This window comes from Mesorhizobium sp. P2_D5 (genome assembly GCF_056404355.1).
This window is the reverse complement of sequence record NZ_JBFUEE010000007.1, coordinates 165,021-347,897: the sequence shown is the minus strand read 5'-3', so window position 1 is coordinate 347,897 and position 182,877 is coordinate 165,021. Positions and strand designations below refer to the sequence as shown.

The 182,877-nt window shown below is 61.8% G+C and carries 189 protein-coding genes, 1 tRNA gene and 1 pseudogene (1 of these 191 cut by a window edge); 97 read left to right on the top strand and 94 right to left on the bottom strand.

The annotated features are described in order from the left end of the window. The 3 genes from AC1DYW_RS27760 to AC1DYW_RS27750 form a co-directional block, all read right to left on the bottom strand. A partial coding sequence (locus AC1DYW_RS27760; RefSeq protein ID WP_477228326.1) for a DUF5801 repeats-in-toxin domain-containing protein occupies positions 1 to 1,788 on the bottom strand: 1,788 nt, incomplete at its 3' end. Positions 1,789 to 2,096: 308 nt separating this feature from the next. Beyond that, on the bottom strand, positions 2,097 to 2,735 hold the full coding sequence (locus tag AC1DYW_RS27755) for a response regulator transcription factor (protein WP_477228325.1): 639 nt from the start codon (positions 2,733 to 2,735) through the stop codon (positions 2,097 to 2,099). A 286-nt stretch (positions 2,736 to 3,021) separates the two neighbouring features. Beyond that, positions 3,022 to 4,578, bottom strand: a complete 1,557-nt coding sequence (locus AC1DYW_RS27750; protein ID WP_457153335.1) for a VOC family protein — start codon at positions 4,576 to 4,578, stop codon at positions 3,022 to 3,024. A gap of 265 nt (positions 4,579 to 4,843) precedes the next feature. On the opposite strand from AC1DYW_RS27750, the pseudogene AC1DYW_RS27745 reads away from it, so the two are divergent. From AC1DYW_RS27745 to AC1DYW_RS27715, 7 genes and pseudogenes are all read left to right on the top strand, one after another. Then, positions 4,844 to 5,260 (top strand): annotated as a pseudogene (locus AC1DYW_RS27745) (LysR substrate-binding domain-containing protein); the annotation flags it as partial. 154 nt (positions 5,261 to 5,414) lie between these two features. Continuing rightward, the gene (locus tag AC1DYW_RS27740) at positions 5,415 to 7,580 is read left to right on the top strand and encodes an adenylate/guanylate cyclase domain-containing protein (protein ID WP_477228324.1); all 2,166 of its coding nucleotides are present in this window, start codon (positions 5,415 to 5,417) and stop codon (positions 7,578 to 7,580) included. A gap of 596 nt (positions 7,581 to 8,176) precedes the next feature. Further along, the gene (locus AC1DYW_RS27735) at positions 8,177 to 8,983 is read left to right on the top strand and encodes a hypothetical protein (RefSeq protein ID WP_477228323.1); all 807 of its coding nucleotides are present in this window, start codon (positions 8,177 to 8,179) and stop codon (positions 8,981 to 8,983) included. A 440-nt stretch (positions 8,984 to 9,423) separates the two neighbouring features. Beyond that, entirely contained in the window at positions 9,424 to 10,062 is a 639-nt protein-coding gene (locus AC1DYW_RS27730) for a hypothetical protein (RefSeq protein ID WP_245331086.1), read from the top strand. Further along, positions 10,059 to 10,757, top strand: coding sequence for a hypothetical protein (locus tag AC1DYW_RS27725; RefSeq protein ID WP_477228322.1), 699 nt, complete (start codon positions 10,059 to 10,061; stop codon positions 10,755 to 10,757). Before AC1DYW_RS27730 ends, AC1DYW_RS27725 begins: the two co-directional genes overlap by 4 nt. A 122-nt stretch (positions 10,758 to 10,879) precedes the next feature. Continuing rightward, a complete protein-coding gene (locus AC1DYW_RS27720; RefSeq protein ID WP_477228321.1) occupies positions 10,880 to 11,995 on the top strand; it encodes a glycosyltransferase family 9 protein in 1,116 nt (371 codons plus the stop codon). 9 nt (positions 11,996 to 12,004) lie between these two features. Beyond that, positions 12,005 to 12,199 (top strand): hypothetical protein, encoded by a 195-nt coding sequence (locus AC1DYW_RS27715; RefSeq protein WP_477228320.1) that lies wholly within the window; start codon positions 12,005 to 12,007, stop codon positions 12,197 to 12,199. A 157-nt stretch (positions 12,200 to 12,356) separates the two neighbouring features. Here the strand turns inward: AC1DYW_RS27715 and AC1DYW_RS27710 are convergent, their stop codons facing one another. Continuing rightward, on the bottom strand, positions 12,357 to 14,279 hold the full coding sequence (locus AC1DYW_RS27710) for a sensor histidine kinase (protein ID WP_477228319.1): 1,923 nt from the start codon (positions 14,277 to 14,279) through the stop codon (positions 12,357 to 12,359). A gap of 376 nt (positions 14,280 to 14,655) precedes the next feature. Here AC1DYW_RS27710 and AC1DYW_RS27705 point away from each other — a divergent pair, with 376 nt between their 5' ends. Continuing rightward, positions 14,656 to 15,582 (top strand): cation diffusion facilitator family transporter, encoded by a 927-nt coding sequence (locus AC1DYW_RS27705; RefSeq protein WP_477228318.1) that lies wholly within the window; start codon positions 14,656 to 14,658, stop codon positions 15,580 to 15,582. A 48-nt stretch (positions 15,583 to 15,630) separates the two neighbouring features. On the opposite strand, the gene AC1DYW_RS27700 is transcribed toward AC1DYW_RS27705, so the two are convergent. Next, positions 15,631 to 16,506, bottom strand: coding sequence for a hypothetical protein (locus AC1DYW_RS27700; protein ID WP_477228317.1), 876 nt, complete (start codon positions 16,504 to 16,506; stop codon positions 15,631 to 15,633). A 410-nt stretch (positions 16,507 to 16,916) separates the two neighbouring features. Here AC1DYW_RS27700 and AC1DYW_RS27695 point away from each other — a divergent pair, with 410 nt between their 5' ends. The 12 genes from AC1DYW_RS27695 (at position 16,917) to AC1DYW_RS27640 (ending at position 32,930) form a co-directional block, all read left to right on the top strand. Next, positions 16,917 to 17,495: a VIT1/CCC1 transporter family protein gene (locus tag AC1DYW_RS27695; protein ID WP_477228316.1), complete on the top strand. Its 579-nt coding sequence runs from the start codon at positions 16,917 to 16,919 to the stop codon at positions 17,493 to 17,495. Between the two features lie 178 nt (positions 17,496 to 17,673). Continuing rightward, positions 17,674 to 19,926: an Orn/Lys/Arg family decarboxylase gene (locus AC1DYW_RS27690; protein ID WP_477228315.1), complete on the top strand. Its 2,253-nt coding sequence runs from the start codon at positions 17,674 to 17,676 to the stop codon at positions 19,924 to 19,926. A gap of 3 nt (positions 19,927 to 19,929) precedes the next feature. Further along, a complete protein-coding gene (speC, locus tag AC1DYW_RS27685; RefSeq protein WP_477228314.1) occupies positions 19,930 to 22,293 on the top strand; it encodes an ornithine decarboxylase in 2,364 nt (787 codons plus the stop codon). A 30-nt stretch (positions 22,294 to 22,323) separates the two neighbouring features. Then, positions 22,324 to 23,667: a putrescine-ornithine antiporter gene (gene potE, locus AC1DYW_RS27680; protein WP_477228313.1), complete on the top strand. Its 1,344-nt coding sequence runs from the start codon at positions 22,324 to 22,326 to the stop codon at positions 23,665 to 23,667. Between the two features lie 38 nt (positions 23,668 to 23,705). Next, positions 23,706 to 24,644 carry an amino acid ABC transporter substrate-binding protein gene (locus tag AC1DYW_RS27675; RefSeq protein ID WP_477228312.1) on the top strand — a complete coding sequence of 313 codons (939 nt, stop codon included), beginning with the start codon at positions 23,706 to 23,708 and terminating at the stop codon, positions 24,642 to 24,644. A 662-nt stretch (positions 24,645 to 25,306) separates the two neighbouring features. Continuing rightward, on the top strand, positions 25,307 to 26,536 hold the full coding sequence (locus tag AC1DYW_RS27670) for an arginine deiminase (protein ID WP_457152263.1): 1,230 nt from the start codon (positions 25,307 to 25,309) through the stop codon (positions 26,534 to 26,536). A gap of 31 nt (positions 26,537 to 26,567) precedes the next feature. Then, positions 26,568 to 27,572, top strand: coding sequence for an ornithine carbamoyltransferase (locus tag AC1DYW_RS27665; protein ID WP_095081987.1), 1,005 nt, complete (start codon positions 26,568 to 26,570; stop codon positions 27,570 to 27,572). Between the two features lie 4 nt (positions 27,573 to 27,576). Next, positions 27,577 to 28,512 carry a carbamate kinase gene (arcC, locus tag AC1DYW_RS27660; RefSeq protein WP_477228311.1) on the top strand — a complete coding sequence of 312 codons (936 nt, stop codon included), beginning with the start codon at positions 27,577 to 27,579 and terminating at the stop codon, positions 28,510 to 28,512. Positions 28,513 to 28,546: 34 nt separating this feature from the next. Continuing rightward, positions 28,547 to 29,932: an amino acid permease gene (locus AC1DYW_RS27655; RefSeq protein WP_457152265.1), complete on the top strand. Its 1,386-nt coding sequence runs from the start codon at positions 28,547 to 28,549 to the stop codon at positions 29,930 to 29,932. A gap of 14 nt (positions 29,933 to 29,946) precedes the next feature. Then, positions 29,947 to 31,080 carry an AI-2E family transporter YdiK gene (gene ydiK / locus AC1DYW_RS27650; RefSeq protein WP_477228310.1) on the top strand — a complete coding sequence of 378 codons (1,134 nt, stop codon included), beginning with the start codon at positions 29,947 to 29,949 and terminating at the stop codon, positions 31,078 to 31,080. A gap of 322 nt (positions 31,081 to 31,402) precedes the next feature. Continuing rightward, complete coding sequence (locus AC1DYW_RS27645; RefSeq protein WP_477228309.1) at positions 31,403 to 32,485, top strand: cysteine peptidase family C39 domain-containing protein; 1,083 nt, start codon at positions 31,403 to 31,405, stop codon at positions 32,483 to 32,485. A 163-nt stretch (positions 32,486 to 32,648) separates the two neighbouring features. After that, entirely contained in the window at positions 32,649 to 32,930 is a 282-nt protein-coding gene (locus AC1DYW_RS27640) for a hypothetical protein (RefSeq protein ID WP_477228308.1), read from the top strand. 83 nt (positions 32,931 to 33,013) lie between these two features. On the opposite strand, the gene AC1DYW_RS27635 is transcribed toward AC1DYW_RS27640, so the two are convergent. From AC1DYW_RS27635 to AC1DYW_RS27625, 3 genes are all read right to left on the bottom strand, one after another. Further along, a complete protein-coding gene (locus AC1DYW_RS27635; RefSeq protein ID WP_477228307.1) occupies positions 33,014 to 33,373 on the bottom strand; it encodes a response regulator transcription factor in 360 nt (119 codons plus the stop codon). A gap of 150 nt (positions 33,374 to 33,523) precedes the next feature. Further along, positions 33,524 to 34,180, bottom strand: coding sequence for a response regulator transcription factor (locus AC1DYW_RS27630; protein ID WP_477228306.1), 657 nt, complete (start codon positions 34,178 to 34,180; stop codon positions 33,524 to 33,526). A 5-nt stretch (positions 34,181 to 34,185) separates the two neighbouring features. Next, on the bottom strand, positions 34,186 to 34,347 hold the full coding sequence (locus AC1DYW_RS27625) for a hypothetical protein (RefSeq protein WP_477228305.1): 162 nt from the start codon (positions 34,345 to 34,347) through the stop codon (positions 34,186 to 34,188). 238 nt (positions 34,348 to 34,585) lie between these two features. Here AC1DYW_RS27625 and AC1DYW_RS27620 point away from each other — a divergent pair, with 238 nt between their 5' ends. Then, on the top strand, positions 34,586 to 36,283 hold the full coding sequence (locus AC1DYW_RS27620) for a tetratricopeptide repeat protein (protein WP_477228304.1): 1,698 nt from the start codon (positions 34,586 to 34,588) through the stop codon (positions 36,281 to 36,283). A gap of 609 nt (positions 36,284 to 36,892) precedes the next feature. Here the strand turns inward: AC1DYW_RS27620 and AC1DYW_RS27615 are convergent. The 3 genes from AC1DYW_RS27615 to cax all read right to left on the bottom strand — a co-directional run bounded on the left by AC1DYW_RS27615 (position 36,893) and on the right by cax (position 39,833). Continuing rightward, positions 36,893 to 38,152, bottom strand: a complete 1,260-nt coding sequence (locus AC1DYW_RS27615) for an MFS transporter (RefSeq protein ID WP_477228334.1) — start codon at positions 38,150 to 38,152, stop codon at positions 36,893 to 36,895. Positions 38,153 to 38,324: 172 nt separating this feature from the next. After that, positions 38,325 to 38,681 (bottom strand): potassium channel family protein, encoded by a 357-nt coding sequence (locus AC1DYW_RS27610; protein WP_095081969.1) that lies wholly within the window; start codon positions 38,679 to 38,681, stop codon positions 38,325 to 38,327. A gap of 57 nt (positions 38,682 to 38,738) precedes the next feature. Next, positions 38,739 to 39,833 carry a calcium/proton exchanger gene (cax, locus tag AC1DYW_RS27605; RefSeq protein ID WP_477228303.1) on the bottom strand — a complete coding sequence of 365 codons (1,095 nt, stop codon included), beginning with the start codon at positions 39,831 to 39,833 and terminating at the stop codon, positions 38,739 to 38,741. A 567-nt stretch (positions 39,834 to 40,400) separates the two neighbouring features. Between cax and AC1DYW_RS27600 the strand changes: the two genes are divergently transcribed. The 5 genes from AC1DYW_RS27600 to AC1DYW_RS27580 all read left to right on the top strand — a co-directional run bounded on the left by AC1DYW_RS27600 (position 40,401) and on the right by AC1DYW_RS27580 (position 48,876). Beyond that, complete coding sequence (locus AC1DYW_RS27600; protein WP_457155595.1) at positions 40,401 to 40,694, top strand: HdeA/HdeB family chaperone; 294 nt, start codon at positions 40,401 to 40,403, stop codon at positions 40,692 to 40,694. A gap of 571 nt (positions 40,695 to 41,265) precedes the next feature. Then, the gene (locus tag AC1DYW_RS27595) at positions 41,266 to 45,705 is read left to right on the top strand and encodes a GAF domain-containing protein (RefSeq protein WP_477228302.1); all 4,440 of its coding nucleotides are present in this window, start codon (positions 41,266 to 41,268) and stop codon (positions 45,703 to 45,705) included. Between the two features lie 220 nt (positions 45,706 to 45,925). Beyond that, complete coding sequence (locus AC1DYW_RS27590; RefSeq protein ID WP_477228301.1) at positions 45,926 to 46,282, top strand: Hpt domain-containing protein; 357 nt, start codon at positions 45,926 to 45,928, stop codon at positions 46,280 to 46,282. After that, positions 46,275 to 47,828, top strand: a complete 1,554-nt coding sequence (locus AC1DYW_RS27585) for a response regulator (RefSeq protein ID WP_477228300.1) — start codon at positions 46,275 to 46,277, stop codon at positions 47,826 to 47,828. Before AC1DYW_RS27590 ends, AC1DYW_RS27585 begins: the two co-directional genes overlap by 8 nt. An 835-nt stretch (positions 47,829 to 48,663) precedes the next feature. Further along, positions 48,664 to 48,876, top strand: a complete 213-nt coding sequence (locus tag AC1DYW_RS27580) for a hypothetical protein (protein ID WP_477228299.1) — start codon at positions 48,664 to 48,666, stop codon at positions 48,874 to 48,876. Positions 48,877 to 49,140: 264 nt separating this feature from the next. On the opposite strand, the gene AC1DYW_RS27575 is transcribed toward AC1DYW_RS27580, so the two are convergent. Together AC1DYW_RS27575 and AC1DYW_RS27570 are read right to left on the bottom strand one after the other, a co-directional pair. Then, on the bottom strand, positions 49,141 to 50,376 hold the full coding sequence (locus AC1DYW_RS27575; protein ID WP_477228298.1) for a tyrosine-type recombinase/integrase: 1,236 nt from the start codon (positions 50,374 to 50,376) through the stop codon (positions 49,141 to 49,143). Further along, positions 50,373 to 51,044 (bottom strand): hypothetical protein, encoded by a 672-nt coding sequence (locus AC1DYW_RS27570; RefSeq protein ID WP_477228297.1) that lies wholly within the window; start codon positions 51,042 to 51,044, stop codon positions 50,373 to 50,375. The genes AC1DYW_RS27575 and AC1DYW_RS27570 overlap by 4 nt, the downstream gene beginning before the upstream one ends. A 124-nt stretch (positions 51,045 to 51,168) precedes the next feature. On the opposite strand from AC1DYW_RS27570, the gene AC1DYW_RS27565 reads away from it, so the two are divergent. The 6 genes from AC1DYW_RS27565 (at position 51,169) to AC1DYW_RS27540 (ending at position 53,000) form a co-directional block, all read left to right on the top strand. Further along, the gene (locus AC1DYW_RS27565) at positions 51,169 to 51,360 is read left to right on the top strand and encodes a DNA-binding protein (RefSeq protein ID WP_477228296.1); all 192 of its coding nucleotides are present in this window, start codon (positions 51,169 to 51,171) and stop codon (positions 51,358 to 51,360) included. Further along, complete coding sequence (locus tag AC1DYW_RS27560) at positions 51,357 to 51,677, top strand: hypothetical protein (protein WP_477228295.1); 321 nt, start codon at positions 51,357 to 51,359, stop codon at positions 51,675 to 51,677. Before AC1DYW_RS27565 ends, AC1DYW_RS27560 begins: the two co-directional genes overlap by 4 nt. Continuing rightward, complete coding sequence (locus AC1DYW_RS27555; RefSeq protein ID WP_477228294.1) at positions 51,674 to 51,895, top strand: hypothetical protein; 222 nt, start codon at positions 51,674 to 51,676, stop codon at positions 51,893 to 51,895. Before AC1DYW_RS27560 ends, AC1DYW_RS27555 begins: the two co-directional genes overlap by 4 nt. Continuing rightward, positions 51,892 to 52,083, top strand: a complete 192-nt coding sequence (locus AC1DYW_RS27550; protein WP_477228293.1) for a hypothetical protein — start codon at positions 51,892 to 51,894, stop codon at positions 52,081 to 52,083. Before AC1DYW_RS27555 ends, AC1DYW_RS27550 begins: the two co-directional genes overlap by 4 nt. After that, on the top strand, positions 52,080 to 52,610 hold the full coding sequence (locus tag AC1DYW_RS27545; protein ID WP_477228292.1) for a hypothetical protein: 531 nt from the start codon (positions 52,080 to 52,082) through the stop codon (positions 52,608 to 52,610). The genes AC1DYW_RS27550 and AC1DYW_RS27545 overlap by 4 nt, the downstream gene beginning before the upstream one ends. A gap of 99 nt (positions 52,611 to 52,709) precedes the next feature. Beyond that, a complete protein-coding gene (locus AC1DYW_RS27540; RefSeq protein ID WP_477228291.1) occupies positions 52,710 to 53,000 on the top strand; it encodes a DUF6074 family protein in 291 nt (96 codons plus the stop codon). A 331-nt stretch (positions 53,001 to 53,331) separates the two neighbouring features. On the opposite strand, the gene AC1DYW_RS27535 is transcribed toward AC1DYW_RS27540, so the two are convergent. From AC1DYW_RS27535 to AC1DYW_RS27525, 3 genes are all read right to left on the bottom strand, one after another. Continuing rightward, positions 53,332 to 53,529 (bottom strand): hypothetical protein, encoded by a 198-nt coding sequence (locus AC1DYW_RS27535; protein WP_477228290.1) that lies wholly within the window; start codon positions 53,527 to 53,529, stop codon positions 53,332 to 53,334. A 66-nt stretch (positions 53,530 to 53,595) separates the two neighbouring features. Continuing rightward, positions 53,596 to 53,862: a hypothetical protein gene (locus tag AC1DYW_RS27530; protein ID WP_477228289.1), complete on the bottom strand. Its 267-nt coding sequence runs from the start codon at positions 53,860 to 53,862 to the stop codon at positions 53,596 to 53,598. Positions 53,863 to 53,928: 66 nt separating this feature from the next. Further along, a complete protein-coding gene (locus AC1DYW_RS27525; protein ID WP_477228288.1) occupies positions 53,929 to 54,267 on the bottom strand; it encodes a hypothetical protein in 339 nt (112 codons plus the stop codon). A gap of 83 nt (positions 54,268 to 54,350) precedes the next feature. On the opposite strand from AC1DYW_RS27525, the gene AC1DYW_RS27520 reads away from it, so the two are divergent. The 10 genes from AC1DYW_RS27520 to AC1DYW_RS27475 all read left to right on the top strand — a co-directional run bounded on the left by AC1DYW_RS27520 (position 54,351) and on the right by AC1DYW_RS27475 (position 60,446). Further along, positions 54,351 to 54,626, top strand: a complete 276-nt coding sequence (locus tag AC1DYW_RS27520; protein ID WP_477228287.1) for a hypothetical protein — start codon at positions 54,351 to 54,353, stop codon at positions 54,624 to 54,626. 82 nt (positions 54,627 to 54,708) lie between these two features. Continuing rightward, positions 54,709 to 55,260 (top strand): hypothetical protein, encoded by a 552-nt coding sequence (locus AC1DYW_RS27515; protein WP_477228286.1) that lies wholly within the window; start codon positions 54,709 to 54,711, stop codon positions 55,258 to 55,260. Further along, a complete protein-coding gene (locus AC1DYW_RS27510; protein WP_477228285.1) occupies positions 55,257 to 55,460 on the top strand; it encodes a hypothetical protein in 204 nt (67 codons plus the stop codon). The genes AC1DYW_RS27515 and AC1DYW_RS27510 overlap by 4 nt, the downstream gene beginning before the upstream one ends. A gap of 4 nt (positions 55,461 to 55,464) precedes the next feature. Then, entirely contained in the window at positions 55,465 to 56,220 is a 756-nt protein-coding gene (locus tag AC1DYW_RS27505; RefSeq protein ID WP_477228284.1) for a hypothetical protein, read from the top strand. Continuing rightward, on the top strand, positions 56,217 to 56,480 hold the full coding sequence (locus tag AC1DYW_RS27500) for a hypothetical protein (RefSeq protein WP_477228283.1): 264 nt from the start codon (positions 56,217 to 56,219) through the stop codon (positions 56,478 to 56,480). Before AC1DYW_RS27505 ends, AC1DYW_RS27500 begins: the two co-directional genes overlap by 4 nt. Before the next feature lie 191 nt (positions 56,481 to 56,671). After that, positions 56,672 to 56,869 (top strand): hypothetical protein, encoded by a 198-nt coding sequence (locus AC1DYW_RS27495; RefSeq protein ID WP_477228282.1) that lies wholly within the window; start codon positions 56,672 to 56,674, stop codon positions 56,867 to 56,869. Then, positions 56,866 to 57,282: a hypothetical protein gene (locus tag AC1DYW_RS27490; RefSeq protein ID WP_477228281.1), complete on the top strand. Its 417-nt coding sequence runs from the start codon at positions 56,866 to 56,868 to the stop codon at positions 57,280 to 57,282. The genes AC1DYW_RS27495 and AC1DYW_RS27490 overlap by 4 nt, the downstream gene beginning before the upstream one ends. Further along, positions 57,270 to 58,982 carry a YncE family protein gene (locus tag AC1DYW_RS27485; protein WP_477228280.1) on the top strand — a complete coding sequence of 571 codons (1,713 nt, stop codon included), beginning with the start codon at positions 57,270 to 57,272 and terminating at the stop codon, positions 58,980 to 58,982. The genes AC1DYW_RS27490 and AC1DYW_RS27485 overlap by 13 nt, the downstream gene beginning before the upstream one ends. 24 nt (positions 58,983 to 59,006) lie before the next feature. Then, a complete protein-coding gene (locus AC1DYW_RS27480; RefSeq protein WP_477228279.1) occupies positions 59,007 to 59,699 on the top strand; it encodes a hypothetical protein in 693 nt (230 codons plus the stop codon). 186 nt (positions 59,700 to 59,885) lie between these two features. Then, complete coding sequence (locus tag AC1DYW_RS27475) at positions 59,886 to 60,446, top strand: hypothetical protein (RefSeq protein WP_477228278.1); 561 nt, start codon at positions 59,886 to 59,888, stop codon at positions 60,444 to 60,446. 65 nt (positions 60,447 to 60,511) lie between these two features. On the opposite strand, the gene AC1DYW_RS27470 is transcribed toward AC1DYW_RS27475, so the two are convergent. Continuing rightward, positions 60,512 to 60,802 carry a hypothetical protein gene (locus AC1DYW_RS27470; protein WP_477228277.1) on the bottom strand — a complete coding sequence of 97 codons (291 nt, stop codon included), beginning with the start codon at positions 60,800 to 60,802 and terminating at the stop codon, positions 60,512 to 60,514. Positions 60,803 to 60,908: 106 nt separating this feature from the next. Next, on the bottom strand, positions 60,909 to 61,067 hold the full coding sequence (locus AC1DYW_RS27465; protein ID WP_477228276.1) for a hypothetical protein: 159 nt from the start codon (positions 61,065 to 61,067) through the stop codon (positions 60,909 to 60,911). Positions 61,068 to 61,157: 90 nt separating this feature from the next. Between AC1DYW_RS27465 and AC1DYW_RS27460 the strand changes: the two genes are divergently transcribed. Continuing rightward, entirely contained in the window at positions 61,158 to 61,481 is a 324-nt protein-coding gene (locus AC1DYW_RS27460) for a hypothetical protein (protein ID WP_477228275.1), read from the top strand. 12 nt (positions 61,482 to 61,493) lie between these two features. Here AC1DYW_RS27460 and AC1DYW_RS27455 read toward each other — a convergent pair whose 3' ends face one another. Further along, the gene (locus tag AC1DYW_RS27455; protein ID WP_477228274.1) at positions 61,494 to 62,960 is read right to left on the bottom strand and encodes a TadE/TadG family type IV pilus assembly protein; all 1,467 of its coding nucleotides are present in this window, start codon (positions 62,958 to 62,960) and stop codon (positions 61,494 to 61,496) included. 437 nt (positions 62,961 to 63,397) lie between these two features. Here AC1DYW_RS27455 and AC1DYW_RS27450 point away from each other — a divergent pair, with 437 nt between their 5' ends. The 4 genes from AC1DYW_RS27450 (at position 63,398) to AC1DYW_RS27435 (ending at position 64,827) form a co-directional block, all read left to right on the top strand. Beyond that, positions 63,398 to 63,619, top strand: coding sequence for a DUF768 domain-containing protein (locus AC1DYW_RS27450; protein WP_477228273.1), 222 nt, complete (start codon positions 63,398 to 63,400; stop codon positions 63,617 to 63,619). Between the two features lie 70 nt (positions 63,620 to 63,689). Next, positions 63,690 to 63,971: a hypothetical protein gene (locus tag AC1DYW_RS27445; RefSeq protein ID WP_477228272.1), complete on the top strand. Its 282-nt coding sequence runs from the start codon at positions 63,690 to 63,692 to the stop codon at positions 63,969 to 63,971. A gap of 279 nt (positions 63,972 to 64,250) precedes the next feature. Then, entirely contained in the window at positions 64,251 to 64,457 is a 207-nt protein-coding gene (locus AC1DYW_RS27440; RefSeq protein WP_477228271.1) for a hypothetical protein, read from the top strand. After that, positions 64,441 to 64,827, top strand: coding sequence for a hypothetical protein (locus AC1DYW_RS27435; RefSeq protein WP_477228270.1), 387 nt, complete (start codon positions 64,441 to 64,443; stop codon positions 64,825 to 64,827). The genes AC1DYW_RS27440 and AC1DYW_RS27435 overlap by 17 nt, the downstream gene beginning before the upstream one ends. 461 nt (positions 64,828 to 65,288) lie before the next feature. On the opposite strand, the gene AC1DYW_RS27430 is transcribed toward AC1DYW_RS27435, so the two are convergent. Next, positions 65,289 to 65,519, bottom strand: a complete 231-nt coding sequence (locus AC1DYW_RS27430; RefSeq protein WP_477228269.1) for a helix-turn-helix transcriptional regulator — start codon at positions 65,517 to 65,519, stop codon at positions 65,289 to 65,291. 245 nt (positions 65,520 to 65,764) lie between these two features. Here AC1DYW_RS27430 and AC1DYW_RS27425 point away from each other — a divergent pair, with 245 nt between their 5' ends. Together AC1DYW_RS27425 and AC1DYW_RS27420 are read left to right on the top strand one after the other, a co-directional pair. Next, positions 65,765 to 65,923, top strand: a complete 159-nt coding sequence (locus AC1DYW_RS27425) for a hypothetical protein (protein WP_477228268.1) — start codon at positions 65,765 to 65,767, stop codon at positions 65,921 to 65,923. Then, complete coding sequence (locus tag AC1DYW_RS27420) at positions 65,916 to 66,689, top strand: hypothetical protein (RefSeq protein ID WP_477228267.1); 774 nt, start codon at positions 65,916 to 65,918, stop codon at positions 66,687 to 66,689. Before AC1DYW_RS27425 ends, AC1DYW_RS27420 begins: the two co-directional genes overlap by 8 nt. A 33-nt stretch (positions 66,690 to 66,722) precedes the next feature. On the opposite strand, the gene AC1DYW_RS27415 is transcribed toward AC1DYW_RS27420, so the two are convergent. Then, the gene (locus AC1DYW_RS27415) at positions 66,723 to 67,154 is read right to left on the bottom strand and encodes a DUF4145 domain-containing protein (RefSeq protein WP_477228266.1); all 432 of its coding nucleotides are present in this window, start codon (positions 67,152 to 67,154) and stop codon (positions 66,723 to 66,725) included. 392 nt (positions 67,155 to 67,546) lie between these two features. Further along, positions 67,547 to 67,623, bottom strand: a tRNA-Met gene (locus AC1DYW_RS27410). 239 nt (positions 67,624 to 67,862) lie between these two features. On the opposite strand from AC1DYW_RS27410, the gene AC1DYW_RS27405 reads away from it, so the two are divergent. Further along, positions 67,863 to 68,828, top strand: a complete 966-nt coding sequence (locus AC1DYW_RS27405) for a Gfo/Idh/MocA family protein (protein WP_095081773.1) — start codon at positions 67,863 to 67,865, stop codon at positions 68,826 to 68,828. 65 nt (positions 68,829 to 68,893) lie between these two features. On the opposite strand, the gene mnmA is transcribed toward AC1DYW_RS27405, so the two are convergent. Beyond that, a complete protein-coding gene (mnmA, locus tag AC1DYW_RS27400; protein ID WP_477228265.1) occupies positions 68,894 to 70,084 on the bottom strand; it encodes a tRNA 2-thiouridine(34) synthase MnmA in 1,191 nt (396 codons plus the stop codon). Between the two features lie 290 nt (positions 70,085 to 70,374). On the opposite strand from mnmA, the gene sciP reads away from it, so the two are divergent. After that, the gene (gene sciP, locus AC1DYW_RS27395; protein ID WP_006203587.1) at positions 70,375 to 70,650 is read left to right on the top strand and encodes a CtrA inhibitor SciP; all 276 of its coding nucleotides are present in this window, start codon (positions 70,375 to 70,377) and stop codon (positions 70,648 to 70,650) included. Positions 70,651 to 70,784: 134 nt separating this feature from the next. Here the strand turns inward: sciP and AC1DYW_RS27390 are convergent, their stop codons facing one another. Beyond that, positions 70,785 to 71,711, bottom strand: a complete 927-nt coding sequence (locus tag AC1DYW_RS27390; RefSeq protein ID WP_477228264.1) for an NADP-dependent oxidoreductase — start codon at positions 71,709 to 71,711, stop codon at positions 70,785 to 70,787. A gap of 89 nt (positions 71,712 to 71,800) precedes the next feature. Here AC1DYW_RS27390 and AC1DYW_RS27385 point away from each other — a divergent pair, with 89 nt between their 5' ends. Beyond that, positions 71,801 to 72,199: a winged helix-turn-helix transcriptional regulator gene (locus AC1DYW_RS27385; RefSeq protein WP_477228263.1), complete on the top strand. Its 399-nt coding sequence runs from the start codon at positions 71,801 to 71,803 to the stop codon at positions 72,197 to 72,199. Between the two features lie 93 nt (positions 72,200 to 72,292). Here AC1DYW_RS27385 and AC1DYW_RS27380 read toward each other — a convergent pair whose 3' ends face one another. Then, positions 72,293 to 72,670 carry a flagellar export protein FliJ gene (locus tag AC1DYW_RS27380; protein ID WP_095090783.1) on the bottom strand — a complete coding sequence of 126 codons (378 nt, stop codon included), beginning with the start codon at positions 72,668 to 72,670 and terminating at the stop codon, positions 72,293 to 72,295. Between the two features lie 452 nt (positions 72,671 to 73,122). Between AC1DYW_RS27380 and ctrA the strand changes: the two genes are divergently transcribed. After that, entirely contained in the window at positions 73,123 to 73,818 is a 696-nt protein-coding gene (gene ctrA, locus AC1DYW_RS27375) for a response regulator transcription factor CtrA (RefSeq protein ID WP_006203583.1), read from the top strand. A 151-nt stretch (positions 73,819 to 73,969) separates the two neighbouring features. On the opposite strand, the gene AC1DYW_RS27370 is transcribed toward ctrA, so the two are convergent. Both AC1DYW_RS27370 and chpT read right to left on the bottom strand, forming a co-directional pair. Next, the gene (locus AC1DYW_RS27370; RefSeq protein ID WP_095090784.1) at positions 73,970 to 74,338 is read right to left on the bottom strand and encodes a response regulator; all 369 of its coding nucleotides are present in this window, start codon (positions 74,336 to 74,338) and stop codon (positions 73,970 to 73,972) included. Between the two features lie 243 nt (positions 74,339 to 74,581). Then, entirely contained in the window at positions 74,582 to 75,211 is a 630-nt protein-coding gene (gene chpT, locus AC1DYW_RS27365) for a histidine phosphotransferase ChpT (RefSeq protein ID WP_477228333.1), read from the bottom strand. Between the two features lie 440 nt (positions 75,212 to 75,651). Here chpT and AC1DYW_RS27360 point away from each other — a divergent pair, with 440 nt between their 5' ends. Then, positions 75,652 to 76,188, top strand: coding sequence for a DUF1134 domain-containing protein (locus tag AC1DYW_RS27360; protein ID WP_246461785.1), 537 nt, complete (start codon positions 75,652 to 75,654; stop codon positions 76,186 to 76,188). A gap of 107 nt (positions 76,189 to 76,295) precedes the next feature. Beyond that, positions 76,296 to 77,432 carry a coiled-coil domain-containing protein gene (locus tag AC1DYW_RS27355; protein ID WP_477228262.1) on the top strand — a complete coding sequence of 379 codons (1,137 nt, stop codon included), beginning with the start codon at positions 76,296 to 76,298 and terminating at the stop codon, positions 77,430 to 77,432. Positions 77,433 to 77,434: 2 nt separating this feature from the next. On the opposite strand, the gene AC1DYW_RS27350 is transcribed toward AC1DYW_RS27355, so the two are convergent. The 6 genes from AC1DYW_RS27350 to AC1DYW_RS27325 all read right to left on the bottom strand — a co-directional run bounded on the left by AC1DYW_RS27350 (position 77,435) and on the right by AC1DYW_RS27325 (position 82,262). Continuing rightward, positions 77,435 to 78,238, bottom strand: a complete 804-nt coding sequence (locus AC1DYW_RS27350; protein ID WP_477228261.1) for a TrmH family RNA methyltransferase — start codon at positions 78,236 to 78,238, stop codon at positions 77,435 to 77,437. Positions 78,239 to 78,405: 167 nt separating this feature from the next. Further along, positions 78,406 to 78,750 carry an ArsR/SmtB family transcription factor gene (locus tag AC1DYW_RS27345; protein ID WP_477228332.1) on the bottom strand — a complete coding sequence of 115 codons (345 nt, stop codon included), beginning with the start codon at positions 78,748 to 78,750 and terminating at the stop codon, positions 78,406 to 78,408. A gap of 141 nt (positions 78,751 to 78,891) precedes the next feature. Then, a complete protein-coding gene (locus AC1DYW_RS27340; RefSeq protein ID WP_477228331.1) occupies positions 78,892 to 79,689 on the bottom strand; it encodes a HugZ family pyridoxamine 5'-phosphate oxidase in 798 nt (265 codons plus the stop codon). A gap of 30 nt (positions 79,690 to 79,719) precedes the next feature. Next, the gene (locus AC1DYW_RS27335) at positions 79,720 to 80,895 is read right to left on the bottom strand and encodes a CaiB/BaiF CoA transferase family protein (RefSeq protein WP_457153894.1); all 1,176 of its coding nucleotides are present in this window, start codon (positions 80,893 to 80,895) and stop codon (positions 79,720 to 79,722) included. 6 nt (positions 80,896 to 80,901) lie between these two features. Beyond that, the gene (locus AC1DYW_RS27330) at positions 80,902 to 81,663 is read right to left on the bottom strand and encodes a 3-hydroxyacyl-CoA dehydrogenase (RefSeq protein WP_457153895.1); all 762 of its coding nucleotides are present in this window, start codon (positions 81,661 to 81,663) and stop codon (positions 80,902 to 80,904) included. 62 nt (positions 81,664 to 81,725) lie between these two features. After that, a complete protein-coding gene (locus tag AC1DYW_RS27325) occupies positions 81,726 to 82,262 on the bottom strand; it encodes a GNAT family N-acetyltransferase (protein WP_095091689.1) in 537 nt (178 codons plus the stop codon). 270 nt (positions 82,263 to 82,532) lie between these two features. Here AC1DYW_RS27325 and AC1DYW_RS27320 point away from each other — a divergent pair, with 270 nt between their 5' ends. After that, the gene (locus AC1DYW_RS27320; protein WP_457154256.1) at positions 82,533 to 83,522 is read left to right on the top strand and encodes a glutathione S-transferase family protein; all 990 of its coding nucleotides are present in this window, start codon (positions 82,533 to 82,535) and stop codon (positions 83,520 to 83,522) included. Here the strand turns inward: AC1DYW_RS27320 and AC1DYW_RS27315 are convergent, their stop codons facing one another. Continuing rightward, entirely contained in the window at positions 83,523 to 84,020 is a 498-nt protein-coding gene (locus AC1DYW_RS27315) for an NUDIX domain-containing protein (RefSeq protein ID WP_457154255.1), read from the bottom strand. Positions 84,021 to 84,072: 52 nt separating this feature from the next. Here AC1DYW_RS27315 and AC1DYW_RS27310 point away from each other — a divergent pair, with 52 nt between their 5' ends. After that, positions 84,073 to 85,002, top strand: a complete 930-nt coding sequence (locus tag AC1DYW_RS27310) for a metallophosphoesterase family protein (RefSeq protein WP_457154254.1) — start codon at positions 84,073 to 84,075, stop codon at positions 85,000 to 85,002. Here AC1DYW_RS27310 and AC1DYW_RS27305 read toward each other — a convergent pair. From AC1DYW_RS27305 to leuA, 4 genes are all read right to left on the bottom strand, one after another. Continuing rightward, a complete protein-coding gene (locus AC1DYW_RS27305; protein WP_457154253.1) occupies positions 84,986 to 85,603 on the bottom strand; it encodes a hypothetical protein in 618 nt (205 codons plus the stop codon). The genes AC1DYW_RS27310 and AC1DYW_RS27305 overlap by 17 nt on opposite strands. A 115-nt stretch (positions 85,604 to 85,718) precedes the next feature. Then, on the bottom strand, positions 85,719 to 86,522 hold the full coding sequence (locus tag AC1DYW_RS27300) for an alpha/beta fold hydrolase (protein ID WP_457154252.1): 804 nt from the start codon (positions 86,520 to 86,522) through the stop codon (positions 85,719 to 85,721). A 146-nt stretch (positions 86,523 to 86,668) separates the two neighbouring features. Further along, entirely contained in the window at positions 86,669 to 88,435 is a 1,767-nt protein-coding gene (locus AC1DYW_RS27295) for a tetratricopeptide repeat protein (RefSeq protein WP_477228260.1), read from the bottom strand. Between the two features lie 184 nt (positions 88,436 to 88,619). Next, positions 88,620 to 90,380 (bottom strand): 2-isopropylmalate synthase, encoded by a 1,761-nt coding sequence (leuA, locus tag AC1DYW_RS27290; RefSeq protein WP_477228259.1) that lies wholly within the window; start codon positions 90,378 to 90,380, stop codon positions 88,620 to 88,622. Positions 90,381 to 90,810: 430 nt separating this feature from the next. On the opposite strand from leuA, the gene AC1DYW_RS27285 reads away from it, so the two are divergent. Continuing rightward, positions 90,811 to 91,977 (top strand): ATP-grasp domain-containing protein, encoded by a 1,167-nt coding sequence (locus tag AC1DYW_RS27285; protein ID WP_477228258.1) that lies wholly within the window; start codon positions 90,811 to 90,813, stop codon positions 91,975 to 91,977. A gap of 4 nt (positions 91,978 to 91,981) precedes the next feature. Next, a complete protein-coding gene (locus AC1DYW_RS27280; RefSeq protein WP_477228257.1) occupies positions 91,982 to 92,758 on the top strand; it encodes an esterase family protein in 777 nt (258 codons plus the stop codon). 119 nt (positions 92,759 to 92,877) lie between these two features. Here the strand turns inward: AC1DYW_RS27280 and AC1DYW_RS27275 are convergent, their stop codons facing one another. From AC1DYW_RS27275 to AC1DYW_RS27260, 4 genes are all read right to left on the bottom strand, one after another. After that, positions 92,878 to 93,963 (bottom strand): AbrB family transcriptional regulator, encoded by a 1,086-nt coding sequence (locus tag AC1DYW_RS27275; protein WP_477228256.1) that lies wholly within the window; start codon positions 93,961 to 93,963, stop codon positions 92,878 to 92,880. Between the two features lie 70 nt (positions 93,964 to 94,033). Beyond that, positions 94,034 to 94,348, bottom strand: coding sequence for a putative quinol monooxygenase (locus AC1DYW_RS27270; RefSeq protein ID WP_184874721.1), 315 nt, complete (start codon positions 94,346 to 94,348; stop codon positions 94,034 to 94,036). A 62-nt stretch (positions 94,349 to 94,410) separates the two neighbouring features. After that, positions 94,411 to 95,193: an SDR family NAD(P)-dependent oxidoreductase gene (locus AC1DYW_RS27265; RefSeq protein ID WP_477228255.1), complete on the bottom strand. Its 783-nt coding sequence runs from the start codon at positions 95,191 to 95,193 to the stop codon at positions 94,411 to 94,413. Between the two features lie 61 nt (positions 95,194 to 95,254). Further along, the gene (locus tag AC1DYW_RS27260; RefSeq protein WP_477228254.1) at positions 95,255 to 95,692 is read right to left on the bottom strand and encodes a DsrE family protein; all 438 of its coding nucleotides are present in this window, start codon (positions 95,690 to 95,692) and stop codon (positions 95,255 to 95,257) included. Between the two features lie 102 nt (positions 95,693 to 95,794). Here AC1DYW_RS27260 and AC1DYW_RS27255 point away from each other — a divergent pair, with 102 nt between their 5' ends. Then, positions 95,795 to 96,886, top strand: coding sequence for a hypothetical protein (locus tag AC1DYW_RS27255; RefSeq protein ID WP_477228253.1), 1,092 nt, complete (start codon positions 95,795 to 95,797; stop codon positions 96,884 to 96,886). A 7-nt stretch (positions 96,887 to 96,893) separates the two neighbouring features. Here AC1DYW_RS27255 and AC1DYW_RS27250 read toward each other — a convergent pair whose 3' ends face one another. Beyond that, positions 96,894 to 97,841 (bottom strand): cation diffusion facilitator family transporter, encoded by a 948-nt coding sequence (locus AC1DYW_RS27250; protein WP_095090802.1) that lies wholly within the window; start codon positions 97,839 to 97,841, stop codon positions 96,894 to 96,896. A 5-nt stretch (positions 97,842 to 97,846) separates the two neighbouring features. Then, positions 97,847 to 100,036, bottom strand: coding sequence for an anthranilate synthase (locus AC1DYW_RS27245; RefSeq protein ID WP_477228252.1), 2,190 nt, complete (start codon positions 100,034 to 100,036; stop codon positions 97,847 to 97,849). A gap of 319 nt (positions 100,037 to 100,355) precedes the next feature. Here AC1DYW_RS27245 and AC1DYW_RS27240 point away from each other — a divergent pair, with 319 nt between their 5' ends. After that, entirely contained in the window at positions 100,356 to 101,126 is a 771-nt protein-coding gene (locus AC1DYW_RS27240) for an isocitrate lyase/PEP mutase family protein (RefSeq protein WP_477228251.1), read from the top strand. A 1-nt stretch (position 101,127) separates the two neighbouring features. Here AC1DYW_RS27240 and AC1DYW_RS27235 read toward each other — a convergent pair whose 3' ends face one another. The 4 genes from AC1DYW_RS27235 to AC1DYW_RS27220 form a co-directional block, all read right to left on the bottom strand. Next, the gene (locus tag AC1DYW_RS27235) at positions 101,128 to 102,183 is read right to left on the bottom strand and encodes a peptidase M14 (protein ID WP_477228250.1); all 1,056 of its coding nucleotides are present in this window, start codon (positions 102,181 to 102,183) and stop codon (positions 101,128 to 101,130) included. An 89-nt stretch (positions 102,184 to 102,272) separates the two neighbouring features. Then, the gene (locus AC1DYW_RS27230) at positions 102,273 to 103,451 is read right to left on the bottom strand and encodes an MFS transporter (protein ID WP_477228249.1); all 1,179 of its coding nucleotides are present in this window, start codon (positions 103,449 to 103,451) and stop codon (positions 102,273 to 102,275) included. A gap of 120 nt (positions 103,452 to 103,571) precedes the next feature. Further along, the gene (locus tag AC1DYW_RS27225; protein WP_477228248.1) at positions 103,572 to 104,948 is read right to left on the bottom strand and encodes an FAD-containing oxidoreductase; all 1,377 of its coding nucleotides are present in this window, start codon (positions 104,946 to 104,948) and stop codon (positions 103,572 to 103,574) included. Further along, a complete protein-coding gene (locus AC1DYW_RS27220; protein ID WP_477228247.1) occupies positions 104,945 to 105,406 on the bottom strand; it encodes a DUF4126 domain-containing protein in 462 nt (153 codons plus the stop codon). Before AC1DYW_RS27220 ends, AC1DYW_RS27225 begins: the two co-directional genes overlap by 4 nt. A gap of 184 nt (positions 105,407 to 105,590) precedes the next feature. Between AC1DYW_RS27220 and AC1DYW_RS27215 the strand changes: the two genes are divergently transcribed. Further along, positions 105,591 to 106,148 carry a sugar O-acetyltransferase gene (locus AC1DYW_RS27215; RefSeq protein WP_477228246.1) on the top strand — a complete coding sequence of 186 codons (558 nt, stop codon included), beginning with the start codon at positions 105,591 to 105,593 and terminating at the stop codon, positions 106,146 to 106,148. Between the two features lie 142 nt (positions 106,149 to 106,290). Here AC1DYW_RS27215 and AC1DYW_RS27210 read toward each other — a convergent pair whose 3' ends face one another. Next, positions 106,291 to 107,643, bottom strand: a complete 1,353-nt coding sequence (locus AC1DYW_RS27210; protein ID WP_477228245.1) for an ATP-binding protein — start codon at positions 107,641 to 107,643, stop codon at positions 106,291 to 106,293. Beyond that, complete coding sequence (locus AC1DYW_RS27205) at positions 107,640 to 108,299, bottom strand: response regulator (protein WP_477228244.1); 660 nt, start codon at positions 108,297 to 108,299, stop codon at positions 107,640 to 107,642. The genes AC1DYW_RS27210 and AC1DYW_RS27205 overlap by 4 nt, the downstream gene beginning before the upstream one ends. A gap of 166 nt (positions 108,300 to 108,465) precedes the next feature. Between AC1DYW_RS27205 and AC1DYW_RS27200 the strand changes: the two genes are divergently transcribed. Both AC1DYW_RS27200 and AC1DYW_RS27195 read left to right on the top strand, forming a co-directional pair. Continuing rightward, positions 108,466 to 108,732 (top strand): PepSY domain-containing protein, encoded by a 267-nt coding sequence (locus AC1DYW_RS27200; protein WP_457151368.1) that lies wholly within the window; start codon positions 108,466 to 108,468, stop codon positions 108,730 to 108,732. A 5-nt stretch (positions 108,733 to 108,737) separates the two neighbouring features. Continuing rightward, complete coding sequence (locus AC1DYW_RS27195) at positions 108,738 to 109,322, top strand: cytochrome b/b6 domain-containing protein (RefSeq protein WP_477228243.1); 585 nt, start codon at positions 108,738 to 108,740, stop codon at positions 109,320 to 109,322. A gap of 61 nt (positions 109,323 to 109,383) precedes the next feature. Here the strand turns inward: AC1DYW_RS27195 and AC1DYW_RS27190 are convergent, their stop codons facing one another. Next, positions 109,384 to 110,379: a GlxA family transcriptional regulator gene (locus tag AC1DYW_RS27190; RefSeq protein ID WP_477228242.1), complete on the bottom strand. Its 996-nt coding sequence runs from the start codon at positions 110,377 to 110,379 to the stop codon at positions 109,384 to 109,386. A gap of 127 nt (positions 110,380 to 110,506) precedes the next feature. Here AC1DYW_RS27190 and AC1DYW_RS27185 point away from each other — a divergent pair, with 127 nt between their 5' ends. Beyond that, entirely contained in the window at positions 110,507 to 111,151 is a 645-nt protein-coding gene (locus AC1DYW_RS27185; RefSeq protein WP_477228241.1) for a cysteine hydrolase family protein, read from the top strand. Between the two features lie 74 nt (positions 111,152 to 111,225). Here AC1DYW_RS27185 and AC1DYW_RS27180 read toward each other — a convergent pair whose 3' ends face one another. From AC1DYW_RS27180 to AC1DYW_RS27145, 8 genes are all read right to left on the bottom strand, one after another. Next, a complete protein-coding gene (locus AC1DYW_RS27180) occupies positions 111,226 to 112,905 on the bottom strand; it encodes a formate--tetrahydrofolate ligase (protein WP_095090813.1) in 1,680 nt (559 codons plus the stop codon). Between the two features lie 315 nt (positions 112,906 to 113,220). Next, positions 113,221 to 114,345, bottom strand: coding sequence for a DUF2333 family protein (locus tag AC1DYW_RS27175; RefSeq protein WP_477228240.1), 1,125 nt, complete (start codon positions 114,343 to 114,345; stop codon positions 113,221 to 113,223). 105 nt (positions 114,346 to 114,450) lie between these two features. Beyond that, positions 114,451 to 115,752 (bottom strand): DUF6638 family protein, encoded by a 1,302-nt coding sequence (locus AC1DYW_RS27170; RefSeq protein WP_477228239.1) that lies wholly within the window; start codon positions 115,750 to 115,752, stop codon positions 114,451 to 114,453. Positions 115,753 to 115,761: 9 nt separating this feature from the next. After that, positions 115,762 to 117,672 carry an AAA family ATPase gene (locus AC1DYW_RS27165; RefSeq protein WP_477228238.1) on the bottom strand — a complete coding sequence of 637 codons (1,911 nt, stop codon included), beginning with the start codon at positions 117,670 to 117,672 and terminating at the stop codon, positions 115,762 to 115,764. Between the two features lie 24 nt (positions 117,673 to 117,696). Beyond that, positions 117,697 to 118,842: a hypothetical protein gene (locus tag AC1DYW_RS27160; protein ID WP_477228237.1), complete on the bottom strand. Its 1,146-nt coding sequence runs from the start codon at positions 118,840 to 118,842 to the stop codon at positions 117,697 to 117,699. Positions 118,843 to 118,873: 31 nt separating this feature from the next. Beyond that, positions 118,874 to 119,962 carry a hypothetical protein gene (locus AC1DYW_RS27155; protein ID WP_095091695.1) on the bottom strand — a complete coding sequence of 363 codons (1,089 nt, stop codon included), beginning with the start codon at positions 119,960 to 119,962 and terminating at the stop codon, positions 118,874 to 118,876. 307 nt (positions 119,963 to 120,269) lie between these two features. Beyond that, positions 120,270 to 120,659 (bottom strand): c-type cytochrome, encoded by a 390-nt coding sequence (locus AC1DYW_RS27150; RefSeq protein ID WP_477228236.1) that lies wholly within the window; start codon positions 120,657 to 120,659, stop codon positions 120,270 to 120,272. Between the two features lie 185 nt (positions 120,660 to 120,844). Continuing rightward, complete coding sequence (locus AC1DYW_RS27145) at positions 120,845 to 121,456, bottom strand: thymidine kinase (RefSeq protein WP_477228235.1); 612 nt, start codon at positions 121,454 to 121,456, stop codon at positions 120,845 to 120,847. A gap of 239 nt (positions 121,457 to 121,695) precedes the next feature. Between AC1DYW_RS27145 and AC1DYW_RS27140 the strand changes: the two genes are divergently transcribed. From AC1DYW_RS27140 to choV, 3 genes are all read left to right on the top strand, one after another. Then, complete coding sequence (locus tag AC1DYW_RS27140) at positions 121,696 to 122,631, top strand: choline ABC transporter substrate-binding protein (RefSeq protein ID WP_095090821.1); 936 nt, start codon at positions 121,696 to 121,698, stop codon at positions 122,629 to 122,631. Between the two features lie 138 nt (positions 122,632 to 122,769). After that, positions 122,770 to 123,624: a choline ABC transporter permease subunit gene (choW, locus tag AC1DYW_RS27135; protein WP_095090822.1), complete on the top strand. Its 855-nt coding sequence runs from the start codon at positions 122,770 to 122,772 to the stop codon at positions 123,622 to 123,624. After that, positions 123,621 to 124,802 (top strand): choline ABC transporter ATP-binding protein, encoded by a 1,182-nt coding sequence (gene choV, locus AC1DYW_RS27130; RefSeq protein WP_095090823.1) that lies wholly within the window; start codon positions 123,621 to 123,623, stop codon positions 124,800 to 124,802. The genes choW and choV overlap by 4 nt, the downstream gene beginning before the upstream one ends. A gap of 60 nt (positions 124,803 to 124,862) precedes the next feature. On the opposite strand, the gene AC1DYW_RS27125 is transcribed toward choV, so the two are convergent. Together AC1DYW_RS27125 and AC1DYW_RS27120 are read right to left on the bottom strand one after the other, a co-directional pair. Next, entirely contained in the window at positions 124,863 to 126,269 is a 1,407-nt protein-coding gene (locus AC1DYW_RS27125) for an ATP-binding protein (protein WP_477228234.1), read from the bottom strand. Further along, positions 126,266 to 126,982, bottom strand: coding sequence for a response regulator (locus AC1DYW_RS27120; protein WP_095090825.1), 717 nt, complete (start codon positions 126,980 to 126,982; stop codon positions 126,266 to 126,268). The genes AC1DYW_RS27125 and AC1DYW_RS27120 overlap by 4 nt, the downstream gene beginning before the upstream one ends. 234 nt (positions 126,983 to 127,216) lie before the next feature. Between AC1DYW_RS27120 and AC1DYW_RS27115 the strand changes: the two genes are divergently transcribed. The 4 genes from AC1DYW_RS27115 (at position 127,217) to clpS (ending at position 128,816) form a co-directional block, all read left to right on the top strand. Further along, the gene (locus AC1DYW_RS27115; RefSeq protein WP_457151218.1) at positions 127,217 to 127,519 is read left to right on the top strand and encodes a hypothetical protein; all 303 of its coding nucleotides are present in this window, start codon (positions 127,217 to 127,219) and stop codon (positions 127,517 to 127,519) included. Positions 127,520 to 127,558: 39 nt separating this feature from the next. Continuing rightward, positions 127,559 to 127,792 carry a hypothetical protein gene (locus AC1DYW_RS27110; protein ID WP_477228233.1) on the top strand — a complete coding sequence of 78 codons (234 nt, stop codon included), beginning with the start codon at positions 127,559 to 127,561 and terminating at the stop codon, positions 127,790 to 127,792. Positions 127,793 to 128,006: 214 nt separating this feature from the next. After that, entirely contained in the window at positions 128,007 to 128,372 is a 366-nt protein-coding gene (locus AC1DYW_RS27105) for a hypothetical protein (RefSeq protein ID WP_477228232.1), read from the top strand. A 138-nt stretch (positions 128,373 to 128,510) separates the two neighbouring features. Beyond that, positions 128,511 to 128,816: an ATP-dependent Clp protease adapter ClpS gene (gene clpS / locus AC1DYW_RS27100; protein ID WP_095090829.1), complete on the top strand. Its 306-nt coding sequence runs from the start codon at positions 128,511 to 128,513 to the stop codon at positions 128,814 to 128,816. A gap of 2 nt (positions 128,817 to 128,818) precedes the next feature. Here clpS and AC1DYW_RS27095 read toward each other — a convergent pair whose 3' ends face one another. The 4 genes from AC1DYW_RS27095 to AC1DYW_RS27080 form a co-directional block, all read right to left on the bottom strand. Beyond that, positions 128,819 to 130,897 (bottom strand): hypothetical protein, encoded by a 2,079-nt coding sequence (locus AC1DYW_RS27095; protein ID WP_477228231.1) that lies wholly within the window; start codon positions 130,895 to 130,897, stop codon positions 128,819 to 128,821. 63 nt (positions 130,898 to 130,960) lie between these two features. After that, the gene (locus AC1DYW_RS27090) at positions 130,961 to 133,780 is read right to left on the bottom strand and encodes a DUF4159 domain-containing protein (RefSeq protein WP_477228230.1); all 2,820 of its coding nucleotides are present in this window, start codon (positions 133,778 to 133,780) and stop codon (positions 130,961 to 130,963) included. After that, the gene (locus AC1DYW_RS27085; protein ID WP_477228229.1) at positions 133,777 to 134,715 is read right to left on the bottom strand and encodes a DUF58 domain-containing protein; all 939 of its coding nucleotides are present in this window, start codon (positions 134,713 to 134,715) and stop codon (positions 133,777 to 133,779) included. Before AC1DYW_RS27085 ends, AC1DYW_RS27090 begins: the two co-directional genes overlap by 4 nt. Further along, complete coding sequence (locus AC1DYW_RS27080) at positions 134,715 to 135,719, bottom strand: AAA family ATPase (RefSeq protein WP_477228228.1); 1,005 nt, start codon at positions 135,717 to 135,719, stop codon at positions 134,715 to 134,717. The genes AC1DYW_RS27085 and AC1DYW_RS27080 overlap by 1 nt, the downstream gene beginning before the upstream one ends. A 157-nt stretch (positions 135,720 to 135,876) precedes the next feature. Here AC1DYW_RS27080 and AC1DYW_RS27075 point away from each other — a divergent pair, with 157 nt between their 5' ends. The 3 genes from AC1DYW_RS27075 to AC1DYW_RS27065 are packed head-to-tail and all read left to right on the top strand — an operon-like array spanning position 135,877 to position 138,400. Beyond that, positions 135,877 to 136,506, top strand: a complete 630-nt coding sequence (locus AC1DYW_RS27075; protein WP_477228330.1) for a DUF1285 domain-containing protein — start codon at positions 135,877 to 135,879, stop codon at positions 136,504 to 136,506. Then, positions 136,506 to 137,138, top strand: a complete 633-nt coding sequence (locus tag AC1DYW_RS27070) for a CoA pyrophosphatase (protein ID WP_477228227.1) — start codon at positions 136,506 to 136,508, stop codon at positions 137,136 to 137,138. The genes AC1DYW_RS27075 and AC1DYW_RS27070 overlap by 1 nt, the downstream gene beginning before the upstream one ends. Beyond that, the gene (locus tag AC1DYW_RS27065; protein WP_477228226.1) at positions 137,135 to 138,400 is read left to right on the top strand and encodes a CCA tRNA nucleotidyltransferase; all 1,266 of its coding nucleotides are present in this window, start codon (positions 137,135 to 137,137) and stop codon (positions 138,398 to 138,400) included. Before AC1DYW_RS27070 ends, AC1DYW_RS27065 begins: the two co-directional genes overlap by 4 nt. Before the next feature lie 2 nt (positions 138,401 to 138,402). On the opposite strand, the gene AC1DYW_RS27060 is transcribed toward AC1DYW_RS27065, so the two are convergent. From AC1DYW_RS27060 to hemF, 3 genes are all read right to left on the bottom strand, one after another. Then, entirely contained in the window at positions 138,403 to 138,588 is a 186-nt protein-coding gene (locus tag AC1DYW_RS27060) for a DUF1059 domain-containing protein (RefSeq protein ID WP_095090837.1), read from the bottom strand. Between the two features lie 226 nt (positions 138,589 to 138,814). After that, complete coding sequence (locus tag AC1DYW_RS27055; protein ID WP_477228225.1) at positions 138,815 to 139,075, bottom strand: DUF1344 domain-containing protein; 261 nt, start codon at positions 139,073 to 139,075, stop codon at positions 138,815 to 138,817. Positions 139,076 to 139,344: 269 nt separating this feature from the next. Further along, positions 139,345 to 140,259 carry an oxygen-dependent coproporphyrinogen oxidase gene (gene hemF / locus AC1DYW_RS27050; protein ID WP_095090838.1) on the bottom strand — a complete coding sequence of 305 codons (915 nt, stop codon included), beginning with the start codon at positions 140,257 to 140,259 and terminating at the stop codon, positions 139,345 to 139,347. Between the two features lie 125 nt (positions 140,260 to 140,384). Between hemF and AC1DYW_RS27045 the strand changes: the two genes are divergently transcribed. Continuing rightward, the gene (locus tag AC1DYW_RS27045; protein WP_477228224.1) at positions 140,385 to 140,642 is read left to right on the top strand and encodes a hypothetical protein; all 258 of its coding nucleotides are present in this window, start codon (positions 140,385 to 140,387) and stop codon (positions 140,640 to 140,642) included. Positions 140,643 to 140,646: 4 nt separating this feature from the next. Here AC1DYW_RS27045 and soxR read toward each other — a convergent pair whose 3' ends face one another. Together soxR and AC1DYW_RS27035 are read right to left on the bottom strand one after the other, a co-directional pair. Beyond that, positions 140,647 to 141,117, bottom strand: coding sequence for a redox-sensitive transcriptional activator SoxR (gene soxR / locus AC1DYW_RS27040; RefSeq protein ID WP_477228223.1), 471 nt, complete (start codon positions 141,115 to 141,117; stop codon positions 140,647 to 140,649). A gap of 134 nt (positions 141,118 to 141,251) precedes the next feature. Beyond that, positions 141,252 to 141,710 (bottom strand): tRNA (cytidine(34)-2'-O)-methyltransferase, encoded by a 459-nt coding sequence (locus tag AC1DYW_RS27035; protein WP_477228222.1) that lies wholly within the window; start codon positions 141,708 to 141,710, stop codon positions 141,252 to 141,254. Positions 141,711 to 141,994: 284 nt separating this feature from the next. On the opposite strand from AC1DYW_RS27035, the gene AC1DYW_RS27030 reads away from it, so the two are divergent. Genes AC1DYW_RS27030 through AC1DYW_RS27010 form a run of 5 tightly spaced genes read left to right on the top strand, consistent with a single transcriptional unit; the run spans position 141,995 to position 147,197 of the window. Next, on the top strand, positions 141,995 to 142,597 hold the full coding sequence (locus tag AC1DYW_RS27030; RefSeq protein ID WP_477228221.1) for a hypothetical protein: 603 nt from the start codon (positions 141,995 to 141,997) through the stop codon (positions 142,595 to 142,597). 28 nt (positions 142,598 to 142,625) lie between these two features. Further along, positions 142,626 to 144,509, top strand: a complete 1,884-nt coding sequence (locus tag AC1DYW_RS27025; RefSeq protein ID WP_477228220.1) for an ABC transporter ATP-binding protein — start codon at positions 142,626 to 142,628, stop codon at positions 144,507 to 144,509. Between the two features lie 10 nt (positions 144,510 to 144,519). Then, on the top strand, positions 144,520 to 146,403 hold the full coding sequence (locus AC1DYW_RS27020; protein WP_477228329.1) for an ABC transporter ATP-binding protein: 1,884 nt from the start codon (positions 144,520 to 144,522) through the stop codon (positions 146,401 to 146,403). Between the two features lie 19 nt (positions 146,404 to 146,422). Beyond that, positions 146,423 to 146,890: a GNAT family N-acetyltransferase gene (locus AC1DYW_RS27015; protein ID WP_457154202.1), complete on the top strand. Its 468-nt coding sequence runs from the start codon at positions 146,423 to 146,425 to the stop codon at positions 146,888 to 146,890. A 1-nt stretch (position 146,891) separates the two neighbouring features. Beyond that, positions 146,892 to 147,197: a DUF6665 family protein gene (locus AC1DYW_RS27010; protein ID WP_457154201.1), complete on the top strand. Its 306-nt coding sequence runs from the start codon at positions 146,892 to 146,894 to the stop codon at positions 147,195 to 147,197. A gap of 57 nt (positions 147,198 to 147,254) precedes the next feature. Here the strand turns inward: AC1DYW_RS27010 and AC1DYW_RS27005 are convergent, their stop codons facing one another. Further along, the gene (locus tag AC1DYW_RS27005; protein ID WP_477228219.1) at positions 147,255 to 147,599 is read right to left on the bottom strand and encodes a cupin domain-containing protein; all 345 of its coding nucleotides are present in this window, start codon (positions 147,597 to 147,599) and stop codon (positions 147,255 to 147,257) included. A 314-nt stretch (positions 147,600 to 147,913) separates the two neighbouring features. Here AC1DYW_RS27005 and petA point away from each other — a divergent pair, with 314 nt between their 5' ends. The 6 genes from petA (at position 147,914) to AC1DYW_RS26975 (ending at position 153,386) form a co-directional block, all read left to right on the top strand. After that, entirely contained in the window at positions 147,914 to 148,474 is a 561-nt protein-coding gene (petA, locus tag AC1DYW_RS27000) for a ubiquinol-cytochrome c reductase iron-sulfur subunit (protein WP_457154199.1), read from the top strand. 16 nt (positions 148,475 to 148,490) lie between these two features. After that, the gene (locus tag AC1DYW_RS26995; RefSeq protein ID WP_477228218.1) at positions 148,491 to 149,792 is read left to right on the top strand and encodes a cytochrome b; all 1,302 of its coding nucleotides are present in this window, start codon (positions 148,491 to 148,493) and stop codon (positions 149,790 to 149,792) included. 28 nt (positions 149,793 to 149,820) lie between these two features. Further along, positions 149,821 to 150,678, top strand: coding sequence for a cytochrome c1 (locus tag AC1DYW_RS26990; protein WP_477228217.1), 858 nt, complete (start codon positions 149,821 to 149,823; stop codon positions 150,676 to 150,678). A gap of 130 nt (positions 150,679 to 150,808) precedes the next feature. Then, positions 150,809 to 151,504: an acid phosphatase gene (locus AC1DYW_RS26985; RefSeq protein ID WP_477228216.1), complete on the top strand. Its 696-nt coding sequence runs from the start codon at positions 150,809 to 150,811 to the stop codon at positions 151,502 to 151,504. A gap of 181 nt (positions 151,505 to 151,685) precedes the next feature. After that, complete coding sequence (locus AC1DYW_RS26980; RefSeq protein WP_477228215.1) at positions 151,686 to 152,831, top strand: alpha-hydroxy acid oxidase; 1,146 nt, start codon at positions 151,686 to 151,688, stop codon at positions 152,829 to 152,831. A 9-nt stretch (positions 152,832 to 152,840) separates the two neighbouring features. Beyond that, entirely contained in the window at positions 152,841 to 153,386 is a 546-nt protein-coding gene (locus AC1DYW_RS26975; protein ID WP_095090850.1) for an adenine phosphoribosyltransferase, read from the top strand. 121 nt (positions 153,387 to 153,507) lie between these two features. Here AC1DYW_RS26975 and AC1DYW_RS26970 read toward each other — a convergent pair whose 3' ends face one another. The 7 genes from AC1DYW_RS26970 to AC1DYW_RS26940 form a co-directional block, all read right to left on the bottom strand. Continuing rightward, complete coding sequence (locus AC1DYW_RS26970) at positions 153,508 to 153,978, bottom strand: MaoC family dehydratase (RefSeq protein WP_477228214.1); 471 nt, start codon at positions 153,976 to 153,978, stop codon at positions 153,508 to 153,510. Then, on the bottom strand, positions 153,975 to 154,445 hold the full coding sequence (locus AC1DYW_RS26965; protein WP_477228213.1) for a MaoC family dehydratase: 471 nt from the start codon (positions 154,443 to 154,445) through the stop codon (positions 153,975 to 153,977). The genes AC1DYW_RS26970 and AC1DYW_RS26965 overlap by 4 nt, the downstream gene beginning before the upstream one ends. A gap of 124 nt (positions 154,446 to 154,569) precedes the next feature. Next, positions 154,570 to 155,544, bottom strand: coding sequence for a magnesium/cobalt transporter CorA (corA, locus tag AC1DYW_RS26960; RefSeq protein WP_457153933.1), 975 nt, complete (start codon positions 155,542 to 155,544; stop codon positions 154,570 to 154,572). A gap of 213 nt (positions 155,545 to 155,757) precedes the next feature. Continuing rightward, complete coding sequence (ychF, locus tag AC1DYW_RS26955; protein WP_095090854.1) at positions 155,758 to 156,861, bottom strand: redox-regulated ATPase YchF; 1,104 nt, start codon at positions 156,859 to 156,861, stop codon at positions 155,758 to 155,760. A 98-nt stretch (positions 156,862 to 156,959) separates the two neighbouring features. Further along, entirely contained in the window at positions 156,960 to 157,682 is a 723-nt protein-coding gene (gene pth / locus AC1DYW_RS26950) for an aminoacyl-tRNA hydrolase (protein WP_477228212.1), read from the bottom strand. A 23-nt stretch (positions 157,683 to 157,705) separates the two neighbouring features. Beyond that, positions 157,706 to 158,347: a 50S ribosomal protein L25/general stress protein Ctc gene (locus AC1DYW_RS26945; RefSeq protein ID WP_184874668.1), complete on the bottom strand. Its 642-nt coding sequence runs from the start codon at positions 158,345 to 158,347 to the stop codon at positions 157,706 to 157,708. A gap of 165 nt (positions 158,348 to 158,512) precedes the next feature. Next, on the bottom strand, positions 158,513 to 159,547 hold the full coding sequence (locus AC1DYW_RS26940; protein ID WP_457153930.1) for a class I SAM-dependent methyltransferase: 1,035 nt from the start codon (positions 159,545 to 159,547) through the stop codon (positions 158,513 to 158,515). Positions 159,548 to 159,839: 292 nt separating this feature from the next. On the opposite strand from AC1DYW_RS26940, the gene AC1DYW_RS26935 reads away from it, so the two are divergent. Beyond that, positions 159,840 to 161,846, top strand: a complete 2,007-nt coding sequence (locus AC1DYW_RS26935) for a putative bifunctional diguanylate cyclase/phosphodiesterase (RefSeq protein WP_095090858.1) — start codon at positions 159,840 to 159,842, stop codon at positions 161,844 to 161,846. A gap of 56 nt (positions 161,847 to 161,902) precedes the next feature. On the opposite strand, the gene AC1DYW_RS26930 is transcribed toward AC1DYW_RS26935, so the two are convergent. Further along, complete coding sequence (locus AC1DYW_RS26930) at positions 161,903 to 162,331, bottom strand: MarR family winged helix-turn-helix transcriptional regulator (RefSeq protein ID WP_477228211.1); 429 nt, start codon at positions 162,329 to 162,331, stop codon at positions 161,903 to 161,905. A gap of 152 nt (positions 162,332 to 162,483) precedes the next feature. On the opposite strand from AC1DYW_RS26930, the gene AC1DYW_RS26925 reads away from it, so the two are divergent. Continuing rightward, on the top strand, positions 162,484 to 163,347 hold the full coding sequence (locus AC1DYW_RS26925) for an alpha/beta fold hydrolase (protein WP_477228210.1): 864 nt from the start codon (positions 162,484 to 162,486) through the stop codon (positions 163,345 to 163,347). A gap of 62 nt (positions 163,348 to 163,409) precedes the next feature. Here AC1DYW_RS26925 and AC1DYW_RS26920 read toward each other — a convergent pair whose 3' ends face one another. Together AC1DYW_RS26920 and AC1DYW_RS26915 are read right to left on the bottom strand one after the other, a co-directional pair. Beyond that, on the bottom strand, positions 163,410 to 164,159 hold the full coding sequence (locus tag AC1DYW_RS26920; protein WP_477228209.1) for an SDR family oxidoreductase: 750 nt from the start codon (positions 164,157 to 164,159) through the stop codon (positions 163,410 to 163,412). Between the two features lie 227 nt (positions 164,160 to 164,386). Next, a complete protein-coding gene (locus AC1DYW_RS26915) occupies positions 164,387 to 165,631 on the bottom strand; it encodes an MFS transporter (protein ID WP_477228208.1) in 1,245 nt (414 codons plus the stop codon). A gap of 152 nt (positions 165,632 to 165,783) precedes the next feature. Between AC1DYW_RS26915 and AC1DYW_RS26910 the strand changes: the two genes are divergently transcribed. After that, positions 165,784 to 166,662 (top strand): AraC family transcriptional regulator, encoded by an 879-nt coding sequence (locus AC1DYW_RS26910; protein ID WP_477228207.1) that lies wholly within the window; start codon positions 165,784 to 165,786, stop codon positions 166,660 to 166,662. Between the two features lie 22 nt (positions 166,663 to 166,684). On the opposite strand, the gene AC1DYW_RS26905 is transcribed toward AC1DYW_RS26910, so the two are convergent. After that, positions 166,685 to 167,659 carry an AraC family transcriptional regulator gene (locus tag AC1DYW_RS26905; RefSeq protein ID WP_477228206.1) on the bottom strand — a complete coding sequence of 325 codons (975 nt, stop codon included), beginning with the start codon at positions 167,657 to 167,659 and terminating at the stop codon, positions 166,685 to 166,687. 125 nt (positions 167,660 to 167,784) lie between these two features. Between AC1DYW_RS26905 and AC1DYW_RS26900 the strand changes: the two genes are divergently transcribed. After that, on the top strand, positions 167,785 to 168,681 hold the full coding sequence (locus AC1DYW_RS26900; RefSeq protein ID WP_477228205.1) for an SDR family oxidoreductase: 897 nt from the start codon (positions 167,785 to 167,787) through the stop codon (positions 168,679 to 168,681). Positions 168,682 to 168,699: 18 nt separating this feature from the next. Here the strand turns inward: AC1DYW_RS26900 and AC1DYW_RS26895 are convergent, their stop codons facing one another. From AC1DYW_RS26895 to AC1DYW_RS26860, 8 genes are all read right to left on the bottom strand, one after another. Further along, a complete protein-coding gene (locus AC1DYW_RS26895) occupies positions 168,700 to 169,635 on the bottom strand; it encodes a ribose-phosphate pyrophosphokinase (RefSeq protein ID WP_019860650.1) in 936 nt (311 codons plus the stop codon). 155 nt (positions 169,636 to 169,790) lie between these two features. Continuing rightward, positions 169,791 to 170,417: a hypothetical protein gene (locus tag AC1DYW_RS26890; RefSeq protein WP_477228204.1), complete on the bottom strand. Its 627-nt coding sequence runs from the start codon at positions 170,415 to 170,417 to the stop codon at positions 169,791 to 169,793. 43 nt (positions 170,418 to 170,460) lie between these two features. Next, positions 170,461 to 171,612, bottom strand: a complete 1,152-nt coding sequence (locus AC1DYW_RS26885) for a M24 family metallopeptidase (protein ID WP_477228203.1) — start codon at positions 171,610 to 171,612, stop codon at positions 170,461 to 170,463. After that, on the bottom strand, positions 171,612 to 172,406 hold the full coding sequence (gene pgeF, locus AC1DYW_RS26880; protein ID WP_477228202.1) for a peptidoglycan editing factor PgeF: 795 nt from the start codon (positions 172,404 to 172,406) through the stop codon (positions 171,612 to 171,614). Before pgeF ends, AC1DYW_RS26885 begins: the two co-directional genes overlap by 1 nt. A 132-nt stretch (positions 172,407 to 172,538) precedes the next feature. Next, entirely contained in the window at positions 172,539 to 173,627 is a 1,089-nt protein-coding gene (locus tag AC1DYW_RS26875) for a class I SAM-dependent methyltransferase (RefSeq protein WP_477228201.1), read from the bottom strand. After that, positions 173,624 to 174,478: a prolipoprotein diacylglyceryl transferase gene (gene lgt, locus AC1DYW_RS26870; RefSeq protein ID WP_477228200.1), complete on the bottom strand. Its 855-nt coding sequence runs from the start codon at positions 174,476 to 174,478 to the stop codon at positions 173,624 to 173,626. Before lgt ends, AC1DYW_RS26875 begins: the two co-directional genes overlap by 4 nt. An 81-nt stretch (positions 174,479 to 174,559) precedes the next feature. Continuing rightward, complete coding sequence (locus AC1DYW_RS26865) at positions 174,560 to 174,862, bottom strand: type II toxin-antitoxin system RelE/ParE family toxin (protein ID WP_457151541.1); 303 nt, start codon at positions 174,860 to 174,862, stop codon at positions 174,560 to 174,562. Continuing rightward, on the bottom strand, positions 174,859 to 175,119 hold the full coding sequence (locus tag AC1DYW_RS26860; RefSeq protein WP_457151540.1) for a type II toxin-antitoxin system ParD family antitoxin: 261 nt from the start codon (positions 175,117 to 175,119) through the stop codon (positions 174,859 to 174,861). The genes AC1DYW_RS26865 and AC1DYW_RS26860 overlap by 4 nt, the downstream gene beginning before the upstream one ends. Positions 175,120 to 175,280: 161 nt before the next feature. Between AC1DYW_RS26860 and AC1DYW_RS26855 the strand changes: the two genes are divergently transcribed. The 3 genes from AC1DYW_RS26855 to AC1DYW_RS26845 all read left to right on the top strand — a co-directional run bounded on the left by AC1DYW_RS26855 (position 175,281) and on the right by AC1DYW_RS26845 (position 176,918). After that, positions 175,281 to 175,583, top strand: a complete 303-nt coding sequence (locus AC1DYW_RS26855; RefSeq protein WP_184874869.1) for an accessory factor UbiK family protein — start codon at positions 175,281 to 175,283, stop codon at positions 175,581 to 175,583. A gap of 324 nt (positions 175,584 to 175,907) precedes the next feature. After that, positions 175,908 to 176,408: a type III secretion system chaperone family protein gene (locus tag AC1DYW_RS26850; protein ID WP_006202532.1), complete on the top strand. Its 501-nt coding sequence runs from the start codon at positions 175,908 to 175,910 to the stop codon at positions 176,406 to 176,408. Between the two features lie 150 nt (positions 176,409 to 176,558). Next, entirely contained in the window at positions 176,559 to 176,918 is a 360-nt protein-coding gene (locus AC1DYW_RS26845; protein ID WP_457151538.1) for a tRNA-binding protein, read from the top strand. A 90-nt stretch (positions 176,919 to 177,008) separates the two neighbouring features. Here the strand turns inward: AC1DYW_RS26845 and AC1DYW_RS26840 are convergent, their stop codons facing one another. The 4 genes from AC1DYW_RS26840 to AC1DYW_RS26825 form a co-directional block, all read right to left on the bottom strand. Then, positions 177,009 to 178,031, bottom strand: coding sequence for a glycosyltransferase family 4 protein (locus tag AC1DYW_RS26840; protein WP_477228199.1), 1,023 nt, complete (start codon positions 178,029 to 178,031; stop codon positions 177,009 to 177,011). A gap of 278 nt (positions 178,032 to 178,309) precedes the next feature. Next, the gene (locus AC1DYW_RS26835; protein WP_095090872.1) at positions 178,310 to 179,725 is read right to left on the bottom strand and encodes an ATP-binding protein; all 1,416 of its coding nucleotides are present in this window, start codon (positions 179,723 to 179,725) and stop codon (positions 178,310 to 178,312) included. 49 nt (positions 179,726 to 179,774) lie between these two features. Further along, positions 179,775 to 180,494 carry a response regulator gene (locus AC1DYW_RS26830; RefSeq protein ID WP_095090873.1) on the bottom strand — a complete coding sequence of 240 codons (720 nt, stop codon included), beginning with the start codon at positions 180,492 to 180,494 and terminating at the stop codon, positions 179,775 to 179,777. Beyond that, positions 180,481 to 181,014, bottom strand: a complete 534-nt coding sequence (locus tag AC1DYW_RS26825) for a MarR family winged helix-turn-helix transcriptional regulator (protein WP_167392346.1) — start codon at positions 181,012 to 181,014, stop codon at positions 180,481 to 180,483. The genes AC1DYW_RS26830 and AC1DYW_RS26825 overlap by 14 nt, the downstream gene beginning before the upstream one ends. 248 nt (positions 181,015 to 181,262) lie before the next feature. Here AC1DYW_RS26825 and AC1DYW_RS26820 point away from each other — a divergent pair, with 248 nt between their 5' ends. The 3 genes from AC1DYW_RS26820 to AC1DYW_RS26810 all read left to right on the top strand — a co-directional run. Beyond that, entirely contained in the window at positions 181,263 to 182,156 is an 894-nt protein-coding gene (locus tag AC1DYW_RS26820; RefSeq protein WP_095090875.1) for a branched-chain amino acid aminotransferase, read from the top strand. 145 nt (positions 182,157 to 182,301) lie between these two features. Beyond that, entirely contained in the window at positions 182,302 to 182,619 is a 318-nt protein-coding gene (locus tag AC1DYW_RS26815) for a hypothetical protein (protein WP_095091700.1), read from the top strand. Positions 182,620 to 182,758: 139 nt separating this feature from the next. Next, a protein-coding gene (locus tag AC1DYW_RS26810) for an MBL fold metallo-hydrolase (protein WP_457154591.1) crosses the window boundary here: on the top strand, positions 182,759 to 182,877 show its 5' end (the start). Its footprint extends 520 nt past the window's final position; the window shows 119 of its 639 coding nt (coding positions 1-119); it begins with the start codon at positions 182,759 to 182,761; its stop codon lies off the right edge, out of view.

The following is a 182,877-nucleotide window of genomic DNA, read 5'->3' as shown; positions in this document are numbered from 1 at the left end:
GGTGATGTTCACCGACTCGTCGTGGCTGGCTCCCGGGGTCGGATGATGGATCGAGGCATACTGCGCCACGCTGACGACGCCGGTCGTGCTGTTGATGGCGACAGCGAACGCCGCCGCCCCACCGGCCCCGCCGATGCGGCCGACCACCAGATCGCCTTCCTTGAACAGGAAGATGCTGGTGCCGGCGGTCGTGTCGAGGCCGGAATCCACGCCGGCGGCGGACACCGCCAGCGAGAATGCCGTCGTGCCACCTGCCTGATCGGTGCCGAACGAGCTTCCGGTGGAGGACACCACCGCGCCTGGGTCCTGCGCGTAGCCGGTCGGGCTCAGATCGGAGCTGACATTGCTGACGCCCGCAAACAGGGCAACAACCGCGGGTGCCGTGGTGTCGTCGGCATCTGCCTGGATGCCCGCGGTCTCGTCATGCGCCACCGTGGGAGCGCCCTGGACGATGCCCGCCGTCGGGCCGTCATCTTCGATCACGATCTGCTGGCCGACGAACTCCGAGGCGGAGTTGGATGTCACGATGCCGAAGCCGCCTATGTCGAAAGTGTTGTTGTCGTTGCTGGGATCGCTATCCGCGTTGCTGACGTTCTCGATCAGCACCCGATTATGGGTTCCGCTTGTCGTCCACTGCACCGTGTCGCCGCTGCTTAGGCCCGTGATGATCAAGTCGCCGTTGGCGTCGATCGAGGCGGCCGGAGTATATTGCGTATTGCCTGTCTTGACGACGACGTTTGTCAGCGAGAACGACGTGATGGCGACGTGCGTGTCGTTGGTGAGCCCGTCGACGAAGTTCACTCCCGACTCCGCGACGGTGGTGAAGGCAGAGATCTTGACGGTCACGGGTCCGATGCCCGGATTGGTCTGGTTGACGGTGAAGGATGCTCCCGTCGCACTGACGACATTCTGGAAGTCGATGTTGGCTTCGACATCGGCCTCGTTCTGGTCCAGATTCGGCACGAGGAAGTTCGTGTTCGTGCCCGAGACGTAGGTGATGTACGCCCCCTCGGTAGGGTTGATCGCGTTGCCGTTGACGCCGAACGAGGTGGTGCTGCCGGCCTGGCTGATATTGAGCACATCCTTGGTCGAGATGTTTCCGCCCTCGGACTGGTTCAATGGATCTTTCCCTATCACCACGATCTGGGTGGAGTTTGGATCGCCGAAGGTCATGAACAGGTTGCTGCCGGAGGGCGCTCCGGCAAAGCCGAAGTTGAGCGTCTCGCTCGCCGCGAGCTTGAGGGTGTTCCCGAGATCGACCGCGTCGTCCGGGTTGGGGTTGCCGCCATGGAAGATCGGAACATAGGTGACAATGTTGAAGGTCACCTGGTCGCTGGTCGCGCCGGCGTTGATCACGTCCTGCTTGAAGACGACGAAGGCGATCGCGTCCAGATTGTTGACAATACCGTTGCCATCGCTGTCATAGCGACCGATCACGGTGTTGTTCCCATCGGCGAAGAGCAGGATATCCTTGCCGCCGAGGGTGTTGAGCCCGCTATCATCGCCATTGAGGGTGCCGCCATTGCCGTCGGTGAACGTAGTGCCGACGAGCTGGGAGCCGGCGGTGGCGTTGACGGTGACCGAGTTCGTCTTGGTCGCGACGCCGATGCTGGCCGGGAACGCGGAATTCAGCCCGAGAGTTGATTCGAGATAGGTCCGGAACGAGGCCGGCAAAGCGGAGTACGCGACATCGGTGTCCGTAAAGGCATCGTCGACGTTGTCGCCGGTTTGCAGCCCGGTGGTCTGGTCGTTGACGGCCTCGTCGTTGAGAATAAAGCTGATGGTCATTGCTGTGCTCCCCTATCACGTGACGGGGGCCCAGCCCCCAGATGCCGATGCACCCACCCCAGCGCATCCCCTGGCCCACTGAATCTGCGGCCTTCAATCCGTCAATTTGCCGCCAATGAAGTGGGCGCGTCCATTCTCGGTTCGATAGTATTGGGGTGAATGCCCATACCTGATCGAACGATATATATCGTTCGATAGATCAGGCCGGCGCGGGCGCCGCCGGCGATCGCGACGGCATCGAGGTCGATGCCGTCAGGCGGCTTTTCGTTTTGTAGCTGCACCCTGTCGATGCCAGCGGAAAGCGATGATCAGAGCGGGCCGGTTCCTGGACGCTCGGCGCCCTTGCCATGCGACACCCAGGCCAGTTCGGCCCGGCCATCGAGATGCAGCTTCTCGTAGACATGATGCAGGTGCATCTTCACCGTGCCTTCGGATACATGCAGCCGCTGCGCGATGGTCTTGTTGCGCAACCCGCGCGAGACGAGATCGGCGATCTCGGTCTCCCGCCCGGTCAGCCTAGACGTCGGCTGGTGCTGCGGTTCTGGCATCAGCAGTTGCTGGACGATCTTGTTGTCGATCCATTTCTTGCCTGCCGCCACCGCATTCACGCATTCGAGAAGATAGCGATGGCTGATGCCGTCCAGAAGCAGGCCGTCGCCGTCGAGCGCCTGTATTTCCTTGATGTCGAGCCTGCCGTTCGGCTGCACGATGAAGATGATGCCGAGAGCGCTGTCGCAGGCCTTCAGCCGGGAGGAAATACCGGCCATGCGCGGGTCCGCGATATCCAGGCCGACGATCACGATATCGGGCCGATGGCGCTCCACATTGGGGACAATGTCGACAGGACGGCGGCACTGAGCGACGACATCGTGCCCAGCCTTCCGCAGAACCCATTCCAGACCGGCGAGATACACCCCCCGCGGGTCCGCGACAACCAAGGTCGACATGCGAACACCGTCCGGAAACGCAACAAACTTTGTTTCAATACCCGGCAAGTCAGGAAACCAGAGGTTAGGCATTTTGTCAAGCAATCACTAATATAGTTAATGCTATAATATCGACCCGAGGCTGTCGAGCATACCCGAGCGGACACGGCCGCAGGGCTGTAGACCAGGCTGACGCCGCCGGATTGTGCGGCAGTGCATTCCGACGACGATGGGGGGCCGAGGTCGTGGACGCTATGCTCGCAACCGCTGCCACAACTCCCCATGAGTTCGCAGCGCAGTTCATGCATCAGGCAAGCCAGTTTTCTATCAACGATCCCAGGACGTGCAGATCGGCATCGCTCAGTTCGTGGCCAGCAGGCACTGTCAGGGCGGACACTGTGGCATGATGCGCGCTCAGCAACGCCGCAAGACCCGGGAGAAGCGATGCATAGGGGTCATCGCGCCCCTCGATCATCACTATCCGGCAGCCGGACAGATCCGCGTCCGGTCGGGCCTCGAGGACCAAGGAGGGGCGAAGCAGGATCGCGCGCTGGGCCAGGGGCGGATGGAGCAGCATGGCCGCCGCCAGAAAGTTGGCGCCGTTGGAATATCCGAGGAACGCCAGCTTCTCCGGGACAAGCCGATAGCCGCTGATTGCGCCATCCATGAAGGCGGCAAAGGCAGCTGCCTCGGCCCTTATGTCGGCTTGATCGAACGAGGTAGCCGAAAATCGGCGGAACCAGCGCAAGGTGCCCTCCTCGACGCTGCGCCCGCGCACCCCCAGAAAGGTAGCGCGCGGCGCCAGGCTTGCCGCGAACGGCATCAGGTCGGCTTCATTACCGCCGGTCCCATGCAACAGGACGAGCGTTGTGCCGTCAGGGTCGGATGGCACATGGAACCGGTGCACGAAGGGCAGGTCGAGATACCGGATGCGATCCTCGCCAGGCATCGAAAATTGCGGCAGCCGCGTGCGGATGGCGTCGGCCCGCTCGGCGTCGGAAGGCGGAACGAAGAGCACCGAGCCGAGGGTTTCGATGGGTTCATCGACCGTCATCCCGGGTCCGTCTGTTGCGAGTTCGAACAGGGTCTCTCCCGGCTCACGGACATAGAGAGATACGAAATACTTGCGGTCGTGAACATTGGTGACGCTGGAGTTGCGGCTTGCAAGTCGGCGCTCCACCGTCTCCAGGGCAGCAATGTCCGGCGTGCGGAAGGCGATATGGTCGACCACGCCGGTTCCGGGCGCGCCTGGCCAGAAACCGACGGCATCACGGACATCGACAACATCCCCGCTGTCCGAGACAAGGCGCTGCACGGCCCCGGCGTGCTTGAGCGGGCGATAGCCGAAATAGTCCTGCAGGAATGCCGACGTCTGCTCGGCAACCGCCGAGAAAATCGTCGCGCCACGGACGCGGCGGATTGCATCGGCCGGCTCGATTCCTCGGCTGTCGGCCGGTGACGCACGTGCGGGCAGTGCGCTTCCCACGATCTTGACTGCTACACCGTCCGGATCGGTCAGGCGCAGCACTGGCTCGCCGAATTCCTGCGTTGGCCCGCTCGCATTCAGTCCGAACTGCAGTGACCTCGTCAGCCAGAAGCCGATGCTGCGGGGCTCGACGGAAAGCGCAATTTCGGCGACCTGGCCGAGGCCAACCCGGCCGGGTGATCCGTCCTCCCATACGAGGAAGGTGATCAGAGATCCTGGCGAACCGATGCTGTCGCCGTAGCACAGATGGAGTTGCTCGGCGTCTTCGAAACCACCGGTCCGCTTGACCAGACGCAGTCCGAGAAAGCCAACATAGAAATCGACGTTGGCCTGGACCTTGCGTGTAACCAGCGTGATGTGGTGGATGCCCGATGTCATTCGGTCGATGCCTTCCTCAACCGTTCCTTGCCATCATCGGCGAGTGCTGGTCATCCGAGTTGAACAAATTGCTTTGCGGCAACGCCGCCGCCGAATTGCTGGGCACGGCCGCCTTCGGTGATACCACCTAGATCGACTGCGGCGAAGCCGAGGCGCTCGATCAGGTCGATAATGGTGGCCCGTGCCGATGGCTCGTCCCCTGAGGCAAACAGGACACGGCGGCCGCCGGGCACCGCCGGATCGGCCCCAAGGACGGCCGCGGGAACACCTGATCGCGCGTCGCATCGAACCGATCCGCGGTAAGCTCGTCGCCAGCCCGGACTATATCAAGGCGCATGGGGCACCCGAGACGCCGGACGAACTCCTGACCCACCAGACCGTCATGCAAGGGACGGAAACCTGGCAATTCATGGACGGCGACAAAACGATCACCGTTCACCCACAGGGGCGGTTCAAGGCGGATAGCGGCACCGCCCTTGCCGCCGCCGCAGTCGCGGGGCTCGGCATCGCCTCGCTGCCGGATTTCGTAACCGAGAGCCATGTTGCTTCCGGCGCCCTGGTCCCGGTGATGACACGCTATCCGCTCCCCGAGGCCGGCATATTCGTCGTCCGCCCACCTGGACAGCACCCTGCGCGGAAGATCCGCGTCCCCACCGAATTGCTGATCGAACATTTTGGATAGAGCATCGCCTCTCTCGGCCCCGCGACGGTACGGAGCAGGGCCATCGACGGCTTTTGCTGGATGATCCCGAGACACCGGCAACGGACGCCGGAGAGGTCGGTCGTTTCATTTCAGTATGACCAGGTCTATACTTCACGGGGGACAGGCCAGATCGATGGACCGTAAGCTTTCCGCCATTCTCGCTGCCGATGTCGTGGGCTATTCCGCCCAGATGGAACGCGACGAGGCCGGCACGTTCGAGCGCCTCCGTGCTCAACGCAAGGACCTGTTCGAGCCTGAGATTGCCCGCCATCACGGCCATATCTTCAAGCTGATGGGCGATGGACTGCTGGCCGAATTCGGCAGCGTCGTGGACGCGGTCGAATGTGCCGTGTCGTTGCAGCAAGCCCTGGCCGAACGCAACGCCGCCGTTTCCGAGGATCATCGGATTCGCGTCAGGATCGGGATCAATCTCGGCGAGGTGATTGTCGAGGGCGAGGACCGATATGGCGAGGGCGTCAACGTCGCTGCCAGGCTCCAACAACTAGCGGAACCTGGCGGCATCTGTGTCTCGGAAAAGGTCGCAAAAGAGGTTGAGAAGAAATTGGCTTTCGGCTTTGAGCCGATGGGCCAACAGAAGCTGAAGAACATCGCCGAACCGGTGCAGGCGTACCGGGTGCTGCTCGATCCCGCGGTGGCGGGAAAGCCCATGGCCGTCAATCGACACCCACGCTTCAGGCGCAATCTGGCCACCGCTGTTGGGGCCCTTGTCGTCGCAGTTGGCCTTGCAGCAGCGTGGTGGCGACCGTGGGAGCCACCGCTTCGGCCCACCGCTCTGACGGCCAATGCGAAAGCCGACACCCGGCCATCCCTCGTCGTGCTTCCATTTGACAATCTCAGCGACGACAAGGCGCAAGGTTATCTGGTTGACGGTTTCACCGAGGACCTGACCACAGAACTTGCACGCGTGCCCGGCCTGTTCGTCGTATCGAGGAACGCGGCTTCCACCTACAAGGGCACGGAGACAAAACCCGCCGAGGTCGCCGCAGCGCTTGGTGTCCGGTACATACTGGAGGGCTCGATACGTCGGGTCGGCGACGACATGCGTATCAACGCGCAATTGATCGACGGCTCGACCACCGGTCATCTCTGGGCAGAACGTTTCGACGGCCAGTGGACGGATGTGTTTGCACTGCAGGACAAGGTCGTCGTCAGCATCGCAGGCGCGCTCAAGCTGCGTCTCGTCAGCGCCCAAGGCAAGGCAGATGTCGCGGGGGGCACGCGCAATCCTGCAGCCTACGAAGCTTACCTCCAGGGCATGGAAATCTACAATCGTCGCAATACTCCAGACGAGTTTGCGCAGGCGGTGAGGTTTTTCCAGCAGGCGCTGGAACTCGATCCGAATTTCGGCGCGGCGGCAGCCTCGCTCGCATGGGCCTATTGGGACACGGACGGGCCGCGGGTCCAAGCTTTGGCCGCTTCGGACATCAGTGCGCTGTACAACGTCTACAAGTACCTGGGGGAGGCGGCCAAGCATCCTTCGCCGTCCTACTATCAGCTCGTCGCCAGTTTGCTGGTTCGCGAGCACCGGTCCGACGAGGCAGTCGCGGTTATGTTCAAGGCAGTGGCGCTCGACCCGAGCGATCCCCTGAACTATGTCGGGCTGGCGGAAGCCCTGAATTTCAATGGCAGGCCGGACGAGGCGCGCGACTATCTCGTCGCGGCCAACCGTGTCGATCCAGGCGGCAATGACCATCGGCACTACCAGGCCGGGCTGGCTGAATTTGGCCAGGGTCGTTTCGAGGAAGCCGTCGACTACCTTGAAAGGATCGATCTCCAATCGCCCGATCCATGGCCGAAATTCTACGGCCTGCAGGTGTTGGTTTCGGCCTACGCGCATCTGGGGCGCAGTGACCAGGTCGCGGCCTATAGTGACAGGCTAAGGAACGTCATGCTGGAACGAAAGGATGGTGGGGCAAATCAACTGGTCACGCAGAGGTATTTCGTGTTCAAGAATCCGGCTGACATCGGGCGTCTGCTGGACGGCCTGGACAAGGCCGGTCTGCCGGAGTTGCCGGAAGCGGTCGATCTGGATGCGAAGGACCGGCTTACCGGTTCGGAGATCAAGTCGCTCATCCTCGGTCGTGACCTGCGCGGGGGAGGCGCATGGATAGACAAAGGAACCAGTTGGGTGCAGCAGAACTTCCTGTGCGATGCCATTCCGAAAACTCAGACAACCTGCGGCGCGATCTTCCGCAATCCTGCCGGGACGCCGGAGCGACGCAACGAGTATACGGCAGTCTTCCGTTTCGATCGTTTTGAGTTCTCGGCCGTCAAATAAGGCCGCCCGGGACCTGCCGGCGAATATCAGAGCTGTTCGCGATTTGCTCCTACAGGCCAAAGGTCGCGTTCAAGTCACCCCTGTGCCTGCAATGGCATCGTTCGTCCGGCGCGTTGAAAACGATGTTAGTGTGCGAGCGAGGCATAGTGAAAACGAGGAAGGTCTCATGAATTTCGATGATATCGACCTCAATTTGCTCAGAGTGTTCGATGTGATGATGCGTGAAAGGAGTGTAACGCGCGCAGCCAGCGAATTAGGACCTGTGAGCAGATTGCCCGCATACTCGACAGCCAAGCGCCGCCGGTGAGTTAATCGCTTGCTCGTCTGCGGTTAAGCAAGGCCGTTTAGCCCACCTCCCAACAAGGTCGCCGTTATCATAGCGGCGGCCTCACCGTATTCTATGCGAGCTACGACCGAGTAGATAAGGACTCCCATGACTTCAACCGCAGCTATTGCGGCAAGGCGATCCTGAGTTGACCACGGCCGATGCCGGGTCGGAGACCGATGCGCCGGATTTCGCAGCAAGCGGCAGCATTTCCAAATGTGCTTGTGGGCGGATTTGGGCTGTTTTATGTATGGCTTCAATAGGAGACGATATGAGTGTTCCAAATGCTGATCAAACTATAACCGCAGGAAAGCTGGCGGAATTTGTAGCGAAGTCCGTAGAGGCCGCGCGCGCGGTGGAAGGGCCATTTTACCATCTCGAGTTCGACCGGGTCTTTCCGGAGGATGTTTATAAATCCATGCTGGCGGCGCTGCCGGTGTATGCGGATTACCGACCGATGCACGGCCGGTCCAAACAGCGGGATGCGATGGGTGCGTCCACGCGGGTGAAGATCGATCTCTTTCCGGAAAACATCCGACATCTGCCGTCGGCGAAGCGGACGGTGTGGAACGTGGTTGGCAAAGCGCTTTGTTCCGAGCCGGTGAAGAACGCTTTCCGTCGCCGACTGGCACCGGCGATGGGGCGACGGTTCGGGCCCGGCTTGGCCGAGGTGGGCATGTTTCCAATCCCCATCCTAACGCGTGACATTCCGGGCTACGAAATTCCGCCGCACACGGATACACATTGGAAGGGCATCACGGTGCAGCTTTACCTGCCACCAGACGAGGCGCACACCAACATCGGGACGATCTTTCACGAGGAGCTGCCGGGCGGCGGGCTGGCGAAAAAGATGCAGATGCGTTTCGCGCCGAACACGGGCTATGCTTTCGCGGTAGACAAGGACACGTGGCACTCGGCGGACATAGTGGGGCCGGAAGTGACAACACGGGACAGCATCCTCCTGACGTATTTTGTGGATAGCGGGTTGCTGCGCATCCTGCGTAACCGGGGGAAACGGGTGGGCAACTTTATCGGCAACGAGATCCGGAATTTGGGCTGGTTCATACCGGGCACATGAGTTGGTAGCCGCGTTTTATGTCGAAGACCGAGGATCGCCGACTGATGCCTGAACCGACAACGGGAAGCCGCGAGTGGCTGGACCGGCTTGACCAGCAGGACATCTCCGACTTCGCCGCCATCCGCGGCGACGAAATCATCACCAAGCCCGGTTGTTCATCGGGCCGGGCTCGTCCAGCCGGCGCGCCGCGAAGGCGCGCCCGAGGGGCGCCGCCGGCGGTTCATCGGCAGGCGTGGGGTGGGAGTGACTTGTGGCACTGTACTTCGGTCTTCCGCTTGCAGTGCTGCCATGCTTAATTCGAGTAAATTCACATCAAATTATAGAGTTGCCACGTGATACCAATCTACATTGGGTATGACCCACGCGAATCCCGAGTTCTGGACGTAGCGCGATGGAGCGCCTACCGGCGGACAAGCACGCCGTTGCAGATACAGCCACTCGTGCTCAAAGACCTTGAAGCGCAAGGAATCATGAAGCGACCGATGGTGGTACGTGATGGCAAGCTCTGGTGCCCGATTTCCGAGGCACCGATGTCGACCGAGTTTGCCATATCGCGCTTTGCCGTTCCGTTCATGAGGCAAGGCGGCTGGGCCATGTTCTGCGATTGCGACGTCCTGTTTCTGAAGGATCCAGTCAAGCTGCTCGACCTGGTCGATCCTTCCTACGCGATTATGGCGGTCAAGCACCAGCAACGCGAATCCGAAGCGGTCAAGATGGACGGGCAAACGCAGACGTTCTATCGCCGCAAAAACTGGTCGTCGGTCGTTTTGTGGAATCTGGATCATCCGGCCAACAAACGGCTGACCAACGAGATGCTCAATACGTGGCCCGGACGTGACCTCCACGCCTTCAAATGGCTTGAGGACCATGAGATTGGGGAATTGCCTCTGGCATGGAACTACCTCGTAGGGGCTTCGGCTACCGAACTCGACCCCGCCGATGTCTCGCTGGCGCACTACACGCTCGGCGGTCCTTGGTTTGCGGGCTGGTCCGGCGCCACGCAATGGGACGAATTATGGAGCCGAGAAGAGAGCATTCTGCGCGCGTTTGAGGAACATGCGGTTCAGATTCCCGCATGAAAACTCCGCTTTCGGACCTCTTGCCAACCTTCTCAAAGCCAATTCTTCGCTTGCCCAGTGTCACCGGTCCCGCCTTGGTGATGGGGGCAGCGCCGAATTTTCGCCTCCCGCAGGGGCATGATGCCGATTGGGGACTGGTGACGGTCAATGCTTCCCAGCTTTTGGCGGAAACCTTCGGTCTCCCAGTTCCCGACATCGCCGTGCTCCGCCGCGGCATTTTGGTCGGCCAGGACGAGCAGGATTTTTACAAGCGCGATTTATTGAAAGGACGGCAGGCAAAGCATCTTATCATCCCGATTTGGCCGGACGTTGAAGACAAGCTGATAGCCGGTTGTCGCACCTTTGATTATCGCCATGACACCTTGCAGGCGCTTACAAGATGGCAGCTTGCCAACATCGTCTGGCGGCTTAGCGGCAAATATCACATGTCGCGCGGCTGGCACCGGAAAATCTCAACCGGAGCCTTCGCGATCATGCTGGCGCGTTTCGCCGGTTTCGCTCCTGTTGTCGTCAGCGGGTTTTCCCTGTCCCAAGCCGGGCATGGATACGACACCCGAAATGCCTTTCGATATCATGCCGACGAAGATGCGGATTTGCTTCGACGGGTGGTGAAAAGAGGCGAGCCAATCTACGCAGAGGATAGAGACTTCGCTGCAGAAAGTGGATTGCCCTTGTGGCAGGGACAGATGCCATGACGACGACAGACGACCTTGCTTCGCTGTTGAAAAGAGGGATATCCATTAGCCGGAACCGTGAGCTCGATTGGACGTTGGGCGCCCACCAATGACCAATTTGACCCGCCCTTCGTGAGGTCGATGTGCTGAATATCTCGATGGCTGATCGGCTGGCTATCAAGTCCATTCTCGTTATTCAGACGAAGTTCATCGGGGATGTCATTCTGACCTCGGCGCTCGTGCGAAATCTGCGCCTCGCTTACCCAAACGCTGCGATAGCCATGCTTTGCGCTTCTGGCCTGCGAGACTTTGTAGTCAGCCAGAATATCGCAGACGTGGCCATCGGATTCGACCGTCGAGGTGCTGGTAGAAGTCTGCCTCAGCGAGTGAAGGAATATTCAGGCTTGGTCGCTGACCTGCGCCGCCGAAAATTCGATCTCACCATTGACGTAACCGACTCGAAGACATCACGGATAGTACACAGGTCAATCGGCGCCCCCCTGCGCGTTGGATACAATCCCCCGGAAAAGCCCATGAAATTTTGGGAAGTTCAGCCTGCTAATATATTTGCTGAAACGTTCGGCCATGGAGGCGCGCACTACTTGTACCGATATCTGTCCCCGCTTGAAGCGCTTGGGATAGAATTGCGAGAAGTGACACCGAGGCTTGAACCCACACCAGTCGGGCGAAGCGCATCTACCCAGATTCTGGCGCAAAGCAATCTGGCCGTAAAGGCTTTCGTCGCAGTACACGCTGGAGCAAGGTTCGAAGGGCGGTGTTGGCAACCTGAACGGTTCGCTGCAGTAATCGACGAGGTTTATGCAACCAAAGGCCTGCGGTCATTGCTGATTGGTGGACCTGATGAGAGTGCAACCGCGCAAGCTATCTTGAATGCGGCAGTGTCGCCATTGGTGAGCGTTGTTGGCAAAGCCTCGCTTGAGACACTCACAGCATTGCTTTCGGATGCATTTATCTTTCTGGGAAACGAGAGCGGCCCAATGCACCTGGCTGCGTCAGTCGGAACTCCGGTTGTGGGCCTGTATGGCCTGACGCCCCCCGACATCTGGGGGCCTTTTGGGGTGCTTCACCGCACCGTTGAGCCGCCGTTGCCTTGCCAGTGTGTTGCGCCCGGATTGTGCAAACCCGACAACCCGGGCGGCGTCTACTGCGTTCATCGACTACCAGTTGCCAAGGTTGCTCAAGCGACACGAGACTTGATAGACGCAGTGAGACAACTGGCCAATAAGACGGCCAATTGACCTCCAGCCATGACCGGCCCGCTTGAAACCGTGAAGAAGGCCCTGCAGGCCAATGTCGACAAGGATCGTGCGCTCATCGATTCGGTGATCGGCAGGCCGTACAGCTTCACCAGTCCGCTCGACAACGCGCTCGGTCGCGAAATCGATTTTGAACGCTGCTGGCTGTCAATAACATCCCATCGTCTCCCAACTGTGCACATCTAACCTGCCTGAGCCGCGGCGCTCGGGCGGAACGGCCGCTTTTGGATCGTTTCATCGTGATAGCGGACGGCCGGCTTCCGGCCCAAAACGCGACGTCAGAGTCGTGGCTTGGCTATGTAGTTGCACCCAGCTAAACGCTTGGCAGAAATTAGATTGCCAACTATCGAACAAGAGGAAGTCTAATCCGGAACGACGCACCACCGTGATCCTGATTTTTCGCACGCATCAGCCCACCGTGCGCCTCGACAATGTTGCGCGCGATGGATAGCCCCATGCCCATGCCTTCCGCCTTAGTGGTGAAAAACGGTTCGAAGACCTGTTCTAATTTGTCGTCGGGAATGCCCGGTCCGCTATCAGACACGGACAGCTCGGCAAACTCTTGGTCGCGCGAAGTCCGGATGCTGATGATGCGATTTTCGCTCGGCGTCTCCTTCATCGCGTCGATCCCGTTCACCACAAGGTTCAGAATGACTTGTTGAAGTTGAATGCGGTCGCCGAGTATCGGAAGCGCATCCGGCGTGATCACGCCAAGAAGTTCGACTTTTCGCCCGCGAGCCAACGTCGAAAGAAATTCGACGGTTTCCCGCGCAAGGTCGTTGAGATCGAGACTTTTCAGTTCAAAAGGTACCTTCTTCAGGAGGCTCCGCATCCTCTGGATGACTTCGCTGGCACGCTGGTCATTCTCCAAAATATCGCTCACGATTTCCCCGAGTGCAGCGATATCGGGGCTCGATGATTGCAGGATAAGTTCTGCGGATTCGGCGTGGCTCATTATAGCGCCGAGAGGCTGGTTTATTTCGTGGGCAATTAACATGGTCAGCTCGCCAGCGGTCGAGAAGCGATTGACATGAGCAAGCTCTGCCATGCGCTGCCGCGACTGCACTTCGGCTGCTTGACGCCGACGATGTTCATTCAACAGGATCAGGATAAGCCCGGCCTGTAGCAGAATAGCCGCAGTAATAAGGGAAATTTGCCAGGAATACCGTTCCCACGCCGTTGGCTCCCGAAACAAGACTTCGCCCCCGGGTGGCAGGCGGCTCTCGCTAATGTTCCAGCGCTGCAGCTGTCGCCAATCGTATTTCGGTGCTGAGAACTCGATTGGAGGAACCTTGATGTCACCTGCCTTCTCACCTCCCAATATCCGGACCGCGGCATCCGCCGTCGCTCGGGCACCCTCGGTCGGTGATGACATCGGGCCGCCAACAGCTTGACCGTTGAAAAGAGACTCGTCGAACGTGAAAATGGGAGCGTTGGCGACCTCATAGATGCGCTTCAATGGATCCTTGTCTCCATAGACGGCACCTGCGCCGTCCACCATCATCTGCTGGTAAAAGATTGCACTGTGGGGCGGCAAACTCGCAACCTTCTTCAGGATCTCCTCGAACGGCCGCTCGTTGTAAAAGATCAATTCAACCTTGTTGTCTAGCAGTGGCTTCAGTTCCCGTTGCACGTCGCCGATCCAAAATCGCTCAGGGGGCGAGTTCCCGATTATCATCGCGATGGCCTTCGTCTCCGGCAACAGCCGTAGAATGTTTTCGACAAGGGCGACGTGATCGACGCGCGTGCCAACCACGGCGTCCCGCTCGGACAACATGGATTGTCCAACCCGGCGCACTTCGACAGCCGCAAGCAGCATCGGCGTTGTCGGAAATAGGTCTATTCTCCGTTTCTGGACGAAGCGAGCCGCGGGTGCACCTATTGCGACGATCAAATCGAGCCGTCGTGTTGCGTAGAGCGCCTTGAGATATTCACCAAATTTGGCCTCAGCAGCGTCGTCGCCATCCCGAGCCGTGACGAGGGAATCTTCTTGGATGTCCAGCGGCCAAGGCGACTGTTGGTTCAGTTCATTGCGGATTTCCCTGGCCCATGTGGCCCACGGCTGGAAACCCCGGCCATACGAATATAGGAACAGGATTTGCTTCGGCTGAACGGAAGGCTCGCCAGACCTAGGCTGAGCGGCAGGCTCGCCAATCGAGACCAAAAGAATGACGGCGGTGGCGATCCACCTATTGACCAGCCAATTCATCATCAATGAGCCCGATGCGACTACACGGCCTCCATCGGTGGCGATCAGTCCATCCATGGTTTGCGGGCGCCCGATTGGAGCATCCAAGGTGCCTGACATCCACCCGATGACGAGCCAGTAGAGCCTAGACTGCCGTTATTGGTGGGGATTAGCAAGATGAGCCTGGCCATGTGGGCTGGCCGCACCAACCGAGACCGCAGTAGGTCAAGAAATCCCTTGCCAGCGAGGAGCCGTCCACACATGCCCGAAGTGATCTGGTGGATGAGGCCGCAACAGCGATGCTTGCACTGGGCGAGGCGCTGTCCCGGGGGGTTGATCTGCTTGGCAGCTTGGGAAACGACCGCCAGTTTGCGGTCAGGCCACGGCCACTGCAGGTACTATTGCGATAGCGCCGGTTGCATGTACGATGTTGCTGAGGCTTTCAGAGGGCAAGATGTTGACCGAGCAGGGCTTCCTCCGAGCCTCGATTGTCGCGACGGTAGGCGTCGCGGCGTTCGGAATCGTCTTCGGCCTGCTGTCCGGGTCGTTCTCCATCGCTTTTGATGGCGCCTATTCTCTTGTCGATGCCGGAATGACGATTTTGGCGCTTTGGGTATCGAGCCTGATCGTACGATCGGCAAAGGCCGACGCGCTGTCGGGCAGGCTGCGCAATCGATTCACGATGGGGTTCTGGCACCTGGAGCCTATTGTGTTGGGCCTTAACGGCACCTTGCTGATGACGGTCGCTACCTACGCCCTCATCAACGCCGTGATCACCATTGTGTACGGCGGCAACGAGCTGCGCTTCGGTGTCGCCATCGTCTACGCCGCAATCACGTTGGTGGTCTGTATAGCCATGGCTATGGCCGGTGCGCGGGCAAACAGGAGACTGCGGTCAGACTTCGTTGCCCTGGACGTTAAAGCCTGGACGATGTCGGCGGGAATAACCTCGGCACTTCTGATCGCATTCCTGATCGGACAGGCGGCGGGCGGAACGCCGCTTGGCTGGATCTCTCCATACGTGGACCCTGTCGTACTGGCGCTGGTCTGCCTCGTGATCATTCCTATTCCCGTCGGGGCGGTGCGCAAGGCCCTGTCCGAGATCCTGCTCATCACCCCCGTGGATCTCAAGGCCCACGTCGATCGGGTGGCCGCCGAAATAATGCAGCGCGAGGGGTTCCTGTCCTATCGGGCATACGTCGCCAAGGTCGGGCGGGCCACGCAGATAGAGCTTTACTTCATCGTGCCGAAGGACTTGCCCCCGAGGACCATCGAGGAGTGGGACCGCACCCGCGACCAGATCGGCGCGGCCATCGGGGACGAAGGCCGCAATCGGTGGCTGACCATCGCCTTTACCGCTGACGTCAACTGGGCGGAGTGAAAGCCGGATGGCGCGCCAGACCGATGTCGGGCATCGCGTTGTGCCAGGTCAGCCCCGCACCTTCCGGCCCAGGTAGCAAACCTCCTCGTGAAGCTTCGTGTCGCTCGGCTTCATCGGTATCAGCAGGTAGCTATCCTCGGACACCGTCATTGCCTGTCCATTCTGATGGGCGAACGCCTGTCCTTTTGGCAACAGCTTAAAATTGCTTGCCTCACCCGCATACCGGAAGTCGTCGAATTCCTTCGTGACGACGGAATACATCTCGACGATCTCCGCATCGACGGCCGCCGGACGAGGATCGTGCCCGATCATGCCCAGGAGGGACAGCAGAGAAATGGCAGCCCGATAGGCGACATCGTTTGAAGATTTGTCGAAGTGGCTACCGGATTCCAGAGTCGCTGACATTGCGCCTCGCGCATTGGCGTAATTCTCGGTATCGCCGCCGATGGTCCCGCTCGAGAACTTGCTCCAGCCGGTCATCATCTTTGGTATTCCGAGATGCCGATAAAACTCGACGGCGTCTTGCTCGGCGACCAGAAACGGTTCGTTTGCGATCGGCGCGGAATGGAAATCCAGAAAATAGTCGCAGCTCTCCAGCAACGGCTTAAGCTCCTGCGTCCGTTGGAATTCGTAGGAGCCGCGGTCGATCTCTGGTCCATAGTCCTCGCGAAACATGCGGTTCATGTTGTGTTTGACATAGCGGCACTCCGCAGCGATCGCGCGCTCGTTCGCGCGGGCAAGTGTCAGGGAGCCGCGCAGCAAAAGTCTCGTGCCCCCTAAAAGGTCATAGAGGACTTTCTCGATGGCATGAATGCCACTGACCTCGTCTCCATGAATGCCGCAGAACATGACGACCCGCGGGCCAGCCGCGTCGCAGTCTATCCGCACTACGCTCTGAACGTGCGGATCCCTGGAAATCAACATGGACCGCCTCCTGTCGAACTTGCGACGCCATGACGTGTCGAGCTTCGATTCGACTGGGCACTACTGCCGATCGGCCAGTGCAGCAAGGGTCTGGGCTGAAATGCTACTGTAACTTACGTCGATATGGTCCGCGTGCAGGGAAGACCAATCTTGCGGAAATTTGCTGCAAGGTTGACGTTCAGGTCATGACAATCCCAAACTCTGAGACGCTCGGACTGCCACGTCACCCGGTATCGACTGGCGCGAAACTGAAATGCGGGCGCGCAGCGATGGCCGCGATACCCGCAGGCTCCAGCCAGCCGCAGCCAAATCTTCGAGCGAGGTAACCGATGTCCTCTGGACATGCAGTGTCCTCCAGGCGGGTGCTCGAACCCATCGAGCGCATATCCGAAGTGCTTTTCGGATTAATCATGGCATTGGCCTTTACCGGGACTTTGAGTGTTGTAAGTGACGAATCTGAGGTGCGCACCACGCTGGTCGGCGCGCTCGGCTGCAATCTCGCCTGGGGCCTCGTAGATGCCATCATGTATCTGATGGGATGCCTCGCCGACCGGGCCACACAGCGGCGCATAGTTGCCAAAGTGCAGCAAGCCGCCACCGCCGAAGAGGCGAGGACCGCTATCCTGCAGAACCTGCCTTCCGCGGTAGCGTCGGCGTTGACGGACGCCGATCTCGACAGAATGCATGCAGCACTGTTGAAGGAGCGGATGCCAGGCGAGCCGATGGGACTCAAGCGCGAAGACTTGCTGGGTGCGGTCGCCGTCTTCCTTCTCGTTTTCGCCTCGACGATCCCGATCGTAGTGCCTTTCCTGTTCCTGCAGGACGCTTGGACCGCGCTTCGAATCTCCAACGCCATCGCTGTGGCGATGATGTTGTTTGCCGGCTACGCGTTTGGACAACTGACTGGGTACAGACCATGGCTGACTGCCGCTGCCATGGTTCTGCTCGGCTGCTTGCTGGTCGCCCTGACTATCGCGCTGGGCGGATGAGGGCCGGGCGCCGCGATCTTGCCGTGAACAGTGCGTCGGGACCGAGCGCAGATGTAGTACAGTAACATACACCCCGTTCCTTGTTTAGGTCGTCTGACCTGCGCAACAACCTTTGCCGGCGCCGCCATCGAACGGCGTCCAGCAAGATGCTGCGAACGCCAGGCATTGGGAGTGGACGGTGCACGAGGTTGAAGGGTTCCCAATTGCGATCATCGATGAAGATTACGAAGGCAAGAACGCTGCTGGACGGGGCATGCAGCAGCTCGCTGCCGCAATCGAGAAAGAAGGCTTCCGCGTCGTCGGCGGCCTTAACTACGAGGATGCCCGGCGACTTGTCAAAATCTTCAACAACGAATCCTGCTGGCTGATCTCCGTCGACGGATCGGAAGACGTCGCGACGCGATGGCAGGTGCTTGAGGAAGTGCTGGCGGCCAAGCGCAGCCGCAACGAACGCTTGCCGATCTTCCTCTTCGGCGACGAACTCACCGCGGAGATGGTCCCGATCAGCGTGCTGAAGCACGCCAACGCCTTTATGCGGCTCTTCGAGGACTCGCCCGAGTTCATGGCACGAGCGATCGTGCGCGCGGCGCAGCTCTATCTCGAGGGACTTCCCCCGCCGATGTTCAAGGCGCTGATGGAGTATACATTGCAGGCCAGCTACTCCTGGCACACGCCCGGTCACGGCGGCGGCGTCGCGTTCCGCAAGAGCCCGGTCGGGCAACTCTTCTATCAATTCTTCGGCGAGAACACCTTGCGGTCCGATATCTCCGTATCGGTCGGTAAGCTAGGCTCGCTTCTCGACCACACCGGTCCGATCGCCGAAGGCGAGCGCAACGCCGCCCGCATTTTCGGGGCGGACGAGACACTGTTCGTCGTTGGCGGCACGTCGACGGCCAACAAGATCGTCTGGCACGGGACCGTGAGCCGCGGTGACCTGGTCCTGTGCGACCGCAATTGCCACAAGTCGATCCTGCACTCGCTGATCATGACGGGCGCCGTACCGATCTATCTCATCCCGTCGCGCAATGGTCTTGGCATCATCGGCCCGATATCGAGGGACCAGTTCACGCAGCAATCCATCAAGAAAAAGATCGCGGCAAATCCGTTCGCCAAGGGGAGCAATGGCAAGGTCCGCCTAATGGTGATCACGAACTCGACCTATGACGGCCTCTGCTACAATGTTGATGCGATAAAGAAAACGATCGGTAGTTCGGTCGAAGTGCTCCACTTCGATGAGGCCTGGTACGCCTACGCCAATTTCCATGAATTCTACGACGGCTATCACGGCATCTCGTCCGCTGATCCGACCCGATCGCCCAACGCGATCACTTTCGCCACGCATTCGACGCACAAGCTTCTCGCTGCCTGGTCACAGGCGTCGATGATCCACGTCCAGCATGGCGAGAACAAGCGGCTGGACATGGCCCGCTTCAATGATGCCTTCATGATGCACACGTCGACATCTCCGCAATACGGCATCATCGCGTCCTGCGACGTCGCCGCGGCAATGATGGAGCAACCGGCGGGCCGTGCTCTCGTTCAGGAGACGATAGAAGAGGCGCTGAGCTTTCGTCGCGCCATGACGGCGGTCAGAAATCAAGTCAAGGACTCCTGGTGGTTCGACGTGTGGCAGCCGGACGCCATCGCCAAACGGCCAGCCGAGAGCAAGGCGGAGTGGGTCTTGAAGCCCGGCGGTCGATGGCATGGCTTCGAGGGTCTGGCCGAGAACCATGTGCTGGTGGATCCGATCAAGGTCACGATCCTTAGCCCGGGGTTATCGGCAAACGGTGACATGCAGGAACATGGCATCCCGGCAGCGGTGGTCGTCAAATTCCTGTCGGCGCGCCGCATCGAGATTGAAAAGACCGGGCTCTATTCCTTCCTTGTCCTGTTCTCAATGGGCATAACCAAGGGCAAGTGGAGCACGCTGGTAACCGAGCTCCTCAATTTCAAGGAGCTGTACGATCAGAACGCGCCGCTGAAGAATGTGCTGCCTGCGCTGGTCGACGCGCATCCCGCAGACTACGGCGAAATGGGCCTCAAGGACCTATGTGAGCAGGTGCACAAGGTCTATCGCCAGGACAATCTGCCGAGGGCGCAGCGGGAGATGTACACGACATTGCCGGAGATGGCGATGAAGCCGTGCGATGCCTATGAGAACCTCGTGCGTGGCCGTGTGGAAAGCGTTGAGATCGACGGGCTGATGGGGCGCACGCTCGGGGTGATGGTGGTGCCATATCCGCCGGGCATTCCGCTGATCATGCCTGGCGAACGCCTCACCAAAGCTACCAAGTCGATTCACGACTACCTGCTCTACGCGCGCGATTTCGACACGAAATTCCCCGGTTTCGAAACGGATATTCACGGACTGCGCTTCGAGCCGACGCCGACCGGACGCCGCTACCTGATCGACTGCATAGTGGAGGGGTGACAGATGATCCCGCGTGACGTCAAATCACCGACCACTGCGGTTCCCTTCCACAAACTGCTCAAGATCGTCGCGATTGTCGACGACACCAATCCCCAGACAAAAGTTCTGCTCGACCAGATTGCGGCCGAAGGCTTCGAGATCGAGATTGCCGACAGTCCCGATCGTGACGTCTCGGAGGATGCCTCGGTGGGCGCCTACATCGCATCGATCGACGGGGATCGCCTCGAAGGCGCACGCAGCCTGGGCAGGGCGGTGCGGGGCATCGGGTTCCGTACGCCGCTTTGGGCGCTGGCCGACACAAGGCAACTCGCCGACATGGCGGTGCTCGCCCAGACCGGCGAGGTCGACGGCTATATCTACCTTGGCCAGCAGACCCCTGCCTTCTATGCGAAGCAGGTCGTTGCCAGCCTACTGATGTACGGAAAGACCCTTTTGCCTCCATTTTTCGGGGGGCTGATGGCTTATGACGGGGAGGCCAACATCGCTTTCGACTGCCCCGGCCACCAGGGCGGCCAGTTCTACCGAAAGTCGCCAACCGGTCAGCTGTTCTTCAAACACTTCGGCGAGAACATCTTCCGCAACGATCTTTGCAACGCCGATGTCGATCTCGGAGACCTCCTCATCCACGAAGGTCCGGCGGTCGAGGCACAGCGCTACGCCGCTCGCGTGTTCGGCGCCGACAAGACATACTTCGTCCTGAACGGCACCAGCTCCTCCAACAAGATCGTTGCCAACGCCGTGCTGAAGCGCGGCGACCTGGTACTGTTCGACCGCAACAACCACAAATCGTTGCATCAGGGCGCCCTGGTGCAAGCCGGCGCGATACCGACCTTCCTGCCGACCGCGCGCAACTCGTTCGGCATGATCGGCGCCGTCGACTGGAGTGCCTGGGACGAGGACTATCTGCGCGAGCAAATCCGCAACAATCCGCTGGTCGATGACCCGGAGAGGTACAAGGCCAAGCGGCCGTTCCGCCTCGCCTGCATCCAACTCGCTACCTATGACGGCACCGTCTACAACGTTCGCAAGGTGATGGAGAAAATCGGACACCTCTGCGACTACGTACTGTGGGATGAAGCCTGGATCGGCTACAACGCTTTCCACCCGCTGTTCGAAGACCACAGTCCCATGCGTGTCGAGGATCTGGGGCCAGAGATGCCGGGGCTGTTCTCGACCCAGTCCGTCCACAAGCAGGGCGCCGGTTTTTCGCAGGCCTCGCAGATCCACAAGCGCGACGAGCATATCAGCGGCCAGCGTCGGTTCGTCGAGCACAAGCGCTTCAACGAATCGTTCCTGATGAATGCCTCTACCTCGCCCTTCTATCCCTTGTTCGCCTCGCTGGAGGTGAACGCCAAGATGCATGAGGGCAAGGCCGGCGAGATGCTGTGGGACCGCTGCATCGCGCTTGGAATCGAATGCCGCAAGAAACTGCGCGAATTCAGCCGCTTCTATGAGGAGAATGGAGAGGGTGACGAAGAGAAGTGGTTCTTCGACCCATTCGTGCCGGACAGGGTGACAATCCGCAACTCGGCCTTTTCCCCGGACGTCGAAGACGTGCCCTGGGAAAGCCTGCCGACGGATGTGCTCAAACGGGAGCAGCAGTGCTGGAATTTCCATCCGCAAGCCAAGTGGCACGGCTATTCCGGCTACGTCGACGGCTACGCGATGGTCGATCCCAACAAGCTGGCGCTACTGACCCCCGGGATCAACCGCAAGACCGGCGACTATCTCGACTTCGGCGTTCCCGCGACGGTGGTCGCCAACTATCTGCGCGAGCAGCGGGTCGTGCCGGAGAAGTGCGACCTGAACAGTTTGCTGTTCCTGATGACTCCGGCCGAAGACGAGAGCAAGCTCAACACGCTGATCGCGAAGCTGGTCAAGTTCAAGAACCTGTGGGATCGCGATGCGCCATTGCCCGAGATCCTGCCGACCGTGAGCGCGGCGCACAGCCAGCGCTATGCCGGGTATACGATCCGCAAGATCTGCAAGGAGATGCACGATTTCTACCGTGCGGCGAACGTCAAGGACCTGCAGCGGCAGAGCTTCAGGGCGTCCAGCTTCCCCGAGCTCGCGATGTCTTCCGAGAAGGCATACGAGGCGCTGGTCGCGAACGACGTCGACTACGTCCCGCTGGATGCCATCAAGGGCCGCATCTCGGCCACGCTTGCGCTGATCTACCCGCCAGGCATCGGCGTGGTGGTCCCGGGCGAGCGCTGGGATGAGAAAGCCCGGCCGATGCTCGATTACTTCCTTGCATTCGAGGAGTCGTTCAATCGCTTTCCCGGATTCAATTACGAAGTGCAGGGCGTCTACCAGGAGAGGATCGACGGCCGCATCAAGTTCCACACCTACGTGGTCAAAGAGTGAGGGCCGGATCCACACCGGAGGAGGAGCACCATGCCACAAGAACCGCAGCCGAAACGCATGAATTTGATGCAGCTGACCTTCATCGTGGCGGTCAACATGATGGGCTCCGGCATTATCATGCTGCCAACCAATATGGCAAAGGTCGGTGCGATATCCCTGCTGTCGTGGATTGTCACGGCGCTCGGTTCAATGGCAATCGCGTACGGCTTTGCCCAGGCCGGCCTTTTCAATCAGCGTCCGGGCGGCATGTCGGCATACGCCGAGGATGCATATGGCAAGTCGGGGTACTTCCTCGTCTTCATCCTGTATTTCCTGTCCCTTGCGATCGGAAACGTCGCCATCGGCATATCGGCTGTCGGATACCTGTCGTCGTTCTTGCCCGCGCTTTCGGCGACGCCGGTGGCGACATGTGTCAGCCTGATCTTCCTGCTTTGGCTTACGACAGTTGCCAACTTCGGCGGCCCAAGCATAACCGGGCGTATCGGGTCGATCACGGTTTGGGGCGTCATTATCCCGGTGGGCCTGCTGTCTGTCTTCGGCTGGTTCTGGTTTAGCCCCAGCACTTTCGGCGCGGCCTGGAATCCGCACGGGCTGAGCCTGGGTGGGGGTATGGGCTCCAGCATCGCGCTGACGCTTTGGGCTTTCCTGGGGATGGAATCTGCCGCCCAGAACTCCGCCGCGGTCGAGAACCCAAAACGCGACGTGCCTTTGGCATGCCTGTTCGGAACGCTTGGGGCCGCAGCGATCTACATTTTGTCGACCACTGTGATTCAGGGCATCGTGCCGAACGAGGAACTAGCCAAGTCGACCGGGCCGTTCGGCCTGGCCTATGCGCATATGTTCAACCCGTTCGTGGGATCGATCATCATGGCTCTGGCCGTCATGGCATGTCTGGGCTCGCTGCTCGGCTGGCAATTCACGATCGCCCAGACCGGCAAGGCGGCGGCCGACGAAAGGATGTTCCCAGCATTCTTCACCAAGGTGAACCGCATGGGGGCGCCGGTTACCGGCATGATCGTGATGGCTGTCGTGCAATCGCTGCTCGCACTGATGACGATCTCACCGACACTAAGCGAACAGTTCGCAGCGTTGGTGAACCTGGCGGTCGTCACCAACGTGCTGCCATACATCATAGCGCTATCGGCTCTCGTGATCATGATGAAGTCGGCAGGCGTGTCCGGATCGAAGTACGCATTCAACGTGTTCATCGTGACGGTGGCGATGCTCTACAGCACCTATGCACTCTACGCCTCGGGCCACTCGGCGGTGATGGGCGGCATGCTGGTGACGGCGCTCGCTTTCATCATTTGGGGTTTCCTTGCGCCTCGTTTCAGCGGGCAGGCAGGCACGCCGGCGCGTGCAGCGGCAGCCTGAACTGGGGCATGGCAATGCGCTCGACAGGAGGACAACACATGCAAGCCGCACAGCAGAAAGCCGCTCGCCGGCATGGTATCGGTGCCCTTGGCCTCCTTGCCGTGGGCATCGGCGTTGCCCTTGCGCTCCTTGACGCGATCCCGGCTTCAGCCGCTACCCTCGATCGGGTTCGCCAAGCCGGGAAACTTGTATTCGGCTATCGCGCCGACGCCCGGCCGTTCTCGTTCGACGACGGGGGCAAGCCCACCGGGTATTCGATTACGCTTTGCCAAAACGTGGCAGACGAAGTCAAAACAGAGCTTGGCATTGCCGACCTGAAAGTTGAATGGGTTCCGGTCGCTGTCGAAGATCGCTTTGCTACGCTCGAGCAGGGCAAGATCGATCTCCTATGCGGTGCAGAGGTCACGCTGGAAAGACGGAAGCAGGTGTCGTTTTCCATACCCATCTTTCCCGGTGGCATCGCTGCGATGCTCAGGTCGGATGCTCCGCGGGCGCTGCAGGATGTCCTCGCTGGCCGGCCGGCATCCGGCCCCATCTGGCGTGGTTCGCCGGCGCAGATCCTCGAGGACAAGACCTTCTCGGTCGTTTCCGGCACTACTGGGCAGTCATGGCTTGAGAAGCGGTTGAACGAATTCCAACTGACGGCAGAGGTAGTTCCTGTGGACAGCTACGATGCCGGCACGATGCGAGTGCTGGACCGCACGAGCGACGTGTTCTTCGGGGATCGGTCGATCCTCGTTGAAGCCGCTGCCGGCAACCCGTCAGGTGCCGACTTGATGGTTCTCGACAGGCAGTTCACCTCTCAGCCGATTGCGCTGACGATGGCGCGAAACGACGATGATTTTCGCTTGGTCGTGGATCGATCCCTTAGCCTGCAATTCTCATCAAAGGAGTTTCGCGATCTGTACACGAAATGGTTCGGGGCACCAGATGACGAGGTAACAGCCTTTTTCCGTCAGAGCGCATTGCCAGAATAGTTCTCACGTAGAATATATATTACCACGCTAGATGAGCAGGTGGTGCATATCGGCACGTCGCCAGCCAAAAAATGAGATAGCGGAGTCAAAGCAACCGCCATCCTGATTGCAGGGCGAGCCTGCGCTCATGACGAGGAGCTTGGGCCTGAGACGCCGCCGGCGCCGATGCCCCAGGATATCGTTCCATTCAACGTCTCTTTTGGGGCTGCCTTACGACCGACTACGTGTCGCGCGGCATCACCAATTCTAACAGCAGACCGGCAATACAGGGCTACGTTGAACCAAGTGTCGAACTCCCGACTGTCGGACGTGAAGAGCTGGATGTCCGAGGAGTAAGACACCTGCGCATTTCATAGCTTGCAGCGCAGCTGCAGAGCGCAATCCGTGGCCAATCGCCCGCGTGCGATCATTCGCCCCTGCTCACCTGGTGCCGGAGCTCCCGGCAAGGGGCAGGGAACGCTACGGTAACTTACTCCCTGATCCTTGATTGCGACGTCGCCGACGACAATCAATGCTTCAAGCGCCAGTTCTCCTTGGTCCGATGTCAGACACAGCGAGCCGTTCGGGAGAACGAGTATCCGGTGGCGTGTGCCGTCTCGCGGCGCAGGACTTCATACGTGATCGCGGGCTGGGCCACGCCAGTACCTTGAAGGACGAGGGGCATGAGGACAGTTGGGGTGCATTCGGAGGTAGGCAAGCTGCGGACGGTCATGGTCTGCAAACCTTCTCTCGCTCATCAACGCCTGACGCCGGGAAACTGCCATGATCTGCTTTTCGATGACGTGCTCTGGGTCCACGAGGCCCAGAAGGATCATTTCGACTTCGTGCTCAAAATGCAGCAGCGGGGGATCGAAGTCCTTGAACTGCATGACCTCCTTGCCGAGACCCTGGAGCAGGCCGACGGGCGTCGGTTCGTGCTCGACAGGCTGATCACGCCGAATTCGGTCGGCTTCCAGAACGCTTCGTTTATGCGGCCTTGGCTGGACGAGCTTGAGGCGACGCGACTTGGCAAGCACCTCATCGGCGGGATTACGATCTCCGACCTGCCTGACGGGATCGGCAAGGCGATGATGGTCGAGGCCTTCGGAGGAGTTGAATTCATCCTGCCGCCGATACCCAACACCTTGTTCCAGCGCGACCCGTCGTGCTGGATTTATAACGGCGTCACCTGCAACCCCATGTACTGGCCCGCGCGCAAGCCGGAAACGCTGCTTCAGCGTGCGATCTACAAATTCCATCCGTCGTTCCGAGAGGCTGACTTCAAGATCTGGTGGGGCGACTCCGACGAGTCGTTCGCCAGCGCGTCGATAGAGGGCGGAGACGTCATGCCGATCGGTAACGGCGTCGTCCTCGTCGGCCTGGGCGAACGGACGACCCATGAGGCCGTGGGCCAGTTGGCTCTCGAGCTCTTTCGCAACAAGGCCGCCACGCGCGTCGTCGGGTGCCTCATGCCCAAGAGCCGGGCAGCGATGCATCTCGACACCGTGTTCACGTTCTGCGACCGCGATCTGGTCACGATCTTCGAGGAAGTCGTCAATCAGGTCAGGTGCTTCAGCATACACCCCCTGGACGACGAAGGGCATTTCGAAGTCCGTCGCGACGAGCAGCCGCTTCTCGCGGTCGTACAAGAGGCACTTGGCTTGAAACGGCTCCGCTCCGTGCCGACCGGCGGCAACGCATTTGAGGCCGAACGCGAGCAATGGGACGATGGCAATAATGTCGTCGCCCTCGAGCCTGGGGTGGTCGTTGCCTACGACCGCAACACCTACACCAACACGCTTCTGAGAAAGGCCGGCGTGGAAGTCATCACCATCCGGGGCGCCGAGCTTGGACGAGGCCGTGGCGGCGGGCACTGCATGACCTGTCCTGTCTGGCGTGACCCTGTCGACTGAACCGGTCACCACTTCTCAAGGGAGAGAACGCATGAGCTTCAACCTCCGCAACCGCTCGCTGTTGACGGTACAGGACTATACGCCGCGCGAGTTTCAGCATCTGCTCGACCTCGCCCGCGACCTGAAGCGCGCCAAATATGCCCGCACCGAGCAGATGCATCTTCGAGGCAAGGAGATCTGCCTGATCTTCGAGAAGACCTCGACGCGCACGCGCTGCTCTTTCGAGGTCGCCTGCTACGATCAGGGCGCCAACGTCACCTATCTCGATCCGGCCGGCTCCCAGATCGGGCACAAGGAGTCCTTCAAGGACACAGCGCGCGTGTTGGGACGCATGTTCGACGCGATCGAGTATCGGGGATCGGCGCAAAAGGGGGTGGAGGACCTCGCAAGATATGCCGGAGTTCCGGTCTACAACGGGCTGACCGACGAATACCACCCGACTCAGATGCTCGCCGACGTCATGACCATGCGCGAGAATGGCGACAGGCCGATCACCGACATCAAATACGCTTACGTCGGAGACACCCGCTCCAACATGGGGCACTCGCTCATGATTGTCGGATGCCTGATGGGAATGGATGTGCGTATCTGCGGTCCCAAGGAACTCTGGCCGTCCGATGAATATACGAGCATCGCCAAGAAGCTGGCTGAGAAATCCGGCGCGAGATTGACGATCACTGCGGACGTCAAGGCCGCGGTGAAGGACGTGCATTTCATCCATACGGACGTTTGGGTCTCGATGGGCGAGTCCAAGGAGGTCTGGGGCGAGCGTATCAAGCTGCTCAAGCCCTACCAAGTGAACTCTGCCATGATGAAAGCCAGCGGCAACCCGCAGGTGAAGTTCATGCACTGCCTCCCTGCGTTCCACGACACGGAAACCGTCCTTGGCAAGCAAATCGCCGAGAACTACGGCATGGCTGACGGACTCGAGGTTACCAACGACGTGTTCGAGTCGGAAGCCAACGTCGCGTTCGAGCAAGCGGAGAACCGAATGCACACGATCAAGGCACTTCTCGTCGCGACTTTGGGGGACTGACCGAATGCGGGTCGTGATCGCGCTTGGCGGCAACGCGCTTTTGAAACGCGGCGAACCGATGACGGCGGAAGTCCAGCGCAGGAACATCCGTACCGCGGCTATAGCTATGGCGCCGGTTGCCTCCGCACACCAGCTGGTCATCAGCCATGGCAATGGTCCGCAGGTTGGCCTGCTCGCATTGCAAGGGGCAGCCTATAAGGCGGACGAGGCCTACCCGCTGGATGTCTTGGGTGCTGAGACGGAAGGCATGATCGGCTACATGATCGAACAGGAGCTCGGCAATCTGCTGCCGTTCGAGGTACCATTCGCCACACTGCTGACCATGGTCGAGGTCGACGGTAACGACCCAGGGTTCAAGAATCCAACCAAGTTTGTCGGCCCTGTCTACGACGAGGCGCAAGCGCAACAGATCAAGGCCGAAAAGGGATGGACGTTCAAGCTCGACGGCACAATGTGGCGCCGCGTCGTTCCATCGCCGCAACCGAAGCGCATCTTCGAGATGCGGCCGATACGCTGGCTGCTGGATCAAGGTACGGTCGTCATTTGCGCCGGTGGTGGCGGCATTCCTACGATGTACGCGCCCGATTCCGACCGCAAGCTCGTTGGCGTCGAGGCGGTCATCGACAAGGACCTCTGTACGGAGCTCCTTGCCCGCGAGCTTGATGCCGACCTGCTCGTGATGGCGACCGACGCGGAGGCGGTATTCCTGGGGTGGGGCACGCCGCAGGCCAAGGCGATCCACAGGGCCAGTCCAGAAGCAATTTCGGAGCACACGTTCCCCGCCGGCTCGATGGGTCCGAAGGTCGATGCTGCCTGTCAATTTGCGAGGGCGACGGGTCACATGGCAGCCATCGGCGCACTTGCCGACATCGAGGCGATCGTGCGGGGCGAGAAGGGCACAATTATCGGTGGGGGCTTCACGGGCCTTAGCTACCACTAGGCATCTCCCGCCCAACAGATTGGAATTCTTGGTAATGCAAGCCTTGGATCCGACCAAAAGCGAAACCGCCACCGGGCGAGTCGTTTCCGCACCCGAACAGGGCCTGCCACCGCATTCGGAAAGCCGCAAAAGCCTCGGGATAGCGGCGTGCACGGCGATTGTGGTCGGTAACATGGTCGGGTCGGGTTTCTACCTGTCGCCCGCTGCCGTCGCCCCCTATGGCAACCTTGCGATCCTGACCTGGATTGTAATGGGCGCAGGGGCAATCTGTCTGGGGCTGACCTTCGCCAGACTGGCGCGTTTGGCTCCGGCGACGGGCGGACCTTACGCCTATACCCGCCTGGCCTATGGCGACTTTCCCGGCTTTCTCATCGCGTGGGGCTACTGGATATCGATCTGGGCTTCGCTGCCGGTAATCGCCGTCGCCCTTGCTGGGGCTGTGGTCGACCTGTTCCCGATGCTGCGGGGTCGTGGGATGGTCGTCGCCCTTACCTTGAGCGCGATCTGGGTTGTCGTGTTCGTCAACCTGCGAGGGGTAGGCGCCGCCGGCCTCATGTCGCAGGTCACAACCTACGCCAAGCTAGTGCCGTTCGGAGCCGTCGCGGTGGTGGGCCTGCTCTACGTCGACACCTCGCACTTCAGCGAGTTCAATCCGAGCGGCCTGCCAATCCTGCAAGCAGGCGCGGCGCTTGCGCCGCTGACAATGTTCGCTTTCCTGGGGCTCGAGTCGGCCACTGTCCCTGCCGGCGATGTCCGCGACCCGGAGCGCACGATTCCCCGCTCAACGGTGCTGGGGATCACAATCGCAGCGACCCTCTATGTGTTAGGAACGATCGTGGTCATGGGCGTCTTGCCGCGGCAGGAACTCGTCCATTCGATCGCTCCGTTCTCCGACGCAGCTCGTGTGATGTGGGGGCGCGCAGGCGCGATCTCGATTGCGATCGCGGTGATCCTGTCATCGATCGGTGCGCTGAATGGCTGGACCTTGCTGATGGGGCAGGTGCCGATGGCGGCGGCGCGCGACGGGCTGTTCCCACCGCTTTTCGGCAGCCTGTCGACGCGAAATGTCCCGGCGATCGGAATCGTGGTCTCGGCTGTGTTGGCGACCCTGCTCGTTCTCGTTCAGGCTGCCGGGTCAGGAGGCTTCTCGGCGTTCTACACACTGGTCGTTGGCTTGAGCACGATGGCAGCGGTCATCCCTTACGCCTTCTGCGCCTTGGCAGGCAGCCTTGTCTCGGCACGTGTCAGCGGCGGCGCGCGTATCCCGCGCGTGACCGCCGTCGAACTTGTGGCGTTCGTATTCGCCATGTTCACGCTCTATGGTTGTGGAGCAGAGCCGGTCCTCTATGGCTTGGTCCTGTTGCTGCTCGGTATTCCGGTGTACGTCTGGCAGCGGCGACGCGCCATCACGATGGCCTGATAGGGGCTCCAGTCATGCCGATCGGTGGTCCTCTCCTGGAATCGGACAACCCTACGCCGCTGCCCAGCGTTCCAGCGGTGACCTCGCGGCATCAGGACCTTGGGCGGATCACGTTGACCGTGCTGTTCATCGGCGGTCTGCTTGTTACCAGCATCTGGATCATGCGGCCGTTCCTGCCGGCGCTCCTTTGGGCTACGACGCTGGTTCTCGCGACCTGGCCATTGTTGCTTCGCGTACAGCACTACGCCGGCAACCGCCGTGGCATTGCGGTATTAGTGATGACCTTGGCGGTGCTGCTGGTTCTTATCGTGCCGCTTTGGGCGGCGGTGAGCACAGTCGTCACCAACATAGATGTAATCGGCGACATGGCGCGCACGCTGCTGTCCCTGCGGGTACCGCCCCCCCCGGATTGGCTGGCCGGAATTCCCGTGGTTGGGGCTCGGGCCGCCGAGGCATGGGGCAGGTTGTCTTCGGCTGGCCTGGATGAACTGGCACCCAAGCTTACTCCCTATGCTGGCGCGCTGACACAGTGGATCGCATCGGCTGCCGGAGGCCTCGGCAGCATGCTCCTGCAATTCCTGCTGACTGCCGCCATCGCGGCGGTAATGTACGCCAAGGGGGAACAGGCGGCGGCTGCGATGATACTCTTCGGCCGACGATTGGCCGGCGATCGTGGAGAGAAGGCCATTTATTTGGCGGGTCAGGCGATTCGCAGTGTGGCGCTGGGGGTAGTTGTGACGGCCTTGGCACAGAGCATCATAGCCGGCATCGGCCTGCGGCTGGTCGGCCTGCCATTCGCGGTGCTGCTCACAGCGCTGATGTTCGTGCTCTGCCTGATACAACTCGGTCCAGGCTTGGTGCTTATCCCGGCAGTAATCTGGATGTACTATTCAGGCAGCACTCTCGGCGCGACCGTTCTGCTGCTCTTCGCAATTGTCGCCATGACGATCGACCAGTTCATTCGACCGATCCTGATCCGGAGAGGGGCCGACTTGCCCTTGCTTCTGATCCTTGCCGGGGTGGTTGGCGGGCTGATTGCGTTCGGCATCCTCGGCATCTTCATAGGCCCTACCGTCCTAGCCGTGGCCTATACCCTGCTGAACGCCTGGATGCAGGAAGATCCGACGCCTGTCGTGGCGAGGCAGTGATACGCCGATAGCGCGGCGATGTAGCAAGAAGCGTCTTCGTCAACAACCTGCACGTCCGCGGGAGATCAGCGGATGGAAACGGGGGCCTGACGGGAGATGCCGGCAGCGAGCGGAGCCTCGACCGAGGAGGACAACATCTGAGCCGCCGAACGACGGCCAGCAGCTGTGCCTTGTGCTACCGTAACTTACCTTCTGCTTCTTGATCGTGGCGGGTGACACCGCGATCAATATAGCAGAGCAAACTGCAGGCTCTTTCAGCGCTCGGCTACAGCGCCCGCATAATCCGGCGACGGCCGCAGCCCACCCCACATGGGAACGGGTCATGTCGCATTTCCGCCTTTTGAAACAGACCCGACAGATGACCGAGTACTCCTGCGGCGCATCGGCCTTGCAGTCGGTGTTCAGCTATTGGGGCCAGGAGATGGAAGAGGAGGCTCTGATGAGGCTCCTCGGCACTAACCCCGAGGTTGGCACCTTTCCTCAAGATCTGGTTCGTGGTGCTCGTGCGCTGGGTTTCGATGCCGAGATGAAAGAGAACTCTAGTCTCGACGATCTGGAGCGGTTCACGTCCGCCGGTCATCCGGTGATCGCGTTGGGGCAGGTCTGGAGGAGCGAGAAGGACACGCCGGAATCGGCGGCCGACGAGTGGGATTGCGGGCACTACATTGTGGTTCTCTCGGTCGACGCCGACTACGTCTACTTCCAGGACCCGTACATACGGATGGGCAAGGGCTTCGTGCCCAGATCGGCATTCGACGAGCATTGGCATCAGATCATGGGAGGCATCGCGCATGCCAGGTCTGCCGAAATGCATCGCGTCGCAATATTCATAAAGGGAAACGAGTCGACGATACGCCCAGGCACCGATCAATTCGACTTGTCAAAGCTCGATTTGAGCCAGCTAGGTTCCATAGATCTGATAAGCATCCATTTCCCGCGATATCTGCTGCCGTTCGATTTCCTCGCTGAACTGAAACAGCTGTTCGAGGGCGGGTTGGTTCGCCCGGATGCATTCGCGATTACGAGAAAGGACAGCGAGGGCAGGATATCGGGAATGCAAGGTGGGCGCCTGGAGGACGGCGAGGACGTCGTCGAGGTCAATGCCTTGATCGCAGCGCTTGCAGCCCAAGCGCGCGGCGACACGGCAGAAATCCGGACGAGCGCAAAGGCGGCGGCGCGAGCGGCTGGTGCCGGTGACTTTGGTCTGTCTGCTGACGACCTTCGCCGGCGCGCGGAGCGACTGCGTCCTGGGCATTCCGAAGTCGTCGTTCTGTTGGAGAACCGTTGGGAGTCGCGGTTCTACGATGTGACGCGCCGTCACGGAGGCACGGTTGCCGAACAGAAGATGATCTCTGCCGCTGCCCTCGCGAAAATGGGCGGTTGGATTGTGCCATCAACCGCGTGATCCGGCGGCTCGGGCAGCGGTATTTCCGGTGAGCCGCCAGGAGTTTCGAAATGGAAGGCGCAACTGCCTCACGGCCGTTGCGCCGGCAACTGTAACTTACTTGTCGCCGCTGTGCATCCTGCAGGCGAAGGGGCAAACTAATGCGACTGTCTGCGAAGTACCAATGAAAGACCCGAGCAACAGGTCAATGCCGCTGACGGCCGCGATGGTCCGGTTCGTTGATGTGGCGGAGTTGATCAAGGCCCGCAGCATCTCGGACGAGGTCTTGCGGGATATGTGTGAAGACTACCGGCTGGCTCGCACGACGCTCACCAGACTGAAGAAAGCGAAGCCAAGGCGGCCGGCAGAGATTTCCGAATACACGACCCTGGTGTCCGAACTCGAAGACGAGATCATCCGCCGCTTGCTGGGTGACGAAGAACGGCCGACGGTTAACAAGGAGTAGCGGCGATGTCGGATGCCATACATCCTGGGGCGCGCCTCATCACATGCCTTCATTCATAACCGCGCTAGGGAGGCAAGCGTGGCTCAGCGAGGTTGCAGGGCGGCAGACAAGGCGTCCATCAATGCTTTTGCCGGACACGGCTTCTCGAGATAGGCTGCGCAGCCTGCAGCCATGGCGGCGTCTTGGGTCGCCTTATGCCCATTGCCGGTGATAAAGATGACCGGGACATCGGAACCTGATCTGCGCTGCTGAAGCGCGAGTTCTATTCCCGAGATGCCGCTAAGATGGATGTCTAGGATGAGGCAGGCCGCATCGCGCAGGTCTGCATACGCTTGAAATTCCTCGGCGGAGGAATACCCGGTAACCTCGAAGCCCTTTGCTCTCAGCAGCCTCGCGATTCCCTTGAGAAAACCGGGATCGTCATCGACGACCAGTATGCGCATGGACCCTATTCATCCAGATTGGACATCCAGAGTAGCTGCTCAACTCGGTTGTCGGGGTTGATCTCGATCCAGAATAGCAAGGCGAACGCGATCGCTGCTATTGTCCAGTCGGACATGTTGGACGCAAATCTTACAGCAAATGCAAAAACGTCAGGCAGGCGACTTCGCGGACGAGCTCAGGTCGGCGTCGGCCTGCTCTGACAGAATTCCCAAGCGTTCGGCGAGCGAGACGAGGTCGGTAATCGTCCGGGCGCCCAGTTTTTCGAATATCCTGTGCCGATGTGCTTTTATCGTCCGTTCGGTAATGCCGAGAGCGTAAGCCGTTTGCTTGTTCATGCGCCCCCGCACGATGAAGTCGAACACCTGGCGCTCGCGCGGTGTCAACGTTTCCAGCAGTGCGTGCGCATCTCGCATCCGTTGCTGGTGCTTGGACTCTGTATCGTGCCGCGCGATTGCGCGTCCGATGCTTTCGAGCAAGGCCTGACCCGCCACCGGCTTGGTCAGAAAGTCCTCGGCGCCGGACTTGATCGCCGTGACCGTGGTCGGAATGTCGCCGTGACCCGTGAGGAAGACGATCGGGAACGGCGAACCAATCTCGACCAGTCGCCGCTGCAGGGCAGGCCCGCTCAAGCCGGGCAGGCTGACATCGAGGAGAATGCAGCCAACTTCCGCCCCGGCGCAAACCTGCGCCAGAAACTGGTCTGCGCTGGGGTATTCGGCAACCTCGTAGCCGTGCAGGCGCAGCAGCCGCGCGGTTGCATGACGGAACAGGCTATCGTCGTCTACAATATGAACTAGGCTGCCCATCGGATTCACATCGCACCGGCATTCGCGAGCAGCGTGATGTAGAACGCCGCGCCGCGATCCTGCTTAGTCAAGAGCGACAACCCCACAACCAGCGCCCAGCTCGCGTTCTCAGCATGAACTTGGTCGCTCAGGGCTTCATCGAAAGGTGCCCATGCCAAAATTGCCATTTGCCGTTATCTTAGGCAGAATTGCACTACCTAACTTTGTATTAACGTGAAAAGCATTCTTTCTTTTCGGCGGTGCGTTATCTGGTTGTAACTTGTCCCTAGGGACAATGTCTTGACGGCCACTGATCGCCGGTACAATTCCAATCTCCCCGCTCTAAGTTTAGAGCTTGCTCCCATTCGCGCGAATGTCAACGGTCGAGAGTCGATGAGCAGGTCTCTGCCTTCGTGGAGGGTCGAAATGATTGACGCGGACGAGATACGCTGCCTGACTACCCCTTCTCCCGCCGCTGCGTTGGACCGCTATGACGGCGCAGCGACTGCTGATCCTGCAACATCGCGCTCCGATGAAATCCACCGCGAGTTGGACCGCGTGGTGGATTCCGTTCGGTTCGACGCGTCAGAGCGCAATCGGCGGTTCCTTGCATATGTGGTCGAAGAAGCGCTGGCAGGCAGGGGAGGGCGCATCAAGGCATACAACATCGCGACCGAAGTGTTTGGCCGCGACGTCAACTTCGATCCCCAGCTTGATCCGGTGGTACGGATGGAAGCCCGCCGGTTGCGCAGATCGCTTGAGCGCTTCTATCTCACCTGCGGCGACAACAGCTCGATCAGGATTGCCATGCCGAAAGGCGGCTATGTGCCCGAGTTTCAGACTGCTGCCCTCTGGTCACCGTCAGCTGGTGACGCACAGGCGAATGCCCCCAGCGAACCGGCTGGAACGGAGCGCGCGTCGACGATCCTTGTGGCGCCATTTGATGCCGAAGGCGATCAATCTATGTTCCTGCATTTCAATCGCGGATTTGCCGAACAGGTCACAATCGGTCTAGCTCGTTTCCCCGAAATCGCCGTCTTTGAACGGCCTTCGGACGCGCATTACGCATCGGCGGCAGCCGGTGAGCAACGCCGCAATGCGAATGGGGAGTTTGTCCTGAGCGGCAGCACCGCACTCTTCGCCGGCTCTCTCAACGTGAAAGCCGTTCTAGTTCAAGCGCGGACCGGGCGGGTGCTCTGGGGGCAGAGCTTCGAACGAGACCTCCAATGCGGGAACGTGCTGAGCATCCGCGACGAGGTGGCGAATTCGCTCGTGCGCGCGTTGGCACAACCCTACGGCGTCATCAGCAGCATAGCCAATGCCGCTGCCCAAGCGAAGGAACCGCGGTCCCTAAGTCCTGTCGAGTGCGTCATCAGGTTTTACGAGTACAAGCGGACCTACCGGAGGGACCTCTTTTCAGGTGTGCGTCAGTGTCTCGAACGAACCGCAATCACCAACCCGGATTATGCCGAGGCGTTCGCCTGCCTGTCTCAACTGTACACCGATGGGCATCGGTTTGGGTTCGCACCCACGGAGTCCCCCTCTGGACTGCGCCGGCAGGCCATAGAGCTTGCGGATAGGGCGGTCCAACTGGCTCCCGATTCCAGCCGCGGCCATCATGCTCGGGGACTGGCTTATTGGTTTGCTCAGGACGTGCCCGCCAGCCTGAAGGCCATGCAGATGGCCCTCGCCTTCAACCCCAACGCGACAGACATCATGACCGATCTGGGTCTGATCTGGTCCTTGCTGGGTGAATGGGGCAAAGGAGTTCCACTGCTCGAGAAGGCCTCCGCACAACAACTGTCGCGGCTCGGCGCCAACTGCGTGGGATTGTCCCTCTATCATTTCGTGAACGGACGCTACGAAGAGGCGCTGGCCGAAGCGCGTGATGTGGACATGCCGGACGTGACGCATGGCTTTGTGGCCCGAGCGATCTCCCTCGTTCGCCTAGGGCGGAAGGAAGAGGCCGCCCGGGCTGTCCAGAGGATTGTTGAACTCGCTCCTTGTCGCGGCGGCGGCATTCTGGCCGACTTGGCCGGCGTCAACGCCAATCCCGACCTGGCCGACAAGGTCTTGGCAGCATTGCGAGAAGCCGGGCTTTCGACGGAGGTCACACGCCACTGAACCGTGTGACGAGGGCGCGGATCGGCGGCATTCGAACGACATCCTTGCGGCTCGGAGTTCGTCGCCGTCGCGGCGATGAGTTCTTCCTCCTGTCCTTACCCGCTCGCTGGTGGCACATCCACTGCACCTTCGCGACCAGCGCGCCGAACTGGCCCGATGCCGATGGCGCCGATTGCCAGCATCTTATCGGCCACCAATGTCACTTGCTCGGAAACGACAAGGAGGCCCCACGGCTGCCATAGCGAGTCCGGCCGACACGTCGCTACGCAACCAGCCCAGTCGATAGCCTGAGAGGCTCGTAAACACCGGCAACCGAGGAGCCGCAAGAGTCCAGCCAACAATCTCGCGCTCGCGCGGGCTGGCGGTCGCGCCTATCCCGCTATCGCCGGACTGCCCCCCCGAGACCGGCATCTATGCCAGCATCGCCCCACTGATCGCCTACGCCGTGTTGTCATCGCCCGATGACAGGAGGTCGAGGGTGCCGTACGCAAGCAAGGCCGCCACCACATCTGGTGCCTGAAGGAGGCGGACAGCCAGTCTGATCGTAGTCCGCGAAACGGGCTCAGTGCGTCTGCTCGACCCGAACTATGCTGCCGCGCATGCTTTGTTTCACTCTGCGGCCGGGACGGTGCGTGGATCGAGCCGCAGCGACTCGGGCGTGACAGCCCGTTCGGCCGGCAGTGTCCTGAACGCCCCCTTTGCAGCCTGCGATACCGGAGCGCGGCGGCTGATACGCAGGAGAGCATATGCGGCGAGCACTGCGTGAGGGAGGGCCGTTGCGAGGAACAGGCTCTCCGGTCGCATCTTGGTCATCACCGCGGCTCCCAGCATCGGCCCGACAATTGTGCCGAACCCATAGAATAACAGCAGACCGCTCGACACCTTGACGAACTCGTCCGGGCGGGCGTGGTCGTTTGCATGCGCCACTGCGACCGAATAGAGGGTGTAGGCCAGGCCCCCGTAGGCTGCGGTGGTGACAATCACGAGTGCCGCCGATCGTGGCTGGAGTACGAAGATGAGAAGTCCGAATGCGGCCGCTCCGACCGCCGCGCCCGCCAGCACAAAGCGGCGGTCGGTGATGTCGGACAGCCGACCCGCGGGAAACTGGAGAGCGGCACCGGCGAGCACAACTACGCTTGCCATCAGTGCAATACCCGCGTTGCCAATTCCGATGCGGGCACCATAGACGGCTCCGAGCGTCCCCCAGGCTCCGTTGGCAATACCTGTCATGAGGCAGCCGACCAGAGCGATCGGGGAAGTAGCATAAAGACCTTTCAGATCGAGAGTGACATCCTCAAGCGGTTGCGGTGTCACTGCCGATGATACCGCCGTCGGGATCAACGCGAGGCAGAAGAAGATCCCCGCGACCATGAACAATGACGCGTCCCCGATGTTGCCTATGGCGACAATCATCTGGCCGGCCATGATCGAGACATAGGACACGATCATATAGAGGCCGAAGACGCGGCCGCGGTTGTCATTGGTCGCCTTCTCGTTCAACCAACTCTCGATGACCATATAGGCGCCGGCCATGGCGAAGCCTGTGAAGGCGCGCAGAGCGATCCACACATACTGCTCGATTATCAAACCCGTCAGCAGCGCGATGATTGCACCAGCCGCTGCAAAGGTGCCGAACGCACGGACGTGCCCGATCCGACGGACAAGCCTAGGTGCGAAGATGCAGCCGGCGACGAAGCCGCCCGCCCAGGCAGTTCCGAGCAGGCCAAGCGACGCTGTCGAAAAGCCCTCCGCCTGCCCACGCAACGGCAAGAGCAAGCCATGCAACCCTGTCGCTGCAAGCAGGAATCCAGTGCCGCGAAGAAGCGACAGGATCGGGCGGTAGCCGATAGGTAAGAGGTAACCCAGCATCTTCCGATCGGGCTCAACAGACTTGGCACCCACACTAACTGGCCGCCGGCCGCCCAAAGTCAACACATGAGCTATACATAAGTGCGCAAAGAGGGCACGTTATTGTCTTATGAGAAGCACGCAGCCTGAACCTCGCGCCACCTCAAGGGCATGGTTTTGAGGTATGGCTGGGCTAATCCGATCCTGAGCTATCGCGGTCCGTCACCCTCAGAGCCTGCACGCTGACAGCCGCAACGAGCCCAGTCAGCACAATCCCTGCGAAACCGATCACCAATGACAGCAACCGCGCCGAAACATGTTTGGGCGTAAAGTCGCCATAGCCGATAGTGAGCCCTGTCACGAAGGTGAAGTAGAGGGCCTCGTCGATCCGCCAACTCTCTATGCGCCAGATCATAAGCCCGGACCCAACCATGACCAGGAGAATCCCCGACAGGATGGGCCAGACCACACGAAGTTGCTGGACGAGCGCCAAGAAGAACAGACGCCTCATTTGCCTTGCTTGCGGCTTGTCGCGTGTCTTTGCCGACATGATCTCCGACCTTTCTGCTGTTCACGGTCAGGAACGCCGCCGATGGTCACGTTGACTTCACGGTATAGCCGGCGGCAGGATGTACAGCGTCATGGCGAAGATTATGTATACCATCAACACGAGGACGCCGACGAACCATGCCGACCGTCCGCTGTTCGTGACGAACATCGCGGTTAGGGTCGCGATTAGCACCATCACCACGGCACCCGGCCAGAACTGCAGGTCCATCGGCGACGGGCCGACCAGGTAACTCAGCAGCACCAGTACGGGTGCAACGAACAAAGCGATCTGGGAAGCGCTTCCCAGCGCGATCCCCACGCTCAAGTCGAGCCGGTTCTTGCGCGCGCCGGAAAACGCCGAGGCCATTTCGGCGGCGCCACCAACCAGTGCGACGACGATAAAGCCGACAAAAGCAGGGGTCATCCCCAAAGCTTCGGCTGCCTTTTGAACTGACTCGACGAAGATCTCGCTGACCAGGGCCACGAGTACTGTGACACCGACCAGCGTGGCCAGGGCCAGTCTAATCGGCCACGGTGCTTCACCTGCTTCGGCATGCTCCGCCGCGGCAAAGACCTCACGATGTGTACGGAGCGAGAACAACAGGCCTAGTCCATATCCGACGATCAGCAGAACGGCCAGGCCAAGGCTGAGCTTTTGGGTGACCGCTGCAGTTGAGGTCGAGTCCACTTCTGCGACAGCCGAAGGCATGAGGAGGGCGATTGTTGCCAAGAAAAGCAGACCCGACTGAAGACGCGCGCTGGCTCTATTGAATTCCTGGAAATGGTATCTGAGTCCGCCGAGCAGAAACGAGGCCCCCAGCATGAACAGCGTGTTGGTGACGATCGCGCCGGCAATGGATGCCTTTACCAACGTGTACTCTCCGGCGCGCAGGGCGGCCAGTGCGATGACCAGCTCGGTCAGATTTCCCAAGGTGGCATTGAGTAGCCCACCGGCGGCATCACCTGTCTCGGCGGCTACGGATTCGGTAGCGTGACTGAGCAACCCCGCCAGCGGTACGATGGCAAGCACCGACAAGACAAAGAGCGCCGTGTGGGCTTCGGGAGTGAACTTCGCGGCGGCGAACACCACCGGCACAGCGACCAGCAACCAAAGCATGGGGCTTTGGCGAATCTCCGTCAGAAGGGGGCTCAACTGTTCACTCCTGTTCGGTCGCCCAGACGGATCGGTGTTTGCCCTGACAATGCACCTGGCTACGGGTAGCGATTATAAGATCCGCCGGCGGATAACCGAAACTCACACCATAGCCGCATTTGACGCCCTCGATGATACCAGCGCTCGACGAGATAGCAAAGCGTCGTGCGCGATCTTGTTCGGCCGCCCGGCATGGCGGGCTCAGGTTTTGGCCATACGACCTGCAGATATTGCTCCGGCGGGCAGCTCTGCTGCTGCGAAACGTAGAAGGCATAGACCTCGATCCGGATGTGGCCGAATCGATCGGCTTGGTTGCTGGCGAACTGAACCTGCCACGGTCAGAAGTGCTACAGACCATCCTGCGCGACTGGTTGATCACTGGTGGCCGGCTACCAGTCGATACGATCGACCTGAAACCGCGCTTGAAAGTGTTCCGAGTGCGTATGCAAGGCATCGGGCTGACCTATCGCCGAAGAGCAACGGGGCGTGAATGTCATACTTCCAACAGAATACTACTGTTTCTTGGTAGCCAGCCAAAGGTGGGGCTTTTGGGAGGAGACTCTGACCATGAAACGCTATTTTCCGATTGCACTCGCAGTTGCGATTATCGGTTTGACCGGCCACGCAATGGCGGAGGAAGTGGACATGTCGAAGCTCACCTGCAAGGAGGTGACTGCTATGCGGCCCGCCAAGATTGCTCGCGTTGCCATGTGGGTGAACGGCTATGTCCATGGCAAAGCTGGCAACGCCAAAATCGACACTGACAAGACAGATGCCAATGCAGAGAAGATCGCTGCTTATTGCAAGAAGCACCCCGACGCCACGGTGGCGAGCGCGTTAGAGGCGGTCGCCAAGATGTAGCAGAAGATTAAATGAAGCCTAGCCGACGGGCGCCTGGACTCGACGGCCCGGTTAACCGGTGTCGGACCGGACCCTGTTCAGGAAACGCACTGGCGGGCTTCCCTGTGACGACCCGGCTACTCGCGCCCTTATACCTTGATGGGACTTAAGCCACTGATTGAATTTGCTGAAATGTGGTAGAGGGACACGAACCCAGAACCAACCTTCTCTGCATGATCAACATCCGCTTTGCGCCGCAAATCGGACGCAGAGACGACTTTTGTCGATTCCCGAAAGCAGTCATCGTCGACGACCAAGTTGAAGTGCCCCAGGACCAGATATTGGCAGCTTCGATGCGTAGGTCGATGCGCAGGTAATCCTCATCCGGCTGGAAGCTATCTTGTAGCGGAACAGGCATTATCGGCGCGGCTCAACTGTTATGGCCGCTGTGCTCTTTAGGCAGATCATTGGGGGGCAGAACGCAAGGCACTGTCAATCGGGCGATTGGCGTGTAACAGTATCTGCTAATATCCTTCAGGCGGTAAGCAAGGCTCCCCTCAAACGGCGGGATGTCTGTTGGGGAAGAGGCCGAATGCCAAGCTTAGTCGAAATGGACCTCGTGAGCCGTCTAGGGGACGCCAACCGCAAAATAGTCGAACTGGAAATCGCAAAGGCCACTGCAGCGACTGAACTTGATAAACTTTTAGCCGAAAACCAGCGCCTACTCAGAATAGGTGAGGAGCGCACAAAGGAACTCGCAATCCTCGGTAGTGTCGGCGAAGCAATGTCGAAGACATTGACGGCAAAGACGGTGACTCGTATTGTCGGTGATAAGGTGCGAGAAATATTCGGAACCGACGTCACTGAAATCCTATTGCACGATGAAGCCTCTGGTTTGATCAGTGTCCCCTATTCGTTTTATCGAGACTATGTGGAGGTCGAACCGTTCCCTTTGGGTGCAGGATTGACTTCCCAAATTATCCTCTCGGGTAAACCGAAGATTCTCAACACCTTCGAGCAAGCGGTTGAACTGGGTGTCATTGTCCTCACCGAAGATGAGCGGTCCGAATCCTACATCGGCGTGCCGATCATCGCCGGAGACAAAACTCTGGGCGTTGTGAGCGTGCAGAGCTACAAAAAAAACGCGTTCAACGAAGATCATGTCCGTCTGTTGCAGGGGCTCTCATCGAGCATGGGCGTGGCCATCGCCAATGCTCGTCTTTTCGATGAGACGCAGCGCCTGCTGAAAGTTTCGGAGGAGCGCGCAAAAGAACTCGCGATCCTCAACAGCGTCGGCGAAGCAATGGCCAAGACGCTGAACGTCAAGACCGTCACTCGCATCGTCGGCGATAAGGTCCGCGAAATATTCGGAACGGACGTTACTGAAATCTTGTTGCGTAGTGATAGGTCTGACCTGATCACCGTACCCTATGCATTTTACAAGGGCTATCAGGATCCCGAGCCATTTGCGATGGGCGAAGGGCTTACGTCAAAGGTCATATCGTCAGGCAAACCATTGGTATTGGGTACGACTGAGCAACACGTTGCTCTGGGCGCGCTCATACCTACCGAGGAGGACAGGACCGAATCCTACCTGGGCGTGCCGATCATCGCCGGTGACAGAATTCTGGGTGTAGTCAGCGTGCAGAGCTACGAGAAGAATGTCTTCAATGAAGATCATGTGCGTCTGTTGCAGGGGCTGTCATCCAGCATGGGCATCGCCATCGCCAACGCCCACCTGTTCGATGAGACCCAGCGCCTGTTGAAAATGATGGAGGCCCGCAACGCTGAACTGGCCTTCGTGAATGGCGTTCAGGAGGTGCTCGTCTCCAATGTGCAAATGCAGGCGATATATGACCAGATCGGCGATAAGATCCATGAGATATTCGACGCCCAGGTGGTGGATATCGGACTTTTCAACCCGGACGACAACCTCCTGCATTTCCCCTACGCGATCGAGCGGAACGTTCGCTTCCCCGATGAGCCGATCCCGCTCGTTGGCTTTCGCAAGCATGTCTTAGAGACGGGGCAGCCATTGCTGCTCAATGAGGGGATCATCGCCGCGACCGAGAAATACGGCAACCCGAGCGTGGCGCAGGGAAAGGCGCCGAAGTCGATCCTGTTCGTACCGATGATCATCGAAGGACAGGCCAAGGGCGTCATCTCGCTGCAAAACCTTGATCGTGAGCACGCCTTCAATGAATCGGACGTGAACCTGCTCACGACGATCGGCAATGCGACGTCAATTGCAATTGAAAAGGCGAGGCTCTTCACCGAGACGCGGCGCTTGCTGAAAGTAACAGAGGACCGCGCAGCAGAACTAGCCATTCTCAATAACGTCGGCGAGGCCATGACGCAGTCGCTGGATCTGGACACGGTCATTCGCCTCGTAGGCGACAAGGTGCGGGAGGCCTTCGGCACCGAGGTCAGCGAAATCTTGTTGCACGACAGCGAATCCGGCCTGATCCATGTCCCTTATGCGTACTTCAGGCAATATAGAGTAATTGATCCATTTCCATTCGGCATCGGTGTAGCGTCCAAAATTATAGAAACAGGGCGGCCGTTGGTCTTTCAGACCCTCGCGAAAGGAAGAGAGATTGGCGCGTACTTTCCAAACGAAGGAGACAGGACTGCATCTTACATAGGTGTACCCATCAAGTCTGGCGAAAAAACGCTGGGGGTTATCAGTGTACAGAGCTACCTGGAGAATGCGTTTGACGAAAATGACGTACGCCTTCTGCAGACGGTCGCCTCCAACATGGGGGTCGCCATTGCCAATGCCCGCCTATTTAACGAAACACAGCGCCTGCTACGAGTGACCGAGGCCCGCGCCGCCGAGCTTGGTGCTATCAGCACGGTCAGCCAGGCGCTGATTGCGGAATCCGAACTCGAAAGCACGATCCAGCTGATCGGCGACCAGATGCAGGAAATCTTCGATGCAGATATCGTCTATGTCGCTCTGCTCGACCCGGAAACCAAGCTAATCCATTTCCCCTATCAGTTTGGCGAGGCCTTCAATACGCTAACCCTCGGTGAAGGGCTGACAAGCAAGATCATAGAAACTGGCCACCCGCTGCTTATCAATCAGGATGTTGCAGAACGCGGTGCTCAGATCGGGGCCACCCCCGTCGGCAAGGATGCCTTGTCCTATCTGGGAGTTCCGATCAAGACGGCGCAAGGCACGCTAGGAGTGATCAGCGTGCAGAGCACTACCCGGGAGGGCATATTTACCGACGACTCGCTCCGCTTGCTTTCCACCATTGCCGCCAATGCCGGTGCTGCCCTGCATAACGCGCAGCTATTTACTGAGCTCAAACAGCTATCCCTTGCGCTGCAGCAAGCAAAGGAGGCGGCCGAGGCGGCAAATGAGGCGAAGAGTTCTTTTCTGGCGACCATGAGCCACGAAATCCGCACACCAATGAACGGCGTGATCGGAATGAGCAACTTGCTGCTCGGTACAAACCTTGACCCCGAACAACGCGAGATCAGCGAGACGATCAGCCACAGCGGGGAGGCGCTGCTAACGATCATCAATGATATACTTGATTTTTCCAAAGTTGAGGCTGGCAAGCTGGAGCTCGATCCAAGACCCTTCGAACTGCGGGAATGCCTTGAGAGCGCGATTGACCTCGTAGCCTCCAAGACCGCGGAGAAGGGGCTCGACCTTGCCTACCTGGTGGAGCCCGGTACTCCCGACGGGATTGTCGCAGACAGCACGAGGCTGCGACAGATCTTGCTTAACATCCTCAACAATGCCGTGAAATTCACCGAACGAGGTGAAATCGTACTATCGGTGATGAAAGTTCCGCACGCAACTGAGGGTGCGGGCGCAGCCCACAGCGGAAGCGCGGAGGGGTTGTCCACCCTGCAGTTTTCAGTACGCGATACCGGCATCGGTATTCCCGAGGACCGATTGGATCGCTTGTTCAAGTCATTCAGCCAGGTAGATGCCTCGACGACGCGGCGCTACGGCGGGACGGGGCTAGGGTTGGCGATTAGCAAACGCCTGGCAGAACTGATGGGTGGGCAAGTATGGGTGGAAAGTGTTGAAGGGGCGGGTACAACATTCTTCTTCACGATCCGCGCCGCCGCTGCGCCCGCTCCTAGGCAGGCGCAAATGTCCGTGGCCAAAGTTGAACTCGCGGGCAAACGGTTGCTGATCGTGGACGACAACGCAACCAACCGGCGAATCCTATCTCTGCAGGCCCAATCCTGGGCCATGGTGCCACATACAACCGAATCGCCGCTTAACGCATTCGACAGGATTGCAAGCGGCCAACATTATGACGCCGTCGTGCTCGACATGAACATGCCAGAGATGGACGGTATTGAACTGGCCAAACGATTACGTGGGCTTGGTCAAAGCGGTGATCTGCCATTGATATTGTTGAGTTCCCTCGTACCCCTTGATGAGAGGAACAAGGCGGACATCGAAAGCATCAAATTCGCGGCCATGCTTCCCAAGCCGATCAAGCCCTCGCCACTCCTCAATGCTTTCATGTCAGTCTTTGCGGAGGCTCCTGTGCGACCCGCCCGGACCGATCAGCCGAAGGGACCGGCCCTAGATAGTTCGATGGCGGAAAAGTTTCCGCTTCGCATACTGCTTGTCGATGACAACAACACCAATAGAAAGCTTGGCTTCAAAGTGTTGGAGCGCCTTGGTTACCGACCGGACCTGGCAATCGACGGCCGGTCGGCGGTATCTACATACACGCAAGGCAGCCACGACGTCATTTTGATGGATATCGAAATGCCGGACATGGACGGTCTTGCGGCGACAAGATTGATCCGGGCGTCTGGTATCCAGGATGCGCGTCAGCCGTTTATCGTGGCCCTCACCGCCAACGCCATGGCCGGCGATAGGGAAAGGTATCTGGACGCCGGCATGGACGACTATCTCAGCAAGCCGCTACGCGTCGAGGACCTCATCGCCTCGTTGAACAAGGCGGTAGTGTCTGGTGGGCGCAGACCCGCTGGCGCAGCAAAGGATTTCGCGGTGCCCGGCACACCAAGCGGTGAAGAGGCAAATTAGGCGGCTGGCGCAACAACCCCCGGCTCCGTGGCGGCATTGTTTTCGAATTATGAGCTATCACTAAATTAGAATTGCTGCGACATTTAGCTTCTTGAGCACAAGGGGACATTGATAATCTCGGGAAGCGGTTCGATTTTCGATATCACTTCAATAACAAACGGGAAAAGTTCGCGGTCACGGGCTGAGGAGCCAGGAGATAGCGGCGCATTTGGGGGTCGTTTTGGCTATCGAAAGAGAGGCGCTTGCAAAGCTTCGCGAGCTTGTAGGTGGCGAGGAAGCCGATCTGGTAGAACTGGTGGAGTCCTTCCTCGAAGAAGGGCCTTCCATCATGCAAGACCTGCAGGCTTCTGTTGCGGCCTCGGATTTGGCTGCCACCCGCAGGGCCGCGCATTCTCTCAAATCCAATGCCAGGGACATGGGGGCTATCGACCTCGCCGAAATCTGCGCTCGACTGGAGCGGCGCTGCGAAAGTCGGGAACAGCCGGATTTGCAGCAGATCGACAGCGCGCAGGACGCCTTCGACTTGGCTGTCACGGAGCTTCGAGAGATTTTCGGTCTGGGAGGACGTCGTGCGTAACCCTGGCAAGATCCTCATAGTAGACGACTCCCGGACCATAAGAATCAAGCTCAAGAAGTCGGTCGAAGCACTCGGACATCAAGCCGAGGCGGTTGAGAGTGGCCGCGAGGCTCTCGACCGGCTTGCTGGCGAAAGCTTCGATCTCATTCTTCTCGACATTATCATGCCCGTGATGGACGGCTTCGAGGTGCTCAAGAGCCTCAAGGCGTCGTCCAGGACGCGGGATGTGCCGGTCATCGTGATCTCAGCGCTCGATGATGAGATGAGCAGCGTCGTCAAGGCGATTGAGCTTGGTGCCGAGGACTTTCTGCCCAAGAACTTTGAACTCGCTCTCCTCAAGGCACGCGTTGCGACCTGCATTGAGAAGAAAAGACTCCGCGACGTTGAAACGGAATATCTGCGGCAGGTGGCCAAGCTGACCAGGGCGGCCGCCACCCTGGAGACCGGGCGGTTCAATCCTTCGAAGCTCGGCATCCGCGATGTCGCAGGCCGTACAGATGGTCTCGGCAAGCTCGCCACGGTGTTCGCGACAATGGCTCAGAAGGTCTACGAGCGCGAACGAAAGATGCGGCAGAACATCCGCACTTTTCGTGGCGCTTTACTGCTGCTGGCATGTGGCGGGTTATGGGGCGTGGTTGTGCCGCTTTCCAAGATGGCTTCGCTCGTCGAGGCTCATCCGGTCGGACTGGCAATCCTTATTGACATTATTGGAGCTGTGTTCTGCATTGGGATAAGCGTGAAGCGTAGGACAATGCCGAATCTCAAGGGTCTCACGCGGGCGGAGTGGAAGTTCATCCTTGGTTTTGCGTTTATCAGCTCCGTGATCAACCAGGTCCTTGTGTATTGGGTGGCAAGCAAGCTTCCAGCTTCTATCGTCTCCATTGTCATCGTACTCGAGGGATTTGCAGTCTTTTTGTTCGCCGCCCTGATGCGGACCGAAGCGCCGAATTTGAAGCGTTTTTTAGGGCTTGGTTTGGGTCTCGTCGGCATCTGCATCATACTTCTCTACGGAGAGCCCGGGGAAATGGCCACCAGTTGGCTGTGGCTTGTCATTGCCCTTGTAATCCCCGTCACTTACGCGACCGAGGATATCTACCTCTCGGAGTCCAAACCCGCCAATATCGATAACGTCGCGCTTTTCGGCATCACGCTCGTTGTCTCGGTTTTGATGCTGATTCCGCTTGCCGTCTTTTATCAGGACTTCATACCGTTCGATCTCTTGACCGGTCGGCTTGGCGTCATCGTCGTGCTGATGGCTGCCGCCGGCAATTTGGCGATGCTGCTCTTCATCCTGTTGATCTCCAGCACAGGTGCTGTCTTTGCCAGCCAGAACGCCTATGCGGGGACAGCAGCCGGCATAGGCTGGAGTATGCTTTTGCTTGGAGAGGCGATACCGGCTGTGACATGGGCCTCTCTGGCACTGGTCGTCGTTGGTCTCCTGATGGTCGAGCCCAAGCAGGAGGCTGAAGAGGAACCCCCGCTGCTTGACGACTCGCTGGAGGAATTTGTCCCGCGGCTCGATCTGATGCCGTCACCGACGGAATGAAAGATCGGACTACGATCTCGACCGCGGCCGACACGGCTCGTTCCGGGTGGCGCGAGTTCTTCCATGGTAAAAGCCGGGAAGGCTTGGCTATCGGTCGTCATTCGAAGGCCTCTTCCAGGGCTTTACGCGTCCATTTCCAATGGTTCGTGCCGTGGCTGATCGTGCCAGATGACTTGCCTTAAATCGCGCCGGTCGACCGTTTGCCCACATACCGGGCACATGTGAAAGGGGTCAATATCATCCTTTGGCTGATCGCCATGGCGTCGGCCAACGATGGGCGGCCCGAGTTCCGAAAGCTTCGTCATGGACGCTCGAACCACCGACCACGGTAAAGGTTCCGGAACTATTTTAGCTAAAGCTTATTTAATGGTGAGTGGGGAGCATGATCGCCTATTCGACAAAGAGCTACGGAAGCCGGTATTTTTGACCCGTCCGAATTGGCCTTGTTAGGACGAGTTTTCGAGCAGCTCAAGGTCGCCGACCAGCCGACTCCTGCGAGGGACGCACTCGCGTCTCGGATCATCGCGAATTACATGGCCGGCGTGACTGACGAGACGGAGTTGGTATCGCTTTCAAAGCAGCCGTTGGGGCGTTAGAAGCGCCGCTCCGGCGCGTTTCACGTATTGAAGAATGGCCGGTGCGGCTGGGCTATTTTGAGATGCTGGCGGCCACACCGGCCACTGCGGGATCGGGCGTTTTTTTGGGATCTTCCCCCGCGCTGCCTAAGTTATGAGCATATTAGCAGCTGCGCAACTAAGACTATCGGCGGCACCAGGCCAAGCGGGACGTGGCACGGAAATTGCGGCGGCATCATCATATCAGGGAGGAGTGAAAAATGATGCGTCAAGATGGAACAACAGCAGCGCCAAAAAGGGCAATACGGCGCGTGCCAGAATGGCGCTTCAAGAAGAGGACGTTTGAGGTTCCGTACCTCATGAAGCTCGGCAACATCAGCCGCCAGGAAGCGCTGGCTTTGATCGCTAGCCATGGTGGAGACAGAGACGAAATCACTGCCGAACTGTTTTCGCGGAGAGGTCGATCACAATAGCTTGGACCCTTGAAATAGCGACAGAGACAAGGAATATAATCCTTATATCAGCCGCCGGAACTGGTAGCTAGAGGAAAAGGCGGGAATCATATTCCACTCCTATCAGCGTAGCCCTTGGGTACGCGAAGTACAATATGCGGATTGTTTGTCTTTGAGGACTGGTAGCGGGAGAGGGACTTGAACCCCCGACCCCAGGATTATGATGCTTGGGCGTGACTTTGATTTTGTTGATGAAATCGCCTGTTTGTCGCGCCTATGTCGCACTCAACCCAAAAGCGCGCGTTCGGCTGCAGCCATTTCGTCAGCGTCATCACCGCGCGGGAACAGGTGCCCGTAGACGTCCATGGTCATCACAATCGAGCTATGGCCAAGCCGTTCCTGAATGACCTTTGGTGGACGCCCGAGCCCGCCGTCTTGCGGCCGATTGATCAACCATGATGCGTAGAAGTGGCGGAGCGCATGCATGCCGCCATACTTGGCCAGCATGACAATGTTCCGGTCTTCGTCGGTCCCATCGCCCGCAACCGTCACCCCGGCCGCAACCTGGGTCGGGAGGAAACCGCGCTTGGTGATATTCGAGCGGCTTTCGATATTGCCGCTTCCTGTCGGGAAGACATAGTGCAATTCCCTGACCGGATTGCCCGCGGCATCGTTGCCGGTGAGACGACGCGGGCAGGCGAGCTTCCACTCTCGCAACGCATTGATCACAGCCGGCGGGACCGGAATCGTTCTTTCTCCCGCCTCGGACTTCGGTCGGCCGATCTCACCATAGTCATCCGCCCGCTGGTGCACGCTGATCTGCGCACGTTCGAAATCGACGTCCTGCCACCGCAGGCCACGCAACTCGGATGACCGCATACCGGTAAAGACCGCAGTGATGAGAAGCGGACGCCACCGGCCTGTTGCCCCGCCGACGATGGCCTTGATCTCCTCGCGTGTCGGTATGTCGATCCCGATCTTGAGCTTGCCTTTCTGGCGCTTGTCGGCTTGACGCTCTTTGCCTCGGCGACGAGCACCGCGCAGATCTCTTACTGGGTTCCGGGTAGCGAGGCCGCGTTCTTGCGCGTCCGAGAAGATCGATCCGAGCGAGCCCAGCACCTTCCGAACCATGGCCGGCGAGCGACCGTTCTCGCGGAGCTTGTCGGCGAATTCGCGTACCGCTGGCACGGTGAGATGCGAGAGCAGGGCTGCACCGATGAAAGGTTCGATGTGAAGCGTCAGATGGCGCTTGCGCTGGTCGATGGAGGATCGCTCGAGGCCTTCCTGCTCACCAGTTGCAATCCAGAAAGCTCCGGCCTGTTTGACCGATATGCTGGCGCTGTCAGCGACGTGCGAGCCATCGCGGACCTCGACCTTGGCAGTCGCGGCGAAGGTGTCGGCGTCCTTTTTCTTCGCGAAGGTTTTCAGCCGGCGCACGCCTTTGCCATCGGCATAGTCGACCACCCAGGCGGTTTTCTCTTCGCCCTTGCCGTTCGTCCAGGTGCGCTTGCGGATGCTCATACCCTGTCCTCCTGCTTGTTTCTCTTCCGCATCGCGGCGACCCGGCATCGGTCGGAGCAGTAACGGGAGTGCGATCTGCGACCTGTCAGTGGGCCGGTGAGGTAGAACTTTTTGCAATGCGAGCATGAGGTAAGCGCCGCCCCAGATTCATGCGCGAGCGCTACTTCCATCGCCATGAAGCCCAAGAGAGAATCAGGCTGCAGCACCAATCGGCCGGCCGCATCCGGACCATCGAATTCAAAGGTCGGGATCAGATGCACATTCTTAAGAAAGTCATTGGTGCTGAGGGCCTTGTCCGATGTATTTTCGATGTTCGTTGAGAGCGCAAGGCCGACGGTGAACTGATTGGCCAGATGGTCCATTTCGGCGATATGAACTTCCGCCTTTCTGATTGGCATTCCAAAGCGAGATAGAAAGGCGCCATAGGCGGCTGGCTCATTGCCGCTTTCGAAGCAATTGATGAAGTGTAAGACGATCGGGTTTTCAAGATTCGCAACGCGATAGGTCACATCGTCGAACCGATCTGATCTTTCAACAAACAGGGTATCTCCGGAAACGTAGACATGCACCTGGCCGTTTGGCAGTGTGTCGGTAACCTCTCCATAGACCCCGTACTTGGTGTCGACCCCATCCAGGCACCGCCGCCATTTCAGCCGAACTGGAATCATTGAACGTCGCCCTGTTGTTACGCACTTTTCTGAAAGACCGTTATATGGTGAGTTACAGCATAGCGCAATCCACTTCCGCTATGTTACGTTCTTTCCCATAAGTTACGGACACGGAGCCGGCAATATGGATGATGGTGAGATTGCAATAGACCTCGTGTGGGGCGCCGCCGAGATCGGCAAGGAGATCAACCGAAAACCCCGGCAAACATTTCACATGCTGGAACAGGGCCTGCTCCCTGCCCGCAAGGTCGGCAATCAGTGGGTCGCCGAACGCGGCAAGTTGAGGGCGTTCTTTCTGGGAAAGGAAGCCGCATGAACGCCAACGACAACAAAGGCGCTCGCCCGGCCTATATCCTCGGAAGAGACCCTGAAGGCGACCTCTGCAATCACAAGCGCACAGCCGATGCGGCCACGCATATCCACGCTGGATTGCGAGAGGTGCTGAACCCTGGCAGCGACTTCCTCGTCGGCAGTCTGCACAGAAGCAACGCCTATCATAACGGACTGACCAACATCGAGACCCAGATCGCTATCGTCCAAGCGCTGGCGCTGATGCAGATCGATATGACCCGCCGGATATCCGACATGAACATGGACCCGGATGATGATGAGGATATGGGAGGCGCGGCATGATCAGCGCTTCGTTCAAACGGTTTTGGCCGGCGGATCGTCTCGAACGGCTCAAGGCTTTACAGGCTGCCGCCATCAAGGCTGGTTTTCGTTTCGATGCCCGCAACGGCGGCGACCGGAGAGTCTTTCTCTCCTACCTCAGCTTCACCAACGGTGAGCAAACCAGAGCATTCTGGGACATCGCAGAAGCCGAGCGCTGGCTACAGGAGGGCGGCAAATGACCGACCTCAGCCCGCCAGAGCACGAGACCAGTGCCATCGTCGACGAGGCAGCCGCTTGGTACTTCGAGAACTTCCGCACTTGTGAGCGACCTATCGTGCCGGCGCTTCGGCAACGGTTCGGGATGAGCAATCATCAGGCGATTTGCGCTATCCGCCAGGTCACGTTGATGAGGGCGCGCGCCGCATGATCTCCGCAGCGAAACGCAAGAACAGCGAGACCGCTTTCAACCCATCCACCGGCGAAGTGATCGAGGTCGAAGAGACGGAAGGCTGGTCGGGCCAGCGCCGGAAGTTTACGCGCCACGCGTCGTCGTTGCTTTGGGATATGCCCGCGTCTGGTAAGCAGCGGTTTGACGCATTCGATGCCTGGCATGCCATGGCAGCCCAGGTGCTGCACGACGAAAGAGCCAGTTTCCAGGTCATCGCGGCTTTCAAAATCCTATTCAATTGGAAGACCGGCGACATCATCGCGACCGACGCCAGGTTCACCCGATATTGCGGCGGCTGCTCCGAAAAAACAGTCAGCCGCATTGTCGGAATCTATGAGGATCTCGGCATCATCAAGATCGACCACGGGTGGCGTGTTGTTGATGGCCGGCGGGTGAGAACGAGGACCATTCGGCTGGCCGCTCCCGAGACATTGCCGCCTGTCACCATCATCCCGGATAGAGCTTCCGATACGGACCACTGTGGTCCAGATGGAGGTTGGGAATGAACCCGTTCCATACGGACCACTGTGGTCCAAAACATACGGACCACATGTGGTCTGTTCACCATAGAAGAGACCATACCGCGCTTTTCACCGGAGGTGATCATGCAGCTTGAAATGATCTTCGACGCGCAGCCGACCGCGACCGTGATTTCGTTCCCGTTGCACCGCCGCGCCGACATGGTGCGTAAGATCGCAACTGCATTGAATGCTCGCTCATACCAGGCGGGTCAGCGCTACTGGTCGCTGCATGTGGCGCAGGAGCGGAAGAAGCTCGAGCGGCAAGGTTTCAATCCGCAAGAGATTGACGCCGAGATCAGTCGCTACGCCACCGCGATCAGCCGCATCCTTCATCTTCAAAAGCAATATGGCTCGACGCCGGATAGTGCCGCATGAACGAGGGAGCGAGCGTGCCCGTCCGCGAAGCGGAACGGTGCGGGGGTGTGGGGCCTCAGGCCCCACGTCTTCCTTCTGTTGGCGCTAACGCCGTGCGCGCGAGGGCATTCGCCGCCGCAGCCGCATGGATTGATCAGGCGCTCGGGTGCTGGGCTGAAGCAGCCGAGCGCATGCCGGAAGAGCGCTTCCTGGCAGAGCACCAAGCTGCGCACGACGCGCCTCGCTCGCCGTCGGGTGACCTCGTTTCCGCGGTGCTTGAGCGTGAATGGTGGCGGCGCTACCCGGATGGCCGCGAATGACAGCCCGGCGCCTCGACCCCGCCGCCGCCTGCTCAGTCGAGATCCATCGTCTGACCTACTTCGACCGAGGACTTATAACCGTCGATCCATTCGATGTGGCCATCCGTCCCGAACGGATAGGGGTTGTCGTCCCTTTCCATCCCCATGCGAGCGGCGACGACGCCTCTTTCAAAGGCTCTCGAAGCAGGCGGATTGGCGAAATCGATCAGTTCAGTCTGGTTCGGGATCACGAAACAACCTCGCTGTGCTGGTTTGAGCTGCGTGACATGGTCGGAAGGTCGAGACGAATGACCGTCCTACATGTTGCTACACCGCGGCTCTGGCGGTCGCGGCGTATGCGGACGGATTTTGCGTGTCGGCCAGTTGTTGACGATCGGCTGGCGATCAAGCTTGTCCGTAGTCGCGCTTGCTTCCGCGAACGTGGCCAGCGCGTTCTCGACCTTCTCGGCCGCAGCGTCGGTGCTCTCGAACGTGCGCAACAAATTCTGCCGCAGCAAGTCGAGTCTTGCGGCGCGGTAAACCGGGGCACTTCTGGCAGTTTCGGGGTTCATGTTCGGGGTCATAGCGCAAACTCCCTCAGCCAATCGGCCCGGCTCTCGCGATCGAGCAGCCGGGCCATAGGGCTAAGATCAGTAGTCGTTGTTGTTGTCGTCCTGCTGGATGATGACGTGGCGATGCCGATGCATCGGACGGTCGATCGAGCCCGTGATGATGACTGCATCGCGGCCGCCGTGATGCCGGCGCTGCCAGGCACGATGGCCCCAGGCACGCTGGCCATTGTCGTAAAAGGCCTGCTCGCCATGGTGGCGGTGATGGAGACGCTGTCCGTCCCGATACATACCGTCGCCATAGTCGTTCCAATGATGGCGGTGATGTCGGTGGGTCTGGATGACGATGGCTTCATCTGCCGAAGCTACGGCAGGCGCGGCCAAGCAAAGCGCCAACGCACTCAGAATCATGAGTTTCATTTCGAATACTCCATGTGTTGCCCTCACGGGGTAAACATGGCGCGACCGCTTTGGTTCCGCCTGCCACGGCGTGGCGGTGACGCATGAGCACGCCCGACCGTCTGTGCGAGCATTGCAGCCGAAGCCTTGAGGGCAAGCGGGCCGACGCTCGCTTCTGCTCGGCTGCCTGCAGGGTGAATTCTCATCGCCAGGAGGTCGGTCGCGTCGATGCGGTCAGCTCGGGTTTCGTCATCGACAAGGCGATGCGCGAAGCCCTGATCGAGTCCGACCGATTGAGCCCACAAGACGAACACGACGCCGCAAAGGTTCGCGCCGCCTTCGCCGAGATGTGCCGGCAGTTCGCAGACAAGTTCGCCTAAGCGTTACAGCGCGTCCGGTTACGCTTCCAGCGTGTGGGTTAGAATGCTTGCAGATCGAAATTTCCTCACACCGGAGCGCCGAATGCTTGCCCGCCTGAAAGTAGCCGAACCTGACGTGTCCCATTTTAGGCGAGCGCTGAAGCTTCCGCGCCCGAGTGCTGAATACCTCGCCGCCGAACAGGTTTCCCGCAGGGCGTCGTCCGATCTGCGTCACCTGACTGAACGTCGTGAAACGCTGAAGCTCGAAGCCGGCGTCGAGAATCCTGGCCGCGAAAAGCTTTCAGATCACACCTTGCGCGCCATGCTCGACGATCTGGAAGCCAAGATCACCGCAGCCCAGGTTCATGACCGCGAAGCACGCGCCGAATTCGACATGCAGAAGACCGCGTTTCGAGAGCACGTTCGAATGAGCCTAGCCGCCGACATCGAGGGCCTTGGCGCACTCATCAATCGCCACATCGACCAGGTTTTTGAATTGCTCGACATCGCCGGCGCCCTCAGCGCCGAAGCCCGCGAACAACGCGTCGAGATGCCCGGGCTGATCAGCGACGCAGCGGCCGCCAAGCGGCTGATCGAATCGGTCGCCGTCACCACCATCGCCAAAATGACCGCCGGCAAAGGAGCCAGAGCATGATCGGACACAAGCCAAAGCAGGTTCGCGTTGTGCGGCTCAACGGTCAGCAGGCACGAAAGCCGGTCATCGACTGGGGAGAGAAATACGCAGCCCGCCAAAAGATTCGCAATTTCGATCGCGCCGGCTTCAACGAGCACAACAGCCCCATGGTAGCCAAGATGAAGCGGGCCTATTTCCGCACCTATGGCGAGAAGATCTGACGCCATGGCAACCCGCAAGCCTGTCATCGTCGACCCGCGGCAGGCCGAGATGCACAAAATGGACGCCGAGATCGCGCGCCTCAAGGAATTGGTGGCGCACAAGCGGGAAGCTATCGCGGCCGACGAACGCCTGCACGCGCTGGACCAAGACTGTGAGCTACAGAAGCGCACCAAAGGCGAGATCCGCAAGATCGAGAACTTGATCGCGGAGCAGCAAGACAGGCGCTTCAAGACCGAGATCGGCGAAACCTTGGCCGCGCCGAAGAAGACGGCGGCACCGGTCGATCATCGCGCCTGGGACATCGACGAGAATATCCTTCGAAGCAGCGAGCCAAAATATCCGGCTCTCGTAAGAGGCAGTTCGGCCGACAAGGACGACGTTTTCTCCCAAGCCTACCTTGCCATCAAGGTCTACTACGAAGCTCTGGTAATGGACTATTTCCGGAAGGATGGCTTCCATCCCGACAACCGAGTCCCCTTTGACTTCGTGACGTCTCTGCAGGGCGAAGTCATGGCGAACTTCCGCTGGTATTCGGACCGATGCCAGGCTCTCGAAGCCCGCGTCGCCGAACTCGAGAGCAAGCCATCAGTCGAATATCGAGGCGTTTGGAGGTCCAACGAGGAATACCGGCGCGGAAATTTGGTCACTCATGACGGCTCGATGTGGCACGCGGAGATCGTTTCCAACGGCCTGATACCTGGCGACGGAACAGCAGCATGGAAGCTCTGTGTGAAGAAGGGCAAGGACGGAAGACCATGACCGAAGCAGCCAGCGACAACAACAGACCAAGCATCGATCCGAACAGCATCGAGAGCTTCCACCTCACCGGCAAGGGTCCGCACTGGAACTTCAGCAACGACGTGCTGCGGGCGACCATGCGCGAAAGCATGCTGCTCTTCTACAAATCGGAAGATCGCCTTCCCGATGATCGAGAGACCCTGTTGCTCTGGGCAGCGGTGCAGCGGTGGCACGGTGTCCCCGAGCAGAGCCTCATGCCGGAGGAGATGCGTCGGCAATGACCATCACATCAAGACCCCTCCGGGGGAGGTCGAGACGCCAGACCCGAACGGACCCCGGAACCGCCTCGGGGTCACGGAGACTCCACGTGCGCGCGCCGGTGAATGTCTAGAAAATCAGGAAGGGTGAATTTTCAATGGCAAAACGGGGCCGACCAACACGAGCGACTGCATCGGCAAGGGCGCTTAAGGGCGTGGACATCGATGCTGTCGACCCGTTGATCGTGCTTAAGCAGATCGCAAGCGACACGTCAGCACCGGCGTCGGCACGTTTGGCGGCCGCAAAGGCCTTGCTGGCACAGGGCGGCCGCAAGAAAGACGGCGGCGACGGGTCCGAAAATGATCGGATCTCCGAGCGCGCGTTGACACTTTTGAGGGGCGGCAAGCGATGAGAACGGGCGGCGAGAACGCCAAGATTCCGATCGTTGCCGAGCACAAGGGTGTCGGCCTCCACGATTGCCAGGACGAGACGAGGCTTGCCCTGGTGCGGCGAGAGATCGACAGCGTGTTCGACCTTCACGACATCACCTTGCTGGTCGAGATTTGCGCCGATCCTACATGGTCACCAGAAAGCCGGTTGCTTGCCGCGGCAAAACTGAAGGCACGGCATCAGCTTGCTGCTGAGGACAGGAGGTCGAGGCCTCTGTTCGACATGGCCTACATTACTGCCTGCGTCGGCTCGCTCGACTCACAGTATTGGCGCTCACCAACGCATTTCGGCTCGCTCCTGGAGCCCGGCCGCGGGCCTCACGAACAGGGTCCGGTGCCCCGCGACGTGCTGCTGGAGGCAAAATGGCCTTCATAGCCCCACTCGTCGGCGCCGCGGTCGGCGGTGGCCTGCTCGGTTCCATTGCATCGACCGCCGTTGGTATAGGCATCAATCTGGCGATCGCCTATTTCTTCCCGCAGAAGATCAAGGGGCCGCGCGCCGAAAGCCTGAAGGCGCAGACCTCTCGCTATGGCGAACAGCTTGCGCGCTGGCATGGTGCGATCCGCACCGCCGGCGCTGTCATCTGGCTGAAGGGCGATCACGTCGACGAGCACGTCAAGACGGAGAGGCAGGGCAAGGCTCTCGGCCCGGAGGTGACGACCTACAGCTACACCGCGACCTTTGCCGTTGCCTTTGCGTGGAATGGCCCGGCAACCGGCGTGACGCGCATCTGGGCTGACGACAAGCTTATCTATGACGTCTCCGCCGATGCGCTGCAGTACGCCATCGATCATGGCGGCAAGGGCGTGGGTGTCGCCCAAGGCGCCACGGTCACGGTCTACCTTGGCACCGACGATCAGGAATCAGATCCAGACATCGAAGCCGACCGTGGCGCGGGCATGGTGCCGGCGTGGCCAGGTATCGTCTATGTTGTCATCAAGAACCTGCCGCTCGACGAGTTCGGCATCCGCATCCCCAACATCGAGGCCGAAATCCTCAAGGGTGCGAACCGGGCTTTCCTCAGCACAAGCCTTGAACCGGACGGCAACGCAACGTTTCTCACCGATATCGCCAGCGATGTCGTGGCGATCGGTGATTATGCAGGCGAGCAGTTGTTCATCTACGCAATGCCGGCCGGGACGCTTCGCAAGACGGTTGATCTCGGCTTTGGGCCAAGCGGCGTTTTCATCTCGTCGCGCAATGACATGCTGGTCGGCAATGTTTCTGCCGATGAGGTCTACGTGTACGACGTTGCGACCGGCTCGCAGCGGCAGGTTATCACCGTACCGCGTGGACTGCCGCACTCCAGTTCCAATTGCTCTGCTGAAATATCCTTCGGTGGCGCCTCCTATGTTTTGATGGCGAGGGAAAACAAGCTCTCGCTGCTCAGCAACATCGGCAGCGGCTGGACATCGGCGATATGGACGAACACGCTGAGCGCAGAGCCAGAAATGCTGACCTGCGGACCTGATCGATTTTACTGGAGCGCGGGCGATTCGAACGATCTTCACTATTCGTCATGGGATAGCCTGGCAGGCCCCGCGGTCGACAATACGCTGACACCACCTGGATTTACCGGCACGACGATCGTCCGCGCCATCTTCTACGACGACGAGTCCGACAGCGTCATCGTGTTCTCGAACGCGGGCCATATCCTGGTCTATTCGGCGGACATGGGGACGCTGCTGCGCTCCATCACCGATGGTGGCTGGAGCTCGAACGGGCAGCCGGATCAGTTGCTTTCGCGCCGCGCGCGCGGCGCGTCGAACACGCTCACCTTCGCAGCCCCGGAGGACAACCGGATCGTCGAGTATCGGATTTCCGATCTCACCAAGCTGAACGAGTATGAAAGCCTGTCTACGTCCAGCACCTGGGGCGTCGACACAAGCGGCCATTTCTCCGGTGTGTCAGCCGATTTTAGCGTCATCTGGCAGCCGCTTGAGGGCTACCTCCTGTTCCTCCCACGGGCGGCCCGTACGCCTGTGCCGCTTGCCGACGTGCTTGAAGAAGAATGCGCGCTGGCCGGCCTAGCCTGCGACGTTTCACATCTCACCCACGAAATCATGGGAGCCTGAAAAATGTCTGGCGTTTTATCGTTTTTGTCGTCGCGCACCGACCCCGAAGCCATCATCATGATGACCGATGGTAGCTGCTACGACGATGACGGCGTGCTTCTGGACATCCGGCGAAAAGTTGCCGTTTCGGAACGCCTGCCCCTGGCTGTTGCCTTCCGCGGCAATCTTCCCTTTGGGGTGCTTGTCTCCCAGCAGATCATCAGCGCGGCCGAGGAGCTTGGTTTCGACGGCATGCTGGCTGATCTCGCCGAGGTGCTGCCCATGTTCGCCAAGTCGCCAGACCTCGAAATCCTGATCGCAGGCCTCTCGGAGACCTCTGGGCTGATGCACCGGACTTTCGCGAACAAGCAACTCATCGGTTCCAAGTCTCCGGCTTTCACCTTGATCGATCCCGGCCCGGTTCATTGGGGCCTCGCCAGCGAGACTCTCAACCCGATCAGTTTGAACGACATCGGCATCCCGGCGCCGGCTGAAGGCCAGACAGTGCAAGCCTGGCTGACCCGATACGGTTTGAACATTTTCGATTTCCACCGGCGCATGCGTGTTCCGATCGACCCGACCGACCCCGCCACCGACCGGCAGCACCTGATCGGCGGGATTTTGGACATGACCGTTGTAAAGCGCGGCACCGTCTCGACACGAATTCTGCACCGTTGGCCAGACCGGGTTGGCGAGAAGATCGATCCGTACCTTTCCGCGATGTGCGAGGCGGCCTGATGCCCGTTCCAGAGATCGGCTTTATCCCGCGGATACATGCCGTCTCCGTCGGCGCTGGCCACTTCGACCTGACTCGTAGGGATGGCCTACGAGCCTGGCTGAAAGCAGGACCGTCACCGGCCGAGACCTTCGAAATTCACCCGGACGATATCGCGGCTTTGGACGCGGCCATGAGGGAGGAAGCTGATGCCGCTTAGGCTCAATCAATTCATCGGCTTCGGCGCGCATCGGCCGTCGCATATCGCGGCCTGGCAGACGAACGCCCAGCCAAGCACAAGCCCGTCCGGTAACAACGCCGGCTGGAACGGCTACACGCTGCGCATGAGAATAAACGCCGCCGGCCTTGCCAACGGTGGCGGATCGAAAGTCCGTGTCACACTGCAAGCGGGCAGCTCGGCCGGCTTCACCATCGATGGATGCTATATCGGCGCCGGCGCGTCGACGGGTGATGTAGAAGACTTCGAGACGACGCCAACGCAATTGACGTTCAATGGCGGCAGCGCTGGCGTCACCGTGACGACTGGCAATTCGATCGTGTCAGACGAGATCGCGTATTCGGTCGACATCACCAAGCGTTTGATCGTTTCGATGCACTTCAGCGCAACGTCTGCCGTTGGAATTGGCACCGACATAAATTGGCGAAGCCACATCAAGAGCGGTGTTAGCGAGGCGGCAACCGTGGACGTGACGGGCTATTCATTGGGCTCCTCAACCTACTGCCTCAGCAAGGTCGAATCCTTCGTGTGAAATGCGGTGGCGCGCGGCCACAGGGACACGCTTCGTTGGAAGCGCACGGCTCGGCGGTGGCACTATTATCCTACGCTGATAAATGGCGGGCATCCGGTCACCGCATAGCTCGGCGTCGCGAACGTCCCGGTTCCGGTGAAATAGCGGCAAAAATATCCGTTTCCGACCTTCTCCTGATAGATGAGAATGCCGCTCGATGTCGCGAGCATCGTACCAATCGCCACCGCCGCCGCCAGCAGTATCAGTATGCCCAGAGTGGCGATTGTTTTTAGCATCCTGACAAAACAATCGCGCCAGTTGAGCGCAAACGCAAGCCGGCTCCACTCCGGGGAGCCTTGTGGAATCGGCCTAGCCAAACCCCTGAAATTCCGGAAGGAGGGTTGTCGGGAAAATCGCTCTCAACGCCATAGATAGCAAGGCGTTGCGGGGCACAAAAAAACCGTGCAATTTTGTGATAGTTTGCTAACCGGCGATTGCCAGACCGACGGCTATTCCTAGGCCGATAGCGAGGCCCATGACGATCTTCACGGCCAACTCCATGGCGAAGATACGGATGGGGATCCACACGTCGCTGCGGGGCTCTCTGAGGGCGCTGGAAAGGTCGTCAAACACCGAGTCCATGCCAAGATTCTAGATCGGATTTGGCTAAATCCATGATGGCGTTATCGCACCAGTGCTTAGCGACTGCTAATTTAGCCGGAGGAGCCATTCTTGCGCGACCACGAACTCGTAGAGCGACCGGGCAAGGGCTGGACACGATGGGCCGAGGGCGTCGGCGAATACGAGATCGAGCGCATCTGGTGGCAGGCCAAGGCCTTGCACTTCCCCAAGCTCAACGTGTCGGTATGGTTCGACGGGTCCGAAATGGTCGGGATCGAGCACTGGGGCTTCCGCGAGCCGAAATGGACCATGCGACTACCGCCGTCCGATTGGCAGCCCATGCCTGCCGGCTACAGGGCGGCGGCAGAGAGCGCTTGGCAGGAATGGAGAGCAGGACAGCGGCCAAGGGAAACGGGCGCTCTCTGGTGGCCATAGAAACCGTCCCGCCTATCTGTAGAGCTGCGCCTCGTTTCGGAATGCTTTGTCTACAAGGGTGTTATTGGCAAACCCTCCATCGACGTCGACAATCTCTAGGCTGATGGGCTTCTCGCCGGCCGAAGGGTCATCAGGGTCTTTGGTGTTGTCCTGCTTTTGAACCGGACTGTTAACGAACACGCTCGCATAGCCATCGGGTTTTAGTTGGGTGTGACCGTTGATCTTGGCCTGGTTGGCGATGCAGTCGACGATCGCCATGTTGAGCAGACGGCGATCAGGATCCGGCGTTGGGTTGTCACCCTTGAAGCAAGACGGCGTCCCGCTTTCTTTTGTCGGCGCCTGAGACTTGTCCCCGACAAGCCCGTTCGCGATCTCGTATTTATAGACGTCATATCTGGAAGCCGGGACAGTGGTGGTGCCGGTGGGGTTGGTGGCGGCAGGGACGTTGGGGTATGTCGTGCCGTGATTGGTCGACCAATAACTGGACCAAAAGCCTTGCGCAGCAATCTGATCGGACATTCCTTTTGAGTCGACATAGTTGCTTCCGGGAGGGAGAGGCAGCGCCGTTCCATCCGTAACGGGGTCGTATTTGTTGCAGCCGGTCTTCTGGCCCTTGCGAACATTGCTCGCCGGGCGATAAGCCCAGTTCTTGTTCTGCGAACTCAATGAGCCGCTATAGAGATCGAACCGGGTATTCAGTCCGCTATTGACCTGGCCCAAGGTGACGCCGGTTTTAGTGGTGAGCGCATCGCGATTGTAGCAGGTGCCTGAGGTGCCCATCGCTATGGCGTCACGCAGCGAACTCAGGTTGTTGTCGATCAATCCGAAATTGCCGGGACCAGGGTTGGAGTCCACTTTCAGAATGCGGAATTCCCGACTGTAGGTATCGCCCGAGGCGAACGCCTGTTGGATCGTCTTGCTGGTCAGGGGGTCGCTTGTCTCGAACGGGTTGCACATGAAGATCGGCACGGTTTCGCAGATCGACTGAACGAACCCGGCCACGGCCTGTGGCTGAATGTCGATGGTGTCGGCGCTGCCAATCATGCTTGCCGGAAAGATCGTTGCGAAGGCGCCGGCACCATCAGCCACGCCGGAAGCGTTCACCGTCACCTCGGCGAATTGTACCGCCTTGGGATCGGTGCTTGCCCAGTTGACGCCATTGGCGTCGACGCCGGCAATGGTCAACGTGGTGTCGTCGCTGGCAGGTATTCCGGTCAGATAGGTGATTGTCACGTCAGACAGGGCGAGCGTGTGATTGTCCGCCGTGGAAAATTTGGTTGTGTTGCTGAGAAGATTCGTCGCCGCCCGGTTCGCTCGGTCGATCGAATCCGCCCTGCCATCAAGTTCCGCCGCGGCGGCAAGCGCAAGCGCATCGATGCCCTTCTGTAGATCGTTGTGGAGGCTGTTGGCCCGGCTCATGTCGATGGCAAGAAGCGCGAAACCGATCAGAACCGGAAACATGATGGCGACGAAGATCATCGCTACGCCGCGTTGATCGTTCCAGAATTTGCGCAAAACGAGAACCACCCCAGTCCGCGCCCTTCTACTTCTCTCCACAGTCGATACAAAGATGATTGCTCCAACGCCAACGGACAATCAAAGCTTAAAAGCCCCCATGGGACCTTTGCGTAAGGAGCGCAAGACCTTGGTCCCGCCATGAATGAGCCTGAAGTCGTCCATCCCTTCGGGCGCGTGAAGCATCTGCGGGGCGAAGTATGAGCAAGGGTTGCGCTAACTGCATGGCACGCGAGCAATGGAACATTAGAGCATTCTAATAGTTGTTTGGTTAGCAGGGGCTACCAACATCCCCGGCAAGTCCCCATCATCCCTAAGGGACGGCCCGCCGCTGCCGTGAATGGAGCGGCGGGTTCTTAAAGGTTAGGGGAACCTAAAATGGCTAAGCAGCTTCTTTGAGGATGAGCACTCGCGGAATCAACTTCCTGCATCAATGGATTGCCAACAACATCCCCGAGACGACGAAGGCCCATGTCATTTCAGTCAACGAACTCACGCACAAGCTGATTGCTGACGCGTCGGTGGTCGGAATTCGGGGGATCGAGATCGGTGAAGAGGTCGACAGCCTCTATCGAGCGATCCTCGACGCGATTGTGCATTTCGATGCGGGCTTGCCAGAATAGCCCTTACCAGCGCCATCGAGATCAGGAATATAATCCTCTCGTTGCGGCGACCCCTTCAACGGAGTTCGCCATGTCCAAAACCCTCGCCGACACCCTTGCCGCTCGCGAAACGATGTACGTCAATTGCGAGCACCCTATGTGCTGCAAGTCGGCCAAGCTCGATATCCAGGCGCTGATAGACAAGCTCGGGCCGGACCATGGTTCCATGCATTGGGATCTGGTCGGGCTCTTCGGCTGCACGGCTTGCAAGGCTGCCGGCCGCGAACGCCGGCCGGTGTTCTTCACTGTTGTTCCTGATTACGAAGGAATCAATGCGAAGCGTAACCGCGACTGGAAACCGACTTTCGGTTAGCTCACGACGTGGGTCTTTAGGGCCGGCAGCCAAGGACTTCAGTCTCAATTGCGCGATTGCTAATGTAATATAGACTTATCACCAGCGGGGGCTTTCTCGCGATGGCGGCCCGGTGGTCGTGGGCGGGCTGGGGTAAGATCACCGGGCCTGACCGGCGCGGGTTGGGGGCACTGCACTCGCCGGCTGGCGAATTATACGCCGTTCTCGCTTAGTCGACCACGTCTCGCATCGGAGTTGCGCAAACGCCTATATGCTTAGCGGAAAGCATGGAGCGGCGTCATGGCCTATACCGTCATTTGGTACACCAAGATCGGCGTTCTGGGGACGACGCCGTTCAATGATGAAAGTGCCGCCAAAAGCCACGTCGCCGATAAGTTCTCAGCAAGGCGCAGATACGATGGGGTTGTCTGTGCCGAAGTTCGCAAAAAGGAGGACGGCTCGGTCGTCTATCGTCGTGGAGGAGCAAGTAATGCCGACCGGACCTAAAGGCCAGAAACGCCCCGCCGACGTGATCGGTAATGCTGTCCGCGTCATGCGCATTGCGACAGGCGAGGAAGCCGACGACGTGCCGGACGACGGCAAGAGCGCCGCCGCCAAAGAGCTTGGTTCGAAAGGCGGAAAGAAGCGCGCCGAGAACATGACGCCAGAGCGGCGCGCCGAGATCGCCAAGAAGGCTGCGGAAAGCCGGTGGAAAGCGCGGTCCAGCATTTGCGCCCCTCCAAGCGGAGTTAGTCATACGTCCTATTTGAACAATGGGAAAGCCGCGCCATTCCGCTACGGCTGGGCACGGCTGGCTCCAGACGAGCCGTGCCAATCCTTTGAGGCAAGGTCTAGAGCCATCCATATCTCGTCTTGACTGTCGATGCCGCCGCTGAACAGGGCGATAAGGCGACGCGCCAAATGCTCCCGCGCCGGGTGAGAGCCCTCAATTCCGGCTTGCTCGCAATACTCGTCTAGAATTCTGGTGAGTGTCGCCAACTGTACTTCGTCAGCCGTGCCACGATTGGTCATCGCGCGTAACTCCCTTACAAGGGCGAAAGCGTGATCGACTCTTTCAAGCGCTCGTTGCCTTGCTAGATCGAGCGACAAAAGGACTGTACGCTTCCGACAGTCCGTTAGCGAGTCAATTCCTGACCTTGCCGGTGTGTTCCCTTTCGGCCATCAGCCTGTTGAAGGCGGCGGCATCTTGGGCAGTATCGAAGGGGCGGGCTGTGACTACTCCATCCGTGCCTAGAATGACAGCCAGGTACGGGAGCCCGAGCACTGGCGGGCTATAGACGGCGTATGAGGGCTGACGGGTTTTCATAACCGACACAATCATTTTCGCAACCTCACGCCTGCCCCGCCGCCGTTCTCGGGGATGAACTCGACGCCGGCCGCTTCGAGCGCCTTGCGAAGCGCCATGATCGTGCTGACGCGTGGATCAGGCGTTGTGCCGCGCTCGATGTTCTTGACGCTCATCTCGGAAACACCGGAGGCGTCGGCTAGCTGCTTCTGCGTTAAACCGACCATCGCGCGCGCGGCGCGAATCTGTTGTGCGGTGATCATGTGTGGTAGGCGCCCTTTATGAATAGCTAAGGCACCAATATACACCTTGCGTTTATTCGGGCAACCATTTTAGATATGCGCACCGGCCGGAAGCGCCAACTTCCGACCGGCACTTGCCATTAACCGAAGAAGGAACCTTCGATCATGACCAACCGACCTGATATCACGAATCCGTCTGCTGCCCAGGTGGTAGCGATCATCGGACGATTTTCCGGCCGAATCCTCATCGTGCAGCGGAGGTCGTCATGACCTACCTCGCAATAGCCTTGCTGCTGGCCGCGGGAGCCCTGCGGACGCGCGTGGGGCGTGGGAGCCTCGCCTACTTGCTCCTGAAGACGTCGAACGTCCTGCACGCCGCTGGCGCCCACGTCATCGACAACCTGGAGGCCGACCTCCATGGATGACCTCGCACTGACCAAAAAGGCCGAGCGCTACGTCTCCGAAATGTCAAACGCGTTTGACTTCGGGTCACCGGCGACCCGAGGTTACGAGTCCACATCTCTGGACATGACAACCACGGTTGACACCGGCCAGCAGTCAACCCCGGTTGACCTCCTGACGCTGCAGATCGACCGGACCAGCCGGAAGGCTCTGGCAACGTCCATTGAAGCTCTGATCGATATGCTCGACGAGATCAGCCCCGACGTCGACCTTGAAGAGACCGGCGACGATGAACCGTCTCTAGGCTGGACGCTCGCCGGGCGACAGGGCGAGACGTGCGACTTGGAGAAGGACGACAGCGACGACGAACCGGACAGCGAGGGAGAGCCCATGCACGGGGCCATAGAGCGTCATCCGACCTCACGGGAAAGCCCATGGGGCCGCAGTGGCGAGTTGACCGTGTCGCGCTACGGCAGCAACTCGCAAGAGGATTGGGCGGGCTCCCGCGCCACGCTCCCAGGCCATGACGATTGCGAGGCCGAGAATGAGCACGGCGGCGACGTGCTGGACGAACCGCACGACAGCGGAGACGATGACGAATACGAATTGGGCTGGACGGAGCATGTCGACCAGCGCAAGGCGGGGATCGTCGATCGGAATAGCTGGAACCATCCCGAGGGCGAGCCGCTGCTTGGCTGGTGCGAGAACCATGGCAAAGGCGTCATGCTTGGGGAACCGGCAGACGATCGCGAAGGCGACGACGAGCGGGAGCAGCCCGACAGCTACTGAAAAGTAACACGCTGCTACATTTGGCCCGCTGCCTCACGGTGGCGGGCTTTTCTCTGCCTCCTCAGCCGCTTTTATCCCTCGGTCAATTTTGGCTGTCAGGACGAAGAGGAAGTTTCCAAGCGCCTCGGCAAACTCGACAGCCTGCTTCGCTTCGTCGGGCGAAACGTGAGGCCGATTTTCGTCGGCGTGTCTGGGGCGATTGGAGCCAAGCCTGACCGAATGTGCCCACTTCGCCATGCCGTCTGTGAGCAGGTTCAGCTTCAAGGCTTCATCAATGCGGGCATATAGGCTGCCATCGGTAAGCCCGTGTTTCTTTAACATCGCATCTATGGCGCTGCCAGCCATCACTGCTGCCGCATCAGGCGCGTGAAGGGTCTCGAAAGCCTGCTGAAGGAATGTTCTAGCCGGCTCTGGAATGTCAGCGTGAGCCTCTCTGGCGTCCGGATATAGAGCGATGGCATCCATCCGGGCGCCACCCCTATCAAAGAGCATTTTTACGACGGCAACACCGTCGCATGTATTGCAGCGATAGGCTGCCCATCGTTCTTCGCCAATCGAGTTCCACCTGTCCGACCATAGCCGATTTAGATTTGGACTTGCGATCGCGCAGTGCGGGCAGCGTCCAACTCCATACAGCTTATCGCCGGGCGTATATCCGCCGGGCGTCGCCTTCACTACGATAGCGTATTGCAAACGATTGCCCCTCTCCATGTCGCGTCCATGTCGCACGGACCTGCCGATAGTCGCAGGAAACCCTTGGAAATCAATGGAAGCCGCTTGCAACATAATGCGACATGAAATCAGCCGCCCAGGTGTATTCGATGGCACCTAAGCGGCTGATTTGATTGGGAGAAATGTGGTAGCGGGAGAGGGACTTGAACCCCCGACCCCAGGATTATGATTCCCGTGCTCTAACCAACTGAGCTACCCCGCCAGGGCGGCGAAAGGCCCGAAATGCGCCTTAAATCGAAAGGCATGTCGGGGGCGTTCGCCAAGGTCGCGCGGATATAAGGTTGGGAGGGCGAGCCTGTCAAGCTTCGAAGCAACCGGCGCGCCGGCTTATTGTCATTGTCGAAAAGCTTTGCCGCGCAGACATTTGGTTGCCGCCACCGGGGTTGAGTTCGTTGGGGCACGTCGCTATGTCTCGGCCACGAGCTTTAAGAGTTGAAACAGATGAAACCGCGCATTGCAGTCCTCGGTTGCGGATACTGGGGCAGCAACCACATCCGCACCCTCAAGGCGCTCGGCGCGCTGCACGCGGTCTCCGACGCCAACCGGGCTCGCGCCGAAGGCTTCGCCAGCGAGCAGGATTGCCTGGCGATCGAGCCCGACCAGCTGTTCGTCCGTGACGATATCGACGCCATCGTCATGGCGTTGCCGCCGCAATTCCATGCCGACCTCGCGGTGCGCGCCTCCGAGAGCGGCAAGGACGTGCTGGTGGAGAAGCCGATCGCGCTGACGGTGCCGGACGCCGAGCGCGCGGTGCAGGCGGCCAAGGACAATGGCCGCGTCTTCATGGTCGGCCATGTCTTGCGTTTTCATCCCGCCTTCGAGACGCTGAAGGGGCTGATCGACAAGGGCGAACTCGGCGAAGTCCGCTACATCCATTCGCATCGGCTCGGCCTCGGCAAGTTCCACACCGAGAACGACGCGCTGTGGGACTTGGCGCCGCACGATTTGTCGATGATCCTGGCGATCACCGGCACCGAGCCGATCGAGGTGCGCGGCGAGGGCGCCGCACTGCTCGACAATCTCAGCGACTTCGCGCATCTGCACATGCGCTTTCCCAACGGCCTGCGCAGCCATCTCTTCACCTCGCGGCTCAATCCCTACCGCGAGCGGCGGCTGACCGTGGTCGGCACCAAGGCGATGGCGGTGTTCGACGACGTCGAACCATGGGAACGCAAGCTTGCCGTCTACCGCCACGCTGTGTGGCAGGACAGCGGCCAATGGGCCTTCACCACCAATGAGCCGTCCTATGTCGCGGTCGCACAAGGCATGCCGCTGACGCGTGAGCTGGAGCATTTCATCCAGTGCATCGAGACACGGGCCGAGCCGCGCACCAGCGGCGAGGAAGCGATCAGGGTGCTGCGCATCCTGACCGCGGGGACGGTCACGCATACCACGCCCAATTCCTGAGAGACCGTTTGGACTCTGTCACTCGCCGGCGCGAATTTCGAAACAGTCTCTGAGCGGGTAGCGGATTACTCGGCGGGGATCTGCGCCGGCCTGGCGGAAAGCCGCGTCAGCATGGCCTCGGCCTCGGCGCCACGCTCCGAACGCTCGATGAAGCCGCCGCCGAATACACGCGCCTCGTTGCCGTCATCGGAATAGAGCACACAGGCCTGTCCGGGCGCGATGCCGGACTCGCCGTCGACCAGTTCCACCCATGTGGCGCCAGCGCGGTGATGCAGTACGGCAGGGCGGGGCGGGCGGGTCGAACGGACCTTGGCGAACAGCTCCAGGCCACCGGCGGGGACATCGGCCAGCGGCCCGTCGCCCAGCCAGTTCATGTTGCGCAGATAGATCTTGTGCGTCTCAAGCGCCTCGCGCGGGCCGACCACAACGCGGGCGCGGTCGGCGTCGAGATGGACGACGTAAAGCGGCTCGCCGGAAGCGATGCCGATGCCGCGGCGCTGGCCGATCGTGTAACGCAGGATGCCCTCGTGGCGGCCGAGCACGCGGCCGTCGATGTGGACGATGTCACCCGGATTGGCAGCAGCCGGCTTCAGCTTGGCGATGATGTCGGAATATTTGCCCTGCGGCACGAAGCAGATGTCCTGGCTGTCCTGCTTGGCGGCAACCGTCAGCCCCATCTCCTCGGCGATGGCGCGAACCTGCGGCTTCGACAGGCCACCGAGCGGGAAGCGCAGATAGTCGATCTGCGCCTGTGTGGTGGCGAACAGGAAATAGCTCTGGTCGCGGTCGGCGTCGACCGGCCGGAAAAGCGCGCGGTGGGCGCCATTGGCGCCGGAGCGGATATAATGGCCGGTGGCCAGCGCGTCGGCGCCAAGCTCCTTGGCGGTGGCCAGAAGATCGGCGAACTTCACCGTCTGGTTGCAGGAAACGCACGGGATCGGCGTCTCGCCGGCGACGTAGCTTTCAGCAAAGGGATCGATCACCGCCTTGCGGAAGCGTTCCTCGTAGTCGAGCACATAGTGGGGAATGCCGAGAGTCTCCGACACTCGGCGCGCATCGTCGATGTCCTGCCCGGCGCAGCATGAGCCGGCCCGGTGCGTTGCCGCGCCATGATCGTAGAGCTGCAAGGTGACGCCGACGACGTCATAGCCCTCGCGCTTCAACAGGCCGGCGACGACCGATGAATCAACACCGCCCGACATGGCGACGACGATGCGGGTGTTTTCGGGACGTCCGGGAAGATCGAGGCTGTTCATGGTTCTTTCGTTCTGCGCGGCGCCTGAATGCCAATGACGCGAATATAGGTCAAGCTTTCCGGCTACGCCAGCTTGCAGGGCCGATCGACAGGCAGCGACCGGTTCCGGCGAATTGAGAGATTTTTCCGCGCCGCTGCTGCGCTTCCCTGCTGATGTTTCAAATGCCGGCGAAAAGACTAACGCGGCGTTCATGATCCTTACCTAGTCATTAGGGTCTGCTTAGGCAATTTTTAAAGCTGTGGCGGTAACGTGGCGGGGATTGGGTCTTTGAGTTTTTTGTAGAGAGTACGATGACCGATCTGGTTAGACCGAGAGTCAAGTATGTTATCGGGCCTGACGGCAGCCCTCTTACGATTGCCGATCTGCCGCCGACGAATACACGTCGCTGGGTTATCCGGCGTAAGGCGGAAGTGGTTGCGGCGGTGCGCGGCGGGCTTTTGAGCCTTGAAGAGGCATGCCAGCGCTACAAGCTCACCACCGAGGAATTCCTGTCCTGGCAGGCGTCGATCGACGAATATGGGCTTGCCGGTCTGCGCACCACGCGCATCCAGCAATACCGGCATTAGGGCATCATCCCGAAAAGTGGAATCCGGTTTTCGGAAAAGATCCTGCTCAAACACTGAGATCGAGCCGGTCAGAACAAAGATCAAAGGGCGCGGTACTCCGCGCCCTTTTGTTTTCGAAGCGCGTCTTTTGGCGCTCAGGCCGTCAGCACCACTTTGCCGATCGGCTTGGTGGCGAGAAAGGCGTGAGCCGCACTTGCCTGCTCGAGCGGGAAGCTTTTCGCCACATGGACGGCGAGCTTTTTGGCATCGATCAACCGGGCAAGTTCCAGCAGGCCTTGGCGGTCGGGCACCACCGACATGCGCTCGACCCTTATGTCGCGCGCGCTGGCCTGCGACCTGGTGGCGTCATTCACGTTCAGCAAAGACACCAGCACGCCGCCGTTCCTGACCACCTTCAGCGAACGATCGGCATGGTCGCCGCCAATCGGCTCCAGCACGAGATCAATGTCGCCAACCGTGTCGGCGAAATCGCCCTTGGTATAATCGAGAACCTCATCGGCGCCGAGCGAGCGGACGAAATCGAGCTTTTGCGGGCTGGCTGTGGCTATGACGTAGGCGCCGCGCGCCTTGGCGATCTGCACCGCCAGATGGCCAACGCCGCCGGCTGCCGCGTGGATCAGCACGCGCTGGCCTGATTTCAGCCCGCCATGGCGGACCAAGCCTTGCCAGGCGGTGAGGCCGGCCAGCGGCAATGCGCCTGCCTCGATGTGGTCGGCGCCTTTCGGCTTCAGCGCGATTTCATCGGCTGGCACAGCCGCCAGTTCGGCGTAAGCGGCGGCCTGCTTGGGGAAGCGCGGCATGCCGAACACCTCGTCGCCGACCTTGAAGCCGGTGACGCCGGCGCCCAGCGCCCCGATGGTTCCCGAGATATCCCAGCCCAGGATGAAGGGTGGCTCGCCGAGCAGGGGGTAAAAGCCGGCGCGGACGGAGCCATCGACCGGATTGATGCCGGCTGCCTTGACACGGACCCGCACCTCGCCGGCCTTTGGCGTAGGGTCGGGCTGGTTTGCAATGACAAGGACGTCGGGTCCGCCGACGGAATTCTGGATAACGGCACGCATGGATGTTCTCCTGCTTGGTTGGTGCCACTATCATTTGGATAGTAATAGTCCCTTGTCCAGTATGTACCTGAATGATATATAGGTACCCCATGGATAGTGAAGATGTGTCTCATTTCGGCTATGATGCGTACCGGCGTACGTGTGCTTCGCACACCGTGCTCGAGATGCTGGCCAGCAAATGGGTCTATCTGGTGGTTTGTGCGCTGCGCAAAGGCCGGTTGCGCAATGGCGAGCTTGCCCGCAAGCTCGATGGCATCACGCCGAAGATGCTGACGCAGACATTGCGCGTGCTTGAGCGCGACGGTCTGGTGCGGCGCGAGATCTTCCCGGTCATTCCGCCGCGCGTCGAATATGAATTGACTGAGCTTGGCCAGAACCTGGCGGGACTGCTCAACCAGATCAGGTCGTGGTCGGAACAGCATGCGCCGGACATCAAGGAGGCCAGGGCGCGGGCGACTGCTGTAAATGAGGGCGACTGGGCCGCCTAGCTTCGATCCGAGTCTTTCGTAGCCGTCCGGCAAAGGCCGGAAGCGGGATTTTGCGCTCGCCGGCAAGCGCCGACGTCGCGGACAGGCCGGACTTCAGCCGATCATGGCGCTGCGGCCGCCGACCTCGGCCTCGCGAATCTTGGTGTCGCGTGATTCGAGCATCTCAGCCTTGGAAAGCTCCGCTTCAGCTTCGCCGAGTAATGATTCGGCAGTGCTTCGCTGGTGGGCGAGGTCGCTTTGCGAATTTCTAAGGTTGTCGCGACGTAAACGCGCCGCCTTGGCAAAGGTCGGATAGGCAAAATGGTTGATGTCGGTGATGCCGGCTTTCTTTTCTTCGGCGGTGATCTGAAGCTCCAGTTCGACGGCCATGCGTTCGAACTCGGCGATCATCATGTCGAGCTGCAGCAGCTGCCGCCGCTTCTCATTCACCTGAAACTGTTTCAGCCGAACGAGGTTTTCACGTGACTTCATGATTCGGTACTCCCGGAAACGCACACCCGCACATATCGTCCAAACCGCCTGGAAAGGCCCAGGCCTTGCCCGTGTCCACCGGCTTTCCCCGAACTATAGGAAACAAAACCCTAAAGTTTTTTGCCGGCGGTAACCATTCGTTTACGGGCATTGTTAATCATACGGCTCAGGACTTAAGGCCGGGTAAAAATTCCGGCCGCCGATGCGGGAGCCGCGTCAATGAGTCTCTGGAGTCGCTTAGTCCAGGTTGTTAATGTGTTGCATTAGGAATTTGGTTCTGGGATTCGTTATTAGATTCAAGAGGGTGTAGAAAGAGGTTAAAAAATCTGGTACCGTAGTCGACGGGAAATTAGGTTTTGTTAACCATTTAATGGCAGCCTCTGCACAAGGCAACCACTGCTCCGGGTCCGGACGGGTCGTGAAATGGTCCGGCAGCAGAAAAGGGGAATGAAATGCGTGTTCTGCTGATAGAAGATGACAGTGCAACCGCACAAAGCATCGAACTGATGCTGAAATCGGAAAGTTTCAATGTCTACACGACCGATCTCGGTGAAGAGGGTGTCGATCTAGGCAAGCTCTACGACTACGACATCATCCTTCTCGATCTCAACCTGCCTGACATGTCGGGCTATGAAGTCTTGAGAACGCTTCGCCTGTCCAAGGTGAAAACCCCGATCCTCATCCTCTCTGGCATGGCCGGCATCGAGGACAAGGTACGCGGCCTCGGCTTCGGCGCCGACGACTACATGACCAAGCCGTTCCATAAGGATGAGCTGGTCGCCCGCATTCATGCCATCGTGCGGCGCTCCAAGGGCCATGCCCAGTCGGTCATCACAACCGGCGACCTGGTCGTCAACCTCGACGCCAAGACCGTTGAAGTCGGCGGCCAGCGCGTGCACCTCACCGGCAAGGAATATCAGATGCTGGAGCTGCTCTCGCTGCGCAAGGGCACCACACTGACCAAGGAAATGTTCCTCAATCACCTCTATGGGGGCATGGACGAGCCCGAGCTGAAGATCATCGACGTCTTCATCTGCAAGCTGCGCAAGAAGCTCGACGCGGCATCCGGCGGTCAGAACTACATCGAGACGGTCTGGGGTCGCGGCTATGTGCTGCGCGAACCGGAAGACATCCGCGTCAGCGCCTGAGCAGCGAGCAGCGTCCGAACTTTTCTTCGACAAAAAAACCCGGCTCCGGCCGGGTTTTTTCGTGATGGGCTGATAACTATTTGTTTTGACGCAATTTTGGACGGAAAACCGTCACACATTTTTCCTCGAAGATTGCGCCATGCCGCCCGAATCAGGCGGCGATTTTCAAGGTGCGAAAACGCTCGAGCAGTTGCGGCCGATTGAACGGCTTCAGGAGATAGCCCTGGGCGCCGGCGCGCTTGGCCCGCATAATCGAAGCGATATCGAGCTCGACCAGCGAAATCAGGATCTGCGGCCTTATCGGGCTCTCCATGGCGCGCACGCGGCGGATGAGATCGACCGCCGCCACGTCCGGCAAGGCGCCGTCGACGACGATGATGTCGGGCATGTCGGCCGCGCACATCTCCAGCGCGTCAAGTCCGCTGGCTGCCTCGATGACAACCATGTCGGAGCCGCCCAGGATGCGTTTTGCAACCTTCCTGATGACGCTTGAATCGTCGACGAACATGCAGCGTTTCATTTCCGGGTCCTCTTGCCTGTTGGCAATCCGGTGGCGTCGGGGCATCTGAAAGGCACCATAGGCCGATCTGGTAAAGAAGCCGAAAAGCGTTTAGGTAAAATTTTTGCAAAGATGCCGTTTGCGGGCTGTTCTTCGCAATGCTTCGGCACGACCAGCCCGGTGAAGCTCATCCGACTCGATCGAAGCGCCGCCGTAGCTATTGCGAATCGAAATACTTCGCTTCTTTAGGAAGTTGGCGTGGATTCAGGTGGCTGAAAGCACGATTTCTTCCGGCGTCGCGTGGATCGAGATCGTCATGTTGGCTTCGCGCGCCAGGAGCAGCGTGTAATAGGGCTGCACGGAATGCGCGTCGATCGGTTCCTCCGGCTTGTGGCCGGAATGCAGTTCGAGGAATTTCGGTGGCACGCGCAGCATCGGGCCGCTCGCAGCAAGCGCGAAACGCGGCTCGGTTTCGAGGTTTTCCAGCGTCACGGAAAGCTTGCCGCCGCGCGGAATGGCGGCGTTGGCGACGAGGAGCAGGTTGAGCAGCAGCTTGACCTTGTTCTTGGGTAGCAGCGCGCGGGTCCCGTTCCAGCTCAGTTCCGGCTTCTCGTTCTTCAGGAAGGAGATGGCGACGGCTTCGGCATCGCCGGTATCGATCAGCATGCCGGCCGACCCGGCGGCGCCGAAAGCGATGCGGGCGAACTGCAGGCGGGCAGAAGCGTTACGGGCGCTCTGGCGGATCAGCTTCATGGCGTCCTCGTCGGCGCCGCCTTCGTCGAGCAGTTCGAGCCCGTTGTTGATCGCGCCGACCGGCGAGATGATGTCGTGGCACACTCGGCTGCACAAAAGTGCCGCCAGATCGGGTGCGGAAAGGGCAAACAGATCGGCCATCGGCGAAAATCCCTGCAAAATTTCATAACTCATGGCCGAGCGATCGATTCGTCGCCTGCCCACACGAATCACGCACTCTCCTCGGGCATCCTGAATACACAGCGCCCGTGCGTGCGGCAACAAATCCGAAATTGTGGTGGCAAATGGCGTGTGCACACAGGCTGCCGACCCACCTGAGCGTCCCAAACAGCCTTTGAACCGCCATGTTCATGTGGGAGCTTAATGGTTGAAAAAGGATTACGGCATAGTTTGCCCGTAACAGTTACCCTTAACGGCCGGCTAAAAGAGCCGTACGGGGTGTGAGGCGTCGGCGAAAGTGCTCCCTGACGGAGATTGGAAGCATGTTTTCCCGATTCTGCGACCGGACTTTTTTCCGTGTCATCCCAGACCGGACTTTTGTCCGTGTCGTCCAACACCGGAGCTTTCTCCGTGTCATCTCAATGGCGATAGCGCTCATGGGCGTTCTCGTCTTCTCGACTTCGGCCCTGCGGGCCCAGGAATACACCGCCCAGGAGATTGTCGATTCCGGGCACAAGTTCTTCGGCGCGACATCGGGCGGGCTGGCCACGGTTATCGAGAAGATTTTTGCTTCCTACGGACTGCCCAACGGCTATCTGCTGGGCGAAGAGGGCTCGGGCGCGCTGATCGGCGGCCTGACCTATGGCGAAGGCACGCTCTACACCAAGAATGCCGGCGATCACAAAGTGTTCTGGCAAGGCCCGTCGCTCGGCTGGGACTTCGGCGGCGAGGGGTCGCGGGTGATGATGCTGGTCTACAATCTCGACGATGTGAGCAACCTCTACAACCGCTATGGCGGCGTCGCCGGTTCGGCCTATGTGGTGGCCGGCGTTGGCTTCAACGTGCTGAAGAACAACAATGTGCTTTTGGTGCCGATCCGCACCGGCGTCGGTGCCCGGCTCGGCGTCAATCTCGGCTATCTGAAGCTCACCGAACGCGCCACGTGGAATCCGTTCTGAGCTAATCCCGTTCCGTTGCGGCAAAGCCTTGCCGCAACGCTGGATTTCCGCCATGTCAACGTGGCACAGTCCAGCATTAGCGGTTGCCGTCCACAACGGGTAGTCACTTGGTCCAATCGGTCCTGTTCTTCGTCCTCGGCTTTCTCTGCGCCGGCTTCCTGGCGCTTATGATTGCTCCAGCCATATGGCGCCGCGCCGTCGCCCTGACGCGCAAGCGCATCGAAGCCTCGATACCTCTGACGCAAACCGAGATCCTGGCGGACAAGGATCGCGTTCGCGCCGAGTACGCCATGTCGACGCGCCGCCTCGAAATCAGCGTCAAGGCGTTGCGCGAGAAGGTGGCCGAACAGCTCGTCGAGATCAGTCGCGGCCACGAGGCGATGAAGGGCCTGGCGCTCGAGCGCATGGAGAAGAACCAGGTACTGAGCGAACTGGGGGCCACGAGCGAAATGCTGCGGCAGCGCGAGGACGAGTTGCACCATCTGTCGGACCGGCTCAAGGAAACTGAACGCAAGCTGGAGAAGCGCGCGCTCGAGCTTGAAAAGCTGGAGAGCATGTATGACGACGCCAGCTTCTCCTCCAGCAGCCGACAGATCGAACTCGTGGCGCGCGAATCCGAGATGCAGAAACTTGCGAGCGACATTGCGTTGCTGCGCGGCCAGCGCAAGGAGGCGGACAGGCGCGGCCAGGAGATCGCGGCCGAAAGCAAGGCTGCACGCGATGCCGTGAAAGCCGAGAAGAAAAAGACCGCCGACCTCGACAGGAAGGTCGAACGGCTGCTGGCCACTCTTGCCGATCGCGAGGACAAGCTCGACCGCCGCGAAAAGGAACTGGCGCGGCTGCGAGAAAAGTCGAAAGCCGAGGATACCACGCCGGCTCTGCGCCTGGTCGGCAGGGGCGGCGATGTCGCCAAGAGCGATGACGTCGACAAGGCTATCGCCAAGCTCGACAGCGACCGTGAGCGGCTCGAGGCGAGGCTGACGGTGCTGGCGCGCGAGAACAAGCAGCTGAAGGCGGATTTGACCGCGCTGGTCGTGTCCAATCCCGCGGATGGCAGCTCCGCCTTGCGCGAGCAGATGAACGAACTGGCAGCGGAGGTCGTCCATCTGACGGCCAAGCTCGAGGGACCTGATTCGCCGATCGCCAAGGCATTGGCAGTACCCTCGGATGCACGCTCCGGCAATGGTGAGCGCAGCCTTGCAGATCGCGTGCGGGCGCTGCAGGACGCGGACGCAGCAAGCTGAAATCAGTTCCTGTTTGCCGAGAAATGATGCAGCGCGATGGCTGACGCCGCCGCGACGTTCAGGCTGTCGAAGCCCTCCGACATGGTGATCCGTACCGTCTGCAAGCGCGCGAGCAGGCTTGCGGGCAGGCCTTCACCCTCGGTGCCGAGATAAAGCGCAAGGCGCTCGCGCCGCGGCGCATCGCGAATGTCGGTCTGCCCGCTCGGCGACAGCGCAAACTGGCCATAGCCGCGGCGGTCAAGCGTTGCCGTGAAGCCGGCGGCGTCGGTGAACGACGCGAAGGGAATTTTGAGCGCGGCACCGACGGAAACCCGGATCGCCTTGCGGTAGAGCGGATCGCAGCATGTCGCATCCATGAGGACCGCATCGGCGCCAAAGGCGGCGGCGTTGCGAAAGATTGAACCCATATTGTCGTGGTTGGCGATGCCGACAAGCACCACGATCAGCCTCTGGGCCGGCAAGGCATCGAGCAAGGCCTCGGCGGATTGCGGTGTCCCCTTGCGACCGATGGCCAGGATGCCGCGATGCATATGAAACCCGGCGATTGCATCCATCACCGCACCGGTGGCGACATAGACCGGCAGGTCCGCCGGCGCCTTGCTCAGGATGCCTACGAGGCCGGCCAGCCGGTTTTCCAGGACAAGCACCGATTCGGCGCCAAAACGCCCAGACGAGAGCAGCAGGTCGAGCACCACCTTGCCTTCGGCGACGAAGCGACCTTGCCGGCCGGCGAGGTCTCGCTCGCGGATATCGAGGTAGGCGGCAACGCGCAGGTCTTGCGGGTCGACGATGCGAATGGGATCCATGCGTTCCTCGTGGTCACCGCAGCCGCCCGAAAATCCGCACGGATTGCCGGCGCTCACCGTCGGCTGGGAACCACGATGCGACAATTCAGGACGATCAGCCACCTCTGTGCGCCCGGATGGACGCACATCGCCCTGAAAGCGTTGCGAGGTAAGTGGCTACAGGACGGTCAGGTTCCGGCGCGGCGCAAACGGTGCGCCATCTGGGAGAGGTCCTCCTTGCCGCTGCCGAAAATGCCGTCCAGCATGCCGAGCAGTTCGCGCACGGCATCGGATTTGCAGGAGTAGTAGATCATCTGCCGATCGCGACGGGTGTCGACGAGGTCCAGCGCCCGCAACTTGGCCAGATGCTGCGACAGGGCGGATTGGCTGAGCATCACCTTTTCGGCGATGGAGCCGACCGACATTTCACCGTCGATCAGATGGCTCATGATCAACAGCCGTTTCTCATTGCCCATCAGCATGAGAAATTCGGCTGCCAATCCGGCATTTGCGATTAGCTTAGACGAGACCATCGATCCCCCATGCTTTTTGATCATCCTGACGCCATGGGGGCAATGGCATCTGATTCCATAAACTCAGTTGCGTATAGCCGCTGCGATTCAGCGTCACTGACAAAAGGTAGAGCATTTCGTTCAAATCTCAAGTGTTGCTTTTTATCTAATGTAATTAAGCCCAGTCTCCGTGTCGGCCGCGGCCCGTCCGTTTCTGGCCATTTCGACCAGAACAGGCCGCAATTCGCGTGCCGCCTGCAAAGTTTTCGGGAAGAAAACCCGGGAAACATCGTCACCCGACACCAGATCCATACCATCGGCATCGAATCCGGCAATAATCCAGCCGTTGCCGGACACTTTCGCGAAATGCTGTGCATAAACGGCAATCGCGTCGAGATGGTCGGCGTTCATATGGTCGATGGCGGATTGTTCAGTCGCCGCAAGTTCCTCGACGATCGGTCCGCTGGTGAGCAGACCCGGTCGATCGAGCTGATAGGCCTTGCCGAAGCCGCCGTTGAGGCTGGCGCGTTGCGGCTCGAGGCGGAAGATCGAAAAGTCGCCGAGACCGGCGTAGAGTTTCGCCTTGGGATTGCGGTTGAGATAACGACGCTCGCAACGGGCGTGCTCGCTCGATCCGCGCTCACGCCGTTTCGCCTGGCAGACCAGTGACAGGCGCGGGTGCGCCAGCGGGTCGCCCTTGCCGGGTTCGCCAAGCAACAGGCAACAGCGCGCATCGGCAAGCAGCGCGCCGGTGTGCGCCGAGAGCATCGACACCAGGATCAGCGGCGCGCCGTCGATGTCGGTGGCCACGCCGACCCTGCTGGCCAGCGGCGCACCTGTCTGTGGTTCGATCACCGCCAGCGCACCAAAGCGGGCGCTGCGCAAAAGTGTCTTGGCCAGTCGGACCGCCTCGGCATCCGTCTCGCGGATTACGTCCTTCTTCGGCTCGTCCAAAGGCATCACCACAATAAGTTGATCTTCCTTGTCCGCTTATCTGTCAAACAAACCGGATTCGACAAGGTCGTCAATCTCGTTTTTCGAAAACCCGAAACGTTCAAGCACTGTCGACGGGACGAGATCATTGTCGGCGGGCTTGGTCGCAACTGTCGGCCGCGAGCCGGAGAAACGCGGCGCCGGGGCCGGGCGCTCAAATCCATCCGCCGCTACAAAGGCATTGCGCGCCCGATTGTGTGGGTGATGCTTCGCCTCCTGCAGCGACAGGACGGGGGCAACGCAGGCATCGGTTTCGGCAAACAGCCGGTCCCAGTCGTCACGCGATTTCTGCCGGACCCGGTCGGCAATGGCGGCGCGCATCGGTGGCCACAGTGCCTTGTCGTACTGGCCGCGTGAAAAGCGCTCGTCGAGCGGCAGCAGCCTGGCGAATTCGGCGAAGAATTGCGGCTCGAGGCAGCCGATGGCGACATGGTGTCCGTCTGATGTCTCATAGGTGTCGTAGAAAGGGGCGCCGGAATCGAGCAGGTTCGCGCCGCGCCTGTCGCTCCACAAGCCGGCCGCCATGAGCGCATGCAGGGGTGCCGCCAGCATCGAGGCGCCTTCGACCATCGCGGCGTCGATGACCTCGCCCTTGCCCGTGCGCGAACGTTGGAAAAGGGCGGCGAGCACGCCGGCAACCAGCATCATGGCGCCGCCAGCGTAGTCGGCGACGAGGTTGAGCGGCGGGACAGGACGGCCGCCGGCGTGGCCAACTGCGTGCAGCAGGCCCGAATAAGCAAGGTAGGTGATGTCATGGCCGGCGCGGCCCGCGAGCGGCCCGTCCTGGCCGAAGCCGGTCATGCGGCCGTAGATCAGCGCCGGATTGTGCGCCAGTACCGCTTCCGGACCGAGCGCCAGCCGCTCCATGACACCGGGGCGAAACCCTTCGAGCAACATGTCCGCCCTTTCGGCAAGGCGCAGCATCAGATCGGTGCCTTCCCGGCGTTTCAAGTCGAGGTGCAGGATGGCGCGGCCGTGACGGTCGATGTTGTATTCATCCGACATCGACGGGAGAGGCCGGGTCGTCCCCGCCCGTTCGACGCGCAGCACTTCGGCGCCCATCTCCGACAGCATCAGGCCGGCCAGCGGCACGGGACCAAGCCCGGCCATCTCGATCACCTTCAGTCCGGCAAGTGGACCGGTCTTCCCGGCAGTTGACAGACCGGCGCTCACGACCGGCTATTTCGGAGCCATGCGAATGGCGCCGTCGAGACGAATGGTCTCGCCATTCAACATCTGGTTTTCGATGATATGCAGCGCAAGCGCCGCATATTCGGATGGCTCGCCCAAGCGGGACGGGAAGGGCACGGCGGCGCCCAACGAATCCTGCACATCTTGCGGCATGCCGGCCATCATCGGCGTCTTGAAGATGCCGGGCGCGATGGTGCAGACGCGGATGCCGGAACGGGCGAGATCGCGCGCCACCGGCAGTGTCATGCCGACGACGCCGCCCTTGGAGGCTGCATAGGCGGCCTGGCCGATCTGGCCGTCATAGGCGGCGACAGAGGCGGTGTTGACGATGACGCCACGCTCGCCGCCTTGCAGCGGGTCGAGCTTCGCGGCGCGGTCCGCGACGAGGCGGATCATGTTGAACGTGCCGATCAGATTGACCTCGATCACCTTGCGGTACTGATCGAGCGGATGCGGACCATCCTTGCCGATCGTCTTCACGCCGATGGCGATGCCGGCGCAATTGATCAGGATACGCGGCTCGCCAAGCTTGGCCGCGACCTCGGCAAGAGCGGCAGTCCCACTATGGGCGTTGCTAACGTCGCACTGGACGGCAATACCGCCGATCTCGGCCGCGACCTTCGCCGCGCGATCGATACCGACATCGAAGATGGCGACGCGGGCGCCTTTGGCGGCCAGCGCGCGCGCCGTAGCCTCGCCAAGACCGGAGCCGCCGCCGGTAATGATCGCGATCTGGCCATTCGGGTTCATGCCGACATCCTTTTAATCTTAGGGACAGTGGGACGGATCAGGCGCCAGATCGACCGGGAAGGTCAAGCCATCGCTGCGATATGGTCGCCAACCCTGGCCTGATCGGCGTGGCAGACCTCGCCCGAAAGCCTGGCGACCGCGCCCGGCGCGATCTCGTGCGACAGCAGCCGGTCAAGATCGACGGGGCGCGGCATCGATATCTGGCCGCGCGGAATGCGCTTGAAACCGAGCGGTCCGTAGTAGGGCTCGTCACCAACCAGCATCACGGCGGGCGCGCCGGCCTTGGCGGCCGCCTCCAGCGCGATCGCAACCAGCCGACGGCCGATGCCGAGGTTCTTGAAGGCTGGCCGCACCGCAAGCGGCCCAAGCATCAATGCGCGGCCGGCACCGGCGGCGATGCGGGTCATGCGCACCGAGGCGACGACGAGGTCGCCGTCGACGGCGACGAACGACAGCGAGCGTTCGTGCCCGCCGGCCTCGCGGATCTTGTAGGCGGCCAGCACGAAACGGCCGGGCCCGAAGGCTTCGTCGTTGATCGCTTCGATCTGGAGGTCATGCGCCGGGGTTTCCGGCAGGTATTTCACGTCGGCAAGGCTCATGGTCTTTGCGTTCCGATAGGGAGGAAAGGTTTGCTGCAAACGGCAGCATTCGCCAGTCAGCGCTTCATCAAGCGCGGGCGCCCTTTCGTCGTCGGTCAAACCGGATCAAAGCAAAGTCGAACATGCGGATTGTCCGCTAGCATCAATTTCCTGCCGCTGCAATCGGCGGCTTGATGGTCCACCCGACCGCTTGACGGTCTGTTCAGCACCAGGTGATTCCACGGCGTGCCTTCGTGCCCTACATGGGAAGCAAGCAGGAAAGGACATGCGATGGGATTGCTGGTCGAAGGTAAATGGCAGGACCGCTGGTATGACACCAAGGACAGCGGAGGCAAGTTCGTGCGCACGCAATCGCAGTGGCGCGACTGGATCACTCGCGACGGGACGCCGCCTGCGGGCCGCAGCCGCGGCTTCAAGGCGGAGCCCGGCCGCTACCATCTCTATGTCTCGCTCGCTTGCCCGTGGGCGCACCGGACGCTGATCTTTCGCGCGCTGAAGAAGCTGGAAGGCATCATTTCGGTGTCGGTGGTGCATCATTTCATGGGCGCCAATGGCTGGACGTTCGTGGCGCAGGATGGCGCGACCGGCGACACGCTCTACGGCCTCGATTTTCTGCACCAGATCTACACCAAGGCCGATCCTGCCTATTCCGGCCGCGTGACGGTGCCGGTGCTATGGGACAAAAAGGAGCAGACCATCGTCTCCAACGAATCCTCCGAGATCATCCGGATGCTGAATTCGGCCTTCGACGAATGGGGCGATGCCAGCCTCGATTTCTATCCCAAGGCGCTGCGCGGCGAGATCGATGCGATCAACGCGCTGGTCTATCCCGCCCTCAACAACGGCGTCTATCGCGCCGGCTTCGCCACCACGCAAGGCGCCTATGAGGAAGCGTTCGGCGAGCTGTTCGCGGCACTCGACACGTTGGAAGACCGCCTCTCAAAGCAACGCTATCTGGTGGGCGACCACATCACCGAAGCCGACTGGCGGCTGTTCACCACGCTGGTGCGCTTCGACCCGGTCTATGTCGGCCATTTCAAATGCAATCTGCGCCGCATCGCCGACTACCCGAACCTGTCCAACTATCTGCGCGACCTCTATCAGGTGCCGGGCGTCGCCGGGACCGTGAACCTCAATCACATCAAGGCGCATTATTACGGCAGCCACGAGACGATCAACCCGACACGGATCGTGCCGGTTGGGCCGGAACTGGACTATGACGCGCGGCATGACCGGGGAAGGTTCAAGAAGGCGGCGTGATCACCAGTAGGGCGATGCCTGCTCGCCGCCAAAAACCTCGGCGATCCGCCGTAGCGTCGCTGGTGTCGTGCCTTCCGGCAAACGGTCCAGGGGAAAGAAGCCGGACTCGGCGATCTCGTGGTCCGGCAGCTTCGGCGCCGTCTGACTGAAATGCTCGATCAGATAGAGACCGACATGGTCGCGCTGGCTGGCCCGACGGTTGAAATGCATCGACCTCAGCGCCGGCGATGAGGTCAGTGTGATGTTGCCTTCCTCGGCCAGTTCGCGCGCCAGTGCCTCACCAAGCGTCTCGCCAACTTCGACGCCGCCGCCAGGAAGCTGCCAGCCCGGCACATAAGTGTGGCGAATGAGGAAGACGGAATTGGATGCCGTGTCGTGAACCAGACCGCGCACGCCGAGCGTCATCGGCCGCCGCAACACGAAATAGAGATGGAACAAGCGGGCCCGGAGGCCCGCCCAACCGGTCTGACGGAAGGTCTTCTCCGGATCAGTCTGCATCAGGTGCGAAACCGTGGTGGAAAGCGGGGGGCGCGTCGCATATGAAGGATGGATGTTCAGGCTCGCGCATATTTCCGATGTCCATCTGGGGCCGCTCCCCGATGTATCCTATCGCGATCTCGCCTCCAAGCGCGTGCTCGGCTACGTCAACTGGCAGCGCAACCGCCGCCGCCATATGCATGATGCCGTCATCGACGCGATCGTCGCCGACATCAAGGCGAACACGCCTGACCACCTCGCCGTCACCGGTGACCTGGTCAATCTGGCGCTCGACGGCGAGATCGAGATGGCCAGGCACTGGCTGGAGACGCTGGGATCGCCGCAGGATGTCTCGGTCGTTCCTGGAAACCACGATGCCTATGTGCCCGGCGCCTTCGACAAGGTCTGCCGGTCCTGGGCGGCCTGGATGAGTGGCGACGGTGTCAACACGCCGGTCGACCGCAACGCATTCCCCTATCTGCGCGTGCGCGGCGATGTCGCGCTGATCGGCATCTCGACAGCGCGTGCCACGGCGCCGTTCATGGCCAATGGCTTCTTCATGGAGGGTCAGGCGAAACGACTTGGCAAGCTGCTCGACGCCACGGCCGGGCAAGGGCTGTTTCGCGCGATCATGATCCATCATCCGCCGGTGCGCGGCGCCGTCTCGCAGCACAAGCGGCTCTTCGGCATTGCCCGCTTCCACAAGATCATTCGCCGCCATGGCGCCGAACTTGTCCTGCACGGCCATTCGCATCTGCCGTCGCTGTTCTTCATCGGCAACCGGAGCGCCAAGGTTCCGGTGGTCGGGGTTGCCGCCGCCGGCCAGGCGCCGGGCGGCAAGCACCCGGCGGCGCAGTACAATCTGTTCGACATCGATGGCGAAAAGGGCAATTGGCGGATCCGGCTGACGCGGCGCGGCCTGACCGGGCCGTCCATACCGCCGTCCGATCTGCAGACGCTGGAGCTTGGCGCGGAGGCCGGTGCGGCTATGGCCGCACGTTGAGAACCATGGCCACGATGCGGTCCCACAACAGGATGACCGACACCACCAGTCCGACCAGAGCGCCGGCGGCGACCAGGCCAAGGCCCGACAGAAACGCCGACCAGGCCTTGCCGCGCGTCTTCGAGCGCAGTGGCGGTTCGGCTTCCGGCACATCGGCGCGTGTCAAGCCGGCGAAGGCCGGCTCGACCCCGCCTTCCATCATCTTCTGGCGCTCGACGATCCGCTCGGCAACATAGCGCGTCACCTGATCAGCAACGGGCTTCATGTCGGTCGATTCGGCAAGCACCACCCGGCCGATGCGGGTGTCCCTGAGAAAGCGATAGGTGCGGCGATCGCGCCCCATGGCGACATGGCTGACGGCATCGATCCACAGGCGTGGCTGCAAGCCGGACGAGACGACAAAGTCGAAATTGTCCATGTCGGCGGGAACATCGGCAAAAACCGGCGCCAGTTCGGCAGCAAGCAGCTCGAGGCGCATGCGATGGGCTTCGCGCATGTCGACGACGACGTCGTCGCGGTCGGCGAAGGCATTCTTCACATCACGGACGGCATCCGACAGTTGCCTCGACTGATCGATGGTCTTCTCGCCTGCTTCCTTCATCGGCGTTCGCCTCGCGGGTTTGGTTAACACGGGGTTAACACAGCCGCCTGTAAAATGCACTGGCGAGAGCAACGGGATCGAGGCGCGTTCAGCAGGCGGCTGTGCGCGAAAAAGGTCAGCTGGCAGCAGCAGCGAATTTCTGGCGCAGCGGCCTGGCGCGCCGGTTGGTGTTGCGGCGAATGATCTCGGCGACGAGGTCGGGTGCTTCCTCGGCCAGCATATGGCCGACCTCAAGCACATGGTGGACATGAAAATGCGCCGGCAGATCATCCGCCTGGGTAAAGGGCAACACTGCGTCGTCGGTTCCCCACGCCACCATCACCGGCATGTTCAATCCGTCGAGACGATCGTGCGGGATGACGCCTTGCCGATCGTCCATGGTCATGGCGGTGGCGATCTCGACCAGCTTCGGCACTTGGCCTGGACGTCCGCGCATTCGGCAAAGCGCGTCCATGACACGCTTCTGGGGCGGGCTGTGGGGCCCGGACATGGCGGCAAGGCAGGCGCGGATTTCGGACCGGTTCGCGGCGCCGCCATAGCGGCGCAACAACGGTCCATTGATCTCGGGGCCAAGACCGCCTGGCGCCAGAAGCGTCAGCGAGGCGACTTTTCCAGGCTCGGCCAGCGCCATCAGCATTGCCACCGCACCGCCCATCGAGTGGCCCACGAGATGAACACGCTTCAGCCTGCGTTCCGACAGATCGGCGAGCACGGCCCTGGCCGCCACCTTGGCCGGACCGGCTCCGGGAAAATCGAGCGACAGCCCATGCCCCGGCAGATCATAGGCCAGCGTGCGCGTGGCGGGCGCCAGGGAAGAAATCACCTCGCGCCAGACATCGTGGCAGCCGCCGAAACCATGCAGCAGGACGATGGCCTTCGAGCCAACACCCTGTTCGGCGACAAAAAGCGATGCGGTCATGAAGGCTGATTTTTTTGTTATTGCAGGATGCGCGACACCAACTGTGGCTGAATTGCCCCCAGTCTAGCGTGATGACCAGTAAAATCTTCGCGATTTGCGCGGTTGCGGACAGTCCCGGCGCGCCTAATCTGTGGATGTCGATTGTGTCAGCTTGCGTTGCCGAGCCCTGCGGCGCGCAGAGCCTGGACCAGCCGGTCGGTCAGGTCGGCCGGATATTTCCGCTCGACGAAGGTCGCGCGCGGATCGGCGGCAAATCTAGGGAACTGGGTGTTCAGTTCGCCCAGCAGCGTGCTGACCAGATGGTCCTGTCCGGCAGCCTTCGCACCGATCAGCCGCGCCGCAAGATAGTGCGATTTCGTTGCCGTCGTTCTCAGTGCCATGCTGGCCGCGACCGCCTTGTTCGTGTTGCCGAGCATGAATTCGCCGACGAACAGCCCGTAGTCCCACCATGTCGAGTGGCCGCTGAAGGTCTCCGCCGCATGCGCCAGGATCGGCGTTCCCTCCGCGTATCGACCGGCGAAGATCAGCCCGTAGCCGTAGGCGGCAGCCATGCCGAGATCGTAGGGATTGAGTTCATAGGCCTTGCGCATCCAGCGGATCGCTTCGTCCGTATTGCCGAGACGCGAACTGACATAGCCGTAGGAGCGATGCGCATAAGGGCTGGTCGGCCCCATCTGGACGCCGCGATGGGCAAACTCCACAGCCTTTTCAATCGTTGCATTGGGCGGGTAGGCATAATGATCGGAGACCGCCTCGAGTTGCAGAGACGCAAGCTCCGAATAGACCAGCGAGGACTTCGTTCCGCCATCGGCCAATTTTTCGAGGCAGCGATAGGCAGCTTCATGGGTTCTGGCGTTCTGGTCGAGATAATATTTGTCGTTGAGCAGCAAGCATTGCGTCAGGCCGTTTGGGGCACCGGTCTGCTCGATATAGTTGTAGATCGTGCCCGAGGCGGGAAGCGCCGAACTCAGCATGTCGGCGATCCGGTCTTCGACCACGGCCGGTGCGCTGTCGGCAGGGGTCAGATTGCGCGACAGAAGCACCCGTCCGGACGCCATACTTTGCAGTTCGATCGTGATATCGCCCGCGTTCGGCCCGGGCAGCATGGCGAATATGAAGCTGGTGGCGTCGTCAGCCGGATCGGTGGGTGTGTCGCGACCGATGAAGTCGATCGTATCGAAGCCACTCAGGCCGGCGCGGAGCGAGGCGGCGACGCGGCTGGCATCGGCGCCTTCGGCCTTGAGGTCGATATAGACGAGCGGCAGGGCGTCGGCCGTTGCCGACGGCGCGATGCTGCTGGTTGCGCCAGCGGTCTCGAGGGTCGCCGACATGTCGCCGCCACCGCTCAGCAAGGCGCTGCTGCCCTGACGAAGGATCAGCAGGCCCAGCATGGCGATGACCAGGGCGATCGCCATCCAGAAGAAGCGGAGTTGGCGCACCACCGAGGGGGTGGGCTTCGCGAGAGCCGGCGACACCGCATCCGGCATGCCCGTGCTGGCGTCGTTGGCCCGATCGGCGGACGTGGCGCCATCCAGCCTGAGTTCGGGAACAGCCTCAGCCGGCAGCCGGATCGCGTTCAATTCATAGGCGGGAACATAGCCGCCGCGCGGAATGGCTATGCGGACCGGCTCGGCAACGCCTTCATTGGCAAAATAATGCTGCAGAAGCTCGCGCAACCTGCCCGCCTGAACCCGCACCACGGCGTCGGTGGCCGGATCGAAATCGCCGTCCTTGCCGAAAACATCCATGGCGATGGAGAAGCCCTTGAGCCTGTCGGCTTCGCCGGCTTGTTCGCGTTCGACAAGGTAGCGGAGCAACTTGCGCGCGCGTTCGGATCGCCCGAACGTCTGGCTGGCAAGAAGTCGCTCCAGTGTCTCGCGCACTGCGGGGGCGGCAGGCGTGGCATGCTGCAAGTGTCGATCCTCTCGAAGTCGGCACAGGTTGAGGTGCGATCATATAGTTCCCGCACCGCCACACAAGTATTCACCCATTATGCGATCACGTACCCCACCGGATAATTCTTCGGTGGTTAATGATACGAAGGATCGGAACCGATCGCCGAATGGGGAGGGTTCCGATCTTCGTTCTGGTTGTGCGTCAACCGGCCTTTTTGACGACGATGCGGTTCGCCGCCGACATCACCGCTTCCAGCGAGGCGGCGACGATGTTGGTGTTGATGCCGGCGCCGAACAGCTTGCCATCAGGATGTTCCATCTCGACATAGGAGATGGCCGAGGCGTTCGAGCCGCGCTGCATCGAGTGCTCGGAATAATCGAGCACCGACATCTCGATGCCGAGGTGACGCGAGAGTGCATCGACGAAGCCGTCGATCGGACCGGTGCCGGTGCCGGTAATCGTCACCTCCTTGCCGTTGTCGACGATGACCGCCTCGACGACGCGCCGGCCCTTGGTCTCGGTGCTGGGATAGGTGTGGTGGTCGAGGAATTTCAGCCGCGCGCGCGGCTGGTCGATATAGGTCTCCAGAAAGCGCTCGTAGATGCGCCTGACCGGCACTTCCTTGCCCTCGGCATCGGTGATCGCCTGGATTTCCTGGCTGAACTCGATCTGCAAATTGCGTGGCAGGTTGAGGCCGTGGTCGGCCTGCAGCACATAGGCGATGCCGCCTTTGCCAGACTGCGAGTTGATACGGATGATCGCTTCGTAGCTGCGGCCGACATCGGCCGGATCGATCGGCAGATAGGGCACTTCCCACAGGCTCGTGTTGGCCTTCTTCAGCGCCTTCATGCCCTTGTTGATGGCATCCTGGTGCGAGCCGGAAAAGGCAGTGTAGACGAGCTCGCCGACATAGGGATGGCGCTCGGGGATCTTCAACTGGTTCGAATATTCGTAGACATCCTTCATCCGGTTGATGTCGGAGCAGTCGATCCCCGGATCGACGCCTTGCGTGTACATGTTGAGCGCTAGCGTGACGATGTCGACATTGCCGGTGCGCTCGCCATTGCCGAACAGCGTGCCTTCGACGCGGTCGGCGCCGGCCATCAGGCCGAGCTCGGTGGTGGCGATGCCGGTGCCGCGGTCATTGTGGGGATGCAGCGAGACCAGCAGGTTCTCGCGGTTGTCGAGGTTGCGGCACATCCATTCGATGCGGTCGGCGTAGATGTTGGGAGTCGACATCTCGACCGTCGACGGCAGGTTGATGATCAGCTTGTTGTCGGGTGTCGGCCTGACGATCTCGGTGACGGCGTTGCAGATCTCCAGCGCCACTTCGAGTTCGGTGCCGGTAAAGCTCTCCGGCGAATACTCGAAGCGGTAGCCGCCGCCGGCCTTGGCCGCCATGTCGGTGATCATCTTGGCGGCGTCGGTGGCGATGCGCTTGATGCCGCCGACGTCCTTTTCGAAGACGACGCGACGCTGCAACTCGCTGGTCGAGTTGTAGAAATGGACGATCGGGTTGGTGGCGCCCTTGAGCGCCTCGAAGGTGCGGGCGATCAGTTCCGGCCGGCACTGCACGAGCACCTGCAGCGAGACATCGGCGGGTACGTTGCCTTCCTCGATGCACCAGCGGGCGAAGTCGAAGTCGGTCTGCGAGGCCGACGGGAAGCCGATCTCGATCTCCTTGAAGCCCATGTCGAGCAGCAGGCCGAACATGCGCGCCTTGCGCTCATGGCCCATCGGATCGATCAGCGCCTGATTGCCGTCGCGCAGGTCGACCGAGCACCAGATCGGCGCCTTGTCGATGACTTTCGAGGGCCAGGTGCGGTCGGTGAGGCCTACTGTGGGGTAGGGTTGATATTTGCGCGCCGCGTCCGGCATGCCCCGGGCTGCCTCGGGCGTGCCCTTTGCCGCATCCTTGCCGGCTACCGCGGCATCGGGGCGGATTTCTTCTCGTGCGTTCATCGTCGTTTCTCCCGGCGGCTCACGGATCCACCCTCAGATGGATTGATGGCGAGCGGCGCCTTTACCAGAATTTCGTTCGCTTGATGTGACGTGCCAATTTGTGACTGGCCAAGGAGCATGCGCTTGCGCGGCGGTTCGACCGCCGGGCGCTCCTTCAGCGAACCCGGCGATCGCCGATAAGGCCGAGAAGAAGCAGGGTCGAAGCCAGTGCACGCACGGTCTCGCCGGAAAAACCGGTCGGACGGGAAGCGTTGGTGGCGCGCGTGTTCATGGCGGTTCTCATACAGGAGCGGCTTGTGGGAGGCAAGTGGGGCCGCATGGCGGGCCGAGCTTCTGTTGGAAATCATCCCTAAACTGTGCGCTCTTCCCCACGCGCTGCAAATGCGCCAGACTTGGCCTTGTCGGGTCACTATCGGCAGGGGGGTCATCCATGAATTTCGTGTTCTTCTCGCCGCACTTTCCCGTCAATGGCGCGGATTTCTGCGACCGGTTGAAGAAGGCCGGGGCCAGGGTGCTGGGTATCGGCGACGCACCCTACGAGGCGCTCGACGGCAAGCTGAAGGCGGCGCTCAGCGAATATTACCGTGTTGCCGACATGGAGGACTACGATCCGGTGTTCCGGGCTATGGGGCATTTCATCCACAAATGGGGCCGCATCGACCGTTTTGAATCGCTCAACGAACACTGGCTGGAGCTGGAAGCCAACATCCGCACCGACTTCAACATCTACGGCACCAAGCTCGATTTCGTGAAGAATTTGAAGCGCAAGAGCCGCATGCGCGCCTTCTTCCGCAAAAGCGGCGTCGACACCATCGCGCAACGCAAATGCTCCGACAGGGCCGGCGCCATGACCTTCATCCGCCGCGTCGGCTATCCGGTGGTGGTCAAGCCCGACAGCGGCTCGGGCGCCTCGAACACCTTCAAGATCTCCAACACTGGCGAGCTCGACCAGTTCTTCAGGGACAAGCCCGAGGATGTGACCTTCGTCATGGAGCAGTTCATCGAGGGGCTGGTGGTGACTTTCGACGGGCTGGTCAACCGCGATGGCGAGGTGGTGCTGGCCGCCAGCCACCGCTACGACCAGAGCGTCATGGAGGTGGTCAACAAGGACCGCCACATGAGTTACACCTGTTTTCCGCGGATCAGCCCTGCGGTCGAGGAGGCCGGCCGCAAGATCCTGAAGGCGTTCGACGTGCGCGAGCGCTTCTTCCACATCGAGCTGTTCGAGACCAAGGACGACCGCGTCATCGCGCTGGAGGTCAACATGCGTCCGCCTGGCGCCTGGATGACCGATGCGATCAACTACACCTTCGACATCGACGTCTACGCGGCGTGGGCCGACATGGTGGTCAAAGATGCCGCCGGCGGCCCCTATGAGGGCAAGTATTTTACCGCCTATGCCAGCCGCAAGCGGCGCCTCAGCTATTTGCACAGCCATGAGGACGTGCTAGCCGCCCATCGCGACAAGATCGTCCACCATCAGGCCATCGAAGAGGTTTTCAGCCGCGCCATGGGAAATTACGCCTACCAGATGCGCTCGAAGGACGAAGCGGCGCTGCGCGAAGCGGTCGCCTACATCCACGCGGAAAAGGCGTGAGGCGATGGACGTTTCCTATCACAAGACTTTCGCCCGCAATCTCGGCCGCGACATGGAATACAAGCGCTACGGCCATGCCGGCCGGCCGGTGGTGGTGTTCCCGACCTCGCAAGGGCGGTTCTACCAGTTCGAGGATTCCGGCGGGGTAGGGGCATTGGCCGAGTTCATCGACACCGGCCGCATCCAGCTGTTCACGGTCGACGGCATCGATTCGGAATCCTTCTTCGACAAGCATGCCGACGCCCCACACCGCATCGGCCGGCACGAGGCCTATTTCCGCTATGTGCGCGAGGAGGCGCTGCCGGAATTCCTGTCCACGGCCGCGCAGGCCAATGGCGGGCGCAAGCTGAAGCCGCTGTTCACAGGCTGTTCGATGGGCGGCTATCATTCGTCGAACTTCGTGTTCCGCTTTCCCGAACTCGCCAGCGGCGTCATCTCGCTGTCGGGCGTCTATTCGGCCCGTGACTTCTTCGGCAAGGCGCTTGAAGGCGACATCTTCTACAACTCACCGCTCGACTATCTGCCCGGCATCGTCGACCCTAAACTGCTTGCCCGCCTGAAGGCGCTCAGGCTGATCTTCTGCTGCGGACAGGGCGCCTGGGAGGAACGGATGCTGGTCGAGACGCGCAAGCTGGAACAGATCCTGCGCGACAGGTCCATTCCCGCCTGGGTCGACTATTGGGGCGGCGATGTCAGCCATGACTGGCCGTGGTGGCACAAGCAACTGGTCTATTTCTTCGGCCGCTGGCTGGATGAGGACCTGATGCACAGGCTGGATTAGGGCGCATTGATATTCGGGTGATGCCGGCCGGGAAACGTCGGTGGGCCGTTGCACGGCAGCACCGCTGACGGGCTTCCTGGCTGTGAAATCGCAACCTGGTTGTGATTTCAGAACGTTGGCTACCCCCTGACGCTTCTCGCCACCAGCCGCGCCACGCTCGGGCCGACCAGCAGCACGATCAGGAAGCGCGCCGATTGCAGCGCCATGACGAAGGAGATGTCGACGTTCTGCGCGGCGGCGGCAATGATGGCGATGCTGTCCATGCCGCCTGGGCTGGTCGCCAGGTAGGCGGTCAAAGGATCGATGCCCAAGAGATGGCTGATCATGAAGGCCAGGCCGCCGCAAAAGGCGATCAACGCCACGATCGAGGCGATGATCTGCGGCAAGGCGCGCGTCGCATGGCGCAGGATCGGCCGGGTGAAGTTCAGGCCGATCGACCAGCCGACCATCGCATAGCTGACCGCCAGCAGCCACTGCGGCAACTGCATCTCCACGCCAAGGCCAAGATGGATGACGGTGCCAAAGATGAAGGTGCCGAGAAAGAAGGGCGAAGGCAGCCGGCAAAGCTTTCCCGCCAGGCCGCCGACAAGCGCGATGCCGATGGTGGCAGCGAAGGCTTGCGGATTGATCAGCGGAAACCAGATGATGGGCGGGATTTCGACCCCAGACGTGTCGACCCACATCTTTGCAACGAGAGCCGCCGTCATCGAGACGAAGATGACGCGCAGATATTGCATGAAGGCGACGAGCCGCTGGTCGGCGCCGAAGGCACCGGCCATCAGCACCATGGCGGTGGCGGCACCTGGCGAGGAGCCCCAGACGGCGGTGGTGCCGGGCAGGATGCGCCAGCGGCTGATCAGCCAGCCTAGCAGGCTGGAGGCCGTGACTGTGGCCACCACGACGCCTAGAAACAGCGGCCATTCCCGATAGAAGACCGGAAAGATGTCGGCCGAGATCGAACTGGCGACGAGGCAGCCGACAATTGCCTGGGCGGCGCCGAACATAAGACGCGGCACGCGCACCGTGGCGCCATTGGTGCCGGCGACAATGGCCGCCAGCATCGGTCCGATCAGCAGGGCGGCCGGCAGGGCAGCGAGCTCCAGCGCGCCGGCAAATAGGGCGGAGACGGTCAGGATCGCCAGCCATTGCCAGGCCTTAGGCATCCGCGCCATGCGCTCGACAACGGGCTGGTCCGGGGAATCCATGTCTTGGTCTTAGACTTGAAGCGGGGCGATGCGAACCCCGCTGCGCCGAAAAAGGATGCCTCGCGTGAGCTTAGGCTTTTTTGCCGTCGGCCAGGCCAAAGCCGCCGACAGGGTGCGTTTCGACCTGGAATTCAAAGCCGGCGATGAACGGCCGCGCCTTGGCGATCGCCGCCTGGACTTCGGGAAGCTGCAGCGAGGCTTTGTGGCTTTCGGCGTCGGTCCACACTTCGGTGACCCAGATCGCATCGGCATCCGCGGGGTCGCGGGCAATGATGTAGCTCAAGCAACCCGGCAGGGCGCCGGTGCTGGTGCTGGCGCGCAGGACCTCCATGACCGCGTCGCGCTGGCCGCGCGATGCCCGCATCTTGCCGATCAGTCCATACATTCCTTTGTCTCCCTTCGAGGTTTTCGACAAGATATGCAGATCGTCAGTATGCAGATAGCCGGTCAAGGCATCAACTGGCCGCCATTCACCTCGATCACCTGGCCGGTGATGTAGCCGCTCAGAAGGTCGGAAGAGAGGAACAGGTAGGCGCCGACGCAGTCTTGCGCGGTGCCGGCGCGCCCCTGTGGAATGGTGGCGACCATGCCCTTTATCTGCTCGTCGGTCGAATACCGCTCGTGGAACGGCGTGAGAATGGTGCCGGGCGCCACCGCGTTGACGCGGACGCCGAAGCCGATCAGTTCCTTGGCCATGCCGCGCGTCACGTTGGAGACGAAGGCCTTGGCCGAACCGTAGAGGCCGGCGCCCCCGCCGGCGCCGTTGCGCGCGGCGATCGACGAGGTGTTGACAATGAAGCCGCCCTGTTTCTTCAGCCACGGGATCGCCTTGCGCGAGGCGGTCAGCACGGAACGCGCATTGAGGTCCATCACCGCGTCGTAATGCGCTTCGGTCTGCTCGGCATAGGGCACGCGGCCGAGCATGCCGCCGGCATTGTTGACCAGCCCGTCGAGGCGGCCGAAATGCTGCGCGCTGTCCTCGACGACGCGTTCGACATCGGCGGGAACCGAGAAATCGCCCTGGACGAGGAACACCTCGCCGCCCTTGTCGGCAATGGTCTTGGCCATAGCCTCGGCGGCGTCGCGGCTCGAATTGTAGTGCAGTGCTACGCGGCATTTCTGTGCGGCGTAGGCCGACGCCAGGGCCGCGCCTATGCCGGTCGATGCGCCGGTAACCAGTACCGCCTTGCCGGCGAGATCGGGAATGCTGAGTGTGGTGGTGGCTGGCACGCGTGTCCTCCGGGGTTTCTGCCGGTCCTTCGTAGGCCTTTGGTGCCCAGATGTTCAAGCCTCACGGGCGCAGATAGACGTAGCCCTGCCCCTGCAATTCCGCGAGTTTGACGACGCCGCCCTTGTCGGCGGCGTGGAAACCGTCGAGCAGGTCGGTCAATGAAATATCCATGCCTTGCATGGTGTTGGCGCAGGCATGCGGATTGAGCCCCTGCTGCACCAGGCCGGCGAAGCGGCCGGAAATCGCGGCCGATATGCCTTTGGACTTGAAGGCGGCAAGGGCCGGACCGTGCACGACCAGCACGATGTCGACATTGCCGCCGGTGCCGTCATAGTGGTTCTTGATGTTGCCGAGAACGAAATTGACCTTGTCGAGATCGCTGAGATGATAGGCGACCTTCTGCCTGGCGGGCTCCGTGGCGGCTGCCCGCTCCACCCGCAGGCCAAGAAACGTTCCGGTCCCGGCAAGAACCGCGCGGAACATATCGCGCCGGCGCATCGCATTCTCCTCCGTTTGACGGCGCACCGCAAAATGCATGGCTGCGGCCGCAATACTAGCATAAATTGACATTACGTCCTGTCGATGCGGAGGAGGGGTCACATGACGCTTTGTAGGGTATTGGCGGGTGGCGCTTGGGGTTTCGCGCTGCTCGGCCTGCTGGCCGGCTCGGCCTTGGCCGATGATGTGCAGAAGCTCACCGAACTCAGCCCCAACGGTGCCGACGCCTGTTTCGGCCGCGTCTATGACGCAGCACACCTCAAGGCGCATCCGAAGCAGAAGGTGGCGCGAATCTTCTTCTACTATGGCCATGATCCGGTCAGCCGGCCGAACGAGGAGCCGGCCGCGAATTCTGACTCATCGTACAATGCCTTCGTTGCCACCACCGTGCGCGGCGCCAAGGCGCCTGAATGGGCCGGCGGCTGGTGCAATCACGAGTCCGAGGACGGCAAATCGGGCCCGATCCATTGCGGCATGGACTGCGACCGGACGCTCGCATCGCTGAAAGTCGATAACAAAGGAAGCCTGATCCTCACCGACGTGCAACCCGATCTTTATCTGGATGCCGGGTCGGAAGAGGAACTGGGTGCAGCGGAATACGACAGGCAGGCGCTGGGCAAGGAGGATGACAATTTCCGCCTCGACCCGATGCCGGCCGCGACCTGCAAGGCGGAATTCGCGCGCATCGATCCGATCGACCCGGCGCTCGGGGCCCCGCTGCGCGAACGGCTGAAGCCGGACCAGGCCTTCTGCTATGGGCGCGACTATGACGCGTCGCACCTGGCCTCGCACCCCGATCAGCTGACGCAGTCGATCCGGGTTTTCCGCGGCTCGGTGGAGCTGGCATCTTTTGCTTCAGGGGGCGACGCAGCCAACTGGCCCGATGGCGCCGACATTGCCGTCACCGTCACTACGCGGCAGAAATCGGCCAAGGTCACGCAGACCTATTCCTGCCAGGGCGAGGCCGACCAGTGGCGCTGCGCGGCAAGTTCGAAGATGAGCGATTTTTCCTGCGACATCGCGCAGAAGGAGATTTTCCTCAAGCGCGGCGTCAACGGCACGATGATGCTGGCCAATCCCAACAGCAGCGTGGCGATCGTCGATCTGTGTTCGAAGGCCGCCGACGGCAAGACCAAATCCGACGACAAGGTCTACCGGCTGCAGCCGATGCCGCAATCGGCCTGCGCGCCTTGAGCTGACCTCAGGCGAACGGCACGGCAGTCGTGCCTTTCGGCAACTTGGCTTCGTCGTCGGGCTCGACATGGATGGTGACGCGCACCGAGGGGATTTCGGCCTTCAACGCGTCCTCGATACGGTCGCAGATGACATGGCTGGCGCCGACCGACATGTCGGCGTCGACGACCAGATGGAACTCGATGAAGGTGGCGCGGCCGGCGATGCGCGTCTTCAGGTCATGCACTTCCAGCGCGCCCTTGCAGTTGGCCGAGATGACGTCGCGGATGCGCATGTGCGCCTGCGTGTCGACGGCACGGTCCATCAGGCCGTTCATCGACGAGCCGATGACGTGCCAGCCCTGCCACAGGATGTTCAGCGCGACGATGACGGCCAGTGCCGGGTCGAGGATGTGCCAGCCGGTGAGGATTGCCCCGACCAGGCCGCCGAAGACGCCGATCGAGGTCACCACATCGGTCATGATGTGATTGCCGTCGGCGACCAGCGCCGGCGATTTCTCGGCCCTGCCGGCGCGGATCAGCGTCCAGGCCCAGAAGGCATTGATCACCGTCGCGATGCCGTTGACCGCCAGCCCGTTCCAGGGCTTTTCGATGGGCGCTGGCACCTGCCAGGCTCGCCAGACCTCGTTGAGGATCAAAAGCGCGGCGAGAACGATCAGCACGCCTTCGAGCACAGCCGAGAAATACTCGGCCTTGTGGTGGCCGAAGGGATGGTCTTGGTCGGCAGGCTTGTAGCTGACCTGGATCGCCCAGAAGGCGGCCATCGAGGCGATGACGTTGACGATCGATTCCAGCGCGTCCGAGTAGAGCGCCACCGAGCCGGTGATGTACCAGGCGACGAGCTTCAGACCGAGCACGACTGCGGCAATGATGATCGACCAGAACGCAAGGTTGGCGACCTTGCGCTTCGCCGCGGCTTTGGCCGCGATCGCCATCGTGTTCTCGGTTTCGGCCATGGTCGTCAGGCGGCCTTTTCCTTGGCCTTGCGCGGCAGGTGGGCAACGATGTTCTCGATGATCCGCATGCCGGCATTGTGGCCGAGCGTCATGATCGATTCCGGGTGGAACTGCACCGCGGCGATTGGTTCCTTGCGATGTTCGAAGGCCATGATGACGCCGTCCTCGGTCTCGGCCGTGACGATGAAGTCATCGGGCAGGCGCACCGGATCGGCGAAGATCGAGTGATAGCGGCCGACGGTGACTTCCTTGGGCAGGCCGGAGAAGATGATGCCCGGCTTCGAGACGCGGATGCGCGACGGCTTGCCGTGCATCGGGACATGCAGTTGCCTGAGCTCGCCGCCATAGGCTTCGGCCAGTGCCTGCAGGCCAAGGCAGACGCCGAAAATCGGCAATTCGCGGGCGCGCGCCTTCTTGATGGTGGCGGCGCAGTCGAAATCCTTCGGCGTGCCGGGGCCGGGCGACAGCACGACGAGGTCGGGCTTCAGCCGGTCGAAGACTTCCTCCGGCACCGGCGTGCGTACGGTCGAGACGTTGGCGCCGGTCTGGCGGAAATAATTGGCCAGCGTGTGGACGAAGCTGTCCTCGTGGTCGACGAGCAGGATGTTGACGCCGTCGCCGACGCGGGCGGTGGTGCGTTCGGTGCTGGCGGAGTTGCCTGTCTTGGCGTCGCGGATGGCGGAGAGCATGGCGGATGCCTTCAGTTCGGTTTCGGCTTCTTCTTCCTCGGGAATGCTGTCGAAGAGCAATGTGGCACCGGCGCGGACCTCGGCAATGCCGTCCTTGATGCGGATGGTACGCAGGGTGAGGCCGGTGTTCATGTCGCCGTTGAAATTGACCATGCCGATCGCGCCGCCATACCAGGCGCGCGGGCTCTTCTCGTTCTGCTCGATGAAGCGCATGGCCCACAGTTTCGGCGCGCCGGTGACGGTGACCGCCCAGGCATGCGACAGGAAGGCGTCGAAGGCATCCATGCCTTCGCGCAGCCGTCCCTCGATGTGATCCACGGTGTGGATAAGGCGCGAATACATCTCGATCTGGCGGCGGCCGATGACGCGCACCGAGCCCGGCTCGCAGACCCGTGACTTGTCGTTGCGGTCGACGTCCGAGCACATGGTGAGTTCGGATTCGTCCTTCTTGGAGTTGAGCAGCTTCAGGATCTGCTCTGAGTCGGAAATGGCGTCGTCGCCGCGCTTGATGGTGCCCGAGATCGGGCAGGTCTCGACACGGCGGCCGTTGACACGCACGAACATTTCCGGGGAGGCGCCGATCAGATATTCGCCTTCGCCCAGATTGATGAAGAAGGAATAGGGCGAGGGGTTGATCGACTTCAGCTTGCGCGAAATCTCGGACGGCTGCGTCTCGCAGCGCTCGTAGAACATCTGGCCGGGCACGACCTCGAACAGATCGCCGCGCTTGAACGAATCCATGGCCTTGCGAACCAGATTGGCGTATTCGCCCGGTTCATGGTCACCGCGCGGCGGGATGCGGTCGGCGGTCTTGAACGGCTCGGCGATTTCATCGCGCGGCAGGCCTTCCGTCGAAAACCCATCGCCCGAATAGTCGTAGCGGTCAGTCCAGGCCTTGGCCGAGTAATGGTCGACGACCAGGATCTCGTCGGGCAGGAACAGGACGAGGTCGCGCTGGCTCTGCTTGCGCTCGAGCTTGTAGTCGACCGGGTCGAACTGGAAGGCGAGGTCGTAGCCGAAGGCGCCGTAGAGGCCGAGATTGGCGTCTTCCTCGGTCTTGAACAGAGCGGTGATGGCGCGCAGCACGGTGAACACCGAGGGGACGCGGCTGCGCTCCTCCTCGGTGAAGACACGGCCGGGTTTGGCGACGTCGAGGCGGATCAGTTTCTTCGAGTTCTCGGCGATGGCGACATCGGTCAGGCTGCCAAGCGTCTTGCCGATGACCGGCAACAGCGCCTCGCCACGACCGTTCAGCGCCTCGATGCGGACAGTGCGGCCACGCGCCGAAATGACAAGCGGCGGATCGATGATGGCGGTGTCCCAGCGCGTGTAGCGGCCGGGATATTCGTAATTCGAGGAAAACACCGCGCCGCGGCGAGCGTTCAGCCCGTCGACGTAGGCGTCGATGGCGCCCGCATAGGGCTGGTCGTGGCGCTCGCGGGTGATGGTGATGCCACCCGCGGTCACGAAACTTTCCGCCCCGTTTTCCAGAACCTTCATCGTCATTGCCGTCTCCATCAGCTTCTTGGGGCAACGGACCCGGGAATGGCTTGAAAAAACAAATGGCCGCCCGGACATTCCGTTGCGGCCACCCTCTATTTTCACGCGCACGCGTTCGAACAGGCCGCTGTCAGCAGGCCCACCACCAAATGGTCTTGGTCGAACGCATGTTCATGGCGAAATCCATAGCTGCGAAAAACCGGATGCGCAACAGGTTTGAAAATTCTGCTCGGTGGCCGCCGCTTCTGCGGCTCATGGCACATCGCCAGAGCCGGCGGTCCTGCTTAGGCTGGATGTCCAACCGCAGAAACATGGGAAAACAGCAATGACCGAGCAGATTGAGCGTGCGCGCGCATTCCATTCCCTCCACGCCAGGGGAAACCCGATCGTCCTCTACAATGCCTGGGACCCGGGCTCGGCCAAGATTGTCGAGAAAGCAGGGGCCAAGGCGATCGCCACGGGAAGCTGGCCGGTGGCGGCCGCGTTCGGGTATGCCGATGGCGAGAAGATCCCGCTGGAGCTGGCGCTCGACAACATCAGGCGCATCGTAGGGGCGGTCGACCTGCCGGTGACCATGGATCTCGAGGGCGGCTACGGCATTGAACCGGAAACCGTCGCCCGCACCGTGACGCGTGCCGTGCAGGCCGGCGCCATCGGCTTCAATTTCGAGGACCAGATCGTCGGCGGCACCGGCCTGCACGACATCGCGCTACAGGTGAAGCGGATCGAAGCCGCCGCCGCTGCGGTCAAGGCCTCGGGTATCCCGGCATTCCTCAACGCCCGAACCGACATCTTCCTCAAGGCCAAACCGGATACGCACGACAAGGCGCTGCTCGACCAGGCGATCGAACGAGCACACGCCTATGAAAGGGCCGGAGCGAACGGCTTCTTTGCGCCGGGCCTTGGCGATGAGAGCCTGATCGAGGCGCTCTGCAAGGCAATCGCGTTGCCGGTCAACATCATTGCGCTGGCGCATGTGCCGCCGCGCCAGCGGCTGGCGGAACTCGGCGTCGCCCGCATCAGCCACGGGCCGGTGCCTTACCGGCAGATGGCCGAATGGCTGGAGGCGAAGGCGCGGCTGGCTATTTCGGGCTAATTCAGTCCTCCAGTGTCCCCGACCTGGCGTCGGCGCTCTTGCTGTCGCCGACCAGCTTCAACAAGTCTTCGCCGGCACGGATGATGCGGCGCGAGCGGCGGGTGAGGATGATGCCATCCTGCGGTGCCAAAACTTCGGTGCGGCCATCGGTTTCACCCGGTGCATGGACGATGGTGGCGAGGCGAGCGCCCTTGGCGACGCGGTCGCCGGGCTTCACGTCATAAAGCACGGCGCCCGCCCGGGGCGCGGGCATCATCTCGATATTTTCCAGCGGTGCGACGACACCGGTGAAAGGACCGGGTGCGGGCAGGGCGGTGTCGGAGATCACGCCGCGCGCCACCAGCAGCCGGTAGAGACCTTCGGCGTCGGCGGCGGCCAACGTGCCGTCGACGTCGAGGATGCCGCGATATTCGACCGTGGTGGCGACGCGACGGTCGAGTTTGGCCATGTCATCGGGAACGTTCTGGTAGGGCATGATCGAGGCGCCCTCGAACGTACCGTCTGTGTCTTCGCTCCACAGCATCACCGCATCGACGCCCATGGCGGCGGCACAGTCGGCCATCGCCGGCCACAGGCTGGTATGGACATAGAGATAGGCGAGGCCCTCGTCGTCGCAATGGAGGTCGAGCACGATGTCGTGGCCAAGCGAAAGCTGCACCAGCCGGGTCTTCAATCGCTGGTCGACGGAGCCAAGCGTGGTGTTGGGCAAGAGTGCTGCGTTGGGCGCGGCAAGCAACGGAAAGCCGCGATTGAAGTTGGTGCGGGTGCCGAGATGGAAGCGGCCTTGATGCTCGCCGAAATGATATTGGGCGCGGCCGATCGGGTTGGCCCAGGGCACGACGGTGATGTTGCCCTTGATGCGGCCTTCGGCCTCGGCCTTGGCCAGCATCGGCATCAGCGCGTCGATGGCGACGACGCCCGGCAACTCGCCGGCGTGGAGTGCCGCCTGCAGATAGGCTGACGGAGCGGCCTTGCCGGTTCCAGCAAACCGGAACAGCGGAAATTCGTAGGTAACACCTTCGCTTTCGCCGGCGATGCGCTCGATCGATTTCTGCATGACTTTCCTCCATCAAGAGCGACAAGACATGCCCATTTGAAGGCGCCGATGTCGATTGGTCCAGCTTGCCGCGCTATGGGCGCAAGCGGTTATTCCGCGGCAGCCTGAAGCGGGACGGCAGGCGCACGCCTGTCCAGTGTCTGCGACAGCACCGCGACGATGACCGCCAGCAGCGCCAATGCCGCGCCGACCAGCGGCAGATTGGCATAGGAAACACCTGCGGAAAGGGCCACGCCGCCGATCCAGGCGCCGCTGGCATTGCCGACATTGAAGGCGCCCTGGTTCAGCGTGGCGGCAAGGTTCGGCCCTTCGGAGGCCGCCTCGACGACGCGGATCTGCAGCGGCGGCACGACGACGAAGATGAGCAGGCCCCACAGGAAAACGATGCCGATGGCAACGCCGGCTATGGCGCCGAACTGCATGAAGCCGACAAACAGCAACGCCAGCAACAGCAGCGTGCCGATGACCGTCGGCATCAATTTCCAGTCGGCGAGCCGGCCGCCGATGATGTTGCCGATGGTCATGCCGGCGCCGAACAGCAGCAGCACCCAGGTGACGGCGGAAGTGGATAGGCCTGACACGTCGGTCAGAAAGGGTTTTATGTAGGTGAAGACGGCAAACAGGCTGGCCGAGGCAAGGGCGGCGATCAGCATCGCCAGCCAGACCTGCAGCTTGCCCAGCACGCGTAGCTCGCCGCGCAGGCCGCCACCGCTCGGTTCAGCGACGTCGGATGGCACCAGCCAGGCGATGCAAGCGACCGAGATCAGGCCGATGCCGACCACGGCGAGGAAGGTGGCGCGCCAGCCGAAGGCTTCGCCCAGGGCGGTGCCGGCGGGAACGCCAAGGATGTTGGCCAGCGTCAGCCCGGCGAACATCAGCGCGATGGCGCTGGCGCGCTTGTTGCGCGGCACAAGGCTCGCAGCAACGACCGAACCGATACCGAAGAAGGCGCCGTGGCCGAAGGCGGTGAAGACGCGCGCGGCCATCAGCATCCAGTAGTTGGGCGCGATGGCGCAGAACAGATTGCCGACGACGAACAGCGCGGCGAGGCCAACCAGCACCGGCTTGCGCGGCAAATGCGCGGTGGCCATCGCCACGATTGGCGCGCCGAAGACGACGCCCAGCGCATAGCCGGTGACCAGCAGGCCAGCCGAAGGGATGGACACGCCGAGGTCGGCGGCGACCTCCGGCAGCAGGCCCATGATGACGAATTCGGTGGTGCCGATGCAGAAGGACGCAATGGCAAGCGCAAGGATCGGCAACGGCATGGGGCGTCCAGACTGAATCGGTTCAAATTCAGATTGAACGCGTAGCCCTGTTCCGCGCAATATGCATTGCTGCAACGCAGCAATGCATAAAGTCCAGAGCTGAGCGTGAGCGTGAGTGTCTCACACCAGCGGCTTCAGCTCCTGGGCGATGGTGGGCAGCAGTTCCGAGACATTCGGGTGGATGTGCACCGCGCGCGCCAGCGTGTCGACGGGCGCCTTGGCGTACATCAGGTCGAGCACGCAATGCACCGCCTCGTCGCCGCCGGGACCAAGCACCGAACAGCCGAGGATCTCCCTGGTGTCGGCATCGACGAGGATCTTCATGAAGCCCTGCGTCTCGCCCTTTTCGACAGCGCGTCCGACGCGGGTCATCGGCCGCTGGCCGACCAGCGCCCGGCGACCGGATTTCTTCACCGCGGCCTCGGTCATGCCGCAGCGGCCGAGCGGCGGGTCGATGTAGAGCGCATAGGCCTCGATGCGGTCGCTGACTTTGCGCGGATCATTGTCGAGCAGGTTGGCGGCGACGATCTCGTAGTCGTTGTAGGACGTGTGAGTGAAGGCGCCCTTGCCGTTGCAATCGCCCATCGCCCAGATGCCGGGCACGCTGGTGCGCAGCTGGTCGTCGACGGTGACGAAGCCGCGCTTGTCCACCTCGACGCCTGCTCTGTCGAGGCCGAGATCGTCGGTGTTGGGCACGCGTCCCAGAGCCAGCAGCACATGCGAGCCGACCGCCGGCGGTTTGCCGGCGGAGAAGGTCACGGCAGTGTCGTTGCCTTGTTTGGCGAAGGCGATGTCGTCGGCACCGAGATGGACCGTAATGCCTTCGTTTTCGAGGATGGAAAGGATGGCGTCGGAAACATCCTCGTCCTCGCGGCCGGTCAGCCTGGGAGACTTCTCGATCACCGTGACGTCGCTGCCGAAGCGTCGGAACATCTGTGCGAATTCGAGCGAGATGTAGCTGCCGCCGACGACGACGAGATGGCGCGGCAGCACGTCGAGATCCATCATCGAGGAGTTGGTCAGATAGTCGATATCGTGGATGCCGGGCAGGTCGGGCACCGAGGCGCGGCCACCGGTGTTGAGGAAGATTTTTTCGGCGGTCAAAAGGTCGTCCCCGACGCGCACGGTGTTGGCGGATTCGAAACGCGCATGGCCGCGATAGAGCGTGCATTTGTCCATGCCGGCGATCCAGGTTTCGAGCCCGATGCGGGCGTCGTTCGACACCTTGTCCTTGCGCGTCTTGATCGCCTTGTAATCGACGCCGACGGGGCCGCTGAGCGTGACGCCGTAATCGGCGGCCCGCCGCGCCAGATGCGCGGCATAGGCGCTGGCGACCATGGTCTTGGTCGGCATGCAGCCGGTGTTGACGCAGGTGCCGCCGACCAGCTTGCGCTCGATCAGCGCCACGCTCATGCCGGCGGCATTCAGCCGGCTGGCCAGCGACGGGCCGGCCTGTCCGGCGCCGATGATAATGGCGTCGAAGGTCTTTGCCGTCATGCCACCGCCGCCACGATCAGCAGGCCGCCGATGATCGCCACCGCGTCCTCGACGAAGGCGGCGGGCGGGTCCTTGCCGAAGGCGGCTGCCAGCCGGCCGCGCACTTCGGCGCCGCCCAGCGTGCCGATGACGGCGCCGATGGCGCCGGCGATCAGGCCGCCGATGGTGGAACCGCCGGTGGCGCCGATGACAGCGCCGGTAAAGGCGCCCATGACGATGCGGGCGCCGAATTGCTGCGGCACTTTACGGCTCGGCGTCGATGGGAGCTGGTCAGTCACCAGTTCGACGATGGCCAGGATGGTGAAGATGCCGACAGCCGCCCAGTGGCTCATGAAGCTGGCCCAGGTGGCGGCGACCGGCAGCCAGCCGAGATAAGCCCCCCAGGCGACGGCGGCCGGCGCGGTCATCGCGCGAAGGCCGGCAATGACGCCGATCAGAAGTGCGAGAATATACAGCATGATTGATCCCCTCATGGCCGGGCCAGGACAGCCCAGCAAGAGCAGGCTAGCATAGGCTTGGCCTTTGACCAGACATGACTTCGAAAAATCGGAATGGATTTTGCGCCCGGAATTGGCAGAAGCTGGGACTTTTCCGTCCGCGGCATTTGTGCTTTGGCGGGGATGCCAAAGGGAGGACACCGTCATGGCTGGAAGCGAGCGCGCCAAGATGGCGGCCGGCGAATGGTACACCTGCCTGGATGACGAACTGGAGGCCTTGCGCGTCATGGCGCGCGACGCGGTGTTCGAGCACAATTGCCTGCCACCCCGGCAGCGCGGAAACCTCGGGCCGGGCTTGAAGGCATTGCTCGGCGGCGTGGGCGAAGGCGCCCGCATCGAGGCGCCGTTCCACTGCGCCTACGGCTTCAACATCTTTCTCGGCGATGCCGCCTTTCTCAACGCTGGCTGCACCATTCTCGACACGGCAAGCGTGCGCATCGGCAGAGGAACGCTGCTCGGCCCCAATGTGCAGATCTATTGCGCCGAGCACCACAAGGAGACCGCCGGACGGCAAGCGGGGCTGGAAATCGCGAGGCCTGTCGAGATCGGCGCCAATGCATGGATCGGCGGCAGCGCGATCATCCTTGGCGGAGTCAGCATCGGCGAGGGCGCCATCGTCGGCGCCGGCACGGTGGTGACGCGCGACGTCGCCGCGAACACCACGGTTGTCGGCAATCCGGCGCGGGCGGTCAAGCGCGGCTGACGCTAGAGCGGTTCACCGTTTCATGGAAACGCCGAACCGCTCTATCTCTTTGTTTTGACGCAATTCCGGACGGAAAACCGTTTCACACTTTTCCTGGAATGATGCCGAAATGTGTGAAGCGGTTTTCGGACGACATCATGCTCTATCTCTTCGAGTTGTGCTCTAAGCCTGGAAACCGGATCGTCGCTTCGAACCCGTCTTGCCGCCCGGATGCCGGTGAGTTCAGAACCAGCGTCGCATCGATCTGTTGCAGGATCCGGCTGACGATCGCCAACCCGAGGCCCGATCCCTCGGCGCGCGTTGCGCCGCGCTCGAACCGTTTGATCAGGCTGCCTGGGGCTGGAACCACCGGACCTTGGTTGATCACGCTAAGTCGGGCGTCTTCGTCGATCCGCACGACAACCTCTCCGCCTTCGGGACCATGCCGCAAGGCATTCTCGATAAGGTTGCGCAGGACGATGGCCAGCGCATCCGTGTCGATCGCGGCCAGCGCCTTGCCTTTCACCGGCGTTTCGAGGCGAAGGCGGCCCTTGTTTTCGCTGTGCTGTTCGAAGTCTTCGACCACCAGTGCCGCGACCGCGGCAAGGTCGGCAGGCTTGCCGGCGGCGGCCACTCCGGCGTCGGCGCGCGCCAGCTGCATCAACTTTTCGGACAGGCCGGCGAGATTGGACAGCGCTGCCTTGATCTGGCGTGGACGTTTTCTTGCCGCGTCGTCCGGAGCTTCCGCGATCAGCCGCTCCGTCTGTGCCAGTGCGCCGGCAATCGGCGTGCGCAATTCATGCGCGGCATTCGCGGTGAATTCTTTTTCCGCCTCAAGCGCCATGTGCAGGCGCCGCATCAGGCTGTTGACCGACTTGGCAATGGCGGCGAGTTCGGAAGGCAGTTCGGTGGTTCGGATCGCAGCGAGGTTGTCGCCGTGACGGGCGCTGATCTCGCCGCGCAATGTTGCAATCGGCCTCAGGAAACGCGCCAGGGTCAGCCACGCGACAAGTGCGCTCAGCGGGATCAGGATGACCATCGGTATCAGGAAACCGGTGGCTGCTTCGAAGGTTTCCTCGTTGCGCCGTGCATCGAGCTCGGCGACCTGGATGAAGATCGTGCCGCCAACCGCGGGCTCGGTGTAGATGCGCCATCCGGCGGCCTCCGAAAAGCCCTGCGCGAGTTCAGCCGTGAGCGGCTCCGCGGGAGCATTGTAGGAGTGCAGGAGAACACGGCCACTGCCGTCCCGCACCTGGAAGATGAGGCGACCGCCTATATCGTCCGAGACGGCCTCTGCCAGCCTGCGGGGCGATTGCGAAACCTCGCGCCCGAAAAGATCGTCGATGACCAGCGGCAGCAGCCGGCGGGCCGCTTCCTGCATCGAATTGTCCATGGCTTCGTTGATTTCACGATGCAGAGTGATGCTTCCCGTGACCGCGGCGACCAGGCCGAAGGCGACCGTGACCAGGATCAGCGAGGCAACGAGACGACCGGCAAGGCTGTCGAAGAGCCTCATGGGAACGCCAGACGGTAGCCCAGCCCCCTTACGGTCGTGAGGGCCTCGCGCCCGATCTTCTTGCGCAGGCGGCTGACATAGACTTCGACCGTGTTGCTTTCGATCTCCGCCCCGAAGGCATAGAGCGCATCCTCGATCTGGTTCTTGCCCACGGTCATGCCGGGCCGGCGCAAGAACTGCTCGAGCACCGCCCATTCGCGGGACGTCAGCATGGCCTCCCTGCCGTCCACGACAACCCGGCGGGCGGCTTGGTCGATTTCGACTGGCCCGAGCCGAACCAGGGGATTTGGGTTTCCCGCATAGCGCCGCGCGACCGCGGCGAGGCGCGCGGACAACTCGCCGAGATCGAACGGCTTGACCAGATAGTCGTCTGCCCCGGAATTCAGCCCCTCTATCCGGTCGGAGAGCTGGTCGCGCGCGGTCAGGATGATGACCGGCGTATCGGTGCCTTCGCGGCGCAGCGTCTTCAGGAATTCGAGCCCCCTGCCGTCCGGCAGATGGAGATCGAGCAGGACGAGTTCATAGGAGACGACATGAAGGTGATCGCCGGCATCGCCAAGTGTCGTGCTCCAGTCCACGGCATGACCGTCGGCGGCGATATGATCGCGCACCGCCTCGCCCAGCACGGGGTCGTCTTCGATCAGTAGAACGCGCACCTTGCCTCCGTGTTCAGCAACACGCCACCTCCATGCGGAACAAGGCTGACAGGAACCTGAACGAAAGCCAACTGCGGCTTTTGAGCGATACGATACGCGTTCAGGCTGCTGTCAGGTTTCACGGTCAGGTTTCGCGACATCGGAATTGGCCGATGGAGAAAACAAGATGAAGACCTTGATCATGACCGCGCTGGTGATGGCTGTTGCCGGACCGGCTTTCGCCGCCGACAAATGCGATGTGCCGACCGACCAGTGGCAACCACGCGAGGCGCTGCAGAAGAAGCTTGAAAGCGAAGGCTGGAAGGTGCGCAGCATCAAGACCGAGAACGGCTGCTACGAAGCCAAGGCACTCGATGCCAATGGCAAGAAGCTGGAAGCCGTGTTCAATCCCAAGACGCTCGAGTCGGTCGGCGCCGATTCCGACGACGGTTGATCGCCATGAACGCCACCGCATCGACACGAGAAGCCTCGGTCGAGTCGACACGAGAAGGCTCGGTCAGGGTCTGGAGTTCCTACGTCCGCCTCTTTCATTGGTCGCTGGTCCTGTGCGTTGCGGTGGCCTGGCTTTCCTCGGGAGAAGTCATGAAGCTGCATGAACTGGCCGGTTACAGCGCGGGGGTCTTGATAGCCTCGCGGCTGATCGCAGGGCTGGCGGGATCGGGTCACACACGCTTCCGTCAGTTCGTGCGTGGGCCGCGCACGGTGAGCCTGTACATAGCCGATGTGGCGCAGGGTCGCGAAAAGCGTCATCTCGGCCACAACCCTGCCGGCGGCGCCATGGTGCTGGCGCTTCTGACCTGCGTGGCGGGAATTGCGCTTACCGGCTGGATGCAGACCACTGATACCTGGTGGGGCGTGGCCTGGGTGGAGGACACGCACAAGATCCTAGGCAATGGAATTCTCGTGCTCGTCGGGCTTCATGTCGGCGGCGTGCTGCTGGCCAGCCTGCGCCATCGTGAGAATCTGGTTCGCGCCATGCTCACCGGCCGCAAGCGCGCGCCATCGCCGGGAGACGTCGCCTGACGGCCTGGATCAGGGAATACCAAAGGCGCCGCAGTGATGCGGCGCCTTTGGCCGTTCTTTTTCAGGAAGGCGGCGCGTGCGGCACTGGTTCGTCCTGATCGGCTCGCCTCGAGAACTCGCGACGGTATTGCGCCGGTGACGTCTTGAGCCGTGCCGAAAAATGCTGGCGCAGCGACGTGGCGCTGCCGAAGCCGACCTCGAAGGCCACCATGTCCATCGATTTCTCCGTCGCTTCCAGCAACCGCTGCGCCAGTTCGATCCGCTGGCTGGTCAGCCATTCGCCGAAACTGGTGCCGATCGATTTCTGAAAGCGGCGGGTGAAGGTGCGGCGGGTCAGGCCGGCGGCCTCGGCGACGCGGTCTAGGTTGTGCGTCTCGCCAACCGTCGCGCGAACCGCGTCAAGCGCCTGGGTGAACCGATCGGCGTCAGCGCCTTTTGCGACTGGATGCTCGATGAATTGCGCCTGCCCGCCTTGCCGGTGCGGCGAAAGCACAATCTGGCGGGCGAGCCGGAGTGCGGCTTCCGCCCCATAGCGGGCGCGCACGATGTGGAGACAGCAGTCGAGGCCAGCCGCGACGCCGGCCGAGGTCACGACATCGCCATTGTCGACATAGAGCACCGTGGCATCGACCGCGATGTCGGGATGGAGTTTTTGCAGCCGCTCGGAATAGGCCCAGTGCGTCGCGGCACGGCGGCCTGAAAGCAGTCCGGCCGCAGCGATGGCGAAGGTCCCCAGACACAGGCCGACAATCAATGCGCCATGCTCGTGTGCTCTGCGCAGCGCCTCCATCAACACTGGCGCTGGCGCCTCGCCAAGACGATGCCAGCTCGGGATGATGACGATGTCGGCGCCGTCGAGCCCTTCGAGCCCATGCGGCACGGCAACCGTCAGTCCGGCTTCGGTGTGGATCGGGCCGGCCTTGACCGCGCAGATGCGGAACTCGAAGCGCGGCAGGCCAAGAGATGTCCTGTCCTCGCCGAACACCAGGCATGGCACGGAGAGATGGAACGGGCTGATGCCGTCGAAGGCAAGGACGGCGATGATCGGGTCGGTCATGGGGGCTTCCGGCGAGTGGATGCGGATTGTCCCAATTCTTTCGAATGATGTCAATCGGGACACTTTCAACCGCTTGGTGTGTCGCCTATTTTCGACCCATCGCATTAAAGCCGGAAAGGAAAACACCATGTCTGACCCAGCCAACGCCACGCCACGTCGCGCGCTTGTCGTCGTCGACGTCCAGAACGATTATGATGGCGGCAATCTCGCCATCCAGCATCCGCCGTTCCGCGACAGCGTCGTCAATGTGGCACGCGCCATGGACGCGGCCGCCGCGGCTGGCGTCAAGGTGGTGGTAATCAAGCAACTGGCTCCCGAGACATCGCCAGTTTTCGCCAAGGGCAGCCATGGCGCCGAACTGCATCCCGAGATAGCGAGGCGAAGCCGCGACCACTACGTCGAAAAGACCATGCCAAGCGCTTTCACCGGCACCGATCTCGAAGACTGGCTGCGCGCCAACGCCATCGATACGATTACTGTCGTCGGCTACATGACGCACAATTGCGATCTGTCGACCATCATCCACGCCGTGCATATGGGCTTCGCCGTCGAGTTCCTGTCCGACGCGACCGGATCGCTGCCCTACGCCAACAGCGCCGGCTATGCCTCGGCCGAAGAGATCCACCGCGTGGTGACGATCATCCTGCAGTCGCGCTTCGCGGCGGTGCTCAAGACCGCCGAATGGATCGAATGCCTGAAGACCGGCACGCTGCCCGAGCGCGATACGATCTATGCCTCCAACCAACGGGCGCTAGCGCGCAGCGCCGCGTAGCCAGGTTTGTCCTCGGAAAGCAGAAAGGGCGGCCAGTGGCCGCCCTTTCAAATCTCGCAACGATCTCGAAATTCTCAGAACAGGCCTTCGATCTGTCCGGCCTCGTTGAGGAAGATCTTCTCCGAGGATGGCGCCTTGGGCAGGCCGGGCATGGTCATGACCTCGCCGCAGATGATGACGACGAAGCCGGCACCGGCTGACAGCCTGACCTCGCGCACCGGCACGGTGTGGCCGGTCGGCGCGCCGCGCAGGTTCGGGTCGGTCGAGAAGGAATACTGCGTCTTGGCCATGCAGACCGGCAGGTGGCCGTAGCCGGCTTGCTCCCAGGCGTGCAGCTGGTCGCGCACCGACTTGTCGGCGATCGCTTCCGAGCCGCGATAGATGCGCTGGACGATGGTGTTGATCTTCTCGAACAGCGGCATCGCATCGGGGTAGAGCGGCGCGAACTGCGAGGCGCCGGATTCGGCCAGCGCCACCACCTTGTTGGCGAGCTCCTCGATGCCGGCTGAACCCTTGGCCCAGTGCTTGCACAGGATCGCCTCTTCGCCCATCGAGGCGACATAGTCCTTCATCGCCTGGATTTCGGCGTCGGTGTCGGAATAGAAGTGGTTGATGGCAACCACCGCCGGCACGCCGAACTGGCGGATGTTCTCGATGTGGCGGCCAAGGTTGGCGCAGCCCTTCTTCACCGCCTCGATGTTTTCTTTGCCGAGGTCTTCCTTCTTGACGCCGCCATTCATCTTCATGGCGCGCACGGTGGCGACGATGACGGCAGCGGCCGGCTTCAGGCCAGCCTTGCGGCACTTGATGTCGAAGAACTTTTCCGCGCCGAGGTCAGCGCCGAAGCCGGCTTCGGTGACGACATAGTCGGCAAGCTTGAGCGCCGTCGTGGTGGCGACGACCGAGTTGCAGCCATGCGCGATGTTGGCGAACGGGCCGCCATGCACGAAGGCCGGGTTGTTCTCCAGCGTCTGCACCAGGTTCGGCTGCATGGCGTCCTTCAAGAGCACGGCCATGGCGCCGTCGGCCTTGAGGTCGCGGGCATAGACCGGCGACTTGTCGCGGCGATAGGCGACGATGATGTCGCCGAGGCGTTTCTCGAGGTCCTTGAGGTCGGTGGACAGGCACAGGATGGCCATGACCTCCGAGGCGACGGTGATGTCGAAGCCGCCCTCGCGCGGAAAGCCGTTGGCGACGCCGCCGAGCGAACAGATCATCTCGCGCAGCGCGCGGTCGTTCATGTCCATGACGCGGCGCCAGACGACGCGGCGGGTGTCGATGCCGAGCTCATTGCCCCAGTAGATGTGGTTGTCGATCAGCGCCGACAGAAGGTTGTGCGCCGTGGTGATGGCGTGGAAGTCGCCGGTGAAGTGGAGGTTCATGTCCTCCATCGGCACGACCTGTGCGTAGCCGCCGCCGGCGGCACCGCCCTTGACGCCGAAGTTCGGGCCGAGCGAAGCCTCGCGGATGCAGACGATCGCCTTCTTGCCGATGCGGTTGAGGCCGTCGCCGAGGCCGACGGTGGTCGTCGTCTTGCCTTCGCCGGCCGGCGTCGGGTTGATGGCGGTGACGAGGATCAGCCTGCCGTCCTTGTTGCCCTTCACCGACTTGATGAACTCGGCGGAAATCTTGGCCTTGTCGTGGCCATAGGGCAAAAGGTGTTCGGTCGGAATGCCGATCTTGGCGCCGATCTCCTGGATCTGCTTCTTCTTGGCGCCGCGCGCGATCTCGATGTCGGACTTCACTTCGGCCATGACGGCTTTCCTCTGGATTGGTCGGTGGAGGGGACGGGGTTTGATCTCACTCGCATGCGGGCCGGAACCGGGGCGCGGGCATGTTTTAACCCTGTCGCTGCCGCGGCGTCAACTTGCATGCAACTATGTTTCCTATGAAGAAAATTCATCTGCGGACCGGCCGACCTATCATCGGTTCTTCCCGGCTCCGTTGCCGCGCCGTATAGAAGCCAGAGGACGCGCCGTTCCGCCGTCTCAAAACAGCCGCACAATGCACCGAATGCGACAGAGGCGACGGCGCAAATTCGCCATCGCTCCGGCTGCGGCCGGCAAGCCTTACTGCGTCAGCACGTTGCTGATTTCGACCATGTTGGAGCGCACCCTGAGCACGTAGAAGCCCATCGTCGTCAGATGCGTCGGCAGCAGCCAGCCGTCTTCGCGGCCATTGGCGATGATGAAGGGCTGGATGCGCAGCGCCGAGACGAACTGCGCGTCCATCGTGTCCCACAGGCTCTGCAGGTGCTTTTCCTTGATGACGTCATCGAAGTCGGCCTGGGCGCCCTTCATCAGGCCGTAATAGGCGTAGAGCTGGCCATAGGCGAACCAGTAGCGATCGTCGGCACGGAAATCGAACCAGCCATTGTTGTGGTTTTCGGCACGTTCCTTGAGAATGGCCGAGGTCGAGCCGATGTCCGAAGCGATGCGATCGATATATTGTTTCAAATTGTCGGCGCGGGCATCGAAGGTCGCCTGGCAGGTGGCGAGCCGGGCGTTGAAGGAGCGCAGCTTGCGCACCGCGTCACGGTAGTAGCTCGGTGTCGGCGTCTTCGGGCCGAACGGGCTCAGGCCGAAATACCAGGTGTATTCGTCGAACTGCAGATTGCCGCGCGCGTCCTGCAGATCGGCATCGATCTGCGATGTGGTGCGGACACGGCCGAGATTGTCGGCGAGTTCCGTCGCCGTGCGCCGCACCGCCTGGTTGATGCCGCGCTGGAACGAGGCCTTGTTGTCCATCCAGGGCGTGTGGTCCCAGTCGATGCCGAACAGGCCGAGCTTGTAGAGGATCATCGACGAGATCCAGGCATTCTGGTTGACGTTGAAGTCGGTCAGGTCGGCGGCGATCTGGGCGATACCGGAGTTGCCGCAGGTCTTGGCGGTATCCGTGCCGGAGCCGGCGGCAACCTGTTCGCCGGCGGACACGTTGCGCTTCTCGAAAGTGTAGGTGTCGGGGTAATTCGGGTTGAAATTGTTCCACCACTGGGTGGCGTAGAAGAAGTTGGCATAGAGGCCGATCAGCACCAGCAAGGCGACGCCGACCACCGCCTTGAGGATCCAGCCACGCTGCGTGTACCAGCGCCCAGCCCACATGAACGGCCACAGGATGACGCCGATCAGGAGGCCAATGCCACGGCCGATCCACTGGAAAATCCGGGTGAAGAAGTTCACGATCGGATCGAGCATGGCGATGTCACCCCCCTCAAAGCATAATGCCAAAAAGTTGCGGACTTTTGGATAGCATCATGCGCCAAAACAATAAGTTAGAACGAAATGACTGTTCATTTCGTTCTAGTCAGTCAGGCCGTAGAGGCGTGTGCGAAACGCCACCTTGTCCTTCAAATATGTGGTTTTGAGAACGTCCACAACATGCGATCGCCAGGCGTCGCTGAAGCCGTCATAGTCCTTGTAGAAGCCCTGCTTGTTGAAGATGTAGCGCGAGACGAAATCCGACGGCACGAAATCCGAGATCAGCCGGTTGGTCAGCCAGGCGTCGGGATGGTCCGGTTTGGCGCGGATCACCAGGAAGCGCTGCTGCGGGAAGACATCCTCGATCTTGAGGTGGCCGAGCTGGGCGATCTCGCGCTTGGCGGCGTTGAGGAAGGGAAAATTGCCGTCCCTGGTGATCAGATCGGCATGGCTCTGGATCCAGGTCTGCAGCCAGACCTTGTCGACGTCGGTCAGGTTGCGGTCCGGCTCGGCGTCGCGGATCAGCGCGCGCACCACCATCTCGGCGCGGTGCTCGAGATAGCTCGAGGCCTCGATCCAGGAGGCGCGCGGCAGCTCGATGCGGCCAGTGGTGGCGAGGAACTTGAACACCTTGTCGGCATCGTTGATCGAGAGATAGCTGACCTGCCACGGCCGCGAGCGGCGGAAGCCAGGTGCGGCCGGATCGCCGATCACCGTCGTCATGTCCGGATCGACGAACACGTAGAGACCGCCGAAATGGCTGGTCCAGTAGGCATTGTGGCGGAAGATCACCTGGTCGGGCACCAGCGCGTTCTCGCGGATGTCGCCGCAGATCTTGGCCAGTTCCACCATGCGGGTCAGCATGGCGTTGTCGCGCCAGGCGTCGGGCTCCTGCTTCAGCCGGTCGACGAGCTTGCCGAGCTCGGCGGCCTTGCCCAGCACATCCTCGGCCGACAGCACCTTGAACTCGACCTGGCTTATCGACAGCAGGTCCTCGATGTCGTTGACCTTGGGAACGGAATCCTCGATCTCGCCGTAGATGACGTCCTTGATGGTCAGCGCGTCGATGGCGCGCTGGTTCTTGGACATGAACTCGAACATCAACTGCGAGGTGTTGGAGAAGGCGGTGTGCACCACCGGCAGGTCGATCTGCGACGGCGTCAGGATGATGAAGCGGCGATTGACCTCGTTGGGGTCGAGATAATCATAGTCGCCGCATTCCTCGGCCACTTCTGGCGAGAACCCGGTGCGGTCGATCTGGAAGCTCTTCAACTTCGTCGGCTTCAGACCGAACGCCGCCAGCGCTTTGTTGTAGCGCTGGATCAAATGCGGCTCGTCGACCGTCAGCAGCCGGCCATAGATCAGCTCATTGTCGCGCAGCAGGTCGGGTTTCTTGGCGGTCATTGCGTACCTTCACGCATTCCACAGACCCTTTTTCTTCATTCCCTCCATCTCGCGTGCGGCTCGTTCGCGCAGGCGTGCGTCGCGCAGCAGTTTTTCGACCGCGGCATCGTCCGACTTGTCGGAATAGCGGAACTCGCTGTCGGCGTAGCGGTTGATCTCCTGCATGACCATGTCCATCGAGAACGGCCCGCGCAGTTCCTCGATCATCGCTTTCTTCTCGTCGTAGCCCTTGTGCATGAAGGCTTCCGGCTTTTCGAACCAGTCGTCGGGAAGCTCGATGTCCATGGCGCGCATCTTGATGGCGTCGGTGACGTTCTTGATGGCGCGGCCGGTGAAGCGCGGTTCGGCATCCTTGATCAGGTGCAGATAGGTGCCGATATCGGCCATCGATTTCGGCGCGCCGTTCTCCTTCATGTAGCGCTCGTAGACCTTCATCAGCCCGTCTTCCTGCGGCTTCTCATGCTCCTCGTAGGCCTCGGTCACAGCGCGCTGGATCTCCTGCGCGGCGTAGAGATCGTGGTCGCCGAGCGGGATCTTGTGGTTCTTGCCGGCAAGCAGCACGAAGATGTCGATGTAGTCATCGCGCGTCTGCGGACCGTCGACCAGCCAGCGGGCGCCGGCGCGCTGGCGCAGCGCATCGTCGACATTTTCGGGATAGTTGGAGAACATGCCGAAGGAGCAGTTGCCGCGCACCACCGTGCCGGCACCGGCGAAGGCATCCATCAGCACGCCGGTGATCTCCTGCTGGCCGGCCGATGCGCGGTCGTCTGAGCGGCGCGCCGCCACCTGGTCGATGTCGTCGATGGTGCCGAAGCCGATGACGCGCGGATTGAGCACATTGTTGATGAACTGGCGGCAGTTCTGGCCCGACTTGCCTTGGTAGGACGAAATCTGGTCGACGCCGAAATTCTCATAGGCGAAGGGATAGCCGGCAACCTGGCAGTAACCGTTGACGAGGCCGGCGATCATCTGGATCAGCGTCGTCTTGCCGGTGCCGGGGGCGCCGTCGCCGATGAAGGTGAACAGGAAGCCGCCGAGTTCGACGAAGGGATTGAGCTCACGCTCGAAGTCGTAGGCCATCAGCATCTTGGCGAGCTTGACCGACTGGTATTTGGCGATGTGGTTGCCGACCACCTCTTCCGGCGTCTTGAAGGTCATGACCAGCGGCTTCGAGCGCTTGCCCGGCGCGACGTCGAAACCGTCGAGGGTGAAGTTATCGGCATCGATGCGGATATGCGCGTTCTCGAACGGGCCAATGCCGTCGAAGCGACCCTTGCGCGCCAACAGCCCGTCGATGGCGACGCGGGCAAAGGCGCGTGCCCTGGTCATCAGGTCGGCATCGTCGGACGAGCCCGATATCGCCTTGTCGAGGCCGGCCAGGATCGACTTAACCGCATCCTGCGGCGTGTCGAACAGGAAGTCGGGCTCGGGGATGTCGTTGGGCGCTTCGCCATCGCTGTCGATCAGCTGGAACAGATAGGAAGCGAGGCTGAAGGCGGAGATATAGGCCGAGGCCGACAGAAGCTTCTTGAAAGCCGAGGCCTCGTCGCCCTCGAGCGGCGCGCGGGTGTTTTTCGCTTGCAGGCTTTCGAGGTCCGAGCCTTCGGCAAAGACGTCCGATATGGCCAACGCGATGGCCGTACCGCGCCGGGCGCGATACAACAATGTGTGCTGGGGGATGGTCAGCAGCTGGTCGTCGGGATGGACGGCGCCGACGGTCTTCGACAGCTCGACCTCGCGCGTGCGCCGCACCGAGCCGACCGAAACGGTGGAGACGAAGCGCCGGTTGGTGCCGGCCAGTGCCGTGCCGGACTCGCGTGAAGGGTCTTCCAGCACGACGATGCGGGTGATGAAGCTCTGCGCGGTGGCCCGGTGCTTTTCGATCGAAGCTTCCGGAATGGTGGTCAGGCCGGTATCCATGAAGAGTGCTCCGTGGTGTGACGGTCAGACGTCTGAGATGACCTGTCCGTTGGACAGGATGTGGACCTTGTAGCCGGCAAAGGTCTTCTGCGCCTCGCCGGCGGCGTAGAGTGCCTGGTAGGCCTCGTGCGGGATCAGCGCATGATTTTCGTAGCTGGACACGCCCTGGCGCGCGGCTTCCAGATCATCGGTGTTGATGAAGAATTCCTGCGTCGTCTTCTCGCTCGAAAACAGCCCCTTGCGGCCGGGTTTCTCGCTCTTGGAATAGACCTCCTGGATGGTCCAGGTCAGCAGCCAGGCATTTTCCGGCTTGCGCACCTTGGCCAGCACTTCGGTGACCGTCGAATTGTTGTCGGTGATCCCCGCCGAATAGAACGGGCCGAGCACGACGCGGCGCAACTGCTTGGGATGCAGCGGCTCGAAATCCTTGTCGAGGTTGACCGCGATGGTCGCCGGCGACAGCGTGTAGGCCGAGTTCTTCTCGGTGAAATCGTCGAAACGGTGGGCTAGCTCCGGGTTGAGCAGACCATCGACCGGCAGCGGAATGTCGACCTTGTCATTGAGCTTGCCGTTGCTGTCGACGAGCTGACGCACCATCGCGTCGGAAGAATCTTCCACCGTCACCATGTAGACCAGCGGCAGGTTGGCGCTGCCGTCGAACGTCGCCCAGTGGACGAGGTAATACGGCCGCGCCGTCTTTGGATTGACCGAGACCTTGGCCGTCTGCGCCAGCGTGAACGGGCCGAACGTATTCTCGCTTTTCACGTCCTCGAGATAGAGCCGTTCGGCCATCGACTTCTGCAGCGCCTCGGGGAATTCCTTGTGGCGCAGGATGAAGTCGGCCATTTCCTCGCGCAACTCGCCGGCCAGCGGAATGTTGGCAAGCCGCGCGTCAGCCTGGCGACGGTCGTTTTCCAGTTCGAGCAGGTTCTGGAAGACCGGGAAGCCACTTTCGGCACGCGAAATGCGGAACGTGTCCATGAAGCCCAGCCGGTTGCGCCAGCAGGCAAATGACTTGTCGAGCCGGGCGATGTACTCGGCGACGATCTTGGCGACGATGCCATGCCGATAGAGCGGCGAGCGATCGTCGCGCATGAACACTTCAAGGCCGCTCAGTGCGGCCGTGATGGCCGAGAAATATCGTGCGGCCGCTTCGTTTTCGGGGGTCATGCCTGTGCGCTCGCGGGCAGTCCAGTCACCCCTAAGACTGCACGTAGTTTGATGCGTTGTGCTTCTTCAGCACCTCGTCGAAGCGGCGGGCAAAGGCATCGTCGGCCAGCTTCTTGCGGCGCTGGATGTCGGAGCTGGCGACCATGTTCTTCTCGTGCATTTCAAGCAGGTCGCCGATGTGTTTCTGCGAGGCGGCGCCGATGCCGGCCATGGTTTCCTCGGCGGTGTTGTCGACCTGGCTGCCAAGCGTGTTGATCTTGTGGGCGACGTCCTGCTGGGCGGCAGTCTTCAGCGAATCCTCCAGCGCCTTGTAGAGCACGATGCGTTGTTCGGTATCGATGGTCAGCTTGTTGATCAGCGTCGACTGCGCGGCGATCTGGTTGTTGAGCGAATCGACGAAGGTCTGGAACATTGAGGTGTAGCGTTCCAGCGTCTGGCTCTCGGCCAGCAACTCCTGCTCCTTGGCCTGCTTTTCATTGTATTCTGTCGCCAGCTTGGAGCGTTCGCCTTCGAGTTGCGTGCGGTCCTTCTGGCTGGTGGACGCGGCGATCTTGTTTTCGATGTCGAGCAGCATCGGGTTGAGTTCCTCGATGCGCTTCTGCACGGCTTCGAGGTTGGACATGGTGGTCTTGCGGCGCTCGATGACCTGCGACAGGCTGGCCTCGGAGGTCTTGTAGCGCTGGTCGAGGACTTCCTTCTGCGCCTTCAGGATGCCGACAATGGTGTCGGACTTGGCCAACAGTTCCTGCAGGTTGCCGGCCAGCGACATGTTGCGGACGCGATCGGTGCGCATGCGTTGCTTGCTCTGGCTGGAGAACATGCCGACGAAGTTTTCCCAGCCGGTGTAGTTCTTCATGCTTTCGAATTCGGCGCCGAAGACGTTGGTGGCGTCCTCCAGACCGATGATCAGGTCGGCGATATTGCCTTCCATCACCTTCTGCTGTTTCAGCACGTCCTCGATGCGGGCGTTCTCGATGTCGAAATTGGCGTCGCCGATCTTCTTGTCGGCGGTGGCCAGCGTATCAAGCACGGTGCCGGACTGCTCGATCTTGGTGCGCATGTCCTGCACGACCTGCTTGGTCTTGGCAATTTCGGCATCGAAATTCTGCAATGTCGCCATTGGGGCCTCCCGCTTCGGCATCACGTCGCTGGTCGCGAACAGCGGCGAATATATGTGGGGCATCCGGGGATTGAAAGACGCAAGACAAGACCCGCCCCGAAAACAAAAGAATTGGCCACGGTCTTGAAAGGTAGTGAAGGCGTGGTCATGGCGTGATTAGCTTACAGTCAAGCATAGTTCAACTGTCATTGAACTTCTGTGCCGGCAAAGCAGTCAATCTCCGCTGGCGCGGACGCTCTGGAATGCCAGTTGCGGCGTAACATATCCGGCCAAGCCGGCGTCGTCGTGCGATTCACCCGGCTGTTGCTCAGGGCTTGGGATCGGCCTTCAGATAGGCAATGACATTGGCGACGTCGTCGTCGTTGGTCAGGCCGGCAAAGGCCATCTTGTTGCCAGGCACCTTGAGCCGAGGCGCCTTGAGATATTCGGCGAGGTTGGCTTCATCCCAGACCAGGCCGCCAGCACCGGCACCCTTCATCGCCTCGGAGTAGTGACCAAGGAAGCTCTCGGCACTGCCGGCGGTGCGTCCAACGACGCCCAGCAGATGCGGGCCGACCTTGTCACGGTCGGTGGCCGCTTCATGGCAGGAGATACACCGGTTGAAGACATGCTTGCCCAGTGCCGGGTCGCCGCCGGCATGAGCGGCAAGCGATGTGGCTAGGAGAACAATGCTGGCAGACGAAGCGGCTCGAAACATGGCTGACCCCGGAGAGCTCTGGCTGGCGGTCTTATAGGACCGAGGCCTTAACAAACGCTGCATCGTCGCGGGATTGGGAAGTTGCCAGATCCGGCGGCACCGGGCAGAGGCGTTTGTCTTTTATGCATGTTGTTGTCCCAAACCGCTGCGCACTTTTGGGCGACATGCACCGGGCCGCTGGCACGTCAGGCCTGGGTGAAGCCGATGAAGTCGTCGGGCGCGGCGCGGCCCATCTCTTCCTCCCAGTGACGGCGGCAGAGCGAGACATAGACGTCCTTGCCGATCGCCACCTGCTCGCCCTGACGTGCCACCTTGCCGTCGGGGCCGAGGCGCACCACCATCGTAGCCTTGCGGCCGCAGCGGCAGATGGTGCGCACCTCGCGCAAATCGTCGGCGATGGCCAACAGCGCGCGCGAACCGGAAAACAGATTGCCCTGGAAATCGGTGCGCAGGCCGTAGCACATGACCGGTATGTTCAGCCGGTCGGCGATGCGGGCGAGCTGCCAGACCTGATCCTCCTCGAGGAACTGCGCCTCGTCGACGAAGACGCAATGCACGGTCGTATGTTCATGGTGGTCGGCGACGCGGGCGAACAGATCGTCGCCGTCGCGGAACATCTCGGCTTCCGTCTCCAGGCCGATGCGCGACGAGATCAGGCCGCTGTCGCCCTTTCGGTAGTGGCCGGCGACGAACAGCATCGTGCGCATGCCGCGCTCGCGATAGTTGTACGACGCCTGCAACAGCATCGTCGTCTTGCCGGCGTTCATCGTCGCATAGTGGAAGTAGAGCTTGGCCATGCCGCCCTTTTAAGCCGACTTGTCCCGGCGCGGGGAGGGGGCGCCGCCGCATTCCCCCAAAAAACGACAGCCGCGCAGTGCAAAAGCAGGAAGCGTGTCGCTGATTGGCCAGCCTGCGCCGTTGATCGTGATTGCCTTAATGCTTGAAACCACACCAGAATGGTGTTTGGCTGACGAAACAAGGCGGGCAGAGAAACCGTAACTTCGCTTCGCCTAAGAATCGCAATGGGAGAATATCTATGTCGCGCATGAATTCCTTCGTCGCCGGCCTCGGCCTGGCGGCTCTGTTGTCTACGAGCGCTGCCTTCGCCGGCGATCCGGCAAGCTGCAAGGCGGTGCGTCTTTCGGATGTCGGCTGGACCGATATCCAGGCGACGACCGGTGTCGCTTCCGTCCTGCTGACCGCGCTCGGCTACGAGCCGCAGACGATCCAGCTGTCGGTGCCGGTGACCATGGCGTCGCTGAAGAACAAGGATCTTGATGTCTTCCTCGGCAACTGGATGCCGTCGATGACCAACGACATCAAGGACTACACCGCCGACGGTTCGGTCGAGACCATCAGCACGAACCTGACCGGCGCCGGCTACGGCATCGTGGTGCCGACCTATGTCGCGGATGCCGGCGTCAAGTCGCTGACCGATATCGGCAAGTTCAAGGACAAGTTCAACGGCAAGATCTACGGTATCGAAGCCGGCAATGACGGCAACCGCATCATCCTCGACATGATCAAGAATCCGAAGGACAATCTCGAAGGCTTCGAGCTGGTCGAATCCTCGGAAGCCGGCATGCTGACGCAGGCCGAGCAGTCGATGAAGAACAATGAGTGGATCGCCTTCCTCGGCTGGACGCCGCATCCGGTGATGGGCGCCATGAAGATCACCTATCTCGACGGCATGGGCGACAGCGGCTTCGGTGCTGCCACCGTGTTTACCAATGTGCGCAAGGGCTACACCACGGAGTGCCCGAATGCCGGCAAGTTCATCGCCAATCTGAAGTTCAATCTGGACATGGAAGGCCAGATGATGGACGCGATCCTCAAGGGCGGCGATGCCAACACGGTGGCGAGCGACTGGCTGAAGAAGAATCCCGGCGCGGTTGCGCCCTGGATCGCCGGCGTCACCACCTTTGATGGCGGCGACGCCGCGGCGGCGATCAAGACCGCGCTCGGAAGCTGAGCCGACTGTGATTTCGGCATGACCGAAATAAAGGGCAGCCATTCTGGAAAAGGCTGCCCTTTTTCATATCCTGTGACAAGATGACGTTGCGACAGTAGAGGCCGAGGGCAGGGCGGTCTCCTGCATGAGAGGGGCGATATGGATCCGATTTCGAAATTCATGGTCGATCACAAGATTCCGATCGGCGCCTGGGGAAAGGCGTTCTTCGGCTTCCTCACCGACAATTTCGACACTGTCTTCAGGGCCTTTTCGAATGGCCTCAATTTCCTGCTAGACGGGTTGGTCGACATCCTGCTGCTGGTGCCGCCGGTGCTGCTGGCGCTTGTCATCGCCGCCATCGCCTGGCTGCTGCAGCGCTCAAGGCCGCTCGCAATTGGCGTCTTCCTCGGCCTGATCTTCATCATCAACCAGAACCTGTGGAAGCAGACGGTGCAGACGCTGGTGCTCGTGGTGGCTGCTGCTGCGATGGCCATGGCCATCGGGGTGCCGCTCGGCATCTGGGCCGCGCACAAGCCGAAGGTCTACCGCATCATGCTGCCGGTGCTCGACCTGATGCAGACGCTGCCGACCTTCGTCTACCTGATCCCGGTGCTGACGCTGTTCGGTCTCGGCAACGCGCCCGGCCTCATCGTCACCATCATCTTCGTCATCCCGACCGCGGTCAGGCTCACCCATCTCGGCGTCGTCTCGGTACCGAAGTCGATCGTCGAGGCAGGCGAAGCGTTCGGCGCCACCAAGAGCCAGCTGTTGTGGAAGGTGGAACTGCCCTCGGCGCTGCCAACCATCATGGCCGGTCTGACGCAATCGATCATGCTGTCACTGTCGATGGTGGTGTTCGCGGCGCTGATCGGCGCCGGCGGCCTCGGCACCGAGATCAACAGGGCGCTCGGCTCGCGCCGCATCGATCTCGGGCTTGAAGCGGGCCTGGCCATCGTTGTCCTCGCCATCGTGCTTGACCGGATGACCCGCATTGCCGTTGGAGGCAAGAAATGACCGTCGCCGTCGATTTCAGAAACGTCGATATCGTCTTCGGCGCCGACCAGGCCGGATCTCTGGCAATGATTGACGCTGGAGCCACCCGCGCCGAGATCCTCGAAAAGACCGGCAATGTGCTGGGTTGCGCAGGCGCCAGTCTGACCGTGAACGAGGGCGAGATTTCCGTGCTGATGGGCCTGTCCGGTTCGGGCAAGTCGACATTGCTGAGGGCCGTGAACCGGCTGAACGTGGTGTCGCGTGGTCAGGTGCTTGTCAAGGACGGCGACAAGACCGTCGACGTCGTCACCTGTGATGAGGTGACGTTGAGAAGGCTGCGGCAGAAGCAGGTAGCTATGGTGTTCCAGCAGTTCGGCCTGCTGCCCTGGCGCACGGTCGAGGAGAATGTCGGCCTCGGCCTCGAACTCGCCGGTGTTCCGGAAGCCGAGCGCAAGGAGCGCGTCAAAAAGCAGTTGGAGCTCGTTCATCTCGACCAGTGGTCGAAGAAATACGCGCATGAGCTTTCGGGCGGCATGCAGCAGCGCGTCGGCCTGGCCCGTGCCTTCGCCACCGAGGCGCCGATCCTGCTGATGGACGAACCGTTCTCGGCGCTCGACCCGCTGATCCGCACCAAGCTGCAGGACGAATTGCTGCAGCTGCAGGCCGAGCTGAAGAAGACCATCATCTTCGTCAGCCACGACCTCGAGGAGGCGCTGAAGATCGGCAGCCACATCACCATCATGGAAGGCGGCCGCATCGTGCAGACTGGCGCGCCGGAAGACATCGTGCTGCGGCCCGCCAACGACTATGTCCGCGACTTCATCGCCAATGTGAACCCGCTGTCGGTGCTGACCGCCTGGAACGTGATGCGCGACCGTCGCGACCTGGAGCACGGCGACAATGGCTGGGTGTGGCTCGACCGGCGCAAGACGACGCGCTTCAAGATCGACGACCACGGGCTGGTGGCGGCGGCCGAACGCGACGGCAAGCCGGCGGTCTGGGTGTCATGTGCCGATGTCGAGGGCCAGTCCGAGGAAGCGGCGCAAGTGTTCTGGGCCAACCCCGGCACCTCGCTGAAAACCGTGATGCTGGCCATGCACCGTTCGCAGACCGCACCCGTGGCGCTGTTCGACGACCAGTCGCGCTTTGTCGGCGCCATCGGCATCCGCGACGTGCTGAGCGCGGTGCTGCGGCGGTAGCGCCAGGCTTCGTCTGCAGCTTCCGCTGCAGCGAAGGCTGCCTGGTGGTCCCAAATCGCCCTACGCTGCCAACGGCAGGCGCAGTTGCGTCAGCAGGCCACCGCCCGGGTTGTTGGACAGGCTGATTTCGCCGCCAGCGGCCCGCGCGATGTTGCGGGCAATGGTCAGGCCGAGACCGAGACCGCCGGTCTGGCGGTTGCGGGATTGTTCAAGGCGCACGAACGAGCCGAACACGGCGTCGATCTGCGCCTGCGGTATGCCCGGCCCTTCGTCGCGGATGGTGAGCAGGATCATGTTCTCCGAGCGGCGCAGGCTGATATGCGCCTTCTTGCCGTAGGTGATCGCGTTCTGCATCAGATTGGTGACGCAACGCCTGAGCGCGACCGGCCGTGCCATGCAGATCAGGCCACGCGAGCGGGTGTCGTCATCGAACGAGATGTCGTCATAGCTGTCGGCGATCGACTCGACGAGCGACCAGAAGTCGATGCGTTCGCTCTTTTCCTCGGTCACCTCAAAGGTGGCGAAGTCTATCACCGAGCTGGCGATGCTCTCGACATCGGCGAGATCGTGCGCCAGCGCTTCGCGAACGGCCGATTTGCGTAACAGCTCCAGGCGCAGACGCATCCTTGTCATCGGCGTGCGCAGATCATGCGCCAGGGCCGCCGCCAGATGTTCGCGGTCCTCGACATATTCGCGCAACCGGGCCTGCATGGCATTGATCGCCTTGGCGGCGGCACGCACCTCGCGGCTGCCGCTTTCGGCGATCGGTGGGCTCTTCAGATCCTTGCCGATCCGGTTCACGGCGGTTTCCATCATCCGGTAGGGCGCCGTCAGCCGGCGCAACGACCAGATCGACATGATCACCACCAGGCCTGCGATCAGCGAATAGAGCGGCAGGCTGTCGAAGCTCAGGATCGGACCGACGGGCGTGATCGGCTCGGTGAAGTTCAGCCACTGGCCGTCGGCAAAGCGCAGCGACGCCGTCAGCTTGTCGCTCTGGGCGAAGTCGGCGGCCAGCACCAGCAGGTCGCGCTCGACCTGGCCGATATCGGGTCCCGGCGCCATGCCGGTGGCATCGTCGGCCTCGCGCGTCGCCGGGTCGCGCCGCACCCGCGCATCGGTGATGCCGAATTTCGACAGCCGGCCGACGAGGATGTCTTCGAGCTCCGCCAGTTCGTCGTCGCCGGCAATCGACGAGGTGACCGCGGGCGTGTCGGTGACGGTAAGCGCGTAGGTGGAATTGAACAGGCCGGTCGCCGTCGCCTTGCGTTGCTCCGGACTGGCGTCATGCATGAGCTGCACCAACGAGAAGGCACGATCGTTGAGGCGGTAAAGGTCGACAACGTCGTTGGCGGCGGCGCGGTCGCGCGACACGATGTAGAGGGTCGCGACCTGGCTGATCAGCAGGCCGGCGATGACGATCAGCAGCACCCAGACAGGCAGGGTCTGCGGCAGGAAACGTCTCATTCGGAGGTCGTCTCGGGCAGGAACTGGTAGCCGCCGCTGCGCACGGTCAGGATCAGCTTGGGCGTTTTCGGGTCGTCTTCCATCTTGCGCCGCAACCGGCTGACCAGGATGTCGATGCTGCGGTCGAAGGAATAGTCACTGTCGCCGCCGGACAGTTCGATGAGCTGGTCGCGCGTCAGCACGCGCTGCGCGCTCTTGACGAAGGTCTGCAGCAGGTTGAATTCCGCCATGGTCAGCTCGACCCTGACATCGTCGGGGGCGATCAGCCGGCGTCGCGAACAGTCCATCGTCCAGCCGGCGAAGCGGTAGATCTGCTTGGTTGTGGCGCGCTTTGGCTCGGCGGCGCCGTTGCGCCGCAGCACGGCGCGGATGCGCGCCAGAAGCTCGCGCGGGTCGAATGGTTTGGGCACATAGTCGTCGGCGCCCATCTCCAGGCCGACCACGCGGTCGGTGGTCTCAGTGACGGCGGTCAGCATGATGATCGGTGTCGAGTACTGGGCGCGAAGGTCGCGGCAAAGCTCCAGCCCGCTCTTGCCGGGCAGCATCACGTCGAGGACGATGAGGTCCACCTGCGCGCGGCGCAGGATGGCCTCCATCTCGGTGCCGTCGGCGGCAACCGAGGTGTGCAGGCCCCGCTTCTGGAAGAATTCCTGCAGCAGGTCGCGGATGCCCTTGTCGTCGTCGACGATCAGTATGTGTGCGTCGGATTTCACAGCAGCCCTGTCATTGTTTGATTGCCTAGCCGTTCTGTCGCAACCCACACGATAGAATTCAGGCCATATGTTGGCCAGTGGTGATGATGCGCCCACACCGGCTTTCTCAGACACAATCCAGAAACAAAATTCTACAGTTCAGAAAAACTCCTGAAAAAATACAAAGGCATAACTGGTCTCGTGGCGGTCAGGTCATCGGCTGCGACGCTAGTCTCGGGGTTTACGGATAAACCGATGCCAAGGTTGTCGATCAGTTTGTTGGGTGCGTTGCTGGGCATTTGCCTGGTTACTGCCGCTGTCGAACAATCGGACGCAAAGGTGACGCCCACCACCCGGAGCGAACGGTGCGCCAATCTCAGCCACCAATTTGATGAAGCCCTCGAAACCCATGCCGCGGCAACGCAGGTCACCGCGGCAAAGGCACTTCAGAGAAAGGGTAACCGGTACTGCGCCGCCAAGAAACAGGCACAGGGCATCCGGATGCTCGCCAACGCTTTGAAGCTGCTTGGAGTGACGCCGAACGACCCGGTTCAGTGACGCTCGAAAACTCGACCCGCTAAAAAAGGAAGTGAAGCCATGAAGAAGTCCATCCTCTCCGCAACCGGTCTCGCCGTCGCTCTCGCCTTGGCGATGCCGACTCTCGGTAACGCCGCTGCCACCACGACCGCTGCTCCGGCTGCTTCGACGACCACCACCGCTCCGGCAACTGCCGCCCCGGCCAAGACTGCCCCGAAGAAGGTCGTCAAGAAGACCAAGAAGCACAAGAAGGCTCCGACGAAGGCCGTCAAGAAGGACGCCCCGAAGGCTTAATCCAGATCGGGCATAACTTGCCCGTCTGCGACAAGGCCGTTCCAGTTGTTTTTCGGCTGGGGCGGCCTTCTTCCTGTCCGACCGCTGAAAGCCCTGATATCGGCGATGTAGCGGACGCTTAGCCTACCGATGTTTGGCCGAAGCCTCGCGCCGGCAGCTTCCGCCCCGACCGACTTTAACCCGTTTGCAATGCCGGCCATGTAGGACAATCCGCATGAAGAAGCGGCTTTCGTCCACTCTGCGTTCGTTGGTGGTTGGCGGTCTGGTCGCCACCGGTGCCGCCAGGGTGCTGATCCTGCTCACCGCCAGCCCGGTGCCCGATCCGGCCAGCGGACGCACCGAGCCTTCGCTGTTCGCACCGGAGATTTCCACCAACTGGGACTACATCACGCCGGCACAGACCTGGGTGCTGATCTTGCTCACCGGCACAACGCTGATCTGCGTCGTCGCGTGGCCGATCGCGGCATGGCTGGAACGCCGGGCGGATGCGGGCGGAAACCGCCTTCGGTCCGATATGCCATCCGTCACGGCCGCGCGGCAGATTCCCGGCCGCCGTATGTTCGGCCGCCAGGACCGTTGAACGGCAACCGAGACTTTCCCACATAGTCGTGAATGGCGGCGCCCTCCGGACCGGCTTTGCGCGTCAATCAAAATGGACGGCTGAATTCGCTGGTGTCAGAATGCGGGCCAGGTCGCTTGCGCAAAATTGTCGGTTCCGATGCCTGAAATCACCACAAAACCGCGTACCGAGGTTAAGCCGCAGACCGAGCGGCCAAAGCTCTACAAGGTCATCCTCATCAATGACGATTTCACGCCGCGCGAATTCGTGGTGACGGTGCTGAAGGGCGAGTTCAAGCTCAGCGAAGACCAGGCGCACAGGATCATGATCACCGCGCACCGGCGCGGCGTGTGCGTCGTTGCCGTCTTCACCAAGGATGTCGCCGAGACCAAGGCGACACGGGCGACCGATGCCGGCAAGGCCAAGGGCTATCCGCTGCTGTTCACGACCGAGCCGGAAGAGTAGCCCTACCGCCCCTCGCGGTACCACATCGAACCCATCGCCAGAAGCAGCAGGCCGAGGCCGAGGAAGCCGCCGAACAGCGGCACGCGCGAGACCGCCTTGAGCACGCTGTCGTCAGTCGTGCGCAGGCCGATCCAGTCGCTGCCGCTGGCATCGCCGGCCGAGCGGACGGGCACGATCGACGGCAGCGTAATGTCACTGCCAAGGGCCGTGGATGACGCCAGTCGCCGCACGCTGCCGCCGGTGGCTTCCGCCGGCGTTCTCAGCCGGTTTTCCGTGGAAATGACATCGGCGAATTCCGGCGCGTTGACCGGCCCGACATGGGCGAGCGCGGTGAGGTCGCCATTGGCGACCTGGTAGAGGCCGATCTCGCTGGTCTCAACGCTGCCAAGGAAGACGCCGGGATCGGATTTGTCGAGCTTGACGGTCAAGGTCTTGCCGGACGGGGTGATGATCTGCGCCGGGCCGGGAGCATCGGCCATAGTCTGGCGGCGGATTTCCAGCACCATGCCGCGGCCGTCGGCGGTCAGCCGCTCCTCCTCGAGATCGGGCTCCTTCATCAGCCAGTGCGCGATGCGTCGGTACAGTTGGACATGCGGGCCGCCACCCTCGAAGCCGCGCGCCCACAGCCAGCCCTGGTCGGACAGAAGCATGCCGACGCGGCCCTCTCCCTTGCGGTCGAGCAAGAGCAGGGGCCGGTTGTCGGCGCCCTTCATCACCACTTCGCCTTCGGGATTCTGCACGCCGATGGTGCGGAACCAGCGGCTCCAGTGCGGCGGCTCGGTGGCCGAACCGTCGAGCCCGCGCGTCACCGGGTGGCGCTGGCCGAGGTCGGTGAGGCGCGGATAGAAGGCCTTGTCGACCACCTCGCCGGTAGGCATCGCCGGCAAGGCCGACATCAGCGGCGTGCGCGCGATCGAGCTTTCGCCGGCATATTCGGGGCCGGCCGCGATCAGCAGCGCGCCGCCCTTTTCGACATATTCGGAGATGTAGTCGTAGTAGAGGATCGGCAGCACGTCGCGGTGCTGGTAGCGGTCGAAGATGATGAGATCGAAATCCTTGATCTTCTCGACGAACAGTTCGCGGGTCGGGAAGGCAATCAGCGACAATTCGTTGATCGGCGTGCCGTCCTGCTTTTCCGGCGGCCGCAAAATGGTGAAATGGACGAGATCGACCGAGGCGTCGGATTTCAAGAGATTGCGCCAGGTGCGCTCGCCGGCATGCGGCTCGCCGGAGACGAGCAGCACACGCAGGTTTTCGCGAATACCGTCGATGAGCGCGATGGCGCGGTTGTTGGTGTCGGTCAGTTCGCCCGGCTCGCGGTCGATGGCGAGCTCGACGATGTTGCGGCCAGCGCCCGGAATGGTCACCTGCAGCGGCATGGCCTGGCCGACGGTGGCATGTTCGACCGCGACCTGCTCGCCATTGACCGAGACGCGCACTTCGACCGGGCTGGTCTCGTTTTCCGTCGAGATCACGCGGTAGGTCATGTCGAGCGGCTTGCCGACAAGGCCGAAGCGCGGTGCGTTCTCGAAGCGGATGCGGCGATCCTTCTCGTGATCGTTGCCGGTGATCAGGGCATGCAGCGGTGCGTTGAAATCGGGGCTGCCCGCGGGCGCGTCATGCACCTCGCCATCGGTGATCATGATGGCGCCGCCAATGCGCGACGGCGGCACGTCGCGGAAAGCGCCTTCGAGCGCGCCGAACAGCCGTGTCTCGGTGCGCTCCTCGGCGGCTTGCGATTTGCCGGCCTCGATGACGCGCACATCGAACTGCTTGAAGCGGCCAAGACGCTGCTGCAGCCCGGCCAGTGCCTCGTCGGTCTGCTTGGTGCGGTCGCCGATATCCTGGCTCTGGCTGCGGTCGACGACGAGGGCGACGACGCTTTTCAGCGGCTCGCGTTCCTCGTTGAGGAACACCGGGTTGAACAGGGCGGCCGCGAGCGCCATCAGGGCGACGAAGCGGAAGACGGCACCGCGCTGGCGAAACCACAGGCCGATGAGCGCCAGCAGCGCCAGCGGCACCAGCACCAGAGCCAGCAGGGGCCAGGAGATCAGCGGCTCGAGGGAGATCGACCAGTTCATGAATTAGCCTCCCCCTTGTGGGGAGGGCAATTCCGGGCTGGGAACGCAACAAAGCACGTCATCCTACTGCCCCAGCCGTTCGAGCAGTATGGGCACATGCACCTGGTCGGATTTGTAGTTGCCGGTCAACATGTACATCATGATATTGACGCCGGCGCGCAAGGCGTAGATGCGCTGCATCGGGTCCGCCGGCACGGTCGGCAGCAGCGGATCGCCATTTTCGTCGACCGCCCAGGCGCCGGCGAAATCATTGGCGGTGATCATGATCGGCGAGACGCCGTCGCCGGTGCGCACCGGCCGGTTCTCGGCATTGCTGGCGTCGAGCGAGGCCTCGACCCAGAGCGGGCTGCCACTGAAGCGGCCGGGAAATTCGGGCAGGATGAAGAAGGATTTGGTCAGCACGTGGTCGGACGGCACCGGCTCCAGCGGCGGCACGTTGAGGTTGCCGAGGATGTCGCGCAGCCGCTCCGTCGCCGGGCTGGTCGAATCGGCGCCGATGCCGTTGGCGAACTGGTCGCGCGTATCGAACAGCACCGTGCCGCCTTGCTGCATATAGGCGTCGATGCGGGCGATCGCGGCCTGGCTCGGCATCGGTGCGGCCGGATCGATCGGCCAGTAGATCAAGGGATAGAACGACAGCTCGTCCTTCGCGATGTCGACGCCGGCCGGCGCGCCGGGTTCCAGCGCCGTCTTCTCGACCAGGAAGCGGGTCAGGCCTTCGAGCCCGGCGCGGCTGATCGAATCGTCGCCCGGCACGCCGGTCAGCACATAGGCGATGCGGGTCTTCGATATGGCCTCGATGGCGACCTCGTCGCCAGGTTTGGCGTCGTCGGCGCGGGCAGGATCGGCATGGCCAAACAGCGCGCCGAGCGCAATCAGGATCGCGGCGGTGGTGGCCACGCCACCGGCACGGCGCGGCCGGCGGGCAAACAGGCCGCCCATCCAGAACACCGCCAGGGTGTCGAGCAGCATCAGCACCAGAGCGGCGGCGACCAGTGCGCCCTTCAGGTTGCGCGATTCGTCAAAGGCATACTGGATCGATGTGACCGGAACGGTGATTTGCGGGCGCGCCAGCGGCGCCAGCTTGCTTGCGGCATCGAGCAAATTGTGAGCGAAGACGCCGGTCTCGGAGCCGTAGAGGCCGGGCGGGTTCTCGAAGGTTACCGCCAGCGCGGGACCCGGCACCAGCGGCCGTGCATCCGGCGTCGGCGGCACCAGCGAGCCGTCGGCTGATATCATGCGGTAGGGCGCCAGCGAGGTGGCCGCGGCTTCGGCATTGGCGATCGCCGCGCCCTGGTTGCGCGACAGCTGCACGATGCGGCGCAGCATCTCGACGAAGCTGCCGGAGATCGGCAGGTTCGACCAGGTCGCCTCGGGCGTGACGTGGAACAGCACCAGCGTGCCCTTGCCTTTCTTCAGTCCGGTGACCAGCGGTGTGCCGTCGGCGAGGGCGGCCCAGGTGCGCTCGACAATGTCGGGCGTCGGCTCGGCCAGCACCTGCCTGGTGACGGTGACCTCGGTCGGCGGCGCAAGATCGGCGAACGGACCGGCCTTGGGGAATTCGGTGACCGGTTGCGGTGACGTCCATGACAGGGCTCCGCCTAGCGAACGCTCACCGGTGCGCAGGCGGACCGGCAGCAGGTCGTCGTCATTGCCGGCGGCGGCCAGCCGCGAGCCGGCGAAGCGCACCAGCGTGCCGCCATTGTCGACCCAGTCGACCAGCCTTTGCCGAACCTGTGCGGGAATGGTGCCGATGTCGGCCATGACGATCATCGCCGGCTTCTGGTCGAGGATCTGCGGGATGGCGTCGGCGAGGTCGGCGCTGGAGGGTTCGACGAGATCGGCGAAGGGCTGCAGCGCGCGCCTGATGTAGTAGAGCGGCGACAAAAGCGGCTGCGCCTGGTCGGCCTCGGCCTGCGACAGCAGCCCGACGCGGCGGCGCTTGGAGCTTTCGTCAAGGACGCGCACAGCACCGGCCTGGCGCTCGCCGTCGAGCGCGATCGAGGCGAAGTCGTTGCGCAGCTCGAACGGCACCGCCATGGTGCCGGTGGCGGTGGTTTCGTCAGGGGAAAAGGTCAGCGTCGCATCGGCGATGCGGCGGCCCTTGTCGTCGAAAGCGCCGGCGGTGACTTGTGCCGGTGCCGGGTCGCCCGGCGCGCGGATGGCGGTCAGCGCAAAGCCGTCGACCTGGTTGTCGGCGGTGGTCAGGCCGGTCAGCGACAGCCGGTCTGAACTGGCCCACACGACACGGGCGGCATTTTTCGACAACAGCGTGTTAAAGGCGGCCTCGTCGCCCTTTGCCGCCAGGCCATCGGCAAGCACGGCGACGCTGGCGCCGGGCAAGGTGTCCAGCACCCCGGCGACGCGGGCATAGACGGCGGGCCGGTCGGTCGGGATCGGCCGTGGCTTGGCGGCACGCAGCCGGTCGAGGGCGGCGGCGGCATCGAACGGGCCGATTTCCGAATTGGACTTTTCGGCGGTGAAGGCGACGATGACCGGCACGCCGTTCGAGCCGGCGTCTTTGATCAGCCGCTCGGCGGTGGCGACGCGCTTGTTCCAGTCGGCGGCACTTGCCCAGTCATTGTCGATGACCAACGCAAGGGCCGCGCCCTCGGCCGGCAATTTTTCGCGTGGGTTGAACACCGGCTCGGCAAGGGCGGCGACGATGAGCGCCGCCATCAACAGCCTGAGCAGCGTCAGCCACCACGGGCTCTGCTGCGGCGTTTCCTCGCGCTTCAACACACGCGCCAGGATCTTCAGCGGCGGGAAGATCTCGCTCTGCGGCTTGGGCGGCGTCAACCGCAACAGCCACCAGATCACCGGCAGCGCCAGCAGGCCCCACAGCACCATGGGGGCGCCAAAGGAGAGCGGCAGCCAGCTCATGTGACGGCCTTCCCGGCGCGACCGCCACCGGCCAGCCCGGCATAACCGCCGTCGGCGGTCATCGCCATGTGCAGGCGCACCAGCGCGTCGGAAGCCAGCCGATCGGTGTGGTTGACGGTAAAGCTCCAGCCGAGCCGCTTGCACCAGGCAGCCAGTTCGTGGCGGCGGGCGGTGTAGAGCAGGCGGTATTCATCTCCCAGCATTTCAGCGCGGCCGGCGGTCAGCTTGTCGCCGGTCTCGGGATCGGTGAATTCCGTGCGGCCGGCATAGGGGAAGGTTTCCTCGGCCGGATCCGCGACCTCGATCAGATGCGCGCGCACGCCATGGCGGGCGAGCACGTCGAGCCAGGCCATCGTTTCCTCGACCGGATCGAGGAAATCGCTGGCGATGACAATGTCGCAGAAGCGGCGGATGTCGGAGAGGTCGGGCTTTGCCGGCAACTCGCCGGCGTGCATGAGCTGGGCGGCGATGCGCTCGGCGCCGTTGCGGGCGGTAAACGGATCGGTGAGGCCGGGCCAGGCGATGCGTTCGCCGCTGCGCGACAGCAGCTCGGCCATGGCCAGCGTCAGCACAAGCGCGCGCGATTGCTTGGACACGCCGGCGCCGGTCGATTTGTAGAGCATCGACGGCGACGGGTCGGCCCATAGCCACACCGTATGGGCGGCTTCCCATTCGCGGTCGCGCACATAGGTGTGGTCGTCGCGGGCCGAACGGCGCCAGTCGATACGCGAGGCATCGCCTTCGACATAGGGCCGGAACTGCCAGAAATTCTCGCCGATGCCGCGCTTGCGGCGGCCATGCCAGCCGGCGATCACGGTGTTGACGATGCGGCGCGCCTCGACCAGCAGGTCAGGCACAAGCGAAGCCCGCAACCGGCCACGAGCGAGCGCGTCGCGCGTCGCTGCCGGTGCCTGGACCTCGCCGATGCGCGCCATCAAATCCCTTTCACCAGCTTCGCCACCACGTCGCGCACGCTGGTGCCTTCGGCGCGGGCGGCGAAGGTCAGCGCCATGCGGTGCTGCAGCACCGGCTCGGCCAGCGCACGCACATCATCGATGGAGGGCGCCAGCCGCCCATCGTAAAGCGCGCGCGCCCTTGTGCACAGCATCAGCGCCTGGCTGGCGCGCGGGCCGGGGCCCCAGGCGACATGCTTGTCGGTCTCGACATTGCCCTGGCCGGGGCGCGCCGAGCGCACCAGCGTCAGGATCGCCTCGACGACGCTTTCCGGCACCGGCATGCGGCGGATCAGCGTCTGGATCTCCTTCAGCCGCACCGGGTTCAGTACGTTCTGCGCCTTGGCGTCCTCGATGCCGGTGGTTTCCAAGAGGATGCGGCGCTCGGCCTCGATTTCGGGGTAAAGGATGTCGACCTGCATCAGGAAGCGGTCGAGCTGGGCCTCGGGCAAGGGATAGGTGCCTTCCTGCTCCAGCGGGTTCTGCGTCGCCAGCACATGGAAGGGCGCCGGCAGGTCGTGGCGGGCGCCGGCAATGGTGACGTGGTACTCCTGCATCGCCTGCAGCAGCGCCGACTGGGTGCGCGGCGAGGCACGGTTGATCTCGTCGGCCATCAAAAGCTGGGCGAAGATCGGCCCGGAGATGAAACGGAAGGAACGCTTGCCGAACTCGTCCTGCTCCATCACCTCGGAGCCGAGGATATCGGACGGCATCAGGTCAGGCGTGAATTGGATGCGGCGTGAATCGAGGCCCAGCACGATGCCCAGCGTCTCGACCAGTTTGGTCTTGGCCAGGCCCGGCACGCCGACCAGCAGCGCATGGCCGCCAGCCAACAGCGCCACGAGCGTGCGCTCGACGACGCTCTCCTGGCCGAAGATGACCCGGCCGACCCCGTCGCGGATCCTGGAGATGTCGGCAAGCGCCTTCTCGGCCTCGGCGATCATGTCCGTTTCGCTCATAGGGCTTTCCTTGACCATCACGCTCATGCAGCTTCGATCCCTTTGGTTGGAGATACCATGGTTGGAAATACCGGCACGCACCATAGCATAGGTTGCCGCGATTCGGCTTCGCGTGGCGCCTATGTCAAAACTTAAATCACAGACTTAGGCTGACAAGCGGAACAACAGTGACTATTTCGTGACCATGACGGAACACTCCGAACATCGCCAACAAAGCCTTACGACCGCCACCGAGGCGCGCGGTCTCGAGGCGCTGATTTCGCGCGCGGCCCGCGCCGGCAAGGGCGCGGCGCCGGTCGAGCGCTGGAATCCCGACTTCTGCGGCGATCTCGACATGGAAATCAAGGCTGACGGCACCTGGTTCTATCTCGGCACGCCGATCGGACGCATGCCGCTGGTGCAGCTCTTCTCCTCGGTGCTGCGCAAGGACGCGGACGGCAGGACCTATCTGGTGACACCGGTGGAACGGGTCGGCATCCGCGTCGCCGACGCGCCGTTCATCGCCGTTGAGATGGATGTTTCGGGCAGCGGCGACGCGCAGATCATCACCTTTCGCACCAATGTCGGCGATGTCGTCGAAGCCGGACCGGAACGGCCGCTGCGCTTTGTCGACGAGAGCGAGACCGGTGGCCTGAAACCCTATGTGCTGGTGCGCGGCCGGCTGGAAGCGCTGGTTGCGCGGCCGGTGATGTATGAGCTGGTCGGACATGGCGAGGAGATCGAAATCGGCGGCAAGACCATGTTCGCTGTGCGTTCGAACGGTGCGGTGTTTGCGATCATGCCGGCGGACCAGCTGAAGCGGCTGAGCGCGTGATGGACCAGATGTCAACGGCGCCGTTTTCCGCAGCGGACTTTCGCGCGCGCTTTGCGGCACAGCCGGATGCGCATGCCGGCGACGACTATGGCGACCATCGCTTCAATCCAGGCCATCCACGCCTCAACCATGGCAAGGCGCTGCGCAATGCCGCGGTGCTGATCCCGGTGGTCGATCATGAGGGCGAAGCCACGGTTCTGCTGACCAAACGGGCCGAAAGGCTGCGCAACCATTCGGGGCAGGTGGCCTTTCCCGGCGGCACCATCGATCCGACCGATGCCAGTCCGGAAGCGGCGGCTGTGCGCGAGACCTTCGAGGAAATCGGCCTTGCCCAGGATCGCATCGAGGTCATCGGCCGCATGCCCGATTATGTCGCCGGCAGCGGCTACCGCATCGCGCCGGTGCTGGGCATCGTTCGGTCCGGTTTCCGGCTCAGCTTGAATGCCGACGAGGTCGATGCCGCCTTCGAAGTGCCGCTGCGTTTCCTGATGGACCCGGCCAACCACAAGCGCGACAGCCGCATGTGGAACGATCTCGAATGGTTCTTCTACGACATGCCCTATGGCGACCGGCGCATCTGGGGCGTCACCGCCGGCATCATCCGTACGCTTTACGAAAGGCTCTATGCGTGAATGTCTCTATCGCGGGCCGGGCCGAGTGGCTCGGCGACAAGCATCTGCAGCGCCTGCTAGCCGCATTGGCGCAAGGCGGTGAAGAGGCGCGTGTTGCCGGTGGCGCGGTACGCAACACGCTGATGGGCCAGCCGGTCGCCGACATCGACATCGCCACCACGTGTCTGCCGCAGGAAACCATCCGACGCGCCGAGGCGGAAGGCTTCAAGGCGGTGCCGACCGGCATCGAGCATGGGACGATCACCGTGGTCGCCGGCGGCAAGCCCTATGAGATCACCACCTTGCGCGCCGATGTCGAGACCGATGGCCGTCGCGCCAAGGTGTCGTTCGGGAGCGATTGGAAGCTTGACGCCGAGCGGCGCGACTTCACCATCAACGCGCTCTATGCCGAGGCCGATGGCACGGTGATCGACCTGGTCGGCGGCACAGCCGACATCGAGGCGCGCCGGTTGCGCTTCATCGGCGATCCGGAAGCGCGCATCCGCGAGGATTATCTGCGCATCCTGCGCTTCTTCCGCTTCTTCGCCTGGTATGGCGATGGCCGGCCGGATGCCGAGGGGCTGAAAGCCTGTGCCCGGCTGAAGGAAGGGCTGGCCCAGCTTTCGGCCGAGCGCATCTGGTCGGAACTGAAGAAGCTTCTGTCTGCGCCCGATCCTTCGCGGGCGTTGCTCTGGATGCGGCAGGCCGGCGTGTTGACCGCCGCGCTGCCGGAAAGCGAGAAATGGGGCATCGACGCGATCCATGCGCTGACCAGGGCCGAGAAGGATCTGGACTGGGCACCTGACCCGCTGCTCAGGCTGGAAGCGATCGTGCCACCGGATGCCGCGCGCATGAAGACGCTCGCCGAGCGGCTCAAATTTTCGACCGCCGAAGCGGATCGCCTGCGCCACTGGACGTTGGCCACCGCCGCCGAGCCGAAGACGACGGAGGGCGAGTTGGCAAAGCGGCTCTATCGCGGCGACCGGCAAGGGTTTGTCGATCGCCTGCGGCTGTCGCTTGCGGGCGCGCGGATGCGCGCCGTCCAGGACAATGACGCGTTGCTCGAAGCCGGCGGCTTTTCGCGCCTGCTTGCCTTCGCCCTGAAATGGGAGAAGCCGTTGTTTCCGCTAAAGGGCGCCGATCTGACGCGGCTTGGCGCAATTCCAGGGCCGAAGCTTGGGGAAATCCTCAAGAACCTTGAGACGGAATGGGTCGAAGCGGGCTTTTGGCCCGATCGCGGCGCGCTGCTTGAACGCGCCGCGGAAGCCTTGAAAGCAGGCTGAAGTCACGCAGCGTCGCGGGTCTTCTCGATGCGCGAGCGGATCGCCTCGATCATCGTCTCGCGGATGACCGCCTCGCCATGGGTCTCGCGCATGTGCTCTACGGCACGGCGCATGACCTCGGCCTCCTCGTCGGCACGCGTGTGCCAGTCACAGCCGGGCACGAGCGACCCGCAGTGAAATTGTTTCATGGGATTTCTCCTTTTCCTCCGCGGAGCCTGAGGCTCCGATAGTTTTCGGCTCATGGTCCAAATCCAGGATGGGAACTTGGGCCGCGAGCGGGGGAACAGCATAACACAGATGGGGCGGCATTGGTCGCAGTCAACGGCGAAAAGGCGGAGCAGCGCTGCTCCGCCCTCTTACGCTACCCCAAAGCAGGACCAGAGATCGTCTCGTCCCGCTGTGGCAGGCAGGCTGTCACTTTGCGATCTTGACGGCCTCGGCAACCTTGTTCTTGCCGCTCATCTCCCATGAGACGCGAACCTTTTCACCGACCTGAAGGCCAGGATCCTTGAAGGTCTTGGGAAGCGTAAAAGACGATCCGTCATCGAGGACAAGGCTCATGGCCGTTGCGTCAAAGGTCTTGATCGTTCCGGTGGTGTGCTTGACGGCGGCGAATGCCACCGAACCGGAAGCGAGAAGGGCAGCGGCGGCCGCCGAAACAATGGTCCTGCGCATTGCGAAGTACTCCTGGAAAAGGCGGGTATCCTTTTTGACGAAGATGTCCCGCATCGCCTGGGCCGTCCGGTCGCGTCGGGTCGCGGCTCGCTTCTGCTTTGCTCTCAGGCGAACCGCCGGCGCTTCCCGACCCGACGCAGGAAATAGGCCAGCCTTTTCAATCGCCTATTAGACGAAAAAGAAATCTTTCGCGGTGCTGTATACCATATTCCATGCCCATTTCGAGCAAATGGGACATCAATGCGGCTCACATCGCGCTCACCATTTTGTTACGGCCAGCGGACCTCGGGCGGCAGGCTGGAGAGGATCGAGGCGACATTGCCGCCGGTCTTCAGTCCGAAGATGGTGCCGCGATCGTGAAGCAGGTTGAATTCGACATAGCGGCCACGCCGGATGAGCTGTTCGTCGCGGTCGCCATCGGTCCAGTTCTCATTGAAGTTGGCGCGCACGAGGTGGCCGTAGACGACGAGAAAGGATCGTCCGACATCCTGGACGAAGTTGAAATCGGCATTCCAGCCGCCTTTGTCCTCGCCCGAATGCAGCCAGTCGAAAAAGATGCCGCCGGTGCCGCGCGGCTCGTTGCGATGCGGCAGATAGAAATACTCGTCGCACCAGGCCTTGAATTTCGGATAATCGGCGACCTCGGGGCTCTTCTCGCAAGCGAACTGCATGGCTCGGTGGAAGGCGATGGTGTCGGGATCGTCCTGGGTGCGCCGACGGTCGAGCACCGGCGTCAAATCGGCGCCGCCGCCGAACCATTGGCTAGACGTGACGACCATGCGGGTGTTCATGTGCACGGCCGGAACGTTAGGGTTCCAGGGGTGAGCGATCAGCGAAATGCCGCTGGCCCAGAAGCGCGGGTCTTCCTCGGCGCCGGGCATCTGCTTCCTGAATTCGGGTGAGAACTCGCCATAGACCGTCGAGGTGTGGACGCCGACCTTCTCGAAGACGCGGCCGTGCATCATCGACATGGTGCCGCCGCCGCCGCGGCCCTCGTCGCGCTCCCATGGCGTCTTTTCGAAACGGCCGGGCGACCATGAGGCCAGCGGGCCGCCAAGATCCTGCTCGATCTGCTCGAAGGCGCCACAGATGCGTTCGCGCAGCGCCTCGAACCACAGGCGCGCCTTCATCTTCTTCTGTTCGATGTCGGCGGGCAGGCCTGCCGGTATTTCAGGTCGTTCCAAGTGCCGTCTCCGGTTGCGGGGGGCCGAGTCCCTACAAATGACTCGTCTTTTGCCGGCGCGATCCCTAATCTCTTAAGGGCAAGGGTCAAGTGTCCAAGCGTCATTAAGGTGCAAGGAGTTGTTTCGTGCGCACCCCGGCAAGACCACCGCTGGATGGCCTGAAGAAAAGGCTCGACCAAAGCCGGGCTGAGCGCACGCGCATGCCACGCGACGGGTTTTTGCGCGAGACCTTCGTGCTGCCGCGCTCCGATGCGCGCCTCAAGGCCAAGGAATGGTTCGAGCGCTTTCCCAAGCAGGCCTACTGGACCGAGATCGAAAGCTGGTTCGAGCGACCGGGCGACCTGATCGAATTCACCATCAGGCGGCTGCCGGCGGCGGATTAGGATTTCAGGTACCTTTCCCCGAACGGAGAGAAGGTGTAGCCACCAACCTTCTTGCCCCCGTGCCTTCCCTAGACAGGCGGTCGCCCTTGTTCCTGAGCGGGCATTTGTCGATCGACATGCAGCCGCAGCCGATGCAGTCGGTCAGCCCGTCGCGCAGTTTCTTCAACTGGGCGATCTTGTGATCGAGCCCGTCGCGCCAGGCGGTGGACAAAAGGTTCCAGTCGTCGCGGGTCGGCGTGCGGCCCTCTGGCAGGGATGCCAATGCGGCACCGATCTCGGCCAGCGAGATGCCGACCTCCTGCGCGACCTTGATGATCGCCACGCGCCGCAGCACGTCGCGGCCGTAGCGGCGCTGGTTGCCGGACGTGCGGTAGCTGCGGATCAGGCCGCGCGCCTCATAGAAATGCAGCGCCGACACCGCCACCCCGCTGCGCATCGCCACCTGGCCGACCGTTAATTCCGTTACTGGTGCCATCCTTGCTTTCCCGCCTCGATTTTATCGCTTGACCTCAAGTTAAGTTGAGCTTGTAGCAAGAAACCCAGGATGTGCAAATGAAGGAGAGGGCGATGTGCGCCTGGGTCAAATTGACGGGGGTTGCCAGCGAACTCCTAGCCGAGTTGCCGGATGGCTTCACCCGCCACCATGGCGACGGACAGCGCGACGTTGATGCTGCGCGCGGCACCCTGCATGGGGATGGTCAGCCGCGCATCCGCCGTTTGATGGACAGCATCCGGCACGCCTGCGGATTCGCGGCCGAACAAAAGGATGTCGCCACTGGCGAAGGCAAAGCTCGTGTAGGGAATCGCGGCCTTGGTCGACAGAAGCACCAGCCGGCGGGAGCCGGCCCTGCGCCAGTCCTCGAAGGCGTGCCAATCGACATGCCGGGTCAGATCAGCCATTTCGAGGTAATCCATGCCGGCTCGCCTAAGCGCCCGGTCGGAGAGCGGAAAGCCGGCCGGTTCGATGATATCGACGCCAAGGCCGAGGCAAGCGGCAAAGCGCAGGATTGTGCCGGTGTTGCCGGCGATATCAGGCTGGTAGAGCGCGATGCGGAGACGGTCGTTCATTTCCGCGTCCTTCTAATAAGTGGCAGATCGGCCACAGCCGGCTTGCGGTTTTGGAAATTGCTGGACCTGCGGGTGGCCATTTTCTGCGAAGTCGGGTATGTCAGACCCATTGTCAACCCGAACCGATGGAGGGGAAATTCATGATGACCATGCACATCCAGCGCCCCTCTCGTGGGCTTGTTCGCCCCATGGCGGTTTCGGTACGACAATTCTCCTGACTCTCTAAGACTTGATCGCACCGATTCCCGCCGAAACGCTTTTTCGGCTCTCGAAGGAATCCTGCGATGTTTTTCAAACTGTCAAAGGGGCTGAACGCCCCGCCTGAACGTGTCCAGACCGACGCTTGTCGTGTCCAGACTGACGCCCGCCGTCATGTCCAGACCAACGACTACCGTCGTGTCCAGACCGACGCAATCCGTGCCTCCGGCCGAATGCCGGCGGACGATATGGATTCACCTTTTCATCTCTATTTTCACACGGAGGACGGACCGATGTTCGATCCCTACAGAATACCTGGCTCGAGGAGCCTGCACGACCAGAAAATGGCAACCTGGGCGCTGCTGATCGGCGAAACCTATTCGTCGGCGGTGCATGCCGAAGTCCGCCGCCGGCCGCATCGCGGCATGCTGCCGGATGTCGATTTCTCGCACGCGGTTCCCGACCCGAGCCGGCCGTCGCTGGTGCGCCGGATCATCCGGCTGATCCGGCCGGGGCCGAAGCTCCGGGTTGTCGACACCGCGCCGTCAGGATCGACAAGCTCGGCTGTCGGCGAAAAGCCTGCTAGCCCCTATATAGCGCGAAGCAGGACCGATGGCTCGGACGATTCCGAGCCATCGGTCCTTGACGCCGAGCGGTCTGGCGACTTCGTACGTTCCCACGCCGCGTGAGCGGAAAACAGATTTGTGAGCATGACTTATGTTGTTCGGCTGGTTTGAAAAAAGGCTCGATCCGTTCCCGGCAGCGGAACCGGTCGAGCCGCCCAAGACGCTGGTCGCCTTCTGCGTGCATTACACACGCGGGGCCTGGCCCTATATCCTTCTCGACGCGGTGCTGGTGACGGCCATCGCCATCGCCGAAGTGTGGATGTTCGGCTTCCTCGGCCGCATCGTTGACTGGCTGTCGGGGCAGAATCGCGAAACCTTCCTGCAGACGGAAGCCTGGAAGCTCGCCGGCATGGCGTTCATCGTGCTGTTCGCGCTGCCGGGAACGGTGTGGCTCCATTCGCTGCTCAACCAGCAGACGCTGATGGGTAACTACCCCATGCGCATACGCTGGCAGGTGCACCGCTACCTGCTCAAGCAATCGATGAGCTTCTACCAGGACGAGTTCGCCGGCCGCATCGCCACCAAGCTGATGCAGACGGCGCTCGCCGTGCGCGAATGCGTCATCAAGCTGATCGATGTGCTGAACTACGTCATCGTCTATTTCCTCGGCATGCTGTTCATCGTCGGCTCGGCCGACTGGCGGCTGGCAACGCCGCTTGTCGTCTGGCTCGTCGGCTATGTCCTGCTGCTGCGCTATTTCATCCCGCGGCTGGGCAAGGTCGGCGAAGAACAGGCCAATGCCCGCTCGACCATGACCGGCCGCGTCGTCGACAGCTACAGCAACATCCAGACCGTCAAGCTGTTCAGCCACGCACGCCGCGAAGCATCCTTCGCCAAGGAGGGCATGGCCGGCTTCCTCGAGACGGTCTACCGGTCGATGCGGCTGGTGACGGTGCTGTATGGCGTCCTCTATATCCTGAACGCGCTGCTGCTGTTCTCCGTCACCGCGCTGTCGCTATGGCTGTGGCTGGGGCAGGCGGTGACGATCGGCGCGGTCGCCGTGGTCATCGGGCTGGTGCTCCGGATGTGGGGCATGTCGCAGTGGATCATGTGGGAAATGTCGGGCCTGTTCGAGAACATCGGCACGGTGCAGGACGGCATCGCCTCGATCTCGTTGCCGCGTCTGGTCGAGGACCAGCCGGGGGCCAAGGACATCGCCGTCACCAGGGGCGAGATCCGCTTCGACGACATCCGTTTCCACTATGGCAAGCAGAAAGGTGTCATCGAGGGCCTGTCGCTGACGGTGAAGCCGGGCGAGAAGGTCGGCATTGTCGGCCGCTCGGGCGCCGGCAAGTCTACGCTGGTCAACCTCCTGCTGCGCTTCTACGACCTGGAAGCTGGCCGGATTCTGATCGACGGCCAGGAGATCGCCGGCGTGACGCAGGATTCGCTGCGCGCCCAGATCGGCATGGTCACGCAGGACACCTCGCTGCTGCATCGTTCGGTGCGCGAGAACATCCTCTATGGCCGCCCTGACGCCAGCGACGAGCTGCTCGTCGAGGCGGCGCGGCGCGCCGAGGCGCTGGACTTCATCTCCGGGCTTTCGGATGCCAAGGACCGCAAGGGATTCGACGCTCATGTCGGCGATCGCGGCGTCAAATTGTCCGGCGGCCAGCGGCAACGCATCGCCATTGCTCGCGTTATGTTGAAGGACGCACCTATACTTATCCTTGACGAGGCGACGTCCGCGCTCGATTCCGAGGCTGAAGCGGCCATCCAGGAGAATCTCTACAAGCTCATGCAAGGCAAGACCGTCATCGCCATCGCGCACCGGCTGTCGACCATCGCGGCGATGGACAGGCTGGTGGTGATGGACAGGGGCCACGTCATCGAGGAAGGTTCGCACGAGGAACTCGTCGCCCGGGGCGGGCTCTACGCGCAGCTCTGGCAGCGTCAGTCGGGCGGGTTCCTGCTCGACGATGGCTCGGCCGATGCCGCCAATGACGCACTTGCAAAGGGGCAAGCCGCAGAATGATGGCCGCCGCATGATGACAGCCGTCTATCGCTGGTTCGAGAACTGGGTCTATCCGTTCAGGGAGCCGGCGAATCTTCGGCCACCGACCAGCGTCGGCGGTTTTCTCTGGCACTATGTCGGCCAGGCGAAATTCGCCTTTTTCGCCATGCTGCTCATCGGCGGCATCGCGCCGCTGGTCGAAGCCGGCCTGTTCTACTTCGTCGGGCGGCTGGTCGACATTCTCGACCAGCTTCCCGGCGAGCGCAGCTGGCACGCGCTGTGGAATGCCGCCGGCCCCGAACTGGTGTTCATGATCGCGGTGGTGCTGGTGATCCGCACCATCGTCGTCGGCCTGTCAGCGCTGGTCGACGAACAGACAATCACGCCCGGCTTCTACAATCTGGTGCGCTGGCAGGCGCACCGGTACGTGTCGCGCCAGTCCTACGCCTTCTTCCAAAACGATTTCGCCGGCCGCATCGCCACCAAGGTCTGGCAGGCGGGCCAAGCCACCGGTGACCTGATGGAAAGCTTCATCGAGGTCATCTGGTTCATGATCGTCTATACCGTGACGACGCTGGCGCTGGTCGCCGGGCTGGACCTCAGGCTGGCCGTGCTGGTGGTGATCTGGATTTCCGCCTTCGGCTGGCTGGCCAAGCTCTATCTGCCGGCAATCCGTAAGCACGCAGAGGAAACCGCCGAAGCCGGCTCGATGATCACCGGCCGCATCGTCGATTCCTATTCAAACGTGCAGACGCTGAAACTGTTCTCGGCCGATGGCGACGACCGCTACATCAAGAACGGCTTCGACATCTATCTCGACGCGCTGCGCCCGTTCACCCGCCGACTGACCGGCGTGCGTATGGCGCTGACGACACTGTCGGGCATCATGATCACGACGATCGGTTGCTTTGCCGTCTATCTGTGGCTCGAAGGCTCGATCACAGTCGGTGCGGTCGCCTTCACACTGTCGCTGGTGCTGCGGCTCAACATGCTGCTCGGCCGGGTGATGATGCAGCTCAACGGCATATTGCGGAATCTCGGTGTGCTGGAAAACTCCAAGGCGCTGGTCTCGCAGCCGCTCGGCCTCACCGATGCGCCCGGCGCAAAAGAACTCGTGGTGGCCGGTGGGCGCATCGAGGTGAAGAATGTCGAATTCCACTACGGCAAGGGGTTCGGCGTGCTCAACGGCATCGACCTTGTCGTGCGGCCGGGTGAGAAGGTCGGGCTGGTTGGACCCTCCGGCGCCGGCAAGACGACGCTCGCCAATCTGATCCTGCGGCTCTACGATCTGGAAAGCGGGTCCATCACCATCGACGGCCAGGACGTCGCTGGTGTGACGCAGAATTCGCTGCGCGCCAATATCGGTGTCGTCAGCCAGGACACGGCACTGTTCCACCGTTCGCTGCTCGACAACATCAAGCTTGGCATGCCTGACGCGACCGATGCCGAGGTGATCGCCGCGGCCAGGAAAGCCGAGGCGCACGAATTCATCGTGGGCCTTCGCGACAACCGGGACCGTGCCGGCTACGAGGCCTTTGTCGGCGAGCGCGGCGTCAAACTGTCGGGCGGCCAGCGCCAGCGCGTGGCAATCGCCCGCGTCTTCCTCAAGGACGCGCCGATCCTGATCCTCGACGAGGCGACGTCGGCGCTGGACTCGGACATCGAGGCGGCGATCCAGGAGAATCTGGCGTTGCTGATGGAGGATAAGACGGTCATCGCCATCGCCCATCGGCTGTCGACCATCGCCGCGCTCGACCGGCTGGTGGTGCTCGACGGCGGCCGCATCGTCGAACAAGGCACGCATGACGAACTGGTGGCGCTTGACGGGCTCTATGCGCGGCTGTGGCAGCGGCAGTCCGGCGGCTTCCTCTATCACGAGGAAAGCGTGCTCGAAGAGACGCGACCGGCGGAATGAGGGGCGGCGGAGTGAGGGCATGGGTGGATCGGCGGAGGTCGGCTTTGTGCTCAAGCGGCTCCGGCCAACCACGCCGGGCTTCGACGCGCTGAAGGAGGAGAGCCGTCTGGAGGGGTACTGGATGCTGGTGCGCCTGGCGGATGGCTGGGCAAGCGGCCGCAACAAGTTCCTGAAGCGGGGCGAGGCGCTGTACGGCACATGGCATGGCCGCGACCTCGCCGGTGTGTGCGGGCTGAACATCGATCCTTATTTCGAGGCGAGGGACCAGGGCCGGGTCCGGCACCTGTTCGTCAGCGCGCCTCACCGCCGCACCGGCCTTGGCCGCATGATGGTCGAGACCGTCATCGATAGGGCGCGTCAGCATTTTACCGCGCTGAACACCCGTGCGCCGCAAGAAGCCTTCGCGTTCTATGAGCGGCTTGGCTTCCAGCCGGTGATAGGCGAAGAATTCGTCACACACCGCATGATTTTTGGGAAAGGAGGCTGAAATGTCGCTGCGTCCTCCATCTGCCAGCGCCACGGCTGCCGAAGCCGCCTTCGACGCGCTCGGCCATGAAATCCTCGCCGAGAAGGCGGCAGCACTCGGCCGCGCCGGCCAGCGGGTCGAGGAAACGCTGGGGAGGCTGCGCGACAATGGCGATGAGAACCTGCGTCCCCGTCTCCTCAAGGAGGCAGCAGAGGCGGTGCACGGCTATTTCATCCAGCGCGAACTGTGCGGATTGCGAAAGCATGACGCCGTCATTCGCGAATACAACATCCCGAAGGCGGTTCTGGTCAGGCTCGGCGCGAAATAGCTCTTTTGTTCGACCATGACCTCCGGCGAAAACTGGTTCCCGCTTTCGGGATCATGGTCATTCCAGCCATTCGGTGATGAAGGTGCCGTTCTCGTGGATGTCGGTGGTTTCCAGAGGGCCCGGTCCGAGATTGGTGAATTTGTGCGGCGTGTTGGGCGGAACGATCACGATCTGGCCGGCAAAGGCCTCGATCTCCTGGTCGCCGACCGTGAACAGGCCGGTGCCCTGGCGGATGATGAAGATCTCTGCATAGGGATGCGTGTGGAGCCGGGGGCCGCCGCCGACATCAGGCAGATAGTTGAAGATCAGGCAGGACTTGGAGCCGTAGGCGCCGCATTGCAGCTCGCCCTTCCAGCCGTCAGAGCGAACAGCCCATGTGTCGCGGTCTATGACGTGTGCCATGGTAGCAAGGATAGACCGGGCCGGTGTCCGGTGTCGAGGTAGGGGCGAACCCCGGAATTGCGGTTGTTTCCCTGTTGTTTAGCGATCTTCGGCGGCCATCCGGCGTCGCGCTGACCGAGGACGGATTTTGTCCCCGCGACAATCTGCCCTTGTGCCTTCACCCGTCTGGACAAAAACGGGCTTCACGCATAAACCGAAGTCCAAATGCCGGAGGAATTCGCAAGCCTGTTCGCCATGCGCTGTCGGGTTGGCGCAATTGAGCGGGGAACAAGGCTCAGCCACCGGCGCGGAATAGGCGAAAGGATCAGGCACCCGTGAGCGCAACCGACACCCAGGATCCCAACCGTCGTGATTTTCTCTATGTCGCCACCGGCATGGCCGCGGTGGTCGGCGCGGGTGCCCTCGCATGGCCGTTCATCGACCAGATGCGCCCTGACGCCTCGACACTGGCGTTGGCTTCCGTCGAGGTCGACGTCGCTTCACTGACCCCGGGCATGTCGCTGATTGTCAAATGGCGTGGCAAGCCTGTCGTGGTGCGCAACCGCACCGAGCAGGAGATGAAGGACGGCGAGGCGGTCAAGCTGACAGACCTCAAGGATCCGATCGCCCGCAACGCGAACCTTCCGGCCGACGCGCCGGCGACCGACGCCAACCGCACCACGCCCGGCAAGGAAGCCTGGATGGTGATGGTCCAGGTCTGCACGCATCTGGGCTGCATTCCGCTCGGCCAGGAAGGCGAATTCGGCGGCTGGTTCTGCCCGTGCCACGGTTCGCAATACGACACGGCCGGCCGCATTCGCAAAGGCCCGGCGCCCGAGAACATGGCAGTGCCGGTATTCAAGTTCATTTCCGATACCAAGATCCTTATCGGTTGAGGCAGGGGATATTTCGATGAGCGAGGGACACTCGACCTATACGCCCAAGACCGGTATCGAACGCTGGTTCGACGCCCGCATGCCGCTGCCGCGGATGGTCTATGACAGTTTCATCGCCTATCCGGTGCCGCGCAACCTGAACTATGCGTGGACCTTCGGCGGTATCCTGGCGATCATGCTGGTGTCGCAGATGCTGACCGGCATCGTGCTGGCCATGCACTTTGCGGCCGACACCAGTCTCGCCTTCGATTCGGTCGAGAAGATCATGCGCGACGTGAATTCGGGCTGGCTGTTGCGCTATCTCCATGCCACAGGCGCCTCGTTCTTCTTTATGGCCGTTTATATCCACATCTTCCGTGGCCTTTATTACGGCTCCTACAAGGCGCCGCGCGAGCTGCTGTGGATCCTCGGCTGTATCATCTACCTCCTGATGATGGCGACGGCCTTCATGGGCTATGTGCTGCCGTGGGGCCAGATGAGCTTCTGGGGCGCCACTGTCATCACCGGCTTCTTCAGCGCAATCCCGCTGGTCGGCGAATGGATCCAGCAACTGCTGCTCGGCGGTTTCGCCGTCGACAACCCGACACTGAACCGCTTCTTTGCGCTGCACTACCTCTTGCCGTTCATGATCGCCGGCGTCGTCGTGCTGCATGTCTGGGCGCTGCATGTCGTCGGCCAGTCGAATCCGACCGGCATCGAGGTCAAGTCGAAGACCGACACCGTCGCCTTCACCCCTTACGCGACCATCAAGGACGCGTTCGGCATGATCGTGTTCCTGTTCTTCTTCGCCTATTTCGTCTTCTACATTCCGAATTTCCTTATGGCGCCCGACAATTACATCGTGGCCAATCCGCTGAAGACACCGGCGCATATCGTGCCTGAATGGTACTTCCTGCCGTTCTACGCGATCCTGCGCGCCATCACTTTCAACATCGGGCCGATCAATTCCAAGCTCGGCGGCGTGATCTGCATGTTCGGCGCCATCGTCATGCTGTTCCTGGTGCCGTGGCTTGACACCTCGAAGGTGCGGTCGGCGGTGTACCGGCCCTGGTACAAGCTGTTCTTCTGGCTGTTCGTGGCCGATGCCATCCTGCTCGGCTGGCTGGGCTCGCAGCCGGCGGAAGGCAGCTACGTGTTCATGGCGCAGATGGCGACACTGTTCTACTTCGCCTTCTTCCTGGTCGCGCTGCCGGTGCTCGGCCTGATCGAGACGCCGCGGCGGCTGCCGAATTCGATCACCGAAGCGGTGCTCGAGAAGAACAAGGGTGGCGGTCATCATCCTGCGGGGGCTACGGCCGCGCCGGAAACCAAGGGCTGAGCGGGTAGAGAATCTAAGGGGATTTGGCATGAAGAAGATTCTCACCTCGCTGGCGTTGCTCGGCCTCGTGGTTGTTGGCACCGGGGCGATCGCCGCCGAGGAGGCACACAACGCGGCCGCACCGACGCATTTCCCGATCAACGAGCCGAAGGAGATGGACTGGAGCTTCGCCGGGCCGTTCGGCACCTACGACAAGGCGCAGCTGCAGCGCGGCCTGAAGGTCTACAAGGAAGTCTGTTCGGCCTGCCATTCGATGAATTTGGTGGCGTTCCGCACGCTGTCGGACCTCGGCTATTCGGACGCGCAGATCAAGACGCTGGCGGCCGAGTACACCATCCATGACGGCCCGAACGACGCCGGCGACATGTTCGACCGCCCTGGCAAGCCGTCCGACCACTTTCCGCCGCCATTCGCCAACGAGGAAGCCGCCGCTGCCTCGAATGGCGGCGCTGCCCCGCCCGACATGTCGCTGCTGGCCAAGGCGCGCGGCGTCGAGCGCGGCTTCCCGCGCTTCGTCTTCGATATCTTCACGCAGTATGCCGCGGGCGGCCCCGACTACATCCATTCGCTGCTGACGGGCTACGACCAGACGCCGCCGGCCGGAATGGTCATCCCGGAAGGCACCCACTACAATCCGTACTTCATGTCGGGCGTGTCGCTGAAGATGCCCAAGCCGCTGTCCGACGGCCAGGTGACCTATGACGACGGCGCGCCGCAGACCATCGACCAGTATTCCCGCGACGTCTCTGCCTTCCTGATGTGGGCGGCCGAGCCGCATATGGAAGACCGCAAGAAGACCGGCTTCCGCGTGCTGGTGTTCCTGCTTTTGTTCGGTGCGCTGGTCTATCTCACCAAGCGCAAGGTGTGGGAAGGCGTGGCGCACTAAACCGCGCACAGCCATACGATCAAAAAAGGGCGCCGAAAGGCGCCCTTTGCATTTGGGGAGGCCTGTGGTGTCACATGGCCGTCACCGCATCCGGCGATCCTGTGCCGCTCTCACCAAAGGATCGCCCCCCATGAAAAGATACGCATCGCTCGCGGCAGGCTTGCTGCTGCTCATCCTCGGCTCGGCCGCGCAAGCAGAAGACGCCCAGCCCTTCATCACCAACAAGGATGTCGACCTGACGATGATCCTGCCGCCGCCGCCGGCAAACGATTCGGCGCAGACCAAGGCCGAACTTGGCGAGGTGCTGACGCTGCAGGTGACGCGCACGCCCGAAATGGTGGCCAGCGCTGTTGCCGACGCCGAGGAGAATGTCTGGCGCTTCGCCAATGTGATGGGGCCGAAGTTCAACAAGGAAACACTGCCGAAATTCAGTGCTTTCTTCGATCGCGTGGTGGCCACCGAAGGCGCCGTCGTCGATCCGGCCAAGGATGTCTGGAAGCGCCCGCGTCCGCACCAGCTCAGCGACCTCGTCAAGCCCGCGGTCAAGCTGTCCAGCTCCGGTTCGTGGCCTTCCGGCCACGCCACCGTCGGCACCATGATGGGCATCATCCTGTCTGACATGGTTCCGGAAAAGCGCGCCGAGATCATGGCGCGTGCGGCTGAATACGCCCACAATCGCGAGGTTGGCGGTATCCATTACGCGTCCGATGTTGAAATGGGCAAGATTTCCGGCAGCGTGATCGCCGCCGTCTTGCTCAACCGGGACGACTTCAAGGCCGAATACGACGTGGCCAAGGCCGAGCTTCGTTCCGATCTCGGCATGTAATTTTTCGCTAGCTGCCGGTTTCCGACGAAAGGGGCGCTTCGGGCGCCCCTTTTTGTGCTGGCGATTGTAGCTCGTGGGACGGCTCGGCAATTAGGCCGTTGGCACGGAGACAACAGGTTGATATTCGACGCACCAAACGGTGGCGAAGCGATTGCCACGATATGACGTCTGGAAATCAATGATGCGGCTCAGCGACTGTCACAATTTTTCCGATTTCCGCCGCATGGCGCAACGGCGGCTGCCGGGGTCGATCTTCGACTATATCGACGGCGCGGCGGACGACGAGGTCACCTATCGCCGCAACACCGAAAGCTTCGATGCCTGCGATCTGGTTCCCAACGTCCTGCGCGGCGTCAGCGAGATCGACATGTCGGTGACGGTGATGGGTCAAAAGCTGGCGATGCCGGTCTATTGTTCGCCGACCGCCTTGCAGCGGCTGTTCCATCATCAGGGCGAGCGCGCGGTCGCCAAGGCCGCGGCCAAATACGGCACGATGTTCGGCGTCTCCTCGCTTGGCACCGTCAGCCTCGAGGAGGCGCGCGGGATCAGCAGCGGCCCGCAGGTCTACCAGTTCTATTTCCATCGGGATCGCGGCCTCAACCGGGCGATGATGCAGCGAGCAAAGGAGGTTGGCGTCGAAGTGATGATGCTGACCGTCGACAGCATCACCGGGGGAAACCGCGAACGCGACAAACGCACCGGCTTTGCCATCCCCTTCAAGCTCAACCTGGCCGGGATGCTGCAGTTCGCGATCAAGCCGGCCTGGGCGATCAATTATTTCACCCATGAGGGGTTCAAGCTGCCGCAGCTGGACGAGCATGTCGACATGGGCGGCGGCACCATGTCGATCAGCCGTTACTTCACCGAAATGCTCGACCCGTCGATGACGTGGGACGATGTCGCAGAGATGGTCAGGCTGTGGTCGGGTCCGTTCTGCCTCAAGGGCGTCATGTCGGTGGAGGACGCCAAACGCGCCGTCGAGATCGGATGCAGCGGCATCGTGCTGTCGAACCATGGCGGCCGGCAGCTGGATGGCTCGCGAGCGGCGTTCGACCAGCTTGCCGAGATCGTCGACGCGGTCGGCGACAAGATCGACGTCATCATGGATGGCGGCGTGCAGCGCGGCACGCATGTGCTGAAGGCGCTGTCGCTCGGCGCCAAGGCGGTCGGCGTCGGCCGCTACTATCTGTTCCCGCTCGCGGCGGCCGGCCAGCCGGGCGTCGAACGGGCGCTCGAACAGATGCGGGTCGAGATCGAGCGCGGCATGAAGCTGATGGGCTGCAGTTCGATCGAACAATTGTCGCGCAAGAATCTCCGTTTCAGGTAATCTCGACCCATGAAATCCTCCCTCGAAGACTCACTGCTTGCCGCGATCCGTACCATTCCGGATTATCCCAAGCCCGGCATCCTGTTTCGCGACATCACCACGCTGCTCGGCAATGCGCGCGCCTTCCGCCGCGCCATTGACGAGCTGGTGCATCCCTATGCCGGCCAGAAGATCGACAAGATCGCCGGCATCGAGGCGCGTGGTTTCATCCTTGGCGGCGCCGTCGCCCATCAGCTCTCGGCCGGTTTCGTGCCGATCCGCAAGAAGGGCAAGCTGCCTTTCGAGACCGTGCGCGTCGCCTACAGCCTTGAATACGGGCTCGACGAGATGGAGATGCACAAGGACGGCGTTTCTCCTGGCGAGAAGGTGATCCTCGTCGACGATCTGATCGCCACGGGCGGCACCGCGGAAGCGGCGGTCAAACTGCTGCGGCAGATCGGCGCCGACATCCTTGCAGCCTGCTTCGTCATCGACCTGCCGGATCTCGGCGGCCGCGCCAAGCTCGAAGCGCTCGGCGTGCCGGTGAGGACGCTGATCGGATTCGAGGGGCATTGAGGGGACCTCTTGCCTTCTCCCCTTGTGGGAGAAGGTGGCCGAGCGAAGCCCGGTCGGATGAGGGGTGTTCCAGGGAGCACCGACGTCTTCTCCCACAAGGGAGAAGGGAGAAGCGCCGGGCTTACTCCACCTTCACCAGCACTGCGCTTTCGAACTCCAGCACCTTGTCGCCGGTCGAATCGAAGGCCTCGCAACGCAACGCCAGCAGCCGCCAGCCGGGGCGTGAGGCGATCGGCCGGTGGGAAAGTGCCGTACGCGTGAAGGTGATCGTTTGCCCGGCATAGACCGGCTTCAGCCATTTCAGGTTCTTAAAGCCAGGCGAGGGGCCGAATTCCGGCACCGGGCCGGGCCCGCTCCACGCAGCGATCTCGGCGTCCATGCTGCTTGCCAAATTGAGTTTCATCCAGGTCGCGGCCGTGTGCCAGCCCGACGCGCAGAGCCCGCCGAGCACGCTCTTCTTGGCTGCTTCCTCGTCGATATGAAAAATTTGCGGGTCGTATTTCCTGGCGAACACCTTGATCGCCTCTGGCTCGAATGTGTGCGAGCCGAGCGTAACGGTAGTGCCGATGCGGAAGAATTCGTCCAGTGTCATGCTGCGCTCCCGGTAGCGTCTCGCGTGAGGAACATGACGGAGTTTTCGAGCTCGAAGACGCTTTCGCCGCGCTGGTTGAGCAGTTCGCTGCGCATGGTGACGAAGCCGAGCTGCGGCTTCGACCGCGACAGGCGCTTGGTGAGAACCACCAGGCTTCCTGTCAGCGTGTCACCGGCCAGCACCGGCTTCTTCCATTTCACCTGATCGACCCCGGGCGATCCCTGGCAGGTGGAGTCGAGCAGGAAAGCATCGCACAGCATGCGCATGAACATGGCTGAGGTATGCCAGCCCGAAGCGGAGAGGCCGCCGAGGATGCTCGCCTTGCCGGCTTCCTCATCGAGATGCATGGGCTGCGCGTCGAATTCGCTGGCGAATTCGATGATTTCGGCGGCGCTCACTTGCTTGCTGCCGAGGTCGAACAAGGCGCCCTCGACAAAGTCCTCATAGGCCCAGGTTTTTGCAGTCATGGTCTGGAATCCGGTTCATAGACCCACGATTTCGGATCGGGGTTTCCGGATGCAGGCAGGCCGCCGTTTGGTCAAGAGATTTCTATAGCGCCACGTCACGGCCACGTGGCCTTTGGCGGACGGGTCAAAGCCAGCCGCGGCGGCGGAAATACCAGAAGGGCAGGATCGCCGACAAGATCATCAGGCCGATCGCGAAGGGATAGCCGAGCTGCCATTTGAGCTCGGGGATGATGTCGAAATTCATGCCATAGATCGAAGCCACCAGCGTCGGCGGCAGGAAGATGACGGCGGCGACCGAGAAGATCTTGATGATGGCGTTCTGCTCGATCGAGATCATGCCGAGCGTGGCATCGAGCAGGAAGCTGATCTTCTGCGACAGGAAGGTGGCGTGGTCGGCTAGCGACAGCACGTCGCGCAACAGCGTCTTGATGCGCGCCTTGGTGTCCTTGCTCATCTTGGTCCGGGTCGAGGCGTGGGCGAAGAAACCGGCCAAGCGCTGCAGCGAGATCAGGCTGTCGCGGATCGAGGAGGCGATGTCCTCCTTGCGGCCGATGGCTTTCAGGAGTTCCTGGAAATCGCGATTGCGCTTGGAAACCTTGGTCGACCGCGCCTCGAAGATATCGCGCGAAATCGCCTCGATGTCGCGGCCGGCGCGCTCCAGGATGTCGGCGAGGCGATCGACGATCGCCTCCAGCAACCCGATCAGAATGGTGTCGCCGCTGGTGCAGCCGGTTGCCACTTTTTCGGCGCGTTGCGGAAAGGTCTTGAATGCCTTCGGTTCGTGATAGCGCACGGTGATCAGCCGGGAGCCGGCGAGCACAAAGGTGACCGGCGACATCAGGGGATCGTCAACCTCGGTCTGGGCGGGCAGGGTGGCGGTCATGAAGTAGGCGCCGTCCTCGACATAGAGGCGGCTCGAAATCTCGATCTCCTCCATCTCCTCGCGCGTCGGAATGGCGACGCCGAGCCAGCTTTCGATCGCCACTTCCTCTTCCCTGGTCGGGTTGAGCAGGTCGGCCCAGACGACGTTCTCGCCGTTTGCCAGGAGATCGTCGATGACGCGCAGGCGGTCATTGTCCACGACGAAGGCCTTGATCATCGCCGGGTCTCCCTTGTTGGGGCCAAAGGGTGCGTTCGGATTGAAGCTCGTGTCGGATGGCACGGCGGTCCGGCGCGTGCACCTGCCGCTTAGTCCTGTGGCGTGACAAAATCAAGACAAGCAACTGGCGGGCGAATGACTCCGGCGGCTCGGAAGAACTCTTAGAGCTGCCGGTACCGGAAGGGCTTGCCGCCAAGCGTGATCTTCACAAAATCAGGTGTTGAACTTGAACAGCAGGACGTCGCCGTCCTGGACGACATATTCCTTGCCTTCGTCGCGCGCCTTGCCGGCTTCCTTGGCCGCCACTTCGCCGCCCAGCGTGATGAAGTCGTTGTAGGCGATGGTCTGGGCGCGGATGAAGCCGCGCTCGAAATCGGTGTGGATGACGCCTGCGGCCTGCGGTGCCTTGGCGCCCTTGTGCACGGTCCAGGCGCGCGTTTCCTTGGGGCCGGCGGTGAAATAGGTGATCAGCTGCAACAGCTCGTAGCCGGCGCGGATGACCTTGTTCAGGCCGGGCTCGTCGAGGCCGAGCGAGGACAGGAATTCCATCTCCTCCTCGTCCGACAACTGGGCGACTTCCGCTTCGATCGCGGCCGAGATCACCACGGTGCTGGCGCCTTGCGCTGTGGCCATCTTTTCCACGGCCCTTGTGTGCTCGTTGCCGGTGGCGGCGTCCGCTTCGGCGACGTTGCAGACATAGAGCACGGGATGCGAGGTCAGAAGGTTCAGCCCCTGCAGGATGCGCAGGTCGTCCGCCGAAATACCCTTGAGCAGGATGCGGGTCGGCTTGCCGGCCTGCAGCAGCTCCAACGCCGCCTCCATCAGCGGCAGCACGGTCGTCGCTTCCTTGTCCTTGCTGCCGGCGCGCTTGCGGATCTGCACGATGCGCCGCTCGAGGCTGTCGAGATCGGCGAGCATCAGCTCGGTCTCGACCGTCTCGGCGTCGGCGACGGGGTCGATGCGGCCCTCGACATGGGTGATGTCGTCATCCTCGAAGCAGCGCAGCACGTGCACGATTGCGTCGACCTCGCGGATGTTGGCGAGGAACTGGTTGCCCAGGCCTTCGCCCTTCGAGGCGCCGCGCACCAGGCCGGCAATGTCGACGAAGGAGATGCGGGTCGGGATGATCTCCTTCGACTTGGCGATCGCCGCGATCTTCTGCAGGCGCGGATCGGGCACCGCCACCTCGCCGGTGTTCGGTTCGATGGTGCAGAACGGATAGTTGGCGGCCTGCGCCGCCGCCGTCCTGGTCAGCGCGTTGAAAAGCGTCGACTTGCCGACATTGGGCAAGCCAACGATGCCGCATTTGAAACCCATTTTGTCCGGTCCTATCGGGAAATCGAAATTTGATCAGGGCTATGGGCGATAGGGGTGATCAACGTCAAGCCCTGTAACGCCGCACGCTCCTGCTGCGTTCACTCCTTGCCGAAGAGTTTCTTCAGCATCGCGGCCATCGGGCCGCTTTCCGGCAGCTTGACTGCCGGCTGCTGCGGGCGAGCCTGGCGGACGTGACTTTGCTGCTTGGGCGCCGGCTGCTTTGGCGCCTGCTTTTCCGGCTCCGGCGCGGCCTTACCCTGGACGGCGAGGCTGGCCTTGTTCATGAAGCCGGATTCGTCGCCCTTGACGAGCATGGCGGCGTTGTCGGCGATCGCGTCGAGCAGCGGTTCCAGCCATTCGCGGTCGACCTTGGCGAAATCGCCAAGCACGTGATACTGGACCATTTCCTTGACGCCGGGATGGCCGACGCCGATGCGCACGCGGCGATAGGCGTTGCCGACATGGCCGTCGATCGAGCGGATGCCGTTATGGCCGCCGGCGCCGCCGCCGGTCTTGATGCGCAGCTTGCCCTCGGCAAGGTCGATCTCGTCGTAGAAGACGGTGAGCGCGGAAAGCTCGAGCTTGTAGAAGCGCAGCGCTTCGCCGACCGACTGGCCGGACAGGTTCATGAAGGTCTGCGGCTTGATCAGGACGATCTTTTCGCCGCCAAGCGTGCCTTCGCTAATCAGGCCCTGGAATTTCTTCGACCAGGGCGAAAAGGAATGGCGGCGGACGATTGCGTCCGCCGCCATGAAGCCGACATTGTGCCGGCTGTTGGCGTATTTCGCGCCCGGATTGCCGAGACCTGCAAACAGCAGCATCGCCTGCTCCGGGCGTGAAAGAGTTACTTCTCTTCGGCGGCAGGGGCCGCTTCAGGGGTCGCCACTTCAGCCGTAACTTCCGTCTCCGGCTTCATCGCCGACGAACCGGCAATGGTCGCGATGGTGAAGTCGCGGTCGGAGATGACAGGCTTCACACCGGCCGGCAGCTTGACCGCCGAGATGTGGATCGAGTCGCCGATGTCGGCGCCGGTGAGATCGACGGTGATGAATTCCGGGATCGCATTGGCCGGGCAGTGGAACTCGACTTCGTGACGCACGATGTTGAGCACGCCGCCGCGCTTGATGCCGGGCGACTTGTCCTCGTTGATGAAGTGGACAGGCACGTCGACATTGACCTCGGTGTCCTTGCCGATGCGCAGGAAGTCGACATGGACAGGGAAATCCTTGACCGGGTCGAGCTGAAAGTCCTTCGGCAGGACCTGGATCTTCTTGCCGTCGACATCGATCGTGGCGATCGTGGTCAGAAACCCGCCGCCATGGATCTTGTAGTAGATGTCCTTGTAGGTGAGCGCGATGGCCAGGGGAGGCTGCTTGTCACCATAAATTACTGCAGGCACTTTACCGTTGCGGCGAACTGCACGGGCGGACCCCTTACCGACCTGTTCGCGTGCTTCGGCCTTGAGCTCGTAAGTGTCGTGGCTCATGGCATTTCCTTTCGGTTTGTTCTGGAGCGTTCGCGGCCGGCAACGTGCTTGGCCGTAAACGTCGAAAGCCGCCGGGTGAGGCGGCTTTCCGCCGCGTTGCCTCCAAGGGTGTCTACGCGGGTGGCGGCTCTATAGCGGAAGGTGGCCGGAGGTGCAAGCCAAAGGCTAGCCGCGCTTTTCGATGACGGCGTACAGCACGTTGCGGTTCTCGCCAAAGAACACCTTGGCCTCGACGGTGTTGCGGTCGACGCTGGCATTGACGATGTTCCACATGTCGACTTCCGAGCGCAGCAGCAACACCCAGTCCATGAACGTCTCACGGTACCCGGCGTCAGGATTGCCCTCCGCGTAGTTCGCGAACAGGAACGTCCCGTTCGGCTTCAACATCTGCAGGCAGGTCTTCGTGAGTTTCACGGCAACGTTGTGCGCAAGGTAGTCGTAAAGGCCTGAGGCGTAGATCAAGTCGAACTGGCCCAGCTTGTGGCCCCTCGTGAGCACGGTGCGCACCGAGCCGTCGATGGCTTCGATCGCGGTGCCCTGGAAGTCGCGCGAAATCAATCCGACGCTCTGGGGATCCTGATCGAGCGCAACCCAGCGCTTGAGACGGCCCTCCGCCAGGGCGACTGAGCGATTGGCCTCACGCAAATGGCCGGCCGCGATCGCCAGGACCTCGGTTTGCGGTCCGTTCTTGGCCGCAGACTCGTCGACATATCGGGTCAAAAGATCGCGTCGTTCCCGTGCCGCGACGCACGACGGCACGTCCTGGGTATGGGTATAGAGCGCCTTGCCGGTCTCCGAGGCGTTTGCCACGCTCTCGGCCACGTGCGGATCACAATAGATGTAGTCGAGCAACTCCGCGTCGCCAGAATACCCCCTGGGCTTGCTGAAGGACCACCGTGTCAGGGGATCCTCGAGAAAATACTCCAGGACCGGGTGGCCCTGCACCACCGGTATCAATGCTTGCCAAACGTCGGGATGCACCTTGGAACGCGTCGCGTTGAGGTGCGACATCAGGCGACGAATGATCTCGGCAGGGTCTTTTCGTTGTTCGATTTGCTGCTGTGTCGCGCTGAGAATGAGCGCCAGCTCCGCGCGAGCGTTTTCGAACTCTTCGCCATGATGCTCGATCGTTCCTCGACGGAGACTGCTGGCGATCATCTTGGCAGTAATCAGGCTTTTGCCATCAAACACGGTTTGCAACCCATCACTCCATAGTTAACAGTCAGTTAACTTATTGCGTAGAATGCTCCATTTGCCAATGGCGGGTCGGGCGCATTTTATCGGTATGATTAATTTCCCGCAAACCATGTTCATTCGTTAGGCCGCTTCTGGGGCCGATTCCTCGTTCGAGTTAACGGAAACTTGTCTTGCTCGATTGCATTTGTTGGCCCGGCGTCGCAATCGCGTCGCGTCCAAGGAGCCGGCCTGCGTGAGGGCAGAAGCTAGAGATGAGTTCGGCATACAAGATCCCCTTCAAACGGGGTTCGTTGTGATGGACGAACGCGTGGCATCCGTATTTGCCGATGCGGCTGATGCGGAACCGTACGAACCGCGTTACGAACTGGCGTCCGACGAGCTTCGCAGCCTTTACCGGACGGAAGCCCAGGTGACGCGAAGAGGGGAAGCCAGGCCCGGGCTTTGGATGGCCGTTGCCATCTATGTGCTGTTTTCGGCAACTGACCTGCTGCTGATCCCGGATGTGGCCGCCTACACGATCACGGCGCGCTTCGCGGTCGGACTGACCGCGCTTTTGATCCTGGAAATGCAGCTTCGCCATGGCGTCGGGACGGAATGGCTCGACATCACTTGCGCCGGGGCCATTATCTTTGGCTATGTCGGCTGGTTGTCCCCAGCGGTTATGGGTGCGGACAAGGAAAGCGTCTCTTATTATATGGTCTTCGGCACCATCTTCATGATGAGTGCCAATCTCTTCTTTACGTTCAGATTCAAAGTTTCTATTATAACGTCAACTATAATCCTATGCATATTGTATGTCGTAAACTACTTTGTGCCTTCCACGCTAACATACAAGTTGGTGTTTGGAACGTTCTACATTTCCTGCTTCACATTCACCTCATATGTGAACTGGAAACTGAATGAGGAGCGCTACAACGTCTTCCTGAACGCGCTGGAAGCCAAAATTCAGCACAACGAGGCGACCGAACGAGGCAAGGCTCTGCTGAGACTGTCGCGGACCGATCCGCTTACGGGTCTCGAAAATCGGCGGGCGATCGACGAAAAGCTGCGGGATTACTGGAGCGACTGGCAACGGGTTGGCACCAGTTTTGGGGCGATCCTCATCGACGTGGACTTCTTCAAAAAGTTCAATGACTGCTACGGCCATCAGGAAGGCGACCGCTGCCTGATCCATGTCGCCAATGCCCTTAGCGAAATGATCAAGCAGTATAGTGGCTCGATCGGTCGCTATGGCGGGGAGGAATTCATTGTCCTGGCTCGAGTGGAGAGAAAAGAACAGATCATGGATCTGGCCGAAGCCATTTGCAGTACGGTGGAGGGCTTGGCGCTTACCCACGAGCTGCGGCGAGACGGCGTCTCGATTGTGACAGTGAGCGTTGGCGCTGCATTCACCAGGACGCAGACTGGCGCCAAGCTGGAGAAAATCATCCACGAAGCCGACCGCGCGCTCTATCTGGCAAAAGCCGGTGGTCGAAATTGCGCTCGGCTGTTCGATCCGACCGATCCCCAGAGCAGCGACGAAAGTGAGAACATCGCGGCCTTGCTGAAGATCGCGATTGGCCAGAATCTCGTTTCGCTCGTTTATCAACCTATCCAGGATGTCAAATCGGGCCGGGTCGAAGCCGTAGAGGCTCTGATGCGCCTCAGAATGCTGGACGGTACGTCGGTTCCGCCGAGCCTGTTCATTCCCGTTGCGGAACGAACCGGCGCGATCCTGGAACTCGGGCGCTGGGCAATAAGGACAGTGTGCTCCGAGCTTCTGGCGGACGACCACGTCCGTGTCGTCAGTGTCAACGTCTCTCCAATTCAGCTCAAGACACCTGGCTTCGCAACGTCCGTCGCGACCATTTTGGGCGAGACCGGCGTCGCCGGCAGCAGGCTGGCCTTCGAAATCACCGAAGGACTGGAAATGGAGATGCACTCGGACATTCTTCGCTGCATCAGCGACCTGAAGCTGCTCGGCATCAAGATATGGCTCGATGATTTTGGGACCGGCTTTGCCGGCCTGTCGTGGCTTCGTCTCATCGATTTCGACACGGTGAAGATCGACCGCTCGTTTCTGCACGACTGCAGCGCCCCGAACGGCAAGGCAATGCTCCAGGACATTATTACCCTGGTCCGAAATCGCGGCCACAAAATCCTGGTCGAAGGGGTGGAAACGGACGAGCAGATGGCCCTTATGCGCGAATTTGGCATAGACAAGGTCCAGGGCTTCCATGTCGGCCGTCCCGCTCCCGCCGCAAGTTTCCAGGCAAAGCGGACCCTGCGCAAACGCCCATTCACCGTGCTTAAATCCGCATGATAGCCGTGCCGGCGCCGGCACTGTGGTTTTTGGCCTAGACTGTTGTTGGCGGCTGGCTACCGGTCGCCGGTCAACGCGTCGCGCAGCGCCTGAATCTGCCGGTTCAAGGCATCAAGCTGTGCCAGCGTCATGCCCGAGCGCTCGATCAAGGTCTCATTCAGGCAGTTGCACCGGACAAGCAGCGCGCGCCCGGTTGCGGTCAGGTCGACCTGCACCTGGCGCTCGTCGAGCTGGCTGCGCTGGCGCCTCACCAGCCCAGCCTGTTCCATTCGCTTCACCAGCGGTGTGACGGTGCTCGATTCCAAGGCGAGCCGGTGCGCGATAGTGCCGACCGACATGCCGTCGGCCTCTGCCAGCGCATTGAGCACGAGATATTGCGGATAGGTGATGCCCATCTCGTCTAGCATCGGCTTGTAGGTGCGATTGATCGCCATGCTGGTGGCGTAGAGCGTGAAACAGAGCTGATTGTCCAACGGGAGAGGCACGGCGGATTCCTTCTTGCCAAGGCAGGCACCAAGTCTGTACCACGAAAAATGATATCGCGATACATATTTCCATGGACAAGCGGTTTGGGCTACGCTAGGCATGTAGACATCGCGATATTGTTTATCGCGACAACAATCGAAGGAAGATTGAGATGAACCAGGCCTCGCAATCCAAGCCCAGCACCGGCAGCGGCACAATCACCACCAAGGACGGAACGCAGATCTACTACAAGGACTGGGGAACCGGTCAGCCCATCGTCTTCCATCACGGCTGGCCATTGAGCAGCGACGACTGGGACGCCCAGATGCTGTTCTTCCTGTCCAAGGGCTACCGCGTCATTGCCCATGATCGCCGCGGCCATGGCCGCTCGACCCAGACGGATATCGGCAACGAAATGGACACCTATGCCGCCGATGTCGCGGCACTGGCGGCGCATCTGGACCTCAAGGACGCCATCCATGTCGGCCACTCGACCGGCGGCGGCGAGGTGGCGCGGTACGTCGCCCAGTATGGTTCGGGAGGTCGTGTCGCCAAGGCAGTGCTGATCGGCGCGGTGCCGCCGATCATGCTCAAGACCCCGGCCAATCCCGGCGGTCTGCCGATCGAGGTTTTCGATGGTTTCCGCTCCGCCCAGGCAGCCAACCGCGCCCAGTTCTTCCGCGACGTTCCGGCTGGCCCGTTCTACGGGTTCAACCGTCCGGGCGCGGAAGTCTCGCAAGGTGTCATCGACAATTGGTGGCGCCAGGGCATGATGGGTGGCACCAAGGCACACTATGATTGCATCAAGGCCTTCTCGGAGACCGACTTTACTGAGGACCTGAAGACAATCGACGTGCCGGTGCTGGTGATGCACGGTGACGACGACCAGATCGTCCCAATCGCCGACTCGGCACTGCTGAGCATCAAGCTGCTGAAGAAGGGCGAGCTCAAGGTCTACAAGGGCTTCCCGCATGGCATGGCCACGACCCATGCCGAGATCATCAACGCCGACCTGCTGGCCTTCTTCAAGGCGTAGGATATTTCGACGTCACAGACAAAAGCACCCGCCATCTGGCGGGTGCTAAGGCCCTGCCGATCTCAGGCGATGCTCAAGCCACCGTCGATCAGCATTTCCGCACCGACCATGAACGGGCATTCGTCCGAAGCCAGAAACACCACCGCATTGGCAATTTCCTCGGCGGTTCCGAAACGGCCCGCGGGGACCAGGCCGACCACCGCTTTCGCACGGGCCTTCGCCGCTGCCGGATCCAGCCCAAGTTTGTCATTGAGCGGTGTGTCGATCGGGCCCGGGCTGATTACATTGGCGCGAATGCCGCGTCCTATCAGTTCGCCCGACAGCGTCCGCGCCAGCGAAATCATGCCAGCCTTGGCCAGCGAATAGACATGCGTTCCTGCCATTCCCATATGCGCGTTGACCGAGCCGCTGAGGATGATCGACGACGGGTTCGAAAACAGGGGAACGAGCGCCTTGACCAGGAAGTACGGTCCCTTGAGGTCGACATCGATGCTCCTATCGAACGCTGCCTCGGTCCAGTCGCCAAGCGGCCGCAGATCGGCGATGCCGGCGTTGAGGAAGAGAGCGTCGAGCTTGCCGAAGGTTTCGCCGATCCGCCCGGCAATGTCGCTTTGGGCGGCGGCATCTCCGGCGTCGGAGGCGATGACAAGCACATCGCTGCCCAAGATGTTGCGCGCCTCCTCGAGACGGCCCGCATTGGTGCCGGTAATGGCGACGCGCGCGCCTTCCTCAATGAAACGTTGCGCCGTCACCAGGCCGATGCCGCTGGTGCCACCCGTAATCAGCGCGACCTTGTCTTTAAGCCTGGACATAACAGATTGCCTTTCCTGACGCGGAGCGCTGCGCACTGATCAGTCGCGCCGAGCCCGGTACTTTATTTTCAACGTGAAAGCGTCCGCTGACCCAGCCTTGCCGTCGGCGCCATTTGTTGCACGTGTTTCGAACAACAACAGGCCTATATCCCGCGAATGACGAAAGAATCATTGAGGGCGTGGCAGCTGCCACGCCCTCACGTCAAAATCCTGAAGACTGGCTGATATCAGCTGATCGCCGCCTCCGCCTTCCTGGCTTCCCGCATGTTCGGCAGGAACACCGTCAGCAGGCCGAGCAGTGGCAGATACGAGCAGATCTGGAAGACGAACTCGATGCCCTTCATGTCGGCGACGACGCCAAGCACGGCGGCCGCGATGCCGCCCATGCCGAAGGCGAAGCCGAAGAAGATGCCGGCAATCATGCCGACACGTCCCGGCACCAGCTCCTGCGCAAAGACGACGATGTTGGAGAAGGCCGACGACAGGATCAGGCCGATCAGCACCGTCAGCACCATCGTCCATTCGAGGTTGGCGTAGGGCAGGGCCAGCGTGAAGGGCAGCACGCCGACGATCGAGAACCAGATCATCGCCTTCTGCCCGTAGCGGTCGCCGAACGGGCCGCCAAGCAGGATGCCGAGTGCCGAGGAGCCGAGGAACAGGAACAGCATGACCTGCGACATCTGCACGGAAACGCCGAATTTATGGATGGAATAGAAGGTGTAGTAGCTGGCGAGGCTGGCGATGTAGGCGTTCTTGCTCAATACCAGCAGGGTCAACACGATCAATGCATTCATCACCTTGCGGCGCGGGAAGGGCGAGACGAAGGTTGCCGTCTTGCGGTTGCCCTGTGCGGCGCGCAGGCGGCTGTACCAGCCGCCGACCTGCCACAGAACGATGATGCCGATCAGCGAGCCGACAGCGAACCATGAGATGCTGGTCTGGCCGAACGGCACGACGATGAAGGCAGCCAGCAGCGGCCCCATCGACTGGCCGAAATTGCCGCCGACCTGGAACAGTGACTGCGCGAGCCCGAAGCGGCCGCCGGACGCAAAGCGGGCGATGCGCGAGGATTCCGGATGGAAGATCGCCGAGCCGATGCCGATCAGCGAGGCGCCGATCAACAGCAGCGAATAATGCCCGGCATAGGCGAGCACGACCAGGCCGATCAGCGACGACGCCATGCCATAGGGCAGCGAATAGGGCATCGGCCGCTTGTCGGTGACCATGCCGATCACCGGCTGCAGCAGCGATGCGGTCACCTGGAAGGTGAAGGTCAGGAGGCCGATCTGCCAGAAGTCGAGGCCGTAATTCTCTTTCAGCAAGGGATAGATGGCCGATAGCAGCGACTGCATGATGTCGTTGATGCAGTGGCAGAAGCTTACCGCCAGGATGACGGTGAAGGCCGTCGCCTGGGCTGAAGCGTGACTGGCGGTCGCTGGTGGCGCGACGCTGGCGGCTGTCGTATCGGTCAAGGTAGGCTCCGTGGTCTTTTTGGCGGGCACGCCCGCGGGCAGCTCTGGCGGACGCTCCTGCAGACCGCCTTAGGACGGTTGCCTTATAAGCTGCTTGCGGCGCGACTTCTTTCGTGGTTTGGTCCAATAGTTTCGCAAGTGGGCCATACCCAATGCCGCACGGCAGGGAAATCTTTCACGCGGGCAATGCCAACCTCGAGCAATTGCACGAGCGCCGCTGGCTGTGGCTGGAGCAAGCAGTCGGGCCGGCGGTGGCGCTGCCGACCGAATATCCCGACGGCTACCATGTGCCGCAACACCGCCACAGCCGCAACCAGCTGCTGCACGCGCTGGTCGGCGTCGTGCTGGTGACGACGCGGCATGGGCGCTGGATGGTACCGCCTGATCATGCGATGTGGATTCCGGCCGGCACCGAGCATTCGGTCGAGATGCTGGGCGATGTCTCGATGCGTTCGGTCTATGTCATGCCGCAGGCTATTCCGGGGCTGCCGGAAGGCTTGCGCGTGGTCGGCGTCACCGACCTGATGCACAGCCTGATCGTGGAGTCCGAGAAGCTGCCGCAGGGCGGCGTGCTGGAAGGCCGTGGCGGGCTGATCATGAATCTCCTGCTGCATGAAATCCCGACCCTGCCGGAACGGCCGCTCGGCCTGCCGTTCCCGTCCGATCCCAGGCTGGCGGCACTCTGCCGGCGTTTCGTGGCGGCCCCTTCGCCGCATGCGACGATCGACGAATGGGCTGATGCCGCCGGCATGAGCCGCCGTTCCTTCACCCGCGCCTTCCAGCGTCAGACCGGCCTGTCGCTGTCGACGTGGCGGCAGCAGGCCTGCCTGTTCGCAGCACTGCCACGGCTGGCCGACGGGGAACCAATCACCAGGGTGGCACTCGATCTCGGCTATGACAGCGTGCCGGCCTTCATCACCATGTTCAAGCGCATGCTGGGCGCGTCGCCACGCGGCTATATGCGCGGTGCGCGTGACAGCGGCGAAAGCATACGTCGGCCAAGCGCTGCGCTTCGACTGGAAAGCCCATGATTTCGGCGTTATGCGCGGCCCTTCAGCCCGCGACCGGCTCGGGCAGGCTGGTGCGGATGATCTGCTCGCCATGCGGGGCGGAAGCCGGTGGCCGGCCACGGCTGTGTTGGCGCGGCGAACAGCCCATCACCCGCTTAAAGGCGGTGCTGAAGGCGCTTTCCGATTCGTAGCCGAGCGACAGTGCAATGACGGAAACAGGATCGCCGGAACTCGCCAGCCTGTCGCCGGCCAAGAGCATGCGCCAGCGCGTCAGGTAGTCCATGGGGGAAGCACCGACCATCGCCTTGAATTTCAGCGCAAAGGTCGACCGCGACATGCCGGCGCGCTCGGCCAGCGCCTGCAATGTCCAGCCATGCGCCGGGTCTTCGTGCATGGCGCCGATCGCCGCGCCGATCTGTTTGTCGGCCAGCGCAAACAGCCAGCCGACGCCGCCCCGCAAGCCCTCGGCCATATGCAGGCGCAAGGCCTCGATCAGGATCATGTGGGCCAGATGCTCGACGATGAGAAAGCCACCTGGCCGCCGCTCGCGCAATTCCTGCATCATCCGCTCCACCGGCCAGCGCAGCGCCGAATGATCGGAGTCGCTGCGGATGTGGACGATCGGCGGCAGCATTCGCAACAGGATGCCGGCATGGTTCCCGGATAGGGCAAAGCGGCTGCTGACGAGAAGGAAATCGCCGCCGCCATTATGCAAGGTGATGCCACCGGTGCGTGCGGGGGAAAAGATGGTGCGGGCATCGACCGATGGCAGCTCCATGTCGCTGGCAAGGCGGAAAGGACGCCCGCGCGGCAGTAGGAAACAGTCACCCGTCTCCAGCCGCACCGCATCCGCCACGCCGTCCACGGACAGCCAGCATCGGCCGGATACCACGGCACCGCATTTGATGGCTGCCTGCTGGTCGGGGAACTGGATCGACCAGTCGCCACCGGCCTCCAGCCCGGCGGACAGGTAATTGCGCGGCTTCAGCAGCGACAGCACATCTGAGAGCGGATCCATGAGCATTCCGGACGATTGCGAAGATAATACGGACTTTACAGCATAGATCGTATTTCCTCAATCCCGTATCTCCTTCGGCAACGGGCTGTCCATACGGCCCTTGAGCAAACAAAGGAGAAATCGCGATGCGTGTATTTGTCACCGGTGCCACCGGTTTTGTCGGTTCAGCGGTTGTGCGGGAGCTCGTTGGAGCGCGCCATCAGGTGCTTGGCCTCGTCCGTTCGGATGCAGGTGCGAGGTCGATCGTCGCTGCGGGCGCCGAGGTGCATCGCGGCGATATCGAGGACCTGGAGAGCCTGCGCAGTGGAGCGGCCCTTTCGGATGGCGTCATCCACACCGCCTTCAACCATGACTTCTCGAAATTCGCGGCGAATTGCGAGGCGGACCGGCGCGCCATCGAGACGCTCGGGGCGGAACTCGAAGGCTCCGAGCGGCCCTTGCTGGTCACCTCCGGACTGGCGCTGCTGACGCCGGCCGGTCAAGTGGCGAGTGAGAACGACGCGCCTGTTCCTCCATCCGCTTCCTATCCCCGCGCCTCGGAAGTGACGGCCGAAACGCTGGCGGCACGCGGCGTGCGCGCCTCGGCGGTGCGTCTTTCGCCCTCGGTCCACGGCGACGGCGATCATGGCTTCGTTCCGATGCTGATCGGCATCGCGCGTCAAAAGGGTGTTTCGGCCTATATTGGCGACGGGACGAACCGCTGGCCGGCAGTGCACCGGCTCGATGCAGCCACCCTCTTCAGGCTGGCGCTCGAGAAGGGGGCTGGAGGAGCCAGATACCACGGCGTTGCCGACCAGGGTGTGCCGACGCGGGAGATCGCCGAGATCATCGGTCGCCGGCTGAAACTGCCGGTGGTGTCCAAAACCCGCGAGGAAGCAGCCGACCATTTCGGCTTCCTCGGCCACTTCTTCGGCATGGATTGGCCTGCTTGCAGCGAGCAGACCAGGCAGGCGCTGGGATGGCAGCCGACGCAGCCCGGGTTGGTTGCCGACCTCGACGGCCCGAGTTATTTCGAGGTTTGAAGCTGTTTGGAGACAGGCCTAGTCGAACAGGCTCGACACCGATTCCTCGGTCGCCGTGCGCGAGATGGCTTCGCCCATGAGGTCGGCGATCGAGATGACGCGGATGTTCGGAGCGTCGAGCACGCCTTGGGTCGGCTGGATGGAATCGGTGATCACCAGTTCCTGCAGCTTCGAGCCGCTGATGCGGGCGACGGCGCCGCCCGACAGGACACCGTGGGTGATGTAGGCGGTGACGCTGGTGGCGCCGTTGGCCAGCAGCGCATCGGCGGCATTGCACAGCGTGCCGCCGGAATCGACAATGTCGTCGATCAGCAGGCAATCCTTGCCGGCGACGGCGCCGATGATGTTCATCACTTCCGATTCGCCCGGACGCTCGCGGCGCTTGTCGACGATGGCCAGCTGCGCGTCGAAGCGCTTGGCCAGCGCACGGGCGCGCACCACGCCGCCGATGTCGGGCGACACCACCACGACATTGCCGAGCTGCTTGTACTTCGCCTTCACGTCGCGGGCCATGACCGGCACCGAAAACAGATTGTCGGTCGGGATGTCGAAAAAGCCCTGGATCTGGCCGGCGTGCAGGTCGAGCGTCAGAACGCGGTCGACGCCGGCACGGGTGATCATGTTGGCGACCAGCTTGGCCGAGATCGGCGTGCGGCCGGAGGCGCGGCGGTCCTGCCTGGCGTAGCCGAAATAGGGAATCACCGCCGTGATGCGCTTGGCCGACGAGCGCATGAAGGCATCGATCATGATGAGCAGTTCCATCAGGTGATCATTGGTCGGGAACGAGGTCGACTGCAGGATGAAGACATCCTCGCCGCGCACATTTTCCTGGATTTCGACGAAGATTTCCTGGTCGGCGAAGCGCCTGACACTGGCCTTGCCCAGCGGGATGTTGAGATAGCGGGCGACCGCTTCGGCCAGCACCCTGTTGGAATTGCCCGCGAAGAGTTTCATACACCGTTCCTGGTGGAGGATGGAGAGATCAGACAGACTCTCCTGCACCTTTTAACCGGGCTTTTAGCGGCCCGCGCCGGTATTGCAAGCGCCGAGATCGGGAATCCGCCGGCTAATCTCAAGAAAGCCTCGCGCCATCGCCAGTGGGCAACACCTCAGCCCGCCTTGCCGCCGAGCCAGGCCGCGAACTGGTCGATGGTCTGGTCGGCGATTGCCTGCATAGTCGCCGGTGAGACCCCTTTCCAGCTATCGCCGCCCCCGCTGTCGCCGGATTTTGTCGAAGCTGCCTTCTGCTGGCCGTTGATGCGGTGCAGCCGGTTGCCGGCCGGGTCGTAGACGTCCCAGACATAGATGACGGTGGTGTCCTTGCCTTCCGATATCGCCGAGAAATAACCCTTGAGCACATGGGTCGCGGTCTGGTCGGTGCTGCCGGCAAGCGTGATGCCACGTTGCCTGGCGCGCGTCTGCAATTCCGCCGTCAGCGGCGTGGCGGCCTCCACCGAAGCACCGACGATCGGCGCGATCTGCAGGCGGGTCTTCGACAGGATGGCAGCACTTTGGGCTGGTGTGACCGGCGTGGTGGTGGTTGCGGGATTGCCCGCAATGGCGGGGTCGGCGGGCGACGGGGCGGGGGCGGCGCTGCCCTGGGTGCCGGGCGTCGACGGCGTCGAGGTCGCCGGCGGGGTGATGGCTGACGGTTCGAGAACGTCCTTTGCGTTGGTGCAGGCGGCAAGAGCCAATGCCACAAGCAATGACACGGTCGTCACATGCGATCGTCTCATTTGCCTTCTAACTCCTTGGCGAAGCACGCCTCCCATTGTGGATTCACTGTACGATCAAGTCGAGATCATGGCGGGACAGCGGCTTCGGCTGGGATTCGGTGGTCAGGTAGGTGCGGCCAAGCGTCATCGCCGTCTCGGTGTCGGAATCCATGATGATCATGTGGGCGAACAGCGTCATGTTCGGCGCGATCGGCTCGGGGTTGCCCTGGTAGAACATCGGCATGTCCATCCAGGACGGGGTGAAGCGGGCGCCGACCGAATAGCCGCAGGCGTTCAGCCGGTGCTTGGTCAGGCCGTGCGCCTCCATGGTGCGGGCGTGGGCGTCGAACACGTCGCCGAAGCTGTTGCCCGGCGTCATCGCCTTCTCGACGGCCAGAAGTGCTGCGCGGGCGGCGTCGAACAGCTCCTGATGGCGCTTCGAGACCTTGCCGGTGAGCACGGTGCGCATCATCGGCGCATGGTAGTGGTTGAAGACGCCAGCCCATTCAAGCGTCATCTGATCGTTCTTGGTGAGCTTGCGGCGGCCGGACTTGTAGCGACACAGCAGCGCATCGACGCCGGATCCGATGATGAACTCGTTGGCCGGATAGTCGCCGCCACCGGCAAAGATCGCCCCCTGCATGGCTGCCAGGATCAGCGCTTCGTCGCCGCCCTGCTTGATCAGCGGCAAGGCCGCGTCGAGCGCGTCGTCGGAAAGGTTGGCGGCCTTCTCGGCCTTGGCGATTTCGGCCGGGCTCTTGAACAGGCGCAGCCGGCCGACGATGCCGGACGCGTCGGCGATCTGGCCAAAGGTCTGCAGCTGTTCGTCCAGCCGCCGGCCATTGTAGGCGGTCAGCCCGTGGGTGTCGTATTCGACGCCGATGCGGGCGCCGAGCAGGTCGAGCTCGTTGAGCAGATTGCGCAGGTCGACCGCCGGATTGGCGCCGTTGCGATCGGTCCACAAGACGATGTTGTCGATGATCGAGGTCTGGCGCGCCTGGCGCAGGTCGGCCGAGCGGGTCAACAGCACCATCGAACCATCGGCCTTCACCACCAGGCACTGGAAGAAGCAGAAGCCGAACGTGTCGTAGCCGGTCAGCCAGTACATGCTTTCCTGGGCGAACAGCAGGATAGCGTCGAGCTTCTTCTCGGCCATCTCGATCATCAGCCGGTCGCGCCGCGCATCAAATTCCGAACGTTCAAAATGCAGCGCCATTATTGCTTCTCCAAAACGATTGCCGAAACCTGCCGGCCGTAATCGGGCTCCTTGCGGTGCGTGGTGCGCCGGTAGGAGTAAAACAGATCTTCCTCGGCATAAGTGCAGCGGCCGAGGCCCTCGGCCGTCACGCCGGCCTTAGCCAGCCGGTCGACCGTGTAGCGATTGAGGTCGAACATCGCATGGCCGGCGTTGGCGGAGGGTACGAAATAGCGGATGTTTTCAGCGTCGGCCTCGACGAAACGGGCGACGAATTCCGGCCCGACCTCATAGTTTTCAGGGCCGATCGAAGGGCCGAGCACGGCAACGATGTTTTGGCGGCTGGCGCCAAGGCTTTCCATGGCGAGGATGGTGTTTTCCAGCACGCCGGTGAAGGCGCCTTTCCAGCCGGCATGCGCGGCGCCGATGATGCGCGCCTGCGTATCCGCGAACAGCACCGGGCCGCAATCGGCGGTCGAGGCACCGATGGCGATGCCCGGCCGGTCGGTGACGATGGCGTCGGCCTTGGGCCGCTCGCCGGCAAAGGGCTCGCGCACGACAATGACATCGGGAGAATGGACCTGCCAGGCGGTCAGCAGATGGCTCGCCGGCACGCCCATCCAGGCGGCGACACGGCTGCGGTTCTCGGCGACCAGCGCCTGGTCGTCATTCGATCCGGTGCCGATGTTGAGGCCCTGGTAGATGCCGCTGGAAACACCGCCGAGGCGGGTGAAATAGCCGTGGCGGATGCCATGCGCCTGCGCCTTGTCCAGCAGGGCCGACCGAACGGGATCCGGTTTGGTCTGATTCAGCATGCGGGCGTTGTTGTCCGTGTGGGCGGTTTCGTCAAGGAGAAGTGCTTTTCGACAAGAAGGCGGGGCAGAGTTCGGCTGGCGGTCCGAACGGTGCTTGCCGGACGGGAGATTGGGAGAGGCGGCAGTGAAAAGTCAATCCGCCGTGGCAAAGGGCCGGACGGCCATGTCGCGGGGGAGCACGGCAAGCACCTTGAACAGCTCGCCCATGGCTTGCGCGCCGGCGAGGCGTTCGACGTCGTCGGCGATCTTGTCGCGCGCCGTCTGGTCGGCATCGGCGCCGAGCCGGCCGGCACGCTCGAGAATGCCCATGCCGAGCAGGAAGCCGCCTTGCGTCGACAGATGGGCGTCGAGCCCATGCGCGCGGACGGTTGCGGCAAGAGCGGCGAAATCGACGTGGGTCGTCAGGTCGGCCTCGCCGGGATTGGCCAGCACATCTTCGTGATCGTGCCTGCGCAGAGCCTGCAGCGTGTCGCCGACACCTGGCCGGAGGTGGCCATAGTCCACGAACAGGCCGGCTCCGCCATGCGTAATTATGCGTTCGGCAATGGTCGCCATCAGGGCTGCGCGTGCCGGCGCGACCTCGACGATCGCGCCTTGCGGCGCGTCGGTGGCGTCGTCAGGCAGCAGTGTCGGGTCGACCGAGCCGGCGCCGGCAAAGAATCGCAGCTCACTGGTCTCGTCCAGACCGACCACGCGTTCGCGCCAGCCGGCGCCGGCGCGGACGAACTGGCGGATGGGCACGGCATCGAACAATTCGTTGCCGACGATGAACAGCGGCTGTTGCGGCAGCGTGTCGATGGTTTCGTGCCAATCGATCGCGAATGGCGTCGTGCCGAGCGTCTGTTTCTGAACTTCTGTCAGGCGTGGGCTGGTCTCGATCATCGCGAAGCCGGCGCCTTTGGCCAGATCAGGATCAAGTCGCGACAGCGTGCGCAGCATGTCGTTCATCAGCGTGCCGCGGCCAGGACCGATCTCGGCGACGGTGACCGGCAGCGGCCGGCCGCTGGCCAGCCAGGCCTGGTAGAGCCAGATGGCGACGAGTTCGCCGAACATCTGGCTGATCTCCGGCGCGGTGATGAAGTCGCCGGCCGCGCCAAAGGGTTCGCGCGTCGTGTAGTAGCCGTCCACGGGGTCGAACAGGCACATCGCCATGTATTCGTTGACGGGAAGCGGCCCCGACGCCTCGATAAGGCCGACGATGCGGGTCCTCAGCCGTGTCATGCCGGCTGCGGCTGTGGCACCGGCTTGGCGGTCACCATCGCCCAGATGCCGACCAGCACCATCGGCGACGACAGGATCATGCCCATGGTCAGCCAATTGGTGCCAAGGAGATAGCCGAGCTGCTGGTCGGGCTCGCGGAAGAATTCGACGAAGATGCGCGACAGGCCGTAGCCGCAGATGAAGGCGCCGCCGACGAAGCGCGGCGTCTTCAGCTTGAGGCGCGAATGGGTGAGGATGCGCAGGACGAGGAACAGCACCACGCCCTCCAGCAAGGCCTCATAGAGCTGGCTAGGATGGCGGGCAAACGGCCCGCCATTGGGGAATTCGATCGCCCAGGGCACGTCGGTGGGGCGCCCCCAAAGCTCGGAATTGATGAAATTGGCGACGCGCACCAGGCCAAGGCCAACCGGCACACCGGCCGCCACCACGTCGAACAGCGACCATGTGCGGATGCCGCGCTTGATGGAAAACAGCGTCATGGCGAGGATGACGCCGAGCAGGCCGCCATGGAACGACATGCCGCCCTGCCAGAGAGCGAAGATGTCGAGCGGGTGGGCGATGTAGCGCGGCAGGTCGTAGAACAGCACGTAGCCCGTGCGGCCGCCCAGTACGACGCCGATGGCCGCCCAGACGATGAAGTCGTCGAGGTCCTCCGGCTTCATCGGCAGGACGCCGTTCGGCCACAGCCTCGCATTGGCGGCGAACCGCTTGGCGTACCACCAGGCGAACAGGATGCCGACGATGTAGCCGACGCCGTACCAATGTACCGCCAGCGGCCCGATCTGGATGAGGATCGGGTTGATGTTGGGGAAGGGCAGGGAGGCCAGCGGCAGCAGGAAATAGTCGTTCAACAGGGAACTCTCGGTTGCGATCGCATTTGGGCGCGGACCATGCGGCAGGGTTTTGGCAGGGTCAAGGCAAGGCGGACGTCGTCAATTATCTGGGAACAGGATCGCCCCAAGGTCCATCGCGCCGTGCAGGATATGCAGTATCTCTACTGTGTCTGAGCCGACGCGATAGAAAATCAGATAGTTGCCATGGACGCGCCGACGAATGCCTGTGGATCGATGGGGCTCAAGAAGTGGATATCGCTCCGGCATTGCGCGCAATTCCATGCAATCGCGGCGCAATTCTTGAATGAATGTTATGGCACGAAACGGGTTGTCGAGTGCGATGTGGTCGCCAATGGCTTCAAGGTCTGCCTCAGCCTGGCTGGTGAAGACCAGCCGCTTCACTTGCTCTTCTCTACCATTGCCCTGTATTTGGCCTCCAGTCGATCAAGCACTTCGTCGGCCGGCTTTATCCGTCCGGCATCGGCATCCGAAATGCCTTTGGCGAGGGCTGCGTCGAGGGCGGCAAGGCGCTTCTCCCGCTCTTCGACGAGGCGAACACCCTCACGCAGCACTTCACTCTTCGAATTGTAGCGACCGGTGCTGACAAGCTGGTTCACGATCTCTTCGAGACGGTTGCCCAAGTCTGCGCTAATGGCCATGACGGTACTCCTGCAAAACCATTGGAATAATAATAGTTATTGATCGGGCTTGCCAGTAATTTTGGATAAGGTGTGTCCGACTTGATGCCACACCAGGCCTCAACGTTCTTGCATTCCGCGCGCAGCACCACTACGTCAATTCGAGCAAGCGAGGATTTGCCATGTCGACCGGACCGAACCGCATTCTCGATGAATTCGCCAAGCTGATGACCGATGCCGCAGGGGCCGCCCAAGGCGTGCGCCGCGAGGTCGAGACCGCCTTCAAGGGCCAGGCCGAACGCATCCTCAACACCATGGATGTGGTGCAGCGCGAAGAGTTCGAGGCGGCGCGCGAGATGGCCGCCAAGGCCCGGGAAGAAAACACCCGCCTTGCAGAGCGTATCGAGGCGCTCGAGGCCAAGCTTGCCGAATTGAGCGGACAGGCCGCACCGGCGGCGGCGGCAAAGCCCCGCGCAAAAAAATAATAATTAAACTTTTCCACATAGCCCGATCCTGAAAAGCGCTTTGCCGTGAATCGCTTAACGGCGTTGCATGAATCTTTGTGACAGCGGCTTTCCACATGCGAATGACGCAGTGCGAAAAATTGGGCTGTTCACGCGACTCCCGATCAATAGACTGAATTTGTTGCATGATTCGGAGCAGGGTCATGTGGCCGGGCGGTGGGGTCCGGTCTGGGGGTCTTTGCGTCGAGAAGTCCTGGCCGTCCGAGTTCTAGACAAGATTGTTCGTTGTGTGTGCCCTCCCGCGGAGCGTGTGGCGGCGCTCCTCAGAACGACAGGAAGCATTCCATGGAACTTCTCGAACTCGAATTCTCCCGCGAAATCCATCCGGTGGATGTTATCGAGCAGGTGGCCCACAACAACGACTGGTCCTTTGAGCGGGCCGGTGATGACGAGATTTCGATCTCGGTTGCCGGCAGCTGGACCGACTATCACGTCTCCTTCTCGTGGATGGAGGATTTCGAGGCGCTGCACCTGGCCTGCGCCTTCGACATCAAGGTGCCGGAGGCCCGCGCACTGGAAGTGATGCGGCTGCTGTCGCTCATCAACGAACAGATGCTGTTCGGCCATTTCGACCTCTGGGAGCAGGAAGGCGCGATCATGTTCCGCCAGTCGCTGCTCCTGGCCGGCGGTGTCGAGCCGTCGAGCCAGCAGGTCGAAGTGCTGCTGTCGTCGGCGCTGGAAGCCTGCGAATGCTATTTCCAGGCCTTCCAGTTCGTCGTCTGGTCGGGAACCTCGGCCAAGGACGCGCTGGCCGGAGTGCTGTTCGAGACGTACGGCAACGCCTAGAGCCCGTTCCATCCCGATGGAATCGGGATGGGGCTCTATCTCATTGTTTGAGCATGATCTCTGGACAATCGGTTTCCGTTTGTCCGAGAAAACTGGGGTCCACTTTTCGGGATCATGCTCTAGAGCGACCGCAAGGCAGACAAGACAGAGATGAGTTCGAGCAGCGAGCGCAAGCCCGACATCAGTTTTGCCGACTTCGATCGTGTCGACATCCGCGCTGGCACGATCGTCGAGGCCGAGCCGTTTCCCGAAGCGCGCAAGCCGGCATTCAAGCTTAAGATCGATTTCGGCGCCGACATCGGCATCAAGAAATCCTCGGCCCAGATCACCAAATACTATACGCCCGAGACGCTGATCGGCCGGCAGGTGTTCGCGGTGGTCAATTTCCCGCCGCGCCAGATAGGTCCGTTCATGTCGGAAGTGCTGACGCTCGGCTTTCCCGACGAGGAGGGTGCCGTGGTGCTCGGCGCCATCGAGCGTAGGGTGCCGGATGGCGGGCGGCTTTTTTAGGTAGGGTCGTCGACTGACCACGGCTTGTTCATCCCCGGGTCTGCGCGTCGGCTTTGCCACCGCTTCAACCGTGGATGACGAAGGCAAATGTCAGGCAGCCAGTTTCCGCGGCATGCCCAGCGCTTCCTCGACCGTGTCGAGAAACAGTTCGGCGCAGGCTTTCCAGCTGTAGCGCATGGCGCGTTCGCGCGCCTCGGCGCGGTCGACGTTGAGGGCGGCGAGCGCCGCCTCGCGCAGATCGGTCGATACCGCGCCGCCAAAACCGTCGCCGACGATGTCGATCGGACCGGTCACCGGATAGGCGGCGACCGGCGTGCCGCTGGCCAGCGCCTCGATGATGACATTGCCGAACGTGTCGGTGCGGCTGGGAAAGACGAAGACGTCGGCCGAGGCGTAGATCTCGGCCAGTTCGTCATTGGGGCGATGGCCGAGGAAATGCGCCTGCGGGTATTTCGCCTTCAGCTTGGCCAGTTCCGGACCCTCGCCGACGATCACCTTGCTGCCGGGCAGATCGAGGTCGAGAAAGGCCGAGAGGTTCTTTTCGATGGCGACGCGGCCGACGCAAAGGAAGATCGGGCCGGGAAAGCCGAGATCCTTCTTCTTGTCCGGCCGGAAATGGTCGGTGTCGACGCCACGCGTCCAGGGGCGCAGCTTGTTGAAGCCACGCGAGGCAAGATCGTCGGCGAGCGACTGCGTGGCGACCAGCGTGCCCTGGCCGGAATTGTGGAAATCGCGCAGCCAGCGATAGGCCCAGCTTTCCGGCACCGGCAGGCGGGCGCTCAGATATTCGGGAAAGCGGGTGTGATAGCTGGTGGTGAACGGCCGGCCGGCATTGCGGCAATAGCGTCGCGCCATGATGCCCAGTGGTCCCTCGGTGACGAGGTGGATGTGGTCCGCCTTGCCGGCTTCGATCAGGCGCGCGACATGGCCGGGCGTGGTCAGCGCCAGCCGGATGTCGGGGTAGGTCGGCAAGGGCAGCGTGCGAAAGATGTTGGGTGTCAGGAAATCCACCGCGACATCGAAGGATTTCAGCGTCTCGGTCAGCCGTTCCAACGTGTGGACGACGCCATTGACCTGTGGGCGCCAGGCGTCGGTGACCATCAATATGCGCATGGCGGCCCTTTGCTCGAAAGGTCGACGGTTGCCTTGAGACGATGCCGGAACGGCGACCAGCCTGCGGCTCTCGCTTCGCTCCTGCGCACCCGGGCGGGCACGGGATCGAAGTGAGGCGGCAAGGCCGAATCAAGTGAGGTCGCGCGCTTCATGCGCGCTCTTCACCATGGTTTCATGACGGGCGGATGAAGCAGTCGTCTAGCTAAGCATGATATCTCGATAAACAGTTTCCGTTTGTCCGAGAAAGCCGGTTTCCATTTTTCGAGATCATGCCCCGATCAGGCCGGAACCTTGATGACGGCGCGCAGGCCGCCGAGCGGGCTGTCGTCGAGGGTGATGTCGCCGCCATGGCTGCGGGCGATATCGCGGGCAATCGACAGGCCGAGCCCCGTGCCGCTGGCATCGAGGTTGCGAGCTTCGTCGAGCCGCACGAAGGGCTTGAAGACGTCTTCGCGCCTGTCGAGCGGGATACCAGGGCCATCGTCGTCGATGGTGACCAGCAGCGAGCCGCGGCCATGGTTGGCGTTGACCTCCACCGTCCTGGCATAGCGGAAGGCGTTGCCGATGACGTTGGACAGCAGCCGGGCAAAGGCGTTCGGCCGCACATGCACATCACGGTCGCCAACTAGCGTCGTCGACAGCTTGCGCTTGCGCAATCCGGCTTCCTCGTCGAGCTTCTGGAAATAGGCCTCGAGATCGAACCGCCCGGCATCCTCGGAAGCTTCGCCACGGGCAAAGGCGAGGTAGCCTTCGAGCATCGACTGCATATCGTCGATGTCCTGGTCGAGCGCCGCCTTGGTCTCGGCCTTGCCGCCGGCCAACGCCAGTTGCAGCTTGAAGCGGGTGAGAATGGTTCGCAGGTCATGGCTGACGCCGGTCAGCATGGCGGTGCGTTGCTCGATCTGGCGTTCGATGCGCTCGCGCATCTGAATGAAGGCAAAGCCGGCGCGGCGAACCTCCTCGGCGCCGCGCGGCCGGAAATCGCGCGGCATCGGCCGGCCCTTGCCGAAGCTTTCGGCCGCCTCGGCGAGCGTCAGGATGGGCCGGATCTGGTTGCGCAGGAAGGGGATGGCGATCATCAACAGCACCAGCGAGGTGCCGACCATCCAGATCAGGAAGATGTGAGTGTTCGAGGCATAGGCCTGACTGCGGCGCACGAAGACGCGCAGCACCTTGCCCTCAAGCTGGACGCGCACCTCGACGATGTTGGAATTGCCGACCGTGTCGATCCAGAACGGGCGGTTGATCTGGCGGGTGATTTCGGCCGAGAGAACATCGTCGAGGATCGAGAAGAAGGGTTTGGGCCCGGGCGCGGGCAGCGGGTCGGGCGGCAAGAGGTCGACCTTCAACTGCATGCGGTCCTGGGCGATCCGGATGATGTTGGCGTAGTCGGCGTCGTGCGGATAGGTTTCGATCATGTCGATGATGGCGGCGATGTCGCGTACGGTGGCCTGCGATAGACGCTGCGTCACGGTTGCCCAATGGCGTTCCATGAAGACGAAGGCGACCACCGATTGCAGCAGGATCATCGGCGCGATGACGATGATCAGCGAGCGGGCATAGAGCCGCTTCGGCATATACAGCGAAACGAGGCGCCAGAACCGGTTCCAGGCACGCGGCACCGCCTTGAGCGTGCGCGCGGCGCGTGCGCTCAAGCCGTTATTGCCCGGCTGTTGCAGTTCCGTGGTTGCCATTCGCTCTTTTCGCTTGCCCGCAACCGTTCGACCGGCCGCAGGCGGCATTCTATTCCACGCTGAGCCGATACCCAATACCGCGCACGGTCTGCAGCCACACCGGATTGGACGGATCGCGCTCGATCTTGCGGCGCAGCCGGTTGATCTGGACGTCGATGGTGCGCTCGCCGACTTCCGAATCGTCGCCGACAAGCTCGTGGCGGGGGATCGTCTCGCCTGCTCGCGCGGCGAAGATCGCCAGGATCTCCTGCTCGCGGTCGGTCAGCTTCAGCGCCTCGCCGCCGCGCTTCAATTCGCGCCTGGCTATCTGGAACGTGTAAGGGCCGAAGACCAGTTGCTCGACCTTCGGCGTTGTCGCCGGACCGCCGCGGCGCAGGATGTTGTTGATGCGCAGGATCAGCTCGCGCGGATCGAAAGGTTTCGGCAGATAGTCGTCGGCGCCGGCTTCGAGGCCGGTGATGCGGCTGTCGGTTTCCGACAGCGCCGTCAGCATCAGGATCGGCACGTTCTTTTCGGCGCGCAGCGACTTGGTCAGGTCGACGCCCGTTTCACCGGGCATCATCACGTCGAGGATCAGAAGATCGAAGTCGAGGCCGGCAAGCTTGCGCCTGGCTTCGCCGGCATTGCCGGCGACGGTGACGCGAAAGCCGTTTTCGGTCAGATACTGCTTGAGAAGATTGCGGATGCGGGTGTCGTCGTCGACGACGAGCAAATGCGGCGCGTCGTCGTCCGGTGCGGCCGCATGATCGACCCTTTCAGTGCTCTCCATGGCTTTTCCCTGACATTTTTGCGGACCCAACGTCGATCTGCGCTCTCAGTTCCGGATTGACCATCGCTTCGAGGAACCGTTCAACCAGGGTCCGTTCGGTTATCCCGGAATCTCCCAATGCAGCATGGATGCGGCGCGACTGTGGCCGCGCCAGCGCCAGCGCCAGCGCGCGGCCCTTGGCTGTCGGATAAAGCTCGCGCTGGCGGCGGTCACGAGGGCCTTGCAACTGCACGACATGGTCGGTGTCGATCAATTGCTTGAGCACCCGCGCCAGGCTCTGCTTGGTGATCTTCAGCACGTCGAGCAGTTCGGCAACCGTCAGGCCCGGCCTGCGGTTGACGAAATGCAGCACCCGGTGGTGGGCTCGGCCGAAGCCATAATCGGCCAGGATCTGATCCGGATCGGAGGTGAAGTCCCGATAGGCGAAGAAGAGCAGTTCGATGATGGCGAAATCGATGCCGTCCTCGTCGGTGATCGCCGTCCTGATCGGTTTCCCGGCTGCGTGGCTTCGATCCGTCATCATTTCTCCGCTTGAAAGAGAGATTATGTCAGTACTATTGACGTAATTTCCCGGCAATGGTAATTTTTGACAAGCTTTTGGGCGGATTGCGAACGAAAAGGCAAGAGAGGCCGGTTTTTCCGGAACTTCCTGAGTTTGCCAGAGCCCAATTATCCGCCTACGCTCCAGCATAAAGGCCGCCTTGCGCGACCGACACGAAACACACAACGATACAACACTATGCGGGCTGCCGCCCGCGGGAGGTTACCATGGCATCCGTTCCCTTCGATCAACTGGACGGCTTCATCTGGATGAATGGCGCGTTCGTCCAATGGGGTGACGCCAAGATCCACGTCCTGACCCATGGCCTGCACTACGCCAGCGCCGTGTTCGAAGGCGAGCGCGCCTATGGCGGCGAGATCTTCAAGCTCAACGAACACACCGAGCGCCTGCATGAATCGGCGCGCCTGCTCGGCTTCAAGATTCCCTATTCGGTGGCCGAGCTCAACGACGCTTCCACCACGCTTTTGAAGAAGCAAGGTTTCCAGGACGCCTATGTCCGGCCGATCGCCTGGCGCGGCAGTGAACAGATGGGCGTTTCAGCGCAGAACAACCGCATCAACTGCGCCATCGCCATCTGGCAGTGGCCGAGCTATTTCGATCCGGCGCAGAAGCTGAAAGGCATCCGCCTCGACGTGGCGGAATGGCGCCGGCCCGACCCGCGCACGGCGCCGTCCAAGTCGAAGGCCGCCGGCCTCTACATGATCTGCACCATGTCCAAGCACGCCGCCGAGGCCAAGGGTTATGCCGATGCCATGATGCTCGACTGGCGTGGTCAGGTCGCGGAGGCAACCGGGGCCAACATCTTCTTCGTCAAGGACGGCAAGATCCACACGCCCAAGCCCGACTGCTTCCTCGACGGCATCACCCGCCGCACGGTCATCGGACTGGCCAAGGATCGCGGTCTGGAAGTGATCGAACGCGCCATCATGCCGGAAGAACTCGAGGGCTTCGAGCAATGCTTCCTGACCGGGACGGCAGCGGAAGTAACGCCGGTTTCGGAGATCGGACCTTACCGATTCGAGGTCGGTGAAATCGCCAAGAACCTTATGAATGACTATTCTGCAGCGGTTCAGCCCAAGCACGCGATCGCAGCAGAATAACGAAAGTCACAGCTTTTCGAGCAAGCAGGGGCGGTTTTGAGGCCGCCCCTTTTATTTAAGCGTTTGTGCATTTGACTTTCGTCCATTTCGGCGTCTCATGATGGTGTCGGCCCGGAAGGCTGGCAGCTATGGAGGGACTAATCATATGGACATGAACACGCTTCTTCCGATCATTGTACAGGTGATTACGGGTATCATCGGTGGTCAGGCGGTCGGTGCGGCGCTCAAGACGGCGGCGTTGGGTCAGCTTCCCAAAATCCTGGGCGGAGCCATTGGCGGCGTCGGCGGTGCGGCGATCCTCGGCAGCCTGCTTGGTGGCGGCGCGGTCGATCCGGCGGCCGCGGCAGCAGCAACGAGCGGTCTCGGCAGCGCGCTGAATCTCAACAACATCGTCGGCGGTGCCGGCGGCGGCGCGATCCTGACCGGCATTCTCGGCGCAGTCATGGGTGCCATGAAGAAGTAAGCTATTCGGTCTAGGCGTTCTAAGTGGGCGGCTTCGGCCGCCCATTTTCGTTTTCGGAGCGACTGACCGTTCGTCTGTCGAGGGGTGGACGCCCTTCGCCCGCGCCGTTACATCACGCTGGAGTAGCGAAAGGACGATCATGGGTCAGCTCAATGCCGGCATCGTGCCGGTCACACCGTTCCAGCAGAATTGCACCATCCTGTTCGACATGGACGACAAGCAGGGTGTCGTCGTCGATCCGGGCGGTGACATCGACAA

Bases quoted from the DNA above. Each gene is read 5' to 3' on its own strand.
- AC1DYW_RS27380 (WP_095090783.1), bottom strand. From the start codon at position 72,670: ATGAAGTCACGTGAAAACCTCGTTCGGCTGAAACAGTTTCAGGTGAAT.
- AC1DYW_RS27715 (WP_477228320.1), top strand. From the start codon at position 12,005: ATGACCGGCCCGCTTGAAACCGTGAAGAAGGCCCTGCAGGCCAATGTC.
- AC1DYW_RS26965 (WP_477228213.1), bottom strand. From the start codon at position 154,445: ATGACTGCAAAAACCTGGGCCTATGAGGACTTTGTCGAGGGCGCCTTG.
- AC1DYW_RS27575 (WP_477228298.1), bottom strand. From the start codon at position 50,376: ATGAGCATCCGCAAGCGCACCTGGACGAACGGCAAGGGCGAAGAGAAA.
- ctrA (WP_006203583.1), top strand. From the start codon at position 73,123: ATGCGTGTTCTGCTGATAGAAGATGACAGTGCAACCGCACAAAGCATC.
- AC1DYW_RS27215 (WP_477228246.1), top strand. From the start codon at position 105,591: ATGGCTGGAAGCGAGCGCGCCAAGATGGCGGCCGGCGAATGGTACACC.
- AC1DYW_RS27110 (WP_477228233.1), top strand. From the start codon at position 127,559: ATGAAGAAGTCCATCCTCTCCGCAACCGGTCTCGCCGTCGCTCTCGCC.
- AC1DYW_RS27210 (WP_477228245.1), bottom strand. From the start codon at position 107,643: ATGAGGCTCTTCGACAGCCTTGCCGGTCGTCTCGTTGCCTCGCTGATC.
- AC1DYW_RS27645 (WP_477228309.1), top strand. From the start codon at position 31,403: ATGTCGCATTTCCGCCTTTTGAAACAGACCCGACAGATGACCGAGTAC.
- AC1DYW_RS27595 (WP_477228302.1), top strand. From the start codon at position 41,266: ATGCCAAGCTTAGTCGAAATGGACCTCGTGAGCCGTCTAGGGGACGCC.
- AC1DYW_RS27530 (WP_477228289.1), bottom strand. From the start codon at position 53,862: ATGACCCCGAACATGAACCCCGAAACTGCCAGAAGTGCCCCGGTTTAC.
- corA (WP_457153933.1), bottom strand. From the start codon at position 155,544: ATGATCAAGGCCTTCGTCGTGGACAATGACCGCCTGCGCGTCATCGAC.
- AC1DYW_RS27015 (WP_457154202.1), top strand. From the start codon at position 146,423: ATGGGTGGATCGGCGGAGGTCGGCTTTGTGCTCAAGCGGCTCCGGCCA.
- AC1DYW_RS26910 (WP_477228207.1), top strand. From the start codon at position 165,784: ATGCCGCACGGCAGGGAAATCTTTCACGCGGGCAATGCCAACCTCGAG.
- AC1DYW_RS27055 (WP_477228225.1), bottom strand. From the start codon at position 139,075: ATGCGCAGGACCATTGTTTCGGCGGCCGCCGCTGCCCTTCTCGCTTCC.
- AC1DYW_RS27725 (WP_477228322.1), top strand. From the start codon at position 10,059: ATGAAAACTCCGCTTTCGGACCTCTTGCCAACCTTCTCAAAGCCAATT.
- AC1DYW_RS27540 (WP_477228291.1), top strand. From the start codon at position 52,710: ATGCAGCTTGAAATGATCTTCGACGCGCAGCCGACCGCGACCGTGATT.
- AC1DYW_RS26825 (WP_167392346.1), bottom strand. From the start codon at position 181,014: ATGACGGATCGAAGCCACGCAGCCGGGAAACCGATCAGGACGGCGATC.
- AC1DYW_RS27555 (WP_477228294.1), top strand. From the start codon at position 51,674: ATGATCAGCGCTTCGTTCAAACGGTTTTGGCCGGCGGATCGTCTCGAA.
- AC1DYW_RS27125 (WP_477228234.1), bottom strand. From the start codon at position 126,269: ATGAGACGTTTCCTGCCGCAGACCCTGCCTGTCTGGGTGCTGCTGATC.
- AC1DYW_RS27635 (WP_477228307.1), bottom strand. From the start codon at position 33,373: ATGCGCATACTGGTCGTCGATGACGATCCCGGTTTTCTCAAGGGAATC.
- AC1DYW_RS27415 (WP_477228266.1), bottom strand. From the start codon at position 67,154: ATGGATGCCATCGCTCTATATCCGGACGCCAGAGAGGCTCACGCTGAC.
- AC1DYW_RS26895 (WP_019860650.1), bottom strand. From the start codon at position 169,635: ATGAAACTCTTCGCGGGCAATTCCAACAGGGTGCTGGCCGAAGCGGTC.
- AC1DYW_RS27025 (WP_477228220.1), top strand. From the start codon at position 142,626: ATGTTGTTCGGCTGGTTTGAAAAAAGGCTCGATCCGTTCCCGGCAGCG.
- AC1DYW_RS27580 (WP_477228299.1), top strand. From the start codon at position 48,664: ATGATGCGTCAAGATGGAACAACAGCAGCGCCAAAAAGGGCAATACGG.
- AC1DYW_RS27440 (WP_477228271.1), top strand. From the start codon at position 64,251: ATGGCCTATACCGTCATTTGGTACACCAAGATCGGCGTTCTGGGGACG.
- AC1DYW_RS27195 (WP_477228243.1), top strand. From the start codon at position 108,738: ATGAACGCCACCGCATCGACACGAGAAGCCTCGGTCGAGTCGACACGA.
- AC1DYW_RS27500 (WP_477228283.1), top strand. From the start codon at position 56,217: ATGACCGAAGCAGCCAGCGACAACAACAGACCAAGCATCGATCCGAAC.
- mnmA (WP_477228265.1), bottom strand. From the start codon at position 70,084: ATGAACAGCCTCGATCTTCCCGGACGTCCCGAAAACACCCGCATCGTC.
- AC1DYW_RS27005 (WP_477228219.1), bottom strand. From the start codon at position 147,599: ATGGCACACGTCATAGACCGCGACACATGGGCTGTTCGCTCTGACGGC.
- AC1DYW_RS27710 (WP_477228319.1), bottom strand. From the start codon at position 14,279: ATGGATGGACTGATCGCCACCGATGGAGGCCGTGTAGTCGCATCGGGC.
- AC1DYW_RS26845 (WP_457151538.1), top strand. From the start codon at position 176,559: ATGAGTTCGAGCAGCGAGCGCAAGCCCGACATCAGTTTTGCCGACTTC.
- AC1DYW_RS27165 (WP_477228238.1), bottom strand. From the start codon at position 117,672: ATGGATACCGGCCTGACCACCATTCCGGAAGCTTCGATCGAAAAGCAC.
- AC1DYW_RS27320 (WP_457154256.1), top strand. From the start codon at position 82,533: ATGGGATTGCTGGTCGAAGGTAAATGGCAGGACCGCTGGTATGACACC.
- AC1DYW_RS27160 (WP_477228237.1), bottom strand. From the start codon at position 118,842: ATGACCCCCGAAAACGAAGCGGCCGCACGATATTTCTCGGCCATCACG.
- AC1DYW_RS27060 (WP_095090837.1), bottom strand. From the start codon at position 138,588: ATGAAACAATTTCACTGCGGGTCGCTCGTGCCCGGCTGTGACTGGCAC.
- AC1DYW_RS27220 (WP_477228247.1), bottom strand. From the start codon at position 105,406: ATGCTGTATATTCTCGCACTTCTGATCGGCGTCATTGCCGGCCTTCGC.
- AC1DYW_RS27310 (WP_457154254.1), top strand. From the start codon at position 84,073: ATGTTCAGGCTCGCGCATATTTCCGATGTCCATCTGGGGCCGCTCCCC.
- AC1DYW_RS27665 (WP_095081987.1), top strand. From the start codon at position 26,568: ATGAGCTTCAACCTCCGCAACCGCTCGCTGTTGACGGTACAGGACTAT.
- AC1DYW_RS27630 (WP_477228306.1), bottom strand. From the start codon at position 34,180: ATGGGCAGCCTAGTTCATATTGTAGACGACGATAGCCTGTTCCGTCAT.
- AC1DYW_RS27020 (WP_477228329.1), top strand. From the start codon at position 144,520: ATGATGACAGCCGTCTATCGCTGGTTCGAGAACTGGGTCTATCCGTTC.
- AC1DYW_RS27350 (WP_477228261.1), bottom strand. From the start codon at position 78,238: ATGGATCCCATTCGCATCGTCGACCCGCAAGACCTGCGCGTTGCCGCC.
- AC1DYW_RS27360 (WP_246461785.1), top strand. From the start codon at position 75,652: ATGGCGATAGCGCTCATGGGCGTTCTCGTCTTCTCGACTTCGGCCCTG.
- AC1DYW_RS27280 (WP_477228257.1), top strand. From the start codon at position 91,982: ATGGACGTTTCCTATCACAAGACTTTCGCCCGCAATCTCGGCCGCGAC.
- AC1DYW_RS27675 (WP_477228312.1), top strand. From the start codon at position 23,706: ATGCAAGCCGCACAGCAGAAAGCCGCTCGCCGGCATGGTATCGGTGCC.
- AC1DYW_RS27190 (WP_477228242.1), bottom strand. From the start codon at position 110,379: ATGACCGACCCGATCATCGCCGTCCTTGCCTTCGACGGCATCAGCCCG.
- soxR (WP_477228223.1), bottom strand. From the start codon at position 141,117: ATGGCACCAGTAACGGAATTAACGGTCGGCCAGGTGGCGATGCGCAGC.
- AC1DYW_RS26815 (WP_095091700.1), top strand. From the start codon at position 182,302: ATGGACATGAACACGCTTCTTCCGATCATTGTACAGGTGATTACGGGT.
- AC1DYW_RS27230 (WP_477228249.1), bottom strand. From the start codon at position 103,451: ATGCCGTTGCCGATCCTTGCGCTTGCCATTGCGTCCTTCTGCATCGGC.
- AC1DYW_RS27450 (WP_477228273.1), top strand. From the start codon at position 63,398: ATGAGCACTCGCGGAATCAACTTCCTGCATCAATGGATTGCCAACAAC.
- AC1DYW_RS26885 (WP_477228203.1), bottom strand. From the start codon at position 171,612: ATGGCGCTGCATTTTGAACGTTCGGAATTTGATGCGCGGCGCGACCGG.
- AC1DYW_RS26970 (WP_477228214.1), bottom strand. From the start codon at position 153,978: ATGACACTGGACGAATTCTTCCGCATCGGCACTACCGTTACGCTCGGC.
- choW (WP_095090822.1), top strand. From the start codon at position 122,770: ATGGATCCGATTTCGAAATTCATGGTCGATCACAAGATTCCGATCGGC.
- AC1DYW_RS26985 (WP_477228216.1), top strand. From the start codon at position 150,809: ATGAAAAGATACGCATCGCTCGCGGCAGGCTTGCTGCTGCTCATCCTC.
- AC1DYW_RS27655 (WP_457152265.1), top strand. From the start codon at position 28,547: ATGCAAGCCTTGGATCCGACCAAAAGCGAAACCGCCACCGGGCGAGTC.
- AC1DYW_RS27625 (WP_477228305.1), bottom strand. From the start codon at position 34,347: ATGGCAATTTTGGCATGGGCACCTTTCGATGAAGCCCTGAGCGACCAA.
- AC1DYW_RS27545 (WP_477228292.1), top strand. From the start codon at position 52,080: ATGATCTCCGCAGCGAAACGCAAGAACAGCGAGACCGCTTTCAACCCA.
- AC1DYW_RS27740 (WP_477228324.1), top strand. From the start codon at position 5,415: ATGGACCGTAAGCTTTCCGCCATTCTCGCTGCCGATGTCGTGGGCTAT.
- AC1DYW_RS27075 (WP_477228330.1), top strand. From the start codon at position 135,877: ATGACGGAACACTCCGAACATCGCCAACAAAGCCTTACGACCGCCACC.
- potE (WP_477228313.1), top strand. From the start codon at position 22,324: ATGCCACAAGAACCGCAGCCGAAACGCATGAATTTGATGCAGCTGACC.
- AC1DYW_RS27420 (WP_477228267.1), top strand. From the start codon at position 65,916: ATGGATGACCTCGCACTGACCAAAAAGGCCGAGCGCTACGTCTCCGAA.
- AC1DYW_RS27670 (WP_457152263.1), top strand. From the start codon at position 25,307: ATGAGGACAGTTGGGGTGCATTCGGAGGTAGGCAAGCTGCGGACGGTC.
- AC1DYW_RS26935 (WP_095090858.1), top strand. From the start codon at position 159,840: ATGGACGAACGCGTGGCATCCGTATTTGCCGATGCGGCTGATGCGGAA.
- AC1DYW_RS27090 (WP_477228230.1), bottom strand. From the start codon at position 133,780: ATGAGCTGGCTGCCGCTCTCCTTTGGCGCCCCCATGGTGCTGTGGGGC.
- AC1DYW_RS27570 (WP_477228297.1), bottom strand. From the start codon at position 51,044: ATGATTCCAGTTCGGCTGAAATGGCGGCGGTGCCTGGATGGGGTCGAC.
- clpS (WP_095090829.1), top strand. From the start codon at position 128,511: ATGCCTGAAATCACCACAAAACCGCGTACCGAGGTTAAGCCGCAGACC.
- AC1DYW_RS27485 (WP_477228280.1), top strand. From the start codon at position 57,270: ATGGCCTTCATAGCCCCACTCGTCGGCGCCGCGGTCGGCGGTGGCCTG.
- AC1DYW_RS27315 (WP_457154255.1), bottom strand. From the start codon at position 84,020: ATGCAGACTGATCCGGAGAAGACCTTCCGTCAGACCGGTTGGGCGGGC.
- AC1DYW_RS26945 (WP_184874668.1), bottom strand. From the start codon at position 158,347: ATGAGCCACGACACTTACGAGCTCAAGGCCGAAGCACGCGAACAGGTC.
- AC1DYW_RS27600 (WP_457155595.1), top strand. From the start codon at position 40,401: ATGAAACGCTATTTTCCGATTGCACTCGCAGTTGCGATTATCGGTTTG.
- AC1DYW_RS27240 (WP_477228251.1), top strand. From the start codon at position 100,356: ATGACCGAGCAGATTGAGCGTGCGCGCGCATTCCATTCCCTCCACGCC.
- AC1DYW_RS27155 (WP_095091695.1), bottom strand. From the start codon at position 119,962: ATGGCGACATTGCAGAATTTCGATGCCGAAATTGCCAAGACCAAGCAG.
- AC1DYW_RS27615 (WP_477228334.1), bottom strand. From the start codon at position 38,152: ATGCTGGGTTACCTCTTACCTATCGGCTACCGCCCGATCCTGTCGCTT.
- AC1DYW_RS27505 (WP_477228284.1), top strand. From the start codon at position 55,465: ATGGCAACCCGCAAGCCTGTCATCGTCGACCCGCGGCAGGCCGAGATG.
- AC1DYW_RS27105 (WP_477228232.1), top strand. From the start codon at position 128,007: ATGAAGAAGCGGCTTTCGTCCACTCTGCGTTCGTTGGTGGTTGGCGGT.
- AC1DYW_RS27345 (WP_477228332.1), bottom strand. From the start codon at position 78,750: ATGGTCTCGTCTAAGCTAATCGCAAATGCCGGATTGGCAGCCGAATTT.
- AC1DYW_RS27490 (WP_477228281.1), top strand. From the start codon at position 56,866: ATGAGAACGGGCGGCGAGAACGCCAAGATTCCGATCGTTGCCGAGCAC.
- AC1DYW_RS26860 (WP_457151540.1), bottom strand. From the start codon at position 175,119: ATGGCCATTAGCGCAGACTTGGGCAACCGTCTCGAAGAGATCGTGAAC.
- AC1DYW_RS27455 (WP_477228274.1), bottom strand. From the start codon at position 62,960: ATGATCTTCGTCGCCATCATGTTTCCGGTTCTGATCGGTTTCGCGCTT.
- AC1DYW_RS27705 (WP_477228318.1), top strand. From the start codon at position 14,656: ATGTTGACCGAGCAGGGCTTCCTCCGAGCCTCGATTGTCGCGACGGTA.
- AC1DYW_RS27035 (WP_477228222.1), bottom strand. From the start codon at position 141,710: ATGAACGACCGTCTCCGCATCGCGCTCTACCAGCCTGATATCGCCGGC.
- AC1DYW_RS27175 (WP_477228240.1), bottom strand. From the start codon at position 114,345: ATGCTCGATCCGATCGTGAACTTCTTCACCCGGATTTTCCAGTGGATC.
- arcC (WP_477228311.1), top strand. From the start codon at position 27,577: ATGCGGGTCGTGATCGCGCTTGGCGGCAACGCGCTTTTGAAACGCGGC.
- sciP (WP_006203587.1), top strand. From the start codon at position 70,375: ATGACCGATCTGGTTAGACCGAGAGTCAAGTATGTTATCGGGCCTGAC.
- AC1DYW_RS27385 (WP_477228263.1), top strand. From the start codon at position 71,801: ATGGATAGTGAAGATGTGTCTCATTTCGGCTATGATGCGTACCGGCGT.
- AC1DYW_RS27080 (WP_477228228.1), bottom strand. From the start codon at position 135,719: ATGAGCGTGATGGTCAAGGAAAGCCCTATGAGCGAAACGGACATGATC.
- AC1DYW_RS27115 (WP_457151218.1), top strand. From the start codon at position 127,217: ATGCCAAGGTTGTCGATCAGTTTGTTGGGTGCGTTGCTGGGCATTTGC.
- AC1DYW_RS27430 (WP_477228269.1), bottom strand. From the start codon at position 65,519: ATGATCACCGCACAACAGATTCGCGCCGCGCGCGCGATGGTCGGTTTA.
- AC1DYW_RS26830 (WP_095090873.1), bottom strand. From the start codon at position 180,494: ATGGAGAGCACTGAAAGGGTCGATCATGCGGCCGCACCGGACGACGAC.
- AC1DYW_RS26990 (WP_477228217.1), top strand. From the start codon at position 149,821: ATGAAGAAGATTCTCACCTCGCTGGCGTTGCTCGGCCTCGTGGTTGTT.
- AC1DYW_RS27610 (WP_095081969.1), bottom strand. From the start codon at position 38,681: ATGTCGGCAAAGACACGCGACAAGCCGCAAGCAAGGCAAATGAGGCGT.
- AC1DYW_RS27185 (WP_477228241.1), top strand. From the start codon at position 110,507: ATGTCTGACCCAGCCAACGCCACGCCACGTCGCGCGCTTGTCGTCGTC.
- AC1DYW_RS26925 (WP_477228210.1), top strand. From the start codon at position 162,484: ATGAACCAGGCCTCGCAATCCAAGCCCAGCACCGGCAGCGGCACAATC.
- AC1DYW_RS27070 (WP_477228227.1), top strand. From the start codon at position 136,506: ATGGACCAGATGTCAACGGCGCCGTTTTCCGCAGCGGACTTTCGCGCG.
- leuA (WP_477228259.1), bottom strand. From the start codon at position 90,380: ATGAACGCACGAGAAGAAATCCGCCCCGATGCCGCGGTAGCCGGCAAG.
- AC1DYW_RS27285 (WP_477228258.1), top strand. From the start codon at position 90,811: ATGAATTTCGTGTTCTTCTCGCCGCACTTTCCCGTCAATGGCGCGGAT.
- choV (WP_095090823.1), top strand. From the start codon at position 123,621: ATGACCGTCGCCGTCGATTTCAGAAACGTCGATATCGTCTTCGGCGCC.
- speC (WP_477228314.1), top strand. From the start codon at position 19,930: ATGATCCCGCGTGACGTCAAATCACCGACCACTGCGGTTCCCTTCCAC.
- AC1DYW_RS26820 (WP_095090875.1), top strand. From the start codon at position 181,263: ATGGCATCCGTTCCCTTCGATCAACTGGACGGCTTCATCTGGATGAAT.
- AC1DYW_RS27640 (WP_477228308.1), top strand. From the start codon at position 32,649: ATGAAAGACCCGAGCAACAGGTCAATGCCGCTGACGGCCGCGATGGTC.
- AC1DYW_RS27445 (WP_477228272.1), top strand. From the start codon at position 63,690: ATGTCCAAAACCCTCGCCGACACCCTTGCCGCTCGCGAAACGATGTAC.
- AC1DYW_RS27270 (WP_184874721.1), bottom strand. From the start codon at position 94,348: ATGTATGGACTGATCGGCAAGATGCGGGCATCGCGCGGCCAGCGCGAC.
- AC1DYW_RS26975 (WP_095090850.1), top strand. From the start codon at position 152,841: ATGAAATCCTCCCTCGAAGACTCACTGCTTGCCGCGATCCGTACCATT.
- AC1DYW_RS27550 (WP_477228293.1), top strand. From the start codon at position 51,892: ATGACCGACCTCAGCCCGCCAGAGCACGAGACCAGTGCCATCGTCGAC.
- AC1DYW_RS27255 (WP_477228253.1), top strand. From the start codon at position 95,795: ATGACGCTTTGTAGGGTATTGGCGGGTGGCGCTTGGGGTTTCGCGCTG.
- AC1DYW_RS27275 (WP_477228256.1), bottom strand. From the start codon at position 93,963: ATGGATTCCCCGGACCAGCCCGTTGTCGAGCGCATGGCGCGGATGCCT.
- chpT (WP_477228333.1), bottom strand. From the start codon at position 75,211: ATGGCCGATCTGTTTGCCCTTTCCGCACCCGATCTGGCGGCACTTTTG.
- AC1DYW_RS27755 (WP_477228325.1), bottom strand. From the start codon at position 2,735: ATGTCGACCTTGGTTGTCGCGGACCCGCGGGGGGTGTATCTCGCCGGT.
- AC1DYW_RS27150 (WP_477228236.1), bottom strand. From the start codon at position 120,659: ATGTTTCGAGCCGCTTCGTCTGCCAGCATTGTTCTCCTAGCCACATCG.
- AC1DYW_RS26875 (WP_477228201.1), bottom strand. From the start codon at position 173,627: ATGACACGGCTGAGGACCCGCATCGTCGGCCTTATCGAGGCGTCGGGG.
- AC1DYW_RS27330 (WP_457153895.1), bottom strand. From the start codon at position 81,663: ATGAACCCGAATGGCCAGATCGCGATCATTACCGGCGGCGGCTCCGGT.
- AC1DYW_RS27435 (WP_477228270.1), top strand. From the start codon at position 64,441: ATGCCGACCGGACCTAAAGGCCAGAAACGCCCCGCCGACGTGATCGGT.
- AC1DYW_RS26850 (WP_006202532.1), top strand. From the start codon at position 175,908: ATGGAACTTCTCGAACTCGAATTCTCCCGCGAAATCCATCCGGTGGAT.
- AC1DYW_RS27370 (WP_095090784.1), bottom strand. From the start codon at position 74,338: ATGAAACGCTGCATGTTCGTCGACGATTCAAGCGTCATCAGGAAGGTT.
- AC1DYW_RS26890 (WP_477228204.1), bottom strand. From the start codon at position 170,417: ATGAGACGATCGCATGTGACGACCGTGTCATTGCTTGTGGCATTGGCT.
- AC1DYW_RS26920 (WP_477228209.1), bottom strand. From the start codon at position 164,159: ATGTCCAGGCTTAAAGACAAGGTCGCGCTGATTACGGGTGGCACCAGC.
- AC1DYW_RS26980 (WP_477228215.1), top strand. From the start codon at position 151,686: ATGCGGCTCAGCGACTGTCACAATTTTTCCGATTTCCGCCGCATGGCG.
- ychF (WP_095090854.1), bottom strand. From the start codon at position 156,861: ATGGGTTTCAAATGCGGCATCGTTGGCTTGCCCAATGTCGGCAAGTCG.
- AC1DYW_RS27325 (WP_095091689.1), bottom strand. From the start codon at position 82,262: ATGAGCCTTGCCGACGTGAAATACCTGCCGGAAACCCCGGCGCATGAC.
- AC1DYW_RS27390 (WP_477228264.1), bottom strand. From the start codon at position 71,711: ATGCGTGCCGTTATCCAGAATTCCGTCGGCGGACCCGACGTCCTTGTC.
- AC1DYW_RS27170 (WP_477228239.1), bottom strand. From the start codon at position 115,752: ATGACCGCCAAGAAACCCGACCTGCTGCGCGACAATGAGCTGATCTAT.
- pth (WP_477228212.1), bottom strand. From the start codon at position 157,682: ATGCTGCTGTTTGCAGGTCTCGGCAATCCGGGCGCGAAATACGCCAAC.
- AC1DYW_RS27565 (WP_477228296.1), top strand. From the start codon at position 51,169: ATGGATGATGGTGAGATTGCAATAGACCTCGTGTGGGGCGCCGCCGAG.
- AC1DYW_RS27695 (WP_477228316.1), top strand. From the start codon at position 16,917: ATGGCATTGGCCTTTACCGGGACTTTGAGTGTTGTAAGTGACGAATCT.
- AC1DYW_RS27180 (WP_095090813.1), bottom strand. From the start codon at position 112,905: ATGGCCGAAGTGAAGTCCGACATCGAGATCGCGCGCGGCGCCAAGAAG.
- AC1DYW_RS27225 (WP_477228248.1), bottom strand. From the start codon at position 104,948: ATGACGGCAAAGACCTTCGACGCCATTATCATCGGCGCCGGACAGGCC.
- AC1DYW_RS27520 (WP_477228287.1), top strand. From the start codon at position 54,351: ATGAGCACGCCCGACCGTCTGTGCGAGCATTGCAGCCGAAGCCTTGAG.
- AC1DYW_RS27010 (WP_457154201.1), top strand. From the start codon at position 146,892: ATGTCGCTGCGTCCTCCATCTGCCAGCGCCACGGCTGCCGAAGCCGCC.
- AC1DYW_RS27235 (WP_477228250.1), bottom strand. From the start codon at position 102,183: ATGCAGAAATCGATCGAGCGCATCGCCGGCGAAAGCGAAGGTGTTACC.
- AC1DYW_RS27250 (WP_095090802.1), bottom strand. From the start codon at position 97,841: ATGGCCGAAACCGAGAACACGATGGCGATCGCGGCCAAAGCCGCGGCG.
- AC1DYW_RS27465 (WP_477228276.1), bottom strand. From the start codon at position 61,067: ATGGACTCGGTGTTTGACGACCTTTCCAGCGCCCTCAGAGAGCCCCGC.
- AC1DYW_RS26840 (WP_477228199.1), bottom strand. From the start codon at position 178,031: ATGCGCATATTGATGGTCACCGACGCCTGGCGCCCACAGGTCAATGGC.
- AC1DYW_RS27200 (WP_457151368.1), top strand. From the start codon at position 108,466: ATGAAGACCTTGATCATGACCGCGCTGGTGATGGCTGTTGCCGGACCG.
- AC1DYW_RS27735 (WP_477228323.1), top strand. From the start codon at position 8,177: ATGAGTGTTCCAAATGCTGATCAAACTATAACCGCAGGAAAGCTGGCG.
- AC1DYW_RS27340 (WP_477228331.1), bottom strand. From the start codon at position 79,689: ATGCCTTTGGACGAGCCGAAGAAGGACGTAATCCGCGAGACGGATGCC.
- AC1DYW_RS27305 (WP_457154253.1), bottom strand. From the start codon at position 85,603: ATGAAGGAAGCAGGCGAGAAGACCATCGATCAGTCGAGGCAACTGTCG.
- AC1DYW_RS26835 (WP_095090872.1), bottom strand. From the start codon at position 179,725: ATGGCAACCACGGAACTGCAACAGCCGGGCAATAACGGCTTGAGCGCA.
- AC1DYW_RS27095 (WP_477228231.1), bottom strand. From the start codon at position 130,897: ATGAACTGGTCGATCTCCCTCGAGCCGCTGATCTCCTGGCCCCTGCTG.
- AC1DYW_RS27300 (WP_457154252.1), bottom strand. From the start codon at position 86,522: ATGACCGCATCGCTTTTTGTCGCCGAACAGGGTGTTGGCTCGAAGGCC.
- AC1DYW_RS27700 (WP_477228317.1), bottom strand. From the start codon at position 16,506: ATGTTGATTTCCAGGGATCCGCACGTTCAGAGCGTAGTGCGGATAGAC.
- AC1DYW_RS26900 (WP_477228205.1), top strand. From the start codon at position 167,785: ATGCGTGTATTTGTCACCGGTGCCACCGGTTTTGTCGGTTCAGCGGTT.
- AC1DYW_RS27560 (WP_477228295.1), top strand. From the start codon at position 51,357: ATGAACGCCAACGACAACAAAGGCGCTCGCCCGGCCTATATCCTCGGA.
- AC1DYW_RS27140 (WP_095090821.1), top strand. From the start codon at position 121,696: ATGTCGCGCATGAATTCCTTCGTCGCCGGCCTCGGCCTGGCGGCTCTG.
- AC1DYW_RS27260 (WP_477228254.1), bottom strand. From the start codon at position 95,692: ATGCGCCGGCGCGATATGTTCCGCGCGGTTCTTGCCGGGACCGGAACG.
- AC1DYW_RS27475 (WP_477228278.1), top strand. From the start codon at position 59,886: ATGCCGCTTAGGCTCAATCAATTCATCGGCTTCGGCGCGCATCGGCCG.
- ydiK (WP_477228310.1), top strand. From the start codon at position 29,947: ATGCCGATCGGTGGTCCTCTCCTGGAATCGGACAACCCTACGCCGCTG.
- AC1DYW_RS27030 (WP_477228221.1), top strand. From the start codon at position 141,995: ATGTTTTTCAAACTGTCAAAGGGGCTGAACGCCCCGCCTGAACGTGTC.
- AC1DYW_RS26995 (WP_477228218.1), top strand. From the start codon at position 148,491: ATGAGCGAGGGACACTCGACCTATACGCCCAAGACCGGTATCGAACGC.
- AC1DYW_RS27620 (WP_477228304.1), top strand. From the start codon at position 34,586: ATGATTGACGCGGACGAGATACGCTGCCTGACTACCCCTTCTCCCGCC.
- AC1DYW_RS27085 (WP_477228229.1), bottom strand. From the start codon at position 134,715: ATGGCGCGCATCGGCGAGGTCCAGGCACCGGCAGCGACGCGCGACGCG.
- AC1DYW_RS27510 (WP_477228285.1), top strand. From the start codon at position 55,257: ATGATCGGACACAAGCCAAAGCAGGTTCGCGTTGTGCGGCTCAACGGT.
- AC1DYW_RS27525 (WP_477228288.1), bottom strand. From the start codon at position 54,267: ATGAAACTCATGATTCTGAGTGCGTTGGCGCTTTGCTTGGCCGCGCCT.
- AC1DYW_RS27425 (WP_477228268.1), top strand. From the start codon at position 65,765: ATGACCTACCTCGCAATAGCCTTGCTGCTGGCCGCGGGAGCCCTGCGG.
- AC1DYW_RS27515 (WP_477228286.1), top strand. From the start codon at position 54,709: ATGCTTGCCCGCCTGAAAGTAGCCGAACCTGACGTGTCCCATTTTAGG.
- pgeF (WP_477228202.1), bottom strand. From the start codon at position 172,406: ATGCTGAATCAGACCAAACCGGATCCCGTTCGGTCGGCCCTGCTGGAC.
- AC1DYW_RS27145 (WP_477228235.1), bottom strand. From the start codon at position 121,456: ATGGCCAAGCTCTACTTCCACTATGCGACGATGAACGCCGGCAAGACG.
- AC1DYW_RS27405 (WP_095081773.1), top strand. From the start codon at position 67,863: ATGAAACCGCGCATTGCAGTCCTCGGTTGCGGATACTGGGGCAGCAAC.
- AC1DYW_RS26905 (WP_477228206.1), bottom strand. From the start codon at position 167,659: ATGGATCCGCTCTCAGATGTGCTGTCGCTGCTGAAGCCGCGCAATTAC.
- AC1DYW_RS27245 (WP_477228252.1), bottom strand. From the start codon at position 100,036: ATGACGATGAAGGTTCTGGAAAACGGGGCGGAAAGTTTCGTGACCGCG.
- AC1DYW_RS27750 (WP_457153335.1), bottom strand. From the start codon at position 4,578: ATGACATCGGGCATCCACCACATCACGCTGGTTACACGCAAGGTCCAG.
- AC1DYW_RS26855 (WP_184874869.1), top strand. From the start codon at position 175,281: ATGTCGACCGGACCGAACCGCATTCTCGATGAATTCGCCAAGCTGATG.